Origin of the sequence: Streptomyces sp. NBC_00873, assembly GCF_045207415.1 — a bacterium.
Taxonomy (GTDB): domain Bacteria; phylum Actinomycetota; class Actinomycetes; order Streptomycetales; family Streptomycetaceae; genus Streptomyces.
Genome location: NZ_CP108803.1, coordinates 1 through 230,686, shown reverse-complemented (window position 1 = coordinate 230,686; position 230,686 = coordinate 1). Strand labels below are relative to the sequence as shown.

At 68.4% G+C, this 230,686-nt stretch carries 183 protein-coding genes and 32 pseudogenes (1 of these 215 cut by a window edge); 108 read left to right on the top strand and 107 right to left on the bottom strand.

The window, feature by feature from the left end; all coding sequences use genetic code 11:
• Positions 1-1,188: the 3' portion of an RNA-guided endonuclease InsQ/TnpB family protein gene (locus OH809_RS01075; protein ID WP_406514811.1), read on the top strand. 27 nt of this gene lie to the left of the window's left edge; 1,188 of the gene's 1,215 nt are visible here — the last part of the coding sequence; its start codon lies off the left edge, out of view; the stop codon is at positions 1,186-1,188.
• A gap of 675 nt (positions 1,189-1,863) precedes the next feature.
• Here the strand turns inward: OH809_RS01075 and OH809_RS01070 are convergent.
• The gene (locus tag OH809_RS01070; RefSeq protein WP_406415461.1) at positions 1,864-2,502 is read right to left on the bottom strand and encodes a hypothetical protein; all 639 of its coding nucleotides are present in this window, start codon (positions 2,500-2,502) and stop codon (positions 1,864-1,866) included.
• Positions 2,503-2,826: 324 nt separating this feature from the next.
• Here OH809_RS01070 and OH809_RS01065 point away from each other — a divergent pair.
• Positions 2,827-3,072 (top strand): annotated as a pseudogene (locus OH809_RS01065) (hypothetical protein); the annotation flags it as partial.
• Positions 3,073-3,568: 496 nt separating this feature from the next.
• Here OH809_RS01065 and OH809_RS01060 read toward each other — a convergent pair.
• Positions 3,569-4,561, bottom strand: a pseudogene (locus OH809_RS01060) (IS5 family transposase).
• Between the two features lie 192 nt (positions 4,562-4,753).
• Between OH809_RS01060 and OH809_RS01055 the strand changes: the two are divergent.
• Positions 4,754-5,713 (top strand): hypothetical protein, encoded by a 960-nt coding sequence (locus OH809_RS01055; protein WP_406514810.1) that lies wholly within the window; start codon positions 4,754-4,756, stop codon positions 5,711-5,713.
• On the opposite strand, the pseudogene OH809_RS01050 reads toward OH809_RS01055, so the two are convergent.
• Positions 5,650-6,644, bottom strand: a pseudogene (locus OH809_RS01050) (IS5 family transposase). The gene OH809_RS01055 and the pseudogene OH809_RS01050 overlap by 64 nt on opposite strands.
• 344 nt (positions 6,645-6,988) lie before the next feature.
• Positions 6,989-7,567: a hypothetical protein gene (locus tag OH809_RS01045; RefSeq protein WP_406424611.1), complete on the bottom strand. Its 579-nt coding sequence runs from the start codon at positions 7,565-7,567 to the stop codon at positions 6,989-6,991.
• Positions 7,568-8,165: 598 nt separating this feature from the next.
• Here OH809_RS01045 and OH809_RS01040 point away from each other — a divergent pair.
• The gene (locus OH809_RS01040) at positions 8,166-8,297 is read left to right on the top strand and encodes a hypothetical protein (protein ID WP_406415458.1); all 132 of its coding nucleotides are present in this window, start codon (positions 8,166-8,168) and stop codon (positions 8,295-8,297) included.
• A gap of 39 nt (positions 8,298-8,336) precedes the next feature.
• On the opposite strand, the pseudogene OH809_RS01035 reads toward OH809_RS01040, so the two are convergent.
• Positions 8,337-8,414: pseudogene (locus OH809_RS01035) on the bottom strand (XRE family transcriptional regulator); the annotation flags it as partial.
• A 481-nt stretch (positions 8,415-8,895) separates the two neighbouring features.
• On the opposite strand from OH809_RS01035, the gene OH809_RS01030 reads away from it, so the two are divergent.
• On the top strand, positions 8,896-9,264 hold the full coding sequence (locus OH809_RS01030; RefSeq protein ID WP_405482418.1) for a VOC family protein: 369 nt from the start codon (positions 8,896-8,898) through the stop codon (positions 9,262-9,264).
• 47 nt (positions 9,265-9,311) lie between these two features.
• Here the strand turns inward: OH809_RS01030 and OH809_RS01025 are convergent, their stop codons facing one another.
• The 3 genes and pseudogenes from OH809_RS01025 to OH809_RS01015 all read right to left on the bottom strand — a co-directional run bounded on the left by OH809_RS01025 (position 9,312) and on the right by OH809_RS01015 (position 10,660).
• Positions 9,312-9,644, bottom strand: coding sequence for a transposase family protein (locus tag OH809_RS01025; RefSeq protein WP_406424650.1), 333 nt, complete (start codon positions 9,642-9,644; stop codon positions 9,312-9,314).
• A gap of 88 nt (positions 9,645-9,732) precedes the next feature.
• Positions 9,733-9,939: pseudogene (locus OH809_RS01020) on the bottom strand (IS5/IS1182 family transposase); the annotation flags it as partial.
• Between the two features lie 265 nt (positions 9,940-10,204).
• The gene (locus OH809_RS01015) at positions 10,205-10,660 is read right to left on the bottom strand and encodes a hypothetical protein (protein ID WP_406415456.1); all 456 of its coding nucleotides are present in this window, start codon (positions 10,658-10,660) and stop codon (positions 10,205-10,207) included.
• A gap of 397 nt (positions 10,661-11,057) precedes the next feature.
• Between OH809_RS01015 and tap the strand changes: the two genes are divergently transcribed.
• From tap to OH809_RS00985, 6 genes and pseudogenes are all read left to right on the top strand, one after another.
• Positions 11,058-13,226, top strand: a complete 2,169-nt coding sequence (gene tap, locus OH809_RS01010; protein WP_406415454.1) for a telomere-associated protein Tap — start codon at positions 11,058-11,060, stop codon at positions 13,224-13,226.
• Between the two features lie 9 nt (positions 13,227-13,235).
• Positions 13,236-13,790, top strand: coding sequence for a telomere-protecting terminal protein Tpg (gene tpg, locus OH809_RS01005; protein ID WP_406415452.1), 555 nt, complete (start codon positions 13,236-13,238; stop codon positions 13,788-13,790).
• 129 nt (positions 13,791-13,919) lie between these two features.
• A complete protein-coding gene (locus OH809_RS01000) occupies positions 13,920-14,618 on the top strand; it encodes an aspartate/glutamate racemase family protein (RefSeq protein ID WP_406415450.1) in 699 nt (232 codons plus the stop codon).
• 371 nt (positions 14,619-14,989) lie between these two features.
• A pseudogene (locus tag OH809_RS00995) lies at positions 14,990-15,259 on the top strand (hypothetical protein); the annotation flags it as partial.
• A 143-nt stretch (positions 15,260-15,402) separates the two neighbouring features.
• On the top strand, positions 15,403-16,617 hold the full coding sequence (locus tag OH809_RS00990) for an RNA-guided endonuclease InsQ/TnpB family protein (protein ID WP_406415448.1): 1,215 nt from the start codon (positions 15,403-15,405) through the stop codon (positions 16,615-16,617).
• A gap of 153 nt (positions 16,618-16,770) precedes the next feature.
• Positions 16,771-17,448 carry a hypothetical protein gene (locus OH809_RS00985; protein WP_406415446.1) on the top strand — a complete coding sequence of 226 codons (678 nt, stop codon included), beginning with the start codon at positions 16,771-16,773 and terminating at the stop codon, positions 17,446-17,448.
• A gap of 419 nt (positions 17,449-17,867) precedes the next feature.
• Here OH809_RS00985 and OH809_RS00980 read toward each other — a convergent pair whose 3' ends face one another.
• Entirely contained in the window at positions 17,868-18,149 is a 282-nt protein-coding gene (locus OH809_RS00980; protein WP_406514809.1) for a hypothetical protein, read from the bottom strand.
• Between the two features lie 60 nt (positions 18,150-18,209).
• Here OH809_RS00980 and OH809_RS00975 point away from each other — a divergent pair, with 60 nt between their 5' ends.
• The 3 genes from OH809_RS00975 to OH809_RS00965 are packed head-to-tail and all read left to right on the top strand — an operon-like array spanning position 18,210 to position 19,408.
• Entirely contained in the window at positions 18,210-18,467 is a 258-nt protein-coding gene (locus OH809_RS00975; protein ID WP_030936061.1) for a hypothetical protein, read from the top strand.
• An 8-nt stretch (positions 18,468-18,475) separates the two neighbouring features.
• Positions 18,476-18,844, top strand: a complete 369-nt coding sequence (locus OH809_RS00970; protein WP_406424648.1) for a hypothetical protein — start codon at positions 18,476-18,478, stop codon at positions 18,842-18,844.
• A gap of 51 nt (positions 18,845-18,895) precedes the next feature.
• Positions 18,896-19,408: a hypothetical protein gene (locus OH809_RS00965; protein WP_406415442.1), complete on the top strand. Its 513-nt coding sequence runs from the start codon at positions 18,896-18,898 to the stop codon at positions 19,406-19,408.
• A 155-nt stretch (positions 19,409-19,563) separates the two neighbouring features.
• Here the strand turns inward: OH809_RS00965 and OH809_RS00960 are convergent, their stop codons facing one another.
• Entirely contained in the window at positions 19,564-20,931 is a 1,368-nt protein-coding gene (locus tag OH809_RS00960; RefSeq protein WP_406416556.1) for an IS30 family transposase, read from the bottom strand.
• A 75-nt stretch (positions 20,932-21,006) separates the two neighbouring features.
• Between OH809_RS00960 and OH809_RS00955 the strand changes: the two are divergent.
• A pseudogene (locus OH809_RS00955) lies at positions 21,007-21,207 on the top strand (IS630 family transposase); the annotation flags it as partial.
• 93 nt (positions 21,208-21,300) lie between these two features.
• Here OH809_RS00955 and OH809_RS00950 read toward each other — a convergent pair.
• Complete coding sequence (locus OH809_RS00950; protein WP_406514808.1) at positions 21,301-21,975, bottom strand: response regulator; 675 nt, start codon at positions 21,973-21,975, stop codon at positions 21,301-21,303.
• The gene (locus tag OH809_RS00945) at positions 21,972-23,618 is read right to left on the bottom strand and encodes an ATP-binding protein (protein ID WP_406424646.1); all 1,647 of its coding nucleotides are present in this window, start codon (positions 23,616-23,618) and stop codon (positions 21,972-21,974) included. The genes OH809_RS00950 and OH809_RS00945 overlap by 4 nt, the downstream gene beginning before the upstream one ends.
• Positions 23,619-23,715: 97 nt before the next feature.
• Between OH809_RS00945 and OH809_RS00940 the strand changes: the two genes are divergently transcribed.
• The 6 genes and pseudogenes from OH809_RS00940 to OH809_RS00915 form a co-directional block, all read left to right on the top strand.
• The gene (locus OH809_RS00940) at positions 23,716-24,717 is read left to right on the top strand and encodes a Bug family tripartite tricarboxylate transporter substrate binding protein (RefSeq protein ID WP_406415438.1); all 1,002 of its coding nucleotides are present in this window, start codon (positions 23,716-23,718) and stop codon (positions 24,715-24,717) included.
• Positions 24,714-25,247, top strand: a complete 534-nt coding sequence (locus OH809_RS00935) for a tripartite tricarboxylate transporter TctB family protein (protein ID WP_406415437.1) — start codon at positions 24,714-24,716, stop codon at positions 25,245-25,247. The genes OH809_RS00940 and OH809_RS00935 overlap by 4 nt, the downstream gene beginning before the upstream one ends.
• Complete coding sequence (locus tag OH809_RS00930; RefSeq protein ID WP_406415435.1) at positions 25,247-26,746, top strand: tripartite tricarboxylate transporter permease; 1,500 nt, start codon at positions 25,247-25,249, stop codon at positions 26,744-26,746. The genes OH809_RS00935 and OH809_RS00930 overlap by 1 nt, the downstream gene beginning before the upstream one ends.
• A gap of 11 nt (positions 26,747-26,757) precedes the next feature.
• Positions 26,758-27,153, top strand: coding sequence for a universal stress protein (locus tag OH809_RS00925; RefSeq protein ID WP_406415433.1), 396 nt, complete (start codon positions 26,758-26,760; stop codon positions 27,151-27,153).
• 78 nt (positions 27,154-27,231) lie between these two features.
• The gene (locus OH809_RS00920; RefSeq protein WP_406415431.1) at positions 27,232-28,335 is read left to right on the top strand and encodes a DUF475 domain-containing protein; all 1,104 of its coding nucleotides are present in this window, start codon (positions 27,232-27,234) and stop codon (positions 28,333-28,335) included.
• A 222-nt stretch (positions 28,336-28,557) separates the two neighbouring features.
• Positions 28,558-28,743: pseudogene (locus tag OH809_RS00915) on the top strand (transposase); the annotation flags it as partial.
• 105 nt (positions 28,744-28,848) lie between these two features.
• Here OH809_RS00915 and tatC read toward each other — a convergent pair.
• From tatC to OH809_RS00880, 7 genes are all read right to left on the bottom strand, one after another.
• Positions 28,849-29,787: a twin-arginine translocase subunit TatC gene (tatC, locus tag OH809_RS00910; RefSeq protein ID WP_406415429.1), complete on the bottom strand. Its 939-nt coding sequence runs from the start codon at positions 29,785-29,787 to the stop codon at positions 28,849-28,851.
• Positions 29,788-30,180: 393 nt separating this feature from the next.
• On the bottom strand, positions 30,181-30,468 hold the full coding sequence (gene tatA / locus OH809_RS00905; RefSeq protein ID WP_406424644.1) for a Sec-independent protein translocase subunit TatA: 288 nt from the start codon (positions 30,466-30,468) through the stop codon (positions 30,181-30,183).
• 2 nt (positions 30,469-30,470) lie between these two features.
• Positions 30,471-31,301 (bottom strand): hypothetical protein, encoded by an 831-nt coding sequence (locus tag OH809_RS00900; protein WP_406514807.1) that lies wholly within the window; start codon positions 31,299-31,301, stop codon positions 30,471-30,473.
• 169 nt (positions 31,302-31,470) lie between these two features.
• Positions 31,471-31,893 carry a hypothetical protein gene (locus tag OH809_RS00895; RefSeq protein ID WP_406415425.1) on the bottom strand — a complete coding sequence of 141 codons (423 nt, stop codon included), beginning with the start codon at positions 31,891-31,893 and terminating at the stop codon, positions 31,471-31,473.
• 280 nt (positions 31,894-32,173) lie between these two features.
• Positions 32,174-32,704 (bottom strand): ATP-binding protein, encoded by a 531-nt coding sequence (locus OH809_RS00890; RefSeq protein WP_406415423.1) that lies wholly within the window; start codon positions 32,702-32,704, stop codon positions 32,174-32,176.
• Between the two features lie 1,379 nt (positions 32,705-34,083).
• Positions 34,084-34,872 carry a zf-HC2 domain-containing protein gene (locus OH809_RS00885; protein ID WP_406415421.1) on the bottom strand — a complete coding sequence of 263 codons (789 nt, stop codon included), beginning with the start codon at positions 34,870-34,872 and terminating at the stop codon, positions 34,084-34,086.
• A gap of 25 nt (positions 34,873-34,897) precedes the next feature.
• On the bottom strand, positions 34,898-35,500 hold the full coding sequence (locus OH809_RS00880; protein WP_406415419.1) for a sigma-70 family RNA polymerase sigma factor: 603 nt from the start codon (positions 35,498-35,500) through the stop codon (positions 34,898-34,900).
• A 1,013-nt stretch (positions 35,501-36,513) separates the two neighbouring features.
• Here OH809_RS00880 and OH809_RS00875 point away from each other — a divergent pair.
• From OH809_RS00875 to OH809_RS00855, 5 genes are all read left to right on the top strand, one after another.
• A complete protein-coding gene (locus OH809_RS00875; protein WP_352272256.1) occupies positions 36,514-36,810 on the top strand; it encodes a plastocyanin/azurin family copper-binding protein in 297 nt (98 codons plus the stop codon).
• A complete protein-coding gene (locus OH809_RS00870; RefSeq protein WP_406415417.1) occupies positions 36,807-37,808 on the top strand; it encodes a metallophosphoesterase family protein in 1,002 nt (333 codons plus the stop codon). The genes OH809_RS00875 and OH809_RS00870 overlap by 4 nt, the downstream gene beginning before the upstream one ends.
• The gene (locus tag OH809_RS00865; protein ID WP_384952093.1) at positions 37,805-38,254 is read left to right on the top strand and encodes a hypothetical protein; all 450 of its coding nucleotides are present in this window, start codon (positions 37,805-37,807) and stop codon (positions 38,252-38,254) included. The genes OH809_RS00870 and OH809_RS00865 overlap by 4 nt, the downstream gene beginning before the upstream one ends.
• A gap of 435 nt (positions 38,255-38,689) precedes the next feature.
• Positions 38,690-38,962: a hypothetical protein gene (locus OH809_RS00860; protein ID WP_406415415.1), complete on the top strand. Its 273-nt coding sequence runs from the start codon at positions 38,690-38,692 to the stop codon at positions 38,960-38,962.
• Between the two features lie 626 nt (positions 38,963-39,588).
• A complete protein-coding gene (locus OH809_RS00855; protein WP_406415414.1) occupies positions 39,589-39,774 on the top strand; it encodes a hypothetical protein in 186 nt (61 codons plus the stop codon).
• Positions 39,775-40,307: 533 nt separating this feature from the next.
• On the opposite strand, the gene OH809_RS00850 is transcribed toward OH809_RS00855, so the two are convergent.
• Entirely contained in the window at positions 40,308-41,807 is a 1,500-nt protein-coding gene (locus OH809_RS00850; RefSeq protein WP_406415412.1) for a carboxylesterase/lipase family protein, read from the bottom strand.
• A gap of 632 nt (positions 41,808-42,439) precedes the next feature.
• Between OH809_RS00850 and OH809_RS00845 the strand changes: the two genes are divergently transcribed.
• Positions 42,440-43,966 carry an MFS transporter gene (locus OH809_RS00845; RefSeq protein ID WP_406415410.1) on the top strand — a complete coding sequence of 509 codons (1,527 nt, stop codon included), beginning with the start codon at positions 42,440-42,442 and terminating at the stop codon, positions 43,964-43,966.
• Between the two features lie 117 nt (positions 43,967-44,083).
• Positions 44,084-44,245: pseudogene (locus OH809_RS00840) on the top strand (VOC family protein); the annotation flags it as partial.
• A 46-nt stretch (positions 44,246-44,291) separates the two neighbouring features.
• On the opposite strand, the gene OH809_RS00835 reads toward OH809_RS00840, so the two are convergent.
• Entirely contained in the window at positions 44,292-44,450 is a 159-nt protein-coding gene (locus OH809_RS00835) for a hypothetical protein (RefSeq protein ID WP_406516332.1), read from the bottom strand.
• A gap of 244 nt (positions 44,451-44,694) precedes the next feature.
• On the opposite strand from OH809_RS00835, the gene OH809_RS00830 reads away from it, so the two are divergent.
• Positions 44,695-45,291: a hypothetical protein gene (locus OH809_RS00830; protein ID WP_406415409.1), complete on the top strand. Its 597-nt coding sequence runs from the start codon at positions 44,695-44,697 to the stop codon at positions 45,289-45,291.
• Between the two features lie 597 nt (positions 45,292-45,888).
• Here the strand turns inward: OH809_RS00830 and OH809_RS00825 are convergent.
• A pseudogene (locus tag OH809_RS00825) lies at positions 45,889-46,413 on the bottom strand (transposase); the annotation flags it as partial.
• Between the two features lie 49 nt (positions 46,414-46,462).
• Complete coding sequence (locus OH809_RS00820) at positions 46,463-47,104, bottom strand: GNAT family N-acetyltransferase (protein WP_406415407.1); 642 nt, start codon at positions 47,102-47,104, stop codon at positions 46,463-46,465.
• Positions 47,105-47,418: 314 nt separating this feature from the next.
• Here OH809_RS00820 and OH809_RS00815 point away from each other — a divergent pair, with 314 nt between their 5' ends.
• From OH809_RS00815 to OH809_RS00805, 3 genes are read left to right on the top strand one after another with little or no spacing between them, the layout of a single operon-like run.
• The gene (locus tag OH809_RS00815) at positions 47,419-47,682 is read left to right on the top strand and encodes a hypothetical protein (protein WP_406415405.1); all 264 of its coding nucleotides are present in this window, start codon (positions 47,419-47,421) and stop codon (positions 47,680-47,682) included.
• Between the two features lie 2 nt (positions 47,683-47,684).
• Positions 47,685-48,056, top strand: coding sequence for a fic family toxin-antitoxin system, toxin component (locus OH809_RS00810; RefSeq protein WP_406424642.1), 372 nt, complete (start codon positions 47,685-47,687; stop codon positions 48,054-48,056).
• A 9-nt stretch (positions 48,057-48,065) separates the two neighbouring features.
• Positions 48,066-48,344, top strand: a complete 279-nt coding sequence (locus OH809_RS00805; protein WP_406424640.1) for a Tn3 family transposase — start codon at positions 48,066-48,068, stop codon at positions 48,342-48,344.
• A 476-nt stretch (positions 48,345-48,820) separates the two neighbouring features.
• On the opposite strand, the gene OH809_RS00800 is transcribed toward OH809_RS00805, so the two are convergent.
• On the bottom strand, positions 48,821-48,988 hold the full coding sequence (locus OH809_RS00800) for a hypothetical protein (RefSeq protein ID WP_406415403.1): 168 nt from the start codon (positions 48,986-48,988) through the stop codon (positions 48,821-48,823).
• A 279-nt stretch (positions 48,989-49,267) separates the two neighbouring features.
• On the opposite strand from OH809_RS00800, the gene OH809_RS00795 reads away from it, so the two are divergent.
• The gene (locus OH809_RS00795; protein WP_406415402.1) at positions 49,268-50,755 is read left to right on the top strand and encodes a lipase family protein; all 1,488 of its coding nucleotides are present in this window, start codon (positions 49,268-49,270) and stop codon (positions 50,753-50,755) included.
• Between the two features lie 186 nt (positions 50,756-50,941).
• Here OH809_RS00795 and OH809_RS00790 read toward each other — a convergent pair.
• Positions 50,942-51,355, bottom strand: a pseudogene (locus OH809_RS00790) (IS630 family transposase); the annotation flags it as partial.
• A gap of 213 nt (positions 51,356-51,568) precedes the next feature.
• On the opposite strand from OH809_RS00790, the gene OH809_RS00785 reads away from it, so the two are divergent.
• The 3 genes and pseudogenes from OH809_RS00785 to OH809_RS00775 all read left to right on the top strand — a co-directional run bounded on the left by OH809_RS00785 (position 51,569) and on the right by OH809_RS00775 (position 52,581).
• A complete protein-coding gene (locus OH809_RS00785) occupies positions 51,569-52,063 on the top strand; it encodes a putative T7SS-secreted protein (protein ID WP_406415400.1) in 495 nt (164 codons plus the stop codon).
• Positions 51,972-52,271, top strand: a complete 300-nt coding sequence (locus OH809_RS00780; RefSeq protein ID WP_406415398.1) for a nuclear transport factor 2 family protein — start codon at positions 51,972-51,974, stop codon at positions 52,269-52,271. The genes OH809_RS00785 and OH809_RS00780 overlap by 92 nt, the downstream gene beginning before the upstream one ends.
• Before the next feature lie 41 nt (positions 52,272-52,312).
• Positions 52,313-52,581, top strand: a pseudogene (locus tag OH809_RS00775) (hypothetical protein).
• A gap of 37 nt (positions 52,582-52,618) precedes the next feature.
• On the opposite strand, the gene OH809_RS00770 reads toward OH809_RS00775, so the two are convergent.
• The 3 genes from OH809_RS00770 to OH809_RS00760 form a co-directional block, all read right to left on the bottom strand.
• On the bottom strand, positions 52,619-52,834 hold the full coding sequence (locus tag OH809_RS00770; protein ID WP_406415397.1) for a hypothetical protein: 216 nt from the start codon (positions 52,832-52,834) through the stop codon (positions 52,619-52,621).
• A gap of 56 nt (positions 52,835-52,890) precedes the next feature.
• A complete protein-coding gene (locus OH809_RS00765) occupies positions 52,891-55,149 on the bottom strand; it encodes a M4 family metallopeptidase (protein ID WP_406415395.1) in 2,259 nt (752 codons plus the stop codon).
• Positions 55,150-55,846: 697 nt separating this feature from the next.
• On the bottom strand, positions 55,847-56,704 hold the full coding sequence (locus tag OH809_RS00760) for an IS982 family transposase (protein WP_406424638.1): 858 nt from the start codon (positions 56,702-56,704) through the stop codon (positions 55,847-55,849).
• Positions 56,705-57,983: 1,279 nt separating this feature from the next.
• Here OH809_RS00760 and OH809_RS00755 point away from each other — a divergent pair.
• Entirely contained in the window at positions 57,984-58,418 is a 435-nt protein-coding gene (locus tag OH809_RS00755) for a hypothetical protein (RefSeq protein ID WP_406415393.1), read from the top strand.
• A gap of 125 nt (positions 58,419-58,543) precedes the next feature.
• Here OH809_RS00755 and OH809_RS00750 read toward each other — a convergent pair whose 3' ends face one another.
• Positions 58,544-59,437: a hypothetical protein gene (locus OH809_RS00750; RefSeq protein WP_406415391.1), complete on the bottom strand. Its 894-nt coding sequence runs from the start codon at positions 59,435-59,437 to the stop codon at positions 58,544-58,546.
• Positions 59,438-60,325: 888 nt separating this feature from the next.
• Between OH809_RS00750 and OH809_RS00745 the strand changes: the two genes are divergently transcribed.
• Both OH809_RS00745 and OH809_RS00740 read left to right on the top strand, forming a co-directional pair.
• Positions 60,326-60,457, top strand: a complete 132-nt coding sequence (locus tag OH809_RS00745) for a hypothetical protein (RefSeq protein ID WP_406415390.1) — start codon at positions 60,326-60,328, stop codon at positions 60,455-60,457.
• Positions 60,458-60,469: 12 nt separating this feature from the next.
• Positions 60,470-61,398: pseudogene (locus tag OH809_RS00740) on the top strand (integrase core domain-containing protein).
• 300 nt (positions 61,399-61,698) lie between these two features.
• On the opposite strand, the gene OH809_RS00735 reads toward OH809_RS00740, so the two are convergent.
• On the bottom strand, positions 61,699-62,085 hold the full coding sequence (locus OH809_RS00735) for a fic family toxin-antitoxin system, toxin component (protein ID WP_406415388.1): 387 nt from the start codon (positions 62,083-62,085) through the stop codon (positions 61,699-61,701).
• Positions 62,082-62,384, bottom strand: coding sequence for a DUF1778 domain-containing protein (locus OH809_RS00730; protein ID WP_406415387.1), 303 nt, complete (start codon positions 62,382-62,384; stop codon positions 62,082-62,084). Before OH809_RS00730 ends, OH809_RS00735 begins: the two co-directional genes overlap by 4 nt.
• A gap of 1,014 nt (positions 62,385-63,398) precedes the next feature.
• Here OH809_RS00730 and OH809_RS00725 point away from each other — a divergent pair.
• A complete protein-coding gene (locus OH809_RS00725; RefSeq protein WP_406415385.1) occupies positions 63,399-64,232 on the top strand; it encodes a sulfurtransferase in 834 nt (277 codons plus the stop codon).
• 43 nt (positions 64,233-64,275) lie between these two features.
• Entirely contained in the window at positions 64,276-65,922 is a 1,647-nt protein-coding gene (locus tag OH809_RS00720) for a DUF1416 domain-containing protein (protein ID WP_406415383.1), read from the top strand.
• Between the two features lie 661 nt (positions 65,923-66,583).
• Here OH809_RS00720 and OH809_RS00715 read toward each other — a convergent pair.
• The gene (locus OH809_RS00715; RefSeq protein ID WP_406415381.1) at positions 66,584-67,528 is read right to left on the bottom strand and encodes a lysylphosphatidylglycerol synthase domain-containing protein; all 945 of its coding nucleotides are present in this window, start codon (positions 67,526-67,528) and stop codon (positions 66,584-66,586) included.
• Positions 67,529-67,560: 32 nt separating this feature from the next.
• Positions 67,561-68,433 (bottom strand): annotated as a pseudogene (locus OH809_RS00710) (hypothetical protein); the annotation flags it as partial.
• Between the two features lie 93 nt (positions 68,434-68,526).
• On the opposite strand from OH809_RS00710, the gene OH809_RS00705 reads away from it, so the two are divergent.
• From OH809_RS00705 to OH809_RS00670, 8 genes and pseudogenes are all read left to right on the top strand, one after another.
• On the top strand, positions 68,527-68,973 hold the full coding sequence (locus OH809_RS00705) for a hypothetical protein (RefSeq protein ID WP_406415379.1): 447 nt from the start codon (positions 68,527-68,529) through the stop codon (positions 68,971-68,973).
• A gap of 103 nt (positions 68,974-69,076) precedes the next feature.
• On the top strand, positions 69,077-69,538 hold the full coding sequence (locus OH809_RS00700) for a BlaI/MecI/CopY family transcriptional regulator (protein ID WP_406415378.1): 462 nt from the start codon (positions 69,077-69,079) through the stop codon (positions 69,536-69,538).
• A complete protein-coding gene (locus OH809_RS00695) occupies positions 69,514-71,364 on the top strand; it encodes a phosphatidylglycerol lysyltransferase domain-containing protein (RefSeq protein ID WP_406415376.1) in 1,851 nt (616 codons plus the stop codon). The genes OH809_RS00700 and OH809_RS00695 overlap by 25 nt, the downstream gene beginning before the upstream one ends.
• A 78-nt stretch (positions 71,365-71,442) precedes the next feature.
• Positions 71,443-71,829, top strand: a complete 387-nt coding sequence (locus OH809_RS00690; protein ID WP_406415374.1) for a hypothetical protein — start codon at positions 71,443-71,445, stop codon at positions 71,827-71,829.
• A 212-nt stretch (positions 71,830-72,041) separates the two neighbouring features.
• Positions 72,042-72,425 (top strand): BlaI/MecI/CopY family transcriptional regulator, encoded by a 384-nt coding sequence (locus tag OH809_RS00685; protein WP_406415372.1) that lies wholly within the window; start codon positions 72,042-72,044, stop codon positions 72,423-72,425.
• Positions 72,422-73,636: a M48 family metalloprotease gene (locus tag OH809_RS00680; protein WP_406415370.1), complete on the top strand. Its 1,215-nt coding sequence runs from the start codon at positions 72,422-72,424 to the stop codon at positions 73,634-73,636. Before OH809_RS00685 ends, OH809_RS00680 begins: the two co-directional genes overlap by 4 nt.
• 617 nt (positions 73,637-74,253) lie before the next feature.
• Positions 74,254-75,104 (top strand): annotated as a pseudogene (locus OH809_RS00675) (IS5 family transposase).
• The gene (locus OH809_RS00670; RefSeq protein ID WP_406415368.1) at positions 75,101-75,505 is read left to right on the top strand and encodes a hypothetical protein; all 405 of its coding nucleotides are present in this window, start codon (positions 75,101-75,103) and stop codon (positions 75,503-75,505) included. The pseudogene OH809_RS00675 and the gene OH809_RS00670 overlap by 4 nt, the downstream one beginning before the upstream one ends.
• A 147-nt stretch (positions 75,506-75,652) precedes the next feature.
• Here OH809_RS00670 and OH809_RS00665 read toward each other — a convergent pair whose 3' ends face one another.
• The gene (locus tag OH809_RS00665; protein ID WP_406415366.1) at positions 75,653-75,844 is read right to left on the bottom strand and encodes a hypothetical protein; all 192 of its coding nucleotides are present in this window, start codon (positions 75,842-75,844) and stop codon (positions 75,653-75,655) included.
• A 411-nt stretch (positions 75,845-76,255) separates the two neighbouring features.
• Here OH809_RS00665 and OH809_RS00660 point away from each other — a divergent pair.
• A pseudogene (locus OH809_RS00660) lies at positions 76,256-76,498 on the top strand (transposase); the annotation flags it as partial.
• Positions 76,499-76,573: 75 nt separating this feature from the next.
• On the opposite strand, the gene OH809_RS00655 reads toward OH809_RS00660, so the two are convergent.
• The 7 genes and pseudogenes from OH809_RS00655 to OH809_RS00625 all read right to left on the bottom strand — a co-directional run.
• On the bottom strand, positions 76,574-77,284 hold the full coding sequence (locus OH809_RS00655; RefSeq protein ID WP_406424636.1) for an IS6 family transposase: 711 nt from the start codon (positions 77,282-77,284) through the stop codon (positions 76,574-76,576).
• 216 nt (positions 77,285-77,500) lie between these two features.
• Positions 77,501-78,763 carry an RICIN domain-containing protein gene (locus tag OH809_RS00650; RefSeq protein ID WP_406415364.1) on the bottom strand — a complete coding sequence of 421 codons (1,263 nt, stop codon included), beginning with the start codon at positions 78,761-78,763 and terminating at the stop codon, positions 77,501-77,503.
• Positions 78,764-78,871: 108 nt separating this feature from the next.
• The gene (locus OH809_RS00645) at positions 78,872-79,117 is read right to left on the bottom strand and encodes an alpha/beta fold hydrolase (RefSeq protein WP_406424634.1); all 246 of its coding nucleotides are present in this window, start codon (positions 79,115-79,117) and stop codon (positions 78,872-78,874) included.
• Positions 79,118-79,462: 345 nt separating this feature from the next.
• Positions 79,463-80,155 (bottom strand): alpha/beta fold hydrolase, encoded by a 693-nt coding sequence (locus OH809_RS00640; protein WP_406415362.1) that lies wholly within the window; start codon positions 80,153-80,155, stop codon positions 79,463-79,465.
• 110 nt (positions 80,156-80,265) lie between these two features.
• Entirely contained in the window at positions 80,266-83,055 is a 2,790-nt protein-coding gene (locus OH809_RS00635; protein ID WP_406415360.1) for an AAA family ATPase, read from the bottom strand.
• 462 nt (positions 83,056-83,517) lie between these two features.
• Positions 83,518-84,669, bottom strand: coding sequence for a Gfo/Idh/MocA family oxidoreductase (locus tag OH809_RS00630; RefSeq protein ID WP_406415358.1), 1,152 nt, complete (start codon positions 84,667-84,669; stop codon positions 83,518-83,520).
• Between the two features lie 203 nt (positions 84,670-84,872).
• Positions 84,873-85,625 (bottom strand): annotated as a pseudogene (locus OH809_RS00625) (DUF4158 domain-containing protein); the annotation flags it as partial.
• Between the two features lie 279 nt (positions 85,626-85,904).
• Here OH809_RS00625 and OH809_RS00620 point away from each other — a divergent pair.
• The 3 genes from OH809_RS00620 to OH809_RS00610 are packed head-to-tail and all read left to right on the top strand — an operon-like array spanning position 85,905 to position 89,564.
• Positions 85,905-86,393 (top strand): (2Fe-2S)-binding protein, encoded by a 489-nt coding sequence (locus OH809_RS00620; RefSeq protein ID WP_376667718.1) that lies wholly within the window; start codon positions 85,905-85,907, stop codon positions 86,391-86,393.
• 1 nt (position 86,394) lies between these two features.
• Positions 86,395-87,372: an FAD binding domain-containing protein gene (locus OH809_RS00615; RefSeq protein ID WP_406415356.1), complete on the top strand. Its 978-nt coding sequence runs from the start codon at positions 86,395-86,397 to the stop codon at positions 87,370-87,372.
• Between the two features lie 17 nt (positions 87,373-87,389).
• Positions 87,390-89,564 (top strand): xanthine dehydrogenase family protein molybdopterin-binding subunit, encoded by a 2,175-nt coding sequence (locus OH809_RS00610; RefSeq protein WP_406415354.1) that lies wholly within the window; start codon positions 87,390-87,392, stop codon positions 89,562-89,564.
• Positions 89,565-89,994: 430 nt separating this feature from the next.
• On the opposite strand, the pseudogene OH809_RS00605 reads toward OH809_RS00610, so the two are convergent.
• The 5 genes and pseudogenes from OH809_RS00605 to OH809_RS00585 form a co-directional block, all read right to left on the bottom strand.
• Positions 89,995-90,899, bottom strand: a pseudogene (locus OH809_RS00605) (RNA-guided endonuclease InsQ/TnpB family protein); the annotation flags it as partial.
• A gap of 218 nt (positions 90,900-91,117) precedes the next feature.
• Positions 91,118-92,149, bottom strand: a complete 1,032-nt coding sequence (locus OH809_RS00600; protein ID WP_406415353.1) for a M14 family zinc carboxypeptidase — start codon at positions 92,147-92,149, stop codon at positions 91,118-91,120.
• An 11-nt stretch (positions 92,150-92,160) separates the two neighbouring features.
• A complete protein-coding gene (locus OH809_RS00595) occupies positions 92,161-93,363 on the bottom strand; it encodes a M14 family zinc carboxypeptidase (protein WP_406415351.1) in 1,203 nt (400 codons plus the stop codon).
• A gap of 252 nt (positions 93,364-93,615) precedes the next feature.
• Positions 93,616-94,068: a transposase gene (locus OH809_RS00590; RefSeq protein WP_406424632.1), complete on the bottom strand. Its 453-nt coding sequence runs from the start codon at positions 94,066-94,068 to the stop codon at positions 93,616-93,618.
• A complete protein-coding gene (locus tag OH809_RS00585; protein WP_406415349.1) occupies positions 93,972-95,384 on the bottom strand; it encodes a Mu transposase C-terminal domain-containing protein in 1,413 nt (470 codons plus the stop codon). The genes OH809_RS00590 and OH809_RS00585 overlap by 97 nt, the downstream gene beginning before the upstream one ends.
• A gap of 33 nt (positions 95,385-95,417) precedes the next feature.
• Between OH809_RS00585 and OH809_RS00580 the strand changes: the two genes are divergently transcribed.
• The 5 genes and pseudogenes from OH809_RS00580 (at position 95,418) to OH809_RS00560 (ending at position 100,230) form a co-directional block, all read left to right on the top strand.
• Positions 95,418-95,849: a hypothetical protein gene (locus OH809_RS00580; protein ID WP_406514806.1), complete on the top strand. Its 432-nt coding sequence runs from the start codon at positions 95,418-95,420 to the stop codon at positions 95,847-95,849.
• 337 nt (positions 95,850-96,186) lie between these two features.
• The gene (locus OH809_RS00575) at positions 96,187-96,327 is read left to right on the top strand and encodes a hypothetical protein (RefSeq protein WP_406415346.1); all 141 of its coding nucleotides are present in this window, start codon (positions 96,187-96,189) and stop codon (positions 96,325-96,327) included.
• A gap of 103 nt (positions 96,328-96,430) precedes the next feature.
• Positions 96,431-96,910 (top strand): annotated as a pseudogene (locus OH809_RS00570) (hypothetical protein); the annotation flags it as partial.
• An 88-nt stretch (positions 96,911-96,998) separates the two neighbouring features.
• A complete protein-coding gene (locus OH809_RS00565; RefSeq protein WP_406424630.1) occupies positions 96,999-99,689 on the top strand; it encodes a SpoIIE family protein phosphatase in 2,691 nt (896 codons plus the stop codon).
• A 244-nt stretch (positions 99,690-99,933) separates the two neighbouring features.
• Entirely contained in the window at positions 99,934-100,230 is a 297-nt protein-coding gene (locus OH809_RS00560) for a hypothetical protein (RefSeq protein ID WP_406415344.1), read from the top strand.
• 489 nt (positions 100,231-100,719) lie between these two features.
• Here OH809_RS00560 and OH809_RS00555 read toward each other — a convergent pair whose 3' ends face one another.
• Positions 100,720-101,655: an AraC family transcriptional regulator gene (locus tag OH809_RS00555; RefSeq protein WP_406415342.1), complete on the bottom strand. Its 936-nt coding sequence runs from the start codon at positions 101,653-101,655 to the stop codon at positions 100,720-100,722.
• A gap of 89 nt (positions 101,656-101,744) precedes the next feature.
• On the opposite strand from OH809_RS00555, the gene OH809_RS00550 reads away from it, so the two are divergent.
• Positions 101,745-102,674 carry an NADP-dependent oxidoreductase gene (locus OH809_RS00550; RefSeq protein ID WP_406415341.1) on the top strand — a complete coding sequence of 310 codons (930 nt, stop codon included), beginning with the start codon at positions 101,745-101,747 and terminating at the stop codon, positions 102,672-102,674.
• A gap of 323 nt (positions 102,675-102,997) precedes the next feature.
• Here the strand turns inward: OH809_RS00550 and OH809_RS00545 are convergent, their stop codons facing one another.
• The 3 genes from OH809_RS00545 to OH809_RS00535 form a co-directional block, all read right to left on the bottom strand.
• The gene (locus OH809_RS00545; RefSeq protein WP_406415340.1) at positions 102,998-107,146 is read right to left on the bottom strand and encodes a carboxypeptidase regulatory-like domain-containing protein; all 4,149 of its coding nucleotides are present in this window, start codon (positions 107,144-107,146) and stop codon (positions 102,998-103,000) included.
• 975 nt (positions 107,147-108,121) lie between these two features.
• Positions 108,122-108,955, bottom strand: coding sequence for an IS21-like element helper ATPase IstB (istB, locus tag OH809_RS00540; RefSeq protein ID WP_406415338.1), 834 nt, complete (start codon positions 108,953-108,955; stop codon positions 108,122-108,124).
• A complete protein-coding gene (locus OH809_RS00535; RefSeq protein WP_406415336.1) occupies positions 108,952-109,932 on the bottom strand; it encodes a Mu transposase domain-containing protein in 981 nt (326 codons plus the stop codon). Before OH809_RS00535 ends, istB begins: the two co-directional genes overlap by 4 nt.
• A gap of 179 nt (positions 109,933-110,111) precedes the next feature.
• On the opposite strand from OH809_RS00535, the gene OH809_RS00530 reads away from it, so the two are divergent.
• Positions 110,112-110,705 carry an Imm21 family immunity protein gene (locus OH809_RS00530; RefSeq protein ID WP_406415335.1) on the top strand — a complete coding sequence of 198 codons (594 nt, stop codon included), beginning with the start codon at positions 110,112-110,114 and terminating at the stop codon, positions 110,703-110,705.
• A 27-nt stretch (positions 110,706-110,732) separates the two neighbouring features.
• On the opposite strand, the gene OH809_RS00525 is transcribed toward OH809_RS00530, so the two are convergent.
• Both OH809_RS00525 and OH809_RS00520 read right to left on the bottom strand, forming a co-directional pair.
• Positions 110,733-112,562 carry a tyrosine-type recombinase/integrase gene (locus tag OH809_RS00525; RefSeq protein WP_406415333.1) on the bottom strand — a complete coding sequence of 610 codons (1,830 nt, stop codon included), beginning with the start codon at positions 112,560-112,562 and terminating at the stop codon, positions 110,733-110,735.
• Complete coding sequence (locus tag OH809_RS00520; protein WP_406415331.1) at positions 112,562-113,584, bottom strand: tyrosine-type recombinase/integrase; 1,023 nt, start codon at positions 113,582-113,584, stop codon at positions 112,562-112,564. The genes OH809_RS00525 and OH809_RS00520 overlap by 1 nt, the downstream gene beginning before the upstream one ends.
• A gap of 999 nt (positions 113,585-114,583) precedes the next feature.
• Here OH809_RS00520 and OH809_RS00515 point away from each other — a divergent pair.
• A complete protein-coding gene (locus tag OH809_RS00515) occupies positions 114,584-114,820 on the top strand; it encodes a hypothetical protein (protein WP_406415329.1) in 237 nt (78 codons plus the stop codon).
• Entirely contained in the window at positions 114,781-116,133 is a 1,353-nt protein-coding gene (locus OH809_RS00510; protein WP_406415328.1) for an endonuclease domain-containing protein, read from the top strand. Before OH809_RS00515 ends, OH809_RS00510 begins: the two co-directional genes overlap by 40 nt.
• 313 nt (positions 116,134-116,446) lie before the next feature.
• Here the strand turns inward: OH809_RS00510 and OH809_RS00505 are convergent, their stop codons facing one another.
• Positions 116,447-117,085 (bottom strand): SMI1/KNR4 family protein, encoded by a 639-nt coding sequence (locus OH809_RS00505; RefSeq protein ID WP_406415326.1) that lies wholly within the window; start codon positions 117,083-117,085, stop codon positions 116,447-116,449.
• Positions 117,086-117,274: 189 nt separating this feature from the next.
• Here OH809_RS00505 and OH809_RS00500 point away from each other — a divergent pair, with 189 nt between their 5' ends.
• Positions 117,275-117,448 (top strand): hypothetical protein, encoded by a 174-nt coding sequence (locus tag OH809_RS00500; protein WP_406415325.1) that lies wholly within the window; start codon positions 117,275-117,277, stop codon positions 117,446-117,448.
• A gap of 825 nt (positions 117,449-118,273) precedes the next feature.
• Positions 118,274-118,408, top strand: a complete 135-nt coding sequence (locus OH809_RS00495) for a hypothetical protein (protein WP_406415323.1) — start codon at positions 118,274-118,276, stop codon at positions 118,406-118,408.
• A gap of 56 nt (positions 118,409-118,464) precedes the next feature.
• Here OH809_RS00495 and OH809_RS00490 read toward each other — a convergent pair whose 3' ends face one another.
• Entirely contained in the window at positions 118,465-120,300 is a 1,836-nt protein-coding gene (locus OH809_RS00490) for a glycoside hydrolase family 15 protein (RefSeq protein WP_406415321.1), read from the bottom strand.
• A 681-nt stretch (positions 120,301-120,981) separates the two neighbouring features.
• Entirely contained in the window at positions 120,982-121,944 is a 963-nt protein-coding gene (locus tag OH809_RS00485; RefSeq protein ID WP_406424628.1) for a transposase family protein, read from the bottom strand.
• Between the two features lie 345 nt (positions 121,945-122,289).
• On the opposite strand from OH809_RS00485, the gene OH809_RS00480 reads away from it, so the two are divergent.
• Both OH809_RS00480 and OH809_RS00475 read left to right on the top strand, forming a co-directional pair.
• The gene (locus OH809_RS00480; RefSeq protein WP_406415319.1) at positions 122,290-122,772 is read left to right on the top strand and encodes a methyltransferase domain-containing protein; all 483 of its coding nucleotides are present in this window, start codon (positions 122,290-122,292) and stop codon (positions 122,770-122,772) included.
• A 28-nt stretch (positions 122,773-122,800) separates the two neighbouring features.
• Positions 122,801-123,214, top strand: coding sequence for a hypothetical protein (locus tag OH809_RS00475; protein ID WP_406415318.1), 414 nt, complete (start codon positions 122,801-122,803; stop codon positions 123,212-123,214).
• A 50-nt stretch (positions 123,215-123,264) separates the two neighbouring features.
• On the opposite strand, the pseudogene OH809_RS00470 reads toward OH809_RS00475, so the two are convergent.
• The 4 genes and pseudogenes from OH809_RS00470 to OH809_RS00455 form a co-directional block, all read right to left on the bottom strand.
• A pseudogene (locus OH809_RS00470) lies at positions 123,265-124,280 on the bottom strand (hypothetical protein).
• A 110-nt stretch (positions 124,281-124,390) separates the two neighbouring features.
• Entirely contained in the window at positions 124,391-124,663 is a 273-nt protein-coding gene (locus OH809_RS00465) for a GFA family protein (protein ID WP_406415316.1), read from the bottom strand.
• 107 nt (positions 124,664-124,770) lie between these two features.
• Complete coding sequence (locus OH809_RS00460; protein WP_406415314.1) at positions 124,771-126,051, bottom strand: amidohydrolase family protein; 1,281 nt, start codon at positions 126,049-126,051, stop codon at positions 124,771-124,773.
• 90 nt (positions 126,052-126,141) lie between these two features.
• Positions 126,142-127,326, bottom strand: a complete 1,185-nt coding sequence (locus OH809_RS00455) for a trans-sulfuration enzyme family protein (RefSeq protein ID WP_406415312.1) — start codon at positions 127,324-127,326, stop codon at positions 126,142-126,144.
• 155 nt (positions 127,327-127,481) lie between these two features.
• On the opposite strand from OH809_RS00455, the gene OH809_RS00450 reads away from it, so the two are divergent.
• Both OH809_RS00450 and OH809_RS00445 read left to right on the top strand, forming a co-directional pair.
• The gene (locus OH809_RS00450) at positions 127,482-127,919 is read left to right on the top strand and encodes an Lrp/AsnC family transcriptional regulator (RefSeq protein WP_406415310.1); all 438 of its coding nucleotides are present in this window, start codon (positions 127,482-127,484) and stop codon (positions 127,917-127,919) included.
• A 61-nt stretch (positions 127,920-127,980) separates the two neighbouring features.
• A complete protein-coding gene (locus tag OH809_RS00445) occupies positions 127,981-128,127 on the top strand; it encodes a hypothetical protein (protein WP_406415308.1) in 147 nt (48 codons plus the stop codon).
• A 182-nt stretch (positions 128,128-128,309) separates the two neighbouring features.
• Here the strand turns inward: OH809_RS00445 and OH809_RS00440 are convergent, their stop codons facing one another.
• From OH809_RS00440 to OH809_RS00430, 3 genes are all read right to left on the bottom strand, one after another.
• Positions 128,310-128,660, bottom strand: coding sequence for an antibiotic biosynthesis monooxygenase family protein (locus OH809_RS00440; protein ID WP_406415306.1), 351 nt, complete (start codon positions 128,658-128,660; stop codon positions 128,310-128,312).
• Between the two features lie 109 nt (positions 128,661-128,769).
• Positions 128,770-129,444: an SDR family NAD(P)-dependent oxidoreductase gene (locus OH809_RS00435; protein WP_406415304.1), complete on the bottom strand. Its 675-nt coding sequence runs from the start codon at positions 129,442-129,444 to the stop codon at positions 128,770-128,772.
• Between the two features lie 267 nt (positions 129,445-129,711).
• Positions 129,712-130,185, bottom strand: a complete 474-nt coding sequence (locus OH809_RS00430) for a cupin domain-containing protein (protein ID WP_406415302.1) — start codon at positions 130,183-130,185, stop codon at positions 129,712-129,714.
• 114 nt (positions 130,186-130,299) lie between these two features.
• Between OH809_RS00430 and OH809_RS00425 the strand changes: the two genes are divergently transcribed.
• A complete protein-coding gene (locus OH809_RS00425) occupies positions 130,300-131,214 on the top strand; it encodes a DUF5937 family protein (RefSeq protein ID WP_406415300.1) in 915 nt (304 codons plus the stop codon).
• 400 nt (positions 131,215-131,614) lie between these two features.
• Complete coding sequence (locus OH809_RS00420; protein WP_406415299.1) at positions 131,615-132,454, top strand: CPBP family intramembrane glutamic endopeptidase; 840 nt, start codon at positions 131,615-131,617, stop codon at positions 132,452-132,454.
• Positions 132,455-132,463: 9 nt separating this feature from the next.
• Here the strand turns inward: OH809_RS00420 and OH809_RS00415 are convergent, their stop codons facing one another.
• Positions 132,464-132,661: a helix-turn-helix domain-containing protein gene (locus tag OH809_RS00415; RefSeq protein ID WP_406415297.1), complete on the bottom strand. Its 198-nt coding sequence runs from the start codon at positions 132,659-132,661 to the stop codon at positions 132,464-132,466.
• Between the two features lie 320 nt (positions 132,662-132,981).
• On the opposite strand from OH809_RS00415, the gene OH809_RS00410 reads away from it, so the two are divergent.
• From OH809_RS00410 to OH809_RS00390, 5 genes are all read left to right on the top strand, one after another.
• Complete coding sequence (locus tag OH809_RS00410; RefSeq protein ID WP_406415295.1) at positions 132,982-133,749, top strand: SDR family NAD(P)-dependent oxidoreductase; 768 nt, start codon at positions 132,982-132,984, stop codon at positions 133,747-133,749.
• A gap of 281 nt (positions 133,750-134,030) precedes the next feature.
• Complete coding sequence (locus OH809_RS00405) at positions 134,031-134,978, top strand: NAD(P)-dependent oxidoreductase (protein WP_406415293.1); 948 nt, start codon at positions 134,031-134,033, stop codon at positions 134,976-134,978.
• Positions 134,979-135,082: 104 nt separating this feature from the next.
• Positions 135,083-135,304, top strand: a complete 222-nt coding sequence (locus OH809_RS00400) for a transposase (protein ID WP_406415291.1) — start codon at positions 135,083-135,085, stop codon at positions 135,302-135,304.
• A 5-nt stretch (positions 135,305-135,309) separates the two neighbouring features.
• Positions 135,310-135,951: an IS3 family transposase gene (locus OH809_RS00395; RefSeq protein ID WP_406424626.1), complete on the top strand. Its 642-nt coding sequence runs from the start codon at positions 135,310-135,312 to the stop codon at positions 135,949-135,951.
• Positions 135,952-135,977: 26 nt separating this feature from the next.
• Positions 135,978-136,214 carry an IS3 family transposase gene (locus OH809_RS00390; protein ID WP_406415289.1) on the top strand — a complete coding sequence of 79 codons (237 nt, stop codon included), beginning with the start codon at positions 135,978-135,980 and terminating at the stop codon, positions 136,212-136,214.
• Positions 136,215-136,541: 327 nt separating this feature from the next.
• Here OH809_RS00390 and OH809_RS00385 read toward each other — a convergent pair.
• Both OH809_RS00385 and OH809_RS00380 read right to left on the bottom strand, forming a co-directional pair.
• Positions 136,542-137,228 (bottom strand): annotated as a pseudogene (locus tag OH809_RS00385) (helicase); the annotation flags it as partial.
• 354 nt (positions 137,229-137,582) lie between these two features.
• Positions 137,583-138,638 carry a M14 family zinc carboxypeptidase gene (locus tag OH809_RS00380; RefSeq protein ID WP_406378336.1) on the bottom strand — a complete coding sequence of 352 codons (1,056 nt, stop codon included), beginning with the start codon at positions 138,636-138,638 and terminating at the stop codon, positions 137,583-137,585.
• Between the two features lie 281 nt (positions 138,639-138,919).
• Here OH809_RS00380 and OH809_RS00375 point away from each other — a divergent pair, with 281 nt between their 5' ends.
• Positions 138,920-140,113, top strand: coding sequence for a M14 family zinc carboxypeptidase (locus OH809_RS00375; protein ID WP_406415287.1), 1,194 nt, complete (start codon positions 138,920-138,922; stop codon positions 140,111-140,113).
• A 163-nt stretch (positions 140,114-140,276) separates the two neighbouring features.
• Here OH809_RS00375 and OH809_RS00370 read toward each other — a convergent pair whose 3' ends face one another.
• The 9 genes and pseudogenes from OH809_RS00370 to OH809_RS00330 form a co-directional block, all read right to left on the bottom strand.
• Complete coding sequence (locus OH809_RS00370; RefSeq protein WP_406424625.1) at positions 140,277-140,582, bottom strand: integrase core domain-containing protein; 306 nt, start codon at positions 140,580-140,582, stop codon at positions 140,277-140,279.
• A 67-nt stretch (positions 140,583-140,649) separates the two neighbouring features.
• On the bottom strand, positions 140,650-141,927 hold the full coding sequence (locus OH809_RS00365; RefSeq protein WP_406415286.1) for an ISL3 family transposase: 1,278 nt from the start codon (positions 141,925-141,927) through the stop codon (positions 140,650-140,652).
• Between the two features lie 112 nt (positions 141,928-142,039).
• A pseudogene (locus tag OH809_RS00360) lies at positions 142,040-142,597 on the bottom strand (helix-turn-helix domain-containing protein); the annotation flags it as partial.
• Complete coding sequence (locus tag OH809_RS00355; protein ID WP_406415285.1) at positions 142,567-142,938, bottom strand: hypothetical protein; 372 nt, start codon at positions 142,936-142,938, stop codon at positions 142,567-142,569. The gene OH809_RS00355 and the pseudogene OH809_RS00360, both read right to left, overlap by 31 nt.
• A 227-nt stretch (positions 142,939-143,165) precedes the next feature.
• On the bottom strand, positions 143,166-143,483 hold the full coding sequence (locus tag OH809_RS00350; protein WP_406415283.1) for a hypothetical protein: 318 nt from the start codon (positions 143,481-143,483) through the stop codon (positions 143,166-143,168).
• Between the two features lie 111 nt (positions 143,484-143,594).
• Positions 143,595-144,491 carry a polysaccharide deacetylase gene (locus OH809_RS00345; protein WP_406415281.1) on the bottom strand — a complete coding sequence of 299 codons (897 nt, stop codon included), beginning with the start codon at positions 144,489-144,491 and terminating at the stop codon, positions 143,595-143,597.
• 32 nt (positions 144,492-144,523) lie between these two features.
• Positions 144,524-145,303, bottom strand: a complete 780-nt coding sequence (locus OH809_RS00340) for an SDR family NAD(P)-dependent oxidoreductase (protein WP_406415279.1) — start codon at positions 145,301-145,303, stop codon at positions 144,524-144,526.
• Positions 145,303-145,992 carry an SDR family NAD(P)-dependent oxidoreductase gene (locus tag OH809_RS00335; RefSeq protein ID WP_406415277.1) on the bottom strand — a complete coding sequence of 230 codons (690 nt, stop codon included), beginning with the start codon at positions 145,990-145,992 and terminating at the stop codon, positions 145,303-145,305. Before OH809_RS00335 ends, OH809_RS00340 begins: the two co-directional genes overlap by 1 nt.
• On the bottom strand, positions 145,989-147,452 hold the full coding sequence (locus OH809_RS00330) for an APC family permease (protein ID WP_406415275.1): 1,464 nt from the start codon (positions 147,450-147,452) through the stop codon (positions 145,989-145,991). Before OH809_RS00330 ends, OH809_RS00335 begins: the two co-directional genes overlap by 4 nt.
• A 452-nt stretch (positions 147,453-147,904) precedes the next feature.
• Here OH809_RS00330 and OH809_RS00325 point away from each other — a divergent pair.
• Positions 147,905-148,782: pseudogene (locus OH809_RS00325) on the top strand (transposase); the annotation flags it as partial.
• 524 nt (positions 148,783-149,306) lie between these two features.
• Here the strand turns inward: OH809_RS00325 and OH809_RS00320 are convergent.
• On the bottom strand, positions 149,307-150,584 hold the full coding sequence (locus OH809_RS00320) for a helicase associated domain-containing protein (protein ID WP_406415274.1): 1,278 nt from the start codon (positions 150,582-150,584) through the stop codon (positions 149,307-149,309).
• Positions 150,585-150,915: 331 nt separating this feature from the next.
• A complete protein-coding gene (locus OH809_RS00315) occupies positions 150,916-151,056 on the bottom strand; it encodes a hypothetical protein (protein WP_406415273.1) in 141 nt (46 codons plus the stop codon).
• A gap of 487 nt (positions 151,057-151,543) precedes the next feature.
• Here OH809_RS00315 and OH809_RS00310 point away from each other — a divergent pair, with 487 nt between their 5' ends.
• Positions 151,544-152,833: a protein kinase domain-containing protein gene (locus tag OH809_RS00310; RefSeq protein WP_406424623.1), complete on the top strand. Its 1,290-nt coding sequence runs from the start codon at positions 151,544-151,546 to the stop codon at positions 152,831-152,833.
• 270 nt (positions 152,834-153,103) lie between these two features.
• Here the strand turns inward: OH809_RS00310 and OH809_RS00305 are convergent, their stop codons facing one another.
• Positions 153,104-153,418: a hypothetical protein gene (locus tag OH809_RS00305; protein WP_406425455.1), complete on the bottom strand. Its 315-nt coding sequence runs from the start codon at positions 153,416-153,418 to the stop codon at positions 153,104-153,106.
• Between OH809_RS00305 and OH809_RS00300 the strand changes: the two are divergent.
• A pseudogene (locus OH809_RS00300) lies at positions 153,353-154,224 on the top strand (integrase core domain-containing protein). The gene OH809_RS00305 and the pseudogene OH809_RS00300 sit on opposite strands and share 66 nt — an antisense overlap.
• Positions 154,225-154,542: 318 nt before the next feature.
• Here OH809_RS00300 and OH809_RS00295 read toward each other — a convergent pair.
• The 4 genes from OH809_RS00295 to OH809_RS00280 form a co-directional block, all read right to left on the bottom strand.
• Entirely contained in the window at positions 154,543-157,203 is a 2,661-nt protein-coding gene (locus tag OH809_RS00295) for a glycoside hydrolase family 97 catalytic domain-containing protein (protein WP_406415271.1), read from the bottom strand.
• A gap of 593 nt (positions 157,204-157,796) precedes the next feature.
• On the bottom strand, positions 157,797-158,837 hold the full coding sequence (locus OH809_RS00290) for an ABC transporter permease (protein ID WP_406415269.1): 1,041 nt from the start codon (positions 158,835-158,837) through the stop codon (positions 157,797-157,799).
• Positions 158,834-160,429 carry a sugar ABC transporter ATP-binding protein gene (locus tag OH809_RS00285; RefSeq protein WP_406415268.1) on the bottom strand — a complete coding sequence of 532 codons (1,596 nt, stop codon included), beginning with the start codon at positions 160,427-160,429 and terminating at the stop codon, positions 158,834-158,836. The genes OH809_RS00290 and OH809_RS00285 overlap by 4 nt, the downstream gene beginning before the upstream one ends.
• A gap of 131 nt (positions 160,430-160,560) precedes the next feature.
• Positions 160,561-161,601: a substrate-binding domain-containing protein gene (locus OH809_RS00280; RefSeq protein ID WP_406415266.1), complete on the bottom strand. Its 1,041-nt coding sequence runs from the start codon at positions 161,599-161,601 to the stop codon at positions 160,561-160,563.
• Positions 161,602-163,026: 1,425 nt separating this feature from the next.
• Here OH809_RS00280 and OH809_RS00275 point away from each other — a divergent pair.
• Positions 163,027-165,822: a GH92 family glycosyl hydrolase gene (locus OH809_RS00275; protein ID WP_406415264.1), complete on the top strand. Its 2,796-nt coding sequence runs from the start codon at positions 163,027-163,029 to the stop codon at positions 165,820-165,822.
• A 226-nt stretch (positions 165,823-166,048) separates the two neighbouring features.
• On the opposite strand, the gene OH809_RS00270 is transcribed toward OH809_RS00275, so the two are convergent.
• Together OH809_RS00270 and OH809_RS00265 are read right to left on the bottom strand one after the other, a co-directional pair.
• Positions 166,049-166,219, bottom strand: coding sequence for a hypothetical protein (locus OH809_RS00270; RefSeq protein WP_406415262.1), 171 nt, complete (start codon positions 166,217-166,219; stop codon positions 166,049-166,051).
• 86 nt (positions 166,220-166,305) lie between these two features.
• A pseudogene (locus OH809_RS00265) lies at positions 166,306-167,049 on the bottom strand (helicase associated domain-containing protein); the annotation flags it as partial.
• Between the two features lie 112 nt (positions 167,050-167,161).
• Between OH809_RS00265 and OH809_RS00260 the strand changes: the two are divergent.
• Positions 167,162-167,338: a hypothetical protein gene (locus tag OH809_RS00260; RefSeq protein ID WP_406415260.1), complete on the top strand. Its 177-nt coding sequence runs from the start codon at positions 167,162-167,164 to the stop codon at positions 167,336-167,338.
• Here the strand turns inward: OH809_RS00260 and OH809_RS00255 are convergent.
• The 5 genes from OH809_RS00255 to OH809_RS00235 form a co-directional block, all read right to left on the bottom strand.
• Positions 167,328-167,588, bottom strand: coding sequence for a hypothetical protein (locus OH809_RS00255; protein ID WP_406514805.1), 261 nt, complete (start codon positions 167,586-167,588; stop codon positions 167,328-167,330). The two genes, OH809_RS00260 and OH809_RS00255, sit on opposite strands and share 11 nt — an antisense overlap.
• Before the next feature lie 366 nt (positions 167,589-167,954).
• Positions 167,955-168,365, bottom strand: coding sequence for a hypothetical protein (locus OH809_RS00250; RefSeq protein WP_406415257.1), 411 nt, complete (start codon positions 168,363-168,365; stop codon positions 167,955-167,957).
• A gap of 34 nt (positions 168,366-168,399) precedes the next feature.
• Positions 168,400-169,536: a mannose-6-phosphate isomerase, class I gene (gene manA / locus OH809_RS00245; protein ID WP_406415255.1), complete on the bottom strand. Its 1,137-nt coding sequence runs from the start codon at positions 169,534-169,536 to the stop codon at positions 168,400-168,402.
• A 152-nt stretch (positions 169,537-169,688) separates the two neighbouring features.
• On the bottom strand, positions 169,689-170,612 hold the full coding sequence (locus tag OH809_RS00240) for an ROK family protein (protein ID WP_266992411.1): 924 nt from the start codon (positions 170,610-170,612) through the stop codon (positions 169,689-169,691).
• 20 nt (positions 170,613-170,632) lie between these two features.
• Positions 170,633-171,871 (bottom strand): ROK family protein, encoded by a 1,239-nt coding sequence (locus OH809_RS00235; protein WP_406415253.1) that lies wholly within the window; start codon positions 171,869-171,871, stop codon positions 170,633-170,635.
• Positions 171,872-172,095: 224 nt separating this feature from the next.
• Between OH809_RS00235 and mmsA the strand changes: the two genes are divergently transcribed.
• From mmsA to OH809_RS00205, 6 genes and pseudogenes are all read left to right on the top strand, one after another.
• Positions 172,096-173,643: a multiple monosaccharide ABC transporter ATP-binding protein gene (gene mmsA, locus OH809_RS00230; RefSeq protein WP_406415251.1), complete on the top strand. Its 1,548-nt coding sequence runs from the start codon at positions 172,096-172,098 to the stop codon at positions 173,641-173,643.
• Positions 173,640-174,938: a multiple monosaccharide ABC transporter permease gene (mmsB, locus tag OH809_RS00225; RefSeq protein ID WP_406415250.1), complete on the top strand. Its 1,299-nt coding sequence runs from the start codon at positions 173,640-173,642 to the stop codon at positions 174,936-174,938. The genes mmsA and mmsB overlap by 4 nt, the downstream gene beginning before the upstream one ends.
• A gap of 76 nt (positions 174,939-175,014) precedes the next feature.
• Entirely contained in the window at positions 175,015-176,121 is a 1,107-nt protein-coding gene (locus OH809_RS00220; RefSeq protein WP_406415248.1) for a substrate-binding domain-containing protein, read from the top strand.
• Between the two features lie 329 nt (positions 176,122-176,450).
• Positions 176,451-178,790 (top strand): annotated as a pseudogene (locus OH809_RS00215) (GH92 family glycosyl hydrolase); the annotation flags it as partial.
• Between the two features lie 6 nt (positions 178,791-178,796).
• Entirely contained in the window at positions 178,797-179,570 is a 774-nt protein-coding gene (locus tag OH809_RS00210; protein ID WP_406424621.1) for a discoidin domain-containing protein, read from the top strand.
• Positions 179,571-179,712: 142 nt separating this feature from the next.
• The gene (locus OH809_RS00205) at positions 179,713-180,237 is read left to right on the top strand and encodes a DUF1877 domain-containing protein (RefSeq protein ID WP_406415246.1); all 525 of its coding nucleotides are present in this window, start codon (positions 179,713-179,715) and stop codon (positions 180,235-180,237) included.
• Positions 180,238-180,433: 196 nt separating this feature from the next.
• Here OH809_RS00205 and OH809_RS00200 read toward each other — a convergent pair whose 3' ends face one another.
• From OH809_RS00200 to OH809_RS00185, 4 genes and pseudogenes are all read right to left on the bottom strand, one after another.
• Positions 180,434-181,288 carry a helicase associated domain-containing protein gene (locus OH809_RS00200; protein WP_406424619.1) on the bottom strand — a complete coding sequence of 285 codons (855 nt, stop codon included), beginning with the start codon at positions 181,286-181,288 and terminating at the stop codon, positions 180,434-180,436.
• Between the two features lie 485 nt (positions 181,289-181,773).
• Positions 181,774-181,953 (bottom strand): hypothetical protein, encoded by a 180-nt coding sequence (locus OH809_RS00195; protein WP_406415244.1) that lies wholly within the window; start codon positions 181,951-181,953, stop codon positions 181,774-181,776.
• Entirely contained in the window at positions 181,925-183,115 is a 1,191-nt protein-coding gene (locus OH809_RS00190; RefSeq protein ID WP_406415243.1) for an ATP-binding protein, read from the bottom strand. The genes OH809_RS00195 and OH809_RS00190 overlap by 29 nt, the downstream gene beginning before the upstream one ends.
• Positions 183,116-183,721: 606 nt before the next feature.
• Positions 183,722-184,561: pseudogene (locus OH809_RS00185) on the bottom strand (helicase associated domain-containing protein); the annotation flags it as partial.
• 260 nt (positions 184,562-184,821) lie between these two features.
• On the opposite strand from OH809_RS00185, the gene OH809_RS00180 reads away from it, so the two are divergent.
• Both OH809_RS00180 and OH809_RS00175 read left to right on the top strand, forming a co-directional pair.
• The gene (locus tag OH809_RS00180; protein WP_406415241.1) at positions 184,822-185,763 is read left to right on the top strand and encodes a YcxB family protein; all 942 of its coding nucleotides are present in this window, start codon (positions 184,822-184,824) and stop codon (positions 185,761-185,763) included.
• A 329-nt stretch (positions 185,764-186,092) separates the two neighbouring features.
• Positions 186,093-186,626, top strand: a complete 534-nt coding sequence (locus tag OH809_RS00175; protein WP_406415240.1) for a hypothetical protein — start codon at positions 186,093-186,095, stop codon at positions 186,624-186,626.
• A 623-nt stretch (positions 186,627-187,249) separates the two neighbouring features.
• On the opposite strand, the gene OH809_RS00170 is transcribed toward OH809_RS00175, so the two are convergent.
• A complete protein-coding gene (locus tag OH809_RS00170; protein ID WP_406415239.1) occupies positions 187,250-187,927 on the bottom strand; it encodes an SMI1/KNR4 family protein in 678 nt (225 codons plus the stop codon).
• Positions 187,928-188,042: 115 nt separating this feature from the next.
• Here OH809_RS00170 and OH809_RS00165 point away from each other — a divergent pair, with 115 nt between their 5' ends.
• The 4 genes and pseudogenes from OH809_RS00165 to ltrA all read left to right on the top strand — a co-directional run bounded on the left by OH809_RS00165 (position 188,043) and on the right by ltrA (position 192,596).
• Entirely contained in the window at positions 188,043-188,585 is a 543-nt protein-coding gene (locus tag OH809_RS00165) for a hypothetical protein (protein ID WP_406415237.1), read from the top strand.
• A gap of 70 nt (positions 188,586-188,655) precedes the next feature.
• Positions 188,656-190,194, top strand: a complete 1,539-nt coding sequence (locus tag OH809_RS00160) for an ISKra4 family transposase (protein ID WP_406415235.1) — start codon at positions 188,656-188,658, stop codon at positions 190,192-190,194.
• A gap of 172 nt (positions 190,195-190,366) precedes the next feature.
• Positions 190,367-190,558, top strand: a pseudogene (locus OH809_RS00155) (transposase domain-containing protein); the annotation flags it as partial.
• Between the two features lie 604 nt (positions 190,559-191,162).
• On the top strand, positions 191,163-192,596 hold the full coding sequence (ltrA, locus tag OH809_RS00150; protein ID WP_406415233.1) for a group II intron reverse transcriptase/maturase: 1,434 nt from the start codon (positions 191,163-191,165) through the stop codon (positions 192,594-192,596).
• A gap of 321 nt (positions 192,597-192,917) precedes the next feature.
• Here ltrA and OH809_RS00145 read toward each other — a convergent pair whose 3' ends face one another.
• On the bottom strand, positions 192,918-193,547 hold the full coding sequence (locus OH809_RS00145; protein WP_406415231.1) for a hypothetical protein: 630 nt from the start codon (positions 193,545-193,547) through the stop codon (positions 192,918-192,920).
• 224 nt (positions 193,548-193,771) lie between these two features.
• Between OH809_RS00145 and OH809_RS00140 the strand changes: the two genes are divergently transcribed.
• Both OH809_RS00140 and OH809_RS00135 read left to right on the top strand, forming a co-directional pair.
• Positions 193,772-194,332, top strand: a complete 561-nt coding sequence (locus OH809_RS00140) for a hypothetical protein (RefSeq protein ID WP_406415229.1) — start codon at positions 193,772-193,774, stop codon at positions 194,330-194,332.
• A gap of 193 nt (positions 194,333-194,525) precedes the next feature.
• Positions 194,526-196,304, top strand: a complete 1,779-nt coding sequence (locus OH809_RS00135) for a S8 family serine peptidase (protein ID WP_406415227.1) — start codon at positions 194,526-194,528, stop codon at positions 196,302-196,304.
• Positions 196,305-196,830: 526 nt separating this feature from the next.
• On the opposite strand, the gene OH809_RS00130 is transcribed toward OH809_RS00135, so the two are convergent.
• The 3 genes from OH809_RS00130 to OH809_RS00120 all read right to left on the bottom strand — a co-directional run bounded on the left by OH809_RS00130 (position 196,831) and on the right by OH809_RS00120 (position 198,452).
• On the bottom strand, positions 196,831-197,316 hold the full coding sequence (locus OH809_RS00130) for a lamin tail domain-containing protein (protein WP_406415225.1): 486 nt from the start codon (positions 197,314-197,316) through the stop codon (positions 196,831-196,833).
• Between the two features lie 342 nt (positions 197,317-197,658).
• Complete coding sequence (locus OH809_RS00125) at positions 197,659-198,048, bottom strand: hypothetical protein (RefSeq protein WP_406415223.1); 390 nt, start codon at positions 198,046-198,048, stop codon at positions 197,659-197,661.
• A gap of 41 nt (positions 198,049-198,089) precedes the next feature.
• Positions 198,090-198,452 (bottom strand): hypothetical protein, encoded by a 363-nt coding sequence (locus tag OH809_RS00120; protein ID WP_406415222.1) that lies wholly within the window; start codon positions 198,450-198,452, stop codon positions 198,090-198,092.
• Between the two features lie 224 nt (positions 198,453-198,676).
• On the opposite strand from OH809_RS00120, the gene OH809_RS00115 reads away from it, so the two are divergent.
• The gene (locus tag OH809_RS00115; protein ID WP_406415220.1) at positions 198,677-200,065 is read left to right on the top strand and encodes an IS1380 family transposase; all 1,389 of its coding nucleotides are present in this window, start codon (positions 198,677-198,679) and stop codon (positions 200,063-200,065) included.
• A gap of 553 nt (positions 200,066-200,618) precedes the next feature.
• Here OH809_RS00115 and OH809_RS00110 read toward each other — a convergent pair.
• Positions 200,619-200,927: pseudogene (locus tag OH809_RS00110) on the bottom strand (integrase core domain-containing protein); the annotation flags it as partial.
• A 44-nt stretch (positions 200,928-200,971) separates the two neighbouring features.
• Here OH809_RS00110 and OH809_RS00105 point away from each other — a divergent pair.
• Positions 200,972-201,439, top strand: a pseudogene (locus OH809_RS00105) (transposase); the annotation flags it as partial.
• 36 nt (positions 201,440-201,475) lie between these two features.
• Here OH809_RS00105 and OH809_RS00100 read toward each other — a convergent pair.
• Positions 201,476-202,560, bottom strand: a pseudogene (locus OH809_RS00100) (integrase core domain-containing protein).
• A gap of 79 nt (positions 202,561-202,639) precedes the next feature.
• On the opposite strand from OH809_RS00100, the pseudogene OH809_RS00095 reads away from it, so the two are divergent.
• The 6 genes and pseudogenes from OH809_RS00095 to OH809_RS00070 form a co-directional block, all read left to right on the top strand.
• Positions 202,640-202,819: pseudogene (locus OH809_RS00095) on the top strand (relaxase domain-containing protein); the annotation flags it as partial.
• 249 nt (positions 202,820-203,068) lie between these two features.
• Positions 203,069-206,092, top strand: coding sequence for a TnsA-like heteromeric transposase endonuclease subunit (locus OH809_RS00090; protein ID WP_406415218.1), 3,024 nt, complete (start codon positions 203,069-203,071; stop codon positions 206,090-206,092).
• Positions 206,089-207,252 (top strand): AAA family ATPase, encoded by a 1,164-nt coding sequence (locus OH809_RS00085; RefSeq protein ID WP_406415216.1) that lies wholly within the window; start codon positions 206,089-206,091, stop codon positions 207,250-207,252. The genes OH809_RS00090 and OH809_RS00085 overlap by 4 nt, the downstream gene beginning before the upstream one ends.
• Before the next feature lie 2 nt (positions 207,253-207,254).
• The gene (locus OH809_RS00080; RefSeq protein ID WP_406415214.1) at positions 207,255-209,918 is read left to right on the top strand and encodes a TniQ family protein; all 2,664 of its coding nucleotides are present in this window, start codon (positions 207,255-207,257) and stop codon (positions 209,916-209,918) included.
• Between the two features lie 298 nt (positions 209,919-210,216).
• Positions 210,217-211,965 (top strand): pentapeptide repeat-containing protein, encoded by a 1,749-nt coding sequence (locus tag OH809_RS00075; RefSeq protein ID WP_406415212.1) that lies wholly within the window; start codon positions 210,217-210,219, stop codon positions 211,963-211,965.
• A gap of 246 nt (positions 211,966-212,211) precedes the next feature.
• A complete protein-coding gene (locus tag OH809_RS00070) occupies positions 212,212-213,567 on the top strand; it encodes a relaxase domain-containing protein (protein ID WP_406415210.1) in 1,356 nt (451 codons plus the stop codon).
• 159 nt (positions 213,568-213,726) lie between these two features.
• Here the strand turns inward: OH809_RS00070 and OH809_RS00065 are convergent, their stop codons facing one another.
• Positions 213,727-213,918, bottom strand: coding sequence for a hypothetical protein (locus OH809_RS00065; RefSeq protein ID WP_406384966.1), 192 nt, complete (start codon positions 213,916-213,918; stop codon positions 213,727-213,729).
• Positions 213,919-213,977: 59 nt separating this feature from the next.
• Here OH809_RS00065 and OH809_RS00060 point away from each other — a divergent pair, with 59 nt between their 5' ends.
• From OH809_RS00060 to OH809_RS00050, 3 genes are all read left to right on the top strand, one after another.
• Positions 213,978-214,367 (top strand): peptidase inhibitor family I36 protein, encoded by a 390-nt coding sequence (locus tag OH809_RS00060; RefSeq protein WP_406415208.1) that lies wholly within the window; start codon positions 213,978-213,980, stop codon positions 214,365-214,367.
• Between the two features lie 214 nt (positions 214,368-214,581).
• Positions 214,582-215,037, top strand: a complete 456-nt coding sequence (locus OH809_RS00055; RefSeq protein ID WP_406415207.1) for a hypothetical protein — start codon at positions 214,582-214,584, stop codon at positions 215,035-215,037.
• 72 nt (positions 215,038-215,109) lie between these two features.
• A complete protein-coding gene (locus OH809_RS00050) occupies positions 215,110-215,943 on the top strand; it encodes a transposase family protein (RefSeq protein WP_406415205.1) in 834 nt (277 codons plus the stop codon).
• Positions 215,944-216,395: 452 nt separating this feature from the next.
• Here the strand turns inward: OH809_RS00050 and OH809_RS00045 are convergent, their stop codons facing one another.
• A complete protein-coding gene (locus OH809_RS00045; protein WP_406415204.1) occupies positions 216,396-216,830 on the bottom strand; it encodes a hypothetical protein in 435 nt (144 codons plus the stop codon).
• Between the two features lie 683 nt (positions 216,831-217,513).
• Here OH809_RS00045 and OH809_RS00040 point away from each other — a divergent pair.
• Positions 217,514-219,142: a replication-relaxation family protein gene (locus OH809_RS00040; protein ID WP_406415202.1), complete on the top strand. Its 1,629-nt coding sequence runs from the start codon at positions 217,514-217,516 to the stop codon at positions 219,140-219,142.
• A gap of 44 nt (positions 219,143-219,186) precedes the next feature.
• On the top strand, positions 219,187-219,441 hold the full coding sequence (locus OH809_RS00035) for a hypothetical protein (protein ID WP_406415200.1): 255 nt from the start codon (positions 219,187-219,189) through the stop codon (positions 219,439-219,441).
• Positions 219,442-219,468: 27 nt separating this feature from the next.
• Here the strand turns inward: OH809_RS00035 and OH809_RS00030 are convergent, their stop codons facing one another.
• The 6 genes from OH809_RS00030 to OH809_RS00005 form a co-directional block, all read right to left on the bottom strand.
• Positions 219,469-220,644 (bottom strand): hypothetical protein, encoded by a 1,176-nt coding sequence (locus OH809_RS00030; RefSeq protein ID WP_406415198.1) that lies wholly within the window; start codon positions 220,642-220,644, stop codon positions 219,469-219,471.
• 283 nt (positions 220,645-220,927) lie between these two features.
• Complete coding sequence (locus tag OH809_RS00025) at positions 220,928-222,667, bottom strand: ABC-three component system protein (RefSeq protein ID WP_406415196.1); 1,740 nt, start codon at positions 222,665-222,667, stop codon at positions 220,928-220,930.
• Positions 222,657-222,923 (bottom strand): ABC-three component system middle component 6, encoded by a 267-nt coding sequence (locus tag OH809_RS00020; RefSeq protein WP_406415194.1) that lies wholly within the window; start codon positions 222,921-222,923, stop codon positions 222,657-222,659. The genes OH809_RS00025 and OH809_RS00020 overlap by 11 nt, the downstream gene beginning before the upstream one ends.
• Positions 222,920-223,810 (bottom strand): ABC-three component system protein, encoded by an 891-nt coding sequence (locus OH809_RS00015; protein ID WP_406424617.1) that lies wholly within the window; start codon positions 223,808-223,810, stop codon positions 222,920-222,922. The genes OH809_RS00020 and OH809_RS00015 overlap by 4 nt, the downstream gene beginning before the upstream one ends.
• Positions 223,811-224,189: 379 nt before the next feature.
• Complete coding sequence (locus OH809_RS00010; protein WP_406415193.1) at positions 224,190-227,279, bottom strand: NACHT domain-containing protein; 3,090 nt, start codon at positions 227,277-227,279, stop codon at positions 224,190-224,192.
• A 200-nt stretch (positions 227,280-227,479) separates the two neighbouring features.
• Positions 227,480-229,993: a Helicase associated domain protein gene (locus OH809_RS00005; RefSeq protein ID WP_406415191.1), complete on the bottom strand. Its 2,514-nt coding sequence runs from the start codon at positions 229,991-229,993 to the stop codon at positions 227,480-227,482.
• Between the last annotated feature and the right edge of the window lie 693 nt (positions 229,994-230,686).

Sequence of the window (230,686 nt, the reverse complement as noted above, 5' to 3'; positions counted from 1 at the left end):
CGGCCCACCGTCCGGCAGGGCCAGGCGCTCGGTGAGATGCTGCGAGATCACTGCTCGCTCTACAACGGGGCATTGGAGGAACGGCGTGATGCCTACCGTCATGTATCGAAGACGAGCATCAAGTACGGGGTGCAGTCGGCGCAGTTGAAGGATATTCGGGCGTTCGACCCGGAGCGTCAGGGGCGTTGGTCGTTCTCCTCGCAGCAGGCGACCTTGCGCCGGTTGGACAAGGCGTTTGCGGCGTTCTTCCGACGGATCAAGGCTGGGGAGACGCCTGGATACCCGCGTTTTCGTGGGGTGAACTGGTTCGACACGGTGGAGTTCCCGAAGGACGGGGACGGCTGCCGCTGGGATTCCACCCCGCACGACCCTGTCACCCGCGTGCGCTTGCAGGGTGTCGGACATGTCAAGGTCAACCAGCACCGGCCCGTAGTGGGCAAGGTCAAGACGGTCAGCGTCAAGCGCGAGGGCCACAAATGGTTCGTCGTGCTGACCGCTGAGCAGGAGCGGCCCGAGCCACTGCCGGCAACGGGCAGCGTGGCCGGCATCGATCTGGGCATCGCCAACTTCCTCGCCGACTCGGGCGGCGGGTTCGTGGAGAACCCCAGGCACGGACGCCGCGCCGCCGCGAGGCTCGAAGCCGCCCAGCAGGCGCTGTCCCGGTTCCCGCGCCGCAAGGCGAAGGACCGCACCGCCAACCACCGGCGGGCCGTGGAGCAGGTCGCCAAACTGCATGGCAAGGTGCGCCGTCAGCGCCTGGATCACACGCACAAGACCGCCCTCGGCCTGGTCCGCGCGCACGACGTCATCGCGCACGAAGATCTCAAGATCCGCAACATGAGCAGGGCCCCCGCCTCCAAGCCGGACCCCGACCAGCCGGGCACCTTCCTGCCCAACGGTGCCGCCGCGAAGGCCGGGCTGAACCGCTCGATCAACGATGCCGGTTGGGGGGTGTTCCTGACGATCCTGCACGCAAAGGCTGAAAGCGCCGGGCGGGAAGTGGTCGCCGTGGACCCCCGCAACACCTCCCGTACGTGCCCCGAATGCGGGCACACCGCGAAGGAGAACCGGCCCACACAGGAGAAGTTCCACTGCGTCGCATGCGGCCACACCGCGCACGCCGACACAGCCGGGGCTCTCAACGTCCTACGGGCCGGGCTGGCCCGTCGCGAAGCCCAACCGGCATAGCGAGAAGCCCCGCTCTTCAGGGCGGGGAGGAGTCACATAGCGCGCCTGGTCGGCGCACCGCACCTCGGCCCTTCGGAGCACAAGCGCTGGTCCCGGAAACTCAAAGAAGCCTGGGCCAACCTCACCGCCCAGGCCGACCTCCTTGGCGACCCCACCCAGCGCACCGCAGCCCACCTCGCCTCCCGCGCCGTGCGCGCCATCCTCCTGTACGGCATCGGCTCCTTCGCCCAACGCCCACGCACCGTCACCGGAACCACCCCCCGCACCGCAGAGCGCGACGTTCCCGCGGACGCCGAAATCATCGGCTTCGACAACACCACCATCACCTGGCAACGCCCCACCGGATTCACCCGAGACCCCTACGCACACCCGAATGGGCCGCCAGCATCTGGTCAGGCGCCCGCGCCGCACTCCTCTCCATGCGCATGCGCGAAGACAACACATTCGTCGGCGCACTCCACACCCCGCCCGGCACCGTCGTCGCCTTCCGCACCGACGCCGTCTACCTCACCCAGCCCCAGAACTGGCCCTACCATGGCCAGCCCGGCGACTACCTGTACAAAGGCCACCTCACCGGCCCCGTCCCAGCCCCCACCACCGCACTCTCACTGGGCGGCCCCGGTTCCGGCCGGGGCGCCACCGGACCGCGGCCTGGTGGCGGGCTTCTGCGGGTGCTCAGCCGGCCACCGCCTCCTGCTGAGGGTCGGCTGCAGCAGGCTCCGAGACAGCCGCCGTGGTGTAGTAGACGGACGAGCCCTGCTTGGTGCGCTGAGCCTGGCTCTTGGCGACCAGCCCTTCGAGGGTGGTACGCACAACGGTGGTCTTGACGCCGCGGTCAGGGTGGGCGTGCGTGAGCGCGGCGGAGATTTCGGTGGCGGAACGCGGCTCGCTCTGCTGCTCCAGGTGACCGCGGATCAGGTTGACGAGGGTCGGCTTGGTGTCTGTCTTGGGTGCCTTCGCGGACGTGGCCTTCGCGGATGAGGCCTTGGCGGCGCTCTTCTTGGACGCCGTCGCCTTTGCACTCGTGGCGGCCGCCTTCTTCGGCTTGCTCTGCTGGGGTTCGGCGGTGGCCTGGCGCGGCACGGTCGGCGCGGCCGTGGTGTCAGCCTCGCTAGCGGGGCTCGCGCCGCCGAGTGCCTCCTGCATGCTCACCAGCACGGAGTGGTCGTGTTGCAGGGCACCCAACTGCTCCTGCAACGCCTCGATTTCCGCACCGAGGCGTTCCTGCTCCTTGACGTTGCGCTCAAGGTCGCCCGTCACCTGGGCGATGTACTGGGACGCCAGTCCTGTGGTGTGGACCTGAATTTCGGACATGTCATGGGCCTTTCTGCAGCTCGCGGGTACGGCTGTGAAAAGCACGAACCCGGTCCGCGAGCGGGTGGAGGCAGGTGTCCCGTCTGTGCTGACTGGGACACCCGCAGGGCACAACTGCCGCAATGTGCAGCAGTGTCTAGAGATAGTACGCACGAGTAGAGCCCTGATGTGCCAGTCGAGTGATGTCTCACTCTGCCCTTCAAGGTGAGGAACCAGCAGATGCGGGGCATGCAACGACGAGACTGACCGGGGCGGTGTCACTGCTGAACCGCCGTGCGGCCCACTCGGGCCTGCTCGAGAGGCAGGGCCCGGGGAACCGGGACCGAGTGCCTCAAGGGCCTCGCCATGCGCTACGGCGACCCGATCCCGGCCGAGGTTCTGGAGCGGTTCGAGACCGAGATGAAGGTCATCGGCCCGATGAACTTCTCCAGCTACTTCCTCGTCGTCGCGGACATCTGCCAGCACGCCCGCGACCAGAAGATCCCCGTCGGCCCGGGCCGTGGATCGGCGACCGGCTCGATCGTCGCGTACGCCACCCGTATCACCGAGCTGTGCCACCTGGAGCACGGTCGGCGAGGGGTTCACAACTGCTGGGCAGACACATCGTTTTGGCGAACATGGGCACGATTGGGTGAACGGCGCGACGAGCTGCGGGCATGTCCGGCGGGGTGTGCGTAACGTATTCAGTGCGATCTGGGATGCCGGGTGTGGCGTCAGCAGTCGGGGCCCCCGTGTCACCAGCGAGATGGTTCGGGGCCTCCCCGTCGCCTCTGGCCACACCCATATGGCCAGGTCGTAGGAATTCCGCCCGCCCGGGACGGACCGCATACGGGATATGCGTCGCCGACCGGGACGCGAAAGCGGAGGACCAGTGCGCCCAAGACCGTTCGGGGCGTACCGGTGAGCTGGGACTCATTCCTGCTCACTGCCCAGGAACGGTTCCTTGAGCCGTTCGAAGCGGCGATCGCGGATGGCGTCGTCAAGTTCCTGGGCTCAGGACGATTCCCTCTCCATTGCTCCATCCGGCGCCCGGGCTGGGCCGATTAGGGCGTGTTCCAGGTTCGGATCATGTGGGGCGGAGACTCCGGAGCCAGATGATCGATCCGCGTAGGTGGAGTCCGGCGAGGTAGCTGGTAGGAGTCTTGTCGTAGCGGGTGGCCAGCCCTCGCCATTCCTTGATCTTGTTGATGCCGCGCTCGACGGTGTTCCTCTCCTTGTAAAGCTCGGCGTCGTGGGAGGGGGCGGCCGCCCTTCGAGCCTCGCTTCTTGCGGTGGGCGGCCTGGTCCTTCTTCTCCGGGATCACCGCCTGGATCCGGCGTTTACGCAGGTAGGAGCGGTTCGCGCGGGAGGAATACGCCTTATCGGCGGCGACGGCCCGGGGGCGGGTGCGGGGCCGACCGACCGGCCCACGGATCCTGACTCGGTCGAGGACCGCGGCGAAACGCGGACTGTCGGCCGCCTGTCCCGGCGTCACCACGAACGACAGCGGGCGGCACCGCCGGTCGGTGGCCAGGTGCGTCTTGACCGTCAGCCCGCCCCGCGAGCGCCCCAACGCGGCAGCTTTCAGGCGGGCCTTGTGGCGGCGGCGTATCCGTCGTCGTTCGGCACGTAACGCTTCCTCGACCGGGTCGCCTTCGGCCGTCACCTGGGCGGATTGTCCCTTTGCTGGAGCCCCTTTTCCTCCTCGGCGGCTTTCACCAGTTCCTCCAGGAGCCCGGGTTCGACGGCCATGCCGGCCGCGTGGTGATGCGCGCGTGCGACGGTGGAATCGACGCTGACCAGGTCCAGATCGGCCTGTCCTCGCCGGGCCGCCTCGGCGATCATCCGCTCCATCAGCGTCTCGAAGGTGCCCGCAAGGGCCCACTTCTGGAAGCGGCCGTAGACGGTGGACCAGGACCCGTAGCGTTCGGGGATGTCGCGCCACGGGCTCCCGGTCCGGAACCTCCACATCACCGCGTTCAACTGTTTACGCAGGTCAGGGATCGGTCCACTCACGCCGAGCGGCAGGTGCGGCTCGAACAACTCCCACTCTGCATCCGTCAGATCGCCTCGCGTCACCCCGGATGTCTACCGTCCCGAGCCACTCCGGCGGAGCGATTTGACCCAACAGTGATCTGAACCTGGAACACGCCCTAGTTGACTAATCGGCCCAGCCCGGGCCCGGTATCACTATTTATCGGCCACGCAGGGGTCAAGCTCGCCCTCGGGTTTTCACATCATCCCCAAACCCGCTGAACGAGGAGCAATTAGATGAGTCCTGAGCGTAGGACAGGGTCGCATCTCGGCCCGCTGCCCCGGCGAGACAAGTGGATGGTAGGCGGCGCGCTCGCTTCGTTCGCGCTGGTCCTGGTGGCAGGTGTCGCTGGCCCGGCGATGGCTGCGGCAAGTGCCGCCGGTGTCGGAATTGCTAGCCACTCGGGGCATGGCGGCGAGGATTGCGAGCCGCACAAGCCGCACAAGCCGCACAAGCCGCAGTCCAAGCTGGCCGACATGACATCCTTCGAGCACCGGCTGAACTACGGCCGTCAGGGCGGCGACTGTCAGGGCGTCCCAGGTGCCACTGGCCCTGCGGGTCCGGCGGGTCCTATGGGGCCTACGGGGTCGACCGGTGTCACTGGCGCTACCGGGCCGACCGGGACGGGCGCACCGGGCGCCACCGGGCCGACCGGTGCTACGGGAGCGCAAGGCTTGCCGGGCGCCACTGGCGCTACGGGTGCCACCGGGACCACGGTTCATGCTGGCGCGAGTCTTTTCGCCGAAGTCAACCAGGTCATCCCGGACAACACCCTCACCCAGATCAAGTTCAGTGGCGCTGAGTACGACACTGACGCGATGTTTGATTCGTCGTCTTCGACTCTGGTGGTCCACACCGCTGGCCGCTACCTCCTCAAGGGGCAGATTCTCTGGAGCCTTTTGAATCCGGGGACGTCGGCCGATCAGATCCTTTTCATCATGATCAATGGCAATACCGTCGCCCGTGACCGTGAGCTCGCCGAAGGCGGGCAGCAGCAGGTGTCCACGATTCTTCAGCTGAACGCCGGTGACGTGATCTCCCTCCAGGCCCTCCAGGACACTGGAAGTAGCGGCGGCTCGCTGGTCGACACTGCTATTCCACTGAAGTACCTAGGGCGTGTTCCAGGTTCGGATCATGTGGGGCGGAGACTCCGGAGCCAGATGATCGATCCGCGTAGGTGGAGTCCGGCGAGGTAGCTGGTAGGAGTCTTGTCGTAGCGGGTGGCCAGCCCTCGCCATTCCTTGATCTTGTTGATGCCGCGCTCGACGGTGTTCCTCTCCTTGTAAAGCTCGGCGTCGTGGGAGAGGGGGCGGCCGCCCTTCGAGCCTCGCTTCTTGCGGTGGGCGGCCTGGTCCTTCTTCTCCGGGATCACCGCCTGGATCCGGCGTTTACGCAGGTAGGAGCGGTTCGCGCGGGAGGAATACGCCTTATCGGCGGCGACGGCCCGGGGGCGGGTGCGGGGCCGACCGACCGGCCCACGGATCCTGACTCGGTCGAGGACCGCGGCGAAACGCGGACTGTCGGCCGCCTGTCCCGGCGTCACCACGAACGACAGCGGGCGGCACCGCCGGTCGGTGGCCAGGTGCGTCTTGACCGTCAGCCCGCCCCGCGAGCGCCCCAACGCGGCAGCTTTCAGGCGGGCCTTGTGGCGGCGGCGTATCCGTCGTCGTTCGGCACGTAACGCTTCCTCGACCGGGTCGCCTTCGGCCGTCACCTGGGCGGATTGTCCCTTTGCTGGAGCCCCTTTTCCTCCTCGGCGGCTTTCACCAGTTCCTCCAGGAGCCCGGGTTCGACGGCCATGCCGGCCGCGTGGTGATGCGCGCGTGCGACGGTGGAATCGACGCTGACCAGGTCCAGATCGGCCTGTCCTCGCCGGGCCGCCTCGGCGATCATCCGCTCCATCAGCGTCTCGAAGGTGCCCGCAAGGGCCCACTTCTGGAAGCGGCCGTAGACGGTGGACCAGGACCCGTAGCGTTCGGGGATGTCGCGCCACGGGCTCCCGGTCCGGAACCTCCACATCACCGCGTTCAACTGTTTACGCAGGTCAGGGATCGGTCCACTCACGCCGAGCGGCAGGTGCGGCTCGAACAACTCCCACTCTGCATCCGTCAGATCGCCTCGCGTCACCCCGGATGTCTACCGTCCCGAGCCACTCCGGCGGAGCGATTTGACCCAACAGTGATCTGAACCTGGAACACGCCCTAGCTCCGCAGCTCCAGGCGGAGTTGCTCGCGCCGTAGGCTACTGAGTCCTCCGGCCGTTTGATATGCGGTGATCGTGAGTTCGCTTTTGACCGTCTTGCCGACAGCGGGACGCCCGGTGTCGGCGTTCGCGGGAAAGTACCCTGCTGGGTACACGGAAACGTACCCAGCAGGCTGGACGCCGGACCGCTGGGGCTATCCGATAGCCGGGCCCTGGAGACGCGGTGGTCCCAGCGCCACGCCAGCCCAAATCCGTTGTGGAGCGCACAATCAGCGTGGGATCAGTGAGCCCTCTTCCGTGACCGTCAGGCGTGCCTGGTGGCCGCCCGGCGAGCAGTTGCGGCCGTTGGGATAGGTGGGCTGCGGCGTGATACTGATCGGTCGGTCGAGCACGGTGGCGCCCTGCTGGTTCTTGAATATCAGTGTGACGTGTATCGGCTTTCCTGGGAGGTCGCGGACGGCCGCGAAGCCAGGCCAGGTGTAGGGCTCGGGGGGTTTGGGGGGCCTCGTTGCCGGGTTCTCTGTGGCGGTGGGGGATTCCGTGGTCATCACGGGGTTCCCTGGGGTCAGCGGTTCTTCCGAGCGGGTCTCCCGAAGCTGGAGCGTGCTCTGCCGGCATGTGCCGTCCCAGCAGGCCGTAAGAGTCGCGTCGGCCACCCTGTTCGCCAGTTCCGGGTGGACCTTGACCCGGATCCCGGCGGGCGAGTCCATCAGGGTGCAGGTATGGGTGTCTCTCGCGCAACCGCCGCACGCGGTCAGCAGCGCCAGAGCCGCCAGGGGTACCGTCAATCCGACGTTGTGTCTCACGCTGGCTCCTCGGCAACCGTCTGTAGTCTGCGTCTTGATCATGGCGACTCATGCTGGCACGGCAACTGCATCACGCCGCTCGTCCTGGACCGTCGGGTGCCATCCCGTCGCCTGTTGCTGAGTCAGGGACGCGTGAACTGGCCGGTTGCGTGGCCGGAGCCAGATGGAAGCCATAGCCCGCGTGGCCGGGGCATGAGCCCCGGATCGGACGCAGCGCGGCCGTCTTGCCCCTGCAGCAGTGGAGGGAGCGTCAACACGCGGGCGCGCACGTTGCCCGCCGAGGCTGGGTACGTAGCCGTGTACCTGCCTGACCACGTTTGGGTGTACGCCGACACCCGGCGCTTGTTCTTGGAGCCGGGCGACCACCCGGGGCCTGTGCCGGTCGGTTTGGAACACGGGTTGGGCAAGCAAGGTGAGCACGGATGTTCCGGAGCCCCCGACGGACCCGGGCCGGGGGAGCCTGCCGGGGGTGGCGGGCTTCTCCCAGGGAGGGCGGAGGCCCTCGGTAAGGGGGCCTGGCGAGCCGGAGGTGGTGTCAGCGACGATCACGATCCAGGTCGGTCCGCTGCGGAACCCGAGTTCCTTTCCGTAGCCGCAGGGCTCCCGGCCCTCGTAGCGCAATCCGGCATTCAGGACCGTGGTGGCGACCCTGCGCTGGTCGACGGTGAGCCAGGAGAGGATGCGGTGCTTCGCCCGCTTCGACAGGTGGCTCGCGACCTTCGCCGACCCGCTGGACGTCCTGGGCGACCCCGCTGCGGGTGCTCGTCGATGAGCGCGGTCACCTGGGTCGGGTCGGGTCGAGCTGTGCGGCGAAAAAAGCCGAGGCCGTCCGCAGGACCTCGTTCGCCCGGCGTAGTTCCCGCACCTCGCGCCGTAGCTGGGCGAGCTCGGCCTTCTCCTCGGTGCTGAGCAGGCCGTCCCCCCGTCGGCGAGGCTCTTGCTTGCCCGCTGCCCGCCGGCCGACCGTGGCGGGCGCGGTACGCGATGGGGCGAAGCCGTTTCGTGGTGCTGAGGAGGGGCCAGTGCGCGTCGCGGTCGATGCGGCGGCGCCCGCGGTCGACGCTGTCCGCGCCATGGTGAAGTCCAGGACGGCCAGCCCGCGCAACCAGCTAGGCCTTCGGGGGGCGCAGTCGACCGGCTGTGTCCCACACCTCGGCGCAGAGGTCGGCGCCCTTCCTGGTTTCGTTCATTGAAGGTCCGCCATCTTGAAGTGGCTGGTCAGCGGGGTGGCGTGACCTCGTTTCGGGGTGCTCGTGCTGGTCGTGGGCGGCAGTCTGTGTTGTAGATCGTCCGGCGGGGTGGTTTTGCCGATGAATTCACCGTCCTCGAACGGTCTACCCAGCGACACGACCGTTCTCGACAGGAGTGCCATGTCCACCATCCAGCCAGTGATCGTGACTGCCGACCAGGACGTTCTGCTCGGCTTCTATACGAAATTGTTCGGCGCTGAGGAGATCTTCCGGGTACCGGCGGAAGGCCCGGCCTTCTACCTCGGCTTGCGCATCGGCGACACCGACCTCGGGCTGGTGGCCAAGGCGAACCCGGGGACTGGGGCGGCGTCGCGGATCCTGCTCAGCATCGGTGTCGACGACGTCGACGAGACGCTCGGCCGGGTGGAGGCGCTGGGCGGCTCGGTCCGCGGCGGCCCCAACGACATGCCGTGGGGACAGCGGGTCGCCCACATCCAGGACCCCGACGGCAATCCGGTGAACCTCACTCAGCCGATCCCGGCCCGGTGACGCTGTTCCGGGGGCATGTGCTGATCGTGGGCTACCTGCGGTAGAGATCAATTGTCGGTAGTGGCCTCGATGTTCGTCAGGACGAGCAGCGCGCGAAACAGGTGGGTGGCGCGGGCGGGGTCAGTACGGAGCTTGGTGAGGATCCGCCAGTTCTTCAGGTGGGCAAAGCCGCGTTCGACGGGGACGCGTCCGGCGGCCAGGACCCGGTTGGCCTCCTTCTCGGCGGATGAGAGCCTGCGGGCGCGGGTGGCCTTGAAGCCGGTGACGACCACGGGATCGTCCCCGTCGTCGTCCAGGCCGAGGAAGCCCAGGTCGGCCAGGGCGCCGAGGCCGGCAGCACGCAGGTGGGCCAGGATGCGGTCGCGGCGGGCGGCGGTGATGTCGTGGGTGCGGCCGGGCCGGGCGTATCCACACCAGACGGCCCCGCTCGTCGGTCAGCGCGAGGACGTGCAGGCCGTGGCGGCGATGCTTGCCGGAGTAATTCGGGCGGTTCGCCTCTCCGGTACGGCGCTGGGTGGGGATGAGGGTGCCGTCGATCAGGACGACCTCGCCGCCCCGCCGGGCGATCTTCTTCAGGGCGCGGTCCAGGCGAGGGGCCTTCGCGGCCAGCAGGTGGATCAGCTCGTCGCGCCAGCGCCGGATGGTGGTGGCGGAGATGTCGTTGCCGCCGGCCATGTCGGCCAGGCGCTGATCGTGCCGCAGCACAGCCAAGACAATCACCGCGATCCTCCCGGGCGGCAGCGCCCGCCACCTCGACCGTATCGCTTTGAGATGGCGTCGCAGCAGGTCGGTGAGGTAGTGCAGGGTGTGCGTGGACAGCGGCAGGCGGCACTGGTAGACCAGGGACACGGTGTCTCCGGCGTGCTCTTCGGTTTTCGTCACACAATTCCAACAGCCGCCGGGGGTACCTTGGTTACGCCCCGATCGCCGTGCGGACCGGTCACGGGCGGGTGGTGAACTTCCCGTCGGGTCGTTTGTGCAGCCAGCCGCGGTCGGCCAGCTTCGTGAGCTTCCCGCGCAACGGCTCCAGCTTGCCCCGTACCCCAGTGTCCAAGCCCAGCACCTCGCCGATCTGCCGGGTGGCGACCGGGCCGGCGGCCTGCCGCACCGCGGTCAGGATGCGCTGGTACTCCGCTGGCAGTGCGGACTCAGCCACCCCCGGCCCACGGTCCGGGACCAGCCGTACCGCCCGACCTGCCACCTGGACCACCGGCGACCCGGCCTCCGTGCGCTCGTCGGCGAGCTGCTCGCTCATCCGCTGCCACACCCGCTCGGCCACGGCCAGCTCATCGCGCTCAGCTCGTACCTCCGACAGCTGCTTGACCAGCTGCTCTTCGAGTCCGTCCAGCTCCGCACGCCGCGCGGCGATCCGCTCCAACACCTCGGGATCCATCATGGGCCGGAGCGTAGGAGCGGCACCCGCGACGACGGACGGGAATCCACAAACCCACTCCCGCCAGACGATCTACACCCCAGACTGCCGCCCACGACCAGCACGAGCACCCCGAAACGACATCACACCAGCACCCTGACCAGCCACTTCAAGATGGCGCAGCTTCATTTTCGACGCGCTTCCCCGCCCGCCTTGCTGCGTGCCGGGCGCTTCGCTGCGGTCCGGACCGAGCGCTGCGCGCTTCCACGTCCCGGCTTGGCAGCCGGGACGTGGTGGCGCTTCGCTTTCCCTTCCCTCGTTCCGTGCGTCAGGCAGGCGTCTATAGAAGGTGTACGTATATTGAACGCGAAAAGTACGTAGAATGTGCAGTTATTTGTTATACTGAAGGAGAGGAGGGGCCATGTCCGAGTTGTTTGACGCAGTCGACGCCCTGATCGAATCCGCGTCCCCGCTGCCCCCGCCCACGGAACGAGAACGGCTGCGCAAGGCCCACGGGCTGACACAGGAGCAGGTGGCCAACGCACTGAAGGTCCGGCGCGCGACGGTGGTGTCGTGGGAGAACGGGAAGACGGAGCCGCGGCCGCCCCAGCGTGAGGCGTACGCACGCCTGCTGGCCCAGCTGGCCGAGCTCTACCCCGCCAAAACCCCGGAGCCACCACCCACAGCATCGGTGCCGCAGGTGCCCGGCCCGCCCGAGGCCACCTGCGAACCTGCGCCGGCTCCGGCCCTGGCATCGTCCAGCGCCCCGGCGACTTCAGTGCGATCAGCACCCCCGGCCGTACCCCCGGCAGTACGACGTCCCGCCGTGAAGGAGACGGCGCCCCGTTCTTCTGCCGTGGCTGCTGACCCGCAGTTCGCGCACGGGCCGCTCGGTGTCCTGGACGGCGACGGCTTGCTGTACTGCGTCGGCGGCCTGGTCCTGGACTGCCCTGCCAAGTCCCTTCCCGCACTGGTCGAATGGGTCCTTTCCCAGGCGCAGCTCGGCGCCCCGCGCCTGCACTCGTCCGGCAAGGACTTCGACCCCCTGATCGTCCTGACCGCCACCGCCGCCGAACGTCTCGGACTGCCCGAACGGCTCGAAGACCGGCGACGCCTGCGCCTGCCGGACGACCACAAGGTCGTGCAGCAGATCACCAAAGCGAAATGGAAACTCACCCGCCGCGGCTTCGGCCCCTGGGCCCGCGTCTACCGACCCGCACAAGGCGGGCGACGCCAGTGCGTCCAGTTCGCCGTCCTGCCCTGGGGCGCACTCGACTCCCGCTCCTGGGGGACCACCGACCACCTGGACCCGGCCGACATCGCCGACGTACTCGGCACCTACGCAACCCGGGTCATCACCCCCCGCGGCTCCACCGCCGTCTCCGGCCTGGAAACGATGACCGCGCTGCGCCCACCGACCCGGGCCGTGAAAGACGAGAACGGCACCTGGGTCTCCGGACCCATGCCCGGCTCCCTCACCGAGCCCGTCGACCCGGCGCCGGTCGAGGCCCCGGACGAACACCCGGTCGTCGCCGCCCTCTTTCCGCGCACCCACCAGCGCACCCCGGCCGAAGTCCTGGACGAAGAAGCCTACGAGTGGACCCGTGACCCGCAACTGCTCACCGATGCCGAGTGCACCAGGGCGTTCGCGGTCGGCATCGACGTGAACACCGCGTTCCTCGCTGCCGCGAACCGCCTGATCGTGGGCCTGGGCGCACCCGTCCATGTCAAGGCCCCGGCCTTCGACAAGAAGACACCCGGCAGCTGGCTGGTCGACCTGTCCGGCATCGAGGTGGACCCGAGGATGCCGAACCCGTTCACGCCCCACGGCGTGCAGCCCGACGGCCCGGCCTGGTACGCGACACCGACCGTGGCCTACGCCCAGGAACTCATCGACACCTACCACCTGCCGCTCACCCTGCGCCCGGTTGAGGCATGGATCCGTACCGAGTCCGGCCCGTACCTGGACCCCTGGTACAAGCACCTCAGCGAGGCGTACAAGCAGACGATGGCCGACCTCGGCGTCACCCCAAATCTGTCCGAGGCCCAGTTTCTGACCGCGATGGAACACCACAAGCACTCCGACCCCGGCATGGCGGCCGTGCTCTCGGCCATCAAGTCGACGGTCAAGGGCGGCATCGGCAAGCTCCGCGAGCGCCCCCAGGGCACCGGCTACAAGTTCGGCGAACGCTGGCCCGCACTGGAACGCCCCACCTGGCGCCCCGACATCCGCGCCGCCGTCATCTCCACCGCCCGCGTCAACATGCACCGCAAGATCCTCAAAACAGCCGCAGTCACCCAGACCGCCCCGCCCCCGGCCAGGAACCTGACCTTCGGCGAGGACGCACTGATCCCGATCGCGCTGCTCTCCGACTGCGCCGTCTACCTGTCCGACGGGCCGAGCCCGTTGGACGTACTGCCGCGCACCGCGGACGGGAAGCCGGCCCCGGGCACGTTCCGGCTCGGTGTCTCGCCAGGGATGGTCAAGCACGAGGGCACCCAGGACCTGCTCTGGGCCGTACAGATGCTCGACGAAGGACACAACCCGGCCCGGCACATCAAGGGCGACACCGAAGACAGCGGGGAGTAGGACCACCTGATGGGCATCCTCGGAGACAGTCTCGACAGGGCCGCAGCGAGCACAGCCACCCGCCCCATCCCGAAATCGGCCGGTGCGCAGATGCGGTTCCTGGTCAAGCAGTTCAAAGGCACCAGAGCCGTTGCCGACCTCCTGGGCATCACACAGCGCACGGTCGAACGGTACGTCAAGGACCAGATCAAAAAACCGCGCCCGGACCTCGCGGCCCGGCTCACCGGTGAGGTCCGCTACCGCTGGCAGCCGAGGGTGAAGGAGAAAGCGAAGAAGAACGCCGCCACCTCCACCGGCATCGTCGTCGAAACCAGGGCGCGGTTCGGATTCACCGCCGCACCGGGCACCACGGACGACGGACGCATCCGGCTGATCACCCAGCACCTCCCGCCCCAGTACGCGGCCCGCCTCTTCGACGCACAGACCGCCGGAGCCTCCGAACAACAACTCCGGGCCGTGATCGCCGAAGGACTTCAGGAGCAGTACTTCAAAGACCGCGGCCGCCGCGCCGACGGACTCCTGGTGGAGTTCACCGACATCGACTATGTCGAACTCGAATTCTGACCAGCCAGGCATCGCCGCCTCCGCCGACCGCGGCCGTGAGCCGAAGCACGATAGTTGTCACAAAGGCAGCGCTGCTGTCACCCCGGCCCTCAGCCCCGCGACAAGCGAAGGGCGTGCGAGAGTGGGGCGATGAAGACCATCGGGTTGATTGGCGGCATGAGCTGGGAGTCGACGGCCGAGTACTACCGGCTCCTCAACGAGCGGGTTCGGGAGCGGTTGGGCGGTCTCCACTCGGCCAAGTGCGTGCTGTACTCGGTCGACTTCGCCGAGATCGAGCGGCTGCAGGTGGCCGGGCACTGGGATGAGGCTGGCGAAGTACTCGCTGACGCCGCCCGATCCCTGCAGGCCGCTGGTGCGGACCTGCTGCTGATTTGCACCAACACCATGCACAAGGTCGCCGACCATGTGGTGGCGGCAGTCAACATTCCGCTGCTGCATCTGGCCGACGCGACGGCGGCTGCGGTGCGGACTGTGGGTCTGCGCCGAGTGGGGCTATTGGGCACCGCGTTCACCATGGAGCAGGACTTCTACCGCGACCGCGTGGCCGGGCATGGCCTGGAGGTCCTGGTTCCCGACGCGGACGACCGGGCTGTCGTCCATCGGGTGATCTACGAAGAGCTATGCCTCGGCATCATCCGGGAGGAGTCCCGAGCGGCCTACGGTGAGGTGATCAGCAGGCTCGTGGCTTCCGGCGCGCAAGGCATCATCCTCGGCTGCACCGAGATTGAGCTCCTCATCGGCCCGGAGCACAGCCCTGTTCCTGTCTTCGCCACCACCCGGCTGCACGCCGAGGCCGCTGTTACCACGGCACTCGCGCCCGGACGGTAACCCAGGCCGCATGGTGGCTACGCCTGGTCGGGCCGGTCTGTTCGAAAACTCGCCCTCTCGGCCTCGTCCACACTCTCCAGAGGACGCTGAACGGTGACAACAAACCCGCAAACTCAACACTGGTGACAAGTAGTCTGCCTCACTGGTGACAACTGGGCCGCTTCGCGGGACGGGAAGCCCCAGGTCGGATAGTGGTAGTGGTGACAACCAACGTGCTTCGGCACAATATTGAGCCGAAGCACGATAGTTGCCACATAGGCAGGCTTGTTGTCACTGTGACTGAGTCAGCGAGCGTTTCACTCGGCCAGCTGAGCGCTGACGCCGGTTGAGGCGGCCAGGGACTGTCGGTGGCTGGTGGCAGGATCGCCGGCATGGTCTTCGTACGTACTACTCCGCCGCGGCCTGTCGACGTTACTGCGGTCTTTCCTGAGCTGGCTCCGTTGGCGCGTGCTGCAATTCGGCTGCACCCTCGTGCCGGGTCGCCTTCGGTGTGGGAGAGCTCGGTCGGGGGGCCGTTGCTGTGGCCGGCTGAGGAGCCATGGCCGGACTGCGAAAGTTCGCACCCGGGCAGTGGGGTGTGCCAGTCACCGGCAGAAGTGCGGCTCAAGAGGCACGTGCGAGCTCGGCTGCACCGTGATCCCCATCCCTGATCTTCGCAGGGAATCCCGGCCTTCAGGCCGGGCGGGAATGCGATCCTTGGACCGGAGGCGCGGAGCGCCGGAGTGCTCTGCGTTGTCAGTGGCGCCAGCTATGTTGATCGGACTGACCGAAGGGGGGTGGCTGCGTGATTCGTGCGTACAAGTTCCTCATGCGGCCCACCGTCCGGCAGGGCCAGGCGCTCGGTGAGATGCTGCGAGATCACTGCTCGCTCTACAACGGCGCACTGCAGGAACGGCGTGATGCCTACCGTCATGTATCGAAGACGAGCATCAAGTACGGGATGCAGTCGGCGCAGTTGAAGGATATTCGGGCGTTCGACCCGGAGCGTCAGGGGCGTTGGTCGTTCTCCTCGCAGCAGGCGACCTTGCGCCGGTTGGACAAGGCGTTTGCGGCGTTCTTCCGGCGGATCAAGGCTGGGGAGACGCCTGGATACCCGCGTTTTCGTGGGGTGAACTGGTTCGACACGGTGGAGTTCCCGAAGGACGGGGACGGCTGCCGCTGGGATTCCACCCCGCACGACCCTGTCACCCGCGTGCGCTTGCAGGGTGTCGGACATGTCAAGGTCAACCAGCACCGGCCCGTAGTGGGCAAGGTCAAGACGGTCAGCGTCAAGCGCGAGGGCCACAAATGGTTCGTCGTACTGACCGCTGAGCAGGAGCGGCCCGAGCCACTGCCGCCGACGGGCAGCGTGGCCGGCATCGACCTGGGCATCGCCAACTTCCTCGCCGACTCGGGCGGCGGGTTCGTGGAGAACCCCAGGCACGGACGCCGCGCCGCCGCGAGGCTCGAAGCCGCCCAGCAGGCGCTGTCCCGGTTCCCGCGCCGCAAGGCGAAGGACCGCACCGCCAACCACCGGCGGGCCGTGGAGCAGGTCGCCAAACTGCATGGCAAGGTGCGCCGTCAGCGCTTGGACCACGCGCACAAGACCGCCCTCGGCCTGGTCCGCGCGCACGACGTCATCGCGCACGAAGATCTCAAGATCCGCAACATGAGCAGGACCCCCGCCTCCAAGCCGGACCCCGACCAGCCGGGCACCTTCCTGCCCAACGGTGCCGCCGCGAAGGCCGGGCTGAACCGCTCGATCAACGATGCCGGTTGGGGGGTGTTCCTGACGATCCTGCACGCAAAGGCTGAAAGCGCCGGGCGGGAAGTGGTCGCCGTGGACCCCCGCAACACCTCCCGTACGTGCCCCGAATGCGGGCACACCGCGAAGGAAAACCGGCCCACACAGGAGAAGTTCCACTGCGTCGCATGCGGCCACAGCGCACACGCCGACACAGCCGGGGCTCTCAACGTCCTACGGGCCGGGCTGGCCCGTCGCGAAGCCCAACCGGCATAGCGAGAAGCCCCGCTCTTCAGGGCGGGGAGGAGTCACGGTCCTGGGTACACGCCTGAGGAGGCGGCGATCAAGGAGCGCAGCGACGCGATGTTCATGGAGCGACTTGAGGCCGGCCCTCCGTGGCCCGCGGAGTGCCCGGTCCCTATGTTGCCTGTGGCCCAGCTGTATGTGCGCGACGTGCCCTTGTTGCGGCCGCCCGGACAGGCGGACTTGCTCCAGGTGCTGTGGTGCCCTTACGACCACGAGCCGCATGCCAAGCCTTCGACCGCACTGTTCTGGCGGTCTGCCGCGGGGGTCGGCGATGTCCTCGCCGTGCCGCCGGAACCGTATGAGGCGGACTGGGAAGGCTATGTGCCGGAGCCGTGTCTGCTGGCACCGGAACAGATCACCGAGTACCCCAACAGCCTCGATTTGAGCGCGGAGGTGCGGCAGCTGCTGGGGGACTGGAGCAGATGGCAGGCAGCTGACGTCGGCGTGGACAGCTCGTACGCGGACTATCCGGCGGAGTTCTATGACTGTGAGCTGGCTGACGCTCCCGGCTGGAAGGTCGGCGGCTGGCCCCCGTGGGGCCGCACCGACCCGTATCCCCGATTCTGCGCTGTCTGCGACGCTCAGATGGTCCCGCTGCTGACCATCGCCTCCTTCGAATGGGACGGCGGTACGCGCGGCTGGGCGCCGTACGAGGATCAAGCCGCCGCGTTTTCCGCCGGTCATGTCGCCGGCCAGGACCCCGCGCAGCCGACCGCGGTCGAAGTCGGCAGCACTGACAATCTGCAGCTCTATGTCTGCCCGGCGTCTCCGGAGCATCCGCACACCGACCTGATCCAGTGAGCTGTCGCTGAGTCCTCTTTCGCGAGGCCGCACACACCGCAACAGTTCTGGGCGGGGCCCGGGTTCGGCCGGCCGCGCGGCGGTTGGGGATTCAAACACTCCCCGTTCGTTTGACAGACCCGTTACTGGTGACAGAAGGGCTGCCGAATGAGCATTTGTGACAAGCCGCGTGCCTCACTGGTGCCAACCAGGCTGCTTCGACCGGTCCCATTCGCCACGTCATCCGGCTTTGCCAGTGACAAGTACCGAGCCTCGGCACAGGCCGGTTGAGCCGACGCACGATAGTGGTCACACAGGCAGCCTTGTTGTCACCAAGCGGCGGTGGTGCCTTTGCCAGCGGCTCTACTCGGGTGGCGAGAGGCTGAAGCGTCCGTCTCTCTTTCCCGAGGCGCGCTGCGCGAGGCTCTCACGCAGTCGGGTCAGCCGTTGCTCCCGGCGTCGAGGGCGGCGAGCCTGCGGCCGACAACCCTGGAGGTGGAGACGCCGGGCTCGACAGAGCCACACAGCGGCGGCGGGTCCTGGACGAGTAAATGGAGGCGGTCGGCGCAGCTGCGCAGGTCCTCGACGGTGAGTCCGCAGGTCAGCAGGTCTCCGATGATGCGGACCGACGAGCAGCGTTTCGTCAGCCGTTGCTTCATCGTCGGCACAGGCTGGGCGGTGCCTGCCGCACCTTCACCGTTCGGCAGGTAGTGGTCACCCACACCAGCGTGACGGGTACGGGTACGTACCCGTACCCTGGAGGAATGGGAAGGAGCACGACAATGTCCGATGCCAATGTCCGTATCCCCGAAGAGGCCAAGGACCGGCTCGCCGCGATCGCAGCTGCTGAGGGGCTGTCGCTGCGCGCCTATCTGGCTCGTCTGGCCGAGACCATGCTCACCCCGGCCGAGCGTGCCGAGCGTGCCGAGAAGGCCCTTGCTGCACTGAAGGAGTGGAACGGCTACGCCCCCACCCCGGCCGAGCAGGACGACCTGGACAGTGAGCTGGACCGGCGCCTGGCCCAGGTGACGAGCCGGTGACCGACGCCATGCATATCGTCCTGGACGAAACGGCGATGGCCGCAGCGGGTCAGGGCAACGTCCTCGCGTCCCGTCTCATCCACCGGGCCCACGCCGAATCCGGCTGGTTCCTGTACGCCCCGGCGTGTGCGCTCGTCGAAGCCGACCGCGCACGGCCCGGCACAGCCGAGCACCTTGCCGCACTGCCGGGTATCACCGTCCTGGACCTGGATCTGGCTGCGGCCCTGGCCCTCGCCCGGCAGGAAACATGGGCTGCGGCCCACAGCCAGTACGCAGCGCAGCCCACACCCGACCGCCCCGACGGAGCGATCATCGCCACCACCACCCCGAAGCGGTGGCAGGGCGAGCCGGTCCGTGTACTGGACCTCAACGCCTGATCCAGCCCCGCCGTCTGAACGGCGCCCCTCTGCTTCCGAGCTGGAGACCGCATGAGCATTCAGGTGCGTGGATACGAGCGCCTCCTCGCAGCGCCCGACGACACCGCTCCTTTTGCCGACGGGACGCCTTTCCTCGGCATGCCCGGCTTCTGGTCCTCCTACTTCCTGGGGCAGGGCGTCGCGGAGGAGGAGCTGCGCCGTTGCATCCAGGTCACTGTCCCCCGCGATGAAGGGAAGAAGCCACTGGTCGCCCGCTTCGGCGGGATACCGCTCAAACGGCAGCGCACGGCCGTTCTCACTGACATCCGGCCGGTCATGGCCAGCATGAAACGCAACGAGCTGATCCATAGGCTCCTCGCCGAATGCTGCGAGATGTGCGAGGCGCGGACGAACCTTGAGGTTCACCATGTCCGCAAGCTCGCTGATCTCAACCGGCCCGGACGCCGGGAGAAACCCGCATGGGTCCGTCTGATGGCGATGCGACGGCGCAAGACCCTGGTGATCTGCCGTCGCTGTCATGAAGGCATCCACGCGGGGCGTCCCACCGCAGTACTACGGAAGTGATCACTGGAGAGCCGGATGCCTGGAAATCGGGCCCGTCCGGTTCGGGAAGGGGCCGTCGGAAAAGGACCCGCGCCACGGGCATCTCGTCGGCGGCCTACTTCACTCTGAGGGGGGACCACTGCCCGGGTTCAAGGAGTCGTCGCAACACTTCCGTTTTATGTTGATAGTAGATGACTGTTGAGAGTCTCGGAGGGTGTCCTCCAGCCCAAGGTTTTGCGGGGGCGGCCGTTGAGGGCAGCTGCGACGGCAGCGAGATCCTCGCGGGTGTGTCTGCTGAGGTCGGTGCCCTTCGGGAAGTACTGCCGTAGCAGCCCGTTGGTGTTCTCATTCGTGCCGCGCTGCCAGGGGCTGTGCGGGTCGGCGAAGTAGATCTCCAGGCCGGTGTCGATGCGGAGTTCGGCGTGCTGCGCCATTTCCGAACCCTGGTCCCAGGTAAGGGACTTGCGTAGTTGGGCGGGTAGGCGGGTGATCGCTTCCGTCAGGGCGTCACGTACGGCTGCGGCTCCGTGGCCGGCCAGTGCGGGGCCGTTCTTGGCCCGTGTGCCGTCGTGGCCGGGCATGGGCGGTAGGTGCAGCAGCATCGTGAACCTGCTGGTGCGTTCGACCAGGGTGCCGATCGCGGAGCTGTTGAGGCCGATGATGAGGTCGCCCTCCCAGTGGCCGGGGACCGCCCGGTCCTCCGCCTCGGCCGGCCGCTGACTGATCAGCACGTCCTCGGTGACGAACTTCTTCCCCCGGCCGGCGGTGCGAGCCCGGGGCACCCGCAGCGCACGGCCGGTGCGCAGGCAGGCGACCAGCTCGCGCTTGAGTGCTCCCCGGCCCTGGATATAGAGGGCCTGGTAGATCGCCTCGTGAGAGATGCGCATGGAATCATCATCAGGGAAGTCGACCTTCAGCCGGTGGGAGATCTGCTGCGGACTCCACGAGTTGCCCCAACGGCGGTCCTGGCGCCTCGGCTTGTTCCGTCCCTTCCACGGCGGTGCCGCAGGTCCCGGCGCCGGCATGCCGTCCGGGCGGCGGATCTCTCCGGCCAGGCGGTCCTGGACGTACTCGTGCAGCCGCTCGCTGCAGGCAAGTTTGGACGGCTTCGGCCGCCGCGCGGCCAGCTCGGCCTTCCACTGCGCGATCGACGCCCGGTAGGCGAGTTGTCCGCTGCGGGTGGCCGCATTGCGCCGCAGTTCCCGCGAAACAGTGGACGGGTGCCTGCCCAGCCGACGGGCGATCTCCCGGACCCCGGTGTTCTGAGCCTTCAGCACAGCGATCTCCTCGCGCTCTGCAAAGGAGAGATACCTGCCCGACACCGGGCCCAGCTCGATCGACGGCATACCGCCACGTTCCCGGAACCATCGTGAGCCGACCGGCCCCGACACACCGCACGCGATCGCCGCGTCCTCGCTGGTCAGCCCATCAGCGATCTTCTTCCAGAAGGCACGCTCCACATCCCGGCGGACCGGCGGCCTGCCCGGAGACCGCATCGCCGGGCGCCCCGTCACCGCCGTCGTCCACCCTGCCGGTCGCCCCATCGGACACCTCCATGATCGAGGTGTTGCGACGACCGGTTGAATCCACCCTGCAGCAATGCAGCGGTACTACCCGACGAGCGCTGGTTCGGCCTGCTGACGGACAAGCGGATACGCGGCGGAGTACACAGGAACCTCCAGGCCCTGGAGCGCGACATCCGCGCCTGGATCGCCCAGTGGAACGACAACCCGAAGCCGTTCATTTGGACCAAGGACGCCGACGAGATCCTCCAACGCCTCGCGACATATCTTGATCGAATTCCCGGCGCAGAACACTAGGCTCACGTCGCGTTGCTATCACTGCTCCCCATGCCTTCGCTGCTGTGTGAGTGGGGGACTGGCTCCATTGCGGCCGGACCGGCAAGAGCGAACTCATGCACGCCAACCGTAGCGGCGCTCGGGTCTGCCGGCGGCTCCGTACCGCAGGGACACCTCGGCGCGGCCGGTGTCGTGGAAGTATTCGAGGTAACGGCGGGCGCTGACCCGGGAGATGCCGCTCCGGGCCGCGCACTCGGCGGCGGACAGCGTTCCGTCGGTACCGCACAGTGTGCGTTCGATCAGCTCCGCGGTCTCCACGCTCATGCCCTTCGGCAGCGCGACACTCGGCGCCGGCAAGCTGGCCCCGGTCAGTACCCGGTCCACGTCGGCCTGACCTCTGACGACTGTGGTGAGCAGGCTATTGCGCTGGGCGGCGTACCGTACGAGGCGGGGACGCAGGTCTTCGAAGTCGAACGGCTTCAGCAGGTAGTTGACCACGCCCTGGCGGACGGAGCGGCGGACCGCGTCGGCCTCGCGCGAGGCGCTGATCACCATGACGTCACAGTCGTGCCCGGCGGTCCGCAGGCGTGGAATGACGTCCAGGCCGAACATGTCCGGAAGATAGAGGTCGAGCAGGACCAGGTCGGGGCGCAGCTCGCCGACGGCCGTGATCGCCTGCTCGCCGGTGTTCGCCGTGCCGACGACCCGGAAGGGCTCGACGCGGTCGACGAAGGTCTGGTGGACACTTGCCACCATGAAGTCGTCGTCGACGACCAGTACGTCGATCATCGGGAGGCTCCTTCCGGTACCGCGCCGGCCAGGTTGCCGACGGACATCCTCGCGGTGAACATGGCGCCGTCGGGCGTGTTGGTCACCGCGACCTCGCCGCCGCGGCGCTCGCAGACGAGCCGGGTGAGCGCCAGCCCGATGCCGCGATCCCCCTCTTGGGCAGCCTTCGTGGTGAAGCCGTGCAAGAAGACTTCCTGGGCGAGCTCGGGCGCCACGCCGGGGCCTGAGTCGCGCACCACGATCTCCACGCTGGATGCGTCCTGCCGCAATTCGACCTCCACCCAGGCATCGTGGCCGTCGTCGCCCGCCGCCGCGGCGTCGACGGCGTTGTCGACGAGGTTGCCGATCACCGTCGCCACGTCCACCGAGTCCTCCGGCGCCAGCCGGTCGAGCGCCGTATGCTCCGAGACGCGCAGCACGACCTTCCGTTCGGCCGCGAGCGAGGACTTCGCCATCAGCAGAGCGCCGACGGCCATGTCGCGAACCCGTCTGGTCAGGGTCGTGTCCAGCGACTGTCGGTGTCGGCTCAGCGCGCGGACGTACTGCACCACCTCGTCGTGCTTACCGATCTGGATCAGCCCGGAAATCGTGTGCAGCTGATTGGCGAACTCGTGGGCCTGCGCGCGCAGCAGCTCGGCGGAGCTGCGGAACGATCCGATCTCGCGTTCCAGCTGCGCCAGTTCGGTACGGTCCCGCAAGGTCGTGACCGAGCCGAGCTGGCGGCCGTCCTTGGTGACGGTCATCCGGTTCATCACCAGAACCCGACTCCGGCGTATGACGACTTCGTCGCGACGCTCGGCCGTGTCACTGGGGGATCCGGCGAGTACGTCGTGCAGTCGGCCCTCAATCCGGAGGTCGGCCAGGCTCATCCCCACACAGTGCTCGGGCAGATCGAGCAACCGCCTGCCGACCTCGTTCACCAGTGTGAGCCGCAACTGCGGGTCGAGGGCGATCACGCCTTCCGCGATCCCGTACAGCATTGCCTCACGGTGCTCGGCGAGCCCCGCGATCTCGCGTGGCTCCAACCCGAGGGTCTGGCGTTTGGTACGCCGGGCCAGCAGCCACGATCCGATCAGGCCGAGCCCGCTCGCAATGCCAAGGTAGGCGAGCAGATACGATGACGCGCCACTCAGTCGCTGCCAGATCGTCGGTGACGCCTCACCGATCATCACCGTGCCGAGATGTCGGCCGAGGTTGGGTTGAGCCGCTTTGATCACCGGCACCTGGGCCACCAGCTCATGGGTACCGTCCAGGACCAGATCCCCTGACCAGCCGCGAGCCTCGGCGACGCCGGGGCCGAGCGGCAACCTTGTACCGATCATCGTGGGATTCGTGGAGCTGACAATCCTGCCGCTGCTGTCGGCGACCGTCACGGAGGTGACGCCCGACTGGGTCAGCGTGGTCTGGACGAGCGGAGCGAGCGTCTCACCCGGTGCCGGCCGGCCGAGCTGACTGGACACCAAAGGGTTGCCGGCCAGCTGCTCGGCCAGCGCGGTGACCCGGCGTCCTTCGACCCGGTTGAAGGTCGCTTCCGACTGGGCCAGCGAGACGGCGGCGACCGCCAGCAGCACCACCACGACGATGGCGAGCTGGAGTACCAACAGCTCGCCCGCGAGGGTATGGCGGCGAAAAGTTACGACCACAATTAACTCAATCTTCAATGCTGACACAACACAGACGTGGTGTCTGCCGAGTCGCACAATCATGGCGTCCGACTGCCGGAAGTGAAAGAGACAAGCCATGAGAACTCGCAGAGCTGCTGTCGTCAGTGCCTTGGCCGCCATGTCCATGCTCGCGGTAGGCGCCTGCGGCGCCACCGCGGAGAAGGAGGGGACGGGCAAGAGCGACGAGCCCGTCACCGGCCTGCGGATCATGGTCCCCAACACCCCGGGCGGCGGGTACGACACCACGGCGCGGACGGCGGCCAAGGTGATGGAGGACACCAAGATCGCGTCCGGAATTCAGGTGTTCAATCTTCCGGGCGCCGGCGGCACGGTCGGCCTGCAGCGCACCGTGAACGAAAAGGGCAACGGCAAGCTCACCATGCAGATGGGACTAGGAGTCGTCGGTGCTTCGTACGCCTCGAAGTCGAAGGCGACGCTCTCCCAGACCACACCGATCGCAAAGCTGATGGAGGAGGCGGGCGCGATCGTCGTGCCCAAGAACTCTCCGTACAAGACGATCGACGATCTCGTCACCGCCTGGAAGAAGAACCCCAAGAGCATCGCAGTCGGGGGCGGCTCGTCGCTCGGCGGACCGGACCACCTGCTTCCGATGCAGCTCGCCAAGACGGTCGGCATCGACCCGAAGAAGGTCAACTACATCGGCTACGACGGCGGTGGTGAGCTGCTCCCGGCAATCCTCGGCAACAAGATCGCCTTCGGTGCCAGCGGTTTCGGTGAGTTCCTCGACCAGATCGAGGCGGGTCAGGTGCGGGTGCTCGCGGTGACCAGCGAGAAGCCGGTCGACGCCCTCAAGGATGCCCCGACGCTGAAGTCTTCGGGCATCGACCTGGTCTTCACCAATTGGCGCGGAATCGTCGCCCCGCCCGGCATCAGAGACGCCGACAAGAAGGTCTGGATCGACTCGCTGACCGCGATGCACGACTCCAAGGAGTGGAAGGCCGAGCTGACCAAGCACGGCTGGACCGACGCGTTCACGACAGGCGACGAGTTCGCCACCTACCTGACGGAACAGGACAAGGCCGTCGCCGACATCCTCACAGAGCTCGGCCTGGCATGAGCCTGGACGTCACTGAGCGCACCGACTCGGGCTCCCGCCCGTCCCCGGGCGGGGACCGCGCACAGTACGGTGTGTGCGCGTTCCTCGCCCTGTTGGGCGTGCTGGTGATCGTCGACGCCACCGGGATCGCGCACGCGACGAGCAGCACCGACCCGATCGGGCCGCGCACAGTGCCGGTGCTCCTCGGCGTACTGCTCCTTCTGATCGCCCTGGTGTACACCGTCGACGTCGCGCGGGGCGGCCGCGCTGAACCGGAGGCCGGCGAGGACGTCGACCTGACGAATCCGATCGACTGGCGCACCGTGCTGCTGTTGATCGGCGCGTTCGTCGTCAACGCGGTGTTGATCGAAGCCCTCGGCTGGGTGATCAGCGGAGCCCTCCTGTTCTGGGGAACAGCCTTCGCCCTGGGCAACCGGCACTACCTGCGCAACCTGGCGATCGCGGTGGCGCTGTCGCTGATCACCTTCTACGCCTTCGCGATCGGGCTCGGCGTCAATCTCCCGGCCGGCGTGCTGCAAGGAATCCTGTAATGGACAACCTGAATCATCTGCTCGAGGGGTTCGCGCACGTCGTCACCCCGATGAACCTTCTGCTGGCGTTGATCGGCGTCACGATCGGCACGGCGGTCGGGGTCCTGCCCGGCATCGGCCCGGCCATGACCGTGGCCCTGCTACTGCCAGTGACGTACGGAATGGAGCCGACCCAGGCATTCATCATGTTCGCCGGCATCTTCTACGGCGGCATGTACGGCGGTTCGACCACCTCGATCCTGCTGAATACGCCCGGTGAATCGTCCTCGGTCGTCACGGCCATCGAGGGCAACAAGATGGCCAAGGCCGGCCGGGCGGCGCAGGCGCTCGCCACCGCGGCGATCGGATCCTTCGTCGCCGGAACGATCGGTACTCTGCTGCTGGTGCTCGTCGCCCCGCTCGTGGTGGATTTCGCGGTCGGCCTCGGTGCACCGGACTACTTCGCGATCATGCTGCTGTCCTTCATCGCGGTCACCGCAGTACTCGGCTCGTCACGCATCCGCGGATTCGCCTCGCTGCTCGTCGGCCTAGTGATCGGCATTGTCGGAATCGACTCGGTCTCCGGGCAGCAGCGGCTCACCTTCGGCATCCCCCAGCTCGCCGACGGCATTGATGTGGTGGTGGTCGCCGTCGGCATCTTCGCCGTCGGCGAGGCCCTCTGGGTGGCGGCGCATCTGCGGCGTAGGCCCGCAGGGGTGATCCCCGTCGGCGTGCCGTGGATGGGCCGGGAGGACTGGAAACGGTCCTGGAAGCCATGGCTGCGCGGCACCGCCTTCGGCTTTCCCTTCGGGGCCATGCCGGCCGGTGGCGCGGAGATCCCGACGTTCCTGTCGTACGCCACAGAGAAAAAGCTGACCAAGCACCCCGAGCAGTTCGGCAAGGGGGCGATCGAGGGAGTTGCCGGCCCGGAGGCAGCGAACAACGCGTCCGCGGCAGGCACCCTGGTGCCTATGCTCGCCATCGGGCTGCCGACGAACGCGACCGCCGCGGTGATGCTCGCGGCATTCCAGTCGTACGGCATCCAGCCCGGCCCTCTGCTGTTCGAGCGCGAGTCGGGGCTTGTCTGGGCGCTGATTGCCAGCCTGTTCATCGGCAATCTGCTGCTGCTCCTGCTGAATCTGCCGCTTGCGCCGGCCTGGGCCAGGCTGCTGCGGATACCGCGCCCCTATCTGTACGCGGGAATTGTGTTCTTCGCGTCGATGGGTGCCTACGCGGTCAACGCCCAGCCCTTGGACCTGTTCCTCCTCCTGACGCTGGGGCTGATCGGTTTCGGGATGCGGAGATTCGGGCTGCCGGTGCTGCCGCTCATTGTCGGCGTCATCCTCGGCCCCCGCGCGGAACTGCAGGGCCGGCGGTCGCTTCAGCTGTCGGGCGGCGAACTGTCCGGTCTGCTGGGCGGACCGGTGTCCTATGTGATCTACGCGGTGATCGTGCTCGTACTGGCCTGGCCGCTGGTCCGCCGGTACATCGTGCATCCGCTCGTTGAGCAACGAGCCTGAAAGGGGCAGTCATGACGGTACTGGTTGGATATGTGCCCTCGCCGGAAGGAGAGTCGGCCCTGCGCGCGGGAGTCGACGAGGCCCTCACCCGGGGCGAGACCCTGCTGGTGATGAATGCCTCGCGAGGCGACGCGTACGTCGACCGCGGTTTCGCACAGCAGAAAGACCTCGACCATGTCCGACGGGACCTGACCAAGCTGGGTGTCGACTTCGACATACGCCAGGTGGTCGGCGGGCGCGATGCCGCCGAGGAGATCGTCGAGCTGGCGGGGTCGTCCGAGGTCTCCCTGGTGGTGATCGGGCTGAGGCACCGCAGCGCGGTCGGCAAGCTCCTCCTGGGATCCTCGGCGCAGCGGATCCTCCTGGATTCGCCGTGTCCGGTCCTCGCGGTGAAAGCAGATTCCTGACATTCCGTCGCCTCGGGGTGCGTCCTGGCCAACCATGCACGAGTTCGTCAGCGACCCTGTCTACACGATTGGGTACCAGTGGTTCTGAAAACCTTCGGATGGTCGTTCGCGATTACCGCGCTCGGCCTGGTCGCAGCGGTGCTCTACGGGGGGTGGGAAGCGTTCGGTGTGGTCGCGATTCTTTCCGTCCTCGAGATCTCGCTGTCCTTCGACAATGCGGTGGTCAACGCCGGAATCCTGAAGAAGATGAATGCCTTCTGGCAGAAGATCTTCCTCACGGTCGGTGTACTCATCGCGGTCTTCGGTATGCGGCTGGTCTTCCCCGTCGTGATCGTGGCCATCACCGCCAAGATCGGGCCCATCGAGGCGGTCGATCTCTCGTTCAGCCAGCCCGACCGCTACCAGCAACTGGTCACGGACGCCCACCCGGCGATCGCCGCCTTCGGTGGCATGTTCCTTCTGATGATCTTCCTCGACTTCATTTTCGAGGACCGTGACATCCAGTGGCTGCGCTGGATCGAGCGCCCGCTCGCCAAGCTCGGCAAGGTCGACATGCTGTCGGTCTGCATCGCGCTCATCGTGCTGCTGGTCTCGGCCATGACCTTCGCGACCCAGGCGCACCAGCACGGCGGCGCGCACGCGGACAAGGCGGAGACCGTCCTGCTCGCGGGCGTCGCGGGTCTGATCACGTACCTCATCGTCGGCGGTCTCTCCGGCTACTTCGAGAACAGGCTCGAGGAAGAGGAGGAGCGCGAGAACGAGGCCGAGGAGGAAGCCAGGAAGACCGGCAAGAAGATGTCGGCGGTGGCGCTCTCCGGCAAGGCCGCGTTCTTCATGTTCCTCTACCTCGAAGTCCTCGACGCGTCCTTCTCGTTCGACGGTGTCATCGGCGCCTTCGCCATCACCAACCAGATCGTGCTGATGGCCCTCGGCCTCGGCATCGGCGCCATGTACGTCCGGTCGCTCACCGTCTACCTGGTCCGCCAGGGCACCCTGGACGACTACGTCTACCTGGAGCACGGCGCGCACTACGCCATCGGCGCGCTGTCCGTCATCCTTCTCATCACCATCCAGTACCAGATCAACGAGATCATCACCGGTCTCGTCGGCGTCGTGCTGATCGGCTGGTCCTTCTGGTCCTCCGTCCGGCGCAACAAGGCGCTCGCCGCAGAGGAGTGGTAGCCACAGGAAGCTCTCACCGGCGTGTGACCCGGCGGGGATTGATGGGCGTCGACCACGGCCGGACCGGCCAGGCCCAGCTAACGGGGAGTGTAAAAAAACTAACGGCGGATCTGCTGATCAAGGAAGAGACGCCAAGCGACTGTGCAGGGTGTGGAGTTGGATTCGATCGAGGCCACTGGTCCGGCGGTTCCCGGAGGGGTGCCGGATGACCAGCTGATCTCGATGCTGATAGACCGGGCCCGGTCGGAGGGCCTGCAGCTGACTGGGGAGGGCGGGCTGCTGCAGCAGCTGACGAAGCGGGTGCTGGAATCCGCCCTGGAGGGCGAGATCACTGATCACCTCGGCTGCGACAAGCATGAGGCGGCCGGGAAGAACAGCGGCAACAGCCGCAACGGCACCCGAGCAAAGCAGTGCTCGGCGCGGCGGGGATCGGGCGGCCTGGAGCTGGTGTTGCGCGTCGGCGGGGCTGCCGCGCTCCGTGCCCTACTGAAGGCCCCCTCAGGTCCCGTGGTCTTACCCGTCGGCGCGGTCGTCGTCAGCGTCCGGCTGCGCGGGCAGGGCCTGGCTGGCGGACACCGATTCCACTTCGCCGATGTCCTGCGGCGTGAGGTCGATGTCGGAGGTCTCGTCGTCGCCGGGTCCCTCTGCCTCTCTGCGGGCCTTGCGCCGGTCATTGAGAAGTGAAAAGACAACGGCGGCGAAATAGAGCACCCAGATCGGCGCGGCCAGCGCCAGCATGGTCAGCGGGTCCGTGCTCGGCGTCGCCACAGCCGAAAAGACCGTGATCCCCAGGATCATGCGGCGCCACCAGCCGAGCATCCGCCGGCCGGACAGCACTCCGGTGAGGTTCAGCATCACCAGTAGCAGCGGCATCTCGAAGGAGAGACCAAAGACGACCACCATGCGGGTGACGAGGTCGAGCAGATCGTCCAGCGGCAGCAGGTTCTTCACCCCGTGCGGGGTGAAGTCGATCAACACCTTCGCGGTCGTGGGCAGCACCTTGTAGGCGAAGAAGGCGCCGCCGAAGAACAGCGGGACGCCCGCGCCGACGAACGCGTAGGCGTATTTCCGCTCGTGCTTGTGCAGGCCGGGGGCAACGAACGCCCACAGCTGGTACAGCCATACCGGCGAGGCCAGCACGACGCCAGCCATCAGGGACACCTTCAGCGCCAGGGTGAAAGGCGCGAGCAGACCGTTGATAGTGATCCGCGCGCAGGTGGTGTCCGCGGTCTGCTTGGCCAGATCGGCGAAGGACGTCGGGCAGCCGACCGAGTCCAGCACCGGCCTGGTGAAGAAGATCATGATGTCCTTGTAGTAGAAGGCTGCGGCAATCGTGATGACCAGGATGGCAAGGACGGCCTTGGCGAGCCGGTTGCGGAGCTCACGAAGGTGCTCCGCGAGCGGCATCCGCCCCTCGGGATCCTTTTCCTTGTTGCGGGCTGACTGAGGCACGCCACGTCCTCATCTCGTGCGGCAGACCGGAGACTACCGGCCCTGCGTTAGTACTTGATCGTCTCCGTCACCCGGTGGGGCGCGAGCTCGCCATGGCGCCGGTTGCGGCCGGTAGCGCGTCCAGGAGGCAGTTGGTCCAGGTCGGTACCACTTACCGCGAGCTGATCGGCCCTGCCCAGCCCGAGGGTGGGCGGCTCACGAAGGTCCTCAGACCGTCCACTGTTACGCGCCGCGCTTGAGCCAGGAAACAGCGCTGCTCCGGCCAAGACGCCGGCCGGTACCGCAGACAACGACGCGGGCGGCCCGACAGCGTAAGAGGTGAGCCGGCCGGGGAGGCTTCGGGCAGCGTCTCGTGCGGGGATGAGCCAGGGGTGCGCAGGACCGGGCTCAGTCTCAGTGGTTGGTCGTGCTGTCCGTGGGCGCGGTGCGGGCGGTGGCGGTGTCTCCGGGAGCGCCCGAGATCGTCCGCGGTCCCGGTCCCGGTCCCGGTGCAGGCTCAGGCTCGGGGCGTGGCTCGTTTGAGGCGCCGTCGTCCTTCATGGCCTTGGTCTCGCTCTTGAGGATCCGCATGGACTTGCCCAGCGCCCGGGCCGTGTCGGGTAGTTTCTTCGAGCCGAAGATCAAAACTACTACCGCGACCAGGATCAGCAAGTGCCAGGGCTCCAGCGCATTGCGGAACATCGTCACACCACCCCTTCGAACGCGTCGGCCCTCATACCTGCCTCGGCGATCCGTGCCGCTTGTTCCTGCGCGGCAGCGGTGGGAGCGGGAGCGACCGCGGCGCATCGTGTCTTGCCGCCCCAAGCATGCCCCCATCGCTCTCCGGGCGCGCGCAGAACTTCGGCCGCTGCCCAAAGAAGCGTCCCGTCCACGACCGGGCCTTGCAGAAGGTTGACGCGGCGGGAGGCGCACACCTTTGGCCGCGGACGACGGCCCGCTGCCGCCGGCGGGCGCGTCCAGCACGGTTGCCCGTCCGCCGATACGGCGAGGAGTTCCCCTTCCGCGTCCCGGCCGCACTCGGCCGGGACACCATGCTGCTGGACGCGGTCGATGTCCACGACCCGGCAAGGCTCTACACCGACGGATGGCTGGCACTCGTCGTCGCAGAAGGGGATCCGCAGGAGGTGGCCGGGCAGGCCGGCGTCCGTGCCCGCGCCCGCGGTCTCGTGCGCGGGCGCCTGGGAGGAGGTTTCCCGGTGCACTTGGCACGGCGGTTTCACCGGTGTCCGCCGCCCGCGCCATCGGGAGATTCCCACGGCGTCGTCCAGCCAGGCCTCACAAGTGAATTCGTCGCCCGTCGCCGCAACCGCGGGGAGCTCGCTTGGCAACAGGTGTACGACGAGGCGCAGTTCGCCGCCTGTGACCTGCATGGCCACCTGCGTCGGCTGCCCGGCCCGCGGAGTGTGCGGGGGCGTTTGGGCCGGATGGACGCCCAGCCGCTGCCCCTGGGAGCAACCACGTTCGGGCACCTGGAACAGCCGATGGGTCTTCGCGTTCGGCCACGGTGCGTTCATCGGCTTTCCCTGGCGTGACCGTTCCTGTCGCCGACCGGCGTGATGTTCACGCATGGCTGTCGGGCATGTGAGGCGAGGCGAGTGGAGGGGGCCGGCTGCCGCGGGGGCGTGCCGGGTGTCATTGTCCTTGCGGGTCATGGGTCCTTCTCCTTGTCGGATCGGGGTCGATTCAGATTCTGGGGCGCCCGGCAGCCGTCCAGGCGGCGTACTCCTGGCGGACGTAGAGGCGGTGGCTGGGGACGAGCGTGATCGCGTCGGGGTGGTGCGGGCCGGCCACCAGGTCGGGATGGCGACGGTCGTGCAGGACGAGTTGCTCGGCGGTTTCTGCGGCGGCTGCGACCGGGCCGGGGCCGGGGTCGTCGAGGGCCATCCGGTCCATGAGGGCGGCCCGTCGTAGCAGCCAGGCGCGTTCGGCGGCCGTCGCATCGACCAGGGGGCCGGTGACGGGCCTGGCCTGGCGGCCGTCGCGTTCGGCCCCGAGAGCGAGCACTTGGTGCATCTCGCGGCGCAGGTCTGGCGCATTCGCGTACGCCTCGTGCGGGGGCGGGGCGCCGATGCCCTCGCCGCTGTTCGGGGTGACGTCCACGCTCATATCTCCGCCTGTACGCAGGGGCCGGCGCCGCAGCGTTGACACAGCACCGTGTCGTGGTCGTGGTCGCCGTGATCAAGGGCCGATGGGTGTGCTGCGGACCGCATGGGCACCCGGGCCGGGCCCGGGAAGCCGTCGACGGGGCACGGCTTGTGGGTCGCGAAGGCCCACTCGGCGGGGCCGTCGGGTGACCCGGCGCCGCAGCCGCCCCCGGTGACCCGTCGCTGTGCTGCGGTGCCGGCCCTGGCAAGGGGCCGCAGTTCGTGCGGAACGCCCGGCCCGGTCATGGCGAGCACCTGAGGCAGGCGCGGACTTCGCGGCTGCTGCGTGTCTGGTGGACCTCGGTCGACTGGGCGAGGTACTGGACGATGCCAGTGCCGCGGCCGTGTTCGTCGGGGGCGATGTCGGGGCGATGGCGCTCCACTGCCATGCCGGAGTCAGTGACCACAATGTGCAGAGTGCCGTCGTCGAGGACGAGCAGCAGGGTCATGCGATCGCGGCCGTACTGGGCGGCGTTGGCGGCGAGTTCGTCGACGATGAGAACGGCGGAGTCCCGCTCGTTTGCGGGCACGCTCCAGGTCTCCAGCAGATCGGCCGCGAAGTGACGAGCGGCGGAGACGTGCGTTTTCTGCGCGGGCAGGGTGAGCAGCGCCTCGTGGCGGCAGGGCTGGCCGAGCAGTGAACTCGGGCTGGGGGAATCGGTCACAAACATGGTCTTCTGGCTCTTCTGTGGATGTGCGGAGAGCGGAACGGGGGAGACCACCAACAACTTCGGGGGCGGTCGGTAGGCCGGATCCTGAAGGGGCGCGCTCATTCAGTTCCACGGGCGACGCATGCCGAACGGTTCGAGCTGTTCGCCCCTTTTTCTCGACTTCTTGCGGGTCACGTCGATGCCGGCGGCCTGGCTGGGCTCACTCGCCTCTGCCGGGGCTCGATGCCGTACTCGGCCGGACCGGGCACCGGCAGCTCGTTCCCTCGCCCGTGGTCTTCCGGACGGCCCTGCGGGAACGTCGCGCCGCAGGGCCGGACGAGCGTCCCTGCCCGCGTCTCGGCTCGGTCGCGGCCCTCGGCGCGCAGACATCCTGGACCGTCTTCTCCGGGCTGCACGGACTTCGGAGGAAAAAGGCGAGTTGAGGTCGCCGGCCGTTTGGTGAACCGCATACCTCTGCTTGCGCGCGGGACGGGGATCACTTCGGCCGGGCCCTTGCTGAGGCCAAGGGCGGCGCCACTGGCCACCCGGAGAGGGAGTGCACGCCCCGTCGGCGCACTCACGCATCAAGTCGGCTGAGGACGCAGCCGGTTCGCCGGAGCCGGGGTGAGAGTCACCAGCTTCCGGAAACCGTCGGCGCGCCGTGAGAAGGACCCGGGTGTCGGCTTTGGCCTCCTCCCGGCGGAGGTTGAGGTGTATGCCTTCGGCCCCGCACAGCCGTGCCCACCCATGTACGCGGCCGGCACCCGAGAAGGCCCGGCGCGGGGGTGACCGGCCTGCCACTGCCGGAAGCCGCGTGACGGGAGCGGGCAAGAGCCCCGCGAACGAGCCGCAGAACTGCCCGGTGCCGACGCAGTCCCCCGATGACAGGCTGTGGGGCGAAGCAGCCGCAGCATCTGACCGGGCCCGGGGACGTGTGGCACCACAGCGGCCAGAGCGACGACCGCTTGCGGTCGCCCCTCGACCCGCTGGTCGTGCACCCGGACGGTCTTTACCTCGATCAGCCCGGCCGCGCAGGTGATCTTTTCCGGCCGGTGGCAGCCGCTTCGACCACGAGCCGCCTCCGCGCGCGTGGCGCCGATCAGCCCCTCGGCCACAGAGGCGCCGGTGTCGGCCTCCGAGGCCGCCGCGCTCATCCGTCGGGTGCCGTTGTCGGACGATCTCGCCGATCCCGGAGCCGTGCGGCGTGGTGGCATCGGTCGACGACGGTGGTCACGAGCGTGCCTGCGCAGCCGATGTCACGAGCACAAGCCTCCTCGATGGCCATCGGCTGGACGCCCTGTGTGCGCTTCTTCAGCCTGGCCCACCGGTCTTGAGGCGGCTCGCTTCTCGTCGACTGCCCGGCCCCCTCGCCGCTGACGGCCCGGCCCTTCGGTGGCGACGTCTTCTTGGCCTCTTGTGCCGCCGTGCGCTCACACCCAACGGCTGTCGTCATGTCACTGGGCGGCCAGGCCGCCCAGTGACATGACGACCCTGGCCTCGCCTCACGCCTGGATTGTGACCAGCTTCTGACCGTTGTCTGCGAGGATCTCGAAGTGGTCGATGGCTCCCGGGGACATGGCAACCGCCCCTGGGATCGTGGTGCCGGGAGGGTACTCGCCTGCCCGCCAGGTAGCGCCGTCCGTTCTGGCTCCGCCGGGTCCGACCGCCTGCAGCCGGCAGGTGATTCCGGCGGGTGCCCCCTTGGCGGAGACCTGCAGGGCACTGCCCCAGGCAGAGGGCGAGACCTTCACCGAGGCGGAGACGCCGGTGGTGGGATCGCTTCCGGAGAAGGTGCGCCAGGCAATCGGTGCGGTCGGCCCAGGCGGCGTCGCCAGACTGCCCACGGATCCGACGGCCGCCAGCCATGTGCCGCCGGCCGCTGCCGCGATGAACATCAGCGAGGCGGCCGCGCCGGCCAGTTGCAGACGCCAGGTCCTGCGGCGCCGGGCCGCGGCCTGCTGGAGCAGCCTCTCCAGCACACCCCCTGCTGGCGCCTTCGACACCGTCGGCGCGGCGGGCCGTTCGGGCAGGGAGCCCTGCGCGCTTTCGGCTGCCCGTGCCACCAGCCGGTCGGCCAGGTCCCCGTCGGCCGTCGGCACCGTCTGGCCTGAGACTTCGGCTTCGGTCACCGTCGCCAGCAGCGGAGGCAATCCCGCCAGCCGGGTGTGTTCGGCCCGGCATTCGGCGCATTCCGCGAGGTGGCTGCGCACCCGTTCCATTTCTGCCGAGGGCAGCGTGCCCAGGACGTATCCCCCCAGCGCCAGCCGGAGGGCGTCGTACTCCGCACTCATGGTCGCCACCTCCTGCCCGCCGCGGTCATGGCTCGATGCCCCGTTCCTGCAACGCCAGTCGCAGGGCGTGCAGGGCGTAGTACGTCCGCGACTTCACGGTGCCCAGCGGAATGCCCAGCACCTGTGCGGCCTCCGCCATGGTCCGGCCCCGGTAGTAGGTCTCCAGCAGGACGGCGCGGTGGTCCGGGGACAACGACCGGACGGCGTCGGCAACCGCCCAGCTCTGCAGTGCCTGCTCGATCTGGTCCTCGCCCGGCGTCTGCTCGGCGGCCCGCTGAAGGGCCTCGCCGCCGACCTCGGCCGGCCTGGCCTGCCGGGCCCGGTGGGCGTCGATGACCAGGTGTCGGGCGACCGTACACAGCCATGCCCGGGCCGGGCCGCGTGCGGGGTCGAACGCGGCGGGATGCTGCCACGCTCGCAGCAGTGTCTCCTGCACCACATCCTCCGCCCATTGCCAATCTCCTGAGGTCAGTCGCAGCACGTAGTGGAACAGGGCTCCTGCGTGCTCCGCGTACAGCGTGCGCAGCAGTTCCTCATCTGCGGTCGAAAGCGTCCCTTTACCAGAGACACGGTGCGCGGAGCGATCCGGATCGGTCCTTGGACCACGTTTTGGGAAACTCCAGTGCATAGGCCGATCATCGCGCACATGTACTGCTTTGTCCTATAACGCACAGCGCGATGCCGGTGACGTTCCGTGAGCGTCATGGGTGATATGTCCATGTCGGGCCTTGTGGCACCAAGAGGGCCAAGCGTGCGCGGCGCCCGGGAGGCCGGCTGATCTGCGGCGATGCCAAGAGGTCTCACAAAAAGTGCAAATCTACCGAACCGTGGGACCCCCGCCGTCCGTGGAGCCGGACAAGAGCCGACTCACGCGCAATTCCTCATCGATTCCCCATGCGACAAAGGATGGATCAGAGGTGACCGAGATGTACCACGCGACGGACGCGCTCATGGCGCCGGCCAAGCTCACCCCGCCCCCGTGCATCCAAGTAGGCGCCACCGCGCAGTCTCCGCCCGTGCCCAGCGCACACCGCGGCGACGGCTCTACGCGCACAGTGATCGAGGGCCGCGCAACCACCGGGACAGAACTCCGCCCGGCCCGGCGTGCGCACCACCCGTATGGGCACCGCCGACCTGCCCCGAGTCACTCGCGGCCCCCCATAGGGGGAACTGCCGCATGCCGCCCGCACGCTCGCGGCGCGCAAGGGCGGACGTGCAGCGCGGGTCACGTCGAGGCGAGCCGCCGGACCGGGGCGGCACCCATGCTCGTTCGCCGGGTCCGTGAGGGGCACGCACCCATGAACACAGCATCCACTACATATTCCTGCGGTTACGTGCGCCGAGCCGGCGCAGTCCCCGTCTCCGCCTGATCAGTGAGGAACGGACACCGTGTACCTGAACTTTCGCACACCAGGCAAGCGGTCACGCGCTGCGGCCGGGCTGGCTGTCGCCATCATCGCCACTGCCGGCGCGGTGGGGCTCCTCAGCTCATGCGGCCAGTCGTCGCATTCCTCGGCCAGCGGAGTCGGCGCCATCACACCCGGTCCGGGTCAGCACCAGACGGCAGGGATGCCCGGCGCCACGGGGCCGGGGAAAGGCTCCACTCCCGGCGCCTCGCCGATGCCCAGTATGAGCATGCCTATGAGTCCCTCGAGCACGGGCGCGCCGGCCGCGCCGGTGACCGGGAGCGCGGTGGCGATCAAGAATTTCGCATTCTCCCCGGCCACGCTGAAGGTCAAAGTGGGCACGAGGGTGACGTGGACCAATCAGGACACCGACGCCCACACCGTCACCAGCGCCGGATCGGGCGGCCCGTTGCATTCGGCCGCCCTGGCCACCCACGCCACCTACAGCTACACGTTCACCAAGCCCGGCACCTATGCCTACCTCTGCACCATCCATCCGTTCATGACCGCCACCGTGGAGGTGACCCGATGACCGACTACTACGACAGTCACGACGGAGCACTGGCCGACGACGCCGGTCAGCCCGATACCGAACGCGGCATGACTCGACGTCAACTTATCCGGCACGCAGGGTGGTTCGGCGGCGCGGTGGTGCTGACCGTGGCCAGTGGAGAGGTGATCAGCCACATTGCCGGCTCCCGAGACACCAACGCCGGGGCCGCGGCCGGGGCCGCCGCAGCGGGAAGCGGCGCGCTGCGGTTCGTGCAGGTCTCCGACAGCCATATCGGGTTCCAGGGCCCGGCGAACATGGATGTGGTCGGCTCCTTCGCCGAAGCGATCAAGCAGGTCAACTCGCTCGGATTCAGACCTGACTTCGTCATGCACAGCGGCGACCTGACCCACCTGTCCATGGCCGGGCAGTTCGACCAGGTCAAGCAGATGATGGCCGGAATGAAGACGGACCGCGTCTTCACCGTGCCGGGCGAGCACGACTCCATCGGCGATGCAGGCCGCGCCTACCGGCGGAACTTCGGCATGGGCACGCTGGGCGATGGCTGGTACAGCTTCGACACCCACGGCGTGCACTTCATCGCCCTGGTCAACACCCTGAGCCTGGAGAAGCTCGGCCACCTCGGCAACGACCAGATCGACTTCGTTCGCAAGGACATCGCCGGACTGTCGTCGGACACCCCCATCGTGGTCTTCAGCCACATCCCGCTGTTCGCCATGTACCCGCAGTGGGGCTGGAGCACCGACGACGCCCTCAAGGTCATCGCCCTCCTGCGCCGCTTCTCCTCCGTCACCTGTCTCAACGGGCACGTCCACCAACTGTTCACCAAGACAGAGGGCAACATCACCTTCCACTCCGCCACCACCACCGCCTACCCCCTGCCCAAGCCGGGCCGCGCCCCCGCCCCCACTCCGCAGGTCGTCCCTGCCCGGCAGCTCAAAGACGCACTCGGCATCCGCAGCGTCGGCTACCGCCAAGGCGACCGCGAACTGGCCATCAAGGACCAGAGGCTGGCATGAACACCCAAAGATTCCTCGCCCCCACCCTGCGGTCCGCGACCGCCGCAACCCTCGCTGCCAGCGGATACATCCACGCCCAGCTCTACATCGACGGATACCGCTTCATCCACATCATCGGCCCCCTGTTCCTGCTCCAGGCCAGCGCTTCCTTCGCCCTCGCCGCCCTGCTGCTGATCGGGACATCACCCCTGCTGCTGAGGACCGCCGCGGCAGGCGTCGCGCTCGGCGCTCTCGGCGGCTTCACCGCTTCGCGCACCGTAGGAGTGTTCGGATTCACCGAGCACGGTCTGCAGCCCGAGCCACAAGCCGTCCTCAGCCTCCTCGCCGAAACCGGCACGCTGCTGCTCCTCGCCATCTGGCAGGTGACCGTGACCAGACAACACCGCGCTGCCCGACCGCCCGTCAGGACACCCAACTGGGCCACCACCCGCACACCACCCAACTGAACCACCACCATGAAGCCGCCCGGGATGCCTGCGTCCTGGCTCGGGGTGCGGCGGGACCGGCAAAGCCACACACCGCCGCACGGGCTACCAATTTCGTGTCGGCCCAGGCACTGCACGCCCTGCTGCTTGCCGAAGCCCCGTCGCTCGGCCTGACCACCGACCACTCTCTACCACGCTGCGCGAGCCGCAGGCGGAGTGGATGCCGTACGCGAACAGACAGGCCGGCGGGGCGCACCCGTCTGCGTCCCGCCGACCGGCACCGCCACCCCCAGCCGTGCCGCGGCTACAGCACACCCCGCCCGCGGACACCGACATCGTCGAGAGGCGGGCCAGTCGCAACGCTTGCGGCATCGGCTTCGCCGCCGAACACACCGTCGACCTCACCGGCGCTATCTGCGCCGCCCGCCCCTCATTCCGGAACCCAGGAGTACCCCCATGTACCTGGAACCGCGCCCAGGAATCGCCTGGCCGAGCCCGCACCTCCGTGAACTGAAGGATGCCGTACGCGCCCTGCTCGGCCTGGACGACGACACCGCCGTCATAATCCGCCAACTCATCTGCGGCGAAGTCGGCTACCCACCGCTGGAGACCGTCGTCGAGGTGCAGCCCATGGACGGCGAGGCCCACCGCTGGACGCTCCACCGCCCTGCCGAGCAGATCACCGAGAACGAGCTACGGGCCACCCTGCTCCACCACCGACCGAGCTGACCGGAACGTGACACTGAGCCAGCTCTGTCCATCGCAAGCTGAAGCCGGACCTCCGCGCCCCGTCGACCTCGCCGAGCACCGAGTCCGCCGCACAGCGGTCCTCGGCGGACTCATTAACGAGTACCAGATCGCTAGTTGACACCGCTACGAACCCGCAGATCAGCGGCCGAATCCCGTATTTGAGCCCCACAGGGTCCGATGCCCGGGCGCCGAGAGCACCCGACCAACGGACCTCTGACGTCAGATGTCCATGCGTACCGGAACGTATAGTGGTGTAGACCACACGTCGAGATGTTGCGGCTGCCGGGTTCGCCTTCGGCTCCGACCGGCCCCGAACCCGGCGGAGCGGGGGCTCGTCGACTTCGTACACGTCGTGTTCGACGATGATGCGAGCCGGTGCGGTCTCGTCGACGACGATCCCGTCGCCGAACGAGTCATCGAGTGAAGTGCCGCAGTGGTCGAACGGGGCGCCGCGGAAGCTGCGGATGGTGTGGCCGGACGCGAAGTCCGTGTTTTGCAAGGTGAGTTGAGCTAGAGATGACCCTTATGCCGTTGGCAAGGAAGCGCCCGGTGAGCGCTGCTCCTGTTCGTAAAGGCTGTGGCACGCGGTGGGATTGGTGCATACCTTGGCTGCCCGTGACGCGACCCGACCCCGCAGCCGACCTGCACGCCGGGCTCTTCGCCCGCAGGCGCTCACCCAGTACGGGGTCTCCGCATGGGACGTACGCCATGGGGTGTGCACGGCGGCGGGCCTGGTGCTGCTGGTCGTGTTCGCCCCGCGTCTGCTGCGGGCCCTGACGGCCGGCGCGTAGTTCACGCTGGAGGCGTTCGTGCCGCTCATGCTCACGACTGGCTTCGTTCACTTCTAACCGAGACCGCTTATCGATGGGTCCCGGCATCACTCTTCGTCCGGAGAGTGCGGGCTTTTCATGTCCAGTTGCCTAAACCGAACGTTTCCGCAGGTGAGCGGGGAAACCCGCCGACGTTTCCCCCCACTTCTCGCTCAATCACCGTTGAGGGACACCGTCCCGGCTGTGACTCTGGGGGACACACCATGCGTGTGTGCACGTGACACGCGCAGGACCCCGTCGGTTCGTGGCTCCACCGCGACTTCGGGACACACCGCGGGCGGCCACGTTGCCGCGAGGGCCCCGCGCCGGTGCCGGCCTACCCGAGCACCAGCACCCGTGACGGGGCCAGCGACCCATCGCTGGCCCCTCACCGCCTCCCTACATCGCCGCCTCCGACCTCGCCTCAGCGGCGGAGACGCTGGGCTCGCCAGAGAAGGCGGCCCTCTGCAGCGTCTCTGTCCTCAGTGCATAGGTTCCCGGGGTGGTTCCCCGGTTCACGGACGAAGGACTGGAAATTCGGCCTTGGCCCAGAGAGCTCGGATAGCGGCGGGTTCGTTGTCGACAGGATCGTCGTCGGTGTTCCATATTTTGGCGTCGGTGGTGGAGTTGACTGATAGCCAGCCCGGGTCTCCGGTGGCAGCGAAATCGGCCCAGGCGCGCACCATGCTGCGTGAGAGTTGATGGTCTGCAGAGGTGGGTGCGCCGCCGATGAGGAATGCCAGGCAGTCACTGTCCAGGTTGCCGAAGGCGAAGGGGATGTCCGCACAGTGCCAGGCCCGCACGACCCCGTGCGGGCCAGTGCGCCGCCGATCGAAACGTGACAGGTACGCCCGGCCGCCGGCCTGCGTGTGAAGCTCGGCGAGTCGGTTGCTGTACTCGCCGAACAGCAGATCACCGAAGACCGCGAGGTAGACGTCGAGCACTGGGGCATGGGGCATCACAGCGCGATAGCCGGCCACCAGGCCGTCGGGGAGGCTAAAGTCTTCGGCGAAGAGAGCAAGCTGTTCATCGGTGGTGATCTTCGCGCTGCTGCCGACGGCGTCGAGCAACCAGTACTCCTCCGTCGTGTGGCAGACCAGCAGGTCCACTCCTCGGGTCACACCGGCGGCCATCCCCGTGAGGGGGTCGGTCAGCAGGACGTTGCCGTCCAGGACGGGGGCGTACAGGGAGGGGTCGTAGTGGCGGGATCCGGAGGCAGGGTCACGCCGGTAGGCCTCGACCACCTGGTCGGAGGCGATGACCAGGGCCTGCGGAGTCGCAGAGGTCAGGCCCGCAGGTGTGGCGGGGCAGCGCGCCGCCGCAGCGACCTCGCGGGTGGTTGCTGCAGCGATTTCGAGCGTGTAGCAAGGACTGGCGGCGCTGTGGGCGATGGCACGGTGGAACAGGTCGCGGGCGCGGTCCATCACCATCAGGCAGGCAACCGAAGCGGCCCCGGAGGACTGGCCGGCAACCGTGACGTTGCCAGGATCGCCACCGAAGGCGGCGATGTTCTCCCGTACCCAGTGCAGAGCCGCGACCTGGTCGAGCAGACCCCGGTTGTCCGGGTAGACGGCTCCTTCGCCGGCCGGGATGTGTCCGAAGCCCTCGAAGCCAAGCCGATAGTTGACAGTGACCACGACCAGACCGGCGCGGGCCAGCGTGGTGCCGTCGAAGTCGGGCTGGGCTGAGGATCCGAAGGTGTAGGCACCGCCGTGGATCCAGACCAGGACGGGCAGGCAGCCGCCCTCGGGGGCCGGGGTCCAGATATTGACGGTGAGGATGTCCTCGCCGTCAGGAGACCACACGGGTGCGCCGGGCAGCTGTGCCGACTGCGGGGCGACTGGGCCGAAGTCCGTGCAGTCCCGCACTCCGGTCCACGCCGGTGCCGGGAGAGGTTCCCGGAATCGGTTGGCGCCGAACGGCGGCGCGGCATAAGGGATGCCAAGGACGGCGACGACGTCGTCAGAGGCCCGAAAGCCCAGGGCCGAACCGTGCTTCGTCTTGAAGATGTCCAAGGAGTTTGCCTCTCGTGACACGCCAGATCGCCGGGGGAGAGGCTTCAGCTTTGCATCGCTCAGCGCGCCAGGACCAACACCAAGATCATGGTGATTGACGCACCAGTGATGTCAATCCCCCGCTGCCACCAGTCCGCAGTGTCGGAAAACGTTCGGCAAACGACGCTGCCGACACTGCGGCCCGCCATCCACGAACCCGCAGGCTGTGCGGCGCGGGAAGAAGACGAACCGACCGCAAACCCGAGGCATACGCCCCGCACCTGGACGTCGACTTCACGCTGCGCGGCCCGCGAGCGTGGCAGCGGACAGGCTCAGCAGGAGGTCGTCCTGGGGGCGATCCGGGACGCCATGGCGGACGTCCGAGGTGCCCTACGATTCGGGAGACAGCCAGCGCGCCGGACTGTCTAGCCCCGGCTCGGTCGCCTATGAGCGCGGCTACGGTTTGTGCGGCATATGGCCTCCGGGGCCCTCTCCGGACAGGACCTGGTCGGGTGTACCCCTCTCCACGTTGACCGGCGCGCCTCACCAGTAGGGCATCGCTTCATGGTGCTGTTTATCCGTTTGGACCCGGGGTACCCGGCCTCGGCGCCAAGGGCGGCGACGCGGGCCGCCCTCTCAGGAGGCAGAGTCCTATGAGCCGAGGCGGAGAAGCAGTCACCGGAACGGTCACGACAAAGGTCCCCGCGAGACTGGACCGCCTGCCGTGGTCGCGATGGCACTGGATGATCGTGATCGGCCTGGGCACTGTCTGGATCCTCGACGGCCTGGAAGTTACCGTCGTCGGGAACATCGCCGGCCGGCTCTCCGAAGCTGGCAGCGGCCTGACGATCAGCAGCGCTCAGGTCACGGGCGTCGCGGCAGCGCTCTACGTGGCGGGCGCCTGCTCCGGCGCTCTCTTCTTCGGCTGGCTCACGGACCGTTACGGCCGTAAGAAGCTCTTCCTGATCACTCTCACCGTCTACCTCGCGGCGACCGCGCTTACTGCTATTTCCTTCTCCGTCTGGTGGTTCTTCCTCTTCCGCTTCCTGACCGGGTTCGGTATCGGCGGCGAGTACGCGGCCATCAACTCCGCCATCGACGAGCTGATCCCCAGCAGGTTCCGGGGCCGCGTCGACCTGATCATCAATGGCAGTTACTGGCTGGGTGCGATGGGTGGTGCTCTCCTGTCGGTCCTCGCACTCGATACCGACATCTTCCCCAAGGATGTCGGCTGGCGGCTGACGTTCGCCCTCGGCGTCGTTCTGGGACTGGCCATCCTTCTCGTACGCCGTCATGTGCCGGAAAGCCCGCGGTGGATGTTCATCCACGGACAGTCCGAGGAAGCGGAGAAGCTCGTCGACGAAGTGGAAAGGGAGATCGAGGAGGAGACGGGCCGCCCGCTCCCCGAGGCGGAGAGCGAGATCACTGTCGAACAGCGACGCAGCGTCGGCTTCATCGAGATCGGGAAAACCGTCTTCCGTGACTATCCCAAGCGTGCGACGCTCGGCTTCGCGCTCTTCGTCGGACAGGCGTTCCTCTACAACGCGATCACTTTCGGCTTCGGCTCGATCCTGGTCACGTTCTTCGACGTCTCCACCGGAACAACCGGCTACTTCTTCGCCGCCATCGCGTTCTGCAACTTCCTGGGCCCACTGTTCCTGGGCCGTCTCTTCGACACCTGGGGCCGCCGGCCGATGATCGCGGGGACCTACATCCTCTCCGGAGTGCTGCTGTTCCTTACTGCCTGGCTGTTCGATGCCGGACGGCTCGACGCCATCACGATGACGCTGTGCTGGTGCGTCGTCCTCTTCTTCGCGTCGGCGGGTGCGAGTTCGGCCTACCTCACGGTCAGTGAGATCTTCCCGATGGAGACACGGGCCATGGCGATCGCCTTCTTCTACGCGATCGGGACGGCGGCTGGCGGTATCTCCGGCCCCCTGCTCTTCGCGGGCCTGACGCAGAGCGGAGTCGTCGGAGACGCCGCTCTCGCGTTCTGTGTGGGGGCGGCCCTGATGGTGATCGCGGGTTTGGTGGCCGTCTTCTTCGCAGTGGCCGCAGAACAGAAGTCGCTGGAACAGATCGCTGCGCCGCTTTCAACGGTCACGTCACAGGACAGCGCTCTGCGCCGCGGGGCCGACGAGAAGAAGCCGGGGTCCTCGCCGGGCGCGCCAGCGGGGTGACACCCCTTCAGGGAGACGGTCCAGCGACCCGGTGCTCGCACCTGGCTCCGTCAGCATGGCCTGGGAGCGGGTCGTTCCGCCCGGCGTGCGCGGCCGACCCCGGGGTATCCGGGGAATATGACCGTCGAGAAGACGAGCGTCCTGGTTCTGGACTGTGCCGAACCGCTGGAACTGGCCGACTTTTACTCCAACGTGCTCCGCGCGGAGACAAGGATCGGGAATGATCCCGACTTCGTGGAAATCGTCGGACGCATCGGCGTACATCTGGCGATTCACCGCAAATGCGTGCGAACGTCAGGGTGCGTCACCGGGTCGTCGGCCCCGACTACTCCCACTCGCCCACTTCCTGGTGGTTCTGGGGGTGTTCTCGGGCGCGCTGCTTGATCACATAGAGCTGAGTGATCGCCTCTTCCACGTCGGCCTCGGCCTTCTCTTCTTTCCGAAGGTCTCGTGTCGCCTTCGCCTGACGGCTCTGGGCCGCCATCGACGCCCAAATCGAAGTCCGCCACCGATGACCGTGCCCGCCAGTCCCACCCACACGGATCCATCCATGGTGCGCATCATCATGCCGAGGCTCCTGGGCGTGCGCAGGAGATTCTCCACACGACAGGGGCGCGATCTCTTCATGGATTGGTCACATGTACGATCACGCGTCATCAGGTGAGGGGGGCTCCTACCTGCGGTGACGCCTGTCGGTAACCCCTCCAGCACTCAACGGAGATCGTGACGTGGGCATCAGTAGGACGAAGAACGAGTCGACTCTCGTGTGTGGCGTCGTCGTGGGCCTTACGCTCATCGCGGCGTTGGCGGGGTGCGGTGACAATGCCTCCTCCTCGGACGCAGCGTCAACGACCAAGCCCAGTGCTACCGCGAGCGTCACGGCCGACTCGCCGGAGCCGGAGAAGACCGTCAGCCCCGAACCGGAGAAGGTCACTCTGTCGCTCGGCGAGATCGCCGACACCCCTGGTACCTTCCGGGAGTTCAAGGAGTTCGTTGCCAAGCACGGGACCGCAGAACAGAAGACAGCGGTCAAGCACCTGAAGGGGTGGCGGGGCTACGAGCGCAAGTTGGCCTACCCGGCTCTGGAGGCCGGCTCCGACTACCCGACCATCAACTACGAGGCCATAGAGGACGGGGACCAGGTGGAGCAGGACAAGATGCTGGACCTGGAGAAGCAGGGCCAGTATATCGCTGAGGCGTTCGCGGCCTGGTGGGAGATCGACGAGACGGCGGTCCTCCAGGTCTACGACCGTAGTGGCGAGTACGCCGCTGGGACCTCCTGCATCCGGCCCGACACGGTCGAGAAGGAAGGGTCCTGCCTCTGACCGCCGTTCTCGCCTTGTCCGCCGTCAGGCGGGCGGCAGCGCCTTCAGCTTCGGCTCCTTGGCATCCGCTCTCTTCCGGGCCTCCCGGGCGGTTCCTTCGCTATGTGGCAGTCCGTTCTGACGGAGGGCATCAACGATGTGCCAGTTCCCCGGCCGCTTGCCGCCGAGTTCGTCGTAAAGCCTTCAGATGATCTGGTCCGCTCAGGGTTTCTGCGGGCTCTGGGATGCCTTCTCCGGCTCCGGGCTGACGCGGGCCGTCACCACGTCAGGTCGGGGCGTCAGAGCGGTGCTGACGCTGACGGGCTTGACGGCAGGCGGCTGAAGAGCGGGAAGCGTCACACGACGGGAACAGCCCCGGCAGGGGCACCCGTCGGGGCTCCACAGGTGATGCCCTTCACGGATCGCATGAGCTTCCGCGACTCCAGCTCGAAGCCGACGACCCATTCTTGGTTGGCGATCCATGACGGCCCCGGTGCCGCGGCGCCGGGGCGGGCACTGCTGGATCGGCCTCGACTACCGAGGTTGCGGCCCGGATGGCGACCCATCGGTCACCTGGTTCGACACCGACCTCGACACCGAACTCGCACTGGCCAGTGACAGTGCGCGCTTGGCCGCGGGCTGCGCGGACTTCGCCATGCTGTCCAGGACGTTTGCGGTTTTGTGTACCCAGCACCTTTGTTCGCGGGTGGCGGGGAAGACCTCGGCCAGGGCTTTCCAGAAGCCGAGCGCGCCGTCGCCGACGGCCAGGACCGGAGCGTGCATGCCCCGGCGGGCGCAGTCGCGCAGCAGCCCGGCCCATGCCCCTGCCGATTCGCGGTAGCCGTCGGCCAGTGCGATCAGCTCCTTGGTGCCGTCGGCGCACACCCCCATGACCACCAGCACTGCGGCTCTGGCCTCCTCCCGGCGTATGCGCAGGTGGATGCCGTCGGTTCACACGTACACGTAGTCCGTGGCGGACAGGTCACGATCCATGAACGCGGCGTGGTCGGCCTGCCACTGCGCGGTCAGCCGCGTGATGGCGGCGGGCGGCAGGCCGGCCGCCGAGCCGAGGAACTTCTCCAGCGCGGGCACGGAATCACCCGAGGACAGACCGTGGAGATCCAGCAGCGGCAGCACCTCGCTGATCTTCGCTGCCTGAACCGCTGCCGGCGCCAGAAGCCCCTGACTCAGGTCACTGGCCGGTGACCGGCACGTCCCAGGACCGGGGTCGAGTGAGCGCCTGCCACTCGTCCCGGAGCAGGGCCATCACCGCGACGTCGTACCGGCGGCCCCGATGCAGGCAGGCGGAGCGGCGCACCCCCTCCCGGACGAACCCGGCCCTGGCCAGGACGCCGAGGGCCGCGGTGTTGGTGGTGTGGGTGACGGCCTGGACGCGGTGCATGGGCAGTTCACCGAAGGCGAGGTCGACCAGCGCGTCCACGGCGTCCGCGCCGTAGCCCTGGCCCCGGTGGTCGGGGTCCAGCATCAGCATGATTTCGGCTGTGCCGTCGACCATGTCCTGGTCTGTCAGGGCGATGTGGCCGATCGGCGTGCCGTCGGGGAGCAGGACGAGGAAGTCATCGCGGTGGTGCTCGTCGCGGTCACGCTCGATGCGCTCGCGCACGGCAGAGAGGGGACGCGGCCACATGCCGACCTCGTGGGCGGCCACGGGGTCGGCGCGCCAGACATGGACCAGCTCCGCGTCGTCGACGTCGAGCGGCGCGAAGGCGACGCCTCTACCCCGCCAGCAAATCTCCCGGGGCGATCCCGCGTCGCCCTCCGATTCCTCCCCGGCAACGCGCCCAGCCACAGCCTCTGCCACGTCCTCGATCATGGACGGATGCTACGGCCGCCGGGACCGGCGGACCAGTCAATTCTGTACCCGGACGGCCTTCTGCGGGCGGGACCCGAGTGACCTGAGTCAGAAGTTCTTCGCAAGATCGAGGATCACCAGAGGAAGATCACGCCGCGCAGAGAGAACCACCAAGGAATCTCTGACTCAGGCCAGTAGGTTCATCTCCGACATCCCGGCGAAGACCGTCACTGTCCTAACGGTGGGGGGCTTTCGTTGTGCCCGGCGGTGGCATCGGCGCCCGAGAGACGGGGCGAGCTCTCGCCGGACTGCTACCACCCTGCTACCTTGGCGGTATGAGCAGCCCGAAGAAGCAGACGCAGCTGCGGCTGGAGCCCGATGTGCTCGCCGCCGGCAAGGATGCCGCGGCCGCCCGCGGCCTCGACTTCAACCAGTACGTGCAGCGCCTCATCGTCGAGGACACCACCGGCGCCCGTGCGGCCGGTATGGCCGCAGCCCAGCGGCTCATCGACACCCACGGTGACTTCCTCGACCACCTGGAAGCCGACCTCGACGCGCAGCGCACCCCTGCCCGGCCCCCCCGGGGCGCCGCTGCGTGAGCATGTCCCTGCACGTCGATCTGTCCTGGGTCCTGGAAATCGCCCAACGTGCCGGCCACCGCGACCCCGCGCCCGACGACCTCGGTGTCCCGATCGCGGCCGTCGCCCGCCACCGGGCCGAACTGCTCGAACAGCCCGTGTACGGCGGCCCGTACGCCCGCGCCGCCGCCCTGGTGCACACCCTCGGCCGCTGCCGATGGCTCGAGCGCTCCAACCTGACCGTCGCCTGCGCCGCTGCCGTCATGTACCTCAACGCCAGCGGAATCCCGGCCGACCCGACCCGCGAGCAGCTCGCCGCCCTGGCCCGGGAGCTGTACGACCCGCGCTGCACTGCAGCCGGCATCGCCGACCAGCTGCGCAGCTGGCGTCCCTGAACCACTGGCATCCGCCCGGCGCTGCACGCCCGTGCCCGGCGCCGGGCGGCGTCATGTCTCCCGGGCTGGCCCCCGGTCGGAGCTCCGAGCGACCGGTGCGGCCCGTCCCGACTGGGGAGCTCGAGGGCATGTAATAGGGGTGCGGACAAGGAGTCCCAGGAGGTATCCATACTTGCCCTGCACCTGCTCCAGTCAGCCATGGTTCACGTCAACACGCTGCTGATGCAGCAGGTCCTCGCCGACTCGAAGTGGGCAGACACCGTTCCGCTTTCGCGTCCCGTTCGGTGACGGCTCTTTGGGGGGCCGGTCCGTTGTGGGTGGGCGGGTTCCCTCACGCCCCCGGTCACCTGGTCTGGCCTGGGCGGTCCGATGCCCCGCACGATCGCTCCGGTCGTGTGGGGGCGGTGCCGTCCGTCGCCGGATCGGGTGTCCGATCGCAACGCTCCGCACCGCTAAGGGCGGTCGGGTCTACGCCAGCCCGGCCGGACACCCCTTCTGCCTCCGGTCGGCCTGAGCTGCATAGCGTGTCTGCGCCTGCTGCTCTCTGCTGCCGCTCGTGCCCGGGCTGGCAGCAGAGAGCAGCAGTGTTCGGCGCTCGTCCTTACGGCGTGGTGGCAGTGTTCGCGTTGCGGATCAGCTGCCGGATGTTGGTCCGCGCGTCGGCCAGGTCGTCCTCGGTATCGCGGAGTTGCTCGGTCAGCTCCGCGACGCGCGCTCGGGCGTGCTTCAGATCGATCTGGAATCAGCGGCACCTGCTGCACGCCCTACGCGAGTTCGAGGACTTCTACAACTCCCATCGGCCCCATCAGGGCATCGAGAACACCCGCCCTCTGCACCCGTTGCCGGTCCCGATCAGCGATCAGGAGCAGATCGCTCGCCTCGACATACGGAGACGTGAACGGCTCGGCGGCATCCTCCACGAGTACCAACATGCCGCATGACCTGCGCGGATGAGGTTTTCGGTAGGCGCAACGGCCTAAACTGGGCTGCCTCCACCGTCCACCCCGGAATCGCTGGAACAACCGCGACGACGCGGTTGTAGGGCAAACCAGTTCCTTGAAGCCGTTTACTACGGTTCCGCTTGAAGTCGGACCCCATTCCGAACGAGTGAATTAGAGAGCGCAAAGAGCCTGACATCCGTCAGGATACTGAGTACGCGAATACATTGAAATGGAGATTTTTGACGATGGGTGAAGACTTAAGGAGCGAGCATGGCGGCGGCACAACAGGCCACTCCGATCACGCCTCAGGTGGCCATGACCCTGGCCGCGATCGCGGCAACTGGAGCGACTCCGCGTCCGTCGGGGGAGACCCTGCAAGCCCAGACCGAGCGGATCAAGCTCGGCATCTCCCGGCAGTTCTCCAACTCCCCCCTGACGAAAAACTGGACACCGACGTGGCTCGCGCTGAGCCCGGACAACGCGAACATGGCGTACATCGCCAAGAACAACGACGGCTCGAACCAGTTTGCCGTGGTCGTCCGCGGGACAATCGCCAGCGTGACCGACATTCTCGAAGACCTCGACGTCGGCACGGTGGTGCCGTTCACCGCCAGCGGGTCGACGTCCCCCATTTCCGTGTCGAAGGGGGCGATGGACGCCTTCACTCAGGTCGTCGACATGCGTTCGCTCAGCGCCAGCTCCAATCTCGTGCAGGCGCTCGCCGGCCTCTTGACGGGGATTCCGCAGCCGACGGTCTACGTAATCGGTCACAGCCTGGGTGGTTGCATCGCGACCATGGTCGCGCTGTACCTGAAGGCGCAGACCTGGCAGCAAAGCCAGCCTCAGTTCGGGGTGGTCACCTTCGCGGCACCCACCGCCGGTCTGCAGAGCTTCGCCGACTACCTCACCTCCCAGTTCGGGAGCATGAACCAGCGCTACGTCAACGCCTACGACGTGGTGCCGCTGGCCTGGGCCGATCTCCCCACCGCGGAGAGCTGGTACCCGGATCCCGGACCAGCGGCAACTCTCGAGGTGAAGGTGCTCCTCGGGTCGATCGCAGCTCTGCGCGGGAACAATGTCTACGTCCAGCCGGGCACTGCCGTCAGCAAGAACACCGACTACATGGTTCGCGACGACAATTTGGTCAAGGCCTCGGTTGAGGATTTCCTGGGCCAGGTCGCATTTCAGCATGCCAACTCCACCTACCTCAAACTGCTGGACGCGCCCGTCCTCTCCGGGCCGCCGGTGGTGACCGGCGTGATCCCCAGCTTCGGCGCATCGGGCACACAGGTCACTATCAAGGGCCGCGACTTCAGCAAGGATTGCAACGTCGACTTCGGCCCCGTCCCGTGCCAGAAACCACCCACGTTCAACCCTGACGGCACCATCACTGCCGAGGTGCCCGACGGGACCGGCATCGTCAACGTGTATGTCACCAACCCCCTGGGCACCTCCCCGGCCGTCCCGCTCGGGCAGTTCGCCTACGGCGGGCCCGAACCCGTGGTGGTCACCGGCATCACACCGGACAGGGGCAAGGCCAACGACTCGGTCACTATCTCCGGCGCGGGCTTCGCGAAAGGCGCCACCGTGCATTTCGGGAAGAACACCTCGCCATCCGTCCAGGTCGACTCGGACAAGATCGTCGCCAAAGCACCCCCGTCGGGCAAGCCTACGAGCACGACCGTGGACATCACCGTGACCGTGAACGGCTACTCGTCCCCCACCAGTCCAGCCGACGAGTTCACCTACACCGGGTGACACCGGAGTCGGTCAGCTCTGTGCGTGCCGAGAATCTCGTCCGCGCAGGTCATCCCGCTTGCGGCCGCGGCCAGTTGCCACGGCATGATGACCACTCGTGCTCCTGCGTCTCGCCTGTCCGACCGTGTCGAATGCGGGATCAACCGGTTCAAGAGGCACCGGGCGGTGGCCACCCGCTACGAGAAAAGCGAACAGGTGGCGGACCCCGTGCGGACGGGTGTAGGTCGCCCGGCGGCGGGGCCGGGGCTTGCGATCGGGATCCCTGTGCCGGCCGCCGCGTTCGGTCCATTGCCGACCGGGGTGGGGCTGGAGGTTGAGCGGCCCGAACTCGTCCATGTAGAAGACGACTTCGGGCTCGCCTTCCTCGGGTATGACCTCCCCGTCGGCGATCGCGTAGAGATGCTCGATGCGGGCCTTCTTGGCCGCGTAGTCGGGGTCGCGGGAGGTCTTCCAGGTCTTCACGCGTTGAAAGGAATCAACCCACCGACAAACGTAAGGAGACGCCTCCTCGCGGAGCAGGGCCCGAAGGCCCTCGTGGCTGATGTCGTCGACCACCCCCTCGGCGACCAGCTTGGCCAGACTCCAGGTCGAGAACGGCAGGCCGTGAGGTCAGCGATCTCGGCCACAAGAAGGAGGACGTCGGCCACGATCATCTGGCCGACGTCCTCGGGAAGTTCTGCACCCGCTGGGAGATCGGCGTGGAGAACCTGGCGAAGGACGCCACGCAGGTCTCCCAGCGCCTAAACGCGAGCGTGAAGGCCTACGGCCAGCTCGAAGGGCAGCTTGCCGGGCATCTGAGCGGCACGCTCAGCCGTGACAACGGCGAGGATCCGGGGCGAAGTGACGGCGAAGGACCTCGGACAGACGTGCGACCCGAAGGAGCTCGTACCGGACGACCCGGAGGCGATCACCTCGACCGCCGCCTGGCTGAAGAGCTACGGCGACACTCTGCACTCGACCGACGAGGGTCTCAAGCGAATCGACACCACCGACGGCTGGTCGGGAAAGGCCGGCGACGCGTTCCGGGCCGCTTTCAAGGGCGGGCCCCGGAAGTGGCTGGAGGCGGGCGACTGCTTCCACGACGCCGCCACCGCGCTGACCATCTACAAGTCGACCCTGGCGTGGGCGCAGGGACAGGGCGGGGACGCGATCCGGCAGTGGAACGGGGGGCGAGGCCGCGGTCCCCGCCCGCCGCCGACCCGACGAAGGACCCGCCATGACCGGCCACATCCCCACGCCCGCGCCCCGGCCCGGCCAGGACCCCGTGGCGCTCGTCCGTGCCGCCTTTGCCGCGCTGAACCGCCATGACCTCGACGCCTGCACCCGGCTGATGACGGAAGACTTCGCCATCAACATCGCGGGGATGCCCTTGCAGATGCGGGGACGCGACGCGTGGCGGCGGAACGCCGAGGTGCTGCGCGCCGCCTTCCCCGACTTTGAGGTCCGATGGACGACGTCTTCGGTCGGGCGACCGGGTCGGGGTGCGGCTGACGGTCCGGGGCACGCACCGCGGTGAGGTCCGGGGCTTCCCGGCCACCGGCCGGGTGGAGGTCGCTGATGGCCGTAGCCGTAGCCGCAGTCACGACGAAGCCGTTGAAGAAGAAGCGGCTGCCTGCCGGCAGCCGCGCGAATGGTACGAGTCCCACAACCACAACTGCAGCCTGAAGGACATGCGCCTGGCCATCGCTCTGCTCGACACGGGTGTCTACCGCGCCGAGCAGGCTCGTAACCGGCGGATATGCGCCACCGCCGCCCGGATCGGGAGCCACCCGCCGTCCAGCACCACGTGCCGACTGGTGCGTTCCCTCATCCGCGACGCGCACTGAGCCGGGCGACCGGCAGCCCGCACCGGGCCGCCGGTCGTCACTTGACGGGGCGTAGCCGGAGGTGGGCGACCCCGGGGAGGTCGATGACCCTGGTGGTCTCGAACTCGCGGGTATGGTCGCCTATCTCCTTGAACGGCCGCACTCCGAACAGCCGCACTCCACCGTCCAGCAGCACAGGGACCAGGTGGATCTGCAATTCGTCCCGGGTCTCGCGGCCCGGAGCCCGGAGCAGCGTTCGGGCTCGGCCGGTCATGGCCGGCCGGGCCCGGGCGGGAGGGGTCCCGCCGCCTCAGTGTGCTGCTACTGAGGTCAGAAGGTCAGCTTCCAGCTGTTGATGAATCCGCTGTCGCCGCTGAACATGTCCTGGACCTTGAGTTTCCATGTGCCGTTGGCGGTCTTCTTGGAGGCGTTCACGGTGTAGGTGGCGAGCACGTCGTCGGCCGAGTCGCTGATGTTGGAATCCTTCAGGCGGTACAGCGTGCCGTCAGGGGCCACCAGGTCGATGACCAGGTCACCGCGCCAGGTGTGCTTGATGTCCACGTCGACCTTGAGGGCACTCGGTGCCTTGCCGGCGATCCCGGTGACGTTGACGTCCGAGAAGACCGCGGCGCCCCCGTCCGGGATGGCGACGTCGGTGGTGTTCTCGAAGGTCTTGATCACGCTGACGACGTTCCAGGTGAACGTCGCGGTGGAGGAGGCGTTGGTCGAGTCCGTGACCGTGACCGTGACCGTGCTGGTGCCCAGCTTGGTGGGGGTGCCGGAGATCAGGCCGGTGGAGGCATTGAGCGACAGGCCGGCCGGCAGGCCGGTGGCCGTGTAGGTCAGCGCGCCCGGGTTGGTGCTGGTGGCCTGGATCTGCAGGCTCGCGGACTTATTGACCAGCGTGGTCTGGAGGCCGGGGTCGGTGACCGTCACGCCCTGGACGATGCGGCTGCCGACGTTGATGGCGGCCCAGGCGTTGGCGGTGTTGTTGTAGGTGTCGCTGCCGAGCCCGTACAGGTCGGCGGCCGCCTGCAGGGTGGCGGTGCGGGCGGCGGCGTAGTTGGTGGAGGAGGTCATGTAGGTCGACAGCGCGCGGTACCAGATCTTCGCGGCGGCGTCGCGGCCGATCCCGGTGACGGGCAGGCCGTCGGAGGTCGGGCTGTTGTAGCTCACGCCGTTGACGACCTTGGCGCCGCTGCCCTCGGAGGCCAGGTAGAACCAGTGGTTGGCCGGGCCGGAGGAGTAGTGGACGTCGATGCTGCCGATGCCCGAGTACCAGGCGTCCTTGGACCTGCCGTCCTTGCTCGGCTGGTCCATGTAGCGCAGCGGGGTGCCGTTGCTGTTGATGTCGATCTTCTCGCCGACCAGGTAGTCACCCGGGTCGGTCTCGGAGTTTACGTAGAACTCGACAGCCGCGGCCATGATGTCCGAGGTCGCCTCGTTGAGGCCGCCGGACTCGCCGCTGTAGATCAGGCCGGCGGTGTTGGAGGTGACGCCGTGGGTCATCTCGTGGGCGGCCACGTCGACGGCGGTCAGCGGCTTGGCGTTGGCCGAGCCGTCGCCGTAGGTCATGCAGAAGCAGGAGTCGGACCAGAACGCGTTGACGTAGGCGTTGCCGTAGTGCACGCGGGAGTAGGCGCCGACGCCGTCGTTCTTGATGCCGTTGCGGGCGTGGACGTCCTTGTAGTAGTCCCACGTGGCCTGGGCGCCGAACGCGGCGTCAACACCGGCGGTCTGACGGTCGCTCGGCAGGCCGTTGCCCCAGACGTCGTCCGCGTCGGTGAACAGCGTGCCGGTGCCGGACGTGCCGCCGTTCAGGTCGTACGTCTTGTGGCCGCCGCGGGTGCCGTCGGTCATCTCGTAGGTCGAGCCCGACAGCGTGGTGCCGAGGGTGACCTGGCCGTTGTACTGGCCGGTGCCGGTGCCGGTCTCGATGCCCTGGTACTCGAACAGCTTGGCACCGGTGGTGGCGTCGGCGATGACGTGCAGCTCGGACGGGGTGCCGTCGTGCTGCACGCCGCCGATCACGGACTCCCAGGCCAGCACGGGCTTGCCGGAGGCGGCCCAGACAACCTTGCGGACGGTGTCGGCCTTTGGGGCGGTGGTGCCCTTGGCCTTGGCGCGGCCGAGCGCGAAGGTCTTCACCGAGTCGGCGCTCTTCACGGCGGTGGTCGAGGCGACCTTCACCGTCGCCTTGGTCGCCTTGCTGACGCCCTTGACGGCGCCGTTCGCCGCCGCGTGGACGACGAGGTCCCCGCCGAGGACCGGCAGGCCCGCGAAGGTCCGCTCGTAGCGGGTGTGTACCGTGCCGTCGGCGTCCTTCAGGACGGACTTCACCAGCAGTTGCTCCTGGCTGCCCAGGCCCAGGGTCCTGGCGGTGGTGGCGACGGTGGCCTGCGCGTCGGCGAGCAGCGTGGCGCGTTCACTCGCGCTGAGCTGGACCTGCAGCGCGCCGGCCCGGACCTGCGCCTTGGGCGCGTCGGTCTGGGTGCCGGCGGTGGCGGACGTGGGGAGCGCAACGGCGATCATCGCGGCGCCCGCTATGAGCGCGCTCGCGACAACAGCCTTTCGGGGGGTCTTTCTCACGCGGAACTCCTTCTGCGGCGACCGGGGTTGCGGCCGGTGACAGCCCGGGCAGGGGGTGCTGCCCGAGTAGAGCTGGTGGTGCGGTGAGGAGGACATGACCGCAGCGGTGCGAGATCCCTGTGGGGAACGCCTAGCCCCATGCGGCCGGTCAAGAGCCTGCCATTGTCGACCTGTGCATGTCATCTCCCTGATGGTGTCAGGTTCCTGACATGCCGGATTCCGACAGCCCGGGTGACTCCCTCCGGTCCTGGCCGCCCCGCGCGGCGGTGCAGCGGCAGTATTCCGGCACCGCCGGATCTTCCGCACCGCCGCCCTGTGGGGCCCGGAAAGTCGCCTCCACGTCGGGCCAGCGCGGCGTGGGGCATCTACGGCGGCCACACGAGTCAGGAGCAGGCCTCGCGGGGTGGAACACCCAGGGCCAGACCTCCTGGGCTCCCAAGGGTCGGCTGCCCGACCACTCACTGGAAGGCTGCACCGCCGCGACCGAGAACGGACAGCCGGGTGTGGACGGTTCACCGGTTCGGGTATTCGCCTGCCGGGTGTGGGGCTCGGTTATTCATCGCTGCTGGCCAAAAGGCCACGGCCGGTGCGTGGGTCTGCGACCATGCTCGGGTGATCGTGTCGCTCCTGTACCAGGTGACCCGACGTCTTCTCTCCGTCCCAGCAGTGCTGTTACGACGAGACACAGCGAAAGACGTCAGTGGTCATAGGCGATCAGTGAGCGTAGGACGGGCTGTTCGGTGTGGTCGTTGTGCCAGATCGCGGCGGTCAGCGCGAGGATTCGCTGCATGACGCGGGCGATGACACCGCCGGGCGTGCGCCCTCGGTGCTGTTCGAGATCGAGTTGGCCCTTGAAGGTCTCGTTGACCGACTCGATGACCTGCCGCAACGGTTTGAACAGGGGAGCTCCGGGCCGTTCCGGCTCGCCCTTGCGGGTCGGCCGCAGCAGCCGGATGCCCTGTTCGGCGAGCTCGTCTTCGAAGCCCCGGCCGAAGTAGTTCTTGTCGCCGATGAGCGTCTGGGCAGGACGCGCGGCGACGAGGCCGGGTTCGGCGGAGAGGAGGTCCAGCAGGGTCTCGCGCTCGTCGGCCTTGGCCCCGGTCAGGGCGAACGCGACGGGCAGGCCCTGGAGGGTGCACACCAGGTGCAGCCGCAGGCCCCAGAAGAACCGGCTGTGACTGGCGCAGTACCCGTACTCGGCCCACCCGGCCAGGCCGGAACGCTTGACGGTCTCGCGTGAATGGCCGCATTCCACCGGCGTGAAGTCCACGATCCACACGTCGTCGCTCCACACCGAGGTGTCGGTGGCCAGTAGCCGGGTGCCCCGGCGGAGCAGCTCGGCGGCCTTGCGCAGCCGCTTGTTATAGCCGGGCTGCTTGGGCAGGTACGGGAAGAGATGTCGCAGGTGGGAGCCGGCGTGGCGGAGCCACCTGGCCTCGGAGGTAAAGCCGAGCATGGCCTGCATCATCGCCAGCGTGACCAGCTCGGCGTCGGTGAGCTGCGGGGCGATCCCCACGGCCGGCCGCCATGGCGCGAGATCCGGAGACGCCTTCAGCTGAGGGACGGTCCAGACCGCCTCATCCTCGACGTCCTGCCCGCGCTGGCTGACATCCGAACCCGTGTAAGAAGCCACATGCTGCGCGAACAGGGTGTTGATCGAGGAGAACGTCCGTTCCACGTGTCCCTTGGCCGGCCCGTTGCCCGGCGGCGCAGGCTGCAGCGAGATCCCCAACGACTCGCAGGCGGCCACGAATGAGGCGGAGATGAACACGTTGCCCTGGTCGACCACGACGGTCCGAGGAGTGATCACCGGACGAGCCGCCGCCCCCTCACACCGCGCGTCCACGCTCAGCAGCCGCTCGTACGGGATCACCGACCGTTCCATGGTGAGCACTTCGCGCCAGCCCGGTTGCATTGGCGCCGGTACCACCATCTGCGCCAGTAGCACGGCCGCATCCACGCTGCGCGTGCCCTTGGGACGCACTACGGCCGCGCAGATACTGCGGGTGGCCACATCAAGGGCGATGGTCAGCTCACAGCGCTCCACGACCCCGTCGTCCAGGACCGCGAACACGTCCAGCGGGGTGCTGTCCATCATCACCAATTCACCGGGTGCCATGGCGATGGTCGGGGTGAACGGGGGAGCGGGCCGCGCGGTGCGCCACCGGCGCTGCCGTGCGCTGCCCAGCAGCCCCTGCCCGTCGGCAAGGGCATGCACGAGCCGGTTGAACGTCGCCTGCGACGGCAGGGGCACCACCCCAGCTCCGTGCTGCTCGGCCAGCACCCGCTCCGTGTACACCCGCAACCGCCCGAACGTGCCGCTTGACCGCTCCCGCTGGCCCTCCAGTACTTGTACGACAGCGGCCACCACACGATCATCGGCCCGCCCCAGCGCCGTACGCGGCCGGGTGACCCGCTGGTCCACCAGCCCCCACACCCCGCGCTCCCGATATCGCGCTCGCATCCGCCGCACCGTCACCGCACTCGTACGCAGCCCCGCCGCCGTCAGCTCAGCGGCTTTGGCCTCCTCACGCTGCGCCAGGGTCTGTGAGACGGGGTCGTACTGCGGCCGCGGCTCACCCGCGTCATCCGGGCGGCCGGTTTCCACCTCCCGCACATGCCGCGCCCATGCCCAGGCCCGCTCCCGCACCGGAGCGGGCAGCGCCTCCAGCAGACCCAGCGGCGGCACCTTCACCGCTGCAGGGGCGTTCAGGACCTCGAAGCCGGGGTCGGCGAACAGCAAGGTCAGCAGCACCGGGGCGTACGCGGCTACTCACCAGTCGCCGTTACGCGGACATTCCGCGAGCGGTTCGCGGACATTCCGCGAGCAAACCGTGGATGGCGGACGAACCGACGACAAAGACTCGGGCGGCTCTCAAATCGTCGTGCCGAGTAGTCAACTCTGGCTGGAAGCAAGCGTCCGGGTCCTCGACCACGTCCCTATCCTGGGCGAGAGCCACGTCTGGAAGGTGCTGACTGACTACCAGGACCACTGCAACGGACACCGGGCGCAGCGATCCCGGCAGCAGCTACCGCCCAGCGCGACCGAGCAGCCCGCAATCGTGCACGACCTCGACGACCGAAGCCTGCTCCGCACCAGGGTCTTCGGCGGCATCATCAACGAGTATCGATACGCCGCGGGACATGCAACGACGACTTTTCGAGCCCCACAGGCCGGTGAACTGCCGCTGGCCACCACCGAGTATCCCGACGACGGCGCACGCCTCGAACTGCCCTCGACCTGGCTGGTCGTGGGCCGGGGCGAGTGACGACGAGGCGCGGGGCACACGGTGCCCGTCCTCGATCTCGAAGAGCCCCGTCGGGCGTCGGCGCGTGGGACGGCGCCCGACCGCTGCCTCGCGCCGTCGCCGGTTTGGCTCCGGACCGGAGTTCGTCACTCCTGCGGCACCGGCCGGCCTGTGAAGGCGTCCAGAAGGACACGGTCGCCGACCGGCCGGTCCAGCTGCACCGTCATCTCCTTGCTGAGCAGAACCGCGGCGCAGGGGCCGTCCTTCGTCCTGACGACGGATGCCGAAAGCACCACACTGCCGTCCGTCTCCAGCACGTCCACGGCAGGGCCTTCGTCGCAGGCTCCGTGTGTGGCCACCACCGTGACGGACCGGCCGTCGCCGGCCACCTCGGCCAATCCGCCGAGCGGCGCCAACTCGTCGGTGGGCACTTCCCCGGCCGGCCCGATCGGCGGCTGGGGGAGCTCCGAGGGGCTGAGGGCAACCCGCTTGAGAGGGGTGTCGTAGCCCTCCAACGTGAACAGCCAGGCCGGCACGGTCGCCGGGCCGCGGCTGGTGACCAGGGGCATGGAGCCCAGCTCTGCCCCGGTCACGCTGAGATGCGGTCCGTCGCCGCCTCCGCCGGCCATGGCCTCGAAGGCCTCCCGCGACCCCATGAGGGGCAGCGTGAGCGAGCCCCCGCTCTCCCACTTCACCCGCCCGTCCTTCCGCGAGGTGGTGGGCAGTTCGCCGCGCAGGACGAAGTTCTGCGCCCCGTAGGCGCGTTTGTCGGCGTCGTTGCGGAACGCGCCTTCGGGTAGCTGGACCGTCTCCCCCATCGGGTAGTAGCCCTCGGCCCACGACTCGGCGGCCCTGGAGCCGTCCCAGGCATCGGCGACCTGGCGGGCGCGGTCCTGCGGATCCGGCGCCGGATCGGTGCCGCGGACCTGCGCGCCGCGGCCTCCGCCTGCCGTCTCGTTGCCGCAGCCGGTGACGGTTCCGACGGTGAACAGGGCGAGTACGACGAGCAGACCAGCCGTGCGTGTGGTGTTTATGCGCATGGGTCCCCCCGGGGAGCGGCGGTGACGAGTGGAGGCTGTGCGCCGTACCGCCTCTGTGACGTTCCGGCCCCCGGCCGGGTTCCTCGGTGGCGGCGTAGGTTCCGTACGCCTCCACCGGCGTCACGACCCGTGTGCACGTGGGACGGCGCCTGGGATCAGTGGAACGCCCAGGACAGGATCAGGCCCTGGCTGCTGTTTCTGAAGGGGGATGCCGCCGCTGTCATGACCTCCGTACTACGGGACCACGCAGACTCCGCGCGGCACTTTCAGCAGCGTGGCTGACGACCGGACCGCCGACCCACGCATACACCAAGCCGTACGTGAGAGTGCTGCACCACGGGCGGACCAACACCTGTAAGGCGCATGCCACCGTGCTCGATCACCTGCTGTACCCCCGCCTGACCGCGCTCGACGTGTGTGCCAAGGCCAGCGGACCGGCGGCAGGCAGCCCTCCGAGACGCCGCGGTTCGGTGTGATGACAGCAGGAGCCGGGTAGGACGCGCGGCAAGGCGAACCGGGGATGCCAGGGGGGTGGGGCCGGTGGCTGGGGGTCGGCGGCGTAAGTACGGGACGGTCCGTCAGAGTGGAGGGCGTCTGGCACCGGAGCATCGCACTGGCCGGGCACCGGTGCAGGTGCTGATCTTGAGGGTCGGCTGCGTGATCTGCGGTTCGGGGAAGATCCGGATCGCAGCCTCGGGTGCCGAGTGCGAGGCCTGCTACCAGCGGCGCCGAGCTCGCAGCGCCCGCCGGACACGACTGCGCCGGGACGCAGCCGGTCAGCCTACGGGGCGCCTGATCGCCGACCGGACCCAGGCGGCGGACCGCATGCGTCGCTGCAGGTCGTAGGGGGTGTGGTGGCGCTCAGGGTCGCGTGGGACGATGCCGCGGGTGATTGTCTCGCTGGTCTGTCGGGTGACGAGGAAGCTGTTGTCGGTCCCGGTGTTGCTGCTGCGTCGGCAGGTGGCCAAGGACGCCGAACTTCTTGTCCTGCGGCACGAGAACGCGGTGCTGCGCAGGTAACTTGCAGGTCCGGTGCGCTACGAGCCGGCGGACCGGCTGTGGTTCGCGGCGTTGTCCTCGCTGATACCCCGGCGTCGTTGGGCGCAGGTGTTCCCGGTGACTCCGGGTACCGTGCTGGCGTGGCATCGAAGGCTCGTGGCGCGCCGGTGGGACTACAGCAAGCGCCGGAGCAGGCCCGGCCGGCCACCGACCACGAAGGCGATCAAAGAGCTGGTGCTGCGGCTGGCCGCGGAGAATCCGCGTTGGGGGTGTCGCAGCATCCAAGGCGAGCTCGCGCGGCTCGGGCATCGGGTCGGAGCCTCCACGGTCTGGGAGATCTTGACTGTTGCCGGAGTAGGCCCTGCTCCCCATAGGGGTGGGCCGACGTGGCGAGAGTTCCTGACGGCGCAGGCCGACGGCGTCATCGCCTGCGACTTCCTGCACATCGACCTGGTCGATCTTCGCCGGGTCTACGCGCTGGTCTTCCTCGAGCACGGCACGCGCCGCCTGCACATCGCGCATCCGACCGCGCAGTGGACGGTCCAGCAAGCCGGCAACCTCGCCGTCGACCTGTGCCTGCGCTTGGAGTCGCTGCGCTTCTTGGTCCGCGACCGGGACCGCAAGTACACCGAGTCCTTCGACGCGGTCTTCGCGTCCGAGGGCATCGAGACCCTGAAGACGGCGCCGCGGGCCCCACAGATGAACGCGCACTGCGAAAGGGTCATCGGGACACTCGGCGCGAGGCCCTCGACCACCTGCTGATCCTGAACGAAGCCCACGCTCGACGCGTGCTCGACGTCTACGCCTTCCACTACAACGGCCATCGCCCCCACCAGGCCCGGGGACACCTTCCTCCCCTCGCCCAGGAGCACCCGGCGCCCTCGACCGACTTGACCGCGCATCGACTCCTCCGCACCCGAGTGCTGGGCGGCGTCATCAACGAGTACAGATACGCGGCTTGACCAGCAGCGATGAGTTTCTGAACGGCACAGGGTGGCGACCAAGCTGCGCTGGCAGCTGTCCGCCGACATGGCCGAACTGCAAGCGGTGCGCACCTTCGCTGATGGACCGTGCCAGGACATTGTCGTTGAGTACGTCCCGCCGCTTAGCGGCGGCCGCCGTTCCATTCGGGTCAGCCAACGGCCGCGCCGCACGCGGCAACAGCGGGGGCCGGTCAGTGTGGAAGGTGGAGCCCGCCCGGGAGCCCTTCGCACGTCGACCGGGCGGGCCGTGCCCCGCTGCCCAGACTTCTGCCCGAGGAGTCAGGTGACAGTCCAGCCGTGCAGCTGGCGGGCGATCCGGGCGACACCGAGCGCCCCGGAGGCGGCGTCCCGAACGAGTGCGAGGGCTGCTTTGGGCGGGTAGTCGAGCCGGTGTCCGTTGAGGGCGAGGTAGGCCTCGGCGGAGTGCCAGGCGAATGCTTCGTTGGAATGCTCCAGGCAAGGCAACTTCGCCAGGGTCTGGAGGAGGGCTGCTGCTTTGAGGTGCAGGGAGCCGTAGATGGCACGGTCCATGGCTTGGGCGTTGACGCGCGCGACCGCGGCATAGAGGGGGCCGTAGTCGTCGACCTGGGGGTCGCCGTCGAGGAGCTCGGCGGCGTGCAGCAGGTAGGTGACGTCGAGCGGGTGGATCGGCTCGGGCTGGGTCACGCGGCGTGGCCCTGCCCCTGCTGCTCGAACTCGCGCGCCTGCTGCTCAGCGGCACGCTGCTCCGCGGTGGCGTCGATGCTGCTGGGCTCGGCGGCGAACGCGGCGCCGCTGCGAGCCATCGATTCCTTGAAACTGTCCAGGAACCTGTGCTCGATGGCGGTGGCGCGGGCGTAGGCGGCGGACAGGATGTACTCCTGCATGCTGACCCCTTCCTGCTTTGCGGCGGCCGCGATGGCGGCCCGCTGCTCGGGATCGGGGAAGCGTAGGTTCATGGCCTTGGGCTCCGACATGGTATCCATGGTACCAGCGGTACCAACTCAGTGCCCAGACCTCCGCCATCTGCTACCCCGGGAGCCGTGAAACTCGGCTGCCTGGAGAAGCTCGGCTTGACCAGTCGCAACGGATGGCACTCGCGCTCCTGCCGACTCACCGATAGCGACAGGAGCGGAACGGTCGGCACCCATACCTCCGGTTTGCGCTCAGCTCGCCGTCGCTCAGGTGGCCGAGCGCCTGCAGGTGGGTGCTTGGTTTCGAGCGCGACAGGAACAGGTAGCGGTACCAACGCAGCAGTTCAAGACGTTACTCGTTGCTCCAGTAGGCCAGCCTGGTTTTCCCTCCCCCATGACCGTGTTGGCGGGGTCGCTGGAGTGCGGGCCGCAGTCGCCCGGTTCAGGATGCTTGTAGGCGGCCTGGAACTTCTGCAGCATGGCGTAGTCGAGGTCAAGCGGCGCGGCGTAGAAGATCCCAAACGTGCGTAGGTGCTGCAGGATCGTGCGAATCTCTTTGGGCTCGAGATCGTCGCGGATGTCGCTGGCCTCGTCGTAGCTTTGGAGCCCTTCCGCCGCGGACCTCGGGCCCGTGGCCTGGAACGCGATCCTGCGAGCCGCTCACGGAGAGCAGTTCTTCACCTACGCACCCGTGATCGTCTTCCCCGTCAGCCGGCAGGACACCGGCTCCGGCGTCTTCACCCTCGCCGCCGCGGCCCGGCCGCTACGAACTGGTGTGCAACGAACCCGGCCACTACGCCGCTGGCATGTACGCCGAGCTCGATGTGACCGGCCGGTAGAGGCCACCGCCCGCGGGATCCGGGGCCGCCCGCTACGGCGTACGCCAGATGCCAGAGCGGCGCCCAGGGGCTTGGAGCGAGCCTCCAGCCATCGTCAGCACCGGCGACGTCTTCCAGCGGCCCTGCGACCGGCGCGCTCCAGCTCTGGAGCGGGGTCCTGTAGTTGCCAGGCGGATCCTGATGTTGACGCCTTCCGAGGCAGGGGTTGTGCTGGAAGAGGGGTACACCCCGAGTGAAAGGCATGCCCATGAGCCGTGACCAATCCCTGGTCGACGCCGACTGGGTGCAGCAGCACGTGGACGACGCGAGCATGGTGATCGCCGAGGTCGACGAGGATGTGAGCGCCTACGACGCCGGTCACATCCCGGGCGCGGTGAAGCTGGACTGGAAGAACGATCTGCAGGATCCGGTCCGCCGCGATTTCGTGGACCAGAAGCGCTTTGAGGAGCTGATGTCGGAGCGCGGCATCACGCCCGACCACACCGTTGTCCTGTACGGCGGCAACAACAACTGGTTCGCCGCTTATGCCTACTGGTACTTCAAGGTCTACGGGCACGAGCGCGTGCGCCTGCTCGACGGCGGTCGCAAAATCTGGGAACTGCAGTTGCGGCCGCTCACCGACGAGGTGCCGCAGCGACCGAGGACCGGCTACACCGCCAAGGAGCCGGACTACTCGATCCGGGCTTTCCGTGACGAGGTGCTGGCCTCGGTCGGGCAGCAGAACCAGAACCTGATCGACGTCCGCTCCCCCCAGGAGTTCTCAGGTGAGCTGCTGGCCCCCGCCCATTTGCCGCAGGAGCAGGCACAGCGCGGTGGTCACATCCCCGGTGCCAGAAACGTCCCCTGGTCCAAGGCGGCCAACGACGACGGCACCTTCAAGACAGACGAGGAACTCCGGGCGCTCTACCTCGACGCAGGCGTCGACTTTGACCGCGACACCATCGCCTACTGCCGGATCGGCGAGCGCAGCGCCCACACCTGGTTCGTCTTCCACGAACTGCTCGACCACCCCAACGTGAAGAACTACGACGGCTCGTGGACCGAGTACGGCTCGATGGTCGGCGTTCCGATCGAGAAGTGACCCCGCCGGAAGCATAGGCGGGGCTGCGCGAGACGGATCAGAGATGACCGCGACACCCGTGGATCCCAAACCCACCACCCGAACCGTCGTGACCGGCCGCGTCCAGGTCGCCGACGGGCCGGCCGCGGGCGTCTGGGTCCGGCTGCTCGATCCGGCAGGGGAGTTCGTCGGTGAGGCAGTCACCTCCGCGATTGGGGAATTCCGCTTCTACGTGCCCCCGGGGCACTGGGTGCTGCGGGCGCTCTCGCCGCGTGGTGTCACGGAGATGCCGGTCGAGGCGGAGCCGGGCCGGGCCACCCAGGCCGAGCTGCGGCTCTCCGAGCGGCTGCCCGATAGCGTGGAGATCATCCAGATCTCCACGCTCAGCCTCGGGAACCGCAGCTACCTGATCACGGACGGGTCGGTCGCGGTCGCCGTGGACCCGCAACGTGACCTGGAGCGCGTCACCAGTGTGCTCGAGGACCGCGGCCTGCGGCTCGACACGGTCGTGGAGACCCACCTGCACAACGACTATGTGACAGGCGGTCTGGAGCTCGCCCGCCGCTGCCAGGCGGCTTACGCGGTGCCAGCCGGGCCGCCCCTTGGCTTCGACGCCGTCCGGGTCGGCGACGGCGACCAACTGACGGCCGGGAAGCTGCGGATCCAGGTGATCGCCACACCCGGGCACACCGACCACCACCTCGCCTACGCCTTCGCGCCCGCCGACGGGGCGCCTCGGCTGGTATGCACCGGCGGCTCCCTGTTGTACGGCACCACGGGCCGTACCGACCTCATGGATGCAGACCTGGCCGAGCCGCTCGCCCACCAGCAGTACCGATCAGTGCGCCACCTGGCCGAGGTACTACCCGACGACACTGTCATCCTGCCGACCCACGGCTTCGGCAGCTTCTGCGCCGCGACGACCGTCGGCGCGGTCCAACGCTCCACCATCGGCCGCGAGCGGGCCGTGAACCCTGTCTTCAGCCAAACCGAAGACGCCTTCGTGACCGGGACACTGACGGGTCTGGAGCCCTGCCCCGCGTACTACCGCCGGATGGCGCCGATCAACGCTGCCGGGCCGCCGCCCCGCGCCTCGCTCCCCGGGCCAAGGCTTGCGGATCCGGCCGAACTGGCCGACCGGATCACAGCGGGCGAGTGGGTGGTCGACGTGCGTCCGCGAGCCGACTACGCGCCGGTCCATCTGCCGGGCACGGTCAACTTCGACGCCTCCGGATCCCTTGCCACCTACCTCGGCTGGCTGGTGCCGTTCGACGCCCCCGTCACCCTGCTGGCCGCCGACCACAACGAGTTGCAGGCAGCCCGCATCGAGCTGCTGCGGATCGGCTTCGACCATCTTGCGGCTGCCGCCGTCGGAAACCCGCTCGAATGGGTCGGCCCACAAGAGCTGGCCTCCTACCCGCGATCCGACTTCGCCACCCTCGCCACTGTCCGGCCCGGGCGACAGGTGGAGGTCCTGGACGTCCGCAGTGACCGCGAGTGGCGCTCCGGCCACCTGCCCGGCGCCCGTCACATCCCGCTGCCCGAACTGCCCAATGCCATCGTGTCCCTGCCGGAGGCCGAGCACTGGGTGCACTGCCGCAGCGGCTTCCGGGCCGCGATCGCCGCCTCGCTGCTCGCCGCCGTCGGACACCAGGTCGTCCTCATTGACGACACCGTCGAGCACGCGCGCCCCGTGGTGCAGGAGGGTTAGCGCACAGAGGTTCGAGACCGAGTCCGGCTGAGGTCGGCAGGCCACTCCGTTGGGCAGCGCCCCATCGGCTCCCCGGGGGCATCGATGCGGCGGCGGCATGGGGTGGAGGCGTGCCACGCGGCCGCGGCGCAGGGGCCGAGGTAGGGCATCATCCCGGGCGCGTCGACCTCAACCACGGTGACGCTGCGGCCCGGCCGCTCCGAACTGGTGTGCAACGAACCCGGCCGGTGGCGTCCACGCCCGCGGGATCCGGGGCGCTGCACGCCCTGCGCGTGCGCCGAGCCCACGCCCCGGCCCCGGCGCTCGGTGAGACCGGTGCCGCGCTCCCGGTGCCCCCGCTAACCCCGATGCGGCAGGCTGGACCCCGGACTCCTCCCAGCACCGCTCCCACCACAACGCAACGAAAGGTGCATCCCACGTCCCACACCAGTGACGGCGACGAGCGGCTGGTTCCAGCCTTGGCCTGACCATCGTGCGCGCCGTCGCCGTCACCCATGGCGGCATCGCATTCGCTCGCAACCGGCCCTGCGGCGGCGCCGTCATCGGCTTCACGGCCCCTCCGCCGGCGCCGAGCACTCCCGTACGCCGGCCGATGCTCACCCCGCGTCCCTGCGCTCGTGACTGGCGTGTCCTCCCCGTGGAACCCTCGGCCGAGGCCGGGTCACAGCACCTTGCGGCGCACCAGGAGAGCCAGCACCAGCAGCCCCGGGACCAACGGCAGCCAAACCGTCAGCAGCCGGTAGCCGAGGACGACCGTCGCGGCTGCGCCGCCCGGGATCCCGGCCGTGACCAGAGCCAGGGCGAGCGCGGCATCCAGGGAACCGATACCGCCGGGGGTGGGCAGCAGGACGGCGGCACTGCTCGCCGCCAGGTACGCCAGGGCGACCCGGGCGGCGGGCAGCGGCATATCGAGGGCCTGGGTGACGGCGTACACGACGAGGGCATGCGATGCGGCGAAGGCGAGCGAGCCGGCCCACAACGCCGCCGCTCGCGCCGGGCGTTCGTGCACCGCCCTCACCTGCGCGAGCGCCGTCTGGAGCAGGCCGCGGATCCGGGTGCGCAGCAGACGGGCGAGGAGTGCAATGGTCGCCGCGGCGGACACGAGGAGCATGGCGGGGATGCCTGCGGGAAGGTGCGGCAGGCGGAGGATGCCGGGGCAGGCCACGCTGAGCCCGGTGATCAGGGCGGCGCGCGAGGTGGCGCTCGCGGTGGCCTTCAGGGCGAGGGCGGTCGCTGTGTCGGTGGGGGTGAGTCCGCAGCGGGTCAAAAAGCGCCAGTTGACCGCGCCCGCGCCGACTCCGGCGGGCAGGACGTGGTTGGCGGCGGACGCGGCGAACTGGGCTGCCACCAGCCGTCCGGCGGGCAGTGGTTCGGTGACCGTGCCCTGCTGGGCGAGGGCCGCGCAGCCCCACGTCAATGCGGCGGCGGTGGCCGCTACGAGCAGCCAGCCGCGGTCGGCGGCGGCCAACTCCTGCGCCCCGGTGTCGATGACCGTCCAGTGCCGGGCCGCGAGCACGGCCGCGACGAGCAGGACGAGCAGCGTGGCCGCGGTGTGCCAGGAGGCCCGCCTTCCCGAGATGACGGGTGCGTCGGACGGTGTGGTCATCGGCGTCCGCTCTCCGGTGCGGCGGGAGCGACATAGGCGAGCAGTGGCTCGGCCGGCATGGTCCCGGTACACGGGCGGCACAGAGTACGTCCGGCCAGGCTGCGCAGCTGGTCGTCGACGGCGTTGTTGAAGCCCAGGCCGTCCTGGATCCGGGAGCCCCCGGTCAGCCGGGCGCCCAGCCCGCCGTAACTGAGGTGCGCCTCGATCACCCACTCGCCCGCCCCAGCCACCAGCCCCGCCACCAGAGCGAACAGCAGCCGCCAGTAGCGCCACCGGCGCACGACGACCAACGCCACGAGCAGCGGCAGACTCACCCATACGGCGTCCGCTGGCCGCATCCACGCCGTCAGTGCCGCACTCGCCGCCAGCCCCCACACCGCACCGTGCCGGGTGCGGTCGGACTGGGCGCGCAGGAAGCAGCCGACGCCCGCGAGCGCGCCGGTCGCGACCGAGTAGTTGGGCATCGCCTGCGGACCGTAGAACACGGTCACCCACAGGCTCGCGAACAGGGCACCCGCCAACGCCAGCACCCGTACTGGAGACAGCCCCCGCCAAGCGCGGAGGGCAAGGAACAGTCCGAGGCCGGACAGCAGCGACAGATAGACCCGCAGCAGCGGCGTGGACGACGTCCACGAGGCGATCGGGGCGACCAGCAGGGAGACCCCGCGGGCACGCGGCGCGCTGAAGAACGCGGCCGGTGCGTGGGAGCTGACCTGGCTGACGTAAACCGACTCGTCCCAGCCCAGCCCCATCCCGGGCCGCACCATGACGAACTGCGCCAAGGTGAACGCGCCCGCCACCGCCGCCAGCCACCACTCGCCGCTCCGGTCCCACCGCGTGCCCGTGATCAGCGGCGGCTCACGACGGGCGGCACGGTTGAACGTCGTGTTCAGGGTCTTGGTCATCACTCGCCCCTCGCGCCCTACAAGATGTAGGGTTTCCATTACCCTACAGACTGTAGGAACGGTGGCGAATGCTGGCGAACGCTAGGGACGAACATGGTCAAACTGACGGACAGTTCGCAGGAGTGCAGCGCGGAGGTCGACGAGGTCTGGCCACGCGACAGACAGATCCTGCTGCGCCTGTCTCTGGTCGGAGCGACGGCCGAGAAGGCTGTCCTCGTCCTCAAGGCCCGCGACGGAAGCCGCGCCGAGATGCGCCTGCCGACCGACGACTACGGCGACCGGTTCCAGGTGCGGATCCCGCTGGAAGCCCTGGCCACCGCCTGCACCGCCCGGGAATGGATCTGGGACCCGTACCTCGACTGTCGCGATGCGGGCATGGGCGAGGAGCCGCTGCGGGTGGGCAGGCATTGGGATGACATCGCCGGCAAGCACAAGTCCTTCGTCTATCCGGCGCAGCGCGCCGCCGGGGTGCGGGTGGAGCCGTACTTCACCGTCAAGGACAACCTGTCGATTGTCTGCGCGCGGGAGCAGGCCGGGTGAGGATCCGTTTCCTGCTGCTGAACATGTACCCGGTCGGCGGCACCGCGCGCACGGTCGTCGACGGGGAGCGCCTGTGCGCCGACCCGGTGAGGGTGAGACGACCGTGACCGCGGGCCGCGGCGAGCGGCAGGGCGCTCGTGAGCTGGAGAGCGAGGTTCTCGCCGCCCTGTGGGCCACCGGCCGGGCGCTGACCGCGGCCGAGATCCAGGCCGAGACCGGCGGCGATCTCGCGCGCGACACCCTGCGCGTCATCCTCCAGCACCTTGGCGAGCAGGACCTCGTCCGGCCCGCCCCTGACACCGACGGAGCCTACGAACCCGTGCGGAATGCCGCCGAGATGACCGCCGAGGTCATGTACCAGGTCCTCGACCGAAAACACGCCGCGGGCCGTGGGGCTCCGTCTCCGGACGCGCCCGCACCCCAGCTCGTGCCCCGTCCTCGCCGACGCCCCTGGGGCATTCGTGCCGCACGCAACACACCTGCCCGCCAGTCCCCGTCCCCGCCGGTACCCCCGGCCTCTCGTCAAGGTGATCCCTCACGGTGCCCGCACACCAGCCAGTCCTGATCCCCAAGCAGCGATCCCCGCTCCCGCACCACGCCCCCGCACAGGCCGGACGGCCGCATACTCTCCTACGGCTCCGGCCACGGGCAGCCGCGGCCACGGTCTGGTACCTGCGGCTGCTCGCCTTGCTCAACATTGCGGCGGTGGTCTCGCTGCCGTTCCGTGAAGAGGTTCACGAGCACAACGTGGGCGAGTTCTTCACCCCGTACCTGGCCACCGCCGGCCTGGTCTCGGCGGCGCTGGCCCTGTTCCTCGCCGTGGTGATGCGGCGCCGCAAACGGGCCGCGTGGATCTTCAACATGCTGCTCGCGGGCCCTTTGTTCGCGCTCTACGTCCTCGCGCTGACTCAGGACCCGTACCGCCAGCATGCGTTCAACTGGCTCTCCGCCCTGCTCACCGGCCTGTTCGTGACCGCGCTGCTGCTCGGCCGCACGGAGTTCCAGGCCGTCGGGGACCGCTCCAACCCGAAGCTGGCCATGGCCGTGGGAGTCGTCGGCATCCTGGTCAGCGGCACCATCGGCACCCTCCTCGTCGGCGCCACCAACCGGCTGTCCGGAGCCTCCCTGCACGACCGCATCGCCTACACCCTGCTGCGCGGCATCAGCGTCGGCCCGTTCGCCGACCGCGTCGACGCCGTGCACGCGCCCCGCTGGGTGGACGTCACGATCAACATTCTGATCGCCGCGACTTTCCTCCTCGTCCTGTACGCCTGCTTCCGCGCCCCGCGGGGCCGCGATCTGCTCGGCGAAGTGGATGAAAAACGCCTGCGCGAACTGCTGGCGAAGCACGGCGAGCGCGACTCCCTCGGCTACTTCGCGCTGCGCCGCGACAAGGCCGTCATCTGCTCCCCCAGCGGCAAGGCCGCCGTCACCTACCGGGTGATCGGCGGCGTGACCCTGGCCTCCGGCGACCCGATCGGCGACCCAGAGGCATGGCCCGGCGCCATCGAGGCGTGGCTGGACGAGGCGCGTCGGCACGCCTGGACGCCGGCCGTGATGGGCGCGAGCGAGGAGGCCGGAACGATCTACGCCCGGCACGGCCTGGACGCCCTGGAGCTGGGCGACGAGGCCATCGTGGACCTGGCCGACTTCACCCTCGAAGGGCGCGCCATGCGGGGCGTACGGCAGGCGCACAACCGCGTGCGCCGCGCCGGGTACACCGTGCGCATCCGCTGCCACGGAGACATCCCCGACAGCGACATGACCACCCTGATCGACAACGCCGACCACTGGCGGGACGGTGCGACCGAACGCGGCTTCTCCATGGCGCTGGGACGGCTCGGCGACCCGGACGACGGCCGCTGCGTGATGCTGGAGTGCCGCGACAGCCAGGGGGAGCCCCGGGCCCTGCTGAGCTTTGTGCCCTGGGGCGAGCACGGGCTGTCGCTGGACCTGATGCGCCGCGACCGCGCCTGCGAGAACGGCCTGATGGAGTTCATGGTCGTCGAACTCCTCCTGCACGCGACCGAGTTAGGGGTACGGCGGGTCTCGCTGAACTTCGCCATGTTCCGCGCCGTCTTCGAACGCGGCGCCCGCCTGGGTGCGGGCCCCGTCCTGAGGGGGTGGCGCTCGGTGCTCACCTTGTTCTCCCGCTGGTGGCAGATCGAGTCCCTCTACCGCGCCAACGCCAAGTACCGCCCCGTGTGGGAGCCCCGCTTCCTGCTGTTCGAGAAGACCAGCGACCTCCCGCGTATCGGCATCGCCAGCGCCCGTGCCGAGGGCTTCCTCACCCCACCGAGCCTGCCTGCCCTCTTCCGCCGCCGACGTACCGCGCACATCGCAGACCAGCCCAACTGCCCGACAGAAACGGCAACTTCCGTGAGAACCTGACCGAGTGCCCGGGCAGCAGCACGGCGTCGCACTCGGGCGGGACGTCGCCGGCTGGCCTTCGACGACGCGTCCCGGCAGGTGACTTTCGCAGCCGAATGGTGGGCGGCGCAGCAGTTGCTCCCCTCCGATCCCGAAACGCTCCGGCTGGGGCACGCCATGGCGCAGGGCTGGCTCAATCAAACATCCGCACTGGTCAACGAGGAACCACACGTCTCCATCGGCAGGCTGTTGCTGCTCTACCGCTTGCACAGCCGCCTGGCAAAAGTTCTGCGGCTCGGCTTCTACGCGGCGCTGGGCGCCATGGCTTTGTGGCGTCTCATTCTGATCAGCGAAGTATCCGCACACGGGTCAAGAGATGCCGTGACGGGAGAGACAGTGACGATGGTGCTCATCGCAACGGCACTTCTCCTCCTGCCGTTTTGGGCTGTCTCGGCCGACTCCGCGGTCCGGCGCGCCGAGCGATGAGTGAGGTTCGCCTTGTTCCAGTCGCTACGCGCCCATCGCCACCGCCGAAGCGGGGATCAGTGCGGCCTGCCCGCGCCACGGCCCAGAGTGTCGAGGACATGTTCGCAGCCGGCACTCCGCAGTAAAGCGTGCCAGCCTTGAGCGCCCCGCAGCTGGCTCCGCCAGGACCCGCACCGCCTGCCTGAAAACCCTACGCGCTGTAAGGTGACCGAATGGCAGGTACATCTCCCCACGGCAGAGCGGACCGGCGCAGCGCGGGTGAACTGGAGAGCGAAGTCCTCGCCGCCCTGTGGGCGACGGAACAGGCGCTGACCCCGGCCGAGATCCAGGCCGAGATCGGTGGCGGTCTCGCGTACAACACCGTGCACACCATCCTCAGGCGCCTGTACGACAAGGGGCTTGTGCTTCGTGACGTGGCCGGACGCCGGGGCGCGTACCGGCCGGCGAAGAACGCCGCCGAGCTCACCGCCGAGGCCATGCACCGGGCCCTCGACCGCGGCCCCGACCCGATCGCCGCGCTCCAGCAGTTCGTTACCGGGCTGAGCCCGGAAGAAGAGCGCGCCCTGCGCGACCTGCTCGGCGGGAGCGGTCCGTGAGGATCGACGTCTATATCCCACTCGTCCTGTCCCTGCTCCTGACCACGGTGGCCCCGCAGGTGGGCCTGCGGGTGGCACCCGCCCTGGCCACCCGCGTCCTGACCGTGGCCGCCGTCCTCGCCGCCGCCGCCACCTGGGCCCTGATCCTGCTGGCCGCCACCCTCATCAACGAGGCCCCGCCGGTGGCAGCCGAGGCCCGCGAGGACGGACGGCGCCTGCCCGAACCGGTCCCCGAGATCATCGCGCTGGCCGCGGTCCTGGCCCTCGGCCTCATCGCCCACCGCATCTACCGGGCCCTGCGCACCGAGCACGCCACCCGCCGCACCCTGCACCGCCTGTGCGAGGGCCACCCGGAGGACACCGAACTTATCGTCGCTGCCTCCCCGGTCCCGCAAGCCTTCGCCATCCCGGCCACCTCGACCGCGCCCGGTCGGATTCTGGTCACCGCCGCCATGCTGGGCGCCCTGCAGCCCGCCGAGCGCCGCGTCCTGCTCGCCCATGAACGGGCCCACCTCACTCACCGGCACGCCCTGTACGCGTACGCCGTCGCTCTCGCCTCCGCGGCCAACCCTCTGCTCAACGACAAGGACACGGCCCGCGCCGTCGTCCCGCACCTCTACGACGTCGGCTTCGACTGGCACCCTGAGACGATTCCCTTGGCGGACATCGACTTCATCGTGGCGTACGGCTTCGGGAACCGGGCGCCGGCCGGGGGCGGCGACCCGACGAAGGTGCTCTACGAGCCGGGCCCGGTCAATGAGGAGCTGGCCGATACCGTGGCGAGGATCCGGGCGGTGCGCAACATCCCGGTGTACGCGCAGTGGGAGATCGCGCGGTTCCTGGAGTCCAAGTACCACATGACGCATGTGACGTCGATCGAGCCGGTGATCGCGGCGGACGGCACGATCACTTATCTGAGCACCGACGGAGTCGCCGCCCAGGTCCTGGCAGCCCGCAAGCAGTTGCCCGGCGGTATCGGCACCGCAGGTGTGGTCGGCTTCCGCGATCACATCAAACGCTGTGTACAGACCACGCGGGACCGGGGCATGAAGGCGTACGCTCCGCGCGGCTTCGACATGCCGCACACGTACGACGCCGAGTCCGGTCAGGCCTGGACGCGGCGGCGGGATCTCTACCTGGTCCACGACATGTTCGCCCAGTGGGGGGTGCTGCGGCAGAAGCTGATCGCTCAGGCCTACCCCAACGGCTGACGCCGGGGTCGCCCCTGGCCGCATCCGGGACGACCAGGGGCGGACGTCATCCCGCTCTACCACCCCCTCTGGACCGACGCCGACCCCGGCGACATCGCCTTCGCCGACCAGCACGCCGCCCACGGCAACTTCCGTAACTGGGCCCGCCTCACCGCCAGCCGCCGAAGCGACAAGCTGGGCAGACCAGCGGCTACCACCTGCCCATGCCCAACCGCCGACCTGAAACCGGCCCGAAACCAGTCAGAAGACCACTCCCCAAACCACGTCGGTGGATCAGGGCTTAGGCCTCCCTGTTTCGCTTCGGGTGTTTGAGCTGGTCCCATCGCGGTGTGCCGGTGATTTCGTTTGCCGGTCGGTGGTGGGTATGGCTGGGGCCCAGGGGCATTGCGCGATTGGGATTGGTCCGGTTCGCCGGTCTCGTGAGTGACGTGGCGTCATGTCCGCTGTGTGGCAAGGGGTCCGGGAGAGCAGAGCAGGCACGGTGCTGGTGATCATGTGGTTGTCGAGACCCATGAGAGGGCGGTTTGTAAGACTTTAAGTGTTTTTGTCGTCGCCTGATGGTGTGGGTGCGGGCGGAATCTACCGGTCCGCAGACGGTGGTCTGTTGGGGTGGCGGGGTGAGTGAACGCACGCCGTACCCAAGCGACTTATCGGACGAGCAGCGGGCTCTGATCGACCCGGTGATCACGGCGTGGAAGGAACGGCACCGCTCGGTCAGCGGCCATCAGGGCGCCTACGCGATGAGGGAGATCGTGAACGCGCTCCTCTGTCAGGGCCGGACCGACTGCCAATGGGCCTACCTCCCGCACGATCTGCCGCCGAAGAGCGCGACGTACTACTACTTCGCCGCCTGGCGCGACGACGGAACCGACCAGGTCATCCATGAACTCCTGCGCTGCCAGGTGAGGGAGAAGGCCCGCCGATTAGAGGACCCGACCCTGGTGGTCCTGGACACCCAGAGTGTCCGCGTGGCCGCTGGGGTCCCGGCCGCCACGACCGGCCGGGATCCGGCGAAGAAGGTCCCGGGGCCGCAAGCGGGGACTGGCCGTTGACGTGCTCGGTCTGGTCATCGTCGTCATCGTGCTGGCCGCGAACACGCACGACAACGCCGCGGGGGTCGCCCTGCTGAACCAGGTCGTCGAGCACGCCGGGGAAACCGTCCGCAAGGCCCTGGTCGACCAGGGCTTCAAGAAACCAGGTCGTCGCGCACGGCAGCGGCCTGGGCATCGAGGTCGAGATCGTCGAACGAAACCCGCAGGAGGCGGGGTTCGTCCCGCAGCCGAAGCGGTGGACAGTCGAGCAGACCTACGGCGTCTTGATACTGCACCGGCGCCTGGTCCGCGACTACGAGCACCACCTGTCCTCCTCCGCCTCGCGCGTCTACTGGGCGATGGCCCACGTCATGGTCCGCCGCCTGACCGGAGCGAGCACTCCCACCTGGCGCGATGCGGAAGCGGTGACGGCGTGAACATCAAGCCCCTGCTCGACGCGCTCGACCTCCAGGAAGACGCCGCCCGGGCCCTGGCCGACGAACTCCGCACGCAGATCGACGAACTGCAGGGCCGGCTGCGGGAGGCTGAGACCCATCTCGAGCACCTCGCGATCACCAGGAAGACCATCACTGCTCTCGCTGACCGCCTCCCGGTCCAGTCGGCCTCGCCAGACCTGCCCGAGCACCCGGACTACCCCCGCATCCTCACCGTCTTCAACGAGGCCACCGGCCCCCTCAGGGCTCGCGACGTCTGCCAAGCCCTCGACCACGAACTGCTGCCGAAGGACATCGAAGGCACCCGCGCCAAGCTGAAACGTCTCGTCAAGCTCAACGTCCTCACCGAGGTCGACGCTGGCAGCTTCATCAGGAAGCAGTAGCCGACGGAAGCTCCGCGACCAGCAGCCTTGCCCCAACCTCACCCAGAAACGGATATCGGCTCTCGAACCCGTCCTCTGATCACCTGGCCCAAGCCTCACCTCGACGATCACGGAGGACATCCGGATCCGCGTGCGTCGCGCCTCGGCTCAGCTCCCCCTCGGCACCTCGATGTCGTAGACCAGCGCATACACGATGTCCCGGGCCTGGCGTAGGTCGTAGCCCGTCGCGTCCACGATCACTTTGAGCGCTCGAAGGGTGTCGCCACCCAGCATGAACATGCGCGCATCGGCCTGCGCCTCGGCCGGAACCGGCAAGGAACGGGCTCGCCGTGGATCCACGCTCCGCGGGATCCTCGGCAGCCCGCCCTCCTTTTTCCTGCCCCCCAACACCTTCAGTCCCCAACCCCTCACCCGGACGACCAGTTCGCGGAGCGCATCCTACGCGGACGGGCGCTCAGGCAGATTCAACGTCCTCGCCAAAGCCGACGCCGGCGGCGTCGCCAGGAAGCAGTCGCCGGCCGAAGCCCCGGGACCAGCAGCCTTGCGCCAACCTCACCCAGAAACGGATATCAGCTGACGAACCGTCCTCTCATAGCGTCACGACCGTCTCAGGTTGCGTCCAGGGAAGTGGTGTACAGGTTTCCACCTAAATCGGGAGTTTGATCCCGTAGTTGAGTGAGAAGCCTGAACGCAAGACGGCCACCGGCTGATCCTTCGAGAACGACCAAGCTCTTGAAGGAGAACAGCACGATGACCGCACCCGACAGTGTGCCCTTTGCCGCGCTGCTGGAGGAGAACCTCGCCTCGGCGAGTCCCGACCTGCTGCGGCAGATGGTGAAGACCTTCGCCGACGCCATGATGTCCGCCGACGTCGACACCGCCTGCGGCGCGTCCTACGGCATGCCGAGCGAGGAACGCGTCAACTCCCGCAACGGCTACCGGCACCGCCAGTGGGACACCCGGGCCGGCAGTATCGACCTGGCCATCCCGAGGCGTTGTCACGTTGTTGGGTGCGTGGGTGTCTGACGGTGTGTCGGGGCATGGTGGGGCCGTGCTCCGGGCCGGTGCTCAGGCCCCGGTGGGCAGGCCGGTGGCGCCGGTGATCTGTTCCCAGATGGTGAAGCGGATGGTCATCTCGAGGCGGTGCTGGGGTGCGGTCATCAGGTGGCGGTGGGGCCGGAAGTGGGGTGAGATGCCACTGAACGCGGACAGGAACCGCTGCGCTCCACCGACGGAACGGAAGCCTTTCATCGCTCGTTCGCGTTGCCTGGTGGGCTGGTGGCTGTTCTCGGCCCGGTTGTTCAGTCCCTTGTGCGAGCGGTGCTCGACCGACGGCATCGCCTCGCGGTGGGCAGCGCCGTAGGAGCGGAGCTTGTCGGTGACGACCACCCGCGGCACTACGCGGGTCTTCTTCATCAGACGGCGGAAGAAGCGCCTGGCCGCGGCCTTGTCCCGCCGGTTCTGGACCAGGATGTCCAGGACGTTGCCGTCCTGGTCGACGGCACGCCACAGATACTTCAGCTCGCCGTTGATCCTGATGAACACCTCGTCCAGATGCCACTTGTCGCCGGGCCGGGGACGCCTGCGGCGCAGCCCGTTGGCGTAGGCCTGCCCGAACTTGGCGCACCACCGCCGGACGGTCTCGTGGGAGACGACCACGCCGCGCTCGAGCATCAACTCCTCCACCTCACGGAAGCTGAGCGGGAACCGGAAGTACAACCACACGCAATGGGAGATCACCTCGACCGGGTACCGGTGACCCCTGTACGACGGCGACATGCCCTCCACGGACGACCCCCTCCACCAGCGATCAACCCGAAGATCATCCCGCCCAGTCAGCCAACGTGACAGCGCCGCATCGGCTGCTGCTCCAGGTGGTGAAGGGTGCAAGGCCGTCTGCTGCTCGGGGATCCGACCGTAGTGCAGCATTCGCACGACTCAGTCGGCCTGTCCGCGATGGTCACGCGGCAGCCGAGCCTTCCTCGCTCACGCTCATTACTGGTTGGCGATGACCGGGTGGAGATAGAAGCTCTCGTTCGGGGCGGGGAACCTCCCGAACTGGTCGGGCCACTGGATGACCCACGCGCCGTCGCCCCGGTCGTTGTTGCTGATGTTCGCGTACAGTCCGGTGGCGTTGTTCCTCAACAGCGTCAGGTTCGGCATCCGCGGGTCCGGCCGCTCCAGGGTGAAGTTCTGCGTGTCGCGCTGGTTGCCGCCGGAGCCGGGGACCCCGTCGATGTCGTGGCAGTCCCAGATGCTGAGGTAGTCGCCCCAGCCGGACTGCTGTCCGCGGTTGACGTCGAGGCACTTGCCGCTGTCACTGCTCATGATCCGGTACATCATGTGCCCGGTGGAGGCCGAGGTGCCGATGGCCTGGAGGCGCCAGCGCTGGTTGACCGCTCCGTTGGCGTGGTACTGGACCACGTGCGTGCCGTTGGTGTCGTTGCCCTGGAAGACGTCCAGCAGGCGGTCGCTGTTGTCAGCGTGGATGGTCAGCTCGGGCGGCAGGGCGCCGGCCCGTAGCGCGGAGAAGTAGACCGGCCAGTGGTCGCTGCCGCGGTTGTCCCCGACGGTGGCCTGCCAGTCCTCGGTGTCCACGTTGCTGATCATGTAGTCGAGTTCGTTGCCGCTCTGCTGAGTGGCCTGGCCGCTGTTGTAGATGCGGGCGTCCGCGGGGAGGCCGAGCAGCCGTGCCCGGTCCGGGGTGAGGTTGAAGTCGCCGAGGACGGCCCAGTGGTTGAGTCCGCGGCCGTTGGCTTCGTCGGCGACGTCCTGGACGAGCGGGCGTACGTCGAACCCGTTGCCGGACGCGGCGTGGATGGACGCGAACGCGACGTCGTCGGTGGGGCGGGTGACCATCAGCGCCGGGCGGTACATGCCCTCGATCTCCACCACCTCGCCCGGGACCCACGCCGTGGCGATCGCCAGGTTCCGCGACGTCGTGTACAGGATGTAGAGCTGCCGGGTCACCCCGCGGGCGATGGTCCACTCGTAGTGGTCGATGGAGTTGCCGATGGTGCCGATGTAGCGCGCTCCGGCCGGCGGTTCGTTCGGCACCTCCTGGAGGGCGAGCACGGTGTTGTCCCGGGCGATGGCTGCCGCGCCCTGCCAGCGGTCGCGGCCGACCTGCATGTTCCAGGTGGCGACGCGGTTGGTTTCCGGGTTGGCCGCGTGCGCGGTGCCGCCGCCGGTTGCCAGCAGGCCGCACAGGCAGGCGAGCGTGAAGAGTACGGCGGCCAGGCGGCGCAGTAAGGGCATGGGATGAAGACTCCTTGAGCTGATTGGTTGACTGTGTGTAAGTCGTGTGCCGGCGGTTTCCGGCGCCGTCGGCACACGACTGTGGTTCACGCGGATACCGGCACGGGCTCAGCGGGTGGCGGTTGCGGCTTCCTCCATGAGGCGTTCGACGACGTCTGGGTGACTGATCATCACGACGTGGGACGCGCCGCGGACCTCGACCACGCGGCGCGCGCCGGCCCGCTGGTAATCCCACCGCTCGACGGCTGCCGGAATCGCCTTGTCGACGCCGGCGACCACGCCCCAGGAGGGAATGGTGCGCCAGCCGCAGTGGTCGCGAAGGCGAAGGCGGAGGTGCTGAAGGCCGTTGCTCAGCGGCCATCAGCTGGGTCTCCTTCTTGGACAGGTCGGCGGCGAAGACGTCGCGCAGCCGGTCGGCCTGAATGTAGAGGTCGGTCCCCGTGGTGCCGTCGGGGTAGCGGCCGATGACCTTGCCGAGCTTCGTCCCCGACGTTGGGGACCGAAGGCGGCGACGTAGACCAGGGCCTTGACGTTCGGGTTGCCTGCGGCGGGTGTGCGGCGGCTGCCGCGCCGCGGCGGACCGGGGCTGGCGGGTTCGGGGACGGCGTGCCGGGGCCAGTGGCCGCGGGACGTTCAGCGCCCGCCGCCCGGCCCTTGGGCGGGCGGCGGGCGCTGCCGGGGTGCGGTCTTCGGGTGTGGTCAGCCGGTGGCGGCCTGCTTGATCAGGTTGGCGACGGTGGCGGGCTGGGAGACGTAGACAGCGTGGCTGCCAGCCACCTCCACGGTCTGCGCGCCGATCCGCTCGGCCATGGCGCGCTGGGCCGGGGGCGGGATCATCCGGTCGTCGGTGGCCACCAGGTACCAGGCGGGTTTGGTGCGCCAGGCCGGGGTGGAGACCGCGCCGCCGGCCGCGTCCAGGCCCCAGGGGGTCTGCGAGTCGGCCATGAACTCGGCCTGGGCGGGCGGCAGGTCGCCGGCGAAGGAGTCGGCGAACTTGTCGCGGTCCAGGAGCAGGAAGCCCTCGTTCGGCGGCAGGATCGGCGGGACCGCAGCGCCGGGCGGCGGGTCGGCGATCAGGGAGTTGACCGACTCGCCCTTGTCGGGCGCGAACGCGGCGATGTAGGCCAGCGCCGTCACCTTCTCATGGTTGCCGGCCTCGGTGATCACCACTCCGCCGTAGGAGTGGCCGACCAGGGTCACCGGTCCCGGCTGGGCGTCGATGACCTGCCGGGTGACGGCCACGTCGCCGTCCAGCGAGAGGGTGGGGTTCTGCACGACGGCCACGGTGTAGCCGTCGTCCTTCAGTGCCTCGTACACCCCCTGCCATCCCGAACCGTCCACGAATCCTCCGTGGACGAGCACGATACTCCCGCGCGGTGCGCTGTCGCTCATCGTTCCTCCCGGGTTGTCCGGGCCGGGAATCGCGGCCCGTGCCGAGCACTGTAGGAACGCCATCGGTGCCGTCGCCTCCGTCAAATGACTTAGTTCCGGGGGCTGTTACGTTAGGGGCGGTGCAGCTTTTCCAGTGCGTCACGCAGGCCCGCCCGTGAGGTCACGCCCAGTTTGGGGAACGCCTGGTAGAGGTGGGTGGAGACGGTACGCGGGGACAGGAACAGCTTCTCGGCGATCTGCTTGTTGGACAGGCCGGCCGCGGCCAGGGCCACGATCTCCCGCTGCTGAGGGGTCAGGGCCTTTCCGGGGAGGGCGCGCACCGGGCTGCCGCAGGCGCGCAGTTCCTGCTCGGCCCGGGCGGACCAGGGCTCGGCGCCCAGCCGCCGGAAGACCTCCGCGGCCGCGCGCAGGTGGCGGCGGGCCCGGGCCGGGGCCTGTCCGCGCCGCAGGCGCTCACCGTGGAGCAGGTGGATGCGGGCGTGGTCGAAGGGCCACCGCTCGCCGCCCTCGACGGCCAGCGCCTCGCTGAATCCCAGGGATGCTTCGCTGTCGTCGTCCGCCGCCAGGGCGGCGCAGGCACCCAGGACCATGCGCAGGCGCGGTGACACGGTGTCGAGACCGGCGTCCCGGGCCGCCCGGACATGTTCAAGGGCCTTGTCCCGCCGTCCGGTTCGCACCGCCGCCTCCGCCAGGTCGAGGAACGCCCACAGGGCGTGTCCGGTGAACGGCGCCAGGGTGCCGGCCGGGGTGATCCGGCACGCCTGGTGGTACGCCTCGTCCAAATCCCCCTGGGACAGGGCGATGAGCGTCTTGGCGTGCGCGGCATAGCAGGTGATGGCGTGGGCGCGGCGGGATCCGCCCCACTGGTCCATCTGGTCGGCGAAGGCGCCGGCGGTGGTGAAGTCCCCGCAGGCCGCGGACACGCAGGCGAGCACGAACTTCCCGGTCCAGGAGCGCAGCGGATAGTGGTACTCCTCGCACAGTGCCAGCCCGTCGCCGACCACCTGGCGCAGTTCCGCCCACTGGCCGGTGAACCAGGCGTGGCTGCCCCACAGGAACGAGGCCTGGATGGCGGGGAAGTTGTTCTCCCCGGTGCGGCCGCCCCGCGCGGTACGCCGCAGCGGCTCGTCCATGGCGCCGAGGCGGTCCGCGTACGCGCCGGCGGTGCCGATCCGTACGATCCGGACCGGGTCGGAGGTGCCGGGCAGCGCTTCGACGGCGGCGTCGAGAGCGGCCCAGTCCGACGGGAGGGCGTGGGCCGGGTCGGCGAAGGTGGCCCGTAACAGCCGCAGCGTGTCCGGGACGGCGGTGCACTTCGCCGCCGTCACGTCGTATCCGGCCCACAGATCCCTTCTGGCTCCGTAGACGCACACGATCAGCAGGGTGGACAGTGCTTCGAGCACGGTCCCGTCGGCCGGGTCGTACGGTTCGGGCTGGAGGGCGATCGCGCCGGACAGCAGGCGGTGGGCGGTGTCGACGTCGCCGTAGCTGTTGAGCAGGTACAGCGCGGTGGCCACCGCGCCGGCCAGGGACGCGCCGTCCGGGGCGGCCTGGCGGGCGTCGTCCAGCAGGCGGGGCACGTCGCGTACCCCGCCGGTGAGGATCGTCCCGAGGTACGCCGCCCGGGCCAGCCGCCGGGCCTGTTCGGCGGCCGCCGGACTCAGTGCGGCGGCGCGTACGAGCGCTGCCACCGCGTTGGGCCCGTCGCCGCGCCGGGCGCTGACGCCGGCGGCGTCTTCGAGCAGGGCGGCGATCTGCTCGTCGGGTTCGACCGCGGCCTGGGCCAGGTGCCAGGCCCGCTGTTCGGGGACGCCGGTCCAGGCCTCTGCGAGCGCCCGGTGGGCGCTGCGGCGCTGGTCGCTGGTGGACAGGTCCACCACCGCGGAGCGCATGAGTGAGTGCCGGAACGCCAGCCGCCCGGTGGCGTCGTCGACGTGGACGAGCCGGAGTCGCTCTGCGGGGGCTAAGTGCTTCAGGCCGCACCGTCCTTCCACCGCCCGGCGCACGATCAGCAGGTTGCCGCTGCCCTCCAGCGCCGCCACGAGCAGCAGGTGCCGGGTGGGCGCGGGTAAGCTCGTGATCCGGGAGGCGAACGTCGCCTGCAGGCGCTGGGGCAGCGGAATGCGTTTGGGCAGGGTGTGGGACGCGGTGCGCTGTGAGTCGGTGAGGGCGGCGGGAAGCTCCAGGAGCGCCAGCGGATTGCCCTCGGCGTCGGCCATCAGCCGGCGGCGCACGCGCGGGGCCAGCGCCGGGAAACGCCGGCTGAGCAGTTCCTCGGACGCGGCCTTGCTGAGTGGCCCCAACTCGTGCAGCGGAAGCCCGCTGTGGTCGAAGAAGCTCTCGTCGCCGAGCCGGACCGAGCACACCGTGCCCGCACCGGAGTTCGGGAGCCGGCGCACCACCCGGCCCAGGATGGCGGCACTGGCCCGGTCCAGCCACTGCGCGTCGTCCAGGACCAGCAGCACCGGCTGTTTGCGGGACAGCTCCGCCACCAGAGTGACGACGGCCTCGGCGACCGCGTCCTGCCCGGGTGCCCTGCCCCGCTTGAAGTCCAGGGCCGCGGCGAGGGCGGGCAGATCCGCCACTGCCGCCCGGCTTTCGGGCACCGACGTCAGCAACTGCCGCAGTGCGCCGTAGCTGGTCTGCGCCCGGTACTGCACGCCCGTCGCGTGCAGCACCCGCATCCCCGCGGACTCGGCCTCCTGGGCGACGGCGGCCAGCAGCGCCGTCTTGCCGACGCCCGGCTCGCCGAGCACCACCAGCGACCCGCCCATGCGCGGAACGCCGGCCAGGAAGGCACCGAACAGCTCCATGTCGGCCTCGCGGCCGACCAGTGCGTGCCCCACGACGTGGGCATGCTTCGCGGCAGGCGCGGTGCAATCGGTGCTGCGGTTGTCCATCCCCACACCCCTTGGCGATCGTCGTCGGCGGCAGACATGTGCTTGTGGGGGGAGAACAGGTCCGATCACAACGCAGGACACATTCGCTGTGTGGTCTCCGCTGTAAGCGTCCCCCGTACGCCGGCTCCAGCATGGAACGCGACGGCCGAACTCGGAAGCCCCACCGCAGCGACCAGCGTCCAGACCTCCATCAGGTCCTCGGGCTCCCAGCCGTCCTGCCGCACGCGCGCCCCCTGTCCGGCGTACGGGACGGATTCCGATGGGACGAGAATGACGGATCGCGGGACAACCCCCCTGCAATCGGTTACAGAGAGCTACTTGTCGGGTAGCGGCAGCTATACGAGAACAGGGCCTGGATCCCCGTTGTCGCATTGAGGCTGTCGGATTCTCACTCGTTCTCGTTCGTGCTGGCGGATTCTCATTGCGGTGTGCTCTGAGCGGCGGCGTTTCTCGCTTCGGGGCCTACGCGCCTTGCTCTGTGAGTGTGACCTTTCGGCCCGCGCGCGCCGCCTCTCGGATCCGCTCCAGCATGCGGTGTCGCCGGACGGCGTGCCGGAAGTCGGGAACGCCGTCCTCGTCCGGCGCAAGGCTCCCGGTGATCTGGTCGCGCAGAAGCGCGTACTCGTGGGCGACGTTGCAGGCGGGCTCGGCGGATCGCTCGGTCCATTGTGTCAGCGACCGCTGGTAGCGGGCGGGAACGGGAAGTTCGGCCAAGGCGCCGTCCTCTCCCCGGGCGCCGTACAGCCGCAGCCGCCCCTGGAACCACAGAGCCTGGTCGGCTTTGACGACGAGATCACCCTGGGTGCCGTTGATCTCCCAATGAAACGCGGTGGCGCGTGACGTCCCACCGCGGATGTGCATCGCGGCCACGGCCCCCGACTCCAGCACCCCCGTGACGGCGATCTGGTCCTCTGCGCTCTTGGCCGCGACCGCCCCGCTCGTGACGTGGGTGACCTCCGGGCGCAGGTTCTCGATGTGAGCCGACACGTCGTGGAACTCCCCGAGCACCATGGTCAGCGCGTCGACCGAGTGCCCGAAGGGGATCGACAGCAGCGTGGCGCCGCTCGTGCCGTCCAGCACGTATGCATGGCTGTCGTCGTAAGTGGCGCCCCCGATCCAGCCCGACCCGAGCATGCTGGTCGACAGCACCCGCCCCGCGTAGCCGTCGGCGACCAAGTCGCGCAGATACCGAAGCGGCGGAGCCGACCGCGCCTGCAGGCCGACAGCCGTGAGCACGCCCCTGCGGTGCGCAAGGTCGGCAAGTTCCTCGGCCTGCGCGAGGTCGGCACCGAGCGGCCATTCGCTGAACACCATCTTCCCCGCTTCCAGCGCGGGTCGGATGAGTTCCAGGTGATGCGGAACCTTCACCGTCACCACCACGAGATCGACTTCCTCACTGCGGGCCAGCTCCTCTGCGCTGCCGAAGGCGAGCGGCACCGCATACTTCTCGCCGGTCGCACGCGCCGACTCGGCGCTGCTGGCGCTCAACGCCCGCAACTCGTATCCATCGAGCCCGGCCAGCGCCGGCACATGCGCGGTCGCCGCCCACCCGCCGCTCGCGCTCAGCCCTACGACACCGACACGAATCAGCTCCCGATGAGGGGAAGTGGACATCATGTACACCCCAACGTTCGCGACCGGCTGTTCTCTCACCTCAAAACGGCCCATAGCCATGGAGGACACGGTCTGAGTATCGCGTTCAGCCACATGCCGATTGGTTCGCCGTTCGTCAACGGCACCTCAACTCGGAGAGTTCGCCCCGCCTTGCGGCTCGTCGGCGCCTCCTGCCGCGATGCTCTCGGCGTAACGTGCTCCTTGACCCGCCGCCGCGACAGCGCCGGGAGCCGGCGGACCGCCTTCAGGATGCGCTTGCCGCCCTGGGCCGCGCCCAGCGCATTCGACTCGTCCAACAGCGACACGAACGGGCGCACGGTGTTGTAGCGCAGGGCCAGCTTCTCGCGCATCGCCGCCTCGGCCGACTCGTCGTCCTTCGGTACCAGTGCCTCGACCCAAGCCACCGAGCCGGACACGGCCTCGCGCGGCACGGCCTCCTCCACCGCCGCCCACAGCGCCGCCACGTCCAGGTCCGCGTCATGCTCGGCGACCAGGTCCAGCTCCTCGGCGAGGATCTTCGACGCCTTTGCCAGGATGCGGGCCGCCTTCTCCAGCTGCGGCAGCACCGCCAGGCGCTGCTTGTCCGACACCCGCCGCGCCGGGCTGATCAGCCGAGTGGCCATCAGCAGCACGAACAGGTCCAACGCGTCATCGACCGCCTGGGCCTCCAGATTGCGCACCACCGCCGTCAGCAGCGCCGTCTTCCGCGGCTCCGGCGCCCGCTCGATCGTCTGAGCCTTGCTCAGCTGCCCCTGCCGAGCCAGCGTGTTCAACCGGTTCACCGGCACCCGGGACAACGTGCCGATGTAGCGGACGGTACCGATCTGCACCGCCATCCCCAGGCGGTGCCCGTCGGATCGCCGCAACACAATCAGGTCGCGGTCGTCGTCATCCAGGAAGAAGAAGAACCGCTCCAGCTCGGGGCGCGTCGGCACCTCACCGAAGGCCCCGTAGACAGCGGCCTGCGACTGTCGCCGGTGCGTACGGTCAAGTCAGGGGCAGCGGTCCGGGACCCGTGACTACTGGGCGGCGACGACGGCCGGGCTGCGGTCTGCTGGCTTCGTGGCGGCAGCGAAACCGCAGAACGGTCCTCTCACGTCAGCCGAAACACCACCACATGTCAGCAAGGCGGCGAGTCACCGGCATCCGAGTCCGTCATAATATGCACATATTTCTCGTTCGTTGCGAAAAATGCTTCCTTCCTAAGATCTGCTGCCCGCCCCAGGAGCGATGCAATGCCGAATGAGAGTCTCATCCCGGAAACGACACTCACCTTGCAGGTCAACGGGACGACCACGCAGGTGACGTGCGATGCGCGCACGACCCTCCTCGATCTCCTGCGCGAGCGGCTTCGGCTGACCGGGGCGAAAAAGGGATGCAACCGGGGCGAGTGCGGTGCCTGCACCGTCCACCTCGACGGGCGCCGGGTCAACGCCTGCATGGTGCTGGCTGCAAGCACCGACGGCTCCGAGGTGACAACCGTCGAAGGACTCGCCCGGGACGGCGAACTGCACCCCGTCCAGCAGGCATTCATCGACGCGGACGCCTTCCAGTGCGGGTTCTGCACACCTGGTCAGATCATGTCGGCCGTCGGCTGTATTCAGGAGGGCCATACCGGATCGAACGATGAGATCCGTGAATGGATGAGCGGGAACATCTGCCGCTGTTCCGCATACCCGCAGATCGCCGCCGCCGTCGAGGCAGCAGCCGGAAAGGGGCGGTGACATGCACCCGTTCACCTACGTACGAGCCGAGTCCCTGCCCAGCGCCCTGGACAGCGCGCGTACCGAGGACACCATGTTCCTCGCCGGCGGCACCGAACTGCTCAACTGGGCGCGGATCGGCATCGAGTCGCCGAGCCACCTGGTCGACATCGGCCGCCTGCCCCGGCTGCACGAGATCACCTCCACCGGCGACGGCCTGCACATCGGTGCGCTGGCCCGGCTCAATGACGTGGCCCAGGACCCGCGCGTCGAGACCTCGTACCCGGTGCTCTCCCAGTCCATCCTCAGGGCGGCCTCCGCGCAGCTGCGCAACCTGGCCACCATTGGCGGCAACCCGGTGCAGCGCACCCGGTGTCCCTACTTCCGCTCCAACGGCCCGGTGGCCTGCAACAAGCGTGTCCCCGGCTCCGGTTGCGCGGCTCTGCACGGCGCGAACGAGCGGCTGGCCATCTTCGGATGGACCGAGGACTGCGTGGCCGTACAGCCCTCGGACCCCGCCGTCGCCCTCGCCTGCCTGGACGCGGAGATCATCACCGAGCACGTGGACGGCGGACGCCGGATTCCGGCGACCGAGTTTCACACCCTGCCTGCCGAGGACCCGTCGGCGCACAACGTGCTGCGCCCCGGCGAGCTGATCACCGGCATCGAGATCGGCACGCCCGCGCCCAAGTCGGCGTACGTGAAGGTGCGTGAGCGCCAGAGCTATGAGTTCGCGCTCGTCTCGGCGGCCGCCGCCGTCGAGATCCAAGACGGCCTGATCTCCCGCGCCCGCCTGGCCCTCGGCTCGGTCGCGCTGCGTCCCTGGCGGCTGTACGACGCGGAACAGGCGCTCGTCGGCCTGCGCCCGGGCAGCCCTGCGGTGAGGGACGCGGTTACCTCCGGCTTCTCCGCCAGCCGTCCGCTGTCCTCGAACGCGTACAAGATCCCCCTCGCTCGCAACACCGCACTGCGTGCCCTCGACCTAGCCCTGGAGGCATGATGACCGGCATGTGTGGCGTGACCAGGCAGGACGGCCCCGCCAAGGTCACTGGAGCGGCGACGTACGCGGCCGACTACAACGCGGAAGGCCAGCTATACGCGGCCCTGGTCGGCGCGACGATCACCGCCGGCCGGGTCACGGGATTCGACGTCGAGGAGACGCGGCGGGAGCCGGGCGTCGTCCATGTGCTGACCGGGCTGCCGGCCGTCGACGAGGCATTCGCCGGGGTGCCCAGCCCTCCGCTCGCCACCCGCTTCCTTCCCATGCAGGGGGACGTCGTCAATTACTGGGGGCAGCCCGTGGCGATGGTCCTGGCCGAGTCCCTGGAGGCGGCCGAGGGCGCTGTGACGCGCGTGCGGGTGTCGTACGAGCGGGAGCCGTTCATCAACCCGGACACGGCGGTGTCCGTGCCGCCGTCGCCGGACAGCGGCTACGGCATGCTCGACGCGCAGGAGTTCCGCAAGGGCGACGCGGCCGGCGTGCTCGCCGAGGCGCCCGTGCGCGCGGCCGGCACCTACACGCAGCCGTCCCGGCACGGCAACCCGATGGAGCCGAGCGCGATCCTCGCCGAGTGGCACGACGGCCGGCTGACAGTCCACGACTCCGTCCAGCACGTGTACGCGGTGCGGGACGCCCTGGCCGCGGTCTTCGGCATCGCCTTCGACAAGGTGCGGGTGATCAATCCGCACACCGGCGGCGGCTTCGGCACCAAGGCGTTCATCTGGCCGCACGAGATCCTCGCCGCCCAGGCCGCCAAGGCGGTCGGCCGGCCGGTGAAGCTGGTGCTTACCCGCCAGGACATGTACAGCATCGTCGGCTACCAGCCGCTGATGGAGCACCGCGTCTTGCTAGGTGCCAACGCCAGCGGCGAACTCCAGGCGGTCGTCCACGAGGTCGACAACGTCACCGCCATCACTGACGACTACGTCGAGTTCGGCTCCGTGCCCGCCAAGGCGCTGTACGCCTCCCCGAACATCTCCACCAGCCAACGGGTGCGGCGCGGCCACGTCAACCTGTCGTCGTTCATGCGCTCGCCCATCGACGGCCCTGGCACCTGGGCGCTCGGCTCCGCGATGGACGAGCTGGCGCACACCCTGTCCATGGACCCGCTCACCCTGCGCCTAGCCAACTACGCGGAGAGCTACCCCGCCGACGGCACGCCCTGGTCCTCGAAGAAGCTCAGGGAGGCGTACGAGGAGGGTGCCCGGCGCTTTGGCTGGTGGGACCGGCCCAAGGGCGGCACCCGGGACGGGCACTGGCTCATCGGCCGCGGCATGGCCGACTGCACACAGGGCCAGTTCCGGTTCACCTCGCAGGCTCGGGTGCGGCTGCGAGCCGATGGCACCGCGAAGGTCGAAGCCGGCTACACCGACATCGGCGCGGGTTCCACCACGATCTTCCCGCAGATCGCCGCGGAGACCCTCGGCATCGACATCCGCTCCGTCCAGGGGATCTCCGGCGACACGGAGCTGCCGTACGCCGGTCCCACTTACGGTTCGGGCACCACGATCGCCATGGGCACCGCCGTCCACCTGGCCGCGAACGACGCGCTGCGCCGGCTCGCCGACCTGATGTCCTGGCCGGCCGAGGAGGTGCGCGCCGACTCCGGCGCCCTCATCTGGCGCGAGCACCGCCGGCCGTACACGGACATCTTGCGCGCGGCCGAGTTGGACGAGGTGGCCGGCAACGGCGAGCTGGTGCTGCCCGGCGGCGCGTCCGCCGACGCGGGAGCGCCCGGTGTCGCCTCCCGCACCTTCGGCGCCATGTTCATCGAGGTCGGCGTCGACCCGGACCTCGGGCTGCTGCGGCTGCGCCGCGCGACCGGCGTCTACAGCGTGGGCGCGGTCGTCAACGAGCGCACCGCCCGCTCCCAGATGATCGGCGGACTCGTGTGGGGCTGGGGCATGGCCGCCATGGAGGCCAGCCGCTTCGAGCCGAATCTCGGCCGCTGGCTGTCCCAGGACCTCGCCGGGGTGGCACTGCCGGTGAACGCCGACATCCCGCCGCACATCGACATGTCCTTCGTCGACGAGTTCGACCCGCACGCCGAGCCGCTCGGCGCCAAGGGAATCGGTGAGCTGTCCGCCACCGGCATCGCGGCGGCCGTGGCCAACGCGGTGTTCGACGCGACGGGGCGGCGCGTGCGGGACCTGCCGATCACACCGGAAAAGCTTCTGGACCCCCGCATGTAAGAGCCGGGCCGGGCCCGGTCGACACCAAGCCGATGGAAGAGAAAGTGCCGGACATCGCAGCCGAGGCGCTGCACGGATGGAGTGTGCGGGGCCGAACCTTTGCGGTCGCCACCGTGGGGTCGACCAGTTACCTGGTCTCGACACCGGTACGCAGATTCCTAAGCTTGGAAGCACGGGAACCCGCGGGCCGAGCCAGACGTCACGTCGGCCTGGAGCGCGGATTCCACTGAGCCGAGCCCAGAACCGAGGACCCGACAGCACCGACGGCCACGAGCCGCCATGAACGGGCCACCGGAGGAGCTTGCGGAACGGCCCTACCGCGCCTGCCCTGGCGGCAGGGTGTAGCTCGGCCACTTGCGCGAAATTCGGCTCTGTCAGCCGGAAGAGCAGGATCGTGACTCCTCCCCGCCCTGAAGAGCGGGGCTTCTCGCTATGCCGGTTGGGCTTCGCGACGGACCAGCCCGGCCCGTAGGACGTTGAGAGCCCCGGCTGTGTCGGCGTGTGCGCTGTGGCCGCATGCGACGCAGTGGAACTTCTCCTGTGTGGGCCGGTTTTCCTTCGCGGTGTGCCCGCATTCGGGGCACGTACGGGAGGTGTTGCGGGGGTCCACGGCGACCACTTCCCGCCCGGCGCTTTCAGCCTTTGCGTGCAGGATCGTCAGGAACACCCCCAACCGGCATCGTTGATCGAGCGGTTCAGCCCGGCCTTCGCGGCGGCACCGTTGGGCAGGAAGGTGCCCGGCTGGTCGGGGTCCGGCTTGGAGGCGGGGGCCCTGCTCATGTTGCGGATCTTGAGATCTTCGTGCGCGATGACGTCGTGCGCGCGGACCAGGCCGAGGGCGGTCTTGTGCGTGTGATCCAGGCGCTGACGGCGCACCTTGCCATGCAGTTTGGCGACCTGCTCCACGGCCCGCCGGTGGTTGGCGGTGCGGTCCTTCGCCTTGCGGCGCGGGAACCGGGACAGTGCCTGCTGGGCGGCTTCGAGCCTCGCGGCAGCGCGGCGTCCGTGCCTGGGTTTCTCCACGAACCCGCCGCCCGAGTCGGCGAGGAAGCTGGCGATGCCCAGGTCGATGCCGGCCACGCTACCCGTCGGCGGCAGTGGCTCGGGCCGCTCCTGCTCAGCGGTCAGCACGACGAACCATTTGTGGCCCTTGCGCTTGACGCTGACCGTCTTGACCTTGCCCACTACGGGCCGGTACTGGTTCACCTTGACATGTCCGACACCCTGCAAGCGCACGCGGGTCACAGTGTCGTGCGGGGTGGAATCCCAGCGGCAGCCGTCCCCGTCCTTCGGAAACTCCACCGTGTCGAACCAGTTCACCCCACGAAAACGCGGGCGCGCGGCGTGGAGAACTTCAGCAGCGCCTTCGCCGGGGCAGAGACACCGCCGGAGGCCACCAGGCCGGGCGGAGCCCGGGAGCGGCCCGCAATGCGGGCCGCTCGCACTGCACTTGGGTCCCGGAGCGAAGCGGAGGGACCTGCCCGGCTTGCCGCCAGCGGTGCGCGCTCCGCTCCCGCTCCGCGGGAGCGCGGTGATACCCGCTCCGGCAGTCGTTAGCTGCCGCCGCACTGCTCCTGCACGGCGAACGGAAGGCTTCCGTAGCCCGAGACGTTATACGAGCCGAGGGAGCCGTCGGCGGCTGCGGTGAGAACCGCCATCGTGGGGATGGTGAAGAGCCGTTCCAGCTGGCCGTTGCTCTTCTGGCCGACCGAGCGGACCTCGTAGAAGATCGCGCCCTTGGTCGAGGTGTGCAGCACCGGCTGTTCGTCGGCGGGGGCCGTGCCACCCATGAGCATGCGGCTGAAGACGGCGTTGGTGATGTCGATGAGCGGGTAGTGGGCGGCATTGGCCAGGCCGTAGTGGTCCAGCGCGTCGACGCTGACCATGGCCATCTGCCGGTTGGTGAGCCACTGTTCGGCTGTCATCCGGGACGGGGCGATCGAACGGGCTCCGATCTGGAACTGGTTGAGGTCGTTCGTTCCCGCGACCACCGGGGCCTGACCCATGTGGTGCAGGTCGAGGCCCAATTGCGGGGCGGTCCGGCGCCACAGCTTCCAGTAGGCGACCGACTCCGGCTGGGCGAAGTTCTCCCAGTCACGGTTGAGGTCGGTACGGGTCGGGGTGGTGCTCTGGCGGATGTTGGCCTCGGCGCCGTCCGGGTTGTACATGGGGAGGACGACGACGGTGAGCTTCTCGCGGATGAGGCGTGCGGCAGGGTCGCCGCTCGCCAGGTGCCCGAGAATCTGGAGGACGGCCTCGGTGCTGTGCAGTTCGTCGCCGTGGATACGGGCCTGCAGCCAGAAGACGGTCGGCCCAGTGCCGACGGTGGCGTACAGCAGCTTGCGTCCCTCGCCCGACAGACCGGCCGTTCCGACATTGACGAGTCCATGCGAGTTCCGGGCGATACGGTCGAGCTGCCGGACCACGTCGTCGTATCCCGCGACGCTGGCCAGGCTGACGTTCTGGTCCGGCTGGATGCAGGGCCCGCCCGGCAGATGCGCCGGGTCCGCCGAGGCGGTGGAGACGCCGGCCAGTCCGGCGGCCAGCGCGCCAGCAGCGCCGAGCAGTGTGCGTCGTCCGATCATGGGTGCCTCCCTCACAGGTCGTTGCGCGGATTGCCGATGGACGGGCCGGCCGGCGGAATGTCGTAGTAGCGGGCCGGGTCGACGTTCTGGATGTCACCGGTGGCGAGGCTCTCGAGCGTGGTGCCCATCCCGATGAGCGACTGGCGGATCAGCATGCCCATGGACTTCTGGGCCACCGAGCGCGTCTCGTAGAGCATGATTCCGGCGCCGTTGAGTGCGTACGATCCGAGCGCGGTGCCCGGCAGTTCGACGTCGGGGTAGCGGGTGATGCCTCCGAAGCCCGACTGGCCCAGGGCGCGCAGGGTGTCCCAGACGAGCACATTGACCCGGAAGCCCAGGTCGCGGGCGGCCGGGTCGAGCGGATACCCGGTGGTGCCCTTGGTGACGATGCCGACCAGCTGGAGCGTGGTGAGCTGGTTGTCCGTTTCGGACTGCGTGTTGCTGCCGCGGTGGTGGTGGTCGATGAAGACCTGCGGCCGCATCCGCTGGAAGACCGCCGCGGAGGTGCGCGCCTCGGGCGTTACGAAGAAGCCCGGCAGCTCGGACAGTCCGGGCAGCAGGCCTTCGTCGCCAGGCTTCAGCCGGAACGTCAGATCCGGGTGGAAGTCGCGGTTGATGTCGTAGCCGGAGACCCGGCCGGGCTCCAGCAGCGTACGGGGCAGATACCACGGCGCCGGTGTGCCCGCCGCGAGTCCCCATTCCTGCGGTGTCCAGCGCTGGGTGTTCTGCCGCCGCTGTACGAGGAAGCCGTCGGCGTCCCGGAAGTCGGCGCCGTCCATGTTGAGCCGCGGGATGAACCAGACCGCGAGCCGGTCGAGGATCGCCTTGACGGTCGCATGCGAGCTGGTGGCGAGCGTCTGCATCAGATGCAGCGCGACCTCGGTGCCGAGAGGTTCACCGCCGTGGATCTGGGTCTGGATCAGTACGGGGAGCTTGCCGGCGGCGGGCTCGCCGAACCGTACGACATGGATGGGCCAGCCGCCGGCCGAGTGACCGGCCACCTCCACGGCCATCCTGCCCTTCGAACCGGCCGCGATGCTCTGGAGTTTGGGGCCGAGTTCGGAGTTCGCCGTCAATGCGGCCTTCTGGACTGTCTGTTCCGGCTGGATCCACGGCCCGTTGGACCGCGACTGCGGTTCCGCGTAGGCCGACGGCTGGAGAACCGTCCCCACCCCGAGGCCTGCCATCCCGGCCAGGATCGTGCGTCGACGCATGTGCTCTCGCTTTCCGGTCGATGGGAGGGATCCCCCCGGTCCCCTCCGACAAGAACGATTGCAGCGATCACGGTCTGTCGGCCCAGTCTGATTCCTGGCAGCGTGCATGACAAGACATCAGCATCCTCTGGTTTCACTGCTGTATCGGGGCAGGAACGGGCATCGGCCCGGCCGGTCATCGAGGCGCTGGGGCGCCAGTCGGGGCGGGACGGCCCGGGGTGGCAGCTCCCCATGGAACGGCCACCCCTGTGGTCAGCGCTTCGGAACCGGGAACGCCACCGGGCTGCGTAGGCCGGCCCGCGGGCCCTCCTTGAGCAGGTAGGCGCGGTGCAGGGTCGGATGGGCCTTGGCGATGAAGGCGAGTTGGGCACGCTGGCCAGCAGTGAGGTCCTCGGGGTTTTTCCACAGCGCGAAGCGGGCCTTCTTCAGGGACTTTGACCCGCGCGTGGCGCGGCCCTTGCCACCGCGCTCGGCGTTCCACACGGCGCGGCGGACCTCGTCCAGGGCATCGGTGGCCCACTGCACGACGTGGAAGGGGTCCATTATTCGCACCGCGTTCGGACACCGCTCGGCCACGACCGTGGAGATCCACTCGGCGGCATCCGCGGTCACGTGTGTGATCTTCGCCGACCGCTCCTCGCCCAGCAGGTCGAAGAACGCCCGCACGGTGTCCGCGTCCCGACGGCGGACGACACCGGAAAACAGCGTGCGGCCCTGCTGGTCGCTGAAGGTGGTGGTCTTGATCGTGTTCTGCTTCTTCTTGCCGGACACGAAGGCCTTGCGCCCCGGCCGTCCGGCGCGTGGGCGTCGGACCTCGGGCGGGCCCAGGTATCGGGCGCGGGGCCGTACGGAACGAGATCAGGACGGGCCAGCACACGGTGGTCCGTCTGCGCCGCCGCGCCCAGCTCCTCTTCGGCCTGCACGGAGGTCGGGGAGGTGAGCGGGTGGGGCGGGGCGGCGGTGGTGGAGGCTTCGAAGCGCCGGCGGCGTAGTTTCTCCGCGGCTTTCAGATCGGCTTTGAGCCGGCGGGCGGCCGCGGTGCGTGCGGCTTGGACGGAGCGGATCTGCTCCCTGCTCGCGGCGGCGGCCAGGAAGGCCGATCCGAGGTGGCGGCCGGTCGCGGCGTCGAAGACTTCGATGGTGTCGTCGTGGTGGGGCAGGTGCCGTACCGAGATTTTGGTGCCGGTACGGCCGTTCATCCAGGGGGCGAGGTAGTCCCGGCGGCGCCACCGCACCCCGCTGGTGCTGATCGTGTACGTGCGGCCGTCGTCCTCCAGGGCGAACGTCGCCAGCTGCCCGGCGGACACATCCGTCAGCGGTGTCGCGTCGGCCTGCCACGCCTCGACGGGGGTTTTCCCGTTCAACGCGGACGGGTGGTGGCAGGTGTTCCACCAGGCCACCCAGTCCAGCAGCAGGCCCACGAACGCCTCGTAGGTCAGGGGCGGGGCGTCGGGGTCGGCGAGATGGCCGCCGGTGAGTTTTTGGCGGCCGGTGTAGCGGGGGAGTGAGACGAGGAACATCTCCTCCACCGCGTCGTTCAGCGCCTCGATGGTGCCCTTCAGATGCGGGGTGTAGGCGGGCAGATCGGCCACGGGGACGGCGAGCGCGCCCATCGCCGCGGTGACCGTCGCGCACAGGAACCCCTTGCCGCGATCGACCCGGATCTGACCGGGCAGCCCGCCCACCGGCCCGAACGGCTCGGTGCGGGTAATCGCAATGCGCAAGGACGCCAGCACCGCGTCCCGGCTCGGCGCGTGCGCGGTGACCGCCACCCCGGTGATTGCTTTGGTGGCGCAGTCGATGAACCAGGTCACCCACGGAGTGGCCAGCTCACCCTCCACATCGACCCCGACGGGCACGTGCTTGTGGTCGCCCTCCCACACCGCGTTGCGGTGCGTCGCCGGACGCTGCCCGAAGACGTCATGCGCGTGCCGCGCCGCTTCCCCGCTCTTGAGGCCGGCCCGTTCCCCGCGGGTCAGGTCCCGGCGGACCGCCCGGTGCAACGTGGAGAGCGACGGCACCGCGGGCGCGTCCGGATCCTCGGCCGCCCGCTGGTGCTGAAGAAACTGGACCGACCGCTGCTTGCGTGGACACAGGAGTCGCAGGCGTACCTGTTCGACTCGGCCGCGCACTACGCCGAGTTCGCCGATGAGCCGGGTGGCCTGTCTCCGCTGGAGAAGAAGATCGCTGCTCTGCCGCCGCGGCGGGAGTGGAGGATGGAGCGGATCTGGACCCCGGATGAGGAGTCCAGCGAGGAACACGACGCAGCGTACGAGAAGGCCAGCGTGACGATCGGCGGCCGCCTGCTGCACCCCCGCGATCTCGACTCCTACGCCACCTTCGCCTACGAGTACGCCGCCTCGAAGACGAAGGCGACTTCACCGACGCCGAAAACGGCACTGGCGACCTCACCACAGCCCTGGCATGGGCGGCCGCCGGCGTCTGCGTCCTCCAGCAGTCCCTCCCGTACCGTTCCTGGGCAGTGAGCAGGAGTGAGTCCCGGCTCACCGGTACGCCCCGAACGGTCTTGGGCGCACTGGTACTCCGCTTTCGCGTCCCGGTCGGCGACGCATATCCCGTATGCGGTCCGTCCCGGGCGGGCGGAATTCCTACGACCTGGCCATATGGGTGTGGCCAGAGGCGACGGGGAGGCCCCGAACCATCTCGCTGGTGACACGGGGGCCCCGACTGCTGACGCCACACCCGGCGTCCCAGATCGCACCGAATACGTTACGCACACCCCGCCGGGCATACCCGCAGCTCGTCACACCGTTCACCCAATCGTGTCCATGTTCGCCAAAACGATGTGCTTGCTCAGCAGTTGTGAACCCCTTCAGGGACGTCCTGCTCTACGGCGACACCGGCAACCGCCCCGCCCACCGCATCCTGTTCGCCTACGCCTCGCTGCTGCGCCTCAAAGACCCGCGCAAGGCCGCGCCCTGGTTCACCGCGCTGGGAAGCTGACCAAGCCTCAGAAGCGGCTCCAGGCCGCCTGGTGTAGGCAACCGAATCTGAGTGGCAACCGCAGGTCAGGGCACAGGCGCGCGAGCAGGCAGCCGCCTCCAGCGGCATGATGGTGGAGGTGACGGCGTACTTCGGATTCGCTTGCAAGGGCAGCTCGGACGATGGCCGCGAGCGCACCATCACCACGCCGATCTCACCCACCTACGCCGCGCAGATCCTCCAGCTTCGGGAGGATGGTGCGACGGAGGAGGAGCTGCATCCGATCGTCGCGGGGGTCATCACCGAGTCGTATTTCACGGAATGGGGCACCAGTTTCACGGAAATGGGGCACCAGCGCCGCTGGCCTGCGTGCGGATGTTACGCACGTCCAGTCAATAGATTTCCGGTTCTGGCACGGTCGAATTTCGGGCCTGCCATAAACCATATTCTGCGGGCCGCCACACAGCGCTCCGGCGGCGGCCCGCTCCCGAATCCGCACCATGAATACGAGGCCGAAGATGACCACGCCCTGGCCGCCCCGGCGCACCGCGCGCCGACAGCTCGCCCGTCGGTTCGCTGGTTGGCGTGCGTGGAGACGGCGTGAGGTTCCACGTCCGGGAACGGAGCAGCCGACTCGTCCCGCGGACGAACGGGAGATCCAGCACCGGTCGCCCGGGCGGCGCCTGCGCTCCCTGGTGAGCGCGCGGAGCGTCGCCGGTCAGGTGTTCCTCCTGCAGCTGGCGGTCGTGGTGCTGCTCGTGGCCGCGATGGTGGTGACGCTGGCGGTCCAGGCCCAGCACCAAGGGACGGAGAAAGCCCGCGACGAGGTGCTTGCCGTCGCCGAGGCGTTCGCGAATTCTCCGGGGATCGTGCAGGCGCTGGACAGCCGCGATCCGAGCGCGGTACTGCAACCGCTCACCGAGAGGGCCCAGAAGCGGTCCGGCGTCGACGCCATCGTGGTCATCAGCACGGACGGGATCCGGTACACCCACCCCGACCCGCATCGGATCGGGAAACACGTAGTCAAGGGCGACCCCTACCGGAAGGCGGTGAGGGGCACGGCCCTCACGGACTCCGAGGTGACTCCGCTGGGCGTTTCGGTCTTCGCGGAGGTCCCCGTCTTCCGGCCTGACGGCTCGGTCGCCGGCATCGTGTCCCCCGAGATCAAGGTCAAGAAGGTGAACGAAGCGGTGGCCGGGCAGCTTCCGGTGCTCTTTGGCACCGCGGGCGGCGCGCTCGCCCTGGTCGCGGGCGGGTCGGCGCTGATTGGCCGGCGGCTGCTGCGCCAGACCCGCGGACTGGGCCCCGCCGAGATGACTCGCATGTACGAGCATCATGACGCGGTGCTGCATGCGGTGCGCGAGGGCGTGCTCATCGTCGGCGGTGATGGGCGGCTGCTGCTGGCCAACGACGAGGCGCGGCGGCTGCTGGAGCTGCCGGCGGACGCGGAGCAGCGCCAGATCACCGACCTCGGCCTGACCCCGGGCGCCGCCGAGCTGCTTTCCTCGGGGCGGACGGCCACCGACGAGGTCCATCTGGCTGGCGACCGGCTGCTGGCCGTCAACGTCCGGCCCATCGAGCGCTACGGCGGCCCGGCGGGCAGCGTGGCCACGCTGCGCGACACCACCGAACTGCGCACACTCGCAGGCCGGGCCGAGGTGGCCCGCGAGCGCCTGCAGTTGCTCTACGACGCGGGCGTGCGGATCGGCACCACGCTGGATGTGGTGCGCACCGCCGAGGAGCTGGCGGAGATGGTCGTCCCGCGGTTCACCGATTTCGTCACTGTGGAGCTGCTGGATCCGGTGCTGCGTGGCGAGGAGCCGGCCGAGGCAAGCACCGAAATGCGCCGCACCGCCGTCAGCGGCGTCCGTGGCGACCTGCCTCTCTACCCCGTGGGGGAGCTGATCCGCTTCGCCTCCACCAACCCCATCGCCGCCGGGGCGGCCGGCGGCCACGCTGTGCTGGAGTCGGACCTCGCCGACTCCGACGGCTGGCGGGCCCAGGACCCGGAGCGGGCGCGGCGGGTGCTGGAGTACGGAATCCATTCCCTGATCTCGGTGCCGCTGCAGGCCCGCGGGGTGGTGCTGGGGATGGCCAACTTCTGGCGGGCGGACGCCTCCCCTCCCTTCGGGGAGGAGGACCTTTCCCTCTCCGAGGAGCTGGCCAGACGTGCTGCGTTGTGCATCGACAACGCCCGCCGCTACACCCGCGAGCACACCCTGGCGGCCACTTTGCAGCGCAGCCTGCTGCCCCGCACCCTGCCCGAGCAGACCGCCGTCGAGGTCGCCCACCGCTACCTGCCCGCCCAGGCCGGGGCGGGCGGCGACTGGTTCGACGTCATCCCCCTGCCCGGCACCCGGGTGGCCCTGGTGGTCGGCGACGTCGTTGGCCACGGCCTGCACGCCGCCGCCACCATGGGTCGGCTGCGCACCGCCGTGCACAACTTCTCCGCCCTGGACCTGGCCCCGGACGAACTCCTGAGCCACCTGGACGAGCTGGTCGCCCACATCGACCACGACGAGGCCGATGGCCAGGGGGTCACGGGGGCCACCTGCCTGTACGCCATCTACGATCCCGTCTCCGGCCGATGCACTGTGGCCCGGTCTGGCCACCCCGGCCCCGCCCTGGTCCACCCCGACGGCACCGTCACCTTCCCGGACGTACCCGTCAGTCCCCCGCTGGGCCTGGGCGGCAGCCTGCCCTTCGAGACAGCCGAACTCACTGTGCCCGAGGGCAGCCAGCTGGTCCTCTACACCGACGGGCTGATCGAGGACAGGGACCGCGACCTCGACACCGGAATCGAGCAGCTGCGCACGGCCCTGGCCGATGCTGTGGACCGCACCCCGGAGGCCACCTGCCAGACCGTCTTCGCCACCATGCTCCCCGAGCGCCCCCGCGACGACATCGCCTTGCTGGTGGCCCGGACCCACCTGCTGGACCCGGCCCGGGTCGCGGACTGGGAGGTGCCCTCCGACCCGGCGGCAGTCTCCCGCGTCCGTACCGACGTCACCCGCCAGCTGGAGACCTGGGGCCTGGACCAAGTCGCCTTCACCACCGAGCTGATCGTCAGCGAACTGGTCACCAACGCCATCCGATACGGCACCCAGCCCATCCGGCTGCGCCTGCTGCACGACCGCAACCACCTGATCTGCGAGGTCACCGACGGCTCCAGCACCTCCCCCCACCTGCGGCGGGCGGCCACCACGGACGAGGGCGGCCGCGGGCTGTTGCTCGTCGCTCGGTTCGCCCAGCGCTGGGGCACCCGGTACGGCGCCCGCGGCAAGGTCATCTGGACCGAACAATCCCTCCACGACGCCGCAGCCGAACCCGGTGCAGGCCTCGGCGACAACCTGTTGGATCTATGGACTGACACAGAGCTGTGACGGCGGCGTATTCGGTTGCAGCGCAACTGCTGGTGCGGGTCGCGGATCTGGATCCGGGTCTGCGGCCGGCACTGCTGGCGCTGGTCGAACCTGATTGGAGTCCAAAGCCCGCGGCCGCCGGCCTTTGAGGACGCCCGTGGCCGCCACGACCTCCCTGACCTTGTGGAACAGCCGGTTCGGGTCACCGGAGCGTTGCAGGCGGCGGCGGAAGTAGGTCAGCAGCGAGGGATCGAAACGCGGTGTCGTGGAGCCCCAGCCCGCACGCTGCCTTCCAGCGCAGGTCACAGCGCTGGCTTTGTTCACGTCCAGCGACGCTGCTCTTACCCGGCGTTTCGAAGAGGTCGCGGAGAAGACCGACCGCGAGTTCGGGATCATCAAGTCCGACCTCACCGCGGTGCGTCTGCAGGTTGGGAACCTTGATCAGAAGGTGGACCGGCTTGATGGCCGCCTTGATTCGCTCAGCCAGCAGATGGAGCGTAGCCAGGCGCAGATCATTGAGCTGCTCGCGCAGCTGGTCGGCAGAGATCCCGCCGCCGGCTGATCGTGGGCCGTGGTTCGGCCAGGCGGATCAGTGCGATGTGCTGGTTTGGTGTCAGTGGGGTGCGATCTCTCGCTTTCGTGCAGTGAATGGTGTGACAGTGGCGGGTTCCTCGTGTGTTGCCGGGACATGCTGGTCAGTGAGTTGTTTTCGCCGGGCAGTTTTGGCCCCACCCCGCCGAGTTGTTTTGGCCCCACTTTGGGCCGTGTGGGTGAACGGCGTGGGAGGGCTGCGGGAGGAACGGATTGTTCTGGCCCCACCCTCGATCGGGTGACGTTTCCTGACTGTCCTAGGACGGAGCAGGATCGTGTCTTTTGGCCCGGGTTGGTGGCGGTAACGTGTGATTCACGACGCCCGCCCGGCCGCTTCCCCTGACAGGAATGCGGACGGGCGGGCGCCTTGTTGGCGCCCGCCCGTGGGCGATGGTGTCGGCGTACACCTGACTGTCCCCAGTCACGTACAACTGAACGTGCCCAGGTTGCAGCGCCGGATTCAGCTCCTCCGCCGGTAGGTACCGGGTGCCGTTCCGTGCGTTCGTTTGAACGCGTTGGCGAAGGCGAACTCGGATGTGTAGCCCACTTGGGCGGCGATGGATCTCAAGGGTGCGTCCGAAGTCCGCAGCAGGCGCGCCGCCGTGGTCATCCGCCACCAGGTCAGGTAGCCGAGGGGCGGTTGACCGATCAGCAGGGCGAAGCGCCTGGCGAACGGAGCCCGGGAGAGCCCGGCTTCCGCCGCGAGTTTCGCCACTGTCCACGGCGAAGCCGGGTCTCGGTGGATGGCGTGGAGGGCGGCGGTGACCGGGGGGTCGTTGAGTGCGGCGGCCCATCCGGTGGTGTTGCCCAGGGAGGACTGTCCGTTGAACCAGATGCGCAGGATGTAGAGCAGCAGCGCGTCCAGCAGCGCGGGGACGGCTGCGTCCGTGCCCAGACGCGGGTTCTCCACCTCTGCGGCCAGTAGCTCCACGGCTGAGCTCAATTGCGGATGGCGGACCGCCTGTGTCGGCAAGTGGATCAGTTGCGGAAGGGTCAGCAACAGGGGGTGAGTGCGGGACGGGTCGAGCTGGTAGGCCCCGCAGAGCACCACGGTGACCGGGCCGTCGTCTCCGCTCCGGTCGACGCTGTCGGAGGCGTAGGTGCCGGACAGCTGGTGGTCGTCGGGGCCGCAGGCAGGGGCCGTCACTGGGGTTTCGGGGCTGTCGGCCAGGGTGTGCCCGCTGCCGTGGGGAAGGAACACCACGTCGCCCGCGCCCAGCTGGACGGGCTGCGCCTCCGGAGGCAGCAGCCAGCAGGAACCCTGCAGGACCACCTGGAAGCCCGCCGACCCTGGGACGGAGGCGAACTCCTGTCTCCACGGGGCATGCCACCGCACGTGCGCCGACCGGGAGCGGCCGGTGCGCGTCACCGCGACCACGTCGCTGAGTACATCCATGCGCTGAGCGTACGTGTGCGAGACGTACGCGCATGAACTGGGCGCTCTGACGCATGGATCGTCTCCGCGTGCGTTCGTAGATTCGCGGTATGACGATGATGAAGACCGCGCGTATCCATGAATTCGGCGATGCTTCCGTGATCCGTTACGACGCAGTTCCGCGCCCTCGACCCGCCTTCGGTGAAGTGCTCATCCGTGTCGCCGCGACCTCGTTCAATCCCACCGAGGCCGCGTTGCGCGCCGGAATGCTGCAGGCGTTCCTCCCTGTGGACCTGCCCTACACACTCGGGTGGGACGTCGCCGGCACCGTGGCCGAGATCGGCGCGGGGGCGCAGGGGTTCGCCGTCGGCGACCGGGTCATCGGGTGGCTCGACAGCGGTGGGGCCGCCGAATACGTACGGGCGCCCGTCGCCGTGCTGGTCGCGGTACCGGACGCTGTCCCTCTCGCGAACGCTGCGGCTCTTCCCTTGGCCGGCCTGACGGCATGGCAGGCGGTCTTCGAGCATGGGAAGGTAGCCGCTGGCCAGCGGGTGCTGGTCAACGGTGCAGGCGGCGGCATCGGCGGCTTCGTCACGCAGCTCGCGAAGTATGCCGGAGCCGAGGTGATCGCCACGGCCGGTGCTCGAAGCGCCGAGGCGGTCCGGAGGCAGGGTGCGGACCGAGTGATCGACTACACCGCAGGGCCGGTGGGCGCCTCGCTCGACGGCCCGGTGGACACTCTGCTCAATCTGGTCCCGCTGAGCCCGCCGGACGCCGCAGCTTTGGCGCCTCTGGTGCGGCCGGGCGGGCGTATCGTCTCGATCGCGACCCCGGTCGAGTCACCTGCTGATGCCGGGGTGACTGCGATGCACATGGTCGCCCGAAACGATGTAGCGCGTCTGGCGGCGCTTGTGGAACTCGTCGAGGCGGGCGCGGTCGCCATCGACATCAGCGAGTCACGCCCGCTGACCGACCTCGCAGACGTTCACCGCCTCAGTGAGGCCGGCCGGACCCGAGGCAAGGTCATCATCATTCCTTGAGGCTGGGCGGCCGAACGCTCTCTTCAGCTCCCGCGCACCCTTCCCGGTGGGCACGTTCCCGTGTACCTGGCTGAGCATGTTGGCGGGTACGCCGACAGAGGGGCTCGCAGGATTGTCAGCAGGGGACCGCTGCCGGTCAGTTCGCCGCTGCGTCCTTAGATAGGACTTTACCGGTTAACCATCACCATATTGCCCAGCCGTGGCCGCATGCGTTTCCGTGAACTGCCAGCGGTACCCCCCCGCTTTCCTGGACGACGGTTGGCATCTGAGTGCCACGCGGGCCGGTCCCGGAGGACCGGCCCGCGTGGGTCAGAGGGACACGGTCAGGAGGCCTTCTTCAGCGTGAAGTTGCCGGTCGTCGTCTCACCCTTCTTGATCTTCACACTGGTGGTGATCGACTGGTAGCCGTCCTTGAACGCGGTCACGGTGAGCGGGTTGTTGCGGCTGTCCAGCCACAGGGCGAAGGTGCCGTCCTTGGCCGTCCGCACCGTGTAGCTCGCCGCCGAGCCGTTGATCTGGACCGTGGCCCCGGCGAGCGGCACGGTGCCGCCCTTGCCGTCGGCGCCCAGCACGGTGCCGGCGTACTTGCCCCAGCTGGCCGGCGGGTTGACGTGCATGGTCACGTCGATCTCGGGGCTCTGGTACGGAGTGTCGGTCCGGGCGGTCAGCGCGGCGGTGTAGTCGCCGGGCTGGGTGATCTCGGGGACCGAAGCGTTCAGGGTGACCGTGACCGTGGTACTCGCCCCGGGCTGGAGCGTCACCTTCTGCTGGGAGGTGGACAGCCAGCTGACGTCCCAGGAGCCCACCTGGTCGTAGCCGGGCAGCACCTCGACGATGACCACCGGCGTCACGCTGCCGCCGGGGCTGCCGCCGACCTTGTAGAAGCCGGCGGCGCCGCCGGCACGGTAGACGCCGAGGTTGGCGTTGGGCAGGGCGGTCCAGCTGCCGGTGCGCGGGTCGAAGGCGAAGCCCTGGTTGGTGACGCCCTGTGCGGTGACGCCGCCGGAGGTCAGCAGCAGGCCGTTGGCCGAGCTGTACGCCGAGCCCCACAGGTCGATGGGCAGGTCGGCGATGGCAGACCAGCTGTCGTACGCCGGGTCGTAGACGTAAGCATGCTTCACAGAGGCGGTGTCGGTCACGCCGCCGGCGCAGTAGAGCTTGACGCCGATGCCGCCGCACGCCGCCCAGGAGACCGGCTCCGGGTAGGGCGCGATCTGCGACCAGCTGTCGGACGTGGGGTCGTAGACGGTGACGTCCTTGGTGCCGCAGGAACTGGTGGCGCAGCCGCCGACGACGTACAGCTTGCCGTCGAGCACCGCGCTGCCCGAACCGGCGTACGGCTTGGGCGAGGGGGCCTTGGTGGTCCAGGCGTTCGAGGCCGGGTCATAGACTTCGAGCTTGGCGTCGGGGCTGCCGGAGACGCCCCAGCCGCCGACCGCGTACAGCTTGCCGCCGATGAAGCCGTGGGCCGGGGCCCTGCGCGTGTCGGCCGCGGAGGCCAGCTGGGACCAGGAGCCGGTGCCGGGGTCGTAGGCGTACAGCGCGTTGGTGTCCTCGCTACCGGTGTAGCCGAAGGCGGAGTAGAGCTTGCCGCCACCGGCGTCCACCGCGTTGTCCTGCAGGCCGGTCGGCAGGGTGGCCGCCAGCTGCCAGGCATCGCCACCCGCGTTGGCGGTCGCCGCGCTCGCCCGGGCCTGCGTCCCGGTGCCCTTGTCGGCCTTGGTGGCCAGTGGCGAGAAGGTGCCCTTCACCAGGTTGAGCGGCGCACCTCCGGCGGCCTGCATGTGGAAACCGCCCGACTGCTCGCCCAGGGTGAGGGTGGCGGGTGCCCCGCCGGTGTTCTTCACCGTCAGGTCCTGCGTGGTCTGCTTGCCCCAGTCAAGGGTCTTGTTGACGGATCCTGGGGTGATGGTGAGCCGGCCTGCCTTGAGGGCGAACGCGGCCTGGGTGGTGCTGTCCGGGGCGACGTTCACCGTCTTGGCCAGGTCGGAGTAGTAGGGCCTGGAGGCGGTGAAGGCGTGGTCGCCGGTCTTGGTGGTGAACATCCAGTAGAAGCCGTCGCCGAGCGCCGGGTCGTCCGGGGTGGCGGCCGTGATGGCCTTCTCCTGCGGGGCGTCGCCGTTGACCACGGTGGCGCCGACGATGGCCTCACCGGTGTTGCCGTCGGTCACGGTACCGGCGACCAGGCCGCCGGGGACAGGCTCGTAGGTGCGCTGACCGACAAACACGTTATCGAGCGCCCACCAGTAGCCCGAGCCCGTGAAGTGGAACCGCAGCTGCACACCGGACTTCCCGGCGTAGGCGGTCAGCGGGACCTCGACGTGGCTCGGGCCGGTCAGGGTGGCGGTGCGCTTCCAGACGTTGGTCCAGGTGGCACCGCCGTCGGTGGTGACGTCGATGTCGGCGGTCAGGCCTTGGCCGAATGTCAGGAATTGGGTGTCGAAGGCGACCTTGGGGTCGGCGTAGCCGGTCAGGTCGAAGACCGGCGACAGCAGCGAGCTGTCCTGCTTCTTGCCGCTGCCGTAGTAATAGCTGTCGACTACGGCGAATCCGCCGGAGCCGCCGGTCCTGTTGCCCCGCTTGCCCGGGTCGCCGAACTCCCAGCCGCCGGTGGTGCCATCGGCGTTGACGACGCTCCAGCCCTCGGGAGCGGACGTGGTGGAGTCGAAGGGCTCGGTCGGGCCGGTCAGCTTGACCGCGTAGCCGGGGGCCCTGGCCGCCTTTGCGTCCACCGGGACGGCGACGTCCACGGTCTGCGCCGAGCCGCCGACGGTCACCTGCTTGGTGACGGGCTGGTAGCCGGGGTACTGGGCGTCGATGTGCAGGGTGTAGGTGCTGTCCTGCGGCAGCTCGATACTGTACGCGCCGGTGTACGGGTCGGTGTGCAGCGGTGCGCCTGGCACACCGTCGACGGTGATCTTGGCGTACAGTGGCCAGCCGTGGCCGGAGCCGTCGGTCACCTTGCCGGTGACGGTCCGGCTGGGCACCACGGCCAGGGCGAAGTCGGCGTTCAGGGTGCCGCCGTCGAGGACGGTGACCCCGGTGGTTTTCTTGGTCGCGTAGCCGTAGGCGGAGGCGGTGACGTCATAGGTGCCGGGCGGCACGACCAGGCTGTAGTGGCCCTTGGCGTCGGTGGTCGCGCGGTAGTCGCCGGCGGCGATGGAGACGCCGGACAGGGCCGCGCCGGAGGTGTCGGTGACGGTTCCGGAGACCTTGCCGTGCGGGCCGCTGCGGAACGCTGCGGTGCCGTTGGGCGTGCCCAGGCCGGTCGGGCCGTCGTACCCGGGACCGGCGGTGCAGAAGTAGCCCGGGTTGCAGCTGCCGTTGGCGCCCGTCGTCACGTCGTTGAGCGCCGACGGGTTCTGGGAGTTCTGGTAGGGGTACGAGTTGGGGTAGCTGCCCGTGACGGGGGTGCCTGCGGTCGCGTACACGCCCGCGATGATCGGCGCCGAGGCGCTGGTGCCGCCGTAGACGGCCCAGCCGGAGCCGCCGTAGGTGTGGTACACCGCGACCCCGGTGGCCGGGTCGGCGACCGCGGCCACATCAGCGACGGACCGCTTGCGGCAGCCGGTGTCGGTCTGGAAGGCCGGCTTGGGCTCGTACAGCGAGCAGCCCGAGCCCGTGCCGCCTGAAACGTTGTTCCACACCGACTCGGACCAGCCGCGGCTGGTGGCGGTGTCCCGCTTCAGGGCGGTGCCGCCGATCGCGGTCACATACTGCGAGGCCGCCGGGTAGGAGACGCCATAGCCACTGTCGCCGGAGGAGGCCACCACGGCGACACCCGGGTGGTTGTAGTGGGCGTCCAGCAGGAGCTCGGACGAGTCCTCGCCACTGCCCGGCGTGCTGGTGTAGTTGGTGCCGTAGGAGTTGGACACGTACTTGGCGCCCATGGCAACGGCCTGGTCGACGGCCGCACCCATGTCCGCGAAGCCGGCGCTGTCGGCCTCGACGAGAAGGATGTGGGCATTGGGGGCGGCCGCGGAGACCATGTCAAGGTCCAGCGATATCTCGCCCGCCCAGCCTGCGTTCGGGGCCGGGTAGTTGGTGCCCCCACGCTGGTCGACCTTCTGGAAACAGCCGTTGTCGGTGGTGCACGGGGACAGGCCGTACTGCTGGCGGTAGACAGCCAGGTCCGCCTCGGCGTTCGGATTGTCGTAGGCGTCGACGATGGCTATCGTCTGGCCCGCGCCACCGTCCGCCGGCAGGTTGTAGGCGCTCTGCAGATCAGCGGGGCCGAAGCCGCTCGGTGCGGCGGCCGCCAACTGGACGCCCTTGACGCCCTTGATGTCGGTACGACGCAGGGCGAAGCAGCTGAACTCGCCCTTCTTGGGCGTGCTGCAGACCTGCTCCACCCCAGGACCGGCCGCTGATGCGGAGGTGCCCGAAGCCGCGGCCGCGCTGTCCGTGGCGGCCTGGGCGGCGGGAAAGCCCGCCCCCATGACGGCCACGGCCACCGCGGTCAGTACGGCCAACCGCGCGGATATCCTCCGCGCGACTGGTCTCGATTGCCTCAAAGTGGGCAACGTGTGACTCCCATGTAGAGCTGGGGTCGACCCGTGCACTGGTTCCCGGTCGACAGCGGATGGCATTCATCCGCCGGTCCACCATTGGCGCGGCAACCCGCCACCGCAGCAAGAAGCAACGCGTGGCGGATGCATGGCATGGCGGCAATCCGCCATGCACCGAACAAGACTTTTCCGATGAACCATCACCACATTGCCCAGCAGCGTCCGGATGCGTATCCGTGAGCTGCGCCATGAGGACCGGCTGCACACTCCGCTGTCCTCGGCGCAGGGCGCACAGCGTTGTTGTCGGTGGCGGCGGTGCTCAGCGGCCGGGTTCCAATCCTGAATCAACCGTCAGGTACTTCGACCACGGCTCGCAGCGGGACGGCAGAAGGCGTCGGCGGCCAGCCTGAGAAGGAGCTCCCGGAACTGCCGGAGCGGCGGGCCTCCTGTTGCTCGGTGATTCGACACCAACGAGCTGTTCAGGAGGCCCTGCTCGTATGCGCCCAGCGCCCCGCGACCACCCAATCGAGACTCCCGTTCGACGGACACCGCTCAAGATCGGAACGACAACAGCTACTTAGCTTGGGGGTTTATCGCCAATCTCGTCAGCGGGATCGGCCACACGGTAGCGGCCCATGCTCCTGGAGATCAGAACGGCGCCCAGAGGGGTCATGCCATAGAGCACGGGGAAGTCTTTGCCGAATCTGGTGATGAGGAAGGCCAGCCCTGCGAGGGCGATGATCAGGACAGGGACGCCTGATGACGTGGCTGCAAACGATTCCCAGTCGGCGCCATCCCCGCGCTTCGGTGAGCCGTGTCCAGTCTGACGGTGACATGACGTCAGCGTAGTCGTGCAGCACTCGGCGATGCAGCTGTGTGTTCGTGAGGGCCGAGGCTCGGGGGCGAAGGTGTGAGTCCTTGCCCCCGGCCGGCAGGTTCTCAGGCCGCCGCCGCCTTGCGCTTGGCGGTGGTGCTGGCGAGGCGGAAGGACTGGGTGCCGGTCTCGATGATGTGGGCTTCGAAGGTGAGCCGGTCGACGATGGCCTGGCAGAGTCGCTTGTCCGTGAAGGTCTGGTCCCACTCGGTGAACGGCCTGTTCGACGCGACGGCGATCGCGTGCCGTTCCTCGCGCTCGGTGAAGATCTGGAATAGCAGCTCGGCGCCGTGCCGGTCGAGCTTGACGTAGCCGAGCTCGTCCAGGCAGAGAAGGTCCACCCGGCCGTACTTCTTGATCGTGCGGCCCAGCTGCTTGTCGCTCGCGGCTTCGGCCAGCTCATTCACCAGGTTCGCCGCGGTGGTGTAACGGACGCGCCCGCCGGCCTCAGCGATCGCGGTGCCTAGCCCGATCAGCAGGTGCGACTTGCCAGTGCCGGAGTCACCGATCAGGCAGAGCGGGTTGCCGGCCTGGACCCAGGCGGGCTGCATGAGGGTGTTGATCACCTCCTGCGGAATGTTCGGGTTCTTCGAGAAGTCGAAGTCCTCGATCCGCTTCGGGCGGGGGAAGTTGGCTTCCTTGACCCGGCGGACCTTGCGGCGGGCGTCACGGTCCTCGCACTCGCTCTCCAGCAGGTCGGCCAGGAAGTCCGCGTAGGACGCCTGCTCGCGCAGGGCCTGGGAGGCGAACTCGTCCCAGCGTGAACGGACCCCGGACAGGCCCAGGGTCCGGCAGGCCGCGTCGATCGTGTCCGAGGGGTTCGGCCCGCGCTGAGCAGGCAGGCCGAAGGAACCCCACCGCCCCGAGGTCGCAGGGGCAGGGGTGGTGCTCTGCGTCATGCTGAGCCTTTCGGTTGGATAGAGAGCAACTGGCCGTAGGCGGCCAGCGATGGTTCAGGCCGGGAGTCCGGCGGCAGGACAGGCCGCCGCTGCGGCAGCGAGATGACCTGCGCGGAATCCGGTTCCGGCTCCGCCGTGTCGGGCTCCGCCGTCACCGTCACCACGGCGGCGTGCGGGGCGATGACCACCGGCGGCGGACCCCCCGCTGCGGCAACCGCCTTGCGGGCCTCGATGGCCACCAGGTCCGGCGAGACCGAACCGGCCTCCAGGACCGCTTTCATGCCCGCGACGACCGCCTCGTCGGGCAGCCGCCGATGCAGCAGCAGGACCTCGATCAGGGCCCTGGTCCCCGCCGAGCGTCCCCGCGACTCGACGGCCGCCGCCCAGAACGCGTCGTGCGTCGCGGTGAACTGCCCGCTCTCGCGGGCCGCGGCGAGCCCGGTGGAGTGCTCCAGGGCGCCGGGCTTGTGCCGCAGGATCTCCAGGTAGTGGTCCAGCAGGTCGCGGAAGCCGTAGCGGCCCGCCAGACGCGGATGACGGACCACCAGCTCGTTGCGCTCGAAGACCCAGACCTCGTCCGCCCGCAACGAGACACGGACGTTTGTCCCGATGAAGCGAGCCGGGACGGAGTACTTGTTCTGCCGGACCGTGATCCGGGAGGTCTTGTCGACCTTCGGCGTCAGCGTCAGCCCGATGTCGAAGTCCTCGAACGGCAACGGGGCCAGCAATGGGGCCTCATAGTCGAAGTCGAAGCCCACCGAGGTGGGCCGGTTGTCGATGTGCCGGACGTCCTCGTCGATCTCGATCCGCTCGATCTTCTCGTTCAGCTCGGCGAGCGTGTCGACCTCGGGGACCGGGACCAGGTGCGACCGGCGGAACCGCCCGCCCTCGTGCTCGACGCCGCCCTTCTCATGGGCGCCCTCGACGCCGGGACGGCAGTAGAAGGCGTCGAATCCGTAGTGCGACCGGAAGGCCACCCACCTCTGCGACTCCACCCGCGACCGGCCGAAGCAGACCTGCGAGACCGCCGGCTTGAGGTTGTCGTAACGGATGTGCCGGGTCGGGACACCTCTAATATGCGGGTCTTGGTGTCAAGAGATGGCTTGCGTGGGCAGCCTGACGGCTCGTTGTCAGAGGCCCCGGGGATACTGGCGTCATGACGCCGTTCCCCTCCACCGCAGCCGGCTCGGCCGAGCCTTCCCGCACCTGGGTCGAGTCGATGGGCGGCCCGCTGATCGCAGTGCCGGTTTCCGCGCTGACCCAGTGGCATGGTTGCACCCAGTCGGGGATGGTCGTCGGCAGCGGTGACGTTCTGGACGACTACGACCGCGCCTGCGAGGTGGAGGGTCTGGCCGGCGTGATCGCCGTCGGCGAGGAGGGCGCCCAGGGACTTGTCCTGGCGGACGAGCCGGCCAGCAGCTTCTATCTGCCGGAGCACCAGGCCTTCGTTCGCTGGCTGGGCGCCAACAGCGAGGCCGACCTGATCGCCGCGGCCCGGGCCGTGCTCGCCGACTCCACCACCATGTGGGAGGAGTACGGCATTTGGGAGACGGACGGCCCAGCGGTTCTCATGGACTCCGTGACCGCCGGAGCCGAGCTCAGCGTCGAGTACCCGAACGGCGGAGGCATGCCGGAGCAGGCCCCCGTCGCCCTGCCGCCCGGCAGCTGGATGGTCCGCGCCGTCCATGCCTCACCCATCGAGGACACCTCGGTGGGCGTGATCCGACTTCTGCCTCAGCCATCGAGCTGAGCGAGATCAGCCCTCGGCAGGAGGAGGTCAGGACGCTTCCCCGTCGAGTCGGCTGAGGAGTCCGTCGAAGATCTGCTCGCGGGCGACCTGTCCCTTGGCCGCCGCGTCGTCTCGCTGGCGTTTGAGGGTGGGCCGGAACTCGATCGTGGTGACGAAGAACGTGCAGGACTCGCAGATCGATTCGAAGTGGCAGTCCATCTCGACGGGGCGAGCGCAGTAGCCGTTGCCGAGCATCCGGCGGTGCATCTCCCGCCGGAGCTTGGCCATCTCCGTTCCCTCGGCGTCGGCGGGCAGCTGGCGCGGGGCGTCGTAGAGGGCCTCGACCTTCTCCGAGACGGCGAAGTACTCGTCGGCGACGGTCCGGTCCGCGATCCGGGCGTAAACACGTGTCATGGACAACGAGCGGTGTCCGAGGAGTGCGGCGATGGCTTCCAGGGACATGCCCCGGTTGATCGCCTGGGTGGCCAGAGTATGGCGGAGCTGGTGCGGGGTGACCCTGCCCAGCCCTGCCCTCTCGGCCGCCTTGCGGACCGCGGCCTCGATGCGGGAGGCGTTGACCGGGCGGCCGTGGTCGGTGAACAGCAGGTTCGAGCGCAGGCCCTCGGGCCGGTGCAGCAGCCAGTCGTCCAGCAGCGTCTTCAACTGCGGGTGCAGGGGAACGTAGCGGTCGGTGTGCATCTTGCCGACCGGGACACGGAGCCAGTAGGCGGACCCGATCTGCACCACCGCGTCAATGGTCAGGCCGAGCATCTCGCTGCGGCGCATCCCGGTGCGGGCGAGGATCTCGATGCCCAGCCGGGCGAACGGATCGGGATCCTGGCGGGCGGCGGCCAGCAGCTTGGCGGCAGCGGCGTCGTCGAGGAAGCGGGGCAGCGGCTCGTCCGCGATCGGGAAGTCGCTGTCGAACACCAGCTGGCGGGGTGGCCGGTCGGCGGCGTCCCACTCGTCCAGGCGGCGGAAGAAGCCGCGCAGTTTGCTGAGGCGGTCGCGGACGGTGTGCCGGTGCAGCGGTCCGCCGCGGGCGGCCGGCCGTTCCAGCAGCCACTGCCGATAGTGCTCGACGTGCCTTCGCCTGAGCTCGGCGACGCGGGTCACGGTGGTGTCTTGGGTGGCGACCAGCAGGGCGAACTCCCGCAGTGTCAGCTCGGCGTTCTTCACGGTGCCCGGCCGCACGGTTCCGGCGATCTGCTGCAGATAGTGGTGCATGGTGTCGGTCATCCCGGGCGGGACGCGGGCCCACTCTCGGGCCCGCATGTCGGCGCGGTCCGGGGACCGTCGCCTTGGGAGCTGATCACTCAACTCGCAGTGGAACAGGGTCGCTTCCAGGTTGAACAGGGCGGTCGACAGCGCCTTGACGCCGCGGTTGGGGATGCGGCGGGCGGCCTCCAGCAGTAGGCGGCGACCCTCGTCCCAGTCGCTCTGCTGCAGCTCTTCCGGCTGCTTGCCGAACAGCGCGATGAAGTGGGCGAGCAGGTTGAACTGGGTCATGGCGACCGTGTCGCGGAAACCGAGCGCGCGGGCGGTCTCCATGAACCGCAGATGCAGTTCCGGTTCCGTGCGGGCGAGGACGATGCCCAGTCGCGGGCGCCGGGCGACCAGGTAGTCCGCTCCGGGCTGCAGGCGTCCGGTCACCGAGAGCCAGCTGATGAACCGGTGGGTCTCGTGGTTGAAGGCGAGCTGGCGTTCCAGCGGCAGGCGGCAGAAGTCGGCCAGGTCAGGGACTTGGGCGAGCAGTGCCCGAGCTCCCCAGCGGACCTTGTGATCAGTGCCCATGCCCTGCGCAGCCCGGTGGGCGAGGTAGCACTCGACGAGGTCCGGGTTCACGATCGGCAGGGCAGCGGCGCGGGCTCGGCGCATCAGGACTCCGCCCGGTCGGCGTCGATGGCGGCGCTTGCCTCCAGGTACTGCTCGACGAGCCAGCTGTTCGCCAGGTGGATGTAGACGCGGGTCGACTCGATGGAACGGTGGCCGGCCTGAGCCTGTACCGCCTCCAGGGCCATGCCCGCCTCCCGCAGCCGGGTCAGGCATGTGTGGCGGAGCTGGTGGCAGGTCAACTTCGGCAGTCCGGTGCGCTTCCGGACGCCGTCGAGGATCTCGTCCAGGCCGTCGGCGGAGAGCCGCCGGCCACGGGTCGGCCCGCGCAACACCACGAACAGCCGGTCGTGCCCGACCGGCGGACGCTCGCGGTCCAGGTAGTCGCCGACCGCGCTGAAGAACTGTGCAGAGATGGGTATCAGGCGCTGGTGGCCGCCCTTGCCCTCGCTGATGAAGACCCGACGCTCACCCGGTGAGAGGTCACCCAGGCGCAGACCGAGGACTTCGCAGCGGCGCAGTCCGCCCAGCAACATGGCCAGGACCATGGCCCGGTCCCGTGCGGTGTTCAGCGCACCGAGGACCAATTCGACCTCGTTCGGTCCGAGGACGCGCGGGAGGGTTCGGGGCGTGCGCAGGAGCGGTGCCCCGCGATTGCCGCTGCGGCGGCGGTTGGCCAGCCCCGTCGGCACCGGGTTGCGATCAATGGCCAGGTCGTCGCGGGTCATGAGGTAGCCGAACAGCCCGGAGATGCTGGCAAGTCGGCGCTTGATGGTCCGGGCCGAGAGTCCTGCTTCACCGTCTTCGAGCCGGACGACCTTCGGTCCTCGCCTCGGCTTCTTCTGCGCGGTGATGAACGCGAAGATGTCCGCGGTGACGACGTCGGTCGGCTCCTTGGGCACCACTGAGAAGAAGACCTTCAGGTCGTAGGCGGTGGCCAGCAGGGTGTTCGGCCGGCAGCGGGCGGCCACGAACTCCAGGTAGTCGTCGACCAGGGCGTGCCCGAGTGATGCCGTGGGGTTCCCTGCGGCATCGACGCGTCGTACCAACTGCGGCTGCCAGGCCATCCGAGCTCCTCGACGGGAGCGACCATCCTGACCGGGAACACGAGATCGCGGAAGAGTTGTCACCCACATAACCGCCCAGGATCCGGAAGGCGTCCACGTGCCCCTGCATGAAGGCTTCCTGCCCGGACGTGGAGAACACCCGGTGGACCGCCTTGCCCGAATATGACAGCCGCAGCGTGAACAGCTGGCAGGCCATCGGCTTGCCATCGACCCGTACCCAGACCTCGGCGAAGTCGACCTCGGCCTCCTCGCCGGGCCGGTGGAACTGCGGAACCATGCCCTCCGTCAGCATCCGGAAACGCTCAGCCTCCTCACGGATCTGCGGCCGGCGCACTCGCAGGTAGTCGTTGAGGGTGCTGTAGGCGACGGGGAATCCGTACTCGTCTCGCAGCCGGTCCATGATCCGTTTGTTGGTGTGGCGTTGCTTCGGCGGCGCGGTCAGATCCGCCCGCAGCATCTCGTCGATCCAGCCCTTGCCCTGGTCAAGAACCGACCGGCGCGTCTCGATGGGCTTCCGCGCAGGTGGCAATGCACTGTCCAAAGCCTGGCGCACCACCCGGCGGTGCACTCCGTAACGCCGAGCAAGAGTCCGGACCGAGGCGTCCTCCAGCCTTCGGTCACGACGAATCCGCTCGAACAACTCAACACGCTGCAAAACCCGGCCTCCTGACACGGCCAGCTGACAACCCGCACAGCGTGATCCCGGCCACGAACCCGGGTCAATCCGGCATTACTCCAAACGAGTGCATCCCGCCTCAATGACTCCTAGATGGGGCCAAAACAATCCGTTCTTCACCCGGGTCCAAAACAACCCGTTACCCCGGGGCCAAAAAAGGCCGTCCTAGACAGTGAGCCATACGTCGGGCTCGCCGTACGTGCTGCCACTGTCATGAGATGAGAGATCGGGGGTGTCGGTACTGTCACCGGGCGGTATACGTGAAGGTCGCGTACTGACACGAAAACGAGAGGTCGCAGCGATGTGAGAACGGAGTGGTCGTGATGCGTGAGGCGTACGACGGGTACCAGGCAGCGGGCCGGCTGAAGGTGCCGGTTGCGGCCTGGCGGTGGGCGGCGGCCTCGAACCTGGTCCCGGCCGCCAATGCCGCAGTGGGTCTGGGGTCGCGCGCGGTCGTCGAGGCCACAGATGCGGAGGCGATGCGGGCGGCGCTGCGGAGACCGACCGTTAGCCTGTCGGTATGTCAGAGCGTGTCATCCCGGGCCGTACGGGCGGCCTGATCACTCCTGGTGCCGCGGACGCTCTGTGGGCCGGCTTGACGGCCGGCAGCGCTGTGCCGACGGCTTCTGCGGCGTTCACCTGCTCTCCTGCCAATGCCCAGGCGGGCTACGTCCTACTCGGCGGCCGTGTGGTGGTGACGGTGAAGGTAAGCGGCGGCCAGTGGAGTGTTCCGGAGACTGAGGTGCGCCGGGCGGCAGCGGAACTGAACGCGGTTGAGATGGACCGCCAGGACCTGGTCCGCATCGGTCCGTTCCGTAGCGCGCAGAAGCAGAAGCAGAACGAGAAAACGCCGCTGCGATGGCGCCAGCGCATCACCCGGGAACTGCAGGAGCTGGGCGACCCCGAGCGGGCAGCACAACCTGAAGGCGGCCGGCCGCACCATCTGGCGGGGATCGACTGGCGGCGGATACTCGTGGAGGAAACCCGCGACCGGACGGCGCGGACATGGTGGCTGCCGCGCGCCGTGGTCAGACTGCTGGACGCGGCCGAGCACACCGAAACGCAGTGGCTGCAAGCCGCACGGACCCGCCAGGCAAGCGCAACCGCCACCGAGTCGCCCTCCCACCACTGGCAGGCCCGAGCCGCCGACGGCCGGCAGACGACGAGCCCCCACTGCCCAACCGCCCCACTGCGCCCGTACAACGAGGAACTGAAAGGCCACCTGTACTCGGTACTCAGCAGGAAACCCGGCACCTCCCGCAAGGTGGCTGGGTGGACTTGCGCCATCTGCCGCACCGCACCCGCCGCCGTACTCGACCACTGCCACGAACACGGCTACGTCCGCGCCCCCGTCTGCCACTCCTGCAACACACAAGAACGCCCCGACCACCTCTACAGCAACGACATCCGCGTGGCCAACCACTACACACGCCTCTTCCACACCCACACGGCCGACTGGCTCCACCACTGGCACCGCTGCCCCGGCTGCCGCACCCGCACCACCCTCCCACTGCCCCACCTCGCCGCATGGACCGCCCACATAGCCTGCCGATCACTGCGCCCGACCCACCGCGACCCCCGCGGCTCCCGCGCACGCAAACCCTGCGGCGCGCTGCGCGTGTCCTGGACGGGCAGCCAGAACACGCCCCGTTCCTGCCTGCTCACTGTCGCCGTCGACTTCTGCCCCTCCGGCGAGCACCGTGTCCTGGCGCGAGTCCCCTACCGCGAAGCCGCCGAGCGGTTTGGCACTTGGCTGGCCGAGACCGCCCCTGCCGTTGCCGCCGCGGCCGGACCCGACCGCCTGGATGGCCTCCCCACCCGGTTTCGGCCAGTCATCGCGGACACCAGCAGTGAGGGCCTGGCGCTGTTCTGAGCAAACAGCGGGCGCCTTCTAAAGCGTCTGGCCGCAGGTTCGAGTCCTGCCGGGAGCATTGCCTGCGATCTCTCGGGTTCGTGGCAGTGGTGTGAGAGACAGTGGGCCTTGGTGTTCCCGGCCATGGCCACGCGCTCCAGAGCCTGGATCCAGATGGTCCGCCAAGCCCCGCCGGCCGTCCTGGCAGACGCCCTTGGCATGGACCCTCAGACGGCGATGGGCTATGCCGAGCGAGCCGGAACGGACTACCTGGGCTACGCAGCCCTGCGAAGTCCTCGGGGACCCGAAAACGCTTGAGGCGAGCGCCTGAAGATCAGGTCGTGGCCCAGACTTCAGCACGCCAGCCTGGCAGTTCCTTGTCCAGCCACTCCTCGACGGTCCTCCGCCAAGGATCCGAGGGATCGCTGTCGGCGACATCGGCCCAGGCGTCCTCCGCCATATCGGGGTCGATGAACAGGCTGTCGAGGTAGGCGTCGAAGTCGTCAGCGACCTTCGTGAAGACATGGCTGCCCAAATACCCCGGCCAGGCGATGGCATGGACGAACGCATGGAGCTGGCCACGAGTGGCCGGGTTCAGGTCCAGGAAGAGGGTGTCGCTTCCGCCGTTGCGGGCGATGGGCAGCAGGCCGGTCAGGGGCACGTTCTCAGCGAGCCACCCGTCGCGACTGCGCCGATACTCGCCCAAGAGAGTTCCCCAGCCGTACTCACTGGCGTCGTCACGGCCCAACTGGTAGAGGCCGTCGAAGCCCTGGACCGGTTCTGGTTCACAGGCAGGGAGGTGGACCGAGTAGTCCAGCTTCTCCCCGCCAGCGGCTTCCAGGAACGAGCGGTACGCGGGTGGCAGGGGCAGCCCGATCTCCCGTTCGAGCGCGACGCACTCGCCTGGGTCGAACGGCCTGAACGGACCGCCCACCAGGCGACCCCGATACCAACGCGAGAGCTCCTCGGACACGGACGGATTGTCGCACCCCGCTACGACAGCCCCCGAGGGCTACTCACCCCTCACCAACAGCCGTCCTTACCAACACATGGGCTGGCGCGGATTCGACGGCCTCCCGGCCCCGGGCGGTTCACCCCGGTCCCGGAGGGGGAGGGTGCAGGCGCCCGCCGGACGGACCGGCGGCAGGGGAGAGGGGCGAGGATGCCGGACAAGAGTGTGTGGGGCGACTACGCGGAGAGCAGGGCGGACTCGGCGGCCGGCCGGGAGGGCGAGGAGAAGCAGACCGACGCGATCGGGGAGGGCTTGGCGGCCGTCGCGTACGCGCTGCTGGACGTCGCCGCGGCGATCCGGGAGAGCACCGAAGCCCGCCAGTAGTAGGGGAGCGGCCCGGCGGCGGCAGCATCGGCCGGACGCAGGGCGCGCCGCCGGGCCGCTCCAGTCTCTCCCACGTCGTCCTCGGCTCGGCGGGGGTGTCCGCTTCGGGTGTGACGGTCCGGCCCATGAACTAACAAGGACCACCTGCCCCACCGCTCGATCCGCTCGCACCTCAGCGCCCCGGCCCTGGCAGGAGCTGTACGCCCGGCTGCTGGCCGGGCTGCTCCTGGACCTCCTCGTCGACTGCGGCGGGGACGGCTTCGACACCGGATCCCCTTGGGACATGGGCCTCGGCCTGCTCGCACTCGCGGCCGTGCACACCGGGCTGGTGCGGTGGCTCGCCGTGCTCACCCGCCGGGACCGGTGAGGCTCGACGGGTCCTCCTCGCGCGCGTACGCGTGCGCGCATATGTGCGACATCCCGCAAGTTCGAGATCGGCGTCGCCGACCCGGACCGGCGCCGCCAGCGCTACCCGGAGCCCGTAGGCCGCTGACAGGCACGGCGGAACTGCCGGAGACGACGACGCTCCCCTACGCAACAACCGTGGGGGAGCGGCGCGCCCACTACGGGTGAACGTCCCAACGGGCGGCCCCCCCAGGACTCGGCAGTCTGAAAGCACGGCCCGCCCGGCCCGGCGCCCGAAGTCTCCCAGTACCTGGCGTCGGTGGTCTGTCTCGTGCTCCCCGCACAGCCAATTCGCCCACACACATTCCGGGTACCGTTCCGGATCCGACGCATGCAGCCGCTGCGCGACCCTGGGCAGCCCCTTCGCGAAGGCGGAGGCCTCATGGTCCGGTGATGGAAGGTGATGGTGGTCTGCAGGTCATGGACCGCCATCGTTTCCAGCGGCGCGGCCTGCAGCGCCCCCATCCGCTCACCCCGCAGCTGCTCCTCGCGTTTTTCGTCGCCGGCGAGGCGGGCTGGGGTGACGACAGGGTCGGTCAGCCGCCGGCTCAGTGACCGTGGAGACCAACTTCGCACCGCGACCGGAGTTCGGCAGCCCGCGCCTGGTTGATTCACCGATCTGTCTGGCTGATGCGTGTGTTCTCCGCCTGGTGGATGGCTCGTGCGGTGTTGATCAGGCCGATGTGGCTGAAAGCCTGGGGGTAGTTTCCCAGTGCTTCGCCGGTTGCGGGGGAGACTTCCTCGGCGAGGAGGCCGACGTCGTTGGCGCAGGTGAGGGCAGATTCGAAAACTTTGCGGGCGCGGGTGGTTTCCCCAGTGAGCGCCAGGGCGTGGGCGAGCCAGAAGGTGCATAGGAGGAATGAGCCTTCTTCGGATGTGAAGTCATCGGTGAGGTAGCGGCGTACGTGCCCGCGTGCATCCGTGAGCTGGTCGGCGATCGCCGTCACGGTGGAGCGGACGCGGGGATCGTCGCCGGGCAGGAATCCCACGAGGGGAATCACGAGTGCTGATGCATCGAGTTCGCTGGAGCCGAACGACTGCGTGAAGGCGCCCAGGTGCGGGTTCCATCCTCGGGTTTCGATGGCCGTGCGGATCTCTTCACGCGTGTCTTGCCAGGCTGTGACGGTTGCAGGAGTCGCTCCGAGGGCGGGAGTGAGGCTGATGGCGCGGTCCAGCGCGACCCAGCACATGAGTTTCGAGTAGAGGAAGTGCCGACTGGGCCCGCGCACTTCCCAGATGCCCTGGTCGGGCTCGCTCCAGCGGTGGGCGGCGGTCTCGGTTGCTTGGCGGAGGAAGGTGCGGATGGGCGGATCGAACCACTCGCCGTGGGGCAGTGTCTGGTGCGCTGCGTCGAGCAGTTCCCCGTAAACATCGAGCTGGTGCTGGCGCCAGGCGTCGTTGCCGGAGCGCACCGGTGTGCTGCTGCGCCAGCCGCTCAGGTGTGGCAGGGTGCGTTCGCTCAGGTCCCTTTCGCCCCCGATCCCGTACATGACCTGGAGGTCCACGCCGCGTTGGAGCTGGGTCGCCGCGGCTCGTGCGAGGAAGCCGAAGTACGCGGCCTTTTCCTTCTTGCAGGCGGAGGTTGACAGCGCCTGGAGGGTGAAGCTGGCATCGCGTACCCAGGTGTAGCGGTAGTCCCAGTTGCGGTCGGCGCCGACGCATTCCGGCAGTGAGGTGGTGGGGGCGGCGACGATGGCTCCGGTGGGAGCGAAGGTGAGGGCTTGGAGTACGCGTCCGCTATGGGCGACCTGGTCTTGCCAGGGGCCTTGGTAGCCCTGGTGCGCTCGTGTCCACGAGCGCCATCCGTTGATGGTGTCGCTGAGGCGTCGGCGGATGCGGCCAGCACGCCAGGGGGCTGGTTCCTTGTCCCCCCAGGTGGAGGCGGACTGCAGTGCTAACCCGAGCCGCTGCCCGGCACGAAGGACGATGTGGCCATGCGCTGTCGATCCGTCGGTCGTCAACGGGAGCGGGGCGGAGAGCACCAGCCGGTGAGCGCCACCACTGGCGGTGAGGCCGCCACGCACAGCGGTGAGTACCGGGTGGATGAGGCCGAACTCCGGTCGCGGTGCGAAGTTGGTCTCCACGGTCACTGAGCCGGCGGTGCAGGTGACGTGACGCAGCATGATGCCGGGCGAGGATGCCCCGAGTGCGTGTCCTCGTTCCCGGTTTCCCATGGCAAGAGTGTCGAGCAGGACCATTGTTCCGGTCGGTGTGCGGAATGTGGTTTCCAGCGTCAGGGTCTGCGGCACGTAGCGGCGGCTGACCTCGCTCGGACCGCGCGGGCGGATCGACCAGTGGCCTGCATTCTCGTCGAGCAGACGGCCGAAGACGGAGGGGCTGTCGAATCGGGGGAGGCACAGCCAGTCCACCGACCCGTCCGTACCGACCAGCGCGGCTGAATGGCAGTCCGACAGCAGCGCGTAGTCACCAATCGGGCGCGTACTCATGGCTGGCTTGCAGCTTGGGCAGGGACCACGCGCTGCTGGGGGAGTGGTCCGATGCACATGCTCACGGGGCGGATTCCTTGCCCGGCCCGGCCTGGGGCCGGAGGGCAGGCTTTGACAGGTCCTGCAGGACGGCCTTCCGTTTCCCGCTCGCGGGGCGTCCCGCCCGCGGAGGTACTGCTCTGCCCGCTGCCGCTGTCCCCACGCCCTGCCGTCGGCGCGGGACCACCCGCTCTTTGAGGATTCCCAGGCGGCGCCTTCCGTTGCGGCTCCGTGGTCCCGCCCTGGACACGCCGGTCCGGGCCGTCAGAGCTCGGCGCAGCCGTGCCTTCCTGTGGAGGTTCGTCCTTGCCGTGCGAGTCACCCATGGAATTCCCTGTGCGTTCACGGAGCTAAAGACCATCAGCCAAAACGCACATTAGACATAAATGGGACGCGCTTATGTATTTCTTCGGATGATCGAGTGACGCGGCAGTGTGGGGCGCGGACGCACAACGCGAACGGTCGCATCCTTGCACCGTGACGGAACCGAAGATCCCTCCTGCGGCATCCGGGACGCAGGCGCGATCCGACCGCCCGGCTGAGGCGCCAGACACGCGGCGGGCCGCTGAGTAAGGACACTTACGGGCTGCCCCGCGATTGATGTTGGGTCGTGCTGGCCTGGAGGTTCGGCTGGTGGATGATTCAGCAGGCCGTGGTGCGGACGAGCACGAGCTCGGTGCTGGGCTTGCGCTGGGTGGCCCGCTGGGCAGCACGGTCGGAGACCAGGGCCGCGACAGCGCGGTGGGTTTCGCCGTAGGTCTCGCGCCGTCCGGTGAACCGCTGGAGAGGGCGCCACTGGCGGTGTTCGGCGTTGGCGTGCTCGACGCAAATCCGGCGGGAGGACTGGCGGCGTTTCGCTTCGCGCCAGCCGTACCGCTCGCTCAGCGGGGCGTCGTCATCGTCGAGGCCCTTGGGTTTCTTCGGCGGGGCCGAGACCTGGCCGGGGAACTCGTTGGCCAGGCCCCGGTATCCGTCGTCGACCTCGGCTTTCACGCCGGGATGTTGGTAAAACTGCTCGGCGATGCCCTCGGTGCGCAGGGCGGTCTGGTCGTGCATCCGGCCCGGCCGTTCGGCTCCCGACCACAGGGTCCGGCCCTGGTGGTCGCTGATCGTGGTGGTCTTGATGGTGTTCTGTTTCCGCTTGCCCGAGACGAACGCCCGTCGGCCGGGACGGTTCGCTTGCGGGCGGCGGACCTGGGTCTCCATCCCGTCGATCCGCAACGTCACCTGCTCGGCCTCCGCGTAGGCGAACACGTCCTCCAGCGTGCGCAGCCGTACTCCGGGGCGGTCAGGCACGGCGAACCCACGCTTGGCCAGCAGCGGACGGATCTCGCCGATCGCCCGGCCGACAGTGGAGGAGTCGACCTCATAGATGACGGCCAGGGCCTGGTGGGTCAGTCCGGTCCGCAGGTGGACAAGGGTCGCCAATACCCGGTCGGTGAAGACGAGTTCGTACTTCGGCCCGGCCCCGGCTTCCCGTCGACGCTTGGCCTGGCGCCGGTCATGCCGCCCGGACTCACAGCGCGCTTCCCAGCGTGGCGCGAGTTCTTCGATCAACTCGCCGAGATGTTGGCGCGAGACGCCGCAGAAGGCAGGATGGGCCATGGCCGCGCGGGCCTGCTTGATCTTCACACCTCAAGAACCCGCGCGGCCATCGTCACGTCACGGCACACCCCCGATCAATCGCGGGGCAGCCCGTTACGCTCCCGGTGCGCTATGCGCGCAGATGGGCCCGCGGCTGAAGGCGGCCGCGCTACGAGTAGGAGAGGACCACAAGGCATCGCGCCCAGCCCCTGGCACAACGGACTTTTTGCCGACGCCATCAACTCCGGCCGTGGCCCCCTGTTCCTGCGCCGCACGGACGGAGAGCTGATCCCGCTGGACGTCGAGCGATGGTGTGAGCCCGCCAACGAGGACGACATGACCGTCCTCCAACGTTGCGAGAAAGCAGTGTTCGACATCGGCTGCGGACCGGGACGAATGCTTACCGCCCTCAGGGAGCTGGGCCACACCGTGCTTGGCATCGACGTCAGCCCGGCAGCCATCAACCGAACACAAGGCAACGGCGGACCAGCCCTGCACTGTTCCGTCTTCGACCCCGTACCGGACGAAGGCCGATGGGGTACCGCGCTGCTCATGGACGGCAACATCGGCATCGGCGGCGCCCCTGCGAAACTCCTCGAACGCGTGGCAGAGATCGTCGAGCCTGAGGGCCTTCTCCTGGTAGAACTCTCCCCGCTCGACGTCGACCAGCGGTTCCTGGTCACGCTTGAGAGCCAGACCGGCGTGCACGGCCAGCACTTCCCGTGGGCCAAAATCGGCATCACCGCACTTCTGCGCGAAGCACGAACTGCGGGATGGAGACATGTTGAGCAGTGGGACGCGCACCGCCGCTCGTTCGTGGCCCTACGATCCACAGTTCAACCAAGGTGAGCCCCGAAGGGGGCGGCACTATTGGGGTGTGTACAGCGAGCAGACCGCCGCCTTCCACGCCGGCAAGCCCGTCCCAGCCCTGCCGGCGGCCGACGCCGACGAGGACCTGCTGGACCGCCACGAGGCCGCCGCCGAGCTGGGCATGTCCGCGGCCAGCTGGAACAAGTACAAGAGCGACCCGAAGCTGACCGAGCACGTCGTCCTGGTCCCGGCCGGCGACGGCGGCACCGAGCACTGGCCGCGCCGCGTCGTCCGTGAGTTCAAGGCATCCCGGCCCGGCCGCGGTGGCCGCGGCGGCCGCCGCACGGGCAGCGGCGACATGATCCTGCCCCGGATCGCCGAACTCCTCGACGACAACCCGGCGATCACGCTCACCGAAGCCGCCGACACCCTGAACTCAGCAACATCACTCTCCCGTGGAAGAAGGTGCTCTCGCGGCTGAGCTACAGGCACTTTCGAAACTCGCTGACAAAGCCAAGGGACGGTCCCTCGTCAGGATGCCGCACGTCGGGCCCCTCCCACCGGGGACATGGTGTGCAGCAGTTCCAGACGGCGCTGGACGGCTTCGACCGCCCCGGAGCGCCGGCCAGGAACGTGGCGCCGCAACGAGACCAGAGGCGGACCGAGTTCCCGGGCCCGCTGCGGGTCGCGAAGTTCCTGCCACTGGTGGTGGGCGCGGTCCACGGCGCCTTCTACGGCGGGGTCGTCCGGGGGTGTTGCCGGGCAAGGCGGGCGTCGGCGGCAGCCATCCACAACTCGCAGCTGCGCGCCGGGTCGTCGGCTATGCGAGCGAGGTCGGCCCGGACCTCCAGCCAGTGGGTGGCCTGCGCGGAGCCCGCGCCGTAGGTCCGCAGAGCCCACCCCTCCCACAAGGCTGCGAGTGACGCGTCGTCGGGGCCGGCCTGGGCGGCGGCCTGTTCGTGGAGCTGGGCGAGCGGCGGGTTGATGCCGCTGCGCCAGGTGGTGGCGAGGGCCTTCAGGTAGGCCGGTTCTGCGATTCGGCGGCGGGGCGGCGGCGGGGTGATCCGGCCGTATACGCGGATTCCATAGCCGCGGACGAGACCCTCGGCACGGAGCTGTTGCCAGGCGTCTGGGGTGGCGACCATATCGGTGACGACGGTAGTGGTGCCCGGTCGGCGCAGTTTGAGTTCGCTGGCCAGCCAGTGCCAGGGCAGTGCGGTGTAGCGCAGGGTGGTTGGCGTGGTCCGGGCGAGTGCGAGGTGGATCAGGCGTTGCTTGTGGTCGAGGTGGAGTTGTCCGGTTATGTAGAGGGAGAGTGGGCCGGGTGCGGCGGCCGCGGCGCGGATGCGGGTGAGGACGGTCTGCGGGTCGGTCGGGTCGGCGAGTTCAATGATGGTGGCCGCCGTCGTGCCGGTCAGGATGCTGGGCGGGACCGCCGCGAGCGTGGGCAGGACACTGGTTGCGTCGATGAGACAGCCCTTGCCGGCCGGGGCTGCCGCGATCAACAGCGCGGTCCCGGATGCCGTGTCCTCCCCGTTGATCACCACAACAGCACCGTAGCCGCTGCCCGGCTTGTGAATGTAACCAGCAGCCAACTCCTGTCCGGTGACGAGCGGGAGGTGGGCATCAACAACTTGCCGGGGAACGGGGGGCGGCCCTATTGGTGAAGCGGGTCGGGGGCGAGGGTGATGGTCATCCACGGCGCGGCGACTTGGCGGAAGCTGTGTCCGACAGGCTCGAGGCCGCTCTGCTCGGTGAGGCTGAAGATCGTCACCATGATCATTGCCGAGTCGTCTGCGACGGAGACGAGGTGGGTCCCACAGCGTGAGCAGAAGCCGCGGTGCAGGCTCGGCCAGGTCGCATACCAGGTCGGCTCGCCTCCGGGGCCGGTCCAGGTCAGCTCCTCCTTGCGGAACCCGACCCACGACATCGCTGGCGAGCCGGAGATGAGCGTGCAGTGCTCGCAGGAGCACAGTTCCCTGTCAAGTTCTTCTGTTCAACTCCAGCGGCGCCGTGCCCCAGTTGCTCCTGCTCCGCCTACGGCAGGGGGTTCCAGGTGCCGTCGAGCGGGACGCCGGCGGCTGCGGCGATCCGGTCGCGTGATGCGAGCAGGCGGGTCCTGAGCGCCGGCAGGTCGACGTCTACCAGTACGCCGTCGCGCTTGACCATGCGGCCTGCGACGAGGACGGCGTCGACGAGGCCGGGGTGGCCGGCGCTGACGATGGTGCCTGCCGGGTCGGTGACCGGGAAGACGGTCAGGTCGTCGGTGCGCAAGAGGATGATGTCGGCGTCCTTGCCGGGGGTGATGCTGCCGGTGCGGGCGTCGAGGCCACATGATTGGGCAGCGTCGATGGTGGCGAAGTCCAGCAGTTCGCGGGAGCGCAGGCTGCCGTCCAGGCCGCGCTGTACGGCGAAGGCGGTGCGCATGGTGGAGAACATGTCGCCGCCGACCGAGGGGACGTCGTCGATCGACAGGGTCGGGCGCAGGCCGGCGGCGAGTGCGCGGCCAGTCATCGGCGATCCGAAGCCCATCTTCAGCTCGACGTCCGGGCTGATTGAGAGCGAGGCGCCGGCGTCGGCGAGCGTCCGCAGTTCTTCGTCGCTGATCCCGTTGGCGTGCACGGCCGTGGTGGTTGCCTGCAGCAGGCCGTGTTCGCGCAATGTGGTGATCGTGCCGCCGGCTTCGATGTGCAGGCTGGTGCGCAGGCCGAGTTCGTCCGCCAGCTTCAGCTCCCGAGCGACGGTGTCGATGCTGGTGGCCTCGGGGCCACGCAGCCCGAGTGCCATGGTGACCAGGCCGTCTTCGGTGAGGCCGGAGCGGACGCGGCGGATGTCGTCGTCGACGGGGTCGGGGCTGCCCCATCCGGCACCGAGGCAGAAGATGGAGCGTCCCGGCGTGTCGCGCAGTGCGGCGATGGCGGCGTCTTCGTGCTCGTGCCCCTGCGCGACGTGGTACCAGTCCAGCATCGTGGTCACGCCGGAGTGCAGGGCCTCCAGCCGGCCGAGCAGGGTGCCCGCGTAGACGTCCTCGGGTGTGTAGTGGGGCTTGAGGGTGCCGTGCATGGCGGCGGCCCACTGGGGGAAGGTCCAGTCGGCGCCGATGCCGCGGAACGCGGTCTGCCAGGCGTGGCGGTGGTTGTCGACGAAGCCGGGCATGACGATCCGGTCGCTCGCGTCGATCACTTCGGCGTCCGGGGCGTCGATGCGCTCGGCCACGGCTGAGATGACGCCGTCTTCGATGAGTACGTCACCGCGGCCGAGGTCGCCGACGGACGGGTCCATGCTGACCACGGTGCCGCCGGAAAGCAGGATCTTCATGGGGGCTCCTTCACTTCGGGGTGGTTCACGGGCTCGTTGCGGTGGGGGTGGGTGGGCAGGGGCGTGTGCGCTGCATCGCACGACAGCCGTTCAGGCGGTTGCGGCTTGGGCAAGTACGGCGTCGGCCGCGGCGAGTGCGTCGGCGACCAGGTCGGCGGTGTCCTCCGTGCCGGCCGCCAGCCGCACCAGGCCCGGTGGCACGGCTTCGGTGAGTTGGTCGTCGCTGAGCATTCCGGCCCACATGGACGCCGGGTGCACGGCGAGTGATTCCACGCCGCCGAGGCTGGCGGAGCGGCGGGGGTAGCGCAGGTGTCCCAGGAAGGCGTCGGCCATGTCGAATCCGCCGGTGAATTCGACGCTGAGCACTCCGCCGAATCCGTTCATTTGGTCGGCGGCGAGCTTGTGCTGCGGGTGGGTTGCCAGGCCGGGGTAGTGCACCTTCGTCACGGCCGGGTGCTTGCTCAGTGCCTCGGCGAGCGCCAGGCCGTTGTCGTTGTGCCGTGGCATGCGCAGCGGCAGGGTGCGTATGCCACGCAACAGGAGCCAGGCGTCGATCGGGCCGAGGGTGGCGCCGGTGAGGAGGCTGGTGTCCCAGATGCGGTCAAGGATCTTGGCCGGTCCGGCCAGCACTCCGGCGGAGACGTCGGAGTGACCGTTGAGGTACTTGGTCGCGCTGTGCCAGACCACGTCGATGCCGAAGTCCGCCGGCCGCTGGTTCAGAGGCGTGGCGAAGGTGTTGTCCGCCAGGGTCAGCACGTCGTGCGCCCGGGCCAGGTCGGCGACAGCGCGCAGGTCGGTGATCTGCAGCAGCGGGTTGCTCGGGGACTCCACCAAGATCAGGCGGGTCTTGGGGGTGAGGGCATTCTCGAACGCCTCAGGGTCCCTCTGGTCCACCAGCGTGGTGGACACGCCCAGGCGCGGCAGCAGGTTCAGCAGCACCGACGCGGTGCCCCCATAGATGGACTTCTGTCCAATGACGTGGTCGCCGGCGGACACCAGGGCGAGCACGGCCGTGGTGATCGCTGCCATGCCGGACGCGGTGACCATCGCCGCCTCGGTGCTCTCGAGTTCGGCGACGACGGCGGCGACCTGGGCATGGTTCGGGTTGCCGAAGCGGGTGTAGAAGTCCTTGCCGCGCGGCTCGACGGCGCCCGCGGCGAACGTGTGCGCGTCCTCGGCCGAGAACGCGGCCGTCTGGTAGATGGGCGGCGCCACGGCGCGGCTGGGGTGAGTCTCACGGTCAGTGTGAACGGTGACGGTGCTCTTGCCAGGCATGGCCAACCCTTCCGGAATTCGACGCTATGTCTGCAACCAGCATGGCTGCCGGTGACCCCGACACGACCCGGCTGACAGCAATCTTGGCAATAGATTGCGCCGGGTGCGGGCATACCGTTGTGCTAAAGAGTCGTCAGTAGCAATATTCTGCTGTCATGGATGAAGTGGACCGGTCGATCTTGGCCGTACTCGAACGGCATGGCCGCATCAGCAACAATGAGCTCGCCGCCCGGGTCGGGCTGTCGCCCTCCCCCTGCCTGCGGCGCGTCCGCCATCTCGAGGAGGCCGGGGTCATCCGCGGCTACCGGACGCTGATCGATCCGGCAGCGGTCGGCCGGGGCCTGCGGGTGTTCGCGGGCGTGCGGCTGATGCGGCACACCCGCGCGGACGTGGTCGCCTTCGAAGAGGAGGTGATGGGGCTGTCCGAGGTGATCGCCTGTCACCACATCACCGGCAACTTCGACTACCTGCTCCAGGTGGAGGTGGCCGACCTGCCGGCCTATGAGGAATTCCACGCCAACCAGCTGGCCGCCCTGCCCGGGGTGGGCACGGTCAACAGCTTCGTCATCATGAAGACGCTCGACACCGCATGACAGCCCTCCCGCCCACCTACGCCGCCCGCCTCTTCGAGGCCCGCGACCAGGGGGCACCCACGTGAACCCCTACGGCCGGTTCGAGCTGGACATGAACTCCCACCTCGCCCTCGCCGCCGCCACGGCCACGGTGCCCGGCCCCCGCACCGCGCCCGAGGCGGAAAGCGCACAGTCGGCTGCGGACGGTGCGGCCGGGTCGGCATCCTGAAGACCCGTCCGCCTGGCGTCGCTCCCGGGGTGAAACGCCGGGCCGGGGAGGGCCTGGCCATGGGTTGAGGAGGGGATGGGCATGGCGCGTTCGTCAGGAGTGTCGCTGGCCGAGCGAGTGGAGAGGGTGCCGTGCAGGGCGGGGTCGCTGACGAGCACAGTGACGCCTCTACAGCTCCGGTGTCATACGTCGACCCGCTCGAAGATGTGCGGGTACGACACGATGTCGTCGGGGAACTCGGCAGCCATGCGCTGGAACTCCGGGCTGCCGAACGCCGTGGCGAGAGCCTCGGTCGACTCCCAGACCGCGACGTTCATCAGAAGTCGACTGCCCGCCGTTCCCTTGTGCATCTGCAGGGAGACGAATCCCGGCTGAGCCTTCATGAACTCCGCCTGCCTCCGAAAGAGGGTCAGGAACGCCTCGGTCCTCTCCTTCGGAACCAAGAAGGTGTTGGCCAGGACGATGGGCCCGGTCTCCTCCTTGAACTGCGCGAACACCGACGTATTCGAGTCCAGGCTCTGCAGCTTGGCCATCTTCGGTACTTCCTCTCGCAATCGGTTGTCCCAAGGCACCGAGGCCGGCCACCGCCGTACTGGCGGATCAGGGATCAACGATGGTGGGACGGGTAGGGCCGGGACGGCGTCACACGGTGAAGACGCGCTCGACTTCGTCGCGCTGCGTGTGCAGGTCCCAGTAGAGGGGGGCGACCTCCTTGGCCGAGGCCGCCGGTACTCCGGGCGGGCCGTCCGTGCCGATCCACACGCCGATGGCGACGTGCGCGGCCTGGACGCCGGTGTCGGCCAGTTCCTTGTGCAGGCTGAGTACCCAATTGCGCAGCGCGGCCTGGGCGGCGTTGAGGTTGCCGAGCATCGGAGTGGGGTCGACCGAGCCGGCGCCGTTGGTGTAGAGCAGGGTGCCCGCGCCGGCCTCGCGCATTGCGGGCAGCACGGCCCGTGTGGCGGCAATGGCCCCGTAGAGCAGGAAGTCCATCGCCCACTGCACATCGGACGGGTTGGTCTCGGACGGAGCGGTGAGCGTCGTGGATTCGAGGCTCCCGGCTGGGGAGTACTCCAGGACGTCGATTCCGCCGAAGCGGGTGGCGGCGTCCTTGAGCGCCTGGGTGAGTGCGTCATGGTCGAGTACGTCCGCGGGGAACGCGGCGGCGGTGATGCCTTCGGCGTCGAGCCGGCCGGCCAGGTCGTTGAGCTTGTCGCGGTTGCGGGCGATGAGGGCGACGTCGAAGCCGTGGGAGCCGAAGGTACGGGCGATGGCCAGGCCCATACCGGGGCCGGCTCCGACGATGGCGATGCTGGGCACAGTGAATCCTTTGCTGGGAAACCCGTTGGGAAAGGGGTGGATCAGGCGACGGTGAGCGCGATCTTGCCGAGCGTGCCGGCGCCGAACGCCTCGCCAGCCTGCTCCAGGTCGTAGGCAGAGATCACCAACACCTCGAGGGCCACTGCGGACGAAGTCGGCCTCCGGACCCGGCTCGGCGGTGGCGATCACGCGCGGGAGCAGTTCTACGAGCGCATTCCAGGTAGTGGGGTGGTTCGGGGGACGGGGCACATGCCGTTGCCGGTGCCCTCACCGCTCGTAGTCGTCGACGAAATGGTTGTCGTGGGCTTCGTGAAGCCGGCTCAGGTCACGCTCGTTCACAGTGGCGAGCTGTGCGAAGTACTCCTCCCGCGGTACACCTGGCGAGAGTGCCATCAGGAGGGTGGTAGGTTCGGCGCGCTCCTTCCGGAGGGCGTGGACGTCACCCACCGCGGCATGCGCGGTGTCGCCGGGCAGCAGTGTTCGCCAGGCCTGCCCATCGAAGTAGTCGACTTCACCTTCTTCAACGATGAAGGTCTCGCTGAAGGTCGTGTGAAAGTGCGGGGCAGGTCCCCGGCTGGAGGGCGACATGCGCCACCGGTAGATGCTCACGATCCCGCTGGTCTCCGCCGGACCCGCGAGGACTTCGATGGTCGATCCGCTGGCGCCCAGCCGGATCGTTCGCGTCTGTTGGGCTCGCTCGGGTTCCTTGGAACACCGGGCAATCGACTCCGTGTCGGTCATGACCCGAGTCTCGGTGCTTCGCCGTTCTGCTCGCGCTCACTTCGGCGGTGGCCTAACAATAGTGGAGTGATCCGTTACCGATTGGGCGTTGGTGCTGCGAGCGTGCGGTGGGCGATGTCGCCGATCCACGAAGTGGTCAGTCTTGCCCAGCTCTTGACCGAACCGCAGCGTCACCCGATGTTCCACCCGTGGCTTCGCCGTCGCCACCGCCGTCTCTCGCTCCCCGACCTGGGGGCGCTCACGGTCTTCATGGCCGATGGCGCGTATCGACCCGACTTCCTCGACCCATCGCCGATGTCCAGTGAGCCAACGTTCGAGGAAGGCATGCATGCCCTCCTCGCCGCGCCGGCGGACCAGACGTACGCCGAGCTGGTCGACGCAACGATGGGGCGCGGGGCAGCAATGGGCCGCCGACTGCTCGATGACCCCGACCGAGCCAGGTCCGAGGCCGCCGATGCGCTGCGCCGCCTCTGGAAGGCAGTTGTCGAACCGGAATGGCCGTCCATGCGGCAGGCGCTGCGTGCCGAGATGCTGGATCGGGCCATCCAGGTCAACCGCGAGGGGCTGCGCGCAGTCCTTCCGCGCCTGCACCCTTCCGCTGCGTGCGAAGGCGACACCATCACCGTCGAGAAGACCGTCGACATCGACGTCGACTGCCCTGAAGGACTCATTCTCGTACCGTCGCTGTTCATCACCGACCGGATGCAGTGCACCACCTCGGACCACTGGACTCCGGCGATCTATTACCCGGCATCCGGGCGGTACCTCTGGGCGGCACCTCCCACTCCGAGGTCGCTTGACCGTCTTCTGGGGGTGACTCGATCGAGGATCCTGGCCGCGCTCGCCACTCCGCTGCAGACGACCGTTGTGGCCAGGCTGGTGAGCGTCACCCCCCCGACGGCCAGCGAACACCTGGCAATCCTGCGAGACGCCGGGTTGATCGACAGCAGCCGGGCCGGTCGCACGGCCACGCACGAGCTCACCAAGGCTGGACGTGCTCTCCTGGACGCGGCCTCGCCGCGGCCATGACAGGTCGGGGAGCTGCTGGTGGTCAGTCAAGCGCGGCGCCTACCGCAACCAACCCCCTCGGCGGCCCGCACGACGCCGTCGCCGACTGCAAGCCGCTGCCCGCGAAGCCCGAACAGATGACCCCAGCCGTCCCCGCCGACCACTGGTGATCTTCACCGAAGGCGAACGAGTGTCCCGTCTCATTTGATCTAGCTTCGTGTCGGCGCTCTGAGCAGGCGTGATGCCGTGTGTGGCGAGACGTGCCGTTGCCGGAATCTCACAATGTCGTGTCCGCCAAACATAGACGGCGGACTGTGTCTCAATTCATCGTGTCCGCGAGACCTGCGATCGGCGTTCTCGGCGTGATGTAGCAGGATGATCTGCCTGCCCTCTGCTGCCAGCAAGTTGATCGGAGCCATGGATGACCTCCGAGCTGGAAGATTCGGCGCCGCCGCAGCTGGCCGCCGGGAGAGCTTTCTCCTCCGTCGGGACGACACTTGCTGGAGCGTGCATCGTCGCTCTGGGCGTATGCGCGGTCCTGCCTATCCGGCCGGAGGCGCCTGCCCGGACGGCGATCGTCGGTGTGGTCGCGGTCGTGCTGATCATCGGCGCCTGCGTCCTGCGATCGGCGCCGGCGATCCGCGTGGCGGTGTTCATCGGTCCGCTCTTCGGCTGTTTCGCGGTGGGGATTCTCGGCGGGTGGCCGCCCGCGGTCACCACGGTTCTGGTGTGCGTGCTTCCCTTGGGATGCTTGCTGTTCGCTGGTCGCCGTACCGCCTTGAGACCGGCGGTTCCGTGGCTGACGCGCGGATCGTTGACCCCCGAGGCCCCGTGGCTGGGTGTGGCAACTGTGGTGCTCAGTGCGGCGGCGCTCACGGCATGGGTCCTCGTTGTGCGGCCCGAGCCACCGGAATACATGAGTGAGCTGCAACGACTCCCGCTCTGGCTCGCAATCTTGGGCATCGTGGCGTTCGCCCTGGTCAATCCGGTGTGGGAGGAGATGCTTTTCCGGGGGGTGCTGCTGACCGAACTGGCCTCGGTCTGGGGGGTCAGGGCCGCGGTGGTGCTGCAGGCTGTGTTGTTCGGAGCCGCGCATTTCGTGGGCTTCCCGTCCGGCCCCGTCGGCATGATCATGGCGGGGACCTGGGGGTTCGTCTTGGGTGTCATGCGCGTGCGTAGCGGTGGCATCCTGATCACCTACTTGGTGCACGTGACCGCCAACGCAGTTATCGGGACGCTGGCCGTGTTGATCCTGCGATAAGCCCGGCTGTCACTTCTCCGCTTTGGGTGTGATGTAGCGGTAGATGGTGGCGGGCGAGGCTTTGAAGGTGCGGGCGATCTTCGGGACCGGGGTGCCGGAGTCGTAGAGCTGTTGTGCCAGTTCGATCTGTTCCGGGGTGAGCCGTGGGGGCCGTCCGCCGGTCTGGCCGCGGGCAAGCCCGCGCTGTCGGTGGTGGCTGATCGGCATGAACGGCGACGGGGCCGGCCGGGGGTGGGCAGGGCTTCCGGCCCTCGTGCGTCGATTGCGGGCCAGTTGTCTTGGCCGGAGGCGGGGCGAGCTGGTGCCGGAACGGCGGGTGTGCCACTCGGGGCCGGACTTTGCTCCGAGTGGCGTCGGTGCCCAGGCCGGGGCGATTCGTATGCCGACGGCCCAGGGGCGAACGGGGTGAACGAGGACACGCCCACTTCTATGAGGAAAGTCATCTGCTGCCGTGAGTTCTGGCACCCTCACACCATGTTGCCCCCATTCGGTATGAGTACCGGATTCCCGTGGACGGGAGAAGACCGATGAGCGGAAAGCTCACAGGCAGGAAGGCTCTGGTCACCGGTGGCGCACGAGGGATCGGTGCCGCTGTGGCCCGCAGGCTCGCCGCCGACGGAGCCGACGTGGCGCTCAACTACCGGAGCAGCGGCCACGCGGCCGAAGCGCTCGCCGCCGAGATCGCCGCCGACGGCCGCCGCGTGATCGCGATCAAGGGGGATGTCAGTGATCCGGACCAGATCCGGCGGCTGGCCGATCAGGCCGCCGAAGCTCTTGGTGGACTGGACATTCTGGCCAGCAACGCCGGAATCGAGTACTTCGGCGAGCTGGACGACGTCACCCCTGCCGACTTCGACCGTGTCTACGCCATCAACACACGGGCCCAGTTCTTCGCCGTACAGAATGCGGTACGGCATATGGGCGAAGGAGGGAGGATCGTACTGACGTCATCGCAGAGTGCCCACAAGGCGGTCTTTTACCACGCCCTGTATGCGTCGAGTAAGGCCGCTGTCGAATGCATCGCGCTCAACCTCAGCCCTGAACTCGGTAGGCGCGGCATCACCATCAACGCCATCGCGCCTGGTGGAACCGTCACCGACATGTCTGCTCAAGCGGCTTCCCACTACGTCCATCCCGACGTCGATACTGATTTCAACACGCTCATTCGCACTGCCAGTTCGCTCGGGCGGATGGCCCAGCCCTCCGAAATCGCCGCGGTCGTCTCGTTCCTGGTGTCGGACGATGCCTCGTTCATCACCGGCCGGACCGTCCAGGCCGACGGCGGCTGGTTCTGACCCGAGAAGGGCAGGTTCGCGCGATGGAGTATCAGGTGGTTGGGGGCCACAGCGTCCTGCTGGGCCTTTTCACACCACCGCAGCCTTCACCCGCACATGAACGAGGCGCTGAGCGCTGTAGTTGGCAGGCGACCGCTTTCGACCGGCACCGTGTCCGGCAGGGCGGGGGTGCTCATGCAAGCGCATGCGAAGGCCGTCGCCTGTCGGTTGTATGCCGCCGTCCGGCCCGTGAGCCGCGGGGCCGCACCACTCGAGCCGTCTTCCAGGATTGAGGTAGAGGAATGACGTATGTCGCCCAGGACCGCCCGCGTATCGGCTGGATCGGTACCGGCCGCATGGGCTTCCAGCTCGCCGCCCGGCTGCTGGACGCGGGGCATGACGTAGCCGTCTACAACAGGACCCGCGCCAAGGCCGAACCACTGGCTGAACGGGGAGCCGCGATCGTCGACCGGCCGGCCGATCTGGCCGACCGGGACGTCGTCTTCACCATGGTCTCCGCCTCGCCCGACCTGCAGGCGGTCACGACTGGCCCTGGCGGCGTGCTGACCTCGCCGGATGCCGCACCGGGGGCGCTGGTTGACAACTCCACGGTGTCCACGCAGATGTCCGCGCTGATCCGCACCGCAGCTGCCAAGCGGGGGACCGACTTCCTGGCCGCCCCGGTGAGCGGGAACCCGCAGGTGATCGCCGCAGGGAAGTTGACCGTCGCGGTCTCCGGCTCGCGCGAGGTATTCGACCAGGTCGAGCCGTTGCTGGCACTGCTGGGGCACGGGGTGACCTACGTCGGTGAGGACGAAGTCGCCCGTCTCGTCAAGATCGCGCACAACGTCTTCCTCGGTGTCGTCACCCAGTCGCTCGCCGAGATCACCATCCTCGCGCAGAAGGGCGGTGTCAGCCGTGCCGCCTTCCTGGAATTCCTCAACGGCTCCGTGATGGGCTCGGTCTACACCCGCTACAAGTCGCCAGCGATGGTCAACCTGGACTTCAAACCGACGTTCACCATGCCGCTGCTGCGCAAGGACTTCGATCTGGGGCTGTCCGCAGCCCGCGAGCTGGAGGTCCCGATGCCTCTCGCCGCCGCCACCGCTCAGCTCGTCGCGGGTGCCATCGGGGCAGGGCATGCCGAGGAGGACTTCGCCGCCTTGATCCTTGAGCAGGCCAGGAACTCCGGCCTCACGCTGGAAGCCCAGAACGTCCCCGTGGGCGACGGCCTGTCACCGCACCCCTGACCGGCTATAGCTCGACTGGGTTGGATGAGACGGCGACTGGCTTCGATGAGAACGGACAGCCCACCCGCCCAAGCAGCGCCGGATGACCCGGGACGAGTATGGCGATGCCCGCACTGGACACCCGGGAACTCGGTGTGAGTCCGGAGGGGCTTCGCGGCTGGGTGAAGCAGGCGAAGATTGACCGCGGCGAGGGGGCGCCCGGCGCGCTGACCACGGCGGAGAGGGAAGAGCTCCAGCGGCTGCGCAGGGAGAGCCGGGAACAGCAGCAGACGATCGAGATCTTGAAAAAAGCCGCGGCCTTCTTCGCGAAGGAGTCGATGAAGTAGGCACGCTGTGCCGTTTCATCGACGCGGAGAAGGCCGCCGGGACCAACCCCGGCGGCTACAGCGTGGCCCTGCTGTGCCGCGTCACGGGGATCAGCCGCTCCACCTACTACGCCTGGCTGGGCGCCCGGCCGGCAGCGGCCGAACGTCGGTGCGCCGAGGACGCGTTGGCCGAGGAGATCCGTGAGATCCACGCCTCCTCACGGGGTGCCTACGGTGTTCCGCGCGTGCACGCCGCGCTGCGGCGCAAGGGTCATGCGATCAACCGGAAGAAGGTCGAGCGGATTATGCGCGAGCGCGACATCCGCGGCGTCACCCGCCGCAGGCGCCGCCACCTGACGCAGCAGGACACCAAGGCCGCACCGGCCCCGGACCTGGTCGGCCGCGACTTCACCGCCACCCGGCCCGGCACGAAGCTCGTCGGCGACATCACCTATCTGCCGACGGTCGAGGGCTGGTGGTATCTCGCGACCGTCATCGACCTGGCGACGCGCGAGGTGATCGGGTACGCGATGGCCGAACACCACCGTGCCGAGCTGGTCACCGACGCGCTGCGGATGGCCGCCGGCCGCGGCGACCTCCAGTGCGGCTGCATCATGCACACCGATCGTTCGGAAGCGAGTACACGAGTGGCGAATTCCGCACTGTAATACGGGAGTTGAGCCTGAGACAGAGCATGGGACGAACCGGCATATGCTGCGATGACGCCGCAGCCGAGAGTTTCTTCGGACTGCTGAAAGCGGAGATCGGCACCACCGTCTGGGAGAGCCGCGAGGCGGCCCGCGCCGACGTCTTCCGCTTCATCGAAGTCGAGTACAATCGCACCCGGCTCCGCAAGCACCCCGAGTTCGGGTACCTCACCCCACTCGAAACCCGAGCCAGGCTGCAGCACGACTTCACCCCCGCAGCGTAAGCAACCGCTGTCCAAGATCAGGGGGGAACTTCATAGTGCGTTGAGCTGGTCTCTTCCGACTCGTCTTCTGTAGATCTCGGCTGTCATGGGGTGACTGAGTTGCTGTCATCACCTGCTAGTTCGGCCTAGCACACTTGGTATCCGGCTGACGTGAGGATGCACATTCCTGTGCTCACCGGGTGGGCGCCGGGGTGTTCTGGTGGGTATGAATGCTCGGTCGTTGTCGCGTGCTGCTGCCCATGGGGGCTTGGTCACCGCGAGTGCTGCTGATGCGGGGCCACTTGTGTCTCGCGCGCAGGACCGGCGACTGGCCCGGCAGGTAGTGGTACGCCGTCTCCTCGTGCTGCCGTCGCGGTTGAGCCGGAGCGCGCGGCCGATGTTCTGCACGATCTCTACCTGGGAGCCGCGGGTGTCGGCGAAGCAGACGGCCTCCACGCCCCGCTCGCCGGTGATGTCCACGCCTTCCCCGAGCACGCGAACGCTCGCGAGGAAGGCGCGGTGTACCCGGCGACCGGCCGCGTCGATGCTGTTGGCGAACTGCCGCAACACCTCCCGCCGCTCGGACACGAGGTGGTCGCCGCACAGCCACGCTGACCACACCCGGTCCGGGGGTACGTGGCGGTCGGCCTCCAGCTCGTAGAACTCCGCGGCGATCGACGATTTCGACAGCCGGTCCGCGGCCGCCAGGTCGTCGTCGGAGGCGTCGTTGACGTACAGCTCGGCGGCGGTCTCCGGCAGCTTCTCCGCGAACGCGGCGGCTTCCTCCACCTTCTGGTGGAACGTCATCACGGTGCGCAGGTTGTACGCCGCCGCGTGCTCCAGGAGCGCCGTCTGCAGGAGCGCGAGGCGCCGGCCCCGCCGCGCCTACTCCGACTCCCCGAGGACGGGGGAGGGGTCGCGGATCTCCAGCACGTCGATCTCGAATCCGGCGAGGATCTCGCGCTCGATCGCCTCCGAGAGCCCCAGTTCGGCCAGCCACGCGCCGTACGTGCCGTCCGGGTCGTCCAGCGAGCTGTCGATAAATAACTACTCGCCCTGGCGCGGGTGCCCGTCACCCGATACCGCCACCGAGGCAGCAAGATTCCCAGTCCCTGGCGTTGACCTGCAAGAACACAGCCTTACGGCAGATTCCGTGGAGAGCCCGTTGCGGTGTGAGCCGCACGGCGGGTGCGGAGAGCGGCCTGAGGAAACGGACCGGGAGCAATCCCGGCACCGCGCCTCAGGTCGACTCACCGACTTCACCGGCCGACGTGCTCCTGGGCTCCCGCTTTAGGTTCCAGTTTCTGAGGGCCTGCCGGGCAGCGGAACCCCCGGGTCACCGCCCTCCGAGGGGCGGTGACCCGGGGGTTCACCGCGGTGGTGCCGTCGTCAGCAGGTGTTGCACTGCTGGGGGAGAGTGTCCCAGAAGGAGGTGTCCGCCTGGTCGATCGAGCCGTCGGCGACCGCCTGGATAGTGGCCTCCATGGTGACCACCGACTGCCGGATCAGGTAGCCGTTGGACTTCTGGCCGAGTACATACGGTGCGTACTCGTGGTCGCTCATCCCGCGCATCTCGAACAGCAGCGTGGCGATGCCGTACTCGGCCGCCATGCCGTTACGGCCGATGGTGTTGGCCGAGCCCCCGTCGTACCGGCCGATGTGGCCCCAGCCGGTGCGGTCGACGTTGTGGTACACCACGGAGCCGAGCCGCTTGGACTTCTCGACCAGTTCGGGCGAGACGTCCGGGGTCGTCGGGTACAGGATCGAACCGGACACCAGATCCCCGTTCACGCGGGACTGGGTGCCCTGGTGGTGCAGGTCGATCGCGTAGTCCACGTCGTAGGCGCGCAGCACGTTCTCGTGCAGGGCCTGCGTCTCGGGCTGCTCCTTGGCCACGTGGTCGCGGTTGAGGTCGACCTCGTTGGCGTTGTAGCGGGTCAGGTGGCGTTCGCCTTTGGCGAGGTAGCCGTCGAGGGGGAAGTTCACGTCGCCCATTGCGCCGTCGGCGTTGAACATCGGGATGAAGAGGACGTTCACCTTCTTGAGCAGCGAGGCCTTGGACGGCGAGCCGAGGGACTTGATGGTGTGCAGCATGGCCTCGGTGGTCAGCTGCTCGTTGCCGTGCTGCTGCGCCAGGTACAGGATCGTCGGGTTGTCCGGGTTGCTGACGTACTTGACCAGGTGGATGTCGCGGCCCTTGACGGTCTGCCCGATCACCTCGAGCTTCATGGCGTCCTGCTTGGCGTCCTGGTCCTTCAGGAAGCGGGCCACATCGTCGTAGGTGGACAGGATCGAGGTGTTGATCGTCTCGTTGCCCCGGTAGTCGGGGCCTTCCCCGACCGCAGCGGCGGTGCCGTTGAACAGGGCACCGGTCAGCAGGAGTGCGCCGGTGAGGGCGGCGGTAGTAGTACGGGCGGATCTGGCGAAAGCACTGGACCTACGCATGTGTTTCTCCCTGGTGTCGCGAGCAGCGTCTGACGGCGGGCGAGCCTATGATCTTGGTGAAAACCCGTCAATGCCCTTGCGTCTAAAGCGGCGTTACTGCAGATGAGAGCATTTGGCGGGAAAATATCGCGAAGTGCATGGCCGTTGCAGGCAGGACGGCCGCCCGCCGGGCCAGGCGCGTATGCGACAGGAGCAAGACCCCCATTCACAGATGTCTCTCGGCCGCCTAGAGTGGCGCACGCCCCCCTCGGAAGCGCCTTACGAAACCTGAGGAGCAGTGAATGTCCGCTCGGAGTTGGGTCGCCACACTGGCGAGCACCGCCCTGATCGCCGGCCTCTCCACCGTCGCCGCCAACGCCACCGGCAACCCCACCAACGGCGCGATCCCGCCGGTGTCCCACTGCGGCACCGAGGCCTCCGGATCCGGCAACGAAGGCTTCGCCGACTACGCGCAACTGACCACCGCTCTCCAGCAGCTGGAGACCAGCACCGGCGGCACCGTCGACGTGGAGGTGGCCGGGTACTCCAACCAGGGCCGCGCCATCCACACCGCGCGCGTCGGCGAGGGCGACAAGGTCGTGTACGTGCAGACGCAGATCCACGGCAATGAGATGCACGGCACCGAGGCGGCCCTGGAGCTGCTCAAGCAGTGGGGCTCTAACAGCCCGGCGGCCAAGAAGCTGCGGAAAAACGTCACCGTGGTGGTCATCCCCCGGCTGAACGTCGACGGAGGCGAGCTCGACCAGCGGCAGAATGACATGACCTGGGACGAGGTCGTCGCCGACTTCCCGCAGCTGGCGGGTGCGTCCCCGTCGTGGAACTACAACTCCCGGGTCGGCGGTTTCGACATCAATCGTGACTTCCACCCGAACCTGGACTACGTTCCCGCCGCCAAGGACTTCCCGGGCGACAGCGCCGACACCGGCTGGTACATCACTCCCGAGGCGCAGACCTCCCGCAATGTCTACCGTTCGCTGGAGCAGGAGTTCGGCACCGTCGACTACTTCGTCGACCTGCACAACCAGTGGTCCTGCTACGCCACCGATGACATGGAGAGCATGTCGCCGCTGTCCATCTCGGCCAAGTTCATCGACAACCCGGCTGAGTTCGGCAGCTGGCCCAAGTTCGACATGGACGCCTCCAAGCGGGCCAACGTCGCCGTCTACCAGGCACTCCAGAAGCGGGGCAAGTCCTCCTACGGCGACCTGACCCTCTACCCCCAGTCCACCAACCTGCCGGGCACCGCGCTCGGTTCGTACCAGCTGCGCGGCTCTGCGGCGATTCTCTTCGAGACGTCCTCGCAGACCCAATACGACGGCATGAAGCGCAACGGCATGCTCGCCAAGATGGTCGAGACCGGGCTCGGCGGCCTGGTCGACGCCGTCGCGGACGGCTCGGTGAACTCCCTCGACACGGGCGTCTACGACGCCATCCCGAAGCGCGTCACGCTGCCTTCCGACGGCCCCGGCGTCTGACGGAGTGGACGGCCCGCGGCATCGCCCGGCAGTCCGGCTCTCCCCTGGCTCCGCACCGACACTTCGGTCCGGAGCCAGGGGAACCGCCGCCGTGCCGGGAGGTGCCGCTTCACGCCTGCCGGACCGCGGACCCTGCCCCTGCCGAAAACCTCATCCACCGAGGTCAGGCTGCATGTTGGTATTCGTGGAGAGTACCGCCGAGGCGGTCGCGTCGTCGTATGTCCAGGCGGGTTATCCCGTGCGGATCGGTGATCGGCGTGGGCAGCGGGTACAGCGGACGGGCGTTGGCGATGCCCTGATGGGGTCGGTGCCCGTTGTAGAAGTGTTCGAACTCGCGCAGGGCGTGGATCAGATGTCGCTGGTTCCAGATCAAGGTGCGGTCCAGCAGTTCGCGTCGGCAGGTCTGCACCCAGCGTTCCATGATCGAGTTCATTCGCGGCATCTGGACGCCACTGAGTACGACCTCTATCTCCGCATCCCGCAGGACCGTGTTGAACAGGTCGGAAAACTGGCTCTCCTGTCGCTTCCGTGGGTGGTCAGTTCGTGAGTTGACGGCCTGGTAGCTGGGGTCGGTGGCCGCCGAGGCTGAGCATCGCGAGGGCGATGAGGGACTTGGGGTCCTTGAAGCCGAAGGCGATGCGGGTGATCAGTCGGATTTTGGTGTTCATGGACTCGACCAGGCCGTTGCTCAGCCCGTGCTCGGCGGCGGCGGTGATGGCGTCGAAGTGTCTGACGATGCTGCGCTGCAGCTCGATGAAGGCCGCTATCCGTGAGCGGCGGGCCCAGAGCACCCAGTCCCACAGCGCCTCGGTGGTGTCGGGGCCCTGTTTGAGGGCGGTGCGCAGACCTTCCTTGAGCAAGTACGCCCGGTGGAGCAGCGGGTGAGCCTTGGCGATGAAGAGCAGCTGGGCCCGCTGCCCGGCCGTGAGGTCCTCGGGGTTCTTCCACAGCGCGAAGCGGGCTTTCTTCAGGGACTTCGAGCCTCGGGTGGATCTGCCCTTGCCTCCGCGCTCGGCGTTCCACACCTGACGGCGCACGACGTCCAGGGCGTCGGTGGTCCACTGAACGACGTGAAGCGGGTCCATCACCCGTACCGCCTGCGGGCAGCGCTCGGCGACCACCGTGGAGATCCAGTCGGCCGCATCCGCGGACACGTGGGTGAGCTTCGCGGCGCGCTCGTTCCCCAGGGCGTCGAAGAACTTACGCAGGGTGGCCTTGTCCCGGCCGGCCTCAGCCCAGACCAGACGCCCAGAGTCGTGATCCACCACGACGGTCAGGTACTTGTGGCGCTTCTTGTATCTGATCTCGTCAATACCGATCCGTCGTAGCCCGGCGAACAGGTCCACCGACTTCTCGACGTCCGCCCAGACCCGGGCGACGATGTTGCCCACCGTGCGCCAACCGGTCCGCATGAGCTGGGTGACGGACGTCTTGGAACAGCAGGTCGCCAGCCAGGCCACCTGCGCGTCGAACGCCAGGGTATGTCCGGCGCCGTGCCTCGCCCAGGGAACCGAGGCGACCACTATGCCGTGCTCGGGGCAGGAGACCCGGGGCGCGTCGGCCTCGAGGAATGCCTGGATGACGCCCAGGTCCAGGGCCCGCCAGCGGCGGCGTCCCTCACCAGCGTCGTACTTCGCCACCTTGCGCCGACAGATCCCGCACCGCTCCCTGTGGCCCTTCGCCGGTCGGACATGCGCCACGATCACCAGCTCACCACCGACACCGCCCTCGGGGTCTGCCTCCTCGGCCTCGACCTGCTCGATCAGCGTCTTTTCGAAACCGAGCAACCGAACCCATATACTCTTACTTTGCACGCCGTATCCAGGTTTATTCGTTTCGTACCTTCAGCAGTCGAAACGTACCCCGGGTACGGCGTGTTCTGCGTATCAGCCCTGGTCAACGACCCACGGAAGCGACAGGAGAGCCCAAAAAGTCGCAGGCCAGCAGGGCCTCGGCCTGGGAACGCAGGAAGTCCGCCCAGGTACTCGAGCTCCGTTCGGGTGACGGGTCGATCCCGGCGTCCCGCAGGATCTCCCAGACGGTGGAGGCGGCCACTTTCACGCCGAGGACCATCAGTTCGCCGTGGATGCGGCGGTAGCCCCAGCTGGGGTTCTCCCGTGCCAGGCGCAGGATAAGAACGCGGATGGACTGCACGGTACGCGGCCGTCCCGGTCGTTTCGGGCGTGACGCGGCAGCGTGGCGGTGTGCGACCAGGTCGCGGTGCCAGCGCAGCACGGTGTCCGGCTGAACGAGTAGCCGTAGCCGGCGCAGTACGTCCAGCGGGAGCCGATGCAGCAGCGCCGCCAGAAACACTCGATCGCTCGGGCTGAACCGCACCTTCGCCTTGCCGAATTGACGCTCCAGCACCGACAGTTGGTGGCGCTGGGCGAGGATCTCGATGTCCTTGTCCCTGTCGCCCATCGGTAGCAGGCGCAGCATGGCGAACGTGTTCGTCACACCGAGGTAAGCCAGTCGAAGCAGCACGGTCGATCATGATGCCGCAGTGACCGCCGGCAGCGCGAGAGCCCTTGCTTGAGCGATCGCTGTCGGCATCCGCGAAACCCGGCACACCCACCCCCACCAGGGCGGATGAGGTTATCGGCAAGGGCACGGTCCGTCAGGCTCTCGGCCAGCTGGAACACCGTGACCAGCGCGAGGCGCCCCGGCGACCAGCCGGCCGGCCCGGTCTTCCCGAACGCCTGGGCGTACTCGGCGTCCGGGAACAGCTCACCCAGCCGGTCACGCACCGCCACCGGTAACGGGACCTTCCACCCGTAGTTCTTCGCCCGCACCGCCCGCGCGACCTCAGGCGCGGCTCCGGCCACGGCATCGGCTCCATCGACACGACCGCTCCCACCCCGCGACCGGGGGAACGGAAGACAACCGGCCGCATCGGCAAGCCTGACACCAGAAGCACCATGACGACCAGTCATCAGTCAAATGGGCAACAGGGTCAGTTGTCGAGCCCGACCGCAAGGCCGGGTGGAGGCGCCGTCAGGGTTTGGCGGGTCAGCGCCCTGACGACCCTGGTGACCGTCGATCACGTCCGAAATCAGGCGTGCTCCGATGCCGCGAGCACGGGACTGGCCACGCGGTTCTTCGTCACCGCCTTGCCGGTGAGCGACACCACGACGCCGAGCGTCGAGGTCGCTCCGACGCGATAGACGAAGTCCGTCGTCGCGCCCGACCACCGGACGCCGGCGGCGTTGACCTGCGTGATGCGCTGCCCGAGATCCTTCGTCACCTTGGTCGAGCAGGCTCCCTTGTCGACGTCCTCCACGGGACCCACCGACTTCTCGGGGACCTGGTCGCCGATCGGGCTCTGGTCCACCTGCGCGACCGCGAGCGCGGCCAAGGACCTTCCGATCACGCTCTTCTCCCATGAGCCCGAGAACGCGCGGATGTGCCGCGCATTGCCTCAATGCCAAGTCGATCGCGGAATCTGCTGGCAAGCGGGGTACGCAAAACGTCGATCCTCCGGTCAGTCCACCTCCGGCTGCGGGAACACCCGCGGCGTCAGCTCCAGCGACCGCACGTGCTCCGCGATCTCCCCGCACGTGGTGACCCACAGCTCCGGCAACCCGGCCATCGTCTCCAGCAGCGACTCCAGCGCGCGCAGCCGCCCCAGCCGGCCGCTCAGGAACGGGTGGATGGTGAGGGTGAAGCAGGACTCGTAGCGGTAGGCCTCGGCGAGCTCGCCGGTCCACATCGACAGCGCCTTGGCGGGGTCCTCGATGACGCCGGGGCCGAAGACCTCGGGGACGAAGGCGAACTGCTCCCAGTCGTCGAGCGCCCACGACACGGGGATCTCGACGATCGAGCGGGTGCCGTCGCCGGGCCGCTCGGCGAGCTCGTAGGGAAGGTCGGAGTCCATCAGGCTGGAGTCGTAGAGGAAGCCGCGGTCGAGCAGGATCTCCGCCGTCGAGTACGACGTCTCCCACAGCGGCGCGCGGTACCCCACGGGCCGGACGCCGAGCACCTTGTCGAGCGACTCGAGTCCGCGGTCGATGACGGCCTCCTCCTCCTCGTACGACAGCCCGGCCATCGCCTCGTGCATGTACCCGTGGTGCGCGATCTCGTGGCCGGCATCGCGGATCCGCCGGAGCAGGTCGGGGTAGCGCTCGACGGTGTACCCGGGCGCGAAGAAGGTCGCCTTGAGGTCGAACCGGTCGAGCAGGTCGAGCACGCGGGGTACGCCGGTCAGCGCGCCGTACGCCTGGTGGCTCATCACGGACAGACGGTCCCGGGTGCCACGGTCGATGGTGAGGGCGACGTCCTCGGCGTCGAGGTCGAAGCCGAGGTTGGCGGCGGCCCGGAAGCCGGTCGGCCAGGTGATCGGGGCGGCCGGCTGGGTGGCGTCGCCGGTGGGGGTGGTCATGACGGTCCCTTCAGATCCAGAGAAGCAGGAGCTCAGGCGCGGGCGCGGGTGCTGCCGCCGTTGGCCGAGATGGTCTGACCGACGAACGCGGTCAGACCCGGCCGCGAGAGCAGGGCGACGGTGGCGGCGATCTCCTCGGGACGGCCGATCCTGCCGGCGGGGATCTCGGCGCCGTACTGAGCGTGCATCTCCTCCAGGCTCAGGCCGGCGTCGTCGGCGTCCACCTGCAGCTGGGGCGTGTCGATGATGCCCGGCGCGACCGCGTTGACGGTGATGTTCTCGGGCGCCAGCTCACGGCCCAGCGACTTGGTGAGCGCGATGAGTCCCGCCTTCGAGGAGGCGTACGCCGTGGCGCGCGGCCAGCCGACGACCCCCCACTCGGAGGTGATGACGACGATATTGCCGCGCCCCTTGCGCCGCATCCCGGGCAGCACGGCCTGCACGCACCGGAAGGTGCCTGACAGGTTCGTGTCGATATTGCGCCACCAGTCGTCGAGCGGCTGGTCAAGGATCGGGCTCATCGACATGTATGCCGCATTGCACACCAGTACGTCGACCGGTCCCTGCTCGCGCTCGACCGCGGCGAACGCGGTCCGCACCGCCTCGGGGTCTGCCATGTCGGCCACCACCGGGAAGCCACCGGTCAGCTCGACCACCTCACGCATCTGCGGGGTGTCGGCCCGGCCGTTCACGCCGACCTTCGCGCCCTCCGCGGCCAGCCGGAGCGCGATCGCCCGGCCGATCCCCTGGGTCGCGCCGGTCACGACGGCGACCCGGCCCTCCTGGTGACGTCGTACGTTCGGCTCGCTCATCAGATCACCGCTCCCATGTTGGGGGAAAGCACTTCGCCGAAGCAGAACCCGCCCTCGTCGACCAGGAACTGCACGGCCTGGGCGATGTCCTCGGGCTGGCCGAGGGCCCGCGCCGGCAGGAACGCCAGGTACTCCGGCGTGCGCTGGGCCGCCGGCAGCAGGGGCGTGTCGGTCGGGCCGGGCGCGACCGCGTTGACGCGGACGCCGTGCTCGGCGACCTCCGCGCCGAGGCTGCGCACGAAGCCGAGGATCGCGCCCTTGGCCGCCGAGTAGTGCGCCTCGCTCTCGGTGCCGCCGATGCCGAGCTCGGAGGAGATCGCCACGACGGCGCCCTCACCCCTGTCGATCATCCCGGGCAGCACCGCCCGGACCGGGTTGAGCAGGCCGCCCACGTGGACGTGCATCATCCGGTTCCAGGCCTGCTCGGTGATCTCGCCGACCGGCACCAGCTCGTAGTGCCCCGCCGCCGTGACCAGCGCGCCCACCGGCCCGACCTCGGCCTCGATCCGGCGGAAGGCGGCGGACACCGACGCCGGGTCGGCGACGTCGCACTCGTAGGAGTGCTTCAGGTGCTCGACGGGACGCAGGTCGAGACCGCAGACGATCCAGCCCGTCTTCTCCAGCGACCGGCACACGGCCGCGCCGATGCCGGAGGCGGCGCCCGTGACGACCGCGACGCGCGCGCTCATCGGACGACCTCCCGCTCGCCCACCGGCTCACTGATCCGGTTGCGGCGGCTCGCGTAGACCGCGACGCCGACGATGCCCAGTGCGACCAAGCTGATCACCATGCTCCAGTTGATGTACCACGGCTGACCGGGGCTCGTGCGCGGCCAGAGGACGTTGACGATCTCGAAGGCCAGCCACGCCGCGGCGGCGTACGTGACGATCACACCCCAGCGGCCCATGGAGAAGGGCCCGGGCACCCAGCGCCCGCTGAGACGGAGCAGGACGGCGGCGAAGACCGGGACCGCGAAGGCGATGTAGGGGCCCAGCACGGAGAAGTTCACCAGCACGTTGTAGAGGTCCGAGCCGGCGAAGAGCAGGAAGAGCGCCGAGACGACGGCGGTCAGGCCGATCGCGCGGATCGGCATCCGCTCCGGGCCACCGAGCTTGGCGAGGGAGGCCGCGCCGGGCAGGGCCCCGTCGCGGGCCATGCCGTAGACGGCGCGCGAGACGGCCGACTGGACGGCGAGGAACGCCGAGACGAAGCCGATCACGAACATGATGAGCAGCGGCTTGGCGATCGAGGCGCCGAGCTGCTCGGTCAGGGTCGCGGAGACCGGGTCACCGCTCTGCGCGCTCAGCACGGCGGGCAGGTCCGGGATGGCGAGGATGACCGCGACCGCCGAGAACATCACGATCACGCCGACCAGGAGCAGGCCGAAGACGATGGCCTTGGGCACGTTGCGCTCCGGATCCTGCACCTCCTCGGCGATCGACCCGGCGGACTCGAAGCCGAGGAACGCCCAGCCGACGAAGGCCATCGCGACGAGCATCGTGCTCAGCGTGCCGCCGTTCGCGTGGGGCAGGCCATCGAAGAGGGTCGAGACCGGGTTGACCTGGTGGAAGGCCAGCAGCACGATGCCGAGCCCGACCGAGCCCACGATCTCGCACAGGATGCTCGCGATGATCATCACCTTGAGGACCTGGCGGCCGATCATGTTCGCCGCGGTGCCGAGGCCGATGATGCCCATCGAGACCAGGACGAGCTGCAGCCGGCCCGGCGCGGCGACGTCGAAGACCTCGAGCAGGAAGCCTGCCGCGGCGTACGCCATCGTCGACAGGGTGAGGGTGAGGCCCCAGATGTACGCCCACGCGGCGGTCCAGCCCCAGGCCGTGCCGCGGGCGTGCCGGGCCCACTGATAGACGCTGCCGGCGTACGGCCAGCGCGAGGCGAGCTCGCCGAAGACGAGCGCCACGAGCAGCTGGCCGCCGAGCACGATCGGGAACGCCCAGAAGAAGCGCGGGCCGGCGGCGAACAGGCCTAGCGCGAAGATGGCGTACAGCGCCACGATCGGCGAGACGTCGGCGAAGGCGAGCGACAGTGCGGAGCGGAACCCGAACCCGCGGTTCAGTACGTCGTGGCCGCCGTCCGGCAGCGTCACAACCGCGCGGTCGGCGGTGCTCTCAGGGCTGGCTGGTCCCATTGCGGTGACCTCCTGGGGTGGGCCAGTGAATTTCGGCCTCAGTCTCGTGGCACCGTGGCACCGCGCAATAGCCGCCCGACGTCACACCCTTGGCGCACGTCTTATACGAATGCACAACGCGCCCGGCGGCGCCGACCACGGGGTCGGCGCCGCCGGGCGCGGGGGTCCTGCCTCAGGCGACCTCGCTCGGCACGGCCACCGGGGCCGGCGCGGGGGGCCTCTATGCTCTTCGTCAACCCCAAGGTGCCGGTTCTGGGATGGTTTGCCGGGATGGGGTTCATGCGGTTGCTGGGGTGTTGGTTCGGGGTTCGCGGGGCTCGTAGAAGGTGCCGTCTCGGAGCATGGCGAACAGGACGCTGATGCGTTGGCGTGCGAGGCGGAGGAGGGCCTGTGTGTGGGTCTTGCCGCGGGCGCGTTGTTTGTCGCATCCCCAGCATGCGGTTGAACAGGTTGCGATCGGCATCCTGGCCCTGGTCGCCGGGCAGGACGTTGAACCCGCCGACGACAGTGACGGCCGCGGCGGACGCTGGCGCATCACCCAAGGCACCGCCTACGACCGCGTCGTGTCCACCGTCGACCCCGAAGCCCGGCACGTGCACAAGACCCGCTCCCACCAGCAGGACGGCTTCAAGGCCCATCTGGCCATCGAACCCGAGACCGGCTTATACACCGCCGTCGCCCTGACCCCCGGCACCGGACCGGAGCATCACGAGGCCGCCGTCGGTCTCGACCTGCTCGCCGACGAGGACGTCCCCGTGGACGCCTTCGGCGACACCGCCTACTCCACCGGCGACGCCCGCCAGGCCCTGGAGGAGGCCGGGCACCGGCTGTTCTTCAAGCCCGCCCCGCTGCGGGCGCCGTCCCCGGCGGCTTCACCCTCGACGACTTCGCCATCGACACCACCGCCAACACGGTGACCTGCCCTGCCGGACACACCGTCGAGCTTTCCCAGCCCGGCGGCCGGCACCAGCAGCGCAAAGCCTCCTTCGGGGGCTTGTGCACCGGATGCCCGCTGCGCGAGCGGTGCACGAGAGCCAAGGCCGGACGCGTCCTGACCATCCGCCCGCACCACGACCTGCTCGCCGCCGCCCGCCACCAGGCCGCCACCGATCCCGACTGGCAGGCCGACTACCGCCGCTGGAGACCACCGGTCGAACGCGCCGTCGCCTGGCTCGTCCACCGAAACAACCGCAGACTCCGCTACCGCGGAACCATCAAGAACGACACCTGGCTCCACACCCGAGCAGCCGCCCTCAACCTCCGCCGACTGATCAACCTCGGACTCACCCGAACCGACGGAATCTGGCACCTCGCCCCAGCCACCGGATGACCAGAGGAGGCCGCCCGGCCCCGGCCGGACAGCCCCTCAACAAGATCTTCATGAGTCTTCTAGAAGCGGTCCAGTTGGGCGAGAGGGCGGACCTGCCACCGAGACCGCTCACGACCGCTTGCTGCTCGCGCAGCCAGCCGTTGTCAGGGCATGTGCTCGCCGTACTCGGCCAGCAGAGCCCGTAGCCGGAGAGCCTGGTCGTCGTCAGTGCGACCTTGACGTTTGCTCTTATTATTCCGCTTCCACACCCCAAGTCGCCGTTCGGCGGTATCGGAAGCGTGTGCTCGTGGCATCCGGCCGTGTTCGGTCGCCCAGACGCACAACTCGGCCAACGCAGCGTTCCAGGCGTCTTCCTGTGGTGTCCACGCCCAGCCCGGTAACTCTTCCAGAACGGCTCTGCGCTCCGCGTCACAGATAGCCCGTCGGCTCCGGAAGGAATTGATCCAGACGCCTACCCTGTGGCCACTCCACTCTTCCCTCTGCTTGATGCTGCCGACACTGCGCTGGGTCTCGGCGGCGAAGTTCTAGAGGATCACGACCTTGGCCAGAAATCCCTCCTCGAACGGGTCCCAGCTCCAACCGGGTATCGACGCCAGGGCTTCGAGCTTCCATACGGGTAGGTCCTCGCCCTGGTCGGCCAGCCGCTTGCGGGTCATACGAATATTGTTCGCCCACACGGTCGCCTCGCGCGCTTCCATCGCGCCGTGCTCGTTCAGGATGGCCGCTCGGTAGCGGTCGCGCTGTCGGCGGAATGACGCGTCGTGGGCATTCTCGGTCGACCACGAGTCGATGATGGCCAGACGTCGGGCGCGCTCATCATCCAAACCGCCACTGGCCGCCAAGGCGCGCTGTTTTCGGACCCAACGGGCCAGATCGACGCCATCGACCGTGACTTCCCGATCGCTCGGGTAGCAATGGCCCTCGATATCCTCGTAGTCAACGAGTGCGGCATACATCCGCGCCCACCGTTCCTTGTGCAGGTTCCGCTCGACGTGAAGCGCGGCTTCCCCGAGGCGGTCGCGAATCCACTGCACTGCAAGAGGTCGGTTCTGTGGACCGGCGAAGGAATCCTCGCGATAGCGATAGGCCTCGGCCTTTCCTACCAAGCCCAGCCCGACCAGGTGGTCCAGCACGTCGGCGGCGGCGTCTTCGGCAACAGCCAGGAACCCGACGACCACATCGAACGTCGGATCCAGTGGTGCCAGGGGCGCCTCGCGGATCCGCACCACAGTCAACCCCGCAGCGCGCAGCCGGGCAGCCTTGGCTGCGTCTTTTTCCTCCTTGCCCTCATGCCACCAGACTCCGTCGAACTCCAACACAAGAGACGGGTTGCCGTGCTCATCGAGGGCAACGATGTCGACGGCCGCGCTGCGCCCGTCGGCGTCCGGCACCTGTTTGCGGGCCTGATCGATGCGTAGCACGGTGGCGAGCTCAGCCTTCAGCTGAAGCTCCTGTACCGAGGTCCCCACCAGGCGGCACTTGGGACACGTCTTGGTGCCGTTACCTTTCCTGCCCCCGGTGAAGGCGTTCACGATCCGCCGGAACGAAGGGTGCGCGGGGTTGATGTCGCATGCCCACCACACCACTTGGCTGCTGCCGACGCGCAGTTGGTCTGCGGTGATGCCCGAGCGCTCAGTGTCCAACCTCGGGACGTCGTCCGGATAGAGGTCCGAAAAACGGTTGGTGGAAGAAATGCGGTGGCCGGCGCAGAACGGGCAGCCCCGGCCGCGGCCGTCGTCCGGCCAGCGGTGGTCTTCGGCCTCCGAGCAGGCCCGGATACCGTCAGCATCCGTCGTGATCAAGTAATCCCCCCCACAGCTTTAACCTGCGCAAGCCCCCCATCAGGGCACTGCGACATGGCATAGCACATGCCGCTGACACTCCAGTTGAGACCCGGCTCCCGGTCGTTCCAGGTCGAAGTACACGAGCGGGCCGGGCGCCTGGCTTCTGCCCACACACCCGGAAGCCTCCCACCTCGCGCCCTGGAACGGGGGCGCGCCGTGGAAGGCTTCGAGGGCGACGACGAAGATTAGAAGAACGAGGTGACCGTGGAGGGGACGATCACCCGTGAGTACTGGCCTGGTCCCCAGGCGTCTGCGACGACCATGCCCTGTTTCTCACTTGCTGCTCGCGTCACTGGAAGGGGGCCAGCCCGTCGGTGGGTACGAGCGATGTCTGTTCGATCAGCGGCAGGATGATCGGACGTAGCAGCAGGATGGCCAGGATTCGGCGTTCTCCGCAGCCGAGGCGAAGTTGACGGATCGAAGCACCCATGGCCCGGGTAGGGATCGGGACGCGGCGAGGCGTTGGTCAGAGCCTTCCTCTGGTCGGGCAGGCGGTCACTCACGGTGTGGTCGGGCCCGTCAGCACAAGCCACATCATTGCGGAAGGTGTGTGCCGGGCGGTCAGCGGCTCTGGCCCGGGTGCCGGCGGGTGCGCTGCGGTGCGCGGCGGGGGCGTCGTGCGGGCGCGGTCCGGCTTTCGGACTCGGCGGGGCAGGCGGCGGGTGAGGAGAAGCCGCCCAGAACGCCCGGCCGGCACTGCAGCGGTGGGCTGAGCGGTGGCGGGCTGGGGTCAAGGGTGCGTCGGGGCTGGGCGGCGCGGGCGAGGACGGTGGCGTTCGCACGCTGTCCCGGGGGAGAGCTCACCGTGATGGGCGGGTGTTTCCGCCGGGCGGATTCGGTCGGGCTTTCCAGGAGCGTCGGACAGCGACTGGGCGAAGGGACCACGGCAGCCTCGGTGCTGCTCTACATTGCCTGACATGTCTGCAACTGTTCGCCTCTCCTGGGGCCCTTGGCGTGAAGTCCGTCCTATGAAGGGCTTCGGACACGTCCACTTCGTAAGGCACGAAGACGGAAGAGAAGGCGTGCTGAAGTCGCCGCGGCCGAGCGGGGGCGGCAAAGTCAACGACACCACGCGGCAGCGCTTCCACGAGGAGGTGCGCCGCATGCAGCAGTTGACCCGGGACGGGGTCACGGGCATCGTGCCGGTCCTCGATGCCGACCCGGACGATCCACCGCAGTGGTTCGTCATGCCGAAGGCTGTGAAACTGCGCGATGTCCTCAGCCCGGATGGTCGGTCGGCCGAGCTGCGGAAGGCGGTAGAGGTGATCCTTCAGGTCGCCGACACTCTGGCTGTGCTGGCCGAGCGGGACATCTCGCACCGGGACATCAAGCCCGACAACCTCCTTCACTACCAAGGCCGGCCGGCGGTCGCGGACTTCGGTATCGCCGCGTGGCCGGAGCGGCCGGAGCTGACGGCCGCCACCCAAAAGATGGGGCCGAGGTACTTTCTCGCGCCGGAGATGCGGTTCCCCGAGCCGGGCACGCCCGGCTATCCGGCGGATGTGTGGTCGCTGGCCAAGTCGCTGTTCGTGCTGGCCAAGGGCCTGAAGTACCCCCCTGAGGGCACCCACTACATGCAGGGCAACGAATACTCGCTGTGGGCGCAGGGTGGGGAAGCGGCGATGGATCTGGCCCCGGTGATGGAGGCGGCGACCGCCTACGAGCCGCGCGACAGGCTGACCATGGCTGCCTTCCGCGACGAGCTCGCTGCGTGGCTGGAGCTGCATCCGGGCCCGGTCGCACCCGCCCACCCCGCAATCCGGCGGGGCTTTCGCGCTCTGGAAGCGGCCACCGCCGACGTGCGGCGTCATGAGGAGGAGTTGCGGCGGCTCCTGCCTGATCAGATGCGACGCCTGGCCAAGGCGCAGCACGGTGAGAGCGACCGCTGGCTCCCGTCTGCCTTGGCTGAACGGCACCCGGAGGGTGTGCGGCTGATCGACCTGCACGGCTATCCCGATGATCCCGAGTACGACACGGGGGTCGACGGCATGGCGGTGTTGAGCACGGTGCCGGACGCGGCAGGACGTCGGATCGTGCTGGGCGGGTTCCTCATGGGGACCATCACGACCTTGGCGGCGGAAATCCAGCAGGATGGCAAGGTGCTGGCCAGCCGGGATGAGGATGTGAATGTTCTTCTGCCCAGTGCGCTGGTTGCCTTGCGGCGTATCACCGGTGAGGTGGCGGTCGCATACGCCAAGCTTTTGTGACACGGGGCCGATCGCGCGTGCCGGCCTTGGCGGAGCGGGACACGCGTGATCTGGCTGCTCTGCGGGAAAGGGGAAAGACCATAGTGGGCCGTGGTCCCGTTCGGTTGTCCTTCTCAGCGCCCTGGGGGCGTGGGCCGGGCCGGGGCGCGTCGTCCGGCAGTTGGGGGTCCAAGGGCGCGGCGGCTGGTCACGGCGTTCGTCGTAGGACTCTGCCTGGACCGCTGAATACCGTGACCGAGCAAGGTGTTCGGCGGACAGAACGATCAGGTTTCAGACTGCGATGAACAGCTGCGGGAGTTCCTTCAGGCGTTGCGATGACGTCGTGTAGCCGAGGACTGGCAGGCGTTCGGCGATGCTCTCGGCTGTGGCTTCAGGCCCTGCGACCTTGCGGACGTCGTGCCAAAGATCCGTGCGGCTTTGGAGCGGCAGTTGAACGGGCAGCGGGTCCGGTTCCACGCGAGTGACCGGGCGTTCCTGGCCGCGTTGCTCCAGGGCCTGCCGCGACAGGTGCTGCGCCGGATGCGACTGCTGGTGCGGCCGGACACGCTGCTGCGCTGGCACCGTAATCTCATCGCGCGCCGGCACGCCGCCCAGTCCCGGCCGAAGCGCGGAGGCCGGCCGCGCACCGTGCGCTCGATCCGGGCGCTGGTGCTGCGCCTGGCCAGGGAAAATCCAGGCTGGGGCTATCGGCGCCTGCACGGTGAACTGCTCGTGCTCGGGGTGAAGGTGGCGGCATCCACGGTCTGGGAGATCTTGAAGGAGGCCGGAATCGACCCGGCACCCGCACGCGCCTGCAGCACGTGGGCGGACTTCCTGCGCTCTCAGGCCGACGCCCTGCTGGCCTGCGACTTCTTCGAGGCCGTCACCCTGTCCGGGGCCCGCTTGTACGTGTTCGCCGCGATCGAGCACGCGAGCCGGCGGATCCGGATCCTGGGCGCGACCGCGCATCCGACCGCCTCCTGGGTGGTCCAGGCGGCGATGAATCTTGTCATGGACCTTGAGGGCCGGCTGCCGGGCGCGCTATCTGATCAGGGACCGGGACGGGAAGTTCCCGCGGTTGTTCGACCAGGTGCTCCAGGACGAGGGTATCGAGGTCGTGCTCAGCGGCGTCCGGATGCCGAGAATGAACTCGATCATGGAGCGGTGGGTGCAGACCTGCCGGCGAGAACTGCTGGACCGCATGTTGATCTGGGATCAGCGTCATCTCCTGTACGCACTACGCGAGTTCGAGACGTTCTACAACGAGCAGAGGCCGCACCAGGGCCTTGCGAACGCCCGCCCCCCACCTGCTGCCCGTTCCGATCGAGGACCGGGACCGGATCGCCCGTCTGGACATACGACGACGAGCGCGGCTTGGCGGCACCCTCCACGAGTACCAGCATGCGGCCTGACCAGCACGGATGAGGTATTCGGCAAGCGCAGGGCTGACGGTCAAGACGCTGCCCTTGCCGAAAACGTCATCCATTGAGGTCATGCGGCATGTCGGTACTCGTGGAGAATGCCGCCGAGGCGATCGCGGCGGCGTCTGTCGAGGCGGTGCGGGGCACCCGGATCGCGTCCATCACGGCGGTGAACCGGGTGCAGCCGTTGTGTTCCCGCCGGCGAGGGCGAAGGCGAGCGGGCGGCCGACGGCGTCGCAGACGAGGCTCACCAGGGTGCTGCCCCGACCGGGGATCGGCCGGGGCAGTGGTGCCTGTCGATGCGGGATGTCAGTCGGTCGGCACCAGGCGGGCGTTGGCCCAGTCGGCGTGGTCGAAGCCGACTCCGTTGCCGCCGTCGGTGACGCGAAGCGTCAGCTGCTGGACCGAGGTGACATCGACGTCGATGGTGCGCGCCGGGTCGTTCCCGGTCATGACCGGGGTGGTCGCGATCACTTTGCCGTCGGCGACCACCTCGAAGGCGATGGAGCCGTTGCTGCCCACCTCGTCGTCCACGCCCACCTGGGTGATGAAGCGCTTGTACCGTCCGTCGAGCTGGACGGAGACCGAGCTGGCGGCGTGCACTCCGAGCCCTTTATAGAACCGGGTGTCGGCGATCTGCATGATGTTGCCGTCGCCCCTGTTGTTTTCGCCGTTGGACATGTCACGCTCCACCGGGCCCCAGCCGTTGGACTCTGCGGCGAAAGGCAGCTCGCTGACATAGGCCACGCCGGGCTGCGGAACGAAGACCCGCAGCTTGCTCTCCTTGGAGAGGGTCGCGTTCTTGCCCTGGAGGTCGACGCTGTAGCGGGCCGTCACTGTCAGGTCAGTTCCGCTGTTGACGGGGGCGTCCGCGGGAGCGGTGATCTTCCATGTGGGAGTGAGGGCCTCGCCCTGGGCAAGCGTGGCGGCGCTGGTGCCGGTGCCGGTGATCTTCCAGCCTGCCGGCGCATCGGCGGCCTCGATCGAGACGTCCGTGACAGGGCCGTCAGGGGTGAAGCGCCCCGTTACTTCTGCCGTGGCACCCGGCTTGATCTCCACCTTGTCGGGGGTGAGGGCAAGGGTCGCGGTGGGAACACGGTTGACCGCCTTGTCGCAGGTCGTCAGGCCTGGCTTCGCGTGGCAGGCGATGGCGGCAAAGCCGCCGTTGGCCGGCACGGGCACGGAGAGGGTGTCTGTCCGCTCCACGATGCGGGACTCACGGACCAGGCCGTTGCTGCCGTCGCGGACGGTCTCGACGAGCCACTCTCCGCCGGGGAGGAAGCTCAGCGGGACATTTTCGGTGTGCGCGTCGCGCGCGGAGATCGACCCCAGGAACCAGCGATTGTTACTGCGGCGGGCGATCGTCGCGTCCTTGCCCGGGAGGCCGGAGACGAGCTTGGTGTTGTTCCAGACCGTAGGCACCTGCTCCAGGAAGCGCTCCAGCTCCGGCCGGGCGCGGTAGGCGTCCACGGTTCCGGCAAAGTTCTGGAAGCCCGACTCGTACACCACGGACAGCGCCAGCTCGGCGGCCTCGGAGTTGGGGTGGCCACCCACATGGAGGTCCATGGGGGTGTAGTCCATGGAACCGACGACGTTCCGGGTGAAGGGGTTCGTGGTCATGTCGGTGATGGTTGCCCGCCCGTTGGGCCCGTCGTTCGCTCCGCCCCCGTACTCCGCGCCTCGGACCGCCTCCAGCGCCATGACGTGAGGCCAGGTCCGCTGCATGCCGTTGGGGATGGTCGCACCGTGGAAATTGACCATCAGCTTGTGCTCGGCCGTTGCCTTCAGTATTTCGTCGTACCACTGAAAACGGCTCTGGGATTCCGAGTCCATGAAGTCGATCTTCAGGCCGACGACGCCCCACTCATTCATCTGTGTCAGTGCGGTGTCGCGTTCGGCCTTGGTGTCGAGGTCGGTCCAGGGCATCCAGGCCATGATCTTGACGCCTCGCTGGGCCGCGTAGCGGACGAGTTCGGGCATCCACGTCTGGCCCTTCCAGCCGTCGTCGACCAGGGTGTACTCCCAGCCGTGGGCGGCGCTGTAGTCGACGAACGACTTCTGTGCCGCCAGACTGGCCTGCACGGGGTGGCCCCCGGCCAGCCAGGACCATGCCACCTTGCCCGGCTTGATCCACGAGGTGTCCGGGATCCGCGAGGCGGGGGCGAGGTCGTCAGTGAACGTCGACTCGGTGACCGAGGCCAGGTCACCGATCATGGCGGTGCGCCAGGGAGTGGTCAGCGGGCCGTTGATGTCGACGTCGGAGTCGGACAGCTTGAGGGTGTAGCGGCCGCTACCCGAGGTGTGGGCCAGCTGACTTCCGGCGTAGTGGCCGTTGACCCCGGACTCCGACAGCAGGATGTAGGAGTCCTGCACGCGGAACAGGGCAGGGTATCCGAAGGAGCCGGTGGCGGCGTTGTCGGCCGTGATCTGGGTGTGGTGCTCCTCGTGGCCGGCCTGGTACTTGGTGAGCCATGCCGTCGCGTTCCCCGGGAGCTGGAATGCCGACTTCTCCTGACTCACGGTGCCGCTCGTGGCGCCCGGCAGGTCGTAGCGGTAGGCGACACCATCGTCGGAGACACGGACCACCAGGTCGATGCGGGTGTCGTTGGCACCGGTGAAGGACAGCCGCGTCTCGTTCATCTTCGTGGAGCGGTCCAGCCGCTTTCCGGTGGTGGCCCGGTAGGTCTCCTCCACCAGCTTGTCACTGCGGCCCGTCGGCCGCAGGCCCTTCGACAGGTCTGCCTGGGAGGTGACCAGCCCGACGGGGGCCGGCTCGAGCACGGTCGTGCTGCCCCTTCGGACCCCGAAGGACAGTTCACCGCTCGTGTTCAGCGCGACCGTGGCGGTCAGAGCCTGCCCGGAGGATCCGGGCTGACTCACCGTCCAGCTCTGCGCATCGCCCTCTGCGTGCGCGGCCGGCACGGTGAGAGTCGCGAATCCAAGCGCGGCAGCCAAGGTAGGCACCAGCATGGACAACGTTCTGGAAGTGGTTTTCATTCGTGTCATCACCTTTGTGTTCAGAGGTAGACGAGTGAGGACTAAGGTGCCGCGCTCCTCCTGCCGATGCAGTGACGGACCGTCAGGTTGCAGGGTGTAACACCCAAGCGACACAGGAAGGAGGGGATGCGGTACCTCGGGGGAGGGGGAGTTGACGGCTGGTGCGCCCACGGGGGGCAGGGGCGGGCGCCGTTGGCGCCTTGATCGAAGGCGAGTTTCTGCTGGGATGCAGGGGCGGCGGATACCGACTCGGCGTGGAGGTCGCCACCGAAAATGCTGGCCCACCAGGAAGGTGCCTCCCGGCCCGGAGGCCCAGCTCCTGGTCCTCTGTCCCGACTCCGGCAGGTGTGGCCGTGCCTCGGATCTTCGGATGACTGGAGGGGGCGGAGTGATGGAGGGTCTCGGCGGGGAGCGGGGCTTAACGGCCATGGAAGGTCCTTCGGCGGGGGGTGAAGGCGGCGTGCTGGAGGGTGCCGTGCCGGGTGGGCCGGGGGTAAGGCCGGGTGCGGGCTGTGCGGTCGAGCAGCAGCTCGGCAGCATGGTGAGGCGGTCCGGCCTGGGAAGGGTCAGTGGGGCAGGCCGACAGCGCGTTCGCCGTTACGACGCTGCTGGATGACGACGGCGGCGACGAGGAGGACGCCCTGGGCGACGTTCTGCCAGAAGGCGTTGATGCCTTCGACGGTGAGGCCGTTCTCGAGGCACCCGAGAAGGGCGACGGCGAGGAGGGTGCCGCCGATTCCGCCCTTTCCGCCCTTGAGGGCGGCGCCGCCGAGTGCCGCAGCAGTGATGGCCTTGAGCTCGAGCCCTTCGGAACCGGAGACGGGCTGGCCGGAGCCGGTGCGTGCGGTGAGCAGGATGCCGGCGAGGGCGGCGACGATGCCGATGAGGACGTAGACGCAGATGAGGTATTTGTTGATGTTGATGCCGGCGAGGCGGGCGGCGGTGTCGTTGCCGCCGATGGCGTAGAGGTTGCGGCCGATGTCGGTGTACTTGAGGAGCAGGTGCACCGAGAGGGCGACGACGACGAGGATCCAGACCATGACGGGCAGCCCGGCGATTTTGCCGCGGCCAAGGAAGATGAAGACATCGTTGTTGAGGACGTAGCCCTGGGCGCGGCCGTCGGACAGGAGTTGAGCGAGACCCTTGTAGGCGGCGAGTCCGGCGAGGGTTGCGATGGTGGGGTTGACGCGGCCGTAGACGATGACGAGGCCGTTGACCACGCCGATGAGCAGTCCGACGCCGATGGCGGCGACCATGCCCACGAATGCGTTGGAGCCGGTGGTGGTGAAGACCATGGCGCTGACGACGGAGGCGACGCCGACCTGCGAGCCGACGGAGATGTCCAGGCCGCCGCAGATGATGACGACGGTCTGCACGATGGCGAGCAGGCCAGTGATGGTGGCGGCCTCGGCGATCACCTGCATGTTGGACAGGCTCAGGTAGTTGTCGTTGAGGATCCCGAACAGCGCCAGTATGAGAACGAGGGCGCCGACGAGGCTGGCGTTCTGCCCGCTGATGCCGGCGAGCAGCTTCGGCCGGGACGACGGTGTGGCGTGGGAGGGTTCCTTCGCGGCCGGGGTCGGGGTCGGGGTGCTGGTGAGGCTCATGATGCTGCTCCGGAGGCGCTGGTGGAGGCGATGTCGTCGGCCATGGCGAGGGCGAGGATGGATTCTTCGGTGGCTTCGTCGTGGGGGAGTTCGCCGGTGATCCGGCCGCTCTGCATCACGACCACCCGGTCTGCGAGGCCGAGGAGTTCGGGGAGCTCGGAGGAGATGACCAGCACCGCGACGCCCTCGACGGCAAGGTCGGCGATGATCTGGTAGATCTCAGCCTTGGCGCCGACGTCGATACCACGCGTCGGCTCGTCGAGGATCAAGACCTTCGGCTTGCGTGCCAGCCATCGGGCCAGGACGACCTTCTGCTGATTTCCGCCGGACAGCTTGCGCACTTCGTGGTTGACCGACGGAGTACGCACCCGCAGCCGGTCTGTGTATTCCTGGGCGAGCGAGCGCTCGGCCCTACGGCGCACGAAGCGGAAACGGCGCAGGCGGTCCAGGACGACGAGTGAGGTGTTCTCGCGGATGGTCTGCTGCAGGAACAGGGCCTGGGCCTTGCGTTCCTCGGGGGCGAGTCCGAGGCCGGCCCGGATGACGGCGCCGGGCTTGCCGGAGGGCAGCGGGACGCCGTCCAGTGTCACGGTGCCGCTGCGGAAGGGCAGGTCACCGGCGAGTGCCAGGGCCAGTTCGGAGCGGCCGGCGCCGATCAGGCCCGCCAGCCCGACGACTTCGCCCGCGTGCACCTGGAGGCTGATGTTCTGCACGTCGTCGGTGGTGAGATCCCTGACGTCCAGTACGAGACGTTCGGTGGCCACCCGCTGGCGGACGAACATGGTGGACAGGTCGCGCCCGACCATCAGGCGCACCAGTTCGCTCTCGTTCGTGGTGCTCGCCTGCTGCACGCCGGCCAGGCTGCCGTCGCGCAGCACCGCGATCCGGTCCGCGAGTTGGAAGATCTCCTGCATGCGGTGGGAGACGTAGATGACGGCGATCCCCTGGTCGCGCAGCCGGCGGATGAGGGCGAACAGGGCGTCCACCTCGTGCTCGGACAGGGAGGAGGTGGGCTCGTCGAACGCGATCGCCTTCGGTGGCACCGTGCCGGTCAGTGCCCGCATGATCTCGACCAGCTGCCGCTGGGCCGGGGTGAGCCGGGAGCCGATCAGATCGGGATCGAGTACGTCGGCGAAACCCAGCCGCTTCAGGTCCGCTTCGATCCGGCGGCGCAGTTCGATCCGGTCCAGTACGCGGCCGGCCTTGCGGGGCAGGGATCCCGCGTAGACGTTCTCGGCGACCGAGATGTGGGGGATGATTTCCGGTTCCTGCGGGATGATCCGTATGCCCGCGGCGCGGGCAGCGGCGGGAGAGGCGAGGGCGACGTGCTCGCCGTCGATCAGTACATGCCCCACGGTCGGCTGGTGGTCGCCGGTCAGGATCTTCAGCAGGGTGGACTTCCCCGCGCCGTTCTCCCCCATCAGTGCGGTTACCTGGCCGGCGGGGAAGTCCAGCGTGACACCGTCGAGGGCAAGCACGGCACCGAAGCGCTTGGTGATGCCCGAGACACCGACGGACCGGGCCGCCCCGCCGACGGCGTCATCGGGCGATGGGAAGCCGGGATCGGTGGTCGAACTGCGGGCTGCGCTCATCGTGGGGTCACCTCAAAGGCGTTGTGCACGGGTGGTGGGTTCGGCCGGCCTGGCTGGCCTGGCCGGTGCGTACGGGCCGGGCCGGCCGGCCTCCCGCCGACGATCTGTCCGGTCGTCGGCGGGAGGGGCAATCAGTTGCAGGTGAGGCCGGCGCTCTTCCAGGAGTGGGAGTCGACCATGGTGGTGGGGGCGAAGGCCTCCTGCGGGAAGTCCTTGCCGTGCTTGAGCTTGTCGTACATGGTCTGGACGGCCAGAGCGCCGACGTCCTTGCCGTTGATGAACAGCGCCGCCTTCATGCCGGACGGCTGGTCCGACTGCCACTCCTTGCACGCGAGGTAGGCGCCCAGGCCGACGCCGATGATGTTGGCGGGACGGGTCCCGGCGTTCTGCAGGGCCGTGACACCGCCCATCACGTTCTCGTCGTTGCAGCCCCAGACGACCCAGTTCTTGACCTTGGAGTTGGCGGTGATCGTCGCGGCGATCTTGTCCTGAGCTCCGGTGGGTGTGTTGTCGGTGGCCACGTTGATGGTCTTCACTCCCGGAACGGCCGCGTCGAAGGCCTTCTTGGAGGCGTTGACCCGGTCCCCGCAGACCGTGACGTCCTGCTTCCAGGCGGAGATGACGCGGGTGTCGGAGGCCTTCCAGCCCGCCTTCTTGAACTCGGAGGCCGCGCGCTTGCCGACCTCTTCGCCCATCTGGGCGCCGCTGAAGCCGACCCGGGGCACGAGGTCGGCCTTGCCGCAGCTGGCCGGGTCGGGGCCGGTGGAGCAGATCTGGTCGTCGGATGTCAGCAGGGCGACCTTGCCGTCCTCGGCCGTGTGCACGACCTGGGGGCCCACAGCGGGGTCCGGGACGACGATGATGACGCCGTTGGTCTTCTGGGCGACGGCGGACTGGACCTCGCCCACCGTCTTGTTGGCGTCGTTGCCGAGATTGACGATCTTGAGGTCGATGCCGAGCTCGTCCGCCTTCGTCTTGGCTCCGGCGGCCTCGCCGACGAAGTACTCCTGGTCGCCCTGCTTCTGGAGATAGGTGAGGGAGATCTTGCCGTCCGCCTTGCCGACGGGGTCCTGCCCGGCAGCCTCCTTGCCCGAGGAACACGCTGTGCTTACGCCGAGGGTGAGCAGGAGGCCGGTGGCGACGGCGACATGCCGCTGGAATGCAGAGGACATGGTGAAGCTCCTTTGTGCTGGCAGCGACCACCGGAGAAGGCGTGTTCAGGGGTCGTGCGGTGAGGAGAGCGAGATGGCCGTCGAGCGGCCGGGTGCGGATGCTCGGAAGAGAGGTAGAACCTCAAAATCAACCAGAAACCATCAGGTTCAAACGGGCACACATATGACACTGCTCATTACGGGAGAGTGTCAAGCCTGTGTACGGGGGTGAGATGAGTCTGTGATGTTTCACCCGGGACGGGGTCGCTCATCGGTCTTGGCGGCCTTCGGCATGGCGCAACTGCCGTGCTCCGCGCTGGTCTTGTCGTCGGGGGCCGCTGCGGAAGCGGCGCGCCGCACCAGTTACCCGACGCCGAGGCGACGCCCGAGGTGAAGTTGGCGGGCCCGCACCGATGGACGGCGTGGCGATGCTACCGTCCGCCAGACCCTCGCGGCACTCCTTGTTCCAGGAGGTGACGGGTGTGGACGGGTCGTCGGCGAGCAACTTCTGCCAGGTGTTTGCGTACTTCTTGGTGCCGGCGCCCCTGAAGTCGATGGTGACGTCGGTGCCCCTGGTCCTGTAGGGCGCTGAGACCGCACGGCGGCCGGGATGTCACCGTCGAACGCGCCATGCCCTGCTCGCCGGCTGCCGCCGCCTGCCCTATTGCTACGAGCGCAAGGCCTAGCACTTCCTCGCCTTCACGAGCATCGCCTGCACCCTCATCTGCTGCCGCAGAGTCGCCATATGGGATCACCTCTCAGTGCAGGCCGATGCCGGCCGGGGCTGTGATGCGCGGGCTGGACTGCACGCGTCCAGACGGGGGACGCAACGGGCGGATGTCGAGTAGTTGACGGGACGTTGTCTCCATTGCAGGTGAGGGAGAGACGCGGCCCCTCGCGCGCAGCCGCAGAAGCCTGCTGCGGGGCGTCACCGGCGCGGCCGACCTGACCGTCGTCTCCGGTGGTCTACTGACGGCCTGCTCCAGCTCGTTGGGCACTAACCTCGAGCTTTCACGTGGCAGGGCGCCCGGTGGGTGATCAGAAACGTGAAGAGTGCTCCTGGCCTGCAACGATGAGGCTTGTCTTGGGTCCAGGTCGTCGCATGAAAGGAGCACTCTCCAGGCGAGGAAGCGTATCGGGGTGCCCCGGAGGGCCCGACGGCGTTCGATGCGACCCTGCTCGCAATGGCCTGATCGCCATCCGTGCATGTTTCGCATGAGAGAACCAAGATCGCGCATCTTTTTTGCAACAAGGCTTGCTCAGAATGCGCCTGGCCAGTTAGATGTGGGCACTTGCTCGGGCGCCTGGGCGGTCGCTGTGGCTGCGTACGGCGGCGGCCGACCGGCACGACCGGGGGCCTGCGGCAAGCACCTTGTAGATCTCCTCCGGCTCCGTTCCCAGGGCTTTTGACAACGTTGTCTATTGATTTCCACTCTGGAGGCATTGATGAAAGCAAGCCGGTATCGGGGCAGTTCCGGGAGAGCCCCGGCCCGGACTTCGCTCGCGAGACGCGCGAAGCCGGCCCCCAGGGGGCTGGCAGCCCTGATCGCGGGCGGACTGCTGGCCGCATTGGTCCCGTGGATCGGCGCGACAGGCCCTGCGGCCGCAGCCCCGTCCGAGGTGACTGCGGCGTCCAACGTCGAGCATGTCAATCCCCTCATCGGGACGTCGGGCGCCAACAGCACCGAGTACGGGGGCATGATTCCCAGTACGGCGCCCCCTTTCGCGATGACCCGATGGTCGCCGATGACCCGCACCAACTACGTCAGCAGGCTGCCCTACCACCACAACGACTCGAAGATCACCGGGTTCATCGGCACCCATCAGCCGGCGATCTGGATGGGCGACTCCGGCTACGTGGTGGGCATGCCCGGAATCGGCGCGGTCAAGACGGCCGAGGCGGATCGAGGCCTGCCCTTCACTCACGCCGATGAGACTGCCGCGCCGGACAAGTACACGGTGAACATGACTCCGGCGCCCGGGCAGACGCTCAAGGCCGAACTCACCGGAACCTCCCGGGTCGGGCACCTGCGGCTGACCTATCCCGAGGGGGCCGCGACGAACTTCGTGATGCAGGCCACCCGGTCCGGAATCACCGGGAATGTGCACATCGACCCGGCCAAGAAGGAGATCACCGGCTACAACCCCGACCGCCAGGACAGCAAGCTCGGCCCGTCCAGGGCACCTGGCTTCAAGGGGTACTTCGTCGCGCGGTTCGACACCGCCTTCGACAGCTACGGCACGGCCAAGGGTGCGACCCAGTTCGACGGTGAGGGCGACCGCACGGACCAGGACCTCGCAGGCTACGTCCGGTTCCCCGCCGGCAGCGAGACGGTCAACGTCCGGATCGGGACCTCGTTCATCTCGGTGGACCAGGCGCGGGCCAACCTCGACGCAGAGGTTCCCGACGGCCAGGGCTTCGATGCGACCGCGGCCAAGACCAGGGCCGCCTGGGCCGACAAGCTCGACCGAGTCGACATCTCCGGCGCCACGCCCGACGAGCGCACCACCTTCTACACCTCCATGTACCACGCGTTGCAGTACCCCTCGGAGATGTCCGAGCAGGGCCGCTACTACAGCGCCTACGACGATCAGGTCCACGACGGCGTCAGCTACACCGGATACTCGCTCTGGGACACCTTCCGGGCGCAGAACGCTTTCCTCACCCTCTTCGCTCCGGAACGCATCAACGACATGGTCACCTCGATGCTTCAGGACTACAAGCAAAGCGGCTGGCTCCCCATGTGGAAGAACCTCGCCGAGACCAACATCATGGTGGGCACGAACGCCGACTCGATCATCGCGGAGGCTATCGCCAAGGGCTTCAAGGGGTTCGACGTGGACCTCGCCTACGAGGCCGTCCGCAAGAACGCGATGACACCTCCCGACAAGGACACCGAACTGTGGTGGGGCGATCGGCAGCAGGGAACGCCCGCCGAGGCGCGCGCAGGCCTGACGACGTACAAGCAGAACGGCTGGGTCGCCGCCGACCGCACCGCGGAGGCAGGCAGCCGCACCCTTGACTACGCCTACGAGGACTGGGCCGTCGCACAGGTCGCCAAGGCCGTCGGCAACACCGACGACGCCACGTTCTTCCTGGACCGCAGCAAGAACTACAAGAATCTGTACAACCCCACGACGGGCTTCATGCAGGCCCGCAACTTCGACGGCTCCTGGAACAACGGCGGCTGGACCGAGGGCGACAAGTGGGTATACACCAACGATGTCGTGCATGACGTCCCTGGCCTGATCGCCCTCAAGGGCGGCGACGCCAAGTACGCCGAGTGGCTCGACAGCTACTTCGACGGCGGACACAACAACCAGACCAACGAGCCCAGCCACCACTCTCCCTACCTGTACGACTATGCCGGCCGGCCATGGAAGACCCAGGAACTGGTCCGCCAGATCGCCGACGAGAACTACCACGCCGCCCCCGACGGTCTCTCCGGCAACGATGACTGCGGCCAGATGTCCTCCTGGTACCTGTTCTCCGCGATGGGCTTCTACCCCGTCAACCCGGCCTCCGGTGAGTACGCGGTGGGCAGCCCCATGTTCGACAAGGTCACGCTTCGGCTGCCCGGGTCCACCAAGCCGCTGGTGATCAAATCCAAGGGCGCAGAACTCAAGCCGTACGTGAAGGGACTCAGCCTCAACGGCAAGAGCATCACCAAGCCTTTCCTGAGTCACTCCGACCTCACCGGCGGCGGACACCTCACGTTCACCATGGACGCAGCGCCGCAGAGCTGGGGCGCTTCGACGACCCCGCCGCCCGCGACCGGGAATCTCGCCCTCCGCAAGCCGGTCACGATGATCAACGGCACCCCGGCAACCGCCTGGGGCAAGCCCACAGAGAACGCCGTCGACGGCAATCTCGCGACCATGGCACAGGCGACCACCAGCGATCCCTGGAGCCTGAAGGTCGACCTGGGCGCCAGCACCGCGGTCAGCCGGATGGAGGTCAACCCCGACTGGGAGAACTACCCGGTAAGTTACGACCTCAAGGTCTCGGCGGATGGGACCAACTGGACAACCGTGGCCAGTGAAGCCGACTCCGGCGACACCACCGACTGCGCCGCCCACGGCGTCCAGAAATGCGGCCAGCCGCACTCGTACACCTTCCCCAAGGTGAAGGCCCGCTACGTGCTCCTGAGCGTCAACAGCTGGGTCTCCGCCAAGACCGGCGCACCGGCCACCGGATGGGGCTGGGCCCTCAACGAGTTCGGCGTCTTCGCCACCAGCTGAGGACCGGCCGGACAGCTGCCTGCCGAGCAGCTGTCCGGGCCGCCGGACCGGGTCTGTACAGCGAACGGTGGGACTCGGTTGATTTCTTCTACCGCCGGACGCCGATAGAAGAAATCAACCCGAGTTGCACCGCTCGCTGTACACACCCACCTCACGCATCGCGGCCTCGACCTCTACGAGTACGGTCACGGTCCCAGCTTCTGACTCATCGGGCGTGCGTAGACGATCAGGGCGGCGTTCTGCGCTGCTGCACGGCCCACTCCACTCCCAACCCGGCGAGTGCGCGGAGCTGCTCGGCGTCGAGTTTGTCGCGGCGTGCTTTCTGGTTGCCGATCCAGAAGCCGGTGCGGTGCTGTGTGTCGTCGGGGAGGACCTCGACGTGGCCCCGGTCGGGCATCGCGCCCTGACGCTTTTGGCGATTATGCAGGTCAGTTGGTTGCCGGTCGGTATGACGTGTTCGGTTTCACCGCCCTGCTGCGGCTGCTACGCCCACTCGACTCCGAGTTCTGCGAGGGCGGCGCGCTGCAGGTCGGTGAGTTTGTCCCGTCGCTGCTTGGTGTTGGAGACCCAGATGCCGAGCTTCACGTCGTGCTGTTGGTCTTCGATGATGATCCGCTCGGTGTGCGACCGGACGATGGCGTGTGTCCCTTCGCGTGCGATGTATTGCGCGAGGGCTGCTACGCCCCGCTGGAAGGCCGCTGACGCCTTGCCCGCCCCCTTCGCTGCAGCCTTGGCGGCCGGGGCCGGACGCGCAGTGGGCTTCACGCCCAGTGCGGTCAGCCGTTCCTGCTGCTCGGTGGTCAGCTGAGCCCAGGAGGAGTTCGCCTGCCTCTCCAGCCACCGGCCCAGATCATCGCCCTCGAACAGCACGCCCGGCTCGATGGCCGGCAGCGCCCCGTCGGCGTCGAGCAGGTCGGCGAGCACCCGGTAGTGCCGCTGCCAGTCGAGTGGCCAGGGGCAGTTCCAGTCCTGATCGATCGCCGTCAGCTGCGCGGCCCGGGTAGCTGCCCGCTCCGTGTCCTTGCCCAGGCCGCCCTTTCTGCGGAGGTTGGCGATCAACTGTCCGATGGGCACCAGGTCGCTGTCGCGCTCGCCCCACACGGCGTCCTGGCGCGGGGCCAGGTGTCCGTGTGCGCGGTGGTACGAGCGGAGGGCGGCGAGTTTTGTCTCCCATGCTTCGTCTCCGGGTTCCCAGACCATGCCTTCGGCGTCCAGTTGCTTCTTGCGGTGGTGATGATCTGCGGGGTTTTGTCGGTGGTGGTTCGGCATCGTGATGTCAGTTCGGTGGCGCGCTGTCTGTGCTGTTCAGCTGGTTGTGGTGGGGGTTTCGGGTGCTGTCATGGATGCCGATCTGGTGCTGACGATTTTGGTGATGGTGCTGGCCAGCTGGTTACCGGTCGGTACAGCACGGTGTGTGTTGTCGCTGGTCAGGGCTGTGGTAGCAGGGGGTTGGGTGCCGAAGGTTGAGGCCGGGGCGGTCGGCGTCGCTTTCTACGGTGTGGGCTTCAGGTTGTAGCGGATTCCTGTTGCGGTGAGGTGGAGTTGTTCGCCGTTCTGGACGGTGATGAGGGGAAGAGTGGGATGTCCGGGGGACGGTCCTTGAGTTGTCCGTGGAGGCCGGCCATGGCGGCCTTCACCGCCTGCTCGTGGACGCGGGTGGCGGCCGTCGCCGCGGTGGCCCGGATGCGGGCTGCGCGGCCCTGCTCGCCGCCGTCGGCCGGGGTGGTGCGGGGCGTCCACCGCTGGTGCGGGGAGGCGTCATCCATGGCGCGGCCCTTCGCGGTCTGACGGTTGGTCAAAGCTATTGTGCAGACACCCCATTACCGTTTTGGTGGCCCCGCAACGGGGCGCCTGGCCTCCGGAGCTGGCCCTCGCAGCGCTGTGCTGCGTCGCGGTGATCCGATCTCAGCCGTGACCACGCGGGTCATGCACCCCCTCGGGGTGGCATTCCTGGCTGGTGGCCTGCAGTGTTGCCCGTGGGCTGATTGACCCCTGTGGCTTGCGTACGACCTTGAATTGACAGCCGCGTGGCTTTGTACGCGACAGGGAGCAGCGTTTAGACAGCAGTTCGGGAGGCACACCACTGCCGACACGCTGCGGATGTTCACGACGACGGACAGCAGCGATTCTTTCTACGCCCACTCCAGTCCGAGGTTGGCGAGGGCTGCGAGTTGTTGGTCGGTGAGGCGGTGGCGTCGGCTTTTTTGGTTGCTGAGGAAGACGCCGAGTCGTACGGAGGTGCCGTCGGGGAGCTCTTCGACGTGCTGCCTTCCGACGACGGTCTTCTCCTCGCGTTGGATGTACTGAGCGAGGGCTGCTACGCCCCGTGTGAACGCGTCGGCGCCCTTCGTTGCCCCAGCCTTCGTGTTGGTTTGCGCTGCGGTCTTCTGGGGCCGTGCAGCCGGTTTCACGCCCAAGGCCGCGAGCCGCTGTTGCTGTTCCGGGTTGAGTTGCGCCCAGTCGCGGGCCTGCCGTGCGAGCCAACGGGCTGCCAGTTCGTCGCAGCTGCCTCGAACCGCTGCCGGGTGGCCGGCTTCTCGCATGCGGCAGCCCGGTCGGGTGTCGTACAGGATGCGGTCAGGACGGGATCGAGGCGCGGAACGCGAGCCCGGATCCGGTCACGCGCAGGGGGCCGCCCGTTGCGGGAACGAAGAGCACCTCGCCTCGGCGCAGGGTCTCGCGAGCCGACCCGCGTTCGGCGGTGAGTTCGCCCTCGATGCACAGCAGCGCGCCCGGGCCGGGAGCGCGGACCTTGACATCGCCGCGGATTCTGGTGAGCTGGAACTGGGCCGCCGGGGTGGGGTACAGGTCCTCCCCGTTGGGCAGTTCCACCGCCTGCACCACTTCGGGCGTCGAGGGAGCGAAATCGGTGACGGCCTGGAGTTCGGCGAGGTCGATGTGCTTGGCCGTCAGGCCGCCGCGCAGGACGTTGTCGGAGTTCGCCATGATCTCCACGCCGGTACCGCGCAGATAGGCGTGGAGGGTGCGGGGGCGGGCGAACAGCGCCTGACCGGGTGCCAACGTCACCAGGTTCATGAGCAGCGAGGTGACGACGCCGGGGTCGTCGGGGTACAGCTCTGCCAGCCGCCGGGCCCACACGAGTTCGGGGATGTCCGCGCGGCTGGTGCGTACCTCGTCCACCAGCGCGGCGCGGTCGTCCTCGGGCCAGCGGCCCAGCAGCGTGACCGCTGCGCAAGGCCCGCCACTGACCAGGACATCGGCCACCCGGCGCAGCCGTGTACCACCGGTCGAGGTCAGCAGGGATGCGGCCTGTTCGGGCTCGGCGAACCCGCACAGCGCCTCGAACGCGGTGAGCGCGTAGAGGAGTTCGGGCTTGGGCCAGGAATCGTGGTAGCTGCGCTTCGGGTCGCCAGGAGCGAGTCCCGTGCGTTCATCGCGCTCGTACCCGTCGCGGGCTTGGCCGGCGTCCGGGTGCACCTGGATGGAGAGCGGCCGCTCGACCGCGAGAACCTTCAGCAGGAACGGGAGCCGGTCGGTGCCCGGACCGATCATGGGCCGAGGGGCGTCGGTGACCGCCGTCAGCAGCGACCTGCCGTCGGGGAGGATGGACGGGGCGCCCGGGTGCGCCCCGATCCAGAGCTCTGCCTCGGGGCCCGCCGTCGGGCTCGGGCGGCCGAGAAGGTCGGCAAGAACCGTGTGTGAGCCCCAGTCGTAGGGCCGGACCGGGTTGTGCAGTCGGAGCAGTTCGCTCATGTCCGCCTCGGTTGTCGGGTGGGGTCAGGGATATGCGGAGATCGGTGGGCGGGGCCGGCCCCGCCGTTCGGGGAGGGGGCGCGACCCCGTGGGTGATTCAGGCGATGCTCAAGGCGTTGAGCGCGACTTGGGGCTGTGCGGCGCGGCGTCGGTCATGGGCGCGACGCGGTGTCGACCACAGGTGCGAGGAGAGCGGTGCGTGCGGCGCCGAGCAGGCCGCCGTGCCGGCCCAGGGTGGACGGTTTCACGGTCACGCGCCGGACGAAATCCAGGGTGGTCGAGTCTGCCAGGTGTTTCCGCAGTGGCTCGAACAGGACCGGGCCGGCGGCCGCCACCCCGCCGCCGATCACGACCCGGTCGACGTCGCACAGCGTCGCGGTTCCGACGATGCCACGTGCCAGCGCCCGGGCACCGCGGTCGAACGCGGCGACGGCCACGGCCTCACCGCGGGCCGCGTCGGCGGCGAGCGCGCGGGCGTCGGGCCCGGTCCAGCCCTGCTCGCGGGCCCAGCGCACCATGGACGGGCCACTGGCGTACGCCTCGACACAGCCGGTCGCACCGCAGGTGCACTGCGGTCCGGCGGGGTCGACCACCACGTGGCCGATGTGGCCCGCGTTGCCGCTGGGACCGGCGTACGCCACCCCGTTGAGCACGAGGCCGCCGCCGACACCCGTGGACACGACGATGCCGAGCATCGAGGCTATGCCCTGTCCGGCGCCGAGCCAATGTTCGCCCAGCGCGGCGGCGATCGCGTCGCCCACGAGGTCGACCGGAGCACCGGGCACGATGTCGCGGACCAGGTCGATCAGCGGGAAGTCCCGCCAGGCCGGGATGTTGACCGGACTCACGGTGCCGCGCGGTGGATCCACCGGCCCCGCGCACGCCAGTCCGACGGCCCTGGGTGCCGTGGTGTCCACCACGGACGTGAGCAGCCCGCGAAGTGCGTCGTTGAGTAGGGAGCCGGGGATGGGTGTGGCGACCTCGGCGTGCCGGTACACCTGCCCCTGTGCGTCGACCAGGCCCGCACTGATCTTGGTGCCCCCGATGTCCACCGCGAGCACGACTTCCTGGGCCATGAGTGTCCTTTCCATGGGGATCAGTCCGAGAGGAGCGCCGACAGCTGCGGCGAATAGGTGGTGTGGAGGACGAGCGCCGCGGCACCCACGACCGCGGCGTCGGCGCCCAGCGGCGACATCGTCACGTCGACCACCCGGATGTGCCGGGACATCGCCCTCGTGGACACGGCGGACTGGGCGGTGTCGACGAAGAGCTTCTCGACGTTCCGGATTCCGTGGCCGCCCAGGACGACGAGGTCCACATCGGTGGCGTTGACGACGTTGACGACCACGGATGAGACGTAACGTGCCGCTTGGTCGAGGACTGCGGCGGCCAGTGGATCACCGGCCGCCACCGCGTCGTTGATTGCGGCGTTGTCGACCAGGGCTGGGTCGGCGCCGAACCGTTCGGCCAGCGAACTCTCACCGCCGGCGCCGAGCCTGCGGTGCGTCTCGGCGACGATCGCGGCCGGGCTCACGAGGGTCTCCAGGCAGCCCCGGTTGCCGCAGTAGCATTCCGGGCCGTCGAGCAGCACCGTCTGGTGGCCGAACTCGGCGGCGTTGAACGACCCACCCCGGTAGACCTGGTGGTTGAGGACCAGACCGCCGCCGATACCGGTGCCGAAGAAGAAGTACGCGAAGTTCACGGCTCCTCGCCCGGCGCCCGCCCACCGTTCGCCGACCGCGGCGGCGGTGGAGTCGTTGTCCAGCGTGACGGCCAGGCCTGTGGCTTCACTGAGCATCTGCTTGATAGGGACGCGGTTCCAGTGCGCCAGCTGGGGCGGCGCGACGACAATGCCGTGCTCCAGGTCGATCGGGCCGGGGCAGGCCAGGCCGAGGCCGAGGACGCGCTCGCGCGGCACGGCCGCTTGCTCCAGTACGTCCGCGACCAGGTCGGCCATCGCGGCGACGCTGTCGGCCGGGACGGCGCCCGCCGGTGTCGGGACACGCTTGGTGGCCAGGGGCTCACCAAGGAGGTCCACCACGACGCACGCGAGCTCGGCTGGGTCGAAGTGCAGTCCCACCGCGCTGCCCGCGTCGGCGTTGATCCGCAGCGTGGTGCGGGGCTTCCCCGCCTTGCTCACCCGGCTGGCGCCGTCCTCGCGGACGATGCCCTCGTCGATCAGCTTACGGACGATCCCGGACACGCTCTGCGCGGTCAGGCCGGTGTGCTGGGCGATCTCCAGCCTGCTGATGCCGTCGCTGAGTTGGATCTGCTCGAGCACCACCGCCCGGTTGTACCGCCCCACCTTGGGCAGATTCGTGCCTGCTTGTCGCACTGGAGGTCCTTCCTGTTCGCCCGCCAAGCGTCAGTCTGCACCGGGGCGTTGACTAAGTAAAGCAAATGGATTTACAGTCCTCGCCACCAGACGTCGCTGCGGCACATGAAGTGGCCCGGACGCGAGAAAAGACCTTCGGAGAAGTTGATGCCAACGTCATCGTTTGCCCCGCCTGGACCGGGCCGGCCCGGTCCAGGCGGGCCGCACGGCGCGGAGCCCCTGTCATGAGCGCCGCCCAGGTTTTGCTCGAGATGCGCTCAATCACCAAGACCTTCCCGGGCGTGACCGCCCTGGCCGAGGTCAACCTGGTGGTGCGCGAGGGCGAGATCCACGCCATCTGCGGGGAGAACGGCGCTGGGAAGTCGACGCTGATGAAGGTGCTCAGCGGGGTGTACCCGCACGGCGCCTACAGCGGCGAGATCCTCTACCGGGGCGAGGAGGTCCGCTTCGGCGACATCCGGGCCAGCGAGCACGCGGGCATCGTCATCATCCACCAGGAACTGGCCCTGGTTCCCGACATGTCGATCACCGAGAACGTCTTCCTCGGCAACGAACCGCGCAAGCGCGGTGCCATCGACTGGAAGAGCGCCCAGCGCCGCGTCCTGGAGCTCATGGAGCAGGTGGGCCTCAAAGAGGACCCCGACACGCTCATCAAGGACATCGGCGTCGGCAAGCAACAACTCGTCGAGATCGCCAAGGCGTTCGCGAAGGACGTGAAGCTGCTGATCCTCGACGAGCCGACCGCCGCGCTCAACGAGGACGACTCCCGCCATCTGCTCGACCTGCTGTGCGAGTTCAAGCGGCAGGGCATCACCTCGATCATCATCTCGCACAAGCTCAACGAGATCGAGGCGGTCGCCGACTCGATCACGATCCTGCGCGACGGGCGGACCATCGAGACGCTCGACGTACGGGCCGGCGGAGTCAACGAGGACCGGATCGTGCGCGGCATGGTCGGACGCGAACTCAGCAGCCGATTTCCCGAGCACACCCCCGACATCAGTGAGGTGTTCTTCGAGGTCCGCGACTGGACGGTGCGTCACCCGATCTCCACCGAGCGCCTGGTGTGCAAGGGGTCCAGCTTCACCGTGCGCCGCGGCGAGATCGTCGGATTCGCCGGCCTGATGGGGGCCGGGCGCACCGAGCTTGCTATGAGCCTGTTCGGCCGGTCCTACGGGGTCTGGCAGGGAGGCCACATCTACCTGAACGGTGAGGAGATTCAGCTGAAGTCGGTCTCCGACGCGATCAGGCACGGCCTGGCGTACGTGAGCGAGGACCGAAAGGCGATCGGTCTCAACCTCCTCGACGACATCAAGACCTCCATCGTGGCCGCCAAGCCCGCGAAGGTCGCGCGGTACGGCGTCATCGACGAGGCCGCCAAGCACCGCGTCGCCGAGGAGTACCGCCGTGACTTGAGGATCAAGACACCGACGGTCGACGAAGGCGTCGCCAAGCTCTCCGGTGGCAATCAGCAGAAGGTCGTCCTGGCCAAGTGGATGTTCACCGACCCGGACCTGCTGATCCTCGACGAGCCGACGCGCGGCATTGACGTCGGCGCCAAGTTCGAGATCTACGGGATCATCCAGCGGCTTGCCGCGCAAGGCAAGGGGGTCGTCGTTATCTCCTCCGAACTGCCCGAGCTGATCGGCCTGTGCGACCGCATCTACACCGTGTTCGAGGGAGCCATCACCGGCGAGGTCACGCGCGCCGAGGCCGATCCCGAACTCCTCATGAAGCAGATGACCACTACCAAGAAAACACCGGTGTCATGAGCGGATACCAAGACCTCAAGAAGAACCTCTTCGGGGGCACCACCTCCATCAGCCGCCAGTTCGGCATGATCTTCACCCTGGTGGCGATCATCCTGCTGTTCCAGGTCCTGACCAACGGCCTCACGCTGACGTCGGGCAACCTCATCGCGGTCGTGAGCCAGTACTCGTACATCCTCATCCTGGCCATCGGGATGCTGATGGTGATCGTCGCCGGGCACATCGACCTGTCGGTCGGCTCCGTCGCGGCGTTCACCGGGATCGTCGTCGCCAAGGCGATGCAGAACTACGACCTGCCGTGGCCGGCCGCGATCCTGCTCGGCCTGGCGGTCGGCGCGGTCATCGGCGCCTGGCAGGGCTTCTGGGTGGCCTACATCGGCGTCCCCGCGTTCATCGTCACGCTGGCGGGCATGCTGGTGTTCCGCGGCGGCAACCAGTTCATAGGCAACGCGGACACCGTCCCCATCCCCGAGGGCTTCCGCACGATCGGCGCGGGCTACCTGCCCGAGTTCGGCCTCAGCACCGGCTACAACAACCCGACCCTGCTGCTGGGCGCCATCGCCTGCGCCGCAGTGGTGTGGCGGGAGTGGCGTGCCCGGAGCACCCGGCAGGAGATGGGTGCACGGCAGGTGCCGCTGTGGATCTCCGGTGTGCGGCTCGTCGTGATGGTGGGCGTCATCGTCTTCGCCACGCTGCGCTTCGCGGGCGGCCGGGTCGGCACGAGCCTCCCGGTGTCGGGCATCATCCTGATCGTCCTGGTACTGGCTTACTCGTTCTACACCCGCAACACCGTTGGCGGCAGGCGCATCTACGCGGTCGGCGGCAACGCGCGCGCCGCGGAGCTGTCAGGTGTGAAGCTCAAGCGGGTCAACTTCTTCGTCATGATGAACATGTCGGTCCTCGCCGCCTTGGCAGGCATGATCTTCGTGGCCCGGTCGGCCGCCTCCGGCCCTCAGGACGGACTGAGCTGGGAACTCGACGCGATCGCGGCAGTGTTCATCGGCGGGGCCGCGGTGTCCGGCGGCCTGGGCACCATCAGCGGCTCGATCGTCGGCGGCCTAGTCATGGCGCTGCTCAACAACGGCCTGCAGCTCATGGGCGTCGGCGTGGACCTCGTGCAGATCATCAAGGGCCTGGTGCTGCTGCTGGCCGTCGCGCTCGACGTCTACAACAAGAGCCAGGGCCACTTCTCGGTCATCGGCTCGCTCACGCGGCCCTTCCGCCGACAGGAGACAGCGTCCGCGGCAGCCCGGACCGCCCCACACGGCGACAGCTCCAAGGCCCCGGCCGTCGGCTGACGCACCGCACGACGCACACCCCGGCGAACATCCCCCGCGGGACTCACCTCCTGCAGCCCATGAAAGGTATTCCACGATGCGCAGAATCCTCACCAAGGCACTGACGGTCGGTGCAGCGGCCGTACTGGCGCTCGGCGCCACCGCCTGCTCCAACGAACGCCAGGGCGAGGGCGGAGACAGCGCCCCCGCCAAGGGCTTCGCGGCCAACTCCCTCATCGGTGTCGCGCTGCCGTCCAAGACCTCGGAGAACTGGGTCCTCGCCGGCGACCAGTTCGTCAACGGCCTCAAGGACGCGGGCTTCAAGGCCGATGTGCAGTACGCGGGCGCGTCGACCACCGTCGCCGACCAGCAGGCCCAGATCTCCACCATGGTCACCAAGGGTGCGAAGGTCATCGTCATCGGCGCGACCGACGCCGCGCAGCTCTCGACCCAGGTGAAGCAGGCCAAGGAGGCCGGTGCGATCGTCATCGCCTACGACCGCCTCCTCACCAACACGCCGGACATCGACTACTACATCGCGTACGACAACTTCAAGGTCGGCCAGCTGCAGGGCCGGGCGCTGCTGGACGGCATGAAGGCGAAGAAGCCGACCAGGCCGTGGAACATCGAGCTGTTCTCCGGCTCGCCGGACGACAACAACGCCGGCGTGTTCTTCAACGGCGCGATGGATGTCCTCAAGCCGTACATCGACAAGGGCGACGTCGTGGTCGGCTCCGGCCAGGCCGATGTCAAGCAGACCGCCGTCCAGGGCTGGAAGGGCGAGAACGCCCAGCAGCGCATGGACTCGCTGCTGACCTCGACCTACAGCGGGGGCAAGACCCTCGACGGTGTCCTCTCGCCGAACGACACCCTCGCCCGGGCGATCCTCACCTCGGTCAAGGGTGCGGGCAAGCCGCTGCCGGTCGTCACCGGCCAGGACTCGGAGGCCGAGTCGGTCAAGTCCATCATGGCCGGCGAGCAGTACTCCACCATCAACAAGGACACCCGCAAGCTGGTCGCGGACACCATCAAGATGATCAAGTCGCTGCAGAGCGGTGGTACGCCGCAGGTCAACGACTCCAAGTCGTACAACAACGGCGTCAAGGTCGTCCCGTCCTACCTGCTCCCGCCGGTGATCGTGACCAAGGCCAACGCGGCCGAGGCGTACGCCAACGATCCCAAGCTGGCTCCGCTCACCAAGTAGGCGCATCCCTGTCGTGCGCGCTCCGGGCGCGCGGCGGACGTCCTTGAATTCCCGCATGCCGCTCGGATGCGGCGATGGGTTCAGTTGCAGCGGCAACGGGCGCCCCCGTCACCCAACCGACGCCGCGCGCACATCGGGCAACACCAACCCCCTGTCGAGCAAGGTGCAGTCCGGCGGAAGACAGCCGGCCTCGCCTGCATTGACACCGAAGACCGTTTGGGCCAAGAATCTCGCTACCTGAGTCGCACGTTGTTCCCCCACCTCCAAGCCCCCTGGTCCTTGGGCATCTCTGGAGCTGCGACCACGTTCTCCATCTGAGGCGGAATCACATGGCATCAAGAACTCAACGCTTGCGAGCGATGGCGGTGGCAGCAGTCGCCGCTCTTCTCGCAGGCACTATGACAACGTTGTCTACGGGGGCTGCTGAAGCCGCTGGGGACACCAGTGACCTCACCCACCTGGTTAACCCGTTCATCGGCTCGCAGCATGAGGGAAACACGTTCCCCGGGGCTTCAATGCCGTTCGGGATGGTGCAGCTGTCGCCCGACACCGGACACAGCACCGGCTACAACTGGGACCACAACCGTATCCGCGGGTTCAGCGCCGTGCACCTGTCGGGTGTGGGCTGCGGGCTGGGCGGGGACCTTCCGGTGCTGCCCACCACCGGTGCCATCACGTCCACCGACAACGCGAGCTACGCGGCGCCGTTCAGCCACGCCGACGAGACCGCATCGCCGGGCTACTACAAGGTGAAGCTCGGCACCGGGATCACCGCCGAGCTGAGCGCCACCGACCGGACCGGCTGGCAGCGCTACGCCTTCCCGGCCACCGATCAGGCCAATGTGCTGCTCAACTCCGGCCAGGCGCTGACCACAACCATCCGCAACACGGTGACCGTGGTGGACGACCGTACGGTGGTCACGGCGATCACCAGCCGCAGCTTCTGCGGCAAGGACACCCAGCCGCGCACGGTGTACACCGAGACGCGGTTCGACCGGCCGTTCACGTCGTATGGCACCTGGAACGGGAACACCGTGACCGCGGGCAGCGGTTCGTCCACCTCCACGGGGCGCGGCGGCGCCTATGTGCGGTTCGACACGACGCAGAACCAGAAGGTCACCGCGGTCACCTCGGTGTCCTGGGTGGGGGCCGACGGCGCCGCGAAGAACCTGGCGGCCGAGGGCGGGGGCACCTTCGACGAGAAGGCGGCCGCGGCGAAGCAGGCATGGCAGGACCGGCTCGGGGAGGTCCGGGTACAGGGTGGCAGCGATGAGCAGCAGCGGACGTTCTACTCCTCGCTGTACCGCTCCTTCCTGACGCCGAGCATTGGCAGCGACGTGGACGGCCGCTACCGGGGCTGGGACCAGAAGACGCACTCCGCCGACGGGTTCACGTACTACCAGAACTGGTCGCTGTGGGACACCTACCGCACCCAGCAGCAAATGCTGTCGCTGCTGGCACCGGCCGAGTCGCGGGACATGGCGCTTTCGCTGCTGCGGGTCGCGGACGACAGCGGACATCTGCCGCGCTGGGGCTACGCCACCGTCGAGACGAACATCATGACGGGCGACCCGGTCACTCCCTTCCTTGTCAACGCCTACCGGCAGGGCCTGCTCAAGGGACACGAGGAGGAGGCGTACCAGACGCTGAAGAAGCACGCGGACACGGTTCCGCCGGCGTCCTCGCCGTCCGCCGTACGCCAGGCCAACCAGGAGTACCTCGCTGACGGATACGTCCCCGAGGACGAGGCTCGGCCGCAGAAGCCGGGCGACAACGACTTCCGGCACGGTGCCTCCGCGACCCTGGAGTACGCGCTCGCGGACGCCGCCCTCGGCGGGATGGCCAAGGACCTCGGCCATGTGGCTGACGCACACCGGTACCTGGCCCGGGGCCAGAACTACCGCAACATCTTCGACCGGCGTACCGGCTTCTTCCGCCCCCGCGGCACCGACGGCATGTTTGTCGGCTCGGCCGATCCGAAGGTGAGCCCCGGTTTCCACGAGGGTTCCGCGTGGCAGTACATGTGGCTGGTTCCGCAGGACGTGCCCGGCATGGTCGACCTGATCGGGGGCAAGGAGGCGGCGAACGCCCGACTGGACTCCTTCTTCGCCTACGACAAGCTGCTGAAGGACCCGGCGGGCACGGCCCGCAACGTGTGGGTCAACAGCGCGTACGGGTACTACAACGCGGACAAGTACAACCCGCAGAACGAGCCCGACCTCGGCGCCCCGTACACCTACCTGTCCACCGGGCAGCCGTGGAAGACCACCGACGTGGTGCACGCCGCGCTCACCCTGTTCACGAACGCGCCGAACGGCGTCACGGGCAACGACGACCTCGGCGAGATGTCGTCGTGGCACGTGCTCTCCTCGATCGGCATCTACCCGGTGATGCCGGGCACCGACATGTGGGGGCTGTCCACGCCGGTCTTCGACCGGGTCGACCTCACCCTGGACAAGCAGTACTACCCCCAGGGCTCGATGACCATCACCGCCCCCGGCACCACCGCCACGGACCGCTACATCCAGACCGCCGAGCTCGGCGGCAAGAAGCTGCAGAACACCTACATCACGACCGAGGACATCCGCGCGGGCGAGGACCTCTCCTTCACCGTCGGTGCCACGCACTCGGACTGGGGCACTGAATCCGCCGACGCGCCGCCCGCCCTCGACACCGTGCCGGACCTTCAGCGCCGTGCCGTGGTCGCGGTGTCCCCGGCCAAGCCGATCGTGCACCCTGGCGATTCCGGCACCGACCTGACCGTCTCCACCCTCCTCACCGCACCCAGTGACACCGCTGCCTCGATCAAGGTCAGCGCGCCGGAGCAGCTCACCGTGGACCCGCGCGAGACGGAGTTCGACGACGTCCATTCCGACACGATTCCTACCGCCCACGATGTGACCATCCACGTCAGCGCTCCGGCCGGTACCCCCGACGGCACCTACCCGGTCACCGTCCGGGTCGCCCAGGCAGCCGGTGACGTGGTCACGAAGACCATCCAGGTAAAGGTCCGCCCGCCGAACCTGCCCGTGACGGTGGCCTTCGCGGACAGCGAGGAGACCGTCGGCGAGAACGCCCCGGCCACCAACGCCGTCGACGGCAACCCGGACACCATCTGGCACACCAAGTGGTCCGGCACCGCCGCACCGATGCCGCACGAGATCCAGCTCAACCTCGGCGGCGACCACACCGCGTCCTGCCTGACCTACCTGCCACGCCAGAACGGTGCCAACGGCCGCATCGCCAAGTACGAGGTGTACACCAGCAAGGACGGCACCAACTGGGGCAACCCGGTCGCCACCGGAACCTGGGCCAACACCTCCGCGGAACAGGAGGCCTGCTTCACCCCGGTCAGCGCGCACTACGTCCGGCTGCGCGCGCTCAGCGAAGTAAACGGCAACCCGTGGACCACGGCTGCCGAGATCAACGTCGTCGGCCTGGCCGACTGACGACCCACCCCGTCCCGGCAGGGCGCAGGCATCACGCCCGCCCTGCCGGGGCTTCACCCCAACCGCCAGGCGCCTTGGCCCGTCCCACCCTCGCCAAGCGAGCGCCAGAGAATCCGGTGGACGTCGCCGAGATACTGCCATCATGGCCGTCACCCAGCAGCTCGCCCGCATTCCGGCGGAGTATCTCGCCGCCTGCCGCCAGTCAGCCAGCGTGTCACCAGACGGTGATCCTCGCTGGGATCCGCCGGCATCGGACGTGCTGGACCTGGACTGGGCGCCGGCCTTGCTTGCACGCCTGGGCGAGGTGTCCGGGCTCGATGAGGTTCGCCTCGACGCTCTCCGCCAGGCCACCGACGGCGACACCGCTGTCGACCTGGGCTTCCTCAATACGCACCCTCACGCCATCGGCCCGTTCGGGCCTGTCCCTACGGCTCTGTCCAGCGCTAAAGCGGCGCGTGTCTCCGAGCTGCTCGACCAGATCGACATGCACTCCCTCCTGGCCGCCCTGCCCACCGACGACCGCGAAGCCGGATACCTGATCGGCCACGGGGCCGACCACATCATCGGCGGACCGCGCGAGTACTTGCTGAAGCACTTCAACGCCCTGCGGGACTTCTACCTCGACGCAGCAAAGCGCCACCTGCTCGTCGTGCTCTGGTGGGACTGACCCTGGCCCCAACCTAGGCGTCTCCCCACGAGCACCTGGGGAATTACGTGAACTTTCGCCTGGGGAATGCGGATCGTCCACAGCGGCTGGTTGAAAGGTTCAAGCGCGCTGGCTGCAAGCGCGGCTTCGAGGCCGCGCGCGAGGCCGAACAGGCCGAGCGTGAGCGCAAAGAGCAGGAGGAAAGCAGCGCCTTCGCCTACGTCCACCGCATCCCAACCGCGGAGAGTTGTTCGATTCGTTCGGGTGTGAGTGTGGCGGACCTCGAGCGTTGGTTGCTCACCCAGGCACCCAGCCGGAGATCACGCTGCTCCTGGTCCTCGCCGTCGCCCCGGTGGTCGATGGTGATCGTCTCGACGTGCTTGCGGGGCACTCGAAGGTGTCCCTCGCGTTGGTAGTACTGCGTGGCGGCGGTGAGGTGGAGTGCCCATTTCTGTGCCTGGCTGGTGCGTGGTTTGGGTTTTTCGTCCTCGGTGGCGGGTTGGATGCCGAGGATGTGTTCGCACATCCACTGCTGCACCCCGGTGAGTTGGTCCCATCCGAGCCGGACGGACGTGACCCACCGCCCGAGATCCTCGCCCTGGCGTACGACGTCGCCCGCCGTGGTGGGCAGCTCACCGCCTGTGTCGAGGTGGTGTCGTGTGAGGTGGAAGGCGCGTTGCCAGGTGACGGGCCAGGCCGGGCACCAGGACGGGTCGATGTCCTCCAGCTGCTCGCGCCGCTCCGGCGACAGCGCCCCGGACCACGACTGAACCGGCAGCCCTTCGGCCTGGTACTGCTCGAGCTCCAGGGCACGTCGGGTGGCGGCGCGGGCGTTCTTTAGCCAGATGCCGACCTTGTACCCCTGGAACGTGGCGTCGAGTGGGGCCAGGAGGTGGCCCGCCTCGGCGGCCCACCCGCGCGCCGCTGCGAGGCCCTCTTCCCAGGCGATGTCGTAGTGGGACCAGATCATGCCGAGCTTCTCCAGCTGGACGACGCGGTCGGCGTCCATGTTCCCGCGGGCGTGGAAGCGGCGGGCGTCGGCGGTCCACTGGCCGAGCGGAAAGCCGTGCAGTGGGGCCGGCCACCTTCCGCGCTCGACTTTTTCTTCTTCCGCACGCCCAGCGTGCTCTACCTCCCCGCCGGGGACGGGGTCTGTACGGTAACCGGCTCTGGCTCACATTCGGTGGTGACGGATCGTGAGTATGGGGTATCTCTACCTTGCAGAGAGTGCGGCTGGTGCTCTGACCTCGATGCTTTGAAGCGGATGGCAGCGCATCGGGGGCGCTGAGCTTGTCGCGCCGGACTCTCACGGACAGACGCCGGGCCGATCGGTCGGCCCCAGGGAACGACCGCTGTGGTGCACGGACCTGCGGCTTCGTGATCGATGGCCTATTCGTCGCCGCCGTGACTTTCAGTCACCACCGGATGTGAGCCAGAGCCGATTACGGGACAGAGCCGTTCGCTGTACAGACCCCCGCTACGCGGTGCTCTACCTCGCCAAGACCAAGGCGGAGTAGCCGAGCTCTACAGGCAGTCGACAACTGCCCGTCTCGGCATTCACCGCACGGCCCACTGGATACCGAGGTCGGTGAGCGCGGTGGCGGCGCCGCCCGCGATCCATCCGTTCGTGTGCAGTGTCCCGGTGATTGGGTCGCTGCCCGTGACAGCGACCTCCAGGTGTTTCTCCTCGCCAGCGGGAAGTCCTTCGTCACTCCTTCCCGCGTTCGGTAGCGGCATTGCGTATGTGGCGGATGATGGCCGCGGCTTCGTTCGGGTTGTGGTCCAGCCAGTCGGTGAGGTGTTGGTGGACGACTTCTTGGACGTAGGCGTCTGCTTCGGGATTGCTGAGCCTGGTCCTGGTGGAGCCCTCGAAGACTGGATGGGCGAGCTTTACGGAGACGACCGCGGTCAGGCCCTCGTGGATGGCTTCGGCGGTGATGTCCTCGTCGTCTGCGGATATCTGCCGCTGACGGCGCGCGTAATGGTTGACGAGGTCTGTGAGCGCGGTACGGAAGCCCTGTTCGTGGGCGCCGCCCTCATGGGTGCGGGTGCTGTTCGCGAAGGAGTGGAGCTCTCCCGGGGGCCAGGTGTTCCACTGCATGGCGACCTGTACGAAGATCGTCTTGTCCTCGTTCTCCGACTCGAAGCCGATGGCGGGGGAGTGGACGAGACTCGGGGGGTAGGGGTTGAGGTGGGCGACGTAGGCCCGAAGGCCGTCCGCGTGGTGGTAGCGGACCGGCCGCTCCGGACGCTCGTCGGTGAGTGAGACGGCCAGGCCCCCGTTGAGGAAGGCAAGTTCCTGGAGGCGCTTCGACAGCGTGGCGAACGAGTACCGGGTGGTGTCGAAGATGTCGGCGTCGGGCAAGAACGCAATTGCGGTGCCGTGTTCGCTCGTCTCCTCGTTCCTCGTCAAGGGAGTGATCGGGGTGCCCTTCTCGTACTCCTGGGTCCAACGATGGCCGTCTCGGTGGATCTCGACCGTGAGACGGCTCGACAGCGCGTTGACCACACACAGGCCCAGGCCGCTCAGGCCGCCGGAGACCCCGTAGCCGGTGTGGGGCTTGGAGCCGAAGGACAGCTCCGCGAGTTCGCGTTCGATGGCCGACTTGCCGGTGGGCTCCTCCACCTCGACGAGCAGGCCCCGCCCGTTGTCCGCGACGCGAACGCCGCCGTCCGCGGTGATCGTGACGTCGATGGAGTCGGCGTGGCCGGCAAGGTGCTCGTCGACGGCGTACGAGACGACCTCGTACACCAGTTGATGCAGGCCGCGCTCGCCGGTCGAGCCGATGTACATGCCGGGGCGCCTGCGTATCGCCTCGTGGCCCTGGAGTACTTGGATGTGACTGCCGGTGTACTCGTTCACGTTCGCGGGCTGATTGGGGTTGCCGGACTCGGTCATGAAGCACCCTCCCTGGGCCGTCCTGAGCATGTTTGTGAGTAGATGTCACCGAAGCAGCCGACGCTGCTTCCACGCCGTCGCCCGTGCATGTCCATCTTAGGTATCTGGGGGTAAATGCGCAGGTCAGGCCATATGTGATGAGGTCCCAGGTGGTCGTGTCCACGGCTTTGCCGAAGCCGCCGTTCTGGGGGGCCGCCGCTGGGAGCGGAGCAGCGCGAAGGCCCCGCCGGAGGCGCGCGGGGGACGTTCTCGGCTGGGTCCGAGGGGCCTTTCCCCGCTATTTTCCGGCAGGGTGCGACTCGTCCGCCCTGGAGGGCGCCCAGGACGCCGATGACGACGACGTCCGGGTAGGCATCTACGAGTTGGCACGGCAAAAGCCCGCATTCTGACGCGGGCCGATTCCTCCCCCTTGCCCGTCCGGGCTGTGCCGGAGAAGCGGTAGCAGGGCCACGGCGGCGTCGTACGCGGCACACGCCGCTGTGGCCGGCCGCGAGGACATCCAGGGTCCACCAGAACGATCCACTTCACGGGCTGGCCACCCTCAGAAGCCCCCGGCGCGAGCCGCCACCACACCTGGAGGCGACCCCGAGAGCTCTGCCATATCCGCTACTGCGCCCAGTGGATGCCGAGCTCTGCGAGGGCGGTGAGCTGGGCGGCGGTGAGCTTGTCCCGCCTCGATTTGGTGTTGGAGATCCATACGCCCAGCTTCACGATGACCGGCTCCGTCTCGCCGTCGACCGTGATCGTCTCGCTGTGGCCGTGCGGTACCGGTCGAGCAGTGCCTTCCCGCTCCACCCACTGGGCCAGGGCGGCCAGACCCCGTTGGAACGCCTGCTGGGCCTTGCTCGACTGCTTCGCCGTCGGCGACGCCGCCGGGGTGGGAGACGGGGCCTGGGCGGGCTGTACGCCGAGCTTGGTCAGCCGTTCCTGCTGCTCGTCGGTCAGCTGCGCCCAGGTGTGTGGCTTCCGTTGTTGTGCGAGCCATTTGCCGAGGTCGTCGCCTTCGAAGAGCACGCCCGGCTCGATGGCCGGCAGCACCCCGTCGGCGAGCACCCGATAGTGGCGTTGCCAGTCCAGCGGCCAGGGGCACGCCCAGTCCTTGTCCACCGCGGCGAGCTGCACGGCGCGGTGTTCGGCCTGCTCGGCGTCCTTTCCCAGGCCGCCCCTCCTGCGGAGGTTGGCGATCAACTGTCCGACCGGGACCAGGTCGTTGTCTTCCTCGCCCCACACGGCGTCCTGGCGGGGGGCTAGGTGTCCGTGGTGGCGGTGGTATGAGCGGAGTGCGGCGAGTTTCGTCTCCCATGCTTCGTCGCCTGGTTCCCAGACCATGCCTTCGGCGTCCAGTTGCTTCTTGCGGTGGTCGTCGAGTTCGCCGGCACGGTATGCGCGGCGCTGTTGGTGGACCCACCTGCCCAGCGGGAACGCTTTCGTGACACCGACCTCAGCGATGATGTGTGCTGGTTTGTCAGTGATTTTTCGGCGTGGATGTGTCAGTGGTGTGGGGTGTTGATAGCTCTGGCTGAGATGGGGGGCGGCTGGGTGTCTGCTGCTGCCAGTGGTTGCCGATGTTGCGCTGACGTTTTTGACGAATCGCCAGGTCATGTTGGTGCCGATCGGGATAGCGGGTGGACGGTTCGGGTTGTCCATCGGCGCAGCGGCTGAGAAAGCCTCTACGATCCGGTTGATCATCGAACCAGGGAGGGGACATGGCCGAGGGCCGGGAAACGACGGACGCGGTCGCGGAGAGACCGGTGGAGCTGGCCTACCGGCCGTCCGTCGGCGACTTGGCGTCCGCGCTGCGAGCACGTGCGAGGAGCACCGGCGCGGGACGCTTTCAGCGCCGGGCGCTGGTCTGGACGGTGGCGGTCGCGGCCGTCGGTGCCCTGCTGTCGGCGGCCGGCTCCGGCCGCCGTGACACACCGTGGCCGCTGTATGCGGGGCTGGTGGTCTTCGCCGTCTTCATGACTGCGGTGCCGTGGCTGCAGGCGCGCCAGCTCCACCGGCTCGCCGAACGGCAGGGGGACATCCGCGGGACGGTCGACGACACCGGGATCCGGCTCACCACCGCGCACAGCTCGGCCATCCTTGACTGGCACCTCTACCCGCGCTACGCCGAGACCCCGGAGCTGTTCGTGCTTCTCAGCGCCGACAAGTCCGCCGTCGGCGTCGTCGTCCTGCCCAAGCGGGCCGTGGCGGACCCGGAGGACGTGGACCGGCTGCGGGCGGTCCTCGACCGTCGGCTCGTGCGCGCGGACGCCGTCGAGGGGCCCGGCGGCCCGCAGAGCCGGGGCCGGGCCGTCGGCCGCGGGGTCAGCTCCGTCGGACTGTTGCTGCTGGGGCTGCTGCTGTTCTTCTTCGCCTTCGCCGCCGTCCAACACGCCGCGCACCCGGATCGCTTTCCCGGGATCCAGAACAACACCGCCCCGATATCGGCCGTCATGCTGGTGCTGGGGACGCTCGCGGTCGCCGGGGCCTGGTGGCTCGTACGGCGGATGACGGCCATGCGGATCGTGACCGCCGTGCTCGCCGTTCTCGTCCTGCTGGCCGGTGGCGCCGCCCTGTACCGCGTTGGGCCAATGCTTCACTGCTGGGGCTCGGACAGAATCGCCCGCGGGCCCGACGGCGCCTACGCCTGCTACGACTTCTGAGGCAGTCCAGCTGTCGCAGCGGCTCTACCTAGCGGCTCTACCTAGCGGTGGGCGAGGCGGGAGCAACGGAGCCACGCGTTCCCGCAGGTCATCAGGTACAAGATCAGCTGCCACACGCAGAAGCGTGCAGTCACCTCATTCCAGAACCCAAGCCTCACGTCGAACCTGAGAGGAGCGACTCGGTGGTGACGCTTATTGTCTCGGGCAGAAACTGTAGGGACGAAATATCCGATCCTGAAATGCAGCGTTGCCGCCGCCCGACTCACCTTGCGTGATCTTGACCCCGTGTCCACCAGCGGAAAGGATCTGCTGTTTGGGGGTGGTTCTGGTTGCAGGCCAAGGTGATTCGGCGACCCGCGTACGTGTGGCTTCCCGTCGCTGCGGGGATCGCGTTCTACGTGTGTGCGGTTTTGATCATAGGTCCGCTGGACGAGGAGCCAGCGGCGGCGTTCGCGGTCGCCGGTCTGACCGTCTTCCTCTGGGCGCTTGGATGGGATTCTGCCATCCGCAGCACTGACGACCATGTGTCGATCACGAATTTTCTCGTGACCTCGACCGTCGCTTGGACCGATGTCGAGGAAGTGACCGTGCACGACGGCCTGACCATCAAGTTGAGAGACGGCCGCCCGATTAGTTCGGTCGCGTTCGGTAGTTCACTGCTGGGAGCCTTCACTGGCTATTCGACCCACCAAAGGGCGTTTCGGCTGCTCCGAGAAGCCCACCTCAATGCGCTCCAGGCGCAGGGGGGCAGCACCAGCGAGGGGCAGGCCCTGCTCAACTGGTCCTTCGAGTGGAAGCGGCTCCTCTGCGCGCTTGCGGTTGCCTACGGTCCGCTCGCAGCCATCTTCGTCTTTCTGAAGTGAGCGGGAGCGGCGGTGGTCCAGAACCTGGTGTCCTTGCCGAATCGGCTTGGACAACGTGGATGCGCCGCTGCGCCCGGGCCCGAGCTCCGGACCGCAGCCGGTCCAGCCCCTGCGCCGCAGCGTCCGGGTTCGTGCAGGCAGGCGGCCTATCGGGACCGGCGCAGGGCTGCTGCCGCGTTCCGGGCCCGGGTGGCTCTGCTCCAGATCGGCGGGGAGATCCGCGGCCGGTGCGAGGCGCTGGAGATGGCCCTGGCTGAGGCCATCGAGGGCGAGCGCGCGGATCGGGCTAGCCGCTGCCTTCTCGGTGCTGAGTCGCGCCCATCCTCAGTGGCGGTTTATTGAAGGCCGGGGGCTGCTCTGTCGTGCAAGGTGCAAGTCGTCAATTCCGTTTGTCTAAAGGGGAATTGGAGATGTCGGATCTCTTGACCGTGAGGTCAGGGGGACGCCAGGCTCACCGGAGCCGACCGGTGTGGTCGGCTACTCATGCGCGGGAGCGTTCTTGCTACCGCCTGGAACCACTGGAGGCCAGTTTGCGCATGAAGCTGAGAAGGGTGCAGTTCCTTTGAAGGGAAGGGTTGAGTAGGCCGCTGTGCGTGGGGCGGGCCAGGGTCACCAGCTCTTGATCACCGAGCTGCCCTCTCGCGTTGCTCAAGCCACTCGAGGTACCAGGTGCGGAAGGTGTGGCGGATTCCCTTTGCATCGACGTACGGCTCGAAGGGCGGGTTGACCGCGCAGTCCCGGTCGCGGAGTTCCCCGCGGTGTGGGCCGACGACGATGAGCCAGCCGGTCATCCCGCATCCGTTGTCGCTGATGTGGATCGCACCTCGGCCGCGTTCCAGGTGCCAGAGTTCGTCGCCGGCGTCGCCGAAGACCTTGCGGTAGTCGTCCAGATAGTCGTCGTCTTCGTCTCGGGTGGTGGGTTCGTGCCCGGCGGCGCGAAGGGTTGCCATCTGCTGGTCAGCCCAGTCTTCCGTCTCGACGAACGGCCCGCTGGGGTCAAGCAGCCAGGGATGGTCTGGGACGTTGTCCCAGAGCCAGCCCCACTTCCCGTCGATTCGGCGCAACGACGTGAGTTGGAGTGCCGGTCCGGGGCCGCCGGCCCCGACCTCTGCCAGAAACGTGCGGTACTCGTCGGGGAGCGTGACACCGAACTGTGCTTCGACCTCGGCGATCTCGGCGGGAGTCAGGACAGGTTCGAACGTCGGGTATCGAGACGGTGCACGGCCGTGGGCTCGACGCTCGGCCTCCTCCACAGCGATGACGCGTTCGCGGACTTCCGACCAGTCCATGTGCGTGTTCACGGCTCTCCTATCGACGGCAGGCACGGACATTAGTCCCTGCCGCCGACATCCAAGCTCCATCTGGGCTGTGTTCGCGGCTGTTCATCCCTACCGTGATGGTGGAGGAGGATTGCTGATGGGTTCATTGTTCGAGGAGTTGGAGGCCCGCGAGGCGGCTACCCGGGCCCGGGTGGAGGAGCTGGAGGCTGAACTCGCTGCGGTGTCCGGCAAGTTGGAGCTGGCTCGGGAGGGCCTAGGGCGGCTGCGGATCGCGCGGGAGACGGTCGCGGAAGTGCTCGCCGAGATGACGCCGGAGATGCCTGCGGCAACGGTCGATGCCCGGGAGTCGCCTCCCGGCGAGCGGGTGGTGTCGGCGTATGCGGGGGCCGAGCGGCAGGTGATCGGGGTGCTGACGGTGCCGAAGTGGCAGCCCGGCATGGGGGCGGACGTCCTGCCCGGGGTGTATCGGGACATCGTGGAGGTGGTGGCGGATGCGCCGGGTCCGGTCCGGGCCAAGCAGATCGTCCCCAGGATCGGGCTTGCGGCCGAGGTCGGGAAGATCGAGGGCACGCGGTCGAAACTGAAGCGGCTGGTGGAACGGGGCTGGCTGGACGAGGACGCCCCGGGACTGTTCACCCCGGCCCGCCGCCGGACGGCTGTCACGTCCAACTCCCTTTAACAGAAGGGCTCTTCCGCCTACATTCGAAGGTGCCAACCGTGTCGGATGCAGGACGAGAAGAGCCCCGGAGATGGAACAGTACGACACTCATGCCACCGCTGACCCCTTTGCCTGCTCGGTCAACGCCTTCGAGACGCTGATGGGCACCCTGTCGGGTGACCAGGCGAGCGCGTGGACCCACGCTGAGCTGGAGGAACACCTCGACGCGGCCGGGCGGGAGCTGTTACGGCAGCTGCTGCAGGACCACCTGGACCTGCGCGCCCTGCGGGAGGAGGAACAGGTCCGCGCCGGTGCCGGCCTGGTCGTGGTGGGGCCGGAGGGACGGGTGCGGCCATGGCGGGAGACGGGCCACGCGCGCTGGCTGGCCAGCCTGTTCGGGCTGGTCCGCTTCACCCGGGTCGCGCACCGGGGCCCCGGCGTGGGCAACGTCCACCCCGCCGACGAGGAGCTGTCGCTGCCCGCGGGCCGCCACTCGCTGGGCCTGCGCCGGCTCGCGGTCACAGAGGCCGTGCGCGGCTCGTTCGACCAGGCCCACGATGCGGTGACGCGCCGCTGCGGGAAGGTGCTCGGCAAGCGGCGGCTGGAAGAGCTCGTGATCGCCGCGGCCATCGACGTCGACGCGTTCTACCGGGCCCAGATCCCCGTTCCGTGCAGCCGACAGATGCCGCTGGTCCTCCAGGTCGACGGCAAGGGCGTGGTCATGCGCCCCGAGGCTCTGCGCGAGGCCACCCGCCGGGCCGCCGTGAAAGCCGCTGCCGCGGGCGGGCATCGCGGCTGGCTCGCGCCGGGCGAGAAACCGAACCGCAAGCGGATGGCGACCGTGGCCTGCGTCTTCGACACCCGCCCGGCCCCCAGACGCCCCCACGACGTGATCCACCCGCCCGGCGGCCGCAGCGGCGAACGTCCCGTCCGTCCGGGGCCGAGGGCGGAGAGCAAGTGGTGCACCGCCTCCCTGGTCCGCCCGCCCGAGCAGGTCATCGCCGACGCTTTCGACCAGGCCGACGCCCGCGACCCGAAGCATCTGCGGCCGTGGATCGTCCTGGTCGACGGCGCTCGCCACCAACTCGACCTGATCACCGCCGAGACCGCCCGACGCGACGTCACGGTGCACGTCCTGCTGGACTTCGTGCACGTCGCCGAGTACGTCTGGGCCGCCGCCCACGCCTTCCACAAGCCCGGCACCACCGAGGCCGAAGCCTGGGCAGCCGACCACCTGACCGCGATCCTCGCAGGCCACGTGGCCCGCACCGCCGCCGAGATGACCGCCGATGCCGACCGGGAAGGACTGCCGGCCACCCGGCGCGAGACCGTCGACGCCTGCCACCGCTACCTGACCGGCCACCTCGACCAGCTCCGCTACGACACCGCTCTCGCCAACGGGTGGCCGATAGCCACGGGCGCGGTCGAGGGTGCCTGCCGCCACCTGATCGCCGACCGCCTCGACATTACCGGTGCCCGCTGGGGCCTGCCCGGAGCCGAAGCCGTCCTCCGACTCCGCACCCTCGTCGCCAACGGCGACCTCGACGCCTACTGGCGCTTCCACAGTGCCCACGAGCACGAACGCCTCTACCCCGCCCCCGGCCAGGAGAACTACAACCTCACCGCCTGATCAGCATCGTCCCTCGAAACGAACCGCACCCAACGGTGATCGACCGAGGACATCAACTCCAACACCGTTGCGTTTGAGTCTTGAGCGGCAGGTCAAGCCCTGGTGAATGACGCAACGGGACGTCCTGATAGATCAACTTGTTGCTGAGGCAAGGCGATCATCGGGAGTCCCGTTGCGGGAGAAGTCTGTCATCACGCGAACGATCGAGGTGGCCGGGGGTGTGTACGCGCCCGGGCACGTGGGCGAGCTGACGCAGGTCGTGGACTTCGCGCTGGTGGACGCGGTGCTGGAGGAGACCGGGACGCGGGAGCGCCGGCTGCGGCTGCTGCCGTCGCGGGTGGTGGTCTACTTCGTCCTCGCAGTGCGCAACGAGGTTCTACGTGTTCGAGCGGGGGTGAAAGGACCCTGCCGTTAGGCCGTCGCAGCGGCCTGATCGAAGCTGAGGGCAGTCTGACCCGGGGATCGCCGGGGAGGGCGGGAAGCAGCCCTGACAAAGCCGGGACGGACCGGCACTGCCAGACGGCCGGGTTCGGCGAGCGAGGCCAAGAGGTGTAGCGGAAGCGAATCAGTGGTTGAAGCCCCGTAAGCGAAGTGCCGGCTCGAACCTGGCGGATCTGGGCCGGTCAGCAGTGCGTGACCGACGCCGTGGGCGTCGGTCAACTCCGAAGCCGAGGAGCGAGGTCGGTGGGGAGGCCATGCCGAAGGTCTGCGGCGTAGGCATGGCGAGGCTGCCGGGGTAGAGCTGGACGTCTACTTGGCCGATCGAGGCGTAGGGAACGTTGGAACCATCCGCGGTCGCCCGCGGCCCCGGCAGCCAGCCTGGGAAGTGGGCAGGTCCGTTGCCGACTGGGGGCCGTGGGATGGGGCGGAGTCCTCGTAGTAGTCCGAGCGCACGAGAGGTGCGTACATGGCGAAGGGGGACAGCAGGTCAGTGGCTGAAGGGCTGGAAGGCTGGGAGGTTGTCGCCGGTGAACACCGACGAGCTGGAGTCTGCCCTGTTCGGGGCGGAGATCCGGGTACTGGGGATCCGGACCAAGCTGCACCGCTGGGCTCGTGATGATCCGCATCGCAGGTTTGATGATCTTTACAACCTTGTCGCTGACCCCGCGTTCCTCCTGGTCGCGTGGGACCGGGTACAGGGCAACAAGGGTGCCAGGACCGCCGGGGTGGACGGCCGCACAGCGGTGTCGGTCATCAGGGAAGTGGGCGTCGAGGAGTTCCTCGACGGGCTGCGGGCCTCTTTGAAGGACCGCAGCTTCCGACCCCAGCCGGTCCGGGAGAGGATGATTCCCAAGGCGAACGGCAAGCCGCGCCGTCTGGGGATCGCAACCATCCGGGACCGGGTGGTCCAGGCATCCTTGAAGCTGGTGCTGGAGCCGGTGTTCGAGGCGGATTTCCTCCCGTGTTCCTACGGGTTCCGCCCGATGCGCCGGGTCCATGACGCGGTGGCCGAGGTGCGCTACCTCTCCTCCCGCTCATACGAGTGGATCGTCGAGGGAGACATCAAGGCATGCTTCGACGAAATCTCGCATCCAGCCCTTATGGACCGGGTGCGCAGACGAGTCGGGGACAACCGCGTCCTGGCACTGGTGAAGGCGTTCCTCAAGGCGGGCATCCTCGGCGAGGACCGCGTGCTGCGGGAGAACAACGCCGGAACCCCTCAGGGTTCGATCTTGTCGCCGCTCCTCAGCAACGTGGCCCTGTCGGTCCTGGACGAGCACATCGCCCAGGGCCCGGGAGGTCCCGCGTCCAGCCAGGTGGAGCGCGCAAAGCGCCGCCGTCACGGGCAGCCGAACCACCGGTTGGTCCGTTTCGCCGACGACTGGTGCCTGATGGTCTCGGGCACCAGGGCCGACGCGGAGGCGCTGCGGGAGGAGATCGCAGAAGTCCTGTCCACCAGGATGGGCCTGCGTCTCTCACAGGAGAAGACCCTGGTCACCCATATCGACGACGGGTTGGACTTCCTCGGGTGGCACATCCAGCGCCACCGCAAACGGGGCACCGACCGGTGCTACGTCTATACCTACCCCTCACGCAAGGCCCTCAAGGCCGTGATGGCCAAGGTCAAGACGTGGTGCCGGGAGATGGACACGAGCCAGCCGCTCGACACCCTGCTCATCCGGCTCAACCAGATGCTGCGGGGCTGGTGCGCCTTCTTCCAACCCGGCGTGTCCAGCGCGACCTTCGGATACCTGGCGCACTACGCGCGGGAACAGGTCATCCGGTGGTTGCGCCGCAAACACCGCCGTATCACCTGGAAGGACCTCTACCGGCGCTTCTGCGACCACAGAGGATGGCCAACCGGAGACGACAGAGCGCTGTTCAACCCCGAGAAGGTAGGCACAACCCGCTACCAGTACCGGGGCACAGCGATCCCGAACCCCTGGACGGCCACGGGATGACGCTCAACAAGTGAGCCCTGAGCGGGACCTGTGGAGAGCCCGTTGCGGTGTGAGCCGCACGGCGGGTTCGGGAAGCGGTCCAGGGAGACGGGCCGGTCGCAAGACCGAAACCGCGCCCTGGACCGACTTTCACCTGGCCCTGTTCGAGGACTGCTCCTACCGGGGGGTGTGGGGCAAGCTGGTGGCCGGGCTGGAAGGACTGGCCCTGGTGCGGCCGGCGGTTTCTTCACTATCCCGGGCCCGGCGGCCTCGCGCCGCCGGGCCCGGGACGCGACCTGACCATCCACCACCGGCGTCATGGGGCCGGACAAACCCCGTGGGCTACTTCCCCGACGCCCCCAGGTGCTTGATCTTGATCCAGTCGCGGGTGCGACGGCCGGGCAGGTAGGGGCTGGTGAGGCGTTTGGCGACGACGCCGTCGAAGCCCTGTTCCATGGCCTGGGCGGCGAGTGCAGGCCAGGCCGCGGGCACCGTGATGCCGGGACCAGTCAGGGCGAGGTCGTCGAGGAGGTCGCGGCGGGCGGTGTAGGGAAGCTGCACGGTCGGTTCGCCGAGGTAGAGCATCAGCCGGACGGGCAGGTCTTCGAGGGCGTGGGTGACCGCCTCGGGGTGGTGCAGGCTCATCCGTTGCTGCAACCGCTCCACCGACGGCCGCCCCACGCCGTCGAGGGTGATGATCTCTCCGTCGAGGACCGCCTGTGGTCCGGGCAGCAGGCCGGACAGCGCCTTGAGTTCGGGGTACTGGGCGGTGACGTCCATCCCGGCCTGGGACAGAAGCCGCAGGCTTCCGTCCCCGGGCAGATGGGCGATGACCCGGGCACCGTTGAAGAGCGTTTCGTAGGCGTACTCAGCCTCGGTCTCCGGCCTGGGCGGCGGGCCGATCACCGCGAGCATCGGCGCGAGCAACGGCAGCAGTGCACCATGAGCGCCTCGGGAGGGGGCCACGCTCATGGTTCCAGCCTGCGCCCGGCGGCCTGCTGTCGACACGTCTGTGAGCAGAGCGGATGCCGTGACTGCGGCGATCGTCAACGCGACCGGGACGTGGCTCCCCGCTTGGCGGTATGTCCCGGAATGTGTTCTTGGTCGATTGGTGGTTTGCTGCTCGGTGGCGGCGGCCGGGCTTCTCGGCGCGCCGTTCATCGTGTGCATCCGCCAGGCTCAAGGAGGAGTTCCGCATGTCCGTCTACACCCCCCAGCAGATCAGCCAGCCGCACACCCAGCAGCCGTACAACCAGCAGCAGCTGTTCGGCCAGCAGCAGCCCTGGGGCCAGATCGGCCAGCCGCAGCAGCAGATCGCGCAGGTGGTCCAGCAGTCGATCCAGCAGGCTTGCCAGCAGGCGAGCCAGCAGGTGGCGCAGCGCGTGCAGCAGACGCTGCAGCAGCTGCAGCAGGTCCAGCAGCAGCTGCAGCAGCAGGGCATTCCCCAGCACCACGCGCACCCGTACCTGGCTGTCGCGCTGCACCACACCCTGCAGCAGGGCGTGCGCAGCGCTGTGGAGCAGTCCGTGCAGCAGGCGCTGCCTATTGCGATCCTGACGCTGGTGCAGCAGAGCCAGCAGGGCCAGCAGGGCCAGCAGGGCCAGCAGGGCCAGCAGGGCCAGCAGCAGTTCGGCCAGTTCCCGGGCATGCAGCCGCAGGGCCAGTTCGGCCAGTTCCCTGGCCAGGGACAGTTCCCGGGCCAGGGGATGTTCGGGCAGCAGCCGCAGTACGGGCAGCTGTCGCCTCTGGGCATGTGAGACACCCGCCCGGGTAGCGCTCGTTCTCCCTCCCGTGTGGGGAGGCGGGCCTACCTGGCCGGATGCCGCGGCGGGGCGAGGCAAAGGCGCGGCGGGCCGCTGGCCGGGGAGCTCATGGACGCCCGCTTCCCGGCCAGCCACTGAAGATCCAGGGCGTACGACGATGCTTTACGTTGAGATGGCGGTTGGCTGAATGCGTGAGCAGGGCGGCAACGGTGTGAAGCCGGGCAACGGCAAGGGCGGGAAGACCCCGCGTGCGCAGGGCACGGCGGGTGAGGCCGGGCAGCCGGCGGCGGCTGCGGGCGGGGCAGGTGAACCGGCCGGACGGATGAGCGGGGAGGCGCAGGCGCTGGGGTACCAGGGTCGGGGTGTGCGGGCGGGGTGGGGCCGCTATCTGGTGGCGCCCCGGCCGTCGGGGCTGCTTGCCGGTGGGGTGCCGCCGATTGAGGCCTCGGCGCTGTTCAAGCTGCTGGAGGAGGACCCCGATGTGGAACCCGTGGCGCAGGTGCGGCCGTCCCGTTCCCGCGGGTTGGGGGCGATCGCGGAGCCGCATCCGGCCTGCCCCCCGGTCGCGGTCGTGAAGATGCCCCAGGAGCGGGCCCGCGCCCTGGCCGGGAACCCGCAGGTGGTCGTGGAGATCGACCAGCCGCTGTCCTACACCCCCACCCCGCCGGTGGGTGCCGGCCCGGTGCCGGTACTGGACCCGATGCTGGCGGTCACCCTGGAGGAGCCCGAACATCTCACCCTGCGGGTGGTGGGCAGTGACGGGGACGCGGTGGCCGGCGCGCACGTGTGGGCCATCGGCACCGGCGGCCCGGTCCACGGAGTCACCAGCCCGGACGGACGCGTCACCATGACCCTGGCCGCAGACACCCCCGAAACGCTCCAGGCGCTCTACGTCCGCCCGGTGGCCGACTACTGGCCGGCCCGCACCGGCACCCCCCAACCCGCCGACAACGGCGAGGCGGTAGTTACGGTGCAGGCCCTGTCGGACACCTTCGAGGGCTTCCCCGGCAAGGCGCTCACCGGCTGGGGCACACAGGCAATGCGGCTCAACCAGATCCCGCCGACCTACCGCGGCCACGGCATCAAGATCGCGCTGCTCGATTCGGGGGTGAACACCGCCCACCCCGATTTGAAGGACACCGTCCAGCACGGGCACGACTTCACCGGCGCCGGCAACGGCACCTGGGGCCTCGATGTGACCGGGCACGGCACGTGGTGCGCCGGCATCATCGCCGCGGCGGACAACAACGCAGGCATCGCCGGGATCGCGGCGGAGGCCGAGGTGCATGCGCTGAAGCTGTTCCCCGGCGGGCACCTCAGCGACCTGCTCGAGGCGGTCGACTACTGCATCACCCACGACATCGACATCGCCCAGATCAGCCTCGCCTATCCCGTACAGTCCCAGCTGGCCGCCTGGAAACTCGCCGATGCGCACGCCGCCGGCACCACGGTCATCGCCCCGGCGGGAGACACCGCCGGCCCCCTCACTCAGCTGGCTACCCTGCCGGGGGTGCTGGCGGTGGGGGCGATCGCGCACACCGGCACCTATCCCGTGAGCAGCCCGCTCACCTGGGTGCAGCCGCCGTGGCCCGGCCCCTACCCGGCCCCGTTCACCCCCACCGGTCCGGGAGTGGACCTGGTCGCGCCCGGCGCGGCGGTCATCACCACCAGCCTGGGTGACGGCTATGCCGCGGTGGACGGCACGGCGATCGCCGCCGCCCACGTCACCGGGCTGGCGGCGCTGCTGCTCGCCCACCACGACCATCTGCGCACCCAGGCGGTGCCGCGGACCGCGGCCCGCGCCGACCCGCTGTACCTGCTGGTGCGCACCGCCTGCCGGCCCCTGCCCGGCGCCGACCCCCGCCTGGGCGCGGGGATCGCGGACGCCCCCACCGCGCTCGGCATCCCCGCGAGCTGGCAGCAGGCCGAGCAATACACGCCGGCCGGTCCGCACCAGCGGGGCTGACGGCACGACACATTCACAGACCTCCGCCCCCTTGCCGCCCTGCCGCCATCGGGCGGTGGGGGGAGAGAGACGGCGGCCGGGCCCGCATCAGCCGAACAGGTCGCGCACCCTGACCGTGCGCACCCTCAGCCACCGGGCCCGGCGCGCCGGCAGCAGGGCGTCGCCAAGAGATTCGGCAGCTACGGGCCGACAGGGCCCGGAACTCCTCCTTGAGCCTGGCGGATGCACACGATGAACGGCGCGCCGAGAAGCCCGGCCGCCGCCACCGAGTAGCAAACCACCAACCGACCAGGAACACATTCCGGGATGCGTACGCCTGGGCCCTGGACCCTCAGACCAGGGCCCTTCAGCTCCTTCCAGGAGCTAAGGGTGTGCACCGTGCCAAGCGGCAAGAACCCGGAGGCTGTTGACGTACGAGAGCGGCGTGCCACCACCCTGGGTGGGTGGTGGCACGCCGGATCACAAGGGTTGCACCCCGGGGGCGGAAGGTGCGCCCTTGGTCAGTGGCTGGGCAAGGGCAAGTGGGTCAGCGGCGGTAGCCCCAGGAGTGGGTGTCCACGGTGCGGCCGTGGTCGTCGCGCAGGGTGGCCTTGTCGGCGTAGTTGCTCCAGATGTAGTCCCGGCTGCCCTGGTAGACGTCCCGGCGGGTGTCATAGCCGCGCCCGGTGTGGACGCGGACCGTGGCGTAGCCGGGCAGGCGCAGGTCGTCGAAGCGGTAGCGGTTGCCGTCGCGGTCCGAGAGCGTCCATCCGTCCAGGTCGACCGCGCGGCGGCCGGTGTTGGTGACCTCGACCCACTCCCGGTTCAGGGACCGGTTCGACCAGTCGTCACGGCCGGGGCTGTCGTACTGGACGTTGCCGAGGACGACGTTGGAGTACGACTGGTGGCGGCCGTGCCCGTGGCCCTGGCCGTGGTCGCTGTCGGCGGACGCCGGCATCGCCGCCACGGCGACGACGGAACCGGCCGCCAGAGCGGTAGCGGCAATGCGGCGGACGGTACGAGAAGCAGACATTGATGTCCCCTCAAGTAAGGGCGCCCAGGACCCGGTCAGGGGCCATGCTGCGCGGTGCGGGTCCCGGCCCCTCAGGCCGAGAACCCATAGCCTGGAGTATCTCCGTCATCACCAGCAGCGACTTCGGTTCGTGTTACTTAATCCGGACATTTCCGTAACTCGCGATTGTATTGATCGCAGACCCCACCCGAGCGTGCCCCTGACATTGGCTGCTGGATGCACGCATCCGCCCCGCAGCCGGGAACAAGCCTTGTTCAGCTCGCCCGCGCGCCCCGCCGTACCACCCCGTCAGTCACGCATCGAACAGCACGCTCATCGGTAACAGCCGCAAAACCCCGTGATTCAGACACGGATGGCCGGGCCGAACGCCTGCTCGCAGAATTCGTTTGCCCCGAGGTGATTAGTGGATCCGTGTAGATCAGTGGATCCGTGTGATGGTGAGGGTGCCGCGCCCTGCCGCCCTGCCCCGGCCAGGACCTCAACAACAAGGCTGGTGTCCAGGCGGGTGTAGGGCTCGCCCTCCGCCTCGGCTGGTCCCAGCACGTCAGCTTCGCCGAGTGCGGCACCGATCCGTACGGACAGCACCGGGCCGATCCGTGCCGACAGCCGTGGCGTGCTCTCTCCTTCGGGCACCAGGGCGAGGTTGCGGGGCCTATTCCGGGGGCCGGTGTAGCCGACGACCGCAGCGTCGGTGGTGTCGGCGTGCCGGACCTTCACCCTTAACTGCACCATCTGGAGAACCGCTAGGTGTGACTGATTCCCAATCGTCCTTGTCAAGCGTGCGGACGGGTCGGCGGATCTTGCTGACCCTCTGCAGGCGGTGGCACGTGCGGGCAGCGTTCCAGCAGCGAGCGATTTCGCTCGGGGTCAGCCAGGATGATGCGCCTGGCCTTCTCATGGCTGTCTTGGAGGTCGGTGGGGTAGGCCGTCGGGTCGAGACTGAGTGCCAGCGAGAGGTCCTGGCGCGTCTCCGGGCCCTCGCAGGCCAGGAACGCGGAGAGGCAGGCCGATCGGTAGTCGTCGCGGAGATCGGCCAGTGCCTCCAGTGCCGCTTCGCTCTCCTCCGTGGGCACTCCTCGCCGGAGATCCTCCATGGAGGCGTACTGGAGTCCTGGACGGGCGAAGTACCACGCCATGCTGGCGCCGACCTTCTCTGAATCGGAACCAGTCCGCATGTACTCAATGATCGCTTCCTGGATCGGGCGGTGACCGCAAGCCGTCACCAGGGGCTGAATGAGCCCGGATCCACCGGCTTGACGCCTGTGGGTCGTTCTTCCGGAAACGAAGAAGTGCCTTGCGACCTGCGATGATGGGGTTTCTCTAGGACCACATCAGGCACGATCGGCAAGGCACTTCCGAGATGCAATCTTCCCATGCCGCAGCGGCGGTCTCATCCGCGTTCGACGACCCGAACCTGATCGCGCACGGCGGGCTGGAGCCGGTGGTGCGGCTGGCCGAGCGGTGCGGTCTGCCAGCTCTGGCCGACGAGCTCATCAGGCTGCCCGCATCGAAGGACGGCACCGGCGCCTTCCCAGCGGCGAAACTGATGTCGCTGGTGGGTGGCATGGCCGCGGGCGCCGACAGCATCAATGACATGGACCGCCTGCGGCATGGCGCGATGGGCCGCCTGTTTGCCGGGGTCCGGGCCCCGTCCACGCTGGGATCGTTTCTACGCTCCTTCACGCACGGGCATGTGAAGCAACTCCACGCCGTGGCCCGCCGGTTCCTGCCCGCACTGGCCCGTCATACCCCACTGCTGCCCGGCGCGGACCAGGTCGCCTACGTGGACATCGACGACACCATCCGCCGCACCTACGGCTACGCCAAGCAGGGCGCCGGCTACGGATACAGCAAGGTCAAGGGCCTGAACGCACTGCTCGGCATCGTCTCCACGCCCCTGTCCGCCCCGGTGATCGCCGCGACCAGGCTGCGCAAAGGACCGTCGAACTCCGCGCGCGGCGCGGCAGCGTTCGTCGCCGAGACCATCCGCACCGCCCGCGCCTGCGGCGCCAGTGGCCTGCTGGTGATGCGCGCGGACTCCGCGTTCTACGGCGCCGATGTCGTCAACTCCTGCCGGGCACTGGGCGCGCGTTTCTCCGTCACCGTGCGGATGAACGCCTCCGTCAAGGCCGCGATCGCCCGCATCGACGAGGGCGCCTGGACGCCGATCAAGTACCCCAAGGCGGTCTGGGACGAGGAAGACCAGTGCTGGATCTCGGACGCCGAGATAGCCGAGGTCCCCTACACCGCGTTCACTTCCAAGCCGAAGAAACAGCAGGTCACCGCCCGTCTGCTCGTGCGCCGCGTCAAGCGCCTGGGCACTGGCACCGTCCCCGCCGGGCAGGGCACGCTCTTCGATACCTGGCGCTACCACGCCGCGTTCACCGACTCCCCGCTCTCCTTGAAGGACGCCGAGCGTGACCACCGTCGGCACGCTGTCGTCGAGCAGGTGATCGCGGATGTCAAGAACAGTGCCTTCGCTCACGCGCCGTCCGGCCATTTCCAGGCCAATGCCGCGTGGCTCGCCCTGGCAGCGCTGGCGCACAACCTGACCCGCGCCACCGGCGCCCTGGCCGGCACGTTCCATGCCAGAGCGACCACCGCCACCATCCGTGACCACCTGATCAACGTGCCCGCCCGGCTGGCCCGCTCAGCCCGCCGCCTCACCCTGCACCTACCCGAACGCTGGCCCTGGAGCATGGACTTCACCCAGCTCTTCCGCACGGTGCATGGGCTGCCAGCCTCCTGACGCTCCCCGACCGACCTGCCCGAAAGGGCCCGACACCTGTGGACAAGTGGAAGAGCTGGGCAGACCAGCGGCCACCCCATGCCCGAATCCGCGACTCAACCCCGACACGGCCCGCACAACCCCGAAACACCCACCCCAAGATCAGCCGGTGGATCCGGGCTCAGCTATGCCAGCTCTTCCTTCTCCTGCTGGCCAGCAGGTCATTCCGCTCGCCGCCGTCGGCCTCGCCTGTATGACCCGCTGTCAGACCCTCCCGATCTCGGGGGAAGCACAGCGGCGCTGGTTTTGCGCAGTGTGGCTGGCGCGACGGTAGGCGTGGCGCGCACGGGATTTGTCGGACGGTGTGCTGGGGCCGGGGCAGTTGCGGGGGCGTGGGCTGGTCAGCGAGTGTGCAGGCGTTGCCAAAGCAGGTGGTGGTCGGCAGCTGCAGGCGGCCGGTCTGCTCTGCACTGCTGAACCGAACTCGTGCCACCGGCTAGACTGTCGGATGGCTAGGCGCGTACAGCCCCCCGCCGTCAGCTCCCACTGAACCGCCCCGGGTTCGGTAGAGATCTCAGATTGTGGTTGTGACCTGGTGTTTCGTGGATTCCATGTAGTGATTGGCCTCGTACTCGACGGGCGGGACGTGGCCTATCTCACCGTGGAGCCGACGGTGGTTGTACCAGTCGACCCACTCGGCGGTGGCCAGCTCGACCTGGGAGAGCGCCTTCCAGGGCCGCTGGGGTTTGATCAACTCGGTTTTGTACAGACCAATCGTCGATTCCATCAGGGCGTTGTCGTAAGCGTCGCCGACCGAGCCGATAGAGGCAGCGATGCCGGCGGTGTCCAGGTGCTCGGCGAGCTTGAACGATGTGTATTGGGTGGATTCAACCGGTCGTCGCAACACCTCGATCATGGAGGTGTCCGATGGGGCGACCGGCAGGGTGGACGACGGCGGTGACGGGGCGCCCGGCGATGCGGTCTCCGGGCAGGCCGCCGGTCCGCCGGGATGTGGAGCGTGCCTTCTGGAAGAAGATCGCTGACGGGCTGACCAGCGAGGACGCGGCGATCGCGTGCGGCGTGTCGGGGCCGGTCGGCTCACGATGGTTCCAGGAACGTGGCGGTATGCCGTCGATCGAGCTGGGCCCGGTGTCGGGCAGGTATCTCTCCTTTGCAGAGCGCGAGGAGATCGCTGTGCTGAAGGCTCAGAACACCGGGGTCCGGGAGATCGCCCGTCGGCTGGGCAGGCACCCGTCCACTGTTTCGCGGGAACTGCGGCGCAATGCGGCCACCCGCAGCGGACAACTCGCCTACCGGGCGTCGATCGCGCAGTGGAAGGCCGAGCTGGCCGCGCGGCGGCCGAAGCCGTCCAAACTTGCCTGCAGCGAGCGGCTGCACGAGTTGTGGGGCTCGAAAAGTCATCGGCGCAGGTCAAGCGGCGTACCGGTACTCGTTGATAGCACTGCCGAGGATGTGGGTGCGCAGGAGTCTGCGGCCGTCGAGGTCGTGGACGGTGGCTGGCTGCCCGGAGGCGTGAGGGGGCCGTTGATCTCGGGCCCGGTGAGGTCGATGTGTGTTGTAGTGCCGTTCGAAGTCGGCAAGGACTTGCCGGGCGTGGGCCTCATTCATGAGCAAGAGGTGGTCGAGCGCCTCGCGGCGGACGGTGCCGATCACCCGCTCGCAGTGCGCGTTCATCCGAGGCGCCCGTGGCGCGCTGAGCAGCACCTCCATGTCCTCGGCTTCGAAGACGGCGTCGAAGGACTGGTCGTACTTGGCGTCGCGGTCGCGCAGCACGAAGCGCAGGGACTCCGTGCGCGTGTCGAGTTGGTCGGCGAGATTGCGGGCCTGCTGCGTCGCCCAGGCCCGGGTGGGGCGGGCGGTGACGCCGGTGATGTGCAGTTGACGGGTGCCGTGTTCCAGGAACGCCATGGCGTACAGGCGCTCTCTGAGCATGGTGTCCACGTGGAAGAAGTCGGCCGCGATGATCCCTTGGGCTTGGGTGGTCAGGAACTCGCGCCAGCTGGGGCCGACCGGCGTGGAGCCGGGTCGATGCCCGCGGCGTTCAGGATCCCCCAGACCGTGGACGGTGCGATCGGATGGCCCAGCCGGGCCAGTTCGCCCTGGATCCTTCGGTGCCCCCACCGGGGATTCTCGCTGGCCAGGCGCAGCACCAGCTTCCTGAGCGCGGCCACAGTCGGGGGTCGGCCGGTACGGCTGCGGCGGGCGGAGTAGTCCCACTTCTTGGCGATCAGCTTGCGGTGCCAGGCCAGCACGGTGCCGGGGGTGACGGGGAAGACACCGGCCCAGCGGCGCCGCGGTATCAGCGAGGACAGCGCGGAGAACCAGAACCGGTCGGCCGACTCGTAGCGGACCGGGCCCTTGAACTGACGGCGCAGGACAGTGTTCTCATGCCTCAGCACCAACAACTCGGCGTCCCTGGCAGTGTCCCGGCGCAGCAGGACAGCCGGTACGGACAGCATCGTGCGAGCAGCACGGCACAACAGCCACACGATCATCCGGACAGGGTCCCAGCCACCACCGACAACCATGGACACCACTGTTCACCTGCAGCGATGACTTTACGAGCCCCACAGGCTGGAGGAGTCGGTCGCGGAGATCCGCTGGGGGAGCGGCGGCAAGCATCGCGCCCCGGTGAAGGACGGGCTGATCGTCGCGGTGTTCCGGGACTACGAGTCCAGAGCCGGGAAGCCCCTGCTCCACGATCATGCGGTGGTGTCGATCCGCGCCCGGCGGCCGGACGACAAGGGGACGTGGGTGTAGGTTCGCATTTCTAGTGTCCCTTTCTCATTGACCGTGGCCCTTGTCTGGCCCAAGGGACGGCGCGGTGAGACGAACTCCCGTCTGATCGTTCGCTCGTCGTAGTGCTGATCCCGGTCCTGATCTATGCAGCGGCGATCTCCAACCTGATCGTGGAGACGTCGCAGCTGATCGAGATCGGGATTTCTGCTTCCCGCTCTCGCGGCCTGGGGGTGAGCTATGGCGCGTGTAGTGGGCGAAGTTTCGATGAGTCTCCGTCGTACGGACGGGGTGATCGACGAGGACCTGGTCTGGTCGACGACGGGCGCCGATGTCTTCGAGCCCTCGATTCCGTGGCGTACGTTCCGCTGGCGGTACGGGCAGAAGCACTACTCGGGGACGCACTGGTCTTCCACCATGCGTGACCACGTTGTCTACGAGTCCCGGCTCGAGCTGACGCGCCTTCTCTACGCCGACTTCGACCCGGACGTGACGGCCGTCTTCGCCCAGCCGTTCCTCCTGACCACTACCGTCGACGGCTGTCGACGCCGGCACGTACCCGACTTCCTGGTGCTGCGCGAGAACGACGTGCCCCTGGTCGTGGACGTCAAGCCGGGGCACCTGCTCACCCGGCCGAAGGTGAACTTCGCGCTCGGCTGGGCTCGTGAGGTTGTGCTGTCGCGCGGCTGGGATTTCGAGGTGTGGTCCGAGCCACCGGAGGCGGAGTTGGCGAACCTTCGCTTTCTCGCCGGGTATCGCCGCGACTGGCTCTTCGACCAGGACCTGCTCGCGGAGATCCGGGCGACGGATCTGTATGGGGCAACGCTGGGCGAGGCGTTTTGTGCTTTCCCCCGGCACCCGGACTGGCGGGTGCGGGCTGCTGTCCTGCGGCTGTTGTGGTGTCAGCACTTCGTGACGGACATGGCGGAGCCATTGTCCGAGCGCCATGTGCTGCGCAAGGGCCGGGCCGTAGGGGTCGGGGCTGGTCGGCGTGATCTGCCACGCCCCGTCGAGGATTCCGGACGCGATGGCGCGGAGGGCGAGCAGATTTGTCTGGTGCGGGGGTCTCGTAAGGGAGGGCATGTGACCGGAGCTGCTGTACGTGTCGGCTTGGGTTCGAGGTTGAGGTACGACGGCGAAGTCGTCGTGGTGGAGGAGATGTTCGGCTCGGCGGCCGGTAACGAGGTCTTGGTGCGGGATGGTCCGGGGCGCCGGTTCCGGCTGTCGCTGCGTGAGGTGCTCGCCTCCGGCCGGGCCCAGGTCATCGCGACCGAGCCGGGTCCAGAATCGGACGACGACCGCGAGACGGCCTCGGTGCTGCTCGCCCAGCTCGGCGAGGAGGAGCTGGAAAAGGTCAGGGAACGGGCCGCCCATATCAACGAGGTGCTGACCGGCTTCCGGTCGGGCAGCGACGAGCTCCCGGAGGCGGGCGAGCCCCGGCCGCAGTACGCGGCCACCGTGCCCAAACTGGAGCGATACGAGGCGAAGGCAACAGAGTTGGGCGTTAGCGTACGCACCATCAAACGGTGGGTGCGCGCTTTCCACACCGACCGGGAAGCTGGGCTCGTGCACGGCGGCCCGGATCACGGCGACGGCGACATGGGCGGGCTCGGTCGGGCCGACGCGCGGTGGGTGGAAATGGCCCTGGAGATCATGGCCGAGCACGGGAAGGAGTCGAAGCCGACCCGCGGGAAAGTGATCCGTGCCGTCGGCCCGCGCCTCGTTGCCCGCTACGGCGAGGGCGAGGTGAAGCTGCCGGGCCGCGCGACGGCGTATCGGTGGCTTCAGGAGCTGGAGCGGCGGCTGCCGACCTTCCGGCTGAGCTCGAAACGCAACCGGGACATCGCCGCCCGGCCGCCGGGCGCGTACGGGAAGTTGCGGCCTACGAGGCCGGGTGAGTATCTGCTGCTGGACACGACGCGTCTCGACGTGTTCGCGATGGACCCGATCACGATGAAGTGGGTTCAGGCCGAGCTGACGGCCGCGATGGACTGGTACGACAGGTGCATCACGGGGCTGCGGGTGACCCCGGTGTCCACGTCGTCGATCGACGTCGCGGCGGTGATGTTCCAGACCTTTCGTCCCCGCCCGGCAGGCAAGGGCTGGCCCGCGTACGCGGTGTGGCCCGACCACGGCATTCCCCGCACGGTCTTCGTCGAACGCAAGGCGCTCAACCCCGAAGAGGATGAGGAGGGCGAAGAGGCTGAGGAGGGCACACCGCGCGGTGTCGCGTCTCCGGCGCTGGTGCCGGAGACAATCGTGGTCGACCACGGCAAGCCCTACATCTCCGAGCACATCACCTCTGTCTGCCAGCGTCTGGGTCTGTCCATTCAGCCCGCCCGGCTGCGAACGGGCCGGGACAAGGGACCGCTGGAGCGATTTTTCAAGACCGTGCGCGAGGGGGTGCTGGAGGAGCTGCCCGGTTACAAGGGGCCTGACTTGTTCTCGCGCGGCGAGCGGCCGGAGGACCAGGCGTTTTTCTTCCTCCATGAGTTGGAGGCGATCATCCGGGAGTGGGTGGCGTGCACGTACCACCACAGGCCGCATAGGGGACTTGTCGATGCCTACGTGCCGGGGCTGAACCTCTCGCCAGCGAAGATGTTCGAGCACGGCATCGCCCGTGCCGGCTACATCGAGGTGCCCCGCGATCCGGACCTCGGCTTCGAGTTCCTGAAAACCGAGTGGAAGCCGACCCACCACTATGGCGTCGAGATCCGCAAGTGCCGCTACAACGGCGACGGCCTGAACGGCTACCGGGGCGAGACCAGCCCGTACACCGGCCCCAAGGCCAAGGGCCTGTGGCCCATCCAGGTCGACCCTGACAACATCAACTACATCTACTTCCGCCGCCCGGACACCCGCCGCTGGCACACCCTGGAGTGGGAGCACGCCCCGGCACAGAAGTTCCCGATCAGTCAGGGGGCCATCGAGATCGCCCGGAAGCTCGCGGGCCAGAAGTACCCGTTCCCCGACGACGAGACTGCGGTCGCGGAGCTCCTTGACCGCTGGCACCTGGGGCTCGGGCTGACGATGGCAGAGCGGCGCCTCGCGCTGCGCCAGGCCCGCGAGCAGTCCGCCTTCGACCTGCCGGAGACCGTCGCGGACGACGTGCGAGCGCTTCCGTCCGTCGCCCGAATCCTCAACGCCACCGACGACGCGGACGACCTGGAGGACTTGGACGAGGCCGAGCCGTACGAGGGCCCGGTAGCCGGTGATGACGACGAGGACGACGAACTCGATGGCCCCGATTCCGACGAGGACTTCTACGCCGACGCCCTGGAAGACGCATGATGCCGCCCCGCCCCGCCGATCCGTCCGAGGACGTGCGTCCGCAGCTGGACAACCTCACGCTCTCCCGCAAGGAAGGACTGCGGGCCCTAGCGGAGGCCGAGCTCCGTCGGCAGCCGGAGCTCCTGACAGCCAAGCAGATCTCCGACCTGAGTGATCCGGCACGGCTCGAGTACGAGCACGGCCGGAGTGTCTGGCACGCCAACCTCGGGCCGATCGGAACGCCTCAACTCAAGGAACTGCACGAGGACTTGTGGGACATCATCACCAGCAACCAGCAGGACGGCGACAAGGCCAAAGGGGCCATCGCTGTGGACGCGTTTCCAGGACTGGGCAAGACCACCGCGGTGCTCGACTTCGCACTGAAGTACCACCGGCAGGAGATCGCGCGGGCTGGCGCCTTCACCGCCTCCGGTCACGAGCGGTGGCCCGTCTGCCGCGTCGGCCTGACCAGCAACATCGGCATGAAGGACTTCAACCGGTCTCTACTGGAGTTCTACGCACACCCCGGCCGCACGAGCGGCACGGCCGCCCTGTTCGTGCAGCGTGCGCTGGACTGCGTCCTTCGATGTGAGACAAAACTGCTGATCATTGACGACCTCCACTTTCTCAAGTGGCAGGACAAAAACGGCAAGGAGGTCAGCAACCACTTCAAGTACATCGCCAACGAGTTCCCCGTCACTCTGATCTTCATCGGGGTCGAACTGGGCAACCGCGGCCTGTACTCCGAGGCCGACTCCAGCGGCGACATCACCCTCGCCCAGTCCGCACGCCGCACCACGCCGCTGACCATGGATCCCTTTGTCGTCAACGACAACAGGCACCGAACACAATGGCGGAACCTCCTCCTGGCACTGGAACAGCGGATCGTCCTGGCCAGGAAGTTCCCCGGCATGCTCGCCGACGAACTGTCCGACTACCTCTACATCCGCACCACCGGCCACATCGGTTCGCTGATGACGCTCATCAACCGAGGCTGCCAGCGAGCCGCCCGCACCGGGGCCGAGCTCCTCGACGAGGAACTCCTGGACCAAGTGAAGCTGGACGCCGCGGCGGAGCGAGCCCGCAACGCTCTCGCGAAGAAGTTCGCCCTTCGGCGTATGACCACCAAGATCACCCGGCCACGGACGTCGAAGACCACGACGACGAAGACCGTGGCGTGAAGGTGACGCGGACACTGCCGCTGCGGCTTCCCCCGCTGCCCGGGGAGGCCATGGACTCGTGGCTCGAAGCCGCAGCCGCCCAGCTCCGTGCTCCACTGGCGGACCTGCTGGGCGCCGTGGGCCTGCACAAACGTGCTTGGGTGTGGCGCGTGCCCTGGCTGGTCCTACTGGAAGACGAGGAAGCCGACTCCGTGGCGGCCACGACCGGCATCCCACAAACCGTCCTCCGTGCGATGACGCTCGCGCACTTCGATCAGCGGGCCGTACTCGTCGACCGCGGCCGGCGCAACGTGGACCACTTCCGCAGTTGGAAGCACGGCACCGGGACGGGCTCGCGGTACTGCCCTGAGTGCCTCAAGGAGAACGGCGGCCGGTGGCAGCTTTCCTGGCGGCTCGGCTGGGTGTACGCGTGCATCCCACATCGTCGACTGCTGGCCGACACCTGCCCGCGGTGCGGCGCCCGCCCCCGCACGGTCGCCTATCCGGGCACCGACATCCCTTCCCCGGGGCGATGCGGCCATCTCAGCCGGCATGATCCCGGTACCCGCCGCCGGTGCCTGTTCCCGTTCAGCGAGGTCGACGTCCCCCTCCTTGCCGCCCATCATCCGGCCCTGCGTGCGCAGCAGGACCTGGCCGACACCGTGAAGGCTGGCCTCGGATCCTTCGGCGTATACCGGAGTGCGGAGGTACCCGCCCTGGACGTTCTCGCCGACATCAAAGCCCTCGGCAGGCGTGCACTGACGGTCCTGTCCGCCGACCAGCTCGCTCAACTCATCCCCAATGACCTGGCCCAACTGTGCCGGACCGCCGTCACGGAACTCCCCACCACGGAGCGCAAGGCCATATACAACGCCGCGGTGACCGCCGCGAGTGTCACAGCGGCCTGGACGGTGCTGCGACAAACCGACCTGCGGCAGGCCGGCGCCCGAATGCAGCTGCTGACGGACGTGGCAGCAGATCGCGACCGCTGGCTCAGCCCCACCGCACCCCAGTCGTGGGCCCGCTACAGCAGCCCCATGCTGCGGACCGCCCATGCCGCGTCCCTCGCCCCCCGAATGCGACAGACCGACCAGCTGCGCTACCGGATCGCCGCCCCCAGGCCGGGAAGTCCATCGGCCGACACCGCGGCCGTGCGCCGACGGGCAGCCAAGACCCCAGCCCTGCTCTGGCCAACGTGGCAGGTCCGCCTCGACCCTGGCGTACGCCTGAATCTGGGCACCGCCCTGTCCGTCGCGCTCATGCTGGTCGACAGCCCCATCGATCTCACCACCGCCTCGGAGAAATACCTGCACGGCCTCATCGAACAGCCCGTCACCACACACGTCCTGCAGGCACTACGAGATGCGCCGCAATGGGAAGGCATCCAGCTCGCCCTGATCCGGCTCGCCGACTACCTCGACCACCACGACGTTCCCATCGACTACGCCCGCCGCCGCCAGCTCGACTACACCCACCTGCTGCCCGCCGCCCAGTGGAAGCAGGTGTGCAACGACGCCCTGCTGCAGCCCGGATACGGCAGGCGCCACCAGCACGCCCGGTCCTTCCTGTTCGAACGCATCAGCGGCCTACCGTATGAACAACTCCCTGGATCTCCTGGGCCCTCACACGCGTTCAACACGACCTTGAAGCGGTTTCCGTTCCTGCTCACCCCCGACCTGCTGGCTGGCCTCGACCGTGTTGCCCACGAGTTCCTCGCGTGCAGCGGCGTGCTCGGCGAGCCACTCACCTGGGAGCCCCCCACCGAACTCCTGCACGGCCTCGACCTGCCCTGGCCCGGCCCCGAAGACCTCGATCTCGAAGATCTTCACCGCCGGGTGGCAACCGGAGAACGCCCCGCAGAAATCGCCAAGACCCTCGGCACCGACCTGCCAATCCTCCGCCTCGCCCTCATCAACCACCCAGCCCCTGCACAACAGGTCACGCGGGCGAACTCCCGCACAGCACGCAAAGGCCGGAGCCGGAGCCGAAACAACCGATCCGAGTGGCGGAAAGAGACCGGACTCCAGACGGCCCGCCGCCTGATCCCCGAAGACCTCCTGGAAGACCTCTACGTGCAGCAGGGCCAGTCCTTCCAGAAGATCGCTGAAGACCGAGGACTCCACCCCCGAGACGTTTCCCCGCTCGTGGACGAGTACGGCCTGCCCCGGCACAACCATTGCCCTGGCGGAAAGGCCGACCCGGAATGGCTCCACACCCAGTACATCGAGCTCAACCGCACCATCACGGACATCGCCGACGACGCCGACGTGAGCTTCACCGTGATCATGCGATGGCTCCGCACCCACAAACTCACTCGCCCCACCGACCCCAAGGGCCAGCGACGATTCAGCCGCCCCACTCACGACTTCGGCGATGCCGACCCCCTGCTTCAGCCGGTACTCAGCAACAACTACCACCTCCGCCGACTGAGGATCTTCCTACGCGTCGCCGGCTACCCGATGTTCGCCACCGCCTGCGACGAACACGGCCTCAGCCGGACTGCGGTCAACAAGGCCTTCAAGCAGTTGGAGGCGGACCTCGGCGGTCAACTCGTTGATCGCGCATCCAAAGGCCGGTCCATGCAGCTCACCGAGTTCGGGCAGCGTGTGGCCCGGGCCGCCCTTCCTCTGGCCGATCAACTCGGAGTCCGCCCCGAGGACACCGAACGCCTGTACCGCATTCTGTGAATGCGGTACTCCGCGCCACCGCACCGTGGTGCCGGACCGCACGAGAGGTCTCCAGCGCACGAGTCATCTCAGTGCGACCATCAGTGGCGCTCCGAAGAATTTTGCGCCGCCTCGGCAACTGCCTGGGTACGCCGATCGTCCTTGAGACATGACGTCTGCAAGTCCCGCCCCGCTTCACTGGCCTCACTGCGGCCACGGCGCCGTCCCAGCAGCAAACTCAGTCGGCTGCCGCGGCATCCACGTTCCCGGACACACCGTGTGCCTCGCGCATCTATCCGATGCGGAGCGTACCGCCTACTTGACCAGCCTGACCCCCGGTACCGACATCAACCACTGCGGCACCCCTTTTACCGAGCCCCTTCTTGAAGCTCTCCTCGATGCCCTTCGCGACCCCGCTACTGGGTACCCCCGCCTCGGCGACGCCAACTTCCAGTCGGCGACCTTTGAAGGTGATGCCAACTTCCAGTCAACGACCTTCCAAGGCAAGGCGACCTTGCAAGGCGGTGTGACGACCCTGCAAGGCAAAGCCGACTTCCGATCAGTGACCTTCGAACGCGCTGCCCGATTTGTATCTGCGACCTTTGCGCTTAGCGCCCGGTTCGAGTCGGCAACCTTCGTTCGCAAGGCCTGGTTCGGGTCAGTGACCTTCCAGGGATACACCGGGTTCGGGTCGGCGACGTTCAAGCGCGAGGCCGAGTTCACACGGGCGACCTTCGAGCTCTTCGCCGGGTTCGAGTCGACGACTTTCCAAGGCAATGCCGACTTCAAGTCGGCGGCCTTCAAGCGCGAAGCCTGGTTCACGTCGGCGGTCTTCCAGGGCGACGCTGGGTTCGAGTCGACGACTTACGAGATTGTCGCAGGGTTCAAGTCGGCGACCTTCCAGGGTGACGCCCGCTTCGGGGCGGCGGCCTTCGGGCGCGAAGCCGAGTTCGGGTTCGCGACCTTCGAACGTGTCGCCCGGTTCGGGCCGCTGGTGTGCGCCGGGCGGATAAGGCTGTCTGGCGCCGTGTTCACCAGCCCGGTGACCCTCTCTATCGCCGCGCGTCACCTTGAGTGTCGGCGGACCCGATGGTCGTCAGCGGCTGAGTTGCGTCTGCGCTACGCCACAGTGGACTTCGCCCACGCGGTTTTCGAGTACCCCCTCACGATCGCCTGGGAGGACGAGCCCTTCGGTCTCCCCTATGGACGGGTGGTGGCAGAACAAGCCTTCGCCGACGCGCCCGATACCAGGGTGCGGATGGCCTCACTGCGCGGGGTGGACGCCGCCCACTTGGTCCTCGCCGACGTCGAACTGTCAAAGTGCATTTTCACCGGGACAGTGCATCTGGACCAGCTCCGGTTGGAGGGCATCTGTCCCTTCGCCGAGGTCCCGCCGCGACGGCGGTGGCGCCCCGCTCAGTACACCCAGCGCCGCACCCTCGCTGAAGAGCACCACTGGCGCGCGCGTCAACCGCAAGCAGTCCGGGGTTGGGACGTGGCGGTGTTCGGCGCCGGAAGCGTTGGGCCGGCACAGCTGGCTCCGGTGTACCGGGCGCTGCGCAAGTCGTTCGAGGACCGCAAGGACGAGCCGGGGGCGGCAGATTTCTATTACGGCGAGATGGAGATGCGCCGCCACGACCGCATCGGCACCACACGCGCTGAACGCGGACTCTTGCACGGCTATTGGTTGCTGTCCGGCTATGGCCTGCGCGGTTTGCGAGCCTTGGGATGGCTTGCCTTCGCTATGCTGATCACCATCCTGCTGTTGATGGGCTTCGGGCTCCCTCAAGAGTCTCCGAAACAGGAAGCCACGGGCACTGTGCCGCCCGGCGGAGGCAGGATCACCTTCGAGATCGACAAGGCGGACCCTCAGAATCCCACTGGGGTCCAGTTCACCGGCGAGCGCTTCGAGAAGGCCCTGAACGTCACGCTCAACTCGGTGGTGTTCCGATCCTCCGGTGAGGACCTCACAACCACTGGCACCTACGTTGAGATGGCTTCACGCGTGGTCGAGCCCGTCCTGCTGGGCCTGGCAGTCCTGGCTGTGCGCAACCGTGTCAAACGCTGATCCAGTGCCCCACAGCCAGGGGTTGTCAAAACACCGCGGCCAGAGAGCCAACAAAGTGCGCACGAACCACCCACGAGCCGTCCCGCAGGGAACTTCAGTGCCCAGGTTGAAACCTTCCATGCGGACCCGACAGGGGGCGCTGAGCGACGAGTAAAAGGGGACACTGGGGTGAGACGGAAACGCCCTGTCCCGCAACTGAGACTTTTCAGAAGGCCCTGTTCGGCACGCCGGAACGGGACATTCCGAATGCGAGCCCACAGCTCCATCCACACCACGGCCCTGCACGAGAACACCGTCGCCGCCTCAGCGCTCTACAACGAGACCGTGGCCGCTGAGGTCTGCGAGGCGCTTGGGCTGGCGACCGAGCCGCGCACCGTCACCCCGGGGCGCCGACCCGTGATGGAGGTTGCCGGGGTGCCGCACGAGCTGATCCGCTGGACCTCCCGGCGCAGTGACCAGATCGCCGCCTGCCTCGCCGAGCTGGAGCACGAGTACGTCACCGCCGTCGACGACGACGGCGAGCCCCGCTTCCTGCCGGTGGTCTCCGAGCGGGCCCGCGCCAAGCTGAACGGGATCGCGGCGAAGATGACCCGCCCTCCCAAGAAGAAGGCCCGGTCATTTGCCCAGCTGCGCGCCGACTGGAAGGAGAGCGCGATTGCCACCTCCGGGGTGGCCGTCGACGTCATCAACTCCCTCCTCGAGTACGCCCGTGCCGCGGCTGCGGCGATCTGGGCCCGGGTCGCCGCCGTGGTCGACGTCGCCCTGGCGGCCGTCGACGTCACTGCGACGGTGTTCGTGATGAACGACGGCGGCCGGTTCCACCGTCGGCACCTGCTCGCCGAAGCCCGCCGCCACCTCGCCCTCGTCCTTCGCGGCCGCCGCCGCGACCCCGGCCTGGACGACCGGATCGTGGCCGCCGCCATCTCCGCGCACTGCCTGGACATCAGCGACCCGAAGACCGCGCGCGGCCTGGAGCCCGGCTACCGCCTCTACACCGCCCGGTGGGCGCTCTCCGACCTCCCCGCCCGGCTCCGCCCACCAGCTCCCGCGCCCGACCCGGATCAGCAACCCCCGGCCGATCCCGGTACGTCGGCTGCGCCCCGGCCCCCGGGCCAGGACGCGGGGGAGGGGGAGATACCCCGCCTCCCGCTGAGCTACGACCGGGCCGTCCTCGCTGGCGCGGTGGTGAGGGAGAAGCTGCGCACCGCCACCGCCACCGCCACCGCTGTGCGGGGCCGGGCGTACGACGTCGTCGCGCATCAGCAGGCCGCGATGTCCGAGCAGCTGCTCGCGCACCGGGACGCCGACCCCGAGCACGACGACCAGGAGCCGGAGGCCGGGCCACGACCGGGGATCGACCTGACGGCACTGCGAGCCCTGAAGGCGTCGCGCACCGACGTGGAAGTCCTCGATCTCACCGACGAACGACTGCGCCGTCTCCAGGACGCCTTTGCCAAAGCGGCCGACCACGCCCACGAGACCATGAACCGCTACGCCGACCGGGAGGACACCGCCGCACCGTACCCGGTGCGCGAGGACGACCAGCGCGCGCACCGCCCCCAGCAGCCGGACCGACACCACGGGCCAGAAGCCGGCCGCTGAGCACACCCGGTGCGGCGCACTCGATGCGGCCGATGCCCACCGACAATGCCGTGCACTGAGACTCCGTCAACTTGAAGTCGCAGGTCAAAGGGCTGGTGTGATCGGATCGCAGGGTACTCGTGCTGGTCGCGGGCGGAACTCCGCGAAGAAGATCCTCCGTCAGCGGCTGACTTCGAGTTTCATCCGAACGAGCAGGGCGCGCAGAAGGTGGGTGGCGCGGGCGGGGTCGGTGCGGAGTTTGGTCAAGGTCCGCCAGTTCTTGAGGTGGGTGAAGCCGTGCTCGACCGGCGGCCCCCAGGGAGACGCATCAGCCCGCAACAAAGGCTTGTTTTCGCATATGGTTCCCGGCATCCAGCTGCTCTAGTGGCCGGAAGGAAGCTACATGTTCCCGACTAAAGGCGGATTCTTTAATGTCGATGCGACGCTCCCTCCTCACCCTCACCGCTGCAGCGGGCTTGGCAATGTCCGCAGCGCTCACCCCACCAGCGGCAGCAGCGGCACCCGCCGCCGAGACACCGTGGCGAAACTGCGAGGTCGGCGAGTTCTGCGTCTATGAGCACGACAACGGACTTGGCAAAGCGGCGTACTTCCGGAGTGGCACCAATGACCTGGGCGACTTCAACCTGGACAACCAAGTCTCCTCGGTATGGAACAGGACTGGCAGGTTGGTCTGCACGTACACAGATTATTTCAGCTGGGGGGACAAGTGGCCAGTAGGGAACTGGAAGGGAAATACCTCCCAGTACAACCGAAACGACAACATCAGCTCCCTGTGGGTAGGGGACGTTAACTGCAACTAGAACCTGATCGTGGGTGCCAAGGTGCCGCAACAGGCTGGTGTCGCGGAGGTGCGGCGCAGCATTTGCACGGGCCAGGCGGCACATGGCTCTTTGACGGGGAGCAGAGCCGGCTCGTGGTCCACGGGCTGGCCTGACGCGGGTAGCAGCAGAAACAGGGAGCCGAACCGTCCGGTTCTTACTCGCGGCGGCTCGGCGGCCCTCTACGATCCGGTACATGCTGGATCCCGAGTTGTTGGAACGGATCACCGCGCGGCGCGCGGAACTGGACGAACTCGAAGAACGGCTGGCCAAGCAGCTGGCGGAGGTGCGGGCAGAGCGGGACGAACTCGCCGGCGCCGAACGAGTCTTTGAGCGGGTGAGCGATCAGCTCGCCGATGAGCGCGCCTCGGCCGCGCCGCTGCCGGGGCAGGTTGGCGGACAGGCGGTGATGCTGATTCCGCACCGCGAGCCGGGTATGGAGGAGACCACGCTCCCGCGGGACTATCAGCGGATCCTCGCCGCCGTGCGGGAGGCGGCAGGACCGGTCAAGGCCCGGCAGGTCGGCGACGGCCTGGGCATCGACGTCAGCATGCGTGCCAAGCTGGAACCGCTGCGCGGGAAGCTGGTCCGACTCGTCGATCGCGGCTGGCTGCGGAAGCTGCCCGACGGCCGGTTCACCATCCGCCTGTAACCAGGAACCCCGACGCGCGAAACGGTGCTGCACGGGCGTAACCAGAATGCCCCCGGCGGCTGTTGGACTTGTGTGACGAATACCGAAGAACGCGCCGAGGACACCTGCCCGCTTACCTACCAGTGCCGCCTGCCGCTGTCCACGCGCACCGTCAACTACCTCGCCGATCTGCTCAGGCGCCATCTGAAGGCGATTCAGTCCAGGTGGCGGATCCTGCCGCCGGGGAAGATCGCGGTGATCGTCCTTGCCGTGCTGCGCCACGACCAGCGCCTGGCCGACATGGCCGGCGGCAACAACGTGTCCGAATCCACCGTCCGTCGCTGGCGCGACGAACTGCTTGGACTGCTCGCGCTCCAAGCACCGCGCCTGGATCGCGCCCTGAAGAAGCTCGCCAGGCAGGGTGGCGAGGTGGTCCTGATCGACGGCACCCTCATCCGCACCCAGCGTCGCACCGGCAAGGCCGACCGACGGAACTACTCCGGCAAGCACCACAGCCACGGCCTGCACTTCCTCGCCTTGACCAACGAGAACGGCCGCCCGATCTGGATATCCGCCGCCCGGCCCGGCCGCACCCACGACAACACCGCCGCCCGCCACGACCACATCCTGGCCCACCTGCGTGCCGCCGGCCTCGGGGCACTGGCCGACCTCGGCTTCCGCGGCCTGGACAACGACATCCTCGACCCCGTGATCGTCACCGGCTACACCGCCACCCGCACCCACAAACCCACCTCCGGCCAGAAGACTGCCAACCGCGTCCTCGCCGTCGGACGCGCACCGGTCGAGCACGCCTTCGCCCACCTCAAGAACTGGCGGACCCTCACCAAACTCCGCACCGACCCCGCCCGCGCCACCCAACTCCTGTGCGCCCTGCTCGTCCTGACAAACCTTGAAGTCAACCGCTGACAAATGATCTTCTCCGCGGACTCCCGCCCGCGACCAGCACGAGCACCCCCAGAACTGATCACACCAGCCCTTTGGCCTGCGGCGTCAAGTTGGCGGGGGCTCACTCTCCGGATGGATGCACGACATCGTTCCGGAGTGCACAACATCGCCGGTGACGATGCTCGGCATCCACCCCAATGCACCCTGCCGCGTTTCCCCTTGACACAGGCCCGTGTCAAGGGGAAACGCGCCGCACCGGCCCACCCGGAACACCGCACCGAGCCCACCCGATGCGAGCCACTCCCACCCGACATCCATCCGCGGCGCGCATCGTGCACCGGGTGGATGTCCATCGGTGGAGGCCATCGAGTGGGCGCCATCGGATCGAGTGGACGCCACCGAGTGGACGCCACCCAGTGGCGCGCACCGGGTGGATGCGCGCCACTCCCGCCCTCCAGCCATCCGGCGCGCGGCTACTGGTGCGTACCGTAGAAGGCCGCCGCCATCGCCAGGCGCTCGTCCCGCATCGTCTCCAAGGTGCCGGCGGTGTCCGCATCGTCGGGGTCCGGGATGACGTTCGCGGTGAACCGGATGATGCTGCGGGCGATGCCCAGCGCCGCCGTGGCCGGGGAGTCCCTCGCCCAGTCCCGCAGCACGGACAGCAGGATGCACCCGACCTCGTCCAGGGCGAACGAGTCGGCGGTCAGCTCGCAGTCGCTGGAGACAGCGGTGGCGGGCAGGACGATGTCCTCAGCCAGCCGCAGCAGCACGAAGGACAGCTCCGGGTCGGCGTCCGCGCGGCCGGTGACGTTGCCCCCGCCGCCCGTCTGCAGGGCCAGGAAGAAGTCGAAGGCGCGCCCCACCTGTTCCGGGGTGAGCGGGGTACGGGACGGGATCAGGTACGGCATGGAGGTCTCCTCAACTGTCGGTCGCCGCGCGGATCGCGACGACTCCCAGCAGCCTCGGGCGGTCGCCCTGTGGACAGAGGCCCAGAGATTTCTCCCTGCTCCACGGGATGGGACGAACCGGGCTGCCAGGGGCAAACCCGGCCCCCTTGTCCAGCTGACGACTTGAAAGCCGGCCCCGGCAGCCGACCCCTTGTCCGGGTCCGCCGCCCGGCCGCGCCCGCCGCGTTTCCCCTTGACCTGCCTCGCTACCAGCCACCGTCAGACTGCGGCCAAGGGGTGCCCCTGCACGCTGCTCCTTCGGATCAACGCCCCGGGCCGGGGCAGCGAAGGAGACGAGACGATGACGACCACCCACCCGAAGGCCGGGCAGCGACAACGCTCGGGCCGATCACGCCGGAAGGCCGGCCTGTGGCGGGCAAGCCGAAGGGGGCTCCTTGGGTGCCCACTTCGGAGGGCACTTGGGGACCCACTTTGGTGCCCGGCACCCGGGGTCGGGGAAAAGTCCCTGGTCAGGCCGGGAATCGGCGTGAAAACTGCGCCGTCACAACCCTCTTCTCTCCTCCTGATGTCCGTATGGGAGGAGAGCATCGGGTTCCGGGGGCCCGGACGCCCTCCCCGGGCGGGCGCGGCCAGCGGCGGCGGTCGGCCAGCGGCCGGTCGCGAGTGACGAGGGAGCAGAGCTGATGGCGGGGAAGCGGAAGAACAACCCGGCGGGGTCGACGAATGGTTTCCGCGGTGACGTGCTGCGGGTGCTTGGAGTGCTGAAGGTGGCCACGGCTGATCAGATCCAGCGGATCGGCGCTCCGCACCTGAGCTTTAGGCACACCGACAAGAAGACCCTGTCCGAGCAGAAGACCGCTCGCACCGCCTCGCACACCGGCGCGCTCTCCGACATGCGCAAGCACAACCTCGCCGAGAACGGCGGCTCCACCGAGACGGGGGAGAGGCTACGGAACCTGACCGCCAAGGGCCTGGAGGCCGCCTCCTACGAGCTGCGCCACCCGGTGACGGAGATGGGCTCCACCGCTCGCGGCGCGGGCTCCAGCGGGGCCTCCCACCCGATGGCCGTCAACGAGACCGTGATCGCGATGCTGCGCCCGAAGCCGAACCTGGCCAAGCTCGCCGACGACCCGGCCGAAGTCCGCGCCGCCGCCCAGGCCGCCGTCGACGCGCCGCCCGGGATCGGCACCATCGCCTCGTACTGGACCGAGGTCCCGCTGCCCGCCACCGGCACCTGGAACGCACCCGGCAAGGGCGGCGCCCAGGCAGACATCGTCCTCACCGCCCCGCAGGACCAGGTGCCCCTGCTGTTCATCGAGGTCGACAACTGCCACGAGACCGCCGAGGAGCTTGCCGACAAGCTGGAGAAGTACGCCCGGTTCTTCCGGCGGAGGGTGAAGGACACCGACGGCCGTGAGCGCCCGATGTGGCGCACTCGCTGGACGGCTCCGGCCACCTGGTCCGGCGATGCGACGCACCCGCCCGTCCTGCTGGTGTTCAACCACATCGGCGAGCGCAACCCCAACCGCACCGTCCCGCGCCTGAGCGAGCTGACCCGCCACCTGTGGCAGGGGGAGCGGCAGAAGGGCGGCTACCACCACTACGACGGGAGGATCCCGATCATCGCGACCGGCCTGCAGAACCTGCGCGAGCACGGCCCGGCCGGACCGGTCTTCCTCCGCTTCGGCCGCGACCACATGCAGCCTCTGCGGGAAGCGATCGGCAATCCCCGTCGTGAGGCGGCCGATGCCCGTGCCCGGGAAGAGGCCAAGGTCCGGCAGGACGAGTACCAGGCACAGGTACGGCGGGTGGCCCAGGAGCAGGCTGCGAAGAAGGCAGCCGAGCGTGAGGCCCGCCGTCCCGTCTGCACCGGCTGCGGGGCGAGGTTCACCGACGAACGGTGGGAGGCGGCTCACGCGACGGACTGGGGAGCCCCGAAGGACACCCACCCGCACCTGTGCGACGACTGCAAGCAAAGGGCCGTCGCCGCCGAAGGCCAAGCGGTCGGCGCACAGGCTCATCCTGCGCCGGTGCGTGGTGGGGCAGAGCAGCAGATTTTCCAGCGTGAGGCCCGTCGTCCTGTCTGCACCGACTGCGGTGCCACGTTCACCGACGAACGGTGGAAGGCGATCGAGCGCGTCGGCTGGGGCGTTCCCCCAGAGCCCCGCCCGTCTTTGTGCGAGGACTGCGACCGGCGGTTCGTCACCGACGTACAGCAAGCCTGGCCGGACGAGCACCGGCATCAAGAGCAGGGCCAGGCCCTGCCCGAGCAGAAGGCCGGCGGAACCTGGCTCTCCCGCTTCCGCAGGTGACGCGACCGCACCCGACTGTCAGTGGCGGCTGCCAGGCTGAACGGATGGACCGTGATGACGAGCAGCTGCTACGCCGCCGGGTCTACGGCGCCAACCACGACCACCCGGGCCCGCGGCCGAACCGGCGCTACGCCGAACTGGTCGGCGGGCCGCTGGACGGCCTGCTGCTCGAACTCACCGGCTGGACGCAGGAGGAGGTCGACACCGGCGTCGCGCTCTCCACCGAGCTGGGGCAGTTCGGCGCCGGCGGCCGGGCCATTTACGACCCACGCCCTGGCGATGCGGCTCGCTTCGACTAGACCGGCGACACTTCCTGACAGCCTGACTCAGTCGAAGGCACGGATGACCATGTCCAGGATGGCGCGTATGCCAGTCCAGTCTTGGCTGGCGATGACAGAAGGGTCTGCTTGAGCGCGTGCCAGCTTCTCTTGGTATGCCTGCTGCACGGCTTTCTTGTCGGTGATTTCACCTTGGTACTGCTTGCTGCCTTCGCTGTAGCTGCGCCATTGGACAGGCCGGAGACTGCCGTCAGGAAGCGACAGGACATCCCGGCCCAGGTAGAGCTCGATCGACCCTGCTAGCCCGTTGACGTCCGCCATCGATATACGGCCCATCGGTGCCTCGGCGGTCGGTGGCCCAAGCGTCGGGTAGGACTTCGCAAGCTCAAGGGGTGGGCAGCGCAAAATCTTGATGTTGCTCGGTAGGGAGCTTTGGGCCAGAGGTCGGAGGGCTTCCTGGGCGCCGGTGTCATTGTCGAACAGTGCAACGACGGGGTTGGCGATGCGTGCCGCAGCGAACGCACGCACGGTGACAACCAGCGAGCCCGCGCCCCCGCGTGGGTTGTTGTTGTAGTCCATGAACCGCACAAGGTCCGTGAGGTGTGGGTACAGCAGACTCAATGCCGGCTCGAGGATCGCGACGTCACTATGCCCTTCAGTGAGAACGACTATGGGGGCATGCGCGGCAGACTGTGCGTGCACGGCCTCTGCTGCGTCAGAGCAGAGGTGCAGGAGATCAGGGTCATCGGCTACGTCGTCGACCTGGTTCCCGTCCAGGATGAATACGACTTCCGCGTCGGGAAGCCCCAGGAGGGCGGCTTTGAGAGCGAATCCCGGCTCGGAGTACTCGAGCATGTTCAGCAGCCAGGAGGCTCCGCCTATCTCATGGGAAGGTGGGTTGGATGCTTTAGCTCCGAGGTTCTTGATCCAGTCCAGTGCGGTGTAACCGGCCAAGTAGGAGCGCTTTTCCTCCCGGGGGTCTGGCTGACCCTGGAGAAGCGGACCCAGCCCTGACTGGGAGCGCTCATCGTCAAGCAGCGCATCGAGGAATTCGATGGTGGCCTGTTCGGTATAATCGAGCAGGCTCAGCCGTTCCGAGACCACGGAGCCTGCCCCTCTGAGGGAGCGCTCGATGAACTCATCGACGTCATCAGCGTCAGGGCCGTACACCTCACGAGCTGTCACGGACCGCATGTGCAACATGTCGTCCGTGAAGGCAGCCACCAGCTCGGGGCCCCATCCGTCTCGTAGCCGACTGACCTGATGGCCTCCCACCCAGAGGCCCTCCCCATTACTCATGATTCATCTCCCCGAGGCTTCAACAAGGTTGTTCTGGACACCGGCTGCTCGACATCACCGGCTGGGTACAGGACGAGCTCGACACTGTCTGCCTGCAGACGCAGCTGGTGCTGTTCGGTGCTGGCGGCCGATCGATGCCCGCCCCGCGCCCCAGCGGCGACTGCTGACGCTGCCGCTACTCGGTGTGGGGCCTCGGCAGCGGACGCGGTCAAAAGCGGAATCCGAAGAGGCCGCCGTCGTTCAGGCGATCGGTCAAGTGGGGTTGCCGTACGTAGGGGGCGGGGTCGAAGCCGCGGCGGGTGGCCTTATCGAGGTCGTCGCTGTTGAAGGTGGCGATGTACTGCAGATCTTCTTCGCGGGTGACGTCGGCGGCGAGTTTGAGGGCGGCGGCGAGTTGGCGGTCGTCGACGCCGTCGAAGAGGTGGCTGTCATGGATGAGGAAGTCGGGGCCGCGGCCGTGGCGGTGAGCGAGGACAGCAAGGGTCAGGTCGAAGCAGAAGATGACCATGCTGCTGATGCCGCGGCTGTCGTCGCTGTGGATGTGGGGGCGGATCTGGAGGCTGTTTGGGCCGGCTTCGATGGCAAGGTAGGCCTCACGTCCCTGTCCGTAGAGGCGTTGGGCGTACTGGGAGAACAGCAGCGTTGCCTCAGCGGTCTGCTCGGCGCGTTCGTCAAGGTCGGTGGTGACGGCTTGCTGTAGCTGCAGACGCTGGGCGGTGATCTGCCGTGCGCTGGCTTCCAGAGTGTGGGCGGCGTCGTAGCGGTGGCGCAGTGCTTCTAGCGTGGCTTGCTCGCGGGCCAGGGCCTGCTGCAAGGCCGTTAGGGCTTCGAGGGCGCCGCCGTCGTTGAGGATGCGCAGCAGGCGGGACTGTTCCTCGCCCAGGCGGGCTCGTTCGGCGCGGCGGCCTTCGAGGCGGTCGGTGAGTTCGGCGATCTCAGCGTCGAGGAAGCGCCTGCGGTTGCGGACGACCGAGTGATGGAAGGTCTGCACTTCATCGAAGCGGCGGCGTACCTGGTTGCTGAGGACGACTCCGAGTTCTTCGTAGACGGGCCGCAGGTAGCCGGTATCGACGTCACTGGCTTCCGTGATGGCTTGCTGGAGTTCTTCCAGGTTGTCGCGGTCGATGACGTCGTTCTGGGCGAGCTGCTTGATCTGCCGGGCGACGTCGTCGGCCTGCTCCTTGACCCGTTCGTACTCGGGGACGACCTGGAAGTCCGCGATCTGCGCCTGAAGCCGGTCAACCTGGGCCTGAGCCAGAGTGATCTGGCCGCGCAGGTCGGCGGTGGTCCCGACGATGCGACCCCAGACAGGGTCATTGACGGCCTTGCGCAGCTGGGTGCGGGTGGCCTTGCGGGCGGCTAGCTCGCGATAGCCGTTGGCCAGCTGCCAGTCCAGCCCCAGCAGATAGGCGAGATTGGTGGTCGCATCGGCTTCCGCCTGGCGGGCGAAGGTGCGAGTGGCCTCATTGAACCCGTGCGAGGAGGCACGACGCGCCAAGAACGACAGCATGGTGCGCCCGCTGACACCCGGATGATCCTCCCGCAGATGGAACAGATCCCGCTCGATCAGCCGATTCCAGTCCTCCACACCCAGCTCGGCCGGCCCGCCGAAGTCGAATATCGAAGGCCGACGGTCATCACCGACGCTCACGTCCGGCTCGATATGCACGACATTGGGCCGGCTACCGGCGCGCCATACCTGCAACGGCCCGGCATCCGGCCACGTCATCTCAAGGCTGAACGTGATCTCACGCAGCGCTTTCTTCGACGTCAAGGATGTCTTGGTGACCCGGGCCCCGAGCAGGAAGTGGATCAGCTCGACCAGGCTGGACTTGCCAGCGCTGTTACGGCTGTCCGTGTCGGAGGAAGACTGCGTCCGGTCGGCGACGATCAGATTCATTCCCGCCGTAAATGCTGCGGTCTTGAACCGGCGATCGTCAGCGCTCAAGCGCCGCAGCATTGACACTCCTCGCAACTAGGACGTCCCGGCGCAGTTCCACCGCGCCCATGCTGTACAGCACGTCCAAGGCCAGCACGAACCAGCCGAACGATACCGGTGCGTGATGACCATGTTCAGCCCGCCACTTCCTCAGCCGCGCCCACGCCTGGCTGACCGACCGCGGCTCATCCAGCTGCAGCAGGACCTGCGCACCGACCGCCAGCAGGCACCTGTCCGGCGCGATGCCCTTCGTTGGAGTGATCACGCGAGCATCCCCAGTCCGGAAGGTGTCCAGTCCGCCGGCGGCGCCTCGAAGACGTCGCAGCGCTCGAAGAAGTGCGCGAGGATCACCCAGGCCGCTCGTTGCATGCGAGGGGGCACGCTGCCGTTGCCCAGCACGTACATCTCCAGCTGCCACAGCACGTCCTCGGCGTCCGGCCACTCCCGCCGGACCTGCTCGTAGTACAGCCGGAACCCCTGAGCCACCTCATCGTGCTCAACCGCCCGGATCGTGCCCGCGTAGAACTCATCGACCAAGTGACTGTGCCGCATCCCGCGCAGCAGATCCTCGCGGGCCTCCCCTTGCACCCGGTTGAAGTCCAGCTTCCCCGGGTCAACCTCGGGCAGCGGCATCAGAGGATCGGCCGCCTTGCGCTGTTCACGCAGGTGCTTGAGCAGCGGAGCGAGGTCCTCCATGCCGATGCCGTGGACGACCGGCTGGATCGGTATCTGGCAGCCCAGAACGTCCTCGGCCAATGCGAGCTCAAGTTGCATGCACTCGTGCCAGAGTCTGCGCGTGCCCATCTGCTGGAACCGTAACTGCGGATGAAGACGCTCGACTTCGGACAATACCGTTGCGACCTCCGGATGCATGCCCCGGCGGTCGTTGTGCACGAAGACGAACGTGTCGAACTGCTCGCGCCGCTTCGCCAGCGCCTTGGCCAGATCCGAGTCGATCTTCTTTCTGATCTCTGTGGCACTCACCGTCTGGGGCGCGTAACAGGCGTACAGCTTGTGCTCGTGCAGCATCAGACCGTCAGAGCCCTGATCACCCAGCCGTCCGTGCGTCCGCACGTCCAAAAACTCCGGGTAGCGCGCACACATCAGGTCATGGAAGAAGGTCTCGAACGAAGTCTCATTCAGCTCGGCCATCAGCTCCAAGAACTTCAGCCGTGCGTACATCCGTTGCTCGTACTGCATACGCCCCCCTGCGCTCCTCAGCAGGGTAGCGCCAAGTGATCAATCGAATACACCCTTGTGGGGCAGTTCGGCGCCGGCGGCCGGGCGATGTACGACCCGCCCCGGCGACCCGGGCCGGATCAACTGGACCGGCGACACTCCCTTAGTGCCTCGGGCCGACTCGCCGCTTGAACCGGCCCTGGGCACGTTGGAGAGCGTGACCAGCGCGCCGATCGTCGTGCACCGACCCTCCGTCTCGGGTGTCCGGAGAGTCACCTCGCACAGCGGCGGGCGGGACGGAATTCTCGGGCCGCGCTTTCGAGCGCTGCCCCCTTCTCTGTGCCGGACTGCCTCAGAAGAGCAGAGGGCGGGTGGGGTGGACCGTGACCTCGGCGCTAGGGAAGAAGGCCTGGTAGAGAGTCGGGACTAGCCGTGTGGGGTTCTGTTCCAGGTACAGCCCGACCGTCCGGACCTGTGGACAGGTACCGGATAGTGGCGTGAGGTCAGTGTCTTCATGAATGCTCGTCACATACACGGTCTTGAGGCTGGGCAGGTGTGGGGCGGAGAGAAGACCGGGGAGGTATTTAGCTGCGATGCTCATTGAGCTGAGACGCGGGAGCCTGGCAATCTCAGCCCAGTCCCTGGGGGCGAGGTCGCCGATATCTTGTTGGATGTAGAGGTTCTCCAGCGTCGGCCAGGTGCTCACACCTCGCAGTCCGGTTTCCGTGATAGCGCCTTCGCCCAGTGACAGACTGGCGAGTGGAGCGTCTTGTGGCAGGGCGGTCAACCCGTCCGGCAAACGCGTCATGACGGTGATCGCTTGGAGCGTGGTGAGGTAGTCCAGCCCGGCTGTCCCGCCAAGGTCCCGGATAGACAGGGATGTCAGCCTCATCTCCGTCAGGGGCCGAAGATCCTCAACTCCTGGACAGCTCACCAAGTTCATGTGGTGGATCGAGGGCAGAGAGGCGAATGGCCGCAGGTCGTTCAGCAGGGTGTTCTCGTAAAGACCGAGGTACTCCACCCGTTCGGGCAGAGCCCCGAGGATGTCTGCAGGATCATGGTCGCCTGTTATGCCTAGTCGTGTCCGATCGCCGAGACGTGGCAAGGTACGCACCTGCGCGGGCGAAGTGAGAAAGAGGAACAGGTCGTGGGTGTCGACGTGGGCCAGCACCTCATCGGCGTACACCTCAGCATCGAAGAGATGCCACGCCCGCATCAGATTCGTCCGGACCCTCTCAGCGGAATGGTTCCGGTATTGCGCCAGCACCGGCACCGCTGCCTCCGTGCCGACCAGCGCTGCCGTCGCCGTTACGGCCTCGGCTTCGTCGTCGGACAGCACATCCGGGCCTGGTAGCAGTTCCAGGATCAGCGGCCCGATCTGTGCCAGTTCCTTGACCTCGGCGTCCGTGTGGGGCGGCAGCAGCGTCGCCGTCGCCTCCTCGACCCTGCGCCGTATGGCCGGATCAAGCTCCGTGGCATGTTCAAGGCACGCCATCGCCAGCAGATGGACGCGTTTGTCCGCGGAGGCCGTCAGTAGATTGAGTAACTCGGCCCGTTCACGAGGTCGGGCTTGTGCCACTGCCATGCGGATGACGTCTGTCCACTGGTCGTCGGCGGCGTGCTCCGCCAGCAGGCCGAAGTCGCCAGTTTCCACGGCCGCCCGCGCCCCTAGGTAATCCTGGAATGTGCGGTGCACGAAGTGGATCGTGCCCGGGGTGGGGGAGAGGAGCAGGCCGGTGCGGATCAGGAAGTGGCGCAGCACTGCGTCCGCGTCCCCGAGGACTTGCGCCGCCGGGATCGCCGGGAGCACCTCTGCAATGATGCTCTCCGCGCGGCTGCGGTCCATCTCTGTTCGGCCGTTGCGGATGAGCCAGTAGGCGAGACGCTGGAGGAGCTGCAGTTGGGGTTCCTCGCTCAGCTCGGGGGTCGCCATGTCACGTTCGCGGTCGCGGCGGACCAACAGCAGGGAGAGAGCAGAGTCGTACAACTCCTTACGGCCGTGTGGGAGGTAGCCACGCCGGTCGCGGTGCAGGGCGCAGATCAGACCGCACATCAACGGATTCGTGGCGAATCGGCCTAGGTCTGGCTTGGTGCGGACGGCGTCGCGTAGCTGGGCCTCGTAGACAGCCAGGGCAGCATCCTCGTCAGGCGCGCCGGTGGCGGCTGCCCGGTGCCAGCGCCTGATGAAGGCTGCCACATCCGATGGGCCCATCGCAGAGAGGCCGAGTTCAGTGAATCCATCGGCGGCGAGCCAGTCCTCGCGCACGGCCGAGGGACGTGAGGTGACGAGCCAGCGGTTGCCGGGGTAGGCCTCCAGCAGGTCGCGCAGCCAGGTCCTCGTACGTTCGCGTTCGGGCTCCGGCACCTCATCGAGGCCGTCTACCAGGACGAGTCCGCGCCCGCTGGTCAGGACGCGGTGCTCCCAGCCTTCCGGCTGCGTGCCGGCCAGGGGGCAGCCGACGGCGGTAAGGAAGTGCGCGGGGGAGGGGAGGCGTTCGCCGTGCCGGGTGAGAGTGCGCAGGGGGAGCACGAACGGGATCCGGCCGATGAGGTAGGCCATGCGGTCCGCGGGGCCGGTCGCCGCCGACACCGCGAGCCACTGGATCAGCGTGCTTTTGCCCGAGCCTGCAACCCCGCGCAACAGCACTCGGTCGTGGTTGGCTAGCGTCTGATCGGCGGGGGCAGGGGCGGAGACGGGGGAGGCCGACTCTAGCCCGAAGTCTGGTTCTCCCCCGTGTCCGATGACGTCCAGGCTGAGGTAGGCGGCGTCCAGCGGCCAGCGATCCGGCGAGTTGCTGAGGTCGATGCCGTAAATCGTGAGCTTGCCGTGCTTCTTGGCGACGTAGTTGAGGTAGCCGTGCTCGAAGGCTGTGTCCCGAGCACCTGGGCGCGGGGTACGGGCGAGCACCTCATCGACCTTCGCGATGAGGTCCGCCTGCGTCCGGGTCTGTTCCACCAGGGTACGAGCCACGAAAGTCGAGCGGCGGGTGAAGAACTCCAGGATCTGCAGGCAGGCCCACTCCGTCGCGGAGTCGAGGAAGAGCTGAGCGTCGGATGACAGCCCATCCGGCTTGGGCCCCTGATGACGCAACGTGCGCGCCAGTTCCCGCTGACCTAGCCGCACGGCTTGGATATCGCTCATGTCCAGATCCCCTAGGGCAAGCAGCCTTCGGGCCAGTGCATTGGCCACGGCAACCCGTTCCTGGGTGCGAAAGGGTAGTTCGCCGGGTGAGTCGATCGCTTCCTGGACGAGATGCTCCGCGAGCTTGTGCACGTCCTTCTCGCCCAGCGTGCGTTTCTCACCACGGAAAGAGACCAGGTCCTTCAGCCGCACGGGCCTGTCGACCAGTCCAGCACCAGGCCCGTCCGCCACGAAGAGTTTCCTGATCAGTGAGCCGACCAGATTGGAGGCCAGCCTGCCACCGAGTACCACTGGATCCATCCGCCACCCCCGTGTGTTCCGGATACGGGTGGAGCCTAGACGGTGGTGACTACAGCTGTCCGTTGCACTCCGGTAGCTGGAACATTCTCTCGTCGCCGGCGGGCAGACGGCGGCGCTGTTGTCGCTGTCCGGGACGATCGTGAATTCCCTCGTACGCGGCCGGGACCCACTGCCCTGCCCCGCAGGTGCCCGCCCATGCGCTATGTCCACCGCATCCCGATCTTGGACAGTTGCTCCATCCGTTCCGGTGTCAGCGTCGCGGCCCTGCTCCGCTGGTTGCCGATCCAGGCTCCCAGCTTGTGCTCTCGCTCCTGCTGGTCTTCGCCGACGATCCGTTCGACGTGTTTCCTCGGTACGCGCAGGTGTCCCTCGCGTTCGTAGAACTGCTTGGCGGCCTCGTAGTTCATCGCCCACTTGTCGGCCTGCGTGCGGCGTGGGGGCGGCTTCTCGTCCTCGCTGGCGGGCTCGATCCCGAGGACCTGTTCGCACATCCACTGCTGCACTCCGGTCAGCTTTTCCCAGCCCAGCCGCTGCGCCCGCACCCATCGTCCGAGGTCTTCGCCCCGGTGCACGACGTCGCCCGGCTCGGTGGGCAGCTCGCCGCCGATCTCCTCCAGGTGCATCCGGGTGAGGTGGAAGGCCCGCTGCCATTCCACCGGCCAGGCCGGGCACCAAGACGGGTCGATCTCCTCCAGCTGCTCGCGCCGTTCCTCCGTCAGGGCGCCGGCCCATGACTCCACCGGCAAGCCTTCGGCCTGGCGTTGTTCGAGGTCCAGGGCGCGCCGTGCGGCGGCGCGGGCGTTCTTCAGCCAGATCCCGACCTTGTAGCCCTGGTGCGCGGCGTCCAGCGGGGCCAGGAGGTGCCCGTGTTCGGCCGCCCACCCGCGCGCGGCGGTCAGACCCTCCTCCCACGCGACGTCGAAGTGGGACCAGATCATGCCCAGCTTCTCCAGCTGCGCGACGCGGTCCTCGTCCATGTTCCCGCGGGCGTAGAACCGGCGCGCGTCTGCGGTCCACTGCCCCAGCGGGAAGTTTGCGAGCGAGGCCGGCCACCCTTCGGCTTCGGCTTCGTCCCCGGCCGGGACGCGGAACGTGAACGGGACGCGGAGGTCGCCGTGTTCGCGGGCGAAGATGACGGCGGCCTCCACCCCGCGACGCCAGTGCTCGTGCTCTGGGTTGAGAACCCGCAGGTTGATGAACGCCGCGAGGGCGGCCGGGTCACGCGGCGTGGAGAACTTCAGCAGGGCCTTGGCGGGGGCGCTGACGCCTCTGGAGCCGTCGCCGCTCCCGCCCGTGCTCTTCCCGCTCTCGTCCTTGCTGACGTAGCGGCTCGGGGCCTGCTGCTCCGCGAGGGTCTCCACGATCCTCGCGTCGTGCGCCCGCAGCGCCTCCAAGAGCTTGGCCAACCCGCCGAACGCCCGGGACGTCAGCATGTTGTCCGCCGTCTCGCCCGGCCCGAGCAGCACCGGCACCACGAGCGAGGCCATCTTCCCCTCGCCCGGCTGCATCCGCAGCGCCCGCCCCACCGCCTGGACCAGGTCCGGCATCGACCCGCGCACATCCGCCCAGTACACCGAGTCGCAGTTCTTCGTGTCGACGCCCTCGCCCAACACCTTCACTGAGCACAGGAAGCACTTCTCCACCACCGTGCCGTCCGAGGCGATCCCGTCGGCGAACTCACCCAGGAGCCGGCGGCGGTGGAGCGGCTTGTGGTCCCCGCAGAGCCAGTCCGCCCAGATCGTGGCCGGGTACAGCTCGGGATCACTGGCGTGCAGCTGCGCGGCGACGTCCGGGAGGCCGGCCGCGAAGGCTTCGGCCTCCTTCACCACATGGTGGAACACCAGCGTGCGGCGGAAGCCCTCCTCAGCAGACGCCTTCACCAGCGCGGTCTGCAGAGCGGCGAGCCGCGCCCCGCGGACCTCTGCCGACCGGCCCTCCGCGCCCAGGAGCTGCGCGGCCTGGAGCGCGGTGTCGGTGACGTCCACGCATACGACCTGGTAGGGGGCACAAATTCCCCTGTCGATGGCCTCCGAGAGCGTCAAAGTGAACGCCCTGCTGCCGAAGGGCCCGTCCGGATTGTCGTCCATGCTCGCGACAAGCTCGCCGGGTGCGCCAGCCTCGCCCTCGTCCCCGAGCTGCCACAGCCGGGGCGTGGCCGTCATGTACAGACGGCGCAAGGACGGGATCTTCTGGTTGTCGTGGACGACCGCCCACGGCTTCCCGATCCGGCCCGAAACCCGGTGGGCTTCATCCACGACGATCAGGTCCCAAGCCGCCAAACCCGCAGCGTGCGCCCGCTCCAGCGTGCCCAGACCGAGGCTGGCGTACGTGGCGTACACCGTCACCTTCTCCAGGCCCCGGGTCCACTCCACCAGCTCGTCCACGTCCGTGGTGCTGGGGAAGGACACCTCCTCACCCCGCAGCGAGGACACCCCGATCATCGGCCCCCTGCGGCCCCCCTCGCGCCACGCGACCTCGGTCTGCGCCAGGAGGTCCAGCGAGGGCACGAGGACCAGCACACGGCCCGCGTGGAGCTCCTCCGCGCTGCGGACCGCCACCCGGGTCTTCCCGGACCCGGTCGCCATGATCACCTGCGTTCGAAGCCCTCGTTCGGGCACAAGTGATCTTGCAGGCAATTCGAGGGCACGGAGCACCGCGTCAATGGCTTCTCGCTGGGCGGCCTCGCGCTGATCAGCGCGGTCTGTGCTCGACATATTCGTTTGCCTTCTTTTGGGGTGCCGTCCGGTCGATTCGAGCGGAGGGAAACGGGAAACCTGCACGTAGAGGAGCCGCGAGGGCTACGGTTGGACTGACGCGATCGGCTGGTTGCTCTGCCTCACCGGAGCCCCGGTCAGGCCGTGGGATGGATCTCGATAACCTCCCGGAGAGGTCCGGGGTGGTGTGCCCTGAGTCCAGATTCTATCCCGCTCTCGAAAATGAAGCACGCGAATGCCGAGATTCCCCCTAACGTGGCTGAAAGCTGTTAGTCTTGCCTTATTGCAAGCCAGTCCGGAGTCTTGACGGCCCCTCAGTCCGCTCTCCCGATTCGGGTGGCCGGGCCCCCGCGTTCAGTCACTCGCCCGACTGCCCGTCACCACCACCCCTCCGCTGCTGCCGGGCCGTCAGGCCCGTGGGCGTACCGCGCGGAGCGCGGTACGCCTGACCGCACGAGTGTTGACGCGGGGTCATGGGTGGCTGGAGCGCGGCGGAGGCCACCGGGTCGGGCGGAGCCCGGGCCCGGGTCGCAACGCGGCCCGGTTTCACTGCTGTTGGCCGTGGAGCGAAGCGGAGGGGCTGGCCCGGCTGTGCCGGGCGCGGTACGCGGAGCGTGCCGCTGGCGCTCTCGCGGAGCGGGGCGCAACTGGGGTGCGAAGCACCCCAGTTCGCTTGCATATCGCGCAGCGATA

Excerpts from the sequence above, each read along its gene's own strand:
- OH809_RS00860 (WP_406415415.1), top strand. The coding sequence starts at position 38,690 with ATGTACCTGGAACCGCGCCCAGGAATCGCCTGGCCGAGCCCGCACCTC.
- OH809_RS00655 (WP_406424636.1), bottom strand. The coding sequence starts at position 77,284 with ATGTCGCCGTCGTACAGGGGTCACCGGTACCCGGTCGAGGTGATCTCC.
- OH809_RS00010 (WP_406415193.1), bottom strand. The coding sequence starts at position 227,279 with ATGGATCCAGTGGTACTCGGTGGCAGGCTGGCCTCCAATCTGGTCGGC.
- OH809_RS00820 (WP_406415407.1), bottom strand. The coding sequence starts at position 47,104 with ATGATCGAGGACGTGGCAGAGGCTGTGGCTGGGCGCGTTGCCGGGGAG.
- OH809_RS00125 (WP_406415223.1), bottom strand. The coding sequence starts at position 198,048 with ATGGTGCAGTTAAGGGTGAAGGTCCGGCACGCCGACACCACCGACGCT.
- tatA (WP_406424644.1), bottom strand. The coding sequence starts at position 30,468 with ATGTTCCGCAATGCGCTGGAGCCCTGGCACTTGCTGATCCTGGTCGCG.
- OH809_RS00315 (WP_406415273.1), bottom strand. The coding sequence starts at position 151,056 with ATGGGTGCTTCGATCCGTCAACTTCGCCTCGGCTGCGGAGAACGCCGA.
- OH809_RS00600 (WP_406415353.1), bottom strand. The coding sequence starts at position 92,149 with ATGATCGGACGACGCACACTGCTCGGCGCTGCTGGCGCGCTGGCCGCC.
- OH809_RS00815 (WP_406415405.1), top strand. The coding sequence starts at position 47,419 with ATGAGCAGCCCGAAGAAGCAGACGCAGCTGCGGCTGGAGCCCGATGTG.
- OH809_RS00970 (WP_406424648.1), top strand. The coding sequence starts at position 18,476 with ATGCATATCGTCCTGGACGAAACGGCGATGGCCGCAGCGGGTCAGGGC.
- OH809_RS00160 (WP_406415235.1), top strand. The coding sequence starts at position 188,656 with ATGGAACAGTACGACACTCATGCCACCGCTGACCCCTTTGCCTGCTCG.
- OH809_RS00640 (WP_406415362.1), bottom strand. The coding sequence starts at position 80,155 with ATGAGCGACAGCGCACCGCGCGGGAGTATCGTGCTCGTCCACGGAGGA.
- OH809_RS00180 (WP_406415241.1), top strand. The coding sequence starts at position 184,822 with ATGGCCGAGGGCCGGGAAACGACGGACGCGGTCGCGGAGAGACCGGTG.
- OH809_RS00015 (WP_406424617.1), bottom strand. The coding sequence starts at position 223,810 with ATGGCCGAGCTGAATGAGACTTCGTTCGAGACCTTCTTCCATGACCTG.
- OH809_RS00620 (WP_376667718.1), top strand. The coding sequence starts at position 85,905 with ATGCCGAATGAGAGTCTCATCCCGGAAACGACACTCACCTTGCAGGTC.
- OH809_RS00255 (WP_406514805.1), bottom strand. The coding sequence starts at position 167,588 with ATGGATGACGCCTCCCCGCACCAGCGGTGGACGCCCCGCACCACCCCG.
- OH809_RS00455 (WP_406415312.1), bottom strand. The coding sequence starts at position 127,326 with ATGCCTGGCAAGAGCACCGTCACCGTTCACACTGACCGTGAGACTCAC.
- OH809_RS00195 (WP_406415244.1), bottom strand. The coding sequence starts at position 181,953 with ATGCCGCTACCGAACGCGGGAAGGAGTGACGAAGGACTTCCCGCTGGC.
- OH809_RS00205 (WP_406415246.1), top strand. The coding sequence starts at position 179,713 with ATGGCCGTCACCCAGCAGCTCGCCCGCATTCCGGCGGAGTATCTCGCC.
- OH809_RS00405 (WP_406415293.1), top strand. The coding sequence starts at position 134,031 with ATGACGTATGTCGCCCAGGACCGCCCGCGTATCGGCTGGATCGGTACC.
- OH809_RS00880 (WP_406415419.1), bottom strand. The coding sequence starts at position 35,500 with ATGCACTGGAGTTTCCCAAAACGTGGTCCAAGGACCGATCCGGATCGC.
- OH809_RS00345 (WP_406415281.1), bottom strand. The coding sequence starts at position 144,491 with ATGACCACCCCCACCGGCGACGCCACCCAGCCGGCCGCCCCGATCACC.
- OH809_RS00165 (WP_406415237.1), top strand. The coding sequence starts at position 188,043 with ATGGGTTCATTGTTCGAGGAGTTGGAGGCCCGCGAGGCGGCTACCCGG.
- OH809_RS00635 (WP_406415360.1), bottom strand. The coding sequence starts at position 83,055 with ATGGACAACCGCAGCACCGATTGCACCGCGCCTGCCGCGAAGCATGCC.
- OH809_RS00720 (WP_406415383.1), top strand. The coding sequence starts at position 64,276 with ATGACCGCGACACCCGTGGATCCCAAACCCACCACCCGAACCGTCGTG.
- OH809_RS00430 (WP_406415302.1), bottom strand. The coding sequence starts at position 130,185 with ATGACCGACACGGAGTCGATTGCCCGGTGTTCCAAGGAACCCGAGCGA.
- OH809_RS00490 (WP_406415321.1), bottom strand. The coding sequence starts at position 120,300 with ATGAGTACGCGCCCGATTGGTGACTACGCGCTGCTGTCGGACTGCCAT.
- OH809_RS00220 (WP_406415248.1), top strand. The coding sequence starts at position 175,015 with ATGCGCAGAATCCTCACCAAGGCACTGACGGTCGGTGCAGCGGCCGTA.
- OH809_RS00190 (WP_406415243.1), bottom strand. The coding sequence starts at position 183,115 with ATGACCGAGTCCGGCAACCCCAATCAGCCCGCGAACGTGAACGAGTAC.
- OH809_RS00750 (WP_406415391.1), bottom strand. The coding sequence starts at position 59,437 with ATGCGCATAAACACCACACGCACGGCTGGTCTGCTCGTCGTACTCGCC.
- tpg (WP_406415452.1), top strand. The coding sequence starts at position 13,236 with ATGGGCATCCTCGGAGACAGTCTCGACAGGGCCGCAGCGAGCACAGCC.
- OH809_RS00965 (WP_406415442.1), top strand. The coding sequence starts at position 18,896 with ATGAGCATTCAGGTGCGTGGATACGAGCGCCTCCTCGCAGCGCCCGAC.
- OH809_RS00115 (WP_406415220.1), top strand. The coding sequence starts at position 198,677 with ATGCAATCTTCCCATGCCGCAGCGGCGGTCTCATCCGCGTTCGACGAC.
- OH809_RS00925 (WP_406415433.1), top strand. The coding sequence starts at position 26,758 with ATGACGGTACTGGTTGGATATGTGCCCTCGCCGGAAGGAGAGTCGGCC.
- OH809_RS00525 (WP_406415333.1), bottom strand. The coding sequence starts at position 112,562 with ATGCGCCGAGCCCGCGCCGCTGCCCTGCCGATCGTGAACCCGGACCTC.
- OH809_RS01015 (WP_406415456.1), bottom strand. The coding sequence starts at position 10,660 with ATGATGGATCCCGAGGTGTTGGAGCGGATCGCCGCGCGGCGTGCGGAG.
- OH809_RS00440 (WP_406415306.1), bottom strand. The coding sequence starts at position 128,660 with ATGGCCAAGCTGCAGAGCCTGGACTCGAATACGTCGGTGTTCGCGCAG.
- OH809_RS00285 (WP_406415268.1), bottom strand. The coding sequence starts at position 160,429 with ATGAGCGCAGCCCGCAGTTCGACCACCGATCCCGGCTTCCCATCGCCC.
- OH809_RS00650 (WP_406415364.1), bottom strand. The coding sequence starts at position 78,763 with ATGCCCTTACTGCGCCGCCTGGCCGCCGTACTCTTCACGCTCGCCTGC.
- OH809_RS00090 (WP_406415218.1), top strand. The coding sequence starts at position 203,069 with ATGAGTCTCCGTCGTACGGACGGGGTGATCGACGAGGACCTGGTCTGG.
- mmsB (WP_406415250.1), top strand. The coding sequence starts at position 173,640 with ATGAGCGGATACCAAGACCTCAAGAAGAACCTCTTCGGGGGCACCACC.
- OH809_RS01030 (WP_405482418.1), top strand. The coding sequence starts at position 8,896 with ATGTCCACCATCCAGCCAGTGATCGTGACTGCCGACCAGGACGTTCTG.
- OH809_RS00595 (WP_406415351.1), bottom strand. The coding sequence starts at position 93,363 with ATGCGTCGACGCACGATCCTGGCCGGGATGGCAGGCCTCGGGGTGGGG.
- OH809_RS00715 (WP_406415381.1), bottom strand. The coding sequence starts at position 67,528 with ATGACCACACCGTCCGACGCACCCGTCATCTCGGGAAGGCGGGCCTCC.
- OH809_RS00280 (WP_406415266.1), bottom strand. The coding sequence starts at position 161,601 with ATGTCCTCTGCATTCCAGCGGCATGTCGCCGTCGCCACCGGCCTCCTG.
- OH809_RS00465 (WP_406415316.1), bottom strand. The coding sequence starts at position 124,663 with ATGTCGTGGGTCGGGTTCCGCAAGGAGGAGCTGACCTGGACCGGCCCC.
- OH809_RS00425 (WP_406415300.1), top strand. The coding sequence starts at position 130,300 with ATGTCGCCGATCCACGAAGTGGTCAGTCTTGCCCAGCTCTTGACCGAA.
- OH809_RS00865 (WP_384952093.1), top strand. The coding sequence starts at position 37,805 with ATGAACACCCAAAGATTCCTCGCCCCCACCCTGCGGTCCGCGACCGCC.
- OH809_RS00725 (WP_406415385.1), top strand. The coding sequence starts at position 63,399 with ATGAGCCGTGACCAATCCCTGGTCGACGCCGACTGGGTGCAGCAGCAC.
- OH809_RS00730 (WP_406415387.1), bottom strand. The coding sequence starts at position 62,384 with ATGGATACCATGTCGGAGCCCAAGGCCATGAACCTACGCTTCCCCGAT.
- OH809_RS00330 (WP_406415275.1), bottom strand. The coding sequence starts at position 147,452 with ATGGGACCAGCCAGCCCTGAGAGCACCGCCGACCGCGCGGTTGTGACG.
- OH809_RS00515 (WP_406415329.1), top strand. The coding sequence starts at position 114,584 with ATGCGTGAGGCGTACGACGGGTACCAGGCAGCGGGCCGGCTGAAGGTG.
- OH809_RS00495 (WP_406415323.1), top strand. The coding sequence starts at position 118,274 with ATGGACCGCCATCGTTTCCAGCGGCGCGGCCTGCAGCGCCCCCATCCG.
- OH809_RS00145 (WP_406415231.1), bottom strand. The coding sequence starts at position 193,547 with ATGAGCGTGGCCCCCTCCCGAGGCGCTCATGGTGCACTGCTGCCGTTG.
- OH809_RS00040 (WP_406415202.1), top strand. The coding sequence starts at position 217,514 with ATGGCGGGGAAGCGGAAGAACAACCCGGCGGGGTCGACGAATGGTTTC.
- OH809_RS00975 (WP_030936061.1), top strand. The coding sequence starts at position 18,210 with ATGTCCGATGCCAATGTCCGTATCCCCGAAGAGGCCAAGGACCGGCTC.
- OH809_RS00510 (WP_406415328.1), top strand. The coding sequence starts at position 114,781 with ATGTCAGAGCGTGTCATCCCGGGCCGTACGGGCGGCCTGATCACTCCT.
- OH809_RS00120 (WP_406415222.1), bottom strand. The coding sequence starts at position 198,452 with ATGGCGTGGTACTTCGCCCGTCCAGGACTCCAGTACGCCTCCATGGAG.
- OH809_RS00485 (WP_406424628.1), bottom strand. The coding sequence starts at position 121,944 with ATGGCCCATCCTGCCTTCTGCGGCGTCTCGCGCCAACATCTCGGCGAG.
- OH809_RS00810 (WP_406424642.1), top strand. The coding sequence starts at position 47,685 with ATGTCCCTGCACGTCGATCTGTCCTGGGTCCTGGAAATCGCCCAACGT.
- OH809_RS00770 (WP_406415397.1), bottom strand. The coding sequence starts at position 52,834 with ATGACCGGCCGAGCCCGAACGCTGCTCCGGGCTCCGGGCCGCGAGACC.
- OH809_RS00450 (WP_406415310.1), top strand. The coding sequence starts at position 127,482 with ATGGATGAAGTGGACCGGTCGATCTTGGCCGTACTCGAACGGCATGGC.
- OH809_RS00065 (WP_406384966.1), bottom strand. The coding sequence starts at position 213,918 with ATGCCGGGAACCATATGCGAAAACAAGCCTTTGTTGCGGGCTGATGCG.
- OH809_RS00310 (WP_406424623.1), top strand. The coding sequence starts at position 151,544 with ATGTCTGCAACTGTTCGCCTCTCCTGGGGCCCTTGGCGTGAAGTCCGT.
- OH809_RS00275 (WP_406415264.1), top strand. The coding sequence starts at position 163,027 with ATGAAAGCAAGCCGGTATCGGGGCAGTTCCGGGAGAGCCCCGGCCCGG.
- OH809_RS00415 (WP_406415297.1), bottom strand. The coding sequence starts at position 132,661 with ATGCCGATCAGCCACCACCGACAGCGCGGGCTTGCCCGCGGCCAGACC.
- OH809_RS00390 (WP_406415289.1), top strand. The coding sequence starts at position 135,978 with ATGGGACGAACCGGCATATGCTGCGATGACGCCGCAGCCGAGAGTTTC.
- OH809_RS01045 (WP_406424611.1), bottom strand. The coding sequence starts at position 7,567 with ATGATCAAGACGCAGACTACAGACGGTTGCCGAGGAGCCAGCGTGAGA.
- OH809_RS01070 (WP_406415461.1), bottom strand. The coding sequence starts at position 2,502 with ATGTCCGAAATTCAGGTCCACACCACAGGACTGGCGTCCCAGTACATC.
- OH809_RS00900 (WP_406514807.1), bottom strand. The coding sequence starts at position 31,301 with ATGAACGCACCGTGGCCGAACGCGAAGACCCATCGGCTGTTCCAGGTG.
- OH809_RS00555 (WP_406415342.1), bottom strand. The coding sequence starts at position 101,655 with ATGGATGTACTCAGCGACGTGGTCGCGGTGACGCGCACCGGCCGCTCC.
- OH809_RS00780 (WP_406415398.1), top strand. The coding sequence starts at position 51,972 with ATGACCGGCCACATCCCCACGCCCGCGCCCCGGCCCGGCCAGGACCCC.
- OH809_RS00705 (WP_406415379.1), top strand. The coding sequence starts at position 68,527 with ATGGTCAAACTGACGGACAGTTCGCAGGAGTGCAGCGCGGAGGTCGAC.
- OH809_RS00930 (WP_406415435.1), top strand. The coding sequence starts at position 25,247 with ATGGACAACCTGAATCATCTGCTCGAGGGGTTCGCGCACGTCGTCACC.
- OH809_RS00410 (WP_406415295.1), top strand. The coding sequence starts at position 132,982 with ATGAGCGGAAAGCTCACAGGCAGGAAGGCTCTGGTCACCGGTGGCGCA.
- manA (WP_406415255.1), bottom strand. The coding sequence starts at position 169,536 with ATGAGCGAACTGCTCCGACTGCACAACCCGGTCCGGCCCTACGACTGG.
- OH809_RS00290 (WP_406415269.1), bottom strand. The coding sequence starts at position 158,837 with ATGAGCCTCACCAGCACCCCGACCCCGACCCCGGCCGCGAAGGAACCC.
- OH809_RS00875 (WP_352272256.1), top strand. The coding sequence starts at position 36,514 with ATGAGTCCCTCGAGCACGGGCGCGCCGGCCGCGCCGGTGACCGGGAGC.
- OH809_RS00260 (WP_406415260.1), top strand. The coding sequence starts at position 167,162 with ATGGATGCCGATCTGGTGCTGACGATTTTGGTGATGGTGCTGGCCAGC.
- OH809_RS00940 (WP_406415438.1), top strand. The coding sequence starts at position 23,716 with ATGAGAACTCGCAGAGCTGCTGTCGTCAGTGCCTTGGCCGCCATGTCC.
- OH809_RS00135 (WP_406415227.1), top strand. The coding sequence starts at position 194,526 with ATGCGTGAGCAGGGCGGCAACGGTGTGAAGCCGGGCAACGGCAAGGGC.
- tap (WP_406415454.1), top strand. The coding sequence starts at position 11,058 with ATGTCCGAGTTGTTTGACGCAGTCGACGCCCTGATCGAATCCGCGTCC.
- OH809_RS00835 (WP_406516332.1), bottom strand. The coding sequence starts at position 44,450 with ATGGCGGCCCAGAGCCGTCAGGCGAAGGCGACACGAGACCTTCGGAAA.
- OH809_RS00960 (WP_406416556.1), bottom strand. The coding sequence starts at position 20,931 with ATGGGGCGACCGGCAGGGTGGACGACGGCGGTGACGGGGCGCCCGGCG.
- istB (WP_406415338.1), bottom strand. The coding sequence starts at position 108,955 with ATGACGCAGAGCACCACCCCTGCCCCTGCGACCTCGGGGCGGTGGGGT.
- OH809_RS01055 (WP_406514810.1), top strand. The coding sequence starts at position 4,754 with ATGAGTCCTGAGCGTAGGACAGGGTCGCATCTCGGCCCGCTGCCCCGG.
- OH809_RS00550 (WP_406415341.1), top strand. The coding sequence starts at position 101,745 with ATGACGATGATGAAGACCGCGCGTATCCATGAATTCGGCGATGCTTCC.
- OH809_RS00070 (WP_406415210.1), top strand. The coding sequence starts at position 212,212 with ATGCGAGCCCACAGCTCCATCCACACCACGGCCCTGCACGAGAACACC.
- OH809_RS00055 (WP_406415207.1), top strand. The coding sequence starts at position 214,582 with ATGCTGGATCCCGAGTTGTTGGAACGGATCACCGCGCGGCGCGCGGAA.
- OH809_RS00845 (WP_406415410.1), top strand. The coding sequence starts at position 42,440 with ATGAGCCGAGGCGGAGAAGCAGTCACCGGAACGGTCACGACAAAGGTC.
- OH809_RS00800 (WP_406415403.1), bottom strand. The coding sequence starts at position 48,988 with ATGTTGGTACTCGTGGAGGATGCCGCCGAGCCGTTCACGTCTCCGTAT.
- OH809_RS00045 (WP_406415204.1), bottom strand. The coding sequence starts at position 216,830 with ATGCCGTACCTGATCCCGTCCCGTACCCCGCTCACCCCGGAACAGGTG.
- OH809_RS00795 (WP_406415402.1), top strand. The coding sequence starts at position 49,268 with ATGGCGGCGGCACAACAGGCCACTCCGATCACGCCTCAGGTGGCCATG.
- OH809_RS00335 (WP_406415277.1), bottom strand. The coding sequence starts at position 145,992 with ATGAGCGCGCGCGTCGCGGTCGTCACGGGCGCCGCCTCCGGCATCGGC.
- OH809_RS00885 (WP_406415421.1), bottom strand. The coding sequence starts at position 34,872 with ATGAGTGCGGAGTACGACGCCCTCCGGCTGGCGCTGGGGGGATACGTC.
- OH809_RS00950 (WP_406514808.1), bottom strand. The coding sequence starts at position 21,975 with ATGATCGACGTACTGGTCGTCGACGACGACTTCATGGTGGCAAGTGTC.
- OH809_RS00085 (WP_406415216.1), top strand. The coding sequence starts at position 206,089 with ATGATGCCGCCCCGCCCCGCCGATCCGTCCGAGGACGTGCGTCCGCAG.
- OH809_RS00420 (WP_406415299.1), top strand. The coding sequence starts at position 131,615 with ATGACCTCCGAGCTGGAAGATTCGGCGCCGCCGCAGCTGGCCGCCGGG.
- OH809_RS00295 (WP_406415271.1), bottom strand. The coding sequence starts at position 157,203 with ATGCTGGTGCCTACCTTGGCTGCCGCGCTTGGATTCGCGACTCTCACC.
- OH809_RS00005 (WP_406415191.1), bottom strand. The coding sequence starts at position 229,993 with ATGTCGAGCACAGACCGCGCTGATCAGCGCGAGGCCGCCCAGCGAGAA.
- OH809_RS00895 (WP_406415425.1), bottom strand. The coding sequence starts at position 31,893 with ATGAGCGTGGACGTCACCCCGAACAGCGGCGAGGGCATCGGCGCCCCG.
- OH809_RS01000 (WP_406415450.1), top strand. The coding sequence starts at position 13,920 with ATGAAGACCATCGGGTTGATTGGCGGCATGAGCTGGGAGTCGACGGCC.
- OH809_RS00140 (WP_406415229.1), top strand. The coding sequence starts at position 193,772 with ATGTCCGTCTACACCCCCCAGCAGATCAGCCAGCCGCACACCCAGCAG.
- OH809_RS00530 (WP_406415335.1), top strand. The coding sequence starts at position 110,112 with ATGACGCCGTTCCCCTCCACCGCAGCCGGCTCGGCCGAGCCTTCCCGC.
- OH809_RS00250 (WP_406415257.1), bottom strand. The coding sequence starts at position 168,365 with ATGCGAGAAGCCGGCCACCCGGCAGCGGTTCGAGGCAGCTGCGACGAA.
- OH809_RS00340 (WP_406415279.1), bottom strand. The coding sequence starts at position 145,303 with ATGAGCGAGCCGAACGTACGACGTCACCAGGAGGGCCGGGTCGCCGTC.
- OH809_RS00520 (WP_406415331.1), bottom strand. The coding sequence starts at position 113,584 with ATGGCCTGGCAGCCGCAGTTGGTACGACGCGTCGATGCCGCAGGGAAC.
- OH809_RS00060 (WP_406415208.1), top strand. The coding sequence starts at position 213,978 with ATGTCGATGCGACGCTCCCTCCTCACCCTCACCGCTGCAGCGGGCTTG.
- OH809_RS00375 (WP_406415287.1), top strand. The coding sequence starts at position 138,920 with ATGTCCGCTCGGAGTTGGGTCGCCACACTGGCGAGCACCGCCCTGATC.
- OH809_RS00870 (WP_406415417.1), top strand. The coding sequence starts at position 36,807 with ATGACCGACTACTACGACAGTCACGACGGAGCACTGGCCGACGACGCC.
- OH809_RS00270 (WP_406415262.1), bottom strand. The coding sequence starts at position 166,219 with ATGCCCGACCGGGGCCACGTCGAGGTCCTCCCCGACGACACACAGCAC.
- OH809_RS00500 (WP_406415325.1), top strand. The coding sequence starts at position 117,275 with ATGCCGGACAAGAGTGTGTGGGGCGACTACGCGGAGAGCAGGGCGGAC.
- OH809_RS00400 (WP_406415291.1), top strand. The coding sequence starts at position 135,083 with ATGCCCGCACTGGACACCCGGGAACTCGGTGTGAGTCCGGAGGGGCTT.
- OH809_RS00035 (WP_406415200.1), top strand. The coding sequence starts at position 219,187 with ATGGACCGTGATGACGAGCAGCTGCTACGCCGCCGGGTCTACGGCGCC.
- OH809_RS00890 (WP_406415423.1), bottom strand. The coding sequence starts at position 32,704 with ATGAGCGCGCCCCTTCAGGATCCGGCCTACCGACCGCCCCCGAAGTTG.
- OH809_RS00130 (WP_406415225.1), bottom strand. The coding sequence starts at position 197,316 with ATGTCTGCTTCTCGTACCGTCCGCCGCATTGCCGCTACCGCTCTGGCG.
- OH809_RS00630 (WP_406415358.1), bottom strand. The coding sequence starts at position 84,669 with ATGTCCACTTCCCCTCATCGGGAGCTGATTCGTGTCGGTGTCGTAGGG.
- OH809_RS00240 (WP_266992411.1), bottom strand. The coding sequence starts at position 170,612 with ATGGCCCAGGAAGTCGTGCTCGCGGTGGACATCGGGGGCACCAAGATC.
- OH809_RS00685 (WP_406415372.1), top strand. The coding sequence starts at position 72,042 with ATGGCAGGTACATCTCCCCACGGCAGAGCGGACCGGCGCAGCGCGGGT.
- mmsA (WP_406415251.1), top strand. The coding sequence starts at position 172,096 with ATGAGCGCCGCCCAGGTTTTGCTCGAGATGCGCTCAATCACCAAGACC.
- OH809_RS00380 (WP_406378336.1), bottom strand. The coding sequence starts at position 138,638 with ATGCGTAGGTCCAGTGCTTTCGCCAGATCCGCCCGTACTACTACCGCC.
- OH809_RS00460 (WP_406415314.1), bottom strand. The coding sequence starts at position 126,051 with ATGAAGATCCTGCTTTCCGGCGGCACCGTGGTCAGCATGGACCCGTCC.
- OH809_RS00935 (WP_406415437.1), top strand. The coding sequence starts at position 24,714 with ATGAGCCTGGACGTCACTGAGCGCACCGACTCGGGCTCCCGCCCGTCC.
- OH809_RS00615 (WP_406415356.1), top strand. The coding sequence starts at position 86,395 with ATGCACCCGTTCACCTACGTACGAGCCGAGTCCCTGCCCAGCGCCCTG.